At 71.8% G+C, this 230,686-nt stretch carries 181 protein-coding genes and 5 pseudogenes (1 of these 186 only partly in view); 75 read left to right on the top strand and 111 right to left on the bottom strand.

Annotated elements, in window-relative coordinates; genetic code table 11:
- Position 1 precedes the first annotated feature (1 nt).
- Positions 2-892, bottom strand: coding sequence for an FAD binding domain-containing protein (locus V4Y03_RS27225; protein ID WP_332436611.1), 891 nt, complete (start codon positions 890-892; stop codon positions 2-4).
- Between the two features lie 307 nt (positions 893-1,199).
- Here V4Y03_RS27225 and V4Y03_RS27220 point away from each other — a divergent pair, with 307 nt between their 5' ends.
- Complete coding sequence (locus V4Y03_RS27220) at positions 1,200-2,897, top strand: PucR family transcriptional regulator (RefSeq protein WP_332436610.1); 1,698 nt, start codon at positions 1,200-1,202, stop codon at positions 2,895-2,897.
- Between the two features lie 291 nt (positions 2,898-3,188).
- Entirely contained in the window at positions 3,189-3,974 is a 786-nt protein-coding gene (locus V4Y03_RS27215; RefSeq protein ID WP_317878980.1) for a hypothetical protein, read from the top strand.
- Positions 3,975-4,044: 70 nt separating this feature from the next.
- On the opposite strand, the gene V4Y03_RS27210 is transcribed toward V4Y03_RS27215, so the two are convergent.
- Positions 4,045-5,733, bottom strand: coding sequence for a hypothetical protein (locus V4Y03_RS27210; RefSeq protein WP_332436609.1), 1,689 nt, complete (start codon positions 5,731-5,733; stop codon positions 4,045-4,047).
- A 65-nt stretch (positions 5,734-5,798) separates the two neighbouring features.
- Positions 5,799-6,632, bottom strand: coding sequence for a GntR family transcriptional regulator (locus tag V4Y03_RS27205; RefSeq protein WP_332436608.1), 834 nt, complete (start codon positions 6,630-6,632; stop codon positions 5,799-5,801).
- A 194-nt stretch (positions 6,633-6,826) separates the two neighbouring features.
- Between V4Y03_RS27205 and V4Y03_RS27200 the strand changes: the two genes are divergently transcribed.
- Both V4Y03_RS27200 and V4Y03_RS27195 read left to right on the top strand, forming a co-directional pair.
- Positions 6,827-7,693: a (2Fe-2S)-binding protein gene (locus V4Y03_RS27200; RefSeq protein ID WP_332436607.1), complete on the top strand. Its 867-nt coding sequence runs from the start codon at positions 6,827-6,829 to the stop codon at positions 7,691-7,693.
- A 204-nt stretch (positions 7,694-7,897) separates the two neighbouring features.
- On the top strand, positions 7,898-9,028 hold the full coding sequence (locus tag V4Y03_RS27195) for a DUF2637 domain-containing protein (RefSeq protein ID WP_332436606.1): 1,131 nt from the start codon (positions 7,898-7,900) through the stop codon (positions 9,026-9,028).
- Between the two features lie 39 nt (positions 9,029-9,067).
- Here V4Y03_RS27195 and V4Y03_RS27190 read toward each other — a convergent pair whose 3' ends face one another.
- The 4 genes from V4Y03_RS27190 to V4Y03_RS27175 all read right to left on the bottom strand — a co-directional run bounded on the left by V4Y03_RS27190 (position 9,068) and on the right by V4Y03_RS27175 (position 16,637).
- Positions 9,068-9,472 carry an ATP-binding protein gene (locus V4Y03_RS27190; protein WP_332436605.1) on the bottom strand — a complete coding sequence of 135 codons (405 nt, stop codon included), beginning with the start codon at positions 9,470-9,472 and terminating at the stop codon, positions 9,068-9,070.
- A gap of 70 nt (positions 9,473-9,542) precedes the next feature.
- On the bottom strand, positions 9,543-11,285 hold the full coding sequence (locus tag V4Y03_RS27185; RefSeq protein WP_317877730.1) for a pyruvate dehydrogenase: 1,743 nt from the start codon (positions 11,283-11,285) through the stop codon (positions 9,543-9,545).
- Positions 11,286-11,312: 27 nt separating this feature from the next.
- Positions 11,313-12,752 (bottom strand): protein phosphatase 2C domain-containing protein, encoded by a 1,440-nt coding sequence (locus tag V4Y03_RS27180; protein WP_332436604.1) that lies wholly within the window; start codon positions 12,750-12,752, stop codon positions 11,313-11,315.
- A gap of 123 nt (positions 12,753-12,875) precedes the next feature.
- Positions 12,876-16,637, bottom strand: a complete 3,762-nt coding sequence (locus V4Y03_RS27175; RefSeq protein WP_332436603.1) for a S8 family peptidase — start codon at positions 16,635-16,637, stop codon at positions 12,876-12,878.
- Positions 16,638-16,870: 233 nt separating this feature from the next.
- Between V4Y03_RS27175 and V4Y03_RS27170 the strand changes: the two genes are divergently transcribed.
- From V4Y03_RS27170 to V4Y03_RS27160, 3 genes are all read left to right on the top strand, one after another.
- Positions 16,871-17,854, top strand: coding sequence for a helix-turn-helix domain-containing protein (locus V4Y03_RS27170; protein ID WP_317877839.1), 984 nt, complete (start codon positions 16,871-16,873; stop codon positions 17,852-17,854).
- A 65-nt stretch (positions 17,855-17,919) separates the two neighbouring features.
- Entirely contained in the window at positions 17,920-18,402 is a 483-nt protein-coding gene (locus tag V4Y03_RS27165) for a DUF456 domain-containing protein (RefSeq protein WP_332436602.1), read from the top strand.
- A gap of 105 nt (positions 18,403-18,507) precedes the next feature.
- A complete protein-coding gene (locus V4Y03_RS27160) occupies positions 18,508-18,921 on the top strand; it encodes a PPOX class F420-dependent oxidoreductase (RefSeq protein WP_332436601.1) in 414 nt (137 codons plus the stop codon).
- Here the strand turns inward: V4Y03_RS27160 and V4Y03_RS27155 are convergent.
- Both V4Y03_RS27155 and rsgA (V4Y03_RS27150) read right to left on the bottom strand, forming a co-directional pair.
- A complete protein-coding gene (locus V4Y03_RS27155) occupies positions 18,827-20,248 on the bottom strand; it encodes a bifunctional transcriptional activator/DNA repair enzyme AdaA (RefSeq protein WP_332436600.1) in 1,422 nt (473 codons plus the stop codon). The genes V4Y03_RS27160 and V4Y03_RS27155 overlap by 95 nt on opposite strands.
- A gap of 148 nt (positions 20,249-20,396) precedes the next feature.
- Entirely contained in the window at positions 20,397-21,563 is a 1,167-nt protein-coding gene (rsgA, locus tag V4Y03_RS27150) for a ribosome small subunit-dependent GTPase A (RefSeq protein WP_332436599.1), read from the bottom strand.
- 800 nt (positions 21,564-22,363) lie between these two features.
- Here rsgA (V4Y03_RS27150) and V4Y03_RS27145 point away from each other — a divergent pair.
- The 3 genes from V4Y03_RS27145 (at position 22,364) to V4Y03_RS27135 (ending at position 33,673) form a co-directional block, all read left to right on the top strand.
- Positions 22,364-25,996, top strand: a complete 3,633-nt coding sequence (locus tag V4Y03_RS27145; RefSeq protein WP_332436598.1) for a LamG-like jellyroll fold domain-containing protein — start codon at positions 22,364-22,366, stop codon at positions 25,994-25,996.
- Positions 25,997-26,078: 82 nt separating this feature from the next.
- Positions 26,079-33,170 carry a polymorphic toxin-type HINT domain-containing protein gene (locus tag V4Y03_RS27140; protein ID WP_443079827.1) on the top strand — a complete coding sequence of 2,364 codons (7,092 nt, stop codon included), beginning with the start codon at positions 26,079-26,081 and terminating at the stop codon, positions 33,168-33,170.
- Entirely contained in the window at positions 33,167-33,673 is a 507-nt protein-coding gene (locus V4Y03_RS27135; protein ID WP_332436597.1) for an Imm1 family immunity protein, read from the top strand. Before V4Y03_RS27140 ends, V4Y03_RS27135 begins: the two co-directional genes overlap by 4 nt.
- A 1,020-nt stretch (positions 33,674-34,693) precedes the next feature.
- Here V4Y03_RS27135 and rsgA (V4Y03_RS27130) read toward each other — a convergent pair.
- Both rsgA (V4Y03_RS27130) and V4Y03_RS27125 read right to left on the bottom strand, forming a co-directional pair.
- Positions 34,694-35,164, bottom strand: a pseudogene (gene rsgA / locus V4Y03_RS27130) (GTPase RsgA); the annotation flags it as partial.
- Positions 35,165-35,323: 159 nt separating this feature from the next.
- Positions 35,324-36,355, bottom strand: a complete 1,032-nt coding sequence (locus V4Y03_RS27125) for a hypothetical protein (RefSeq protein ID WP_332436596.1) — start codon at positions 36,353-36,355, stop codon at positions 35,324-35,326.
- Between the two features lie 97 nt (positions 36,356-36,452).
- Between V4Y03_RS27125 and V4Y03_RS27120 the strand changes: the two genes are divergently transcribed.
- Positions 36,453-36,893 carry a VOC family protein gene (locus V4Y03_RS27120; protein ID WP_332436595.1) on the top strand — a complete coding sequence of 147 codons (441 nt, stop codon included), beginning with the start codon at positions 36,453-36,455 and terminating at the stop codon, positions 36,891-36,893.
- On the opposite strand, the gene V4Y03_RS27115 is transcribed toward V4Y03_RS27120, so the two are convergent.
- The 3 genes from V4Y03_RS27115 to V4Y03_RS27105 form a co-directional block, all read right to left on the bottom strand.
- Positions 36,803-37,588, bottom strand: a complete 786-nt coding sequence (locus V4Y03_RS27115; RefSeq protein WP_332436594.1) for a helix-turn-helix domain-containing protein — start codon at positions 37,586-37,588, stop codon at positions 36,803-36,805. The two genes, V4Y03_RS27120 and V4Y03_RS27115, sit on opposite strands and share 91 nt — an antisense overlap.
- 28 nt (positions 37,589-37,616) lie before the next feature.
- A complete protein-coding gene (locus tag V4Y03_RS27110; protein WP_317878541.1) occupies positions 37,617-38,741 on the bottom strand; it encodes a YihY/virulence factor BrkB family protein in 1,125 nt (374 codons plus the stop codon).
- 225 nt (positions 38,742-38,966) lie between these two features.
- Positions 38,967-39,857: an oxygenase MpaB family protein gene (locus tag V4Y03_RS27105; protein WP_332436593.1), complete on the bottom strand. Its 891-nt coding sequence runs from the start codon at positions 39,855-39,857 to the stop codon at positions 38,967-38,969.
- A gap of 584 nt (positions 39,858-40,441) precedes the next feature.
- Between V4Y03_RS27105 and V4Y03_RS27100 the strand changes: the two genes are divergently transcribed.
- The 13 genes from V4Y03_RS27100 (at position 40,442) to V4Y03_RS27040 (ending at position 52,097) form a co-directional block, all read left to right on the top strand.
- A complete protein-coding gene (locus tag V4Y03_RS27100; protein WP_332436592.1) occupies positions 40,442-41,728 on the top strand; it encodes a GAF domain-containing protein in 1,287 nt (428 codons plus the stop codon).
- A 149-nt stretch (positions 41,729-41,877) separates the two neighbouring features.
- Complete coding sequence (locus V4Y03_RS27095; protein ID WP_332436591.1) at positions 41,878-42,447, top strand: GNAT family N-acetyltransferase; 570 nt, start codon at positions 41,878-41,880, stop codon at positions 42,445-42,447.
- Between the two features lie 180 nt (positions 42,448-42,627).
- Positions 42,628-42,711: a putative leader peptide gene (locus V4Y03_RS27090; RefSeq protein WP_310591794.1), complete on the top strand. Its 84-nt coding sequence runs from the start codon at positions 42,628-42,630 to the stop codon at positions 42,709-42,711.
- Positions 42,712-42,847: 136 nt separating this feature from the next.
- Positions 42,848-44,545, top strand: coding sequence for a nitrite/sulfite reductase (locus V4Y03_RS27085; RefSeq protein WP_332436590.1), 1,698 nt, complete (start codon positions 42,848-42,850; stop codon positions 44,543-44,545).
- Positions 44,542-44,721: a hypothetical protein gene (locus V4Y03_RS27080; protein ID WP_332436589.1), complete on the top strand. Its 180-nt coding sequence runs from the start codon at positions 44,542-44,544 to the stop codon at positions 44,719-44,721. The genes V4Y03_RS27085 and V4Y03_RS27080 overlap by 4 nt, the downstream gene beginning before the upstream one ends.
- Positions 44,718-45,425, top strand: coding sequence for a phosphoadenylyl-sulfate reductase (locus tag V4Y03_RS27075; RefSeq protein ID WP_317874761.1), 708 nt, complete (start codon positions 44,718-44,720; stop codon positions 45,423-45,425). Before V4Y03_RS27080 ends, V4Y03_RS27075 begins: the two co-directional genes overlap by 4 nt.
- Positions 45,422-45,988 carry an adenylyl-sulfate kinase gene (gene cysC / locus V4Y03_RS27070; RefSeq protein ID WP_332436588.1) on the top strand — a complete coding sequence of 189 codons (567 nt, stop codon included), beginning with the start codon at positions 45,422-45,424 and terminating at the stop codon, positions 45,986-45,988. Before V4Y03_RS27075 ends, cysC begins: the two co-directional genes overlap by 4 nt.
- Positions 45,985-46,920, top strand: a complete 936-nt coding sequence (gene cysD, locus V4Y03_RS27065; RefSeq protein WP_317874760.1) for a sulfate adenylyltransferase subunit CysD — start codon at positions 45,985-45,987, stop codon at positions 46,918-46,920. The genes cysC and cysD overlap by 4 nt, the downstream gene beginning before the upstream one ends.
- Positions 46,920-48,296 (top strand): sulfate adenylyltransferase subunit 1, encoded by a 1,377-nt coding sequence (locus tag V4Y03_RS27060; protein ID WP_332436587.1) that lies wholly within the window; start codon positions 46,920-46,922, stop codon positions 48,294-48,296. The genes cysD and V4Y03_RS27060 overlap by 1 nt, the downstream gene beginning before the upstream one ends.
- 196 nt (positions 48,297-48,492) lie before the next feature.
- Positions 48,493-49,602: an aliphatic sulfonate ABC transporter substrate-binding protein gene (locus V4Y03_RS27055; protein WP_332436586.1), complete on the top strand. Its 1,110-nt coding sequence runs from the start codon at positions 48,493-48,495 to the stop codon at positions 49,600-49,602.
- Positions 49,603-49,670: 68 nt separating this feature from the next.
- Positions 49,671-50,465, top strand: coding sequence for an ABC transporter ATP-binding protein (locus V4Y03_RS27050; protein WP_317874757.1), 795 nt, complete (start codon positions 49,671-49,673; stop codon positions 50,463-50,465).
- Positions 50,452-51,345, top strand: coding sequence for an ABC transporter permease (locus V4Y03_RS27045; RefSeq protein ID WP_317874756.1), 894 nt, complete (start codon positions 50,452-50,454; stop codon positions 51,343-51,345). The genes V4Y03_RS27050 and V4Y03_RS27045 overlap by 14 nt, the downstream gene beginning before the upstream one ends.
- 8 nt (positions 51,346-51,353) lie before the next feature.
- The gene (locus tag V4Y03_RS27040) at positions 51,354-52,097 is read left to right on the top strand and encodes a sirohydrochlorin chelatase (RefSeq protein ID WP_332436585.1); all 744 of its coding nucleotides are present in this window, start codon (positions 51,354-51,356) and stop codon (positions 52,095-52,097) included.
- Between the two features lie 20 nt (positions 52,098-52,117).
- On the opposite strand, the gene V4Y03_RS27035 is transcribed toward V4Y03_RS27040, so the two are convergent.
- The 6 genes from V4Y03_RS27035 to V4Y03_RS27010 all read right to left on the bottom strand — a co-directional run bounded on the left by V4Y03_RS27035 (position 52,118) and on the right by V4Y03_RS27010 (position 57,389).
- The gene (locus tag V4Y03_RS27035; protein ID WP_332436584.1) at positions 52,118-52,690 is read right to left on the bottom strand and encodes a TIGR03086 family metal-binding protein; all 573 of its coding nucleotides are present in this window, start codon (positions 52,688-52,690) and stop codon (positions 52,118-52,120) included.
- Between the two features lie 190 nt (positions 52,691-52,880).
- Positions 52,881-53,543, bottom strand: a complete 663-nt coding sequence (locus V4Y03_RS27030) for a mycothiol-dependent nitroreductase Rv2466c family protein (protein WP_332436583.1) — start codon at positions 53,541-53,543, stop codon at positions 52,881-52,883.
- A gap of 74 nt (positions 53,544-53,617) precedes the next feature.
- Entirely contained in the window at positions 53,618-54,184 is a 567-nt protein-coding gene (locus V4Y03_RS27025; protein ID WP_317874752.1) for a DUF1697 domain-containing protein, read from the bottom strand.
- A gap of 138 nt (positions 54,185-54,322) precedes the next feature.
- On the bottom strand, positions 54,323-55,618 hold the full coding sequence (locus V4Y03_RS27020) for an ABC transporter substrate-binding protein (RefSeq protein ID WP_332436582.1): 1,296 nt from the start codon (positions 55,616-55,618) through the stop codon (positions 54,323-54,325).
- Positions 55,615-56,457: a carbohydrate ABC transporter permease gene (locus V4Y03_RS27015; RefSeq protein ID WP_332436580.1), complete on the bottom strand. Its 843-nt coding sequence runs from the start codon at positions 56,455-56,457 to the stop codon at positions 55,615-55,617. Before V4Y03_RS27015 ends, V4Y03_RS27020 begins: the two co-directional genes overlap by 4 nt.
- On the bottom strand, positions 56,454-57,389 hold the full coding sequence (locus V4Y03_RS27010) for a carbohydrate ABC transporter permease (RefSeq protein WP_332436579.1): 936 nt from the start codon (positions 57,387-57,389) through the stop codon (positions 56,454-56,456). The genes V4Y03_RS27015 and V4Y03_RS27010 overlap by 4 nt, the downstream gene beginning before the upstream one ends.
- A gap of 177 nt (positions 57,390-57,566) precedes the next feature.
- On the opposite strand from V4Y03_RS27010, the gene V4Y03_RS27005 reads away from it, so the two are divergent.
- Together V4Y03_RS27005 and V4Y03_RS27000 are read left to right on the top strand one after the other, a co-directional pair.
- Positions 57,567-58,424, top strand: coding sequence for a phosphotransferase enzyme family protein (locus tag V4Y03_RS27005; protein WP_332436578.1), 858 nt, complete (start codon positions 57,567-57,569; stop codon positions 58,422-58,424).
- A gap of 59 nt (positions 58,425-58,483) precedes the next feature.
- A complete protein-coding gene (locus V4Y03_RS27000; protein ID WP_332436577.1) occupies positions 58,484-59,314 on the top strand; it encodes an alpha/beta fold hydrolase in 831 nt (276 codons plus the stop codon).
- On the opposite strand, the gene V4Y03_RS26995 is transcribed toward V4Y03_RS27000, so the two are convergent.
- The 4 genes from V4Y03_RS26995 to V4Y03_RS26980 form a co-directional block, all read right to left on the bottom strand.
- A complete protein-coding gene (locus V4Y03_RS26995) occupies positions 59,311-60,051 on the bottom strand; it encodes a 3'-5' exonuclease (protein ID WP_317874746.1) in 741 nt (246 codons plus the stop codon). The two genes, V4Y03_RS27000 and V4Y03_RS26995, sit on opposite strands and share 4 nt — an antisense overlap.
- A gap of 87 nt (positions 60,052-60,138) precedes the next feature.
- Positions 60,139-61,428 (bottom strand): SAV2148 family HEPN domain-containing protein, encoded by a 1,290-nt coding sequence (locus V4Y03_RS26990; RefSeq protein ID WP_332436576.1) that lies wholly within the window; start codon positions 61,426-61,428, stop codon positions 60,139-60,141.
- A 110-nt stretch (positions 61,429-61,538) separates the two neighbouring features.
- Entirely contained in the window at positions 61,539-62,900 is a 1,362-nt protein-coding gene (locus V4Y03_RS26985) for a copper amine oxidase (protein ID WP_332436575.1), read from the bottom strand.
- Between the two features lie 54 nt (positions 62,901-62,954).
- Positions 62,955-63,791: a Tat pathway signal sequence domain protein gene (locus V4Y03_RS26980; RefSeq protein ID WP_443079826.1), complete on the bottom strand. Its 837-nt coding sequence runs from the start codon at positions 63,789-63,791 to the stop codon at positions 62,955-62,957.
- A 138-nt stretch (positions 63,792-63,929) separates the two neighbouring features.
- Between V4Y03_RS26980 and glgX the strand changes: the two genes are divergently transcribed.
- A complete protein-coding gene (gene glgX / locus V4Y03_RS26975) occupies positions 63,930-66,050 on the top strand; it encodes a glycogen debranching protein GlgX (RefSeq protein WP_332436574.1) in 2,121 nt (706 codons plus the stop codon).
- Here glgX and V4Y03_RS26970 read toward each other — a convergent pair.
- A complete protein-coding gene (locus tag V4Y03_RS26970) occupies positions 66,025-67,245 on the bottom strand; it encodes an MFS transporter (RefSeq protein ID WP_332437271.1) in 1,221 nt (406 codons plus the stop codon). The genes glgX and V4Y03_RS26970 overlap by 26 nt on opposite strands.
- 90 nt (positions 67,246-67,335) lie before the next feature.
- Between V4Y03_RS26970 and treY the strand changes: the two genes are divergently transcribed.
- A complete protein-coding gene (treY, locus tag V4Y03_RS26965; protein ID WP_332436573.1) occupies positions 67,336-69,696 on the top strand; it encodes a malto-oligosyltrehalose synthase in 2,361 nt (786 codons plus the stop codon).
- Positions 69,697-69,766: 70 nt separating this feature from the next.
- On the opposite strand, the gene V4Y03_RS26960 is transcribed toward treY, so the two are convergent.
- From V4Y03_RS26960 to V4Y03_RS26950, 3 genes are all read right to left on the bottom strand, one after another.
- Entirely contained in the window at positions 69,767-70,261 is a 495-nt protein-coding gene (locus V4Y03_RS26960; protein ID WP_332436572.1) for a hypothetical protein, read from the bottom strand.
- A 109-nt stretch (positions 70,262-70,370) separates the two neighbouring features.
- Complete coding sequence (locus V4Y03_RS26955; RefSeq protein ID WP_332436571.1) at positions 70,371-71,522, bottom strand: cytochrome P450; 1,152 nt, start codon at positions 71,520-71,522, stop codon at positions 70,371-70,373.
- A 154-nt stretch (positions 71,523-71,676) separates the two neighbouring features.
- The gene (locus tag V4Y03_RS26950) at positions 71,677-72,225 is read right to left on the bottom strand and encodes a DUF1707 and FHA domain-containing protein (RefSeq protein ID WP_317877813.1); all 549 of its coding nucleotides are present in this window, start codon (positions 72,223-72,225) and stop codon (positions 71,677-71,679) included.
- Between the two features lie 136 nt (positions 72,226-72,361).
- Here V4Y03_RS26950 and V4Y03_RS26945 point away from each other — a divergent pair, with 136 nt between their 5' ends.
- Positions 72,362-73,366: a GNAT family N-acetyltransferase gene (locus V4Y03_RS26945; RefSeq protein ID WP_332436570.1), complete on the top strand. Its 1,005-nt coding sequence runs from the start codon at positions 72,362-72,364 to the stop codon at positions 73,364-73,366.
- A 117-nt stretch (positions 73,367-73,483) separates the two neighbouring features.
- Positions 73,484-75,235, top strand: coding sequence for a malto-oligosyltrehalose trehalohydrolase (treZ, locus tag V4Y03_RS26940; protein ID WP_332437270.1), 1,752 nt, complete (start codon positions 73,484-73,486; stop codon positions 75,233-75,235).
- A 12-nt stretch (positions 75,236-75,247) separates the two neighbouring features.
- Here the strand turns inward: treZ and V4Y03_RS26935 are convergent, their stop codons facing one another.
- The 4 genes from V4Y03_RS26935 to V4Y03_RS26920 form a co-directional block, all read right to left on the bottom strand.
- Positions 75,248-76,390, bottom strand: coding sequence for an aminopeptidase P family protein (locus tag V4Y03_RS26935; RefSeq protein WP_317877816.1), 1,143 nt, complete (start codon positions 76,388-76,390; stop codon positions 75,248-75,250).
- 76 nt (positions 76,391-76,466) lie between these two features.
- A complete protein-coding gene (locus V4Y03_RS26930) occupies positions 76,467-77,426 on the bottom strand; it encodes a hypothetical protein (RefSeq protein ID WP_317877817.1) in 960 nt (319 codons plus the stop codon).
- 40 nt (positions 77,427-77,466) lie between these two features.
- Positions 77,467-78,357, bottom strand: a complete 891-nt coding sequence (locus tag V4Y03_RS26925; RefSeq protein WP_332436569.1) for a LysR family transcriptional regulator — start codon at positions 78,355-78,357, stop codon at positions 77,467-77,469.
- A gap of 18 nt (positions 78,358-78,375) precedes the next feature.
- Positions 78,376-78,900, bottom strand: a complete 525-nt coding sequence (locus V4Y03_RS26920; RefSeq protein ID WP_317874616.1) for a tetratricopeptide repeat protein — start codon at positions 78,898-78,900, stop codon at positions 78,376-78,378.
- Between the two features lie 96 nt (positions 78,901-78,996).
- Between V4Y03_RS26920 and V4Y03_RS26915 the strand changes: the two genes are divergently transcribed.
- The gene (locus tag V4Y03_RS26915) at positions 78,997-79,755 is read left to right on the top strand and encodes a CTP synthase C-terminal region-related (seleno)protein (RefSeq protein WP_332436568.1); all 759 of its coding nucleotides are present in this window, start codon (positions 78,997-78,999) and stop codon (positions 79,753-79,755) included.
- 54 nt (positions 79,756-79,809) lie between these two features.
- Here the strand turns inward: V4Y03_RS26915 and V4Y03_RS26910 are convergent, their stop codons facing one another.
- The 5 genes from V4Y03_RS26910 to V4Y03_RS26890 form a co-directional block, all read right to left on the bottom strand.
- On the bottom strand, positions 79,810-80,985 hold the full coding sequence (locus V4Y03_RS26910; RefSeq protein ID WP_317874618.1) for an MFS transporter: 1,176 nt from the start codon (positions 80,983-80,985) through the stop codon (positions 79,810-79,812).
- Positions 80,982-81,971: a hypothetical protein gene (locus V4Y03_RS26905; protein ID WP_332436567.1), complete on the bottom strand. Its 990-nt coding sequence runs from the start codon at positions 81,969-81,971 to the stop codon at positions 80,982-80,984. Before V4Y03_RS26905 ends, V4Y03_RS26910 begins: the two co-directional genes overlap by 4 nt.
- Before the next feature lie 3 nt (positions 81,972-81,974).
- A complete protein-coding gene (locus tag V4Y03_RS26900; RefSeq protein ID WP_332436566.1) occupies positions 81,975-83,567 on the bottom strand; it encodes a B12-binding domain-containing radical SAM protein in 1,593 nt (530 codons plus the stop codon).
- A gap of 31 nt (positions 83,568-83,598) precedes the next feature.
- A complete protein-coding gene (locus V4Y03_RS26895) occupies positions 83,599-84,531 on the bottom strand; it encodes a glycosyltransferase (protein WP_332436565.1) in 933 nt (310 codons plus the stop codon).
- A 173-nt stretch (positions 84,532-84,704) separates the two neighbouring features.
- A complete protein-coding gene (locus V4Y03_RS26890) occupies positions 84,705-85,922 on the bottom strand; it encodes a methionine adenosyltransferase (RefSeq protein ID WP_332436564.1) in 1,218 nt (405 codons plus the stop codon).
- Positions 85,923-86,155: 233 nt separating this feature from the next.
- Here V4Y03_RS26890 and serS point away from each other — a divergent pair, with 233 nt between their 5' ends.
- On the top strand, positions 86,156-87,448 hold the full coding sequence (gene serS, locus V4Y03_RS26885) for a serine--tRNA ligase (RefSeq protein WP_332436563.1): 1,293 nt from the start codon (positions 86,156-86,158) through the stop codon (positions 87,446-87,448).
- A gap of 199 nt (positions 87,449-87,647) precedes the next feature.
- Here the strand turns inward: serS and V4Y03_RS26880 are convergent, their stop codons facing one another.
- From V4Y03_RS26880 to V4Y03_RS26860, 5 genes and pseudogenes are all read right to left on the bottom strand, one after another.
- Positions 87,648-88,115: an RICIN domain-containing protein gene (locus V4Y03_RS26880; RefSeq protein WP_332436562.1), complete on the bottom strand. Its 468-nt coding sequence runs from the start codon at positions 88,113-88,115 to the stop codon at positions 87,648-87,650.
- A 362-nt stretch (positions 88,116-88,477) separates the two neighbouring features.
- Positions 88,478-89,761 carry a hypothetical protein gene (locus V4Y03_RS26875; RefSeq protein ID WP_332436561.1) on the bottom strand — a complete coding sequence of 428 codons (1,284 nt, stop codon included), beginning with the start codon at positions 89,759-89,761 and terminating at the stop codon, positions 88,478-88,480.
- Between the two features lie 76 nt (positions 89,762-89,837).
- Positions 89,838-90,320 (bottom strand): annotated as a pseudogene (locus tag V4Y03_RS26870) (IS5 family transposase); the annotation flags it as partial.
- 107 nt (positions 90,321-90,427) lie between these two features.
- Positions 90,428-91,165: a dienelactone hydrolase family protein gene (locus tag V4Y03_RS26865; RefSeq protein WP_332436560.1), complete on the bottom strand. Its 738-nt coding sequence runs from the start codon at positions 91,163-91,165 to the stop codon at positions 90,428-90,430.
- Between the two features lie 281 nt (positions 91,166-91,446).
- Complete coding sequence (locus tag V4Y03_RS26860) at positions 91,447-92,286, bottom strand: LysR family transcriptional regulator (RefSeq protein WP_332436559.1); 840 nt, start codon at positions 92,284-92,286, stop codon at positions 91,447-91,449.
- Positions 92,287-92,391: 105 nt separating this feature from the next.
- Between V4Y03_RS26860 and V4Y03_RS26855 the strand changes: the two genes are divergently transcribed.
- Positions 92,392-93,117 carry an SDR family NAD(P)-dependent oxidoreductase gene (locus V4Y03_RS26855; RefSeq protein ID WP_332436558.1) on the top strand — a complete coding sequence of 242 codons (726 nt, stop codon included), beginning with the start codon at positions 92,392-92,394 and terminating at the stop codon, positions 93,115-93,117.
- An 84-nt stretch (positions 93,118-93,201) separates the two neighbouring features.
- On the opposite strand, the gene V4Y03_RS26850 is transcribed toward V4Y03_RS26855, so the two are convergent.
- On the bottom strand, positions 93,202-93,876 hold the full coding sequence (locus V4Y03_RS26850) for a nucleoside/nucleotide kinase family protein (RefSeq protein WP_332436557.1): 675 nt from the start codon (positions 93,874-93,876) through the stop codon (positions 93,202-93,204).
- Between the two features lie 67 nt (positions 93,877-93,943).
- On the opposite strand from V4Y03_RS26850, the gene V4Y03_RS26845 reads away from it, so the two are divergent.
- The 4 genes from V4Y03_RS26845 (at position 93,944) to V4Y03_RS26830 (ending at position 97,799) form a co-directional block, all read left to right on the top strand.
- Complete coding sequence (locus tag V4Y03_RS26845) at positions 93,944-94,351, top strand: VOC family protein (protein WP_332436556.1); 408 nt, start codon at positions 93,944-93,946, stop codon at positions 94,349-94,351.
- Positions 94,352-94,658: 307 nt separating this feature from the next.
- Positions 94,659-96,686: an elongation factor G gene (gene fusA, locus V4Y03_RS26840; RefSeq protein WP_332436555.1), complete on the top strand. Its 2,028-nt coding sequence runs from the start codon at positions 94,659-94,661 to the stop codon at positions 96,684-96,686.
- Positions 96,687-96,819: 133 nt separating this feature from the next.
- Positions 96,820-97,176 carry a hypothetical protein gene (locus V4Y03_RS26835; RefSeq protein WP_317874632.1) on the top strand — a complete coding sequence of 119 codons (357 nt, stop codon included), beginning with the start codon at positions 96,820-96,822 and terminating at the stop codon, positions 97,174-97,176.
- The gene (locus V4Y03_RS26830; protein WP_332436554.1) at positions 97,176-97,799 is read left to right on the top strand and encodes a hypothetical protein; all 624 of its coding nucleotides are present in this window, start codon (positions 97,176-97,178) and stop codon (positions 97,797-97,799) included. The genes V4Y03_RS26835 and V4Y03_RS26830 overlap by 1 nt, the downstream gene beginning before the upstream one ends.
- 41 nt (positions 97,800-97,840) lie before the next feature.
- Here the strand turns inward: V4Y03_RS26830 and V4Y03_RS26825 are convergent, their stop codons facing one another.
- Positions 97,841-98,737 carry an IS982 family transposase gene (locus tag V4Y03_RS26825; protein ID WP_332436553.1) on the bottom strand — a complete coding sequence of 299 codons (897 nt, stop codon included), beginning with the start codon at positions 98,735-98,737 and terminating at the stop codon, positions 97,841-97,843.
- A 205-nt stretch (positions 98,738-98,942) separates the two neighbouring features.
- On the opposite strand from V4Y03_RS26825, the gene V4Y03_RS26820 reads away from it, so the two are divergent.
- The 3 genes and pseudogenes from V4Y03_RS26820 to V4Y03_RS26810 form a co-directional block, all read left to right on the top strand.
- Positions 98,943-99,587, top strand: coding sequence for a TetR/AcrR family transcriptional regulator (locus V4Y03_RS26820; RefSeq protein ID WP_266501864.1), 645 nt, complete (start codon positions 98,943-98,945; stop codon positions 99,585-99,587).
- Positions 99,574-100,257 (top strand): YqeB family protein, encoded by a 684-nt coding sequence (locus V4Y03_RS26815; RefSeq protein WP_332436552.1) that lies wholly within the window; start codon positions 99,574-99,576, stop codon positions 100,255-100,257. The genes V4Y03_RS26820 and V4Y03_RS26815 overlap by 14 nt, the downstream gene beginning before the upstream one ends.
- A 108-nt stretch (positions 100,258-100,365) precedes the next feature.
- A pseudogene (locus V4Y03_RS26810) lies at positions 100,366-100,500 on the top strand (IS982 family transposase); the annotation flags it as partial.
- A gap of 19 nt (positions 100,501-100,519) precedes the next feature.
- On the opposite strand, the gene V4Y03_RS26805 reads toward V4Y03_RS26810, so the two are convergent.
- The gene (locus V4Y03_RS26805; protein WP_332436551.1) at positions 100,520-101,677 is read right to left on the bottom strand and encodes a hypothetical protein; all 1,158 of its coding nucleotides are present in this window, start codon (positions 101,675-101,677) and stop codon (positions 100,520-100,522) included.
- A gap of 31 nt (positions 101,678-101,708) precedes the next feature.
- Positions 101,709-102,197: an ATP-binding protein gene (locus V4Y03_RS26800; RefSeq protein ID WP_332436550.1), complete on the bottom strand. Its 489-nt coding sequence runs from the start codon at positions 102,195-102,197 to the stop codon at positions 101,709-101,711.
- A gap of 149 nt (positions 102,198-102,346) precedes the next feature.
- Here V4Y03_RS26800 and V4Y03_RS26795 point away from each other — a divergent pair, with 149 nt between their 5' ends.
- From V4Y03_RS26795 to V4Y03_RS26785, 3 genes are all read left to right on the top strand, one after another.
- On the top strand, positions 102,347-103,180 hold the full coding sequence (locus V4Y03_RS26795; RefSeq protein WP_332436549.1) for a helix-turn-helix domain-containing protein: 834 nt from the start codon (positions 102,347-102,349) through the stop codon (positions 103,178-103,180).
- Positions 103,177-103,416 carry a DUF397 domain-containing protein gene (locus V4Y03_RS26790; RefSeq protein WP_332436548.1) on the top strand — a complete coding sequence of 80 codons (240 nt, stop codon included), beginning with the start codon at positions 103,177-103,179 and terminating at the stop codon, positions 103,414-103,416. Before V4Y03_RS26795 ends, V4Y03_RS26790 begins: the two co-directional genes overlap by 4 nt.
- A gap of 82 nt (positions 103,417-103,498) precedes the next feature.
- Entirely contained in the window at positions 103,499-104,284 is a 786-nt protein-coding gene (locus V4Y03_RS26785) for an SDR family NAD(P)-dependent oxidoreductase (RefSeq protein WP_317878179.1), read from the top strand.
- Between the two features lie 141 nt (positions 104,285-104,425).
- Here V4Y03_RS26785 and msrB read toward each other — a convergent pair whose 3' ends face one another.
- The 4 genes from msrB to V4Y03_RS26765 form a co-directional block, all read right to left on the bottom strand.
- Positions 104,426-104,833 carry a peptide-methionine (R)-S-oxide reductase MsrB gene (msrB, locus tag V4Y03_RS26780; protein ID WP_332436546.1) on the bottom strand — a complete coding sequence of 136 codons (408 nt, stop codon included), beginning with the start codon at positions 104,831-104,833 and terminating at the stop codon, positions 104,426-104,428.
- 15 nt (positions 104,834-104,848) lie between these two features.
- Positions 104,849-106,240, bottom strand: coding sequence for a UDP-N-acetylmuramate--L-alanine ligase (gene murC, locus V4Y03_RS26775; RefSeq protein ID WP_317878181.1), 1,392 nt, complete (start codon positions 106,238-106,240; stop codon positions 104,849-104,851).
- A gap of 161 nt (positions 106,241-106,401) precedes the next feature.
- On the bottom strand, positions 106,402-106,872 hold the full coding sequence (locus V4Y03_RS26770; protein ID WP_332436543.1) for an indole-3-glycerol phosphate synthase: 471 nt from the start codon (positions 106,870-106,872) through the stop codon (positions 106,402-106,404).
- Between the two features lie 105 nt (positions 106,873-106,977).
- Entirely contained in the window at positions 106,978-107,760 is a 783-nt protein-coding gene (locus V4Y03_RS26765) for a pyrimidine reductase family protein (protein WP_332436542.1), read from the bottom strand.
- A 36-nt stretch (positions 107,761-107,796) separates the two neighbouring features.
- Between V4Y03_RS26765 and zapE the strand changes: the two genes are divergently transcribed.
- From zapE to V4Y03_RS26740, 5 genes are all read left to right on the top strand, one after another.
- A complete protein-coding gene (gene zapE, locus V4Y03_RS26760) occupies positions 107,797-108,882 on the top strand; it encodes a cell division protein ZapE (protein ID WP_332436541.1) in 1,086 nt (361 codons plus the stop codon).
- 34 nt (positions 108,883-108,916) lie between these two features.
- Complete coding sequence (locus V4Y03_RS26755) at positions 108,917-109,342, top strand: OsmC family protein (protein WP_317878085.1); 426 nt, start codon at positions 108,917-108,919, stop codon at positions 109,340-109,342.
- A 131-nt stretch (positions 109,343-109,473) separates the two neighbouring features.
- Entirely contained in the window at positions 109,474-110,850 is a 1,377-nt protein-coding gene (locus tag V4Y03_RS26750; protein ID WP_317878086.1) for an alkaline phosphatase PhoX, read from the top strand.
- Positions 110,841-111,695 carry a PPK2 family polyphosphate kinase gene (locus V4Y03_RS26745; protein WP_332436539.1) on the top strand — a complete coding sequence of 285 codons (855 nt, stop codon included), beginning with the start codon at positions 110,841-110,843 and terminating at the stop codon, positions 111,693-111,695. The genes V4Y03_RS26750 and V4Y03_RS26745 overlap by 10 nt, the downstream gene beginning before the upstream one ends.
- A gap of 121 nt (positions 111,696-111,816) precedes the next feature.
- Entirely contained in the window at positions 111,817-112,680 is an 864-nt protein-coding gene (locus tag V4Y03_RS26740) for a polysaccharide deacetylase family protein (RefSeq protein ID WP_443079891.1), read from the top strand.
- A gap of 10 nt (positions 112,681-112,690) precedes the next feature.
- Here the strand turns inward: V4Y03_RS26740 and V4Y03_RS26735 are convergent, their stop codons facing one another.
- Genes V4Y03_RS26735 through V4Y03_RS26725 form a run of 3 tightly spaced genes read right to left on the bottom strand, consistent with a single transcriptional unit; the run spans position 112,691 to position 114,992 of the window.
- On the bottom strand, positions 112,691-113,341 hold the full coding sequence (locus V4Y03_RS26735; RefSeq protein ID WP_332436537.1) for an ABC transporter: 651 nt from the start codon (positions 113,339-113,341) through the stop codon (positions 112,691-112,693).
- Positions 113,338-114,318, bottom strand: coding sequence for an ATP-binding cassette domain-containing protein (locus V4Y03_RS26730; protein WP_332436536.1), 981 nt, complete (start codon positions 114,316-114,318; stop codon positions 113,338-113,340). Before V4Y03_RS26730 ends, V4Y03_RS26735 begins: the two co-directional genes overlap by 4 nt.
- Positions 114,315-114,992, bottom strand: coding sequence for an AIM24 family protein (locus tag V4Y03_RS26725; protein ID WP_317877562.1), 678 nt, complete (start codon positions 114,990-114,992; stop codon positions 114,315-114,317). Before V4Y03_RS26725 ends, V4Y03_RS26730 begins: the two co-directional genes overlap by 4 nt.
- Positions 114,993-115,062: 70 nt before the next feature.
- Here V4Y03_RS26725 and V4Y03_RS26720 point away from each other — a divergent pair, with 70 nt between their 5' ends.
- From V4Y03_RS26720 to V4Y03_RS26705, 4 genes are all read left to right on the top strand, one after another.
- Positions 115,063-115,746: a peptidyl-tRNA hydrolase gene (locus V4Y03_RS26720; RefSeq protein ID WP_317877561.1), complete on the top strand. Its 684-nt coding sequence runs from the start codon at positions 115,063-115,065 to the stop codon at positions 115,744-115,746.
- 197 nt (positions 115,747-115,943) lie between these two features.
- The gene (locus tag V4Y03_RS26715; protein WP_332436535.1) at positions 115,944-117,386 is read left to right on the top strand and encodes a DUF692 domain-containing protein; all 1,443 of its coding nucleotides are present in this window, start codon (positions 115,944-115,946) and stop codon (positions 117,384-117,386) included.
- Between the two features lie 2 nt (positions 117,387-117,388).
- The gene (locus V4Y03_RS26710; RefSeq protein WP_332436534.1) at positions 117,389-118,441 is read left to right on the top strand and encodes a TIGR04222 domain-containing membrane protein; all 1,053 of its coding nucleotides are present in this window, start codon (positions 117,389-117,391) and stop codon (positions 118,439-118,441) included.
- A gap of 63 nt (positions 118,442-118,504) precedes the next feature.
- Entirely contained in the window at positions 118,505-119,266 is a 762-nt protein-coding gene (locus tag V4Y03_RS26705) for a TIGR04222 domain-containing membrane protein (protein ID WP_332436533.1), read from the top strand.
- A 155-nt stretch (positions 119,267-119,421) separates the two neighbouring features.
- Here V4Y03_RS26705 and hemQ read toward each other — a convergent pair whose 3' ends face one another.
- Both hemQ and hemG read right to left on the bottom strand, forming a co-directional pair.
- Positions 119,422-120,135, bottom strand: a complete 714-nt coding sequence (gene hemQ, locus V4Y03_RS26700) for a hydrogen peroxide-dependent heme synthase (protein ID WP_317877557.1) — start codon at positions 120,133-120,135, stop codon at positions 119,422-119,424.
- 17 nt (positions 120,136-120,152) lie between these two features.
- The gene (hemG, locus tag V4Y03_RS26695) at positions 120,153-121,640 is read right to left on the bottom strand and encodes a protoporphyrinogen oxidase (protein WP_332436532.1); all 1,488 of its coding nucleotides are present in this window, start codon (positions 121,638-121,640) and stop codon (positions 120,153-120,155) included.
- Between the two features lie 165 nt (positions 121,641-121,805).
- Between hemG and V4Y03_RS26690 the strand changes: the two genes are divergently transcribed.
- Positions 121,806-122,831 carry a DUF4349 domain-containing protein gene (locus tag V4Y03_RS26690; protein WP_332436530.1) on the top strand — a complete coding sequence of 342 codons (1,026 nt, stop codon included), beginning with the start codon at positions 121,806-121,808 and terminating at the stop codon, positions 122,829-122,831.
- A gap of 196 nt (positions 122,832-123,027) precedes the next feature.
- Entirely contained in the window at positions 123,028-124,401 is a 1,374-nt protein-coding gene (locus tag V4Y03_RS26685; protein ID WP_332436529.1) for an FAD-dependent oxidoreductase, read from the top strand.
- 55 nt (positions 124,402-124,456) lie between these two features.
- Here the strand turns inward: V4Y03_RS26685 and hemE are convergent, their stop codons facing one another.
- Positions 124,457-125,533, bottom strand: a complete 1,077-nt coding sequence (gene hemE / locus V4Y03_RS26680) for a uroporphyrinogen decarboxylase (RefSeq protein ID WP_442809835.1) — start codon at positions 125,531-125,533, stop codon at positions 124,457-124,459.
- A 91-nt stretch (positions 125,534-125,624) separates the two neighbouring features.
- On the opposite strand from hemE, the gene V4Y03_RS26675 reads away from it, so the two are divergent.
- From V4Y03_RS26675 to V4Y03_RS26655, 5 genes are all read left to right on the top strand, one after another.
- Positions 125,625-126,320, top strand: coding sequence for a DUF3000 domain-containing protein (locus V4Y03_RS26675; protein WP_317878080.1), 696 nt, complete (start codon positions 125,625-125,627; stop codon positions 126,318-126,320).
- Between the two features lie 261 nt (positions 126,321-126,581).
- Positions 126,582-127,247 carry a response regulator transcription factor gene (locus V4Y03_RS26670; RefSeq protein WP_015037008.1) on the top strand — a complete coding sequence of 222 codons (666 nt, stop codon included), beginning with the start codon at positions 126,582-126,584 and terminating at the stop codon, positions 127,245-127,247.
- Between the two features lie 80 nt (positions 127,248-127,327).
- Positions 127,328-128,611, top strand: coding sequence for a ribonuclease D (locus V4Y03_RS26665; RefSeq protein WP_332436524.1), 1,284 nt, complete (start codon positions 127,328-127,330; stop codon positions 128,609-128,611).
- Positions 128,612-128,811: 200 nt separating this feature from the next.
- Positions 128,812-130,026, top strand: coding sequence for a thiolase family protein (locus V4Y03_RS26660; protein WP_056557383.1), 1,215 nt, complete (start codon positions 128,812-128,814; stop codon positions 130,024-130,026).
- Positions 130,023-132,161: a 3-hydroxyacyl-CoA dehydrogenase NAD-binding domain-containing protein gene (locus tag V4Y03_RS26655; protein ID WP_332436523.1), complete on the top strand. Its 2,139-nt coding sequence runs from the start codon at positions 130,023-130,025 to the stop codon at positions 132,159-132,161. Before V4Y03_RS26660 ends, V4Y03_RS26655 begins: the two co-directional genes overlap by 4 nt.
- A 131-nt stretch (positions 132,162-132,292) precedes the next feature.
- Here the strand turns inward: V4Y03_RS26655 and V4Y03_RS26650 are convergent, their stop codons facing one another.
- The 10 genes from V4Y03_RS26650 to ngcE form a co-directional block, all read right to left on the bottom strand.
- The gene (locus tag V4Y03_RS26650; RefSeq protein WP_317873197.1) at positions 132,293-133,369 is read right to left on the bottom strand and encodes a hypothetical protein; all 1,077 of its coding nucleotides are present in this window, start codon (positions 133,367-133,369) and stop codon (positions 132,293-132,295) included.
- Positions 133,370-133,469: 100 nt separating this feature from the next.
- Entirely contained in the window at positions 133,470-134,984 is a 1,515-nt protein-coding gene (locus tag V4Y03_RS26645) for an amino acid permease (protein WP_317873196.1), read from the bottom strand.
- Between the two features lie 121 nt (positions 134,985-135,105).
- On the bottom strand, positions 135,106-137,025 hold the full coding sequence (gene dxs / locus V4Y03_RS26640; RefSeq protein WP_317873195.1) for a 1-deoxy-D-xylulose-5-phosphate synthase: 1,920 nt from the start codon (positions 137,023-137,025) through the stop codon (positions 135,106-135,108).
- Positions 137,026-137,258: 233 nt separating this feature from the next.
- Positions 137,259-138,560 carry a sugar ABC transporter permease gene (locus V4Y03_RS26635; RefSeq protein WP_442809495.1) on the bottom strand — a complete coding sequence of 434 codons (1,302 nt, stop codon included), beginning with the start codon at positions 138,558-138,560 and terminating at the stop codon, positions 137,259-137,261.
- Positions 138,557-139,345 carry an ATP-binding cassette domain-containing protein gene (locus tag V4Y03_RS26630; protein ID WP_015037000.1) on the bottom strand — a complete coding sequence of 263 codons (789 nt, stop codon included), beginning with the start codon at positions 139,343-139,345 and terminating at the stop codon, positions 138,557-138,559. The genes V4Y03_RS26635 and V4Y03_RS26630 overlap by 4 nt, the downstream gene beginning before the upstream one ends.
- A gap of 277 nt (positions 139,346-139,622) precedes the next feature.
- A complete protein-coding gene (locus V4Y03_RS26625; protein ID WP_332436522.1) occupies positions 139,623-140,687 on the bottom strand; it encodes a sugar ABC transporter substrate-binding protein in 1,065 nt (354 codons plus the stop codon).
- 122 nt (positions 140,688-140,809) lie between these two features.
- Positions 140,810-142,021, bottom strand: coding sequence for an ROK family transcriptional regulator (locus V4Y03_RS26620; RefSeq protein ID WP_317873199.1), 1,212 nt, complete (start codon positions 142,019-142,021; stop codon positions 140,810-140,812).
- A 192-nt stretch (positions 142,022-142,213) separates the two neighbouring features.
- On the bottom strand, positions 142,214-143,152 hold the full coding sequence (locus tag V4Y03_RS26615; RefSeq protein WP_332436521.1) for a carbohydrate ABC transporter permease: 939 nt from the start codon (positions 143,150-143,152) through the stop codon (positions 142,214-142,216).
- The gene (locus tag V4Y03_RS26610) at positions 143,152-144,081 is read right to left on the bottom strand and encodes a carbohydrate ABC transporter permease (protein ID WP_056557396.1); all 930 of its coding nucleotides are present in this window, start codon (positions 144,079-144,081) and stop codon (positions 143,152-143,154) included. Before V4Y03_RS26610 ends, V4Y03_RS26615 begins: the two co-directional genes overlap by 1 nt.
- A 107-nt stretch (positions 144,082-144,188) precedes the next feature.
- A complete protein-coding gene (gene ngcE, locus V4Y03_RS26605; RefSeq protein ID WP_332436520.1) occupies positions 144,189-145,631 on the bottom strand; it encodes an N-acetylglucosamine/diacetylchitobiose ABC transporter substrate-binding protein in 1,443 nt (480 codons plus the stop codon).
- Between the two features lie 527 nt (positions 145,632-146,158).
- Here ngcE and V4Y03_RS26600 point away from each other — a divergent pair.
- A complete protein-coding gene (locus V4Y03_RS26600) occupies positions 146,159-147,079 on the top strand; it encodes an FG-GAP repeat domain-containing protein (RefSeq protein ID WP_332436519.1) in 921 nt (306 codons plus the stop codon).
- A 78-nt stretch (positions 147,080-147,157) separates the two neighbouring features.
- Here the strand turns inward: V4Y03_RS26600 and acnA are convergent, their stop codons facing one another.
- Positions 147,158-149,875: an aconitate hydratase AcnA gene (gene acnA / locus V4Y03_RS26595; protein WP_317873190.1), complete on the bottom strand. Its 2,718-nt coding sequence runs from the start codon at positions 149,873-149,875 to the stop codon at positions 147,158-147,160.
- Between the two features lie 269 nt (positions 149,876-150,144).
- Between acnA and V4Y03_RS26590 the strand changes: the two genes are divergently transcribed.
- Complete coding sequence (locus V4Y03_RS26590) at positions 150,145-150,501, top strand: VOC family protein (protein ID WP_317873189.1); 357 nt, start codon at positions 150,145-150,147, stop codon at positions 150,499-150,501.
- 51 nt (positions 150,502-150,552) lie between these two features.
- A complete protein-coding gene (locus V4Y03_RS26585; protein ID WP_317873188.1) occupies positions 150,553-152,082 on the top strand; it encodes a helix-turn-helix domain-containing protein in 1,530 nt (509 codons plus the stop codon).
- A 74-nt stretch (positions 152,083-152,156) separates the two neighbouring features.
- Here the strand turns inward: V4Y03_RS26585 and V4Y03_RS26580 are convergent, their stop codons facing one another.
- From V4Y03_RS26580 to V4Y03_RS26565, 4 genes are all read right to left on the bottom strand, one after another.
- Positions 152,157-154,088, bottom strand: a complete 1,932-nt coding sequence (locus V4Y03_RS26580) for a fibronectin type III domain-containing protein (protein WP_332436518.1) — start codon at positions 154,086-154,088, stop codon at positions 152,157-152,159.
- Positions 154,089-154,200: 112 nt separating this feature from the next.
- Positions 154,201-155,754, bottom strand: a complete 1,554-nt coding sequence (locus V4Y03_RS26575) for an MFS transporter (RefSeq protein ID WP_332436517.1) — start codon at positions 155,752-155,754, stop codon at positions 154,201-154,203.
- 130 nt (positions 155,755-155,884) lie between these two features.
- Positions 155,885-156,298: a RidA family protein gene (locus V4Y03_RS26570; protein ID WP_317873180.1), complete on the bottom strand. Its 414-nt coding sequence runs from the start codon at positions 156,296-156,298 to the stop codon at positions 155,885-155,887.
- Positions 156,295-157,431, bottom strand: coding sequence for an acyl-CoA dehydrogenase family protein (locus V4Y03_RS26565; RefSeq protein ID WP_332436516.1), 1,137 nt, complete (start codon positions 157,429-157,431; stop codon positions 156,295-156,297). The genes V4Y03_RS26570 and V4Y03_RS26565 overlap by 4 nt, the downstream gene beginning before the upstream one ends.
- Before the next feature lie 171 nt (positions 157,432-157,602).
- On the opposite strand from V4Y03_RS26565, the gene V4Y03_RS26560 reads away from it, so the two are divergent.
- Together V4Y03_RS26560 and V4Y03_RS26555 are read left to right on the top strand one after the other, a co-directional pair.
- Positions 157,603-159,225: an AMP-binding protein gene (locus V4Y03_RS26560; protein ID WP_332436515.1), complete on the top strand. Its 1,623-nt coding sequence runs from the start codon at positions 157,603-157,605 to the stop codon at positions 159,223-159,225.
- A gap of 120 nt (positions 159,226-159,345) precedes the next feature.
- Positions 159,346-160,173: a PaaX family transcriptional regulator gene (locus V4Y03_RS26555; RefSeq protein WP_332436514.1), complete on the top strand. Its 828-nt coding sequence runs from the start codon at positions 159,346-159,348 to the stop codon at positions 160,171-160,173.
- Here the strand turns inward: V4Y03_RS26555 and V4Y03_RS26550 are convergent.
- The 3 genes from V4Y03_RS26550 to V4Y03_RS26540 form a co-directional block, all read right to left on the bottom strand.
- A complete protein-coding gene (locus V4Y03_RS26550) occupies positions 160,170-160,670 on the bottom strand; it encodes an anthrone oxygenase family protein (RefSeq protein ID WP_332436513.1) in 501 nt (166 codons plus the stop codon). The genes V4Y03_RS26555 and V4Y03_RS26550 overlap by 4 nt on opposite strands.
- 87 nt (positions 160,671-160,757) lie before the next feature.
- Positions 160,758-163,055 carry a bifunctional salicylyl-CoA 5-hydroxylase/oxidoreductase gene (locus V4Y03_RS26545; protein ID WP_332436512.1) on the bottom strand — a complete coding sequence of 766 codons (2,298 nt, stop codon included), beginning with the start codon at positions 163,053-163,055 and terminating at the stop codon, positions 160,758-160,760.
- Entirely contained in the window at positions 163,040-163,867 is an 828-nt protein-coding gene (locus V4Y03_RS26540; RefSeq protein WP_332436511.1) for an enoyl-CoA hydratase family protein, read from the bottom strand. Before V4Y03_RS26540 ends, V4Y03_RS26545 begins: the two co-directional genes overlap by 16 nt.
- Positions 163,868-164,161: 294 nt before the next feature.
- On the opposite strand from V4Y03_RS26540, the gene V4Y03_RS26535 reads away from it, so the two are divergent.
- Positions 164,162-164,647, top strand: coding sequence for an ATP-binding protein (locus tag V4Y03_RS26535; RefSeq protein ID WP_317877341.1), 486 nt, complete (start codon positions 164,162-164,164; stop codon positions 164,645-164,647).
- On the opposite strand, the gene V4Y03_RS26530 is transcribed toward V4Y03_RS26535, so the two are convergent.
- The 17 genes from V4Y03_RS26530 to V4Y03_RS26450 form a co-directional block, all read right to left on the bottom strand.
- A complete protein-coding gene (locus tag V4Y03_RS26530; RefSeq protein ID WP_317877342.1) occupies positions 164,601-166,031 on the bottom strand; it encodes an amino acid permease in 1,431 nt (476 codons plus the stop codon). The two genes, V4Y03_RS26535 and V4Y03_RS26530, sit on opposite strands and share 47 nt — an antisense overlap.
- A gap of 120 nt (positions 166,032-166,151) precedes the next feature.
- Positions 166,152-167,165, bottom strand: a complete 1,014-nt coding sequence (gene argF, locus V4Y03_RS26525; RefSeq protein ID WP_332436510.1) for an ornithine carbamoyltransferase — start codon at positions 167,163-167,165, stop codon at positions 166,152-166,154.
- Positions 167,166-167,298: 133 nt separating this feature from the next.
- Positions 167,299-168,531, bottom strand: coding sequence for an arginine deiminase (locus V4Y03_RS26520; RefSeq protein ID WP_332436509.1), 1,233 nt, complete (start codon positions 168,529-168,531; stop codon positions 167,299-167,301).
- A 92-nt stretch (positions 168,532-168,623) separates the two neighbouring features.
- Positions 168,624-171,155, bottom strand: a complete 2,532-nt coding sequence (locus tag V4Y03_RS26515) for a hypothetical protein (RefSeq protein WP_332436508.1) — start codon at positions 171,153-171,155, stop codon at positions 168,624-168,626.
- Positions 171,152-173,602 carry a hypothetical protein gene (locus V4Y03_RS26510; protein ID WP_332436507.1) on the bottom strand — a complete coding sequence of 817 codons (2,451 nt, stop codon included), beginning with the start codon at positions 173,600-173,602 and terminating at the stop codon, positions 171,152-171,154. The genes V4Y03_RS26515 and V4Y03_RS26510 overlap by 4 nt, the downstream gene beginning before the upstream one ends.
- A complete protein-coding gene (locus V4Y03_RS26505) occupies positions 173,599-176,166 on the bottom strand; it encodes a hypothetical protein (RefSeq protein WP_332436506.1) in 2,568 nt (855 codons plus the stop codon). Before V4Y03_RS26505 ends, V4Y03_RS26510 begins: the two co-directional genes overlap by 4 nt.
- On the bottom strand, positions 176,163-179,543 hold the full coding sequence (locus V4Y03_RS26500; protein WP_332436505.1) for a tubulin-like doman-containing protein: 3,381 nt from the start codon (positions 179,541-179,543) through the stop codon (positions 176,163-176,165). The genes V4Y03_RS26505 and V4Y03_RS26500 overlap by 4 nt, the downstream gene beginning before the upstream one ends.
- A gap of 22 nt (positions 179,544-179,565) precedes the next feature.
- Entirely contained in the window at positions 179,566-182,031 is a 2,466-nt protein-coding gene (locus tag V4Y03_RS26495) for a vWA domain-containing protein (RefSeq protein WP_332436504.1), read from the bottom strand.
- A gap of 8 nt (positions 182,032-182,039) precedes the next feature.
- Positions 182,040-182,648 (bottom strand): Pycsar system effector family protein, encoded by a 609-nt coding sequence (locus tag V4Y03_RS26490; RefSeq protein WP_332436503.1) that lies wholly within the window; start codon positions 182,646-182,648, stop codon positions 182,040-182,042.
- On the bottom strand, positions 182,645-184,315 hold the full coding sequence (locus V4Y03_RS26485; protein ID WP_332436502.1) for a hypothetical protein: 1,671 nt from the start codon (positions 184,313-184,315) through the stop codon (positions 182,645-182,647). Before V4Y03_RS26485 ends, V4Y03_RS26490 begins: the two co-directional genes overlap by 4 nt.
- Positions 184,312-186,726 carry a hypothetical protein gene (locus V4Y03_RS26480; RefSeq protein WP_332436501.1) on the bottom strand — a complete coding sequence of 805 codons (2,415 nt, stop codon included), beginning with the start codon at positions 186,724-186,726 and terminating at the stop codon, positions 184,312-184,314. The genes V4Y03_RS26485 and V4Y03_RS26480 overlap by 4 nt, the downstream gene beginning before the upstream one ends.
- Positions 186,723-187,622 (bottom strand): hypothetical protein, encoded by a 900-nt coding sequence (locus V4Y03_RS26475; RefSeq protein WP_332436500.1) that lies wholly within the window; start codon positions 187,620-187,622, stop codon positions 186,723-186,725. The genes V4Y03_RS26480 and V4Y03_RS26475 overlap by 4 nt, the downstream gene beginning before the upstream one ends.
- 93 nt (positions 187,623-187,715) lie before the next feature.
- The gene (locus tag V4Y03_RS26470; RefSeq protein ID WP_317874267.1) at positions 187,716-188,441 is read right to left on the bottom strand and encodes a Crp/Fnr family transcriptional regulator; all 726 of its coding nucleotides are present in this window, start codon (positions 188,439-188,441) and stop codon (positions 187,716-187,718) included.
- A 397-nt stretch (positions 188,442-188,838) separates the two neighbouring features.
- Positions 188,839-191,406, bottom strand: a complete 2,568-nt coding sequence (locus V4Y03_RS26465) for a polynucleotide kinase-phosphatase (protein ID WP_332436499.1) — start codon at positions 191,404-191,406, stop codon at positions 188,839-188,841.
- Positions 191,403-192,875, bottom strand: a complete 1,473-nt coding sequence (locus tag V4Y03_RS26460) for a 3' terminal RNA ribose 2'-O-methyltransferase Hen1 (protein ID WP_332436498.1) — start codon at positions 192,873-192,875, stop codon at positions 191,403-191,405. The genes V4Y03_RS26465 and V4Y03_RS26460 overlap by 4 nt, the downstream gene beginning before the upstream one ends.
- Before the next feature lie 110 nt (positions 192,876-192,985).
- Positions 192,986-193,900, bottom strand: coding sequence for a homocysteine S-methyltransferase (gene mmuM / locus V4Y03_RS26455; protein ID WP_332436497.1), 915 nt, complete (start codon positions 193,898-193,900; stop codon positions 192,986-192,988).
- Positions 193,901-193,916: 16 nt separating this feature from the next.
- Positions 193,917-194,840, bottom strand: a complete 924-nt coding sequence (locus V4Y03_RS26450; protein ID WP_317878419.1) for an LLM class F420-dependent oxidoreductase — start codon at positions 194,838-194,840, stop codon at positions 193,917-193,919.
- A gap of 249 nt (positions 194,841-195,089) precedes the next feature.
- On the opposite strand from V4Y03_RS26450, the gene V4Y03_RS26445 reads away from it, so the two are divergent.
- On the top strand, positions 195,090-195,320 hold the full coding sequence (locus tag V4Y03_RS26445) for a hypothetical protein (RefSeq protein WP_332436496.1): 231 nt from the start codon (positions 195,090-195,092) through the stop codon (positions 195,318-195,320).
- Between the two features lie 35 nt (positions 195,321-195,355).
- Here the strand turns inward: V4Y03_RS26445 and V4Y03_RS26440 are convergent.
- The 9 genes and pseudogenes from V4Y03_RS26440 to V4Y03_RS26400 all read right to left on the bottom strand — a co-directional run bounded on the left by V4Y03_RS26440 (position 195,356) and on the right by V4Y03_RS26400 (position 201,612).
- Positions 195,356-195,735, bottom strand: a pseudogene (locus tag V4Y03_RS26440) (VOC family protein).
- Positions 195,736-195,827: 92 nt separating this feature from the next.
- Complete coding sequence (locus V4Y03_RS26435) at positions 195,828-196,313, bottom strand: DUF6099 family protein (protein WP_317878422.1); 486 nt, start codon at positions 196,311-196,313, stop codon at positions 195,828-195,830.
- 220 nt (positions 196,314-196,533) lie between these two features.
- Entirely contained in the window at positions 196,534-196,914 is a 381-nt protein-coding gene (locus V4Y03_RS26430; protein WP_332436495.1) for a nucleotide pyrophosphohydrolase, read from the bottom strand.
- A complete protein-coding gene (locus tag V4Y03_RS26425; RefSeq protein ID WP_332436494.1) occupies positions 196,911-198,218 on the bottom strand; it encodes an ATP-binding protein in 1,308 nt (435 codons plus the stop codon). Before V4Y03_RS26425 ends, V4Y03_RS26430 begins: the two co-directional genes overlap by 4 nt.
- 55 nt (positions 198,219-198,273) lie before the next feature.
- Positions 198,274-198,705 (bottom strand): cell division protein SepF, encoded by a 432-nt coding sequence (locus tag V4Y03_RS26420; RefSeq protein ID WP_317878443.1) that lies wholly within the window; start codon positions 198,703-198,705, stop codon positions 198,274-198,276.
- A 99-nt stretch (positions 198,706-198,804) separates the two neighbouring features.
- Positions 198,805-199,371: a DUF1707 SHOCT-like domain-containing protein gene (locus V4Y03_RS26415; RefSeq protein WP_332436493.1), complete on the bottom strand. Its 567-nt coding sequence runs from the start codon at positions 199,369-199,371 to the stop codon at positions 198,805-198,807.
- Complete coding sequence (locus tag V4Y03_RS26410; protein ID WP_317878441.1) at positions 199,368-199,517, bottom strand: hypothetical protein; 150 nt, start codon at positions 199,515-199,517, stop codon at positions 199,368-199,370. Before V4Y03_RS26410 ends, V4Y03_RS26415 begins: the two co-directional genes overlap by 4 nt.
- Before the next feature lie 10 nt (positions 199,518-199,527).
- Positions 199,528-200,754: an aminotransferase-like domain-containing protein gene (locus V4Y03_RS26405; RefSeq protein ID WP_332436492.1), complete on the bottom strand. Its 1,227-nt coding sequence runs from the start codon at positions 200,752-200,754 to the stop codon at positions 199,528-199,530.
- A 168-nt stretch (positions 200,755-200,922) separates the two neighbouring features.
- Entirely contained in the window at positions 200,923-201,612 is a 690-nt protein-coding gene (locus tag V4Y03_RS26400; protein ID WP_317878439.1) for a GntR family transcriptional regulator, read from the bottom strand.
- Positions 201,613-201,782: 170 nt separating this feature from the next.
- On the opposite strand from V4Y03_RS26400, the gene V4Y03_RS26395 reads away from it, so the two are divergent.
- On the top strand, positions 201,783-202,238 hold the full coding sequence (locus tag V4Y03_RS26395; protein WP_317878438.1) for a tellurite resistance TerB family protein: 456 nt from the start codon (positions 201,783-201,785) through the stop codon (positions 202,236-202,238).
- A gap of 50 nt (positions 202,239-202,288) precedes the next feature.
- Here V4Y03_RS26395 and V4Y03_RS26390 read toward each other — a convergent pair whose 3' ends face one another.
- From V4Y03_RS26390 to V4Y03_RS26375, 4 genes are all read right to left on the bottom strand, one after another.
- Complete coding sequence (locus V4Y03_RS26390) at positions 202,289-203,224, bottom strand: M56 family metallopeptidase (RefSeq protein WP_332436491.1); 936 nt, start codon at positions 203,222-203,224, stop codon at positions 202,289-202,291.
- 5 nt (positions 203,225-203,229) lie between these two features.
- Positions 203,230-203,634, bottom strand: coding sequence for a BlaI/MecI/CopY family transcriptional regulator (locus V4Y03_RS26385; protein ID WP_332436490.1), 405 nt, complete (start codon positions 203,632-203,634; stop codon positions 203,230-203,232).
- Positions 203,635-203,706: 72 nt separating this feature from the next.
- Complete coding sequence (locus V4Y03_RS26380; RefSeq protein WP_332436489.1) at positions 203,707-204,972, bottom strand: cation:proton antiporter; 1,266 nt, start codon at positions 204,970-204,972, stop codon at positions 203,707-203,709.
- A 7-nt stretch (positions 204,973-204,979) separates the two neighbouring features.
- Positions 204,980-205,465 carry a cation:proton antiporter regulatory subunit gene (locus V4Y03_RS26375; protein WP_332436488.1) on the bottom strand — a complete coding sequence of 162 codons (486 nt, stop codon included), beginning with the start codon at positions 205,463-205,465 and terminating at the stop codon, positions 204,980-204,982.
- 279 nt (positions 205,466-205,744) lie between these two features.
- Between V4Y03_RS26375 and V4Y03_RS26370 the strand changes: the two genes are divergently transcribed.
- Together V4Y03_RS26370 and V4Y03_RS26365 are read left to right on the top strand one after the other, a co-directional pair.
- Positions 205,745-206,716: a sensor histidine kinase gene (locus tag V4Y03_RS26370; protein WP_332436487.1), complete on the top strand. Its 972-nt coding sequence runs from the start codon at positions 205,745-205,747 to the stop codon at positions 206,714-206,716.
- Positions 206,713-207,447 carry a response regulator transcription factor gene (locus V4Y03_RS26365; RefSeq protein WP_332436486.1) on the top strand — a complete coding sequence of 245 codons (735 nt, stop codon included), beginning with the start codon at positions 206,713-206,715 and terminating at the stop codon, positions 207,445-207,447. The genes V4Y03_RS26370 and V4Y03_RS26365 overlap by 4 nt, the downstream gene beginning before the upstream one ends.
- A gap of 100 nt (positions 207,448-207,547) precedes the next feature.
- On the opposite strand, the gene V4Y03_RS26360 is transcribed toward V4Y03_RS26365, so the two are convergent.
- From V4Y03_RS26360 to V4Y03_RS26340, 5 genes are all read right to left on the bottom strand, one after another.
- On the bottom strand, positions 207,548-208,069 hold the full coding sequence (locus V4Y03_RS26360) for an SMI1/KNR4 family protein (protein ID WP_317872726.1): 522 nt from the start codon (positions 208,067-208,069) through the stop codon (positions 207,548-207,550).
- A 13-nt stretch (positions 208,070-208,082) separates the two neighbouring features.
- Entirely contained in the window at positions 208,083-216,662 is an 8,580-nt protein-coding gene (locus V4Y03_RS26355; protein WP_332436485.1) for a golvesin C-terminal-like domain-containing protein, read from the bottom strand.
- A gap of 542 nt (positions 216,663-217,204) precedes the next feature.
- Positions 217,205-218,581, bottom strand: coding sequence for an MFS transporter (locus V4Y03_RS26350; protein WP_332436484.1), 1,377 nt, complete (start codon positions 218,579-218,581; stop codon positions 217,205-217,207).
- A gap of 146 nt (positions 218,582-218,727) precedes the next feature.
- Positions 218,728-219,897 (bottom strand): acyl-CoA dehydrogenase family protein, encoded by a 1,170-nt coding sequence (locus V4Y03_RS26345; protein WP_332436483.1) that lies wholly within the window; start codon positions 219,895-219,897, stop codon positions 218,728-218,730.
- A 14-nt stretch (positions 219,898-219,911) separates the two neighbouring features.
- A complete protein-coding gene (locus V4Y03_RS26340; protein ID WP_332436482.1) occupies positions 219,912-221,468 on the bottom strand; it encodes an acyl-CoA synthetase in 1,557 nt (518 codons plus the stop codon).
- A 113-nt stretch (positions 221,469-221,581) separates the two neighbouring features.
- On the opposite strand from V4Y03_RS26340, the gene V4Y03_RS26335 reads away from it, so the two are divergent.
- Both V4Y03_RS26335 and V4Y03_RS26330 read left to right on the top strand, forming a co-directional pair.
- Positions 221,582-222,208: a TetR/AcrR family transcriptional regulator gene (locus V4Y03_RS26335; RefSeq protein WP_442809454.1), complete on the top strand. Its 627-nt coding sequence runs from the start codon at positions 221,582-221,584 to the stop codon at positions 222,206-222,208.
- A gap of 221 nt (positions 222,209-222,429) precedes the next feature.
- Positions 222,430-223,617 carry a serine hydrolase domain-containing protein gene (locus V4Y03_RS26330; RefSeq protein ID WP_332436481.1) on the top strand — a complete coding sequence of 396 codons (1,188 nt, stop codon included), beginning with the start codon at positions 222,430-222,432 and terminating at the stop codon, positions 223,615-223,617.
- 135 nt (positions 223,618-223,752) lie between these two features.
- Here the strand turns inward: V4Y03_RS26330 and V4Y03_RS26325 are convergent, their stop codons facing one another.
- Complete coding sequence (locus tag V4Y03_RS26325) at positions 223,753-224,943, bottom strand: cytochrome P450 (RefSeq protein WP_332436480.1); 1,191 nt, start codon at positions 224,941-224,943, stop codon at positions 223,753-223,755.
- Positions 224,944-225,851: 908 nt separating this feature from the next.
- Here V4Y03_RS26325 and V4Y03_RS26320 point away from each other — a divergent pair.
- Both V4Y03_RS26320 and V4Y03_RS26315 read left to right on the top strand, forming a co-directional pair.
- Positions 225,852-227,468, top strand: coding sequence for an ABC transporter ATP-binding protein (locus V4Y03_RS26320; RefSeq protein WP_332436479.1), 1,617 nt, complete (start codon positions 225,852-225,854; stop codon positions 227,466-227,468).
- The gene (locus tag V4Y03_RS26315; protein ID WP_332436478.1) at positions 227,465-229,225 is read left to right on the top strand and encodes an ABC transporter ATP-binding protein; all 1,761 of its coding nucleotides are present in this window, start codon (positions 227,465-227,467) and stop codon (positions 229,223-229,225) included. The genes V4Y03_RS26320 and V4Y03_RS26315 overlap by 4 nt, the downstream gene beginning before the upstream one ends.
- Before the next feature lie 407 nt (positions 229,226-229,632).
- Here the strand turns inward: V4Y03_RS26315 and V4Y03_RS26310 are convergent.
- Positions 229,633-229,962 (bottom strand): annotated as a pseudogene (locus tag V4Y03_RS26310) (IS5 family transposase); the annotation flags it as partial.
- A 34-nt stretch (positions 229,963-229,996) separates the two neighbouring features.
- Here V4Y03_RS26310 and V4Y03_RS26305 point away from each other — a divergent pair.
- The gene (locus V4Y03_RS26305; RefSeq protein ID WP_332437306.1) at positions 229,997-230,263 is read left to right on the top strand and encodes a hypothetical protein; all 267 of its coding nucleotides are present in this window, start codon (positions 229,997-229,999) and stop codon (positions 230,261-230,263) included.
- Between the two features lie 292 nt (positions 230,264-230,555).
- On the top strand, positions 230,556-230,686 hold the 5' portion of the coding sequence (locus V4Y03_RS26300) for an SDR family NAD(P)-dependent oxidoreductase (RefSeq protein ID WP_332436477.1). The gene runs 685 nt beyond the window's last position; only the first 131 of its 816 coding nucleotides appear in the window; it begins with the start codon at positions 230,556-230,558; its stop codon lies beyond the right edge, outside the window.

Genomic DNA, 230,686 nt, shown 5'->3' with positions numbered 1-230,686 from the left:
GTTATGCAGCTCCCTCAAGCGTGCGGCCGGCGCCGCGGTACTGCTCCCAGGTCCAGCCGAGCTGGCGGCGGGCCATGATGCCGACGGCGTGGCGGCGGTACTTGGCGGTGCCTCGGACGTCGTCGATCGGGTTGGCGGCGGCCGAGCAGAGGTCGGCGAACTGCTTGGCGACCGACGGGGTGATGATCTTGCCGTTGTCCCAGAAGCCGCCCTCCTCCAGAGCCGCGTTCAGGAAGGCCTCGGCCTCCTTGGCGCGGATCGGGGTCGGCGCGGCGGAGCCGATGCCGGTGCGCACGGTCCGGGTCTCCGGGTGCAGGGCCAGGCCGAAGGCGCAGACCGCGATGACCATCGCGTTGCGGGTGCCGACCTTGGAGTACTGCTGGGGGCCGTCCGCCTTCTTGATGTGGACGGTCTTGATGAGCTCGTCGGGCTGGAGCGCGTTGCGCTTCACACCCGTGTAGAACTCGTCGATCGGGATGAACCGGGTGCCGCGCACCGACTCGACCTCGACCTCTGCGCCCGCGGCGAGCAGCGCCGGGTGGGCGTCTCCGGCGGGCGAGGCGGTGCCGAGGTTGCCCCCGACGCCGCCGCGGTTACGGATCTGCGGGGAGGCGACCGTGTGCGAGGCGAGCGCCAGACCGGGCAGCTCGGCGCGGAGGTTCTCCATGATCTGGGTGTACGGAACGGAAGCGCCGAGGCGGACGTTCTCCTCGCCGACCTCCCACTCGCGCAGCAGCTCGACGCGGTTCAGGTCCAGGAGGTACTCGGGCCGCCGGTGGTCGAAGTTGATCTCGACCATGACGTCCGTGCCACCCGCGAGGGGCACGGCCGTGGGGTGCTCTGCCTTGGCGGCGAGCGCCTCCTCCCAGCTGGCGGGGCGAAGGAAGTCCATGGTGGCTCTCTTCCAGTGATTCTGGTGATCGGGGGTCGTTCAGCAGGGTTCCGGGGGGACGGCCGGCCCTCGACTTCATGTTCATGTGCTGTTAACGCGGTGTGTGGCCTAGTACACAAGCCCACGCTCGCCCGGGTGCAGTCACCGAAAACATGAAGGAGTTGGCTGGGTCCCGTCGTCGTCTTGTAGATTCGAACGAAAGGCGAGGAACAGTCACCTCGCTGTTTTCCCCTGGAAACGGTGGCACCACTCCACCGTCGACAACGGGACACCCCACGACCCACTGACCAGGAACGGCGGCGACACGATGCGGCTGCGCGCACTGCTGGAGAACGACGCGCTCGGGCTGCGCCTGCTCGGCGGCGAGGACGAGCTGGACCGGACCGTCCGCGGCGTGATGACGACGGACCTCAAGGACCCCAGCCGGTACCTTTCCGGCGGCGAGCTGGTCCTCACGGGCCTCGCGTGGCTGCGGGAGCCGGCCGACGCCGAGCCCTTCGCCCGCATCCTGGCCTCGGCCGGGGTCGCGGCGCTCGCGGCCGGTGAGGCGGAGCTCGGGGACATCCCCGCCGATCTCGTGGAGGCGTGTTCGCGCCATCGGCTTCCGCTGTTCGCCGTGAACGAGTCCGTTGCGTTCGCGACGATCACCGAGCACGTTGTTCGACAGGTCTCGGGCGAGCGGGCCGGGGACCTGGCCGCCGTCGTCGACCGGCACCGCCGGCTCATGACCTCGGGCCCCGCGGGCGGCGGCCCGGAGGTCGTCCTCGACCTGCTCGGCTCCGACCTGGACCTGCGGGCCTGGGTCCTCTCCCCCACCGGCCGCCAGATCGCGGGTGCCGGCGAACCCCTTCCGGCTGCCCTCGCCGCCACCCTGGCCGGTGAGCACCTGGCGGCCACCCGGACCGGCCGGCGCGGCCCGCACCGGATCGTCACGGGCGGAACCACGTACTCCCTCTTCCCGATCCGCAACACCGGCCGGGGCGCGGTCCCGGCCTCCAGGGACGTGCGCGAGACGGTCCTCTCGGACTGGCTGCTCGCCGTCGAGGCGGACGCCGGGGAGTGGCCCGCGGCGCGGCTCGACCTGCTCCAGGGCGTCACACAGCTGATCGCCGTCGAGCGGGACCGGCGCGACGCGGCCCGTACGGTGCGCCGCAGGCTGGCCCAGGAGGTCCTGGAGCTGGTGCAGACGGGCGCGGCGCCCGCCGAGATCGCCGCCAGGCTGCGGGTCGCCGCCCCGGTGCTGCTGCCCGGGCTCGGTACGGCCCCGCACTGGCAGGTGGTCGTGGCCCGGGTCGACTGGGAGCAGGACGCCGCCCAGGGCTCGGCGGTGGACGGCGGCCCGGTCGCCCAGGCGCTCCTGGAGGAGATCCTCGTCGACCCGGCGACCGTGGGCGCCGAGTCCGCCGACCGGATCGCGGTGGCGCACAGCGGCGACGAGGCCATCGCCCTGGTGCCGCTGGCCGCGGGCCCGCTGCCGGACAGCGAGGACGACGGCCCGGCCCCCGCGCTCGGCCTGCACGCGGACGTGCTGCTCGGCGCCGTGCGGGCCCCGCTCTCCGCCGGTCTCGCCGACGACGGGCGTCTCACCCTCGGCGTCAGCGCGGCCGTGCACTCGGCGGAGGGCCTGCGCGGGGCGCTGGAGGAGGCCCGGCACGCCCGCCGGGTCGCCGCCGCCCGGCCGGGCCGGGTCTGCGCGGCGGGCCACCACGAGCTGGCCTCGCACGTGCTGCTGCTGCCGTTCGTGCCGGACGACGTCCGGCGCGCGTTCACGGCCCGGCTGCTCGACCCGCTGCGCGACTACGACCGGCGGCACCGGGCGGAGCTGATCCCGACCCTGGAGGCCTTCCTCGACTGCGACGGCTCCTGGACGCGCTGTGCGACCCGCCTCCACCTGCACGTGAACACGTTGCGCTACCGGGTGGGCCGGATCGAGCAGCTCACCGGACGCGATCTCTCCCGTCTGGAGGACAAGCTCGACTTCTTCCTCGCCCTGAGGATGAGCTGAGCGGGCCGTACGCGTTTCACCCGTTCGGGCGAGTCCGGTGGAGTGACGTCCGGGCCGGTGGGGGCCCCTCGGCCGCACCGGCCGGGGGGCCTCGCCGGGGCCTGATCACGGGCCCGGCGGCGATCTGACGCCCTGTCGGGCAGCCCGGGCCGGGCGGCGCCCCGATCCATCGGACTCTTGTGAATTCTTTCACCTGACCCCTTGGCCAGGTACTCCCCTTCGTGCTGAGATGCGGGTCTCACTCAACAGCTCAATGGCGCGCTCGGGGAGGGCAATGTGGCGGATACCGCCATGTCTGGTTCCGAATCAAGGGGCGGCGAAGATCCGTCCCTCGCCTACGGCAAGGAGACTCCCGTGGAGACCGCCATATGGCGGCTCCGCTCCCGGGGCTGCTGGACGGACGCGGCGGCGCTGCTCGCCCCGCACGCCTCCGAACCGGCCGCCGCGCTCGAACGGGCGGCGCTGCTCATCGAGCGCTGCCTCTACACCGAGAAGGGCTGGGCCGACGCCGAGGAGGCGCTCCGGGCGGCCGAGGCGGTGGCCCGCACCGACGAGGAACGCGGGGCGGCGGCCTGCGAACGCGGCTATCTCGCCTACGCGTCGACGCTGCTCGGGGTGCGCGACCGGGCCGACGAGGCGCGGATGGCGCTCGGCCGTGCGGCGGCGCTGATCGCGCCCGCCGCCGAGGGCCGGCCGCTGCTCGACCTGCGGCGCGGGCTCATCGCGCAGAACCTCGGCGACTCCCCGCAGGCGGCCCGCGCCGCGTACCGCAGGGCGCATGCCGGGGCGGTCGCGCAGGGGGACTCGCTGCTGCTCTCCTCCACCTGGCGGCACCTCGCCGGACTCGCCCTGCGGGAGGGGGAGTTGGCGGAGGCCCGGCACGGTTTCGCGGAGTCGCTGCGCATCCGGGAGGAGCTGGGCTTCCTCGTCGGTACGGCCCCGGCCCTGACCGCGCTCGCCACCACGGAGACGGAACCGGAGGCGGGCCGCCTGCGCGCCGAGGCCCGCCGCCTCTTCCGCCTGCTGGGCGGGGTGCCGACCTGGCTCGCGAGCCAGCTCACACCCAGGACGGCCTGAACTCGGCCGCTCCGGAGGGACGTTGACGAATTCCCCACTCCGGGGGTCGTTGACGAACCCCCGGAGCGGCTCAGTTCCTGGGCACCAGACACACCAGGCTCTCGTCGGTGCCGATCAGCAGTGAGCCGGCGCCCGTGACGGCGACCGCGCGGACCGGGGGGCCCGGGCGGAAGGCGAGCGTGCGGCCACCCTCGGGGCGGCGCAGTTCGACGAGGCCGTCGGCCCAGGCGGCGGCGACGAGCGGGCCGTGCGGGGTCTGCGTCGCGTGGACCGAGACCACCGGCGAGGGCCGCTCCGCGAGGGGCTCAGGGCGGGGGTCACGGCCCGGCGTCCAGAGCCGTACCGTCCCGTCGGCGCCGCCGGAACAGACGAACGGGGTCTCGGAGTCGACCGCCGCCACCGCCGTCACCCGGCCGCTGTGCGAGGCCGCCTGGTGCAGGCCCCGCAGCCCGAAGGCGTGTACGGAGCCGAGCCGGTCCCCCACCACCACCGAGCCCCCGATGGCCGCGAGGGCCGTGCCGGGGTGGCGGGCCAGGGTCGCCGAGACGGCCTCCGTGAGGCGCTCCAGATAGGGGGCGCGCGGCGCCGTCCCCCGTACGGTGTGCAGCCTGCCCCGGTCGTCCAGGAGCAGCACCGTGCCGTCGGGCGCGGGCGCGAGCGCCGTGACCCGGCCGGAGACGGTGTGCGCGAGGCGCCCGGCGGGGCTCGCGTCGGCCTCGTGGAGCAGCCGTACGGCGCCGGTGCGGTCACCGACGAGCAGGGTCCCCTCCAGGGGGCCGCCCGCCGCACCGAGCACGGTGACGGGGCCCGGCCAGGGCGGGGTCAGGTCACCGCGGTGGCGGGCCCATCGCAGCCGCCAGGGGGAACCTTCCGCCAACTCGGCGAGGGCGGGACGCAGTCGGGGGTCCGCGCCGTCGCCGAGTGCGGCGAGGAGCACCGACGCCCGCTCGGCCGGGGGCTGTTCGCGGCAGAGCGACTGTCCGGCCCGCATCCAGGCGGCGCGGAGGCCGCCGTGGTCCTCTGCCGCGTTCTCGCCGGGCCGGGCGGGCGCTTCGGGACCGTCGAGCGTGCCCGGCAGGCCCGCGGCGGCGGCTCCGGCGAGGTAGGCGGTGGTCACGAGCAGCGGATCGGCCACGCAGACCGCGACCGGGTCGGAGAGGTCGGGCAGCGGCCGGGCCGGCTCGGCGGGGGCGTCCGCGACGCCGTCGGGACCGCCGTCGGGGTCCGGTGCGCCGTCGAGGTCCACGACGACGGCCCGGCGCTCGGCGCGCAGGACGGTGGGGGCCGGGGTGCCGCTGCGGGCCTCGACCACGAGCCGGACCCGTCCCACCCCCGCGAGTTCGGCGATCAGCCGGGTGAGCGCCTCGGGTTCGGCGGCGGCGTGGAGGTCCGTGAGGAGCAGGACGGCGCGGCCGGCGGGCCGGGCCTCGCTGGTCGCGAGGGCGTGCACGAGGTCGCCCGGGGATCTGGCCACCACGCCGAGCCGGTCCGCGATCGTCCAGGTCGCGCCGAGCGCGCTCTGCCCGGCGAGGGGGACGAGCACCCGGGCCGTACGCCTGCGGGGCCGGCCGGCGCGCGGACCGTGCCGGGCGAGCCAGCCGAGCAGGGCCGTCTTGCCGCTGCCGGGGGCGCCGGTGACGAGGCACAGCCGGGGCGCCTCGGGATCGGTGAGCCAGCCGAGCAGGGCCGTGGCCTCGGCTTCCGTACCGGTGACGGGTCGGCGTCCGTCCCATGCCGGGGACGGGGTCGCGGACGGCATGGGACACCTCACGGGCGACGCGATGACGGGCGGCTGACGTCCATGACCTTAGTCGTCCGGGGCGCTCAGCACTCCGATCCGGTGAAGTGCTCCCGCACCAGCTCCTGGACCACGGTCAGGTCCTGGGCGATCAGGGCGTCCAGGAGGGCCGTGTGCTCGGCGGCGTCGGCGACGAGCACCCCGTGCCGGAGGGCGGGGGCGCTGATCAGGGGCCACTGGGAGCGGCGGTGGAGGTCGTCGGCGACGGCGAGCAGCTGCTCGTTCCCCGCGAGGGAGAGGACGGCCCGGTGGAAGGCGCGGTCGGCCTCGGCGTAGTGGGCGCGGTCGCCGCGGGCGGCGGCGGTCGAGGTCGCCTCGGCGAGCGGGCGGAGCGCGGCCCAGCGGGCGGCGGGGACGGTACGGGCGAGCCGCAGCATGACGGGGACCTCGATGAGCGCGCGGACCTCGGCGAGCTCGGCCAGTTCCCGGGGGGTGCGCTCGGTGACGCGGAAGCCGCGGTTCGGCACGACCTCGACGGCGCCTTCGACGGCGAGGCGCTGCATGGCCTCGCGGACGGGGGTGGCCGAGACGCCGAAGCGCTCGCCGAGGGCGGGGGCGGAGTACACCTCGCCGGGGACGAGCTCGCCGTCGACGAGGGCGGTACGGAGGGCGTCGAGGATCTGGCCGCGCACGGAGTGACGTACGACGCGGGGCGCGGGGGCGAGGGCGACGGTCGGTATGCGGCCACGGGCGGACTCGATCGGCTCGCCCTGGAGGTGCTCCCCCCGTACGTGCTCCGCGTGGGCGCCCGCGCGCTCCGCCGCTTCGGCCGCGCGGCCCTGTTCCGGTACGCGCACGGCGTCACCGAAGGGCGGGGACGGCCTCTCCGTCGCCCGCTCGCGCGCTGCGCCCTGCTCCACCCGGGTCCTCCTGCGGCCTCGTGCCGGGCCCGGCTCGCGTCGCCGGGGCCCTCTGTGCACCATAGGCGAACGGACCGACATCCCGGGCGCGAGGGCTGCCCCGCTGGTGGGAGGGGGTCTCCGGTGGTGAGAGGCCACCCCGAATCGGATAAGGTAAGGCTAACCTGCCAACGCTCGCGATTCGGTGGTCCCCCATGACCGTCCCCGCCCTGTTGCCCACCCCCTCGCCCTCGCCCGTCGCGGCCTCCTACACCCGGCTCGCCGAGGTCTTCCCCGGCCTGCGCATACAGGAAATCGCGGGGGGCGAGCCGCTCCCGGGCGGCGCGGGCTGGGTCGGCGCGGACGAGCTGGCGGCCGGCGGCCCCGCTCTCGACGCCTTCCTCGCCTGGGACGACGCGCAGGTGCTGCGCGACCACGGCGCCCGGGCCCGTCCCGACGTGGTCGCGAGCTTCGGACTCCACCGGTACGCCTGGCCCGCCTGTCTGCTCGTCACCGCCCCCTGGTTCCTGGACCGCAGGGTGCCCAGGCTGCCCGCGCGGAACGTGTCCTTCCAGCGCGCCCTGGGCATGCTGGCGGTCCGGGTCGAGGAGTTCGCCTGCCTCCCGGACGACCCCGCGGCGGCGCTGCCCGGCGCCCGGGTGGTCGCCGACGAGGACGCCCTGCGGGCCGAGGTCCGCGCCTCGCTGGCCGAGCACTTCGAGGCGGTCCTCGACGGCTTCGGCCCCCGGATGCGGCGCGGGCGCCGGGCCCTGTGGGGCATGGCCACGGACGAGATCGTCGAGGGCCTCTGGTACATCGGCGCCCTGCTCGCCGAGGAGGGGCGGGCGATGGCCGAGCTCGACCTCCTCATGCCGGGCACGGCCAAGCCGTACAAGCCGTACGCGGGTTCCGCCGGCTTCCGCGAGCTGACGGGCTCCGAAGGTCCCGACGGCGCCCCGCGCGCCACGCGCGACCGGGCGACCTGCTGCTTCTTCTACACGCTGCGCCCCGAGGACACCTGTCTCACCTGTCCGCGCACCTGCGACGCCGAGCGGGTCCGCCGGCTGTCCGCGACGGCCTGAGGCTCCCGGACGATTACGCCACCCGGACGGGTGGCGTAAATCGAACCCAAAACCCGTCCCCTGTATGAACGTTCGACCAGATCGCACCTATTCGTATGCCCTGGGACCCCAATGGCGTGCTCTTGCCCGGAAACACCGTGTGCGCCCCACGGGGTCGGCCAGTATGGGCCGCCAAACGCCCTACTGCGATGCAAGGGACACCGCATGAGACTGACCGACATATCGCTGGACTGGCTGCTTCCGGGCGGCGTGATGGTGGCCGGAGTCCTGACGGCGGTGGCGGTGCTCGCGCGCGGGAAGCGCGCCGGTGACCAGGCCGCGGCCGAGGACTCCTGGGAACGCAACGAGGAGCGCCGCAGACGCAAGGAGGCCGTGTACGGCACGGCTTCCTACGTCCTCCTCTTCTGCTGTGCCGCGGTCGCCGCGGCGCTCTCCTTCCACGGACTCGTCGGCTTCGGCCGGCAGAACCTCAACCTCACCGGCGGCTGGGAGTATCTCGTCCCGTTCGGCCTCGACGGCGCGGCGATGTTCTGCTCGGTGCTCGCGGTCCGCGAGGCGAGCCACGGCGACGCGGCTCTCGGCTCGCGCCTGCTGGTCTGGCTGTTCGCGGGCGCGGCGGCCTGGTTCAACTGGGTGCACGCACCGCGCGGGCTCGGCCACGACGGGGCCCCGCAGTTCTTCGCGGGCATGTCGCTCTCGGCCGCGGTCCTCTTCGACCGGGCGCTCAAGCAGACCCGCAGGGCCGCGCTGCGCGAGCAGGGCCTTGTGCCCCGCCCGCTGCCGCAGATCCGGATCGTGCGGTGGATGAGAGCACCCAGGGAGACCTTCGCCGCCTGGTCGCTGATGCTGCTCGAAGGCGTACGGACCCTGGACGAGGCCGTCGACGAGGTGCGCGAGGACCGGCGGGAGAAGGAGCAGAACCGCATCCGGCGGCGTGACCAGGTCAAGCTGGACCGGGCACGGCTCAAGGCGATCAACCGCCAGCACCGGTCCTTCGGGCTCGGCAGGGGGGACGGTCGTCAGGTCGAGGTGGCGGCGCTCAACGCCCCGGCCGGTCCCGGCCCGGGTGCGGGGTCCGGCGGCGGCTCGGGTTCGGGCGCCGGTTCGGGTTCCGCGACGGCGGCCGTCCAGGCCGCCGTCGCGGAACCCGCCATAGCGGATCCCGGGCAACTGCCGCTTCGACCCCGGCCCTCCCTCCAAGCCGTCGGAAGCCGTGACGTCCAGACGGGTGACCCCCGGACGGTGGACCTCACGGCGGAGGACGACACCCAGACGCTGCCCCGTCTCGACTCCCTGGAGCGCAAGCTCAAGGATCTGGAGCAGCAGTTCGGCTGAGCACCGCTCCTGTCCGCGCCGAACCGGCGGGGCCGCCCCTCAGGCGGCCCCGCCGTTCAGTTCGAACCACACCACCTTGCCCACTCCGTGGTCCTCGACGCCCCAGGAGTCGGCCAGGGCCTCGACGAGGACGAGTCCCCTGCCGTGCGTACCGTCGTCGGCGGGCGGTACGTGCGGCGGCGCGAGTCCGGGGACGAAGTCCCTGACCTCGACCCTCAGTTGCTCGGGCACGACCGTCGCGGTCACGACGGCCCCGTGCTCGGTGTGGATCAGGGCGTTGGTCACCAGTTCGCTGGTGAGCAGTTCCGCGACGTCGGAGGCGCCCGGTCCGCCCCATCTCCGCAGCAGTTCACGCACGGCATGTCGCACCTCCGGCACCGCGGTGAGATCCGCGCATCCCACCTTTCTGAGAAGTTGAGTCGGCTGTCGTGCCTCCCCGGCCATAACCCCCACCCACAGATCGCGTCGAACAGGCTCACGGGGATGCATGCCCCGCCAAATCGTCCGCATTCCCTCAGAGTCGGGGCACGTTGCGCAGGTTGGAGCGCGCCATCTGGAGCATCCGGCCCACTCCCCCGTCCAGGACCATCTTGCTGGCGGAGAGGGCGAAGCCGGTCACCATGTCGGCACTGATCTTCGGCGGGATGGACAGCGCGTTGGGGTCGGTGACCACGTCGACCAGGGCCGGGCCCTTGTGCTTGAAGGCGTCCCTGAGGGCGCCGGCGAGCTGTCTGGGCTTCTCCACGCGGACGCCGTAGGCCCCGGCGGCGCGGGCGATGGCCGCGAAGTCCGGGTTCTTGTTGGTCGTCCCGTACGAGGGGAGTCCGGAGACCAGCATCTCCAGCTCGACCATGCCGAGCGAGGAGTTGTCGAACACCACGACCTTCACCGGCAGGTCGTACTGCACGAGGGTGAGGAAGTCGCCCATCAGCATGGAGAAGCCGCCGTCGCCGGAGAGCGAGACGACCTGCCGGTTCCGGTCGGTGAACTGCGCGCCGATGGCCTGCGGCAGGGCGTTGGCCATCGAGCCGTGGCTGAACGAGCCGATGATCCTGCGCCGCCCGTTGGGGCTGAGGTAGCGGGCCGCCCAGACGTTGCACATTCCGGTGTCCACGGTGAAGACGGCGTCGTCGTCCGCGAGTTCGTCGATCACCGAGGCGACGTACTCGGGGTGGATCGGGACGTGCTTCTCGACCTTGCGGGTGTACGCCTTGACCACGCCTTCGAGCGCGTCGGCGTGCTTCTTGAGCATCTTGTCGAGGAACTTGCGGTCGGTCTTGGCGCGGACGCGCGGGGCGACACAGCGCAGGGTCTCGCGGACGTCGCCCCAGACGGCGAGGTCGAGCCGGGAGCGGCGGCCGAGGCGCTCGGGCCGGACGTCCACCTGCACGATCTTCACGTCGTCGGGCAGGAAGGCGTTGTACGGGAAGTCGGTGCCGAGCAGGATCAGCAGATCGCACTCGTGGGTGGCCTCGTAGGCGGCGCCGTAGCCGAGGAGTCCGCTCATGCCGACGTCGTACGGGTTGTCGTACTGGATCCACTCCTTGCCGCGCAGCGCGTGCCCGACCGGGGCCTTGACCCGCTCGGCGAACTGCATGACCTCGGCGTGCGCCCCGGCCGTGCCGCTGCCGCAGAAGAGGGTCACCCGCTCGGCCTCGTCGATCATCCGCACCAGCGCGTCGATCTCGGCGTCCCCCGGGCGGACGGTGGGCCGGGTGGTGACGAGGGCGGTTCCCGCCGCCGTCTCCGGGGCCGGCTGGGAGGCGATGTCACCGGGCAGCGAGACCACGCTGACGCCGCCCCGGCCTACGGCGTGCTGGATCGCGGTGTGGAGCAGCCGGGGCATCTGCTTCGGGTTGGAGATGAGTTCGCTGTAGTGGCTGCACTCGCGGAACAGCTGGTCGGGGTGGGTCTCCTGGAAGTACCCGAGGCCGATCTCGCTGGACGGGATGTGCGAGGCGAGGGCCAGCACCGGGGCCATCGAGCGGTGGGCGTCGTACAGGCCGTTGATGAGGTGCAGGTTGCCCGGCCCGCAGGAGCCCGCGCAGGCGGCGAGGCCCCCGGTGATCTGGGCCTCGGCGCCGGCGGCGAAGGCCGCGGCCTCCTCGTGCCGCACCTGGATCCAGTCGAGGTCGCGGGTACGGCGGATCGCGTCGACGACCGGGTTGAGGCTGTCACCGACCACGCCGTACAGGCGCCGGACGCCCGCGCGCACGAGGATGTCGACGAACTGTTCCGCCACGTTCTGCTTGGCCATGGCTCCATCAACACACGGACCGGCCGGTTACGCCTCCCAGACGCCCACCCCCGTACGGTCGTCGGCGTACCCGGTCACTCTCAGCTGGGTGTCGGCGAGGAAGGCGGCGAGGCCGGGCGCTTCGGCGTCCGCCCAGCGGGCCGCGAGTTCGCCGGCGAGGGCCGGTTCGCCGCGCATCGGCTCCGCGAGGCCGGCGGAGGCGAGCAGCAGGGTGTCGCCCGGGCGGGCGACGGAGGCCCGGAAGCGGAACGGCTCGGCGGGCGGCGGCACCGGCTCCTCGACGAGCGGCCCGGGGGCGGTGGTGATGCCCAGGTCCATGGTGAGCCGGTCGCCCTCCTCGGTCTCCTCGTCGAGCGCCTCGTCGAGTGAGGAGACGGGGTCGGAGGCGGCGGGCGGTGAGCCGAAGCCGACGACGGCGGCGCCGGTGACGGCGGCAGGCCCCGGAAGGAGCGGTTCGAGGTCCTGCCACGAGCCGTCGCGGAGCCGGAACAGACCACCGCCGCCGATGCCGAAGAAGACCCGGGTGCGGCACGCGGGGTCGGCGGGGACGAGCAGACAGCGGAGGGACGCGGTGTACTCGTCGGGGGCGAGGCCGCGCTCGGCGGCGCGGGCGCGGAGCTTGCCGTACGTACGGTCGGTGAGCCGGTGGAGTCCCGATTTCAGGTCGCCTCGGCGGCCCGAGCCGATGTCCTCGGAGAGCCGGGCGTGGCTGCGGCAGACGGCCTCGGCGATCCACCGGCAGGCGTCGGCGGCGGCGAGGTGGGCGTCCTCCGAGGCGCGGGAGCCCGCGGCGACGGCGACGAGGACGAGCGCGGTCTCGTCGTGGCCGAAGCGGGCGGTGAGCAGGGCGTCGCGCCGGGGTTCGCCCCGGTAGCGCGCGGAGTCGCCGCGTACGGAGGCGGCGCGCAGGGTGCAGGTGCCGTAGCGGGCGCCGTCGAGCACGGTGTCGGCGACCAGTTCGCCGAGCTCGCCGGGGCGGGCGACGGGCAGCGCGGTCGGCTCGGGCTCGTAGGTCGGCGGTCTGCTCCCGATGAATCCGGTACGGGGGCGGGGCACGGAGACCTGGACGGTGAGGTCCCCGTCTCCGCTTCCGCCGCCGTCTCCGTGCGCTCCGGCGCCGGGCTCCGGATCCTGTCCTTCCGCCCCCTCCGCCTCCGGAGGCACCGGTTCCGTCGTCGGGACCCGGACCTGGACGGTGGGCGCCTCGACGGGCGGGGGCGGGGGCGGCGGCCCGGGGAAGGTCCGCGGCCCGACCCGGGGCGCCTCCCAGGGCGCCCCCCAGGGCGTGGGCCCGGCCGTCGCGCCCGGGGGCGCGGCCCCTTCCGGGGCCGGGACCGCCTTCGGGTCCGGGCCTCGGGGTGCCGTGGCGAAGTGGTCGTCGAGCGTGTCACCCGAGACCGTCGGGGCCGTGTCCGGCGCCGACTCGTCGTAGAGCTTGTCCCACCAGTTGTCCCCCTGCTGAGTCATGCCCCTATTTTCCACGGCGCGGGGGATCCGAAAACGGGACATCAGGAAAACCGTTGCTGCAAATGGGTGGTCCGCCGGGCGGCCCCACCCCCCACGGGAAGGACGCCCGGCGGACCGGCGTGATCAGCGCACGTCGTAGGCGCGGACCACGGTCTGGGTGACGGAGTTGCCGTTGGCGTCCGTCAGTTCGGTCTTCAGGGTGACCGGCTTGCCGGCCGCGCCCGCGTGGTTCACGGTCGCGGTCCACTGTCCGCCCTGCTGGGAGACCCGCGCTTCGGTCCAGGTCGTACCCCCGTCATAGGAGTACGAGAGCTTCGCCGAGGTGAGCGCAGCGGGGGTGTAGCCCGCGTGACCCGTCGCGGTGAGGCCGATCTGCTGGCCGTCGGTCGCGGCGAGGGTCTTGAGTCCGTCCTCCGGCAGGTCGTACCGGGGGAAGAGAATCGGGATGCCCTGAGAATAGACGCTCTCGTCGAGCTTGGAGGTGAATTTCCACACCGAGTTGACGGAGGTGGAGCGGGCCCACACCTTGCTGCCGAACTTCATGATGTTCTGTTCGAGGGTGTACGTCCCGGCTTCGGCCGGTACCTCGAAGGCACCGAAGGGCCAGCCGTTCTCGCCCAGGACCTCGCCGTCGCGGCTGAGGCGCACATTGCCGATGTCACCGAAGGAGCCGGCCTCGGCGTAGTGGGTGCTGTCGCCCCACATGGCGGCGGCGAAGCCGATGATGTTGCCCTGTCGCTCGGCCGCGAGAACCGGCTTGCCGGTGGTGTCGCGCGGGGCGGTGGGGGCGATGACGCCGTCGTACCACTTCTCGGTGCGCTTCTCGCCGGGCGTGTACGTGCGGTGTGCGCCCATCATCAGCTCACCGAACGGGAAGCTGCTGTTGACCATCTGCGACCAGGCGGTGTCACCGGTGGAGTAGTACTCGGTGCGGGTGCCGGGCGCCGGGACGGTCTCCAGGGAGCCGAAGGAGACGGCGACGCCGTTCGGGCGGTGGGCGGCCGGGAAGTCCGTGAAGTCGGTGGCGACGCCGGACGAGCCGTAGCTCGCGTCCGTGCGGCCCAACTGCCCGTCGCGGACCCGGTAGTTCTTGTCGTCGCGGATCGCGGCGGTCTCGGGGAAGGCGAGGTTGTAGACGTACGGGCTCTTCGCGGTGGCCTTCCAGGCGAGGGTGACCTCGCCGGCCGCCAGCCTGCCGAGGAGTGCGGTCGCCTCGTCGGCGGGGACGGAGAGGGTCGGCAGGCCCAGTCCGGTGAAGCCACCGCCCGGGTACCAGCGGCCCGGGGCCGAGTGGTACGCGACGACGGCGACGGCGCCGGCGGTCTTGGCGTTGCGGGCGATGGCGCCCGCCGCGGTGGAGTCGTCGGGCAGCCGGACCAGGGCGATACGGCCCTGGACGCCGGCGGCCTTCAGCTCCTCCGGGGTGCCCGTACCGGCGTCGACGAGCCGGGCGGAGCCGGTGCCGTCGAGGTTGTCGGAGGCGATGGAGGCGGTCAGCGGGTGCAGCGCCAGGCCGTCGGTGGTGCGCAGCGAGGTGATCTGCGGGGCTGCGGCGCGCCAGTAGCTGCCGAACTCGAAGTCGCCCTCGTCGGCCCGGCCTTCGACCGAGGCGTAGTAGCCGCGGATGGTGCGCGGGCCCGTGGCGGTTCCGGCGTGCAGCCAGGAGTCGTCCCAGGAGCGGGCGAACGCGAGGGTGGCGCCCCGGAGTTCGGTGGCCCGGTCGGCCTTCACCGACAGCTTGTGGGCCTTGCGGGCGTCGAGGACGACGGTGGTGTCCTTCTTCAGCTCCACCTGGGGGCGGCCGAGGTAGCTGATCGAGTCGTACAGCCTGGCGCCCTCGCCCGCGTCGGGGGTGGTGACGAAGGAGGAGAGGAAGTAGCTGCCGGGGCGCAGGCGGTAGACCTGGTCGGCGGCGCCCTCGTTGAAGCGGCGCTCTCCGCTGGCGTCGTCGGTGCCGATGATGTCGAGGGAGGAGGCTCCGTCGGCGGGCTTGCCCTGACGGTCGATCATCTTGACGCGGAGGGTGACCGTCTCGGGCTCGACGTACAGCGAGAACGGGGTGGAGACATGGACGCCGCCGGGGCCGGTGGCGAGCACGCGGCCGGTGACGTCGCCGTACTGGGCGGCTTCGAGGCGGGCCGAGGGGTCGAGGTCCAGCGGGACCTGGACGGTGGCGCCGGCCGGGACGGTGACGGTACGCCTGCCGAGGCGGGCGACCGAACTCCGCACACTGGAGCCGTCGTTGCCGGTGACCCGCTCGACCGCCAGGTTCAGGGTGACGGCGGCGTCGGAGGTGTTGGTGTACGGGACGGAGACCGTGGTGCGGTCACTCTTGTCCTGCGGCCAGTTGAAGGTGCCGCCCTGGACGGCGGGGGCGCCGAGGACCGTCTGGTCGATCGCGGCCTTGACGTCGAGGCGGCCACCGCCGACCTCGCGGACGTCGCCGGGCACGGAGCTCTCGGCGGAGGCGACCAGTGCGGCCTTGACCTGCTGGGCGGTCCAGTCGGGGTGGCGCTGCTTGACGATGGCGGCTGCGCCCGCGACGTGCGGGGTGGCCATCGACGTGCCGGACATGGACCGGTAGGCGTATACGCCCCGGCCGCCGGCCGCGGCGGCGGAGATGCCGACGCCGGGCGCCGCTATCTCGGGCTTGAGGGTGTGGTTGACGATCGTCGGGCCGCGGCTGGAGAAGTACGCGGTGGAGTCGTCGCGGTCGGTGGCGCCGACGGTGAGCACGCTGGGCGCACAGCCGGGCGAGGACACGGTGTTGAGGGTCGGCCCGGAGTTGCCGGCGGCGATGACGAACAACGTGCCCTTGTTCTGGGCGAGTTCCTCGGCCGCGACGCTCATCGGGTCGGTGCAGTCGGTGGGCACGGGGCTGCCGAGGCTCATCGAGACCACGTCGGCGCCCTGGGCGACGGCCCACTCCATGCCGGCGATGATCCAGGAGGCGGCGCCGGAGCCGGAGTCGTTGAGGACCTTGCCGTTGAGGAGGGCCGCGCCGGGCGCGACGCCCTTCTTCTTGCCGCCGCTCGCGGCGCCGGAGCCGCCGACGGTGGAGATGGTGTGGGTGCCGTGGCCCTGGCGGTCGCCGGTGGTCTCGGAGTCGGTGAAGTTCTCCGAGGCGGCGATCCGGCCCTTGAGGTCGGGGTGCTCGGCGTCGGCGCCGGTGTCGAGGACGGCGACCTTGGTGCCCGTGCCGTCGTAGCCGGCGGCCCAGGCCTCGGGGGCGTGGACCTGCTTGGTGGAGCGCTCCAATGTGGCCTGGACCTTGCGGTCGAGCCAGAGCTTGGTGATCCCGGCGGCGGAGCGGGCCGTGGGGGTGTTGACGTCGGCCCAGAAGGTGGCGGCCTGCTTCTTGTCCGTCTTGAGCGCGACGCCGTCGACGGTCCTGAGGACCTGCCCGCGCTTGGCGCCGCGCGGGGCGGCGGGGACGGAGCGGGCGAGGTCGGAGCCGTAGACCGCGATGAGGGGGAGCGTGCCGGTGGCGGCGTCGTCGTAGCCCTGGCGGACGAGTCCGGTGACGTTGAAGAGTTCCTCGTCGACGCGTCCCGCGGCGAGCGCGGCGGTGGCGCCCTCGGGGTAGACGTACAGGTCCTGGCCGGAGCGGCGGGTCTGGACCAGGGGGAAGGTGCCGTCCTCGCGGGGCAGGGCCGTGGCGGCCGGGTTGCCCTCGGCGTCGCGGGTGACCACGACGCGGTCGCCGGTGACCAGGGTCACCGTGGCGGCGCGGTCGCCGGCGCGGGCCGAGGCCTCGCTGCCTGCCGGTGGTCTCTTGCCGGTCGTGCCGTCCTGCGGCTCATTCGCCATGGACGGCGCGACTGCGGTGACGGCCAGGACGACGGCGGTCGCCGCTCCCAGGGCCGTACGCGAAATCGGGCGCATCGCTCTCCCCATCTGATTCCGGAAAAAGGGCGCAAGACGCCCGTCTCCAGAGGTTGTTGGTGCTGCGGTGGCGCCACATTGGCAGAGGTGAGGGCGGTGCAGGGATGATGGGCAAGGCGGGAATACGCCGTGGCCGTTTCCCGCCAGGTCACCAACGGAACGAATGCCTCCGGTGAATGTCCCGGGAAGATCCGGTACGCCCGCCGGAGGTGGGGCGAGGGGTGGGGCAATCCATGCTGGGAGCGATAGGACTCGACGAGCGCCAGGAGTCCGCGTACCGGGCGCTGGTCGCGCTGGGCGCGGCCGAGGTGACCGACCTCGCGCACCGGCTCGCGCTGCCCGAGCACGACACCGAGCGGGCGCTGCGCCGTCTGGAGTCGCAGGGCCTCGCCGCGCAGTCCTCGGCCCGGACCGGGCGCTGGGTGGCGGCGCCCCCGGGGGTGGCGCTCGGCGCCCTGCTGACCCAGCAGCGGCACGAGCTGGAGCAGGCGGAGCTGGCGGCGGCGCTGCTCGCGGAGGAGTACCGGGCGGAGGCGGCGGAGGCGGCCGTGCACGACCTGGTGGAGGTGGTGACCGGCGCGAGCGCCGTCACCCACCGCTTCCTCCAGCTCCAGCTGGGCGCGCAGGACGAGGTCTGCGCCCTGGTGACGGGCAAGCCGATCGCGGTCTCCGGTCTGGAGAACGACGCGGAGGAACAGGCGGCGGGGCGCGGGGTGCGCTACCGGGTGGTCATCGAGCGCGAGGTGCTGACGCTCCCCTCCGGGCTGCTGGAGCTCTCGGCGGCGCTCGGCCGCGAGGAGAGGATCCGGGTCGCGGACCGGGTGCCGACGAAGCTGGTGGTCGCCGACGGGAACCTGGCGATGGTGCCGTTGACCGGGCGGGGCGTGGAACCGGCGGCGATCGTGGTGCACGCGAGCGGACTGCTCGAATCGCTGACGGGCCTGTTCGAGTCGGTGTGGCGGGAGGCGCTGCCGCTGCGGCTCGGGGCGGGCGCGCAGATCACCGAGGACGAGGCTCCGGGCCCGGATGTCATGGACCTGGAGATCCTGTCGCTGCTGCTGGCCGGGATGACGGACGCGAGCGTGGCGAAGCAGCTGGACCTGGGGCTGCGGACGGTGCAGCGGCGGGTGAAGGGCCTGATGGAGCTGACCGGGGTCACGACGAGACTGCAGCTGGGCTGGCACGCGTACGAGAAGGGGTGGGTGGCGCGCGGCTGACTGCCGCGTACTCCGTCCGTCGCCCTTGACCTGCGGGGACACCCGGAATCCTGCACCCTTGACAGATGGGTGTGTGGCAGCTCCTGCTGATCGCGACGGTGATGCTGCTCGGTCTGTTCGGGGTGCTCACCCCCGGCGTGCCGGGGACGTGGCTGGTGTGGGCGGCGATGCTGTGGTGGTCGCTGCACGAGCGGACGGACCTGGCCTGGATCCTGCTGGCCTCCGCGACGGGTCTGCTGCTGCTCACCCAGGTGGTCGTATGGCAGCTGCCACCCCGCCGTTTCCGGGGCGTGGGCATCACCCGGCGGATGGTGGCGTACGCCGGGGCGGGCGCGATCCTGGGCTTCGTACTGATTCCGGTGCTCGGCGCGATCCCCGGTTTCATCGGCGGGATCTACCTCTCGGAGCGGCTGCGGCTGGGCGGCCACGGGCAGGCCGGGGCGGCGACCCGGGCGGTGATGCGGGCGGCGGGGACGAGCGTGCTGGTCGAGCTGTTCGCCTGCCTGCTGATCGTGGGGGCGTGGGCGGGCGCGGTGATCTGGGGCTGAGGACGGGGGCAGGCTGCGGACGCGCCTGGTCCTGGTCCGCAGGAGGGAGCCGGAATCGGTCCGGTGGCCGATCCGCCCCGCCGAGAACGGCGCGATCCTGGACGTATGAGGGATTTCGAGGGCTTCAGCGAAGCGGAACTCGCCTATCTCACCGAGGGGCGGCGGCTCGCCCGGATGGCCACGGTCGACCCGTCCGGACAGCCGCAGGCGAACCCGGTGGGCTTCTTCCCGCAGGAGGACGGCACCGTCCTGGTGGGCGGTCTCGCCATGGGCCGTACGAAGAAGTGGCGCAACCTGCGGCAGAACCCGAAGGTGGCACTGGTCGTCGACGACCTCGCGTCCGTGCACCCCTGGCGGGTGCGGGGCGTCGAGATCCGGGGCGAGGCGGAACTCCTCGTGGGCTCGCACGCCCTGGGCCCGCATTTCAGCGAGGAGGTGATCCGGATCCATCCGCGCCGGATCCACAGCTGGGGTCTTGCGGAGGCCCCTGCGACGGCGTCCCCCGGAGCGGCGTCCTGAGGTAGCGCGTCGCGTACGAGCGCCAGGGACGCCATTCCTCCGCGTCCGGACCGCCCGCCGGGGGCACGTCCGGGTCGCCGAGCGCCCGCATCCGGATCAGGGCGGCGGAGCCGGCGGTGACACCGGGGACGGCGAGCAGCGCCCGCTCGGCCTCGTCGCGGTCGGCGCCGGGGTCGAGGCGTACGGTTCCGACGGCGAGCGCGCGGGCCAGCGGGCCCGCGACGGGGTGGCCGGTGAGGGCCCGGGGCTCGGGGAACACATGGGTGAGGGTGCCGCAGGCGGTGGCCAGCGCCGTGCCGTGCGTCTCGACGATCCGGGCGGCCTCCCGGGCCCCGAGGAGGGTCCGCAGGGCGAATTCCTCGGGGTCGGCCGTGCCCGGGGAGCGGACGCCGGGCCGGGCGGCCACCTCGGCGGCGAGCCCGGGGGCGGCGCCGAGGCGCTCGGCGACCGCGTACGGGTCGGCGTCCAGGTCGAAGAGGCGGCGCAGCCGGTGCACGGCGGTGGTCAGGTCGCGCAGCTCGGTGAGGTGGATACGGGCCTCCAGCCAGCGCCCGGCGGACCGCTCGTCGACGGAGACGACCCCGGTGCCGTACGGGAGCCGGAGCGTGCGCCGGTAGGTGCGGGCGCCGGGGGCGCCGACGACCTCCTCCACCCGGGGCACGGCCTCGGCGGCGAGCAGGTCGAAGACCTCGTCGGCCGCGTACGGCCCCCGGTGGGCGAGCCGCAGCGGCACCCCGGCGGCGAGGGCGGTACGGGCTCCGGCGCCGCTGCCCGCCTCGGCTCGCAGGGCGCTGGGGGTGCGGGCGTAGACACGCCGGATGGTCTCGTTGAACTGGCGGACGCTGGCGAATCCGGCCGCGAAGGCGATCTCGGTGACCGGCAGTCCGGTGGTCTGGAGCAGCAGCCGGGCGGTGTGCGCCCGCTGGGCGCGGGCGAGCGCGACGGGCCCCGCGCCCAGCTCGGCGGTGAGCTGGCGCTGTACCTGCCGGGTGCTGTAGCCGAGGCGTCCGGCGAGCCCGGGCACGCCTTCGCGGTCGACGACGCCGTCGCCGATCATCCGCATGGCGCGCCCGACGACATCGGCCCGTACGTCCCAGGCCGCCGAGCCGGGCACGGCGTCCGGGCGGCAGCGGCGGCAGGCCCGGAAGCCGTGGCCCTGGGCGGCGGCGGCCGTCGGGAAGAACGCGACGTTCTGCCGTTTGGGGGTGACGGCGGGGCAGCTGGGACGGCAGTAGATTCCGGTGGTCCGTACGGCGAAGAAGAACTCGCCGTCGAACCGGGCGTCCCTGCTGCTGACCGCCTCGTAGCGGGTGTCGTCGTCCTTCACGCCTCCCAGTGTGCGGCCCCGGAGGACACCGGGCTCGCGGTTTTCGGACACGACGGTACGGGGGCGCGAAACGGAGGGGGCAGGCGCGGGTGGCGTGCGGGGGCGGTACGGAGGGGAGCGCCGCGCTCCCCTCCGTACCGTTGTCCCGTCAGCGGACGCGCCCCCGCTTCAGCTCCATCGCCTGGCGCCCCTCGGCGCCCTTGCGCTTCCAGTCCTTGAGCATCTCGGTGCGCATCCGGGCGTCGGTCTTGGCCACGAGCCGCCGGTTCTCGCGGATCAGCTTGCGGTAGCTCTCCAGCCGGCGGACCGGCAGGGAGCCGTCCTCGATCGCCGCCGCGACGGCGCAGCCCGGCTCCGCCTCGTGGGCGCAGTCGTGGAAGCGGCAGTCCCGGGACAGTTCCTCGATCTCGGCGAAGACCTGCCCGACGCCGGCCTCGGCGTCCCAGAGCCCGACGCCGCGCAGTCCGGGGGTGTCGATGAGGACTCCCCCGCCCGGCAGGGCGAAGAGGTTACGGGTGGTGGTGGTGTGGCGGCCCTTGCCGTCGATGTCACGGGCGGCTCGGACGTCCATCACGTCCTCGCCGACGAGGGCGTTGGCGAGGGTGGACTTCCCGGCGCCGGAGACGCCGAGCAGCACGGTCGTGCCGCCCGCGACGACGGCGGAGAGCACGTCGAGTCCTTCGCCCGTGGCCGAGCTGAGGGGCAGCACCTGGACGCCGGGGGCGACCGTCTCGACGTCCTCGACGAGGTACGAGAGGCCGGTCGGGTCGGGGACGAGGTCCGCCTTGCTGAGGACCACGGTCGGCTGGGCACCGGACTCCCAGGAGTTCGCCGACTTACGCAGCAGTGCCTCACCGCTCGAACTGGACATCGCGAGCGCGAGGAACCGTTCGATCCGCCCGAGGTCGAGTTCGACCGCGAGCGACACACAGATGACGATGTGATCGATGTTGGTGGCCAGCACCTGGCCCTCGGAACGCTTGGACGACGTCGACCGGACGAAGGCGGTCCGCCGAGGCAGGATCGTCCGCGCGTACCGCGGGTCACGGCCCTCGGGATCGATGGCGACCCAGTCCCCCGTGCACACGACCTTCATCGGGTCATGAGGAACGACGAACGCGGTATCGGCACGGACGACGCCGTCAGGGGTGGCCACATCACACTGACCGCGATCGACCCGGACGACCCGGCCCGGAACCAGACCCTGAGCGGCGTACGGGGCGAACTCGGCCTCCCAGCCCTCGTCCCAGCCGTAGACGGCGAGCGGGTGCTGGACAGCGGAAAGAGAAGACGGGTGGAGCGAAGCGTTGAACAAGGGGGACCCTTCGAAGGGTGGCCCCGGCAGCGCGCTCCGAGCGCGCGGAAGTGGAGTGGGTGTCAGCCGGAGACCACAGGGGTGGGAACGATGAACTCCTGAATGCGGGCAGAGCCCGTCACCGTGACAGTCATCAATGTCCTCACCTCCTGCTTCTCCTCAACGAACCAACACCATGCCCTGGGCAGCGGCACAGCCGCGCCTTGGAACGAGCAGAACCATAGCCCCACCCCAGGACACGGCACCACTGATTAAATTCGGGCCTCACCTGGACAACGCCGACAGCCGGCGGACCAACATCACGCGCGAGCCGTAGAGCATCCTGAGCGAGGACTTACGGCCCGCCGCCTCAATGACCGGCCGCCGGGAGCCCACGGCGATCCCGGAGCGCGTGGTGAACTCCACCGGTTCGTACCGCGGCACCCACGGCCGGAACAGCCGCCGTGTCCAGGACAGCAGCCAATGCGGTCAGCTCAGCAGCGAGTTCCGGTGAAGCCGACAGAAGGAAGATCGCACCCAGCTCGGGAAGTCCGACAGCCGGAACCCGATGCGCACCTCCGCGCATGTCGGGTTGCATCCAGAGAGGCGATGTACGCGTTCGACCTGATGCAGGGCGCCGGACTCCTACGCTCCTCGCTCAACTTGCCATATTCACTGAACGCGCCTTGACCTGCCGTTGATCACACCGTTGGGTGACCCACCTACTGTGAGCGTTGCGTTAAGCAGGGGTGGAGATTGTGAAGAGACGTCGGGCGTTTCGACGTGCCTGGAGCACGAGAGTCGCCCTGTCAGCTTTGGCCATGGGGTTGGTGGTTCCATCTCCTGCTGCACGGGCAGCCGCGCCAACCGTTGATTCGCCCGTTCTTGGCGAGGCGGACCTCGCACTGGAGACGGCGAGGGAGTCCGGCCAGCGTGTCGAGGTCGAGAGCAAGCGCTCCGAGCGAGCAAGCGTGTTCGCGAACCCCGACGGGTTCACTTTCACGTTGGAGCAGCACACGGTGCCGGTGCGCGTAGCGAAACCCGGCGGCGGCTGGCAGGTGCCGGACCCGACGCTGGAGCGGCGTGAGGACGGGTCGATTGGCCCCAAAGCCGCGTCTGCGGCGATGTCGTTCTCTGGGGGTGGCAGCGCTGCCCCGCTGGTCGAGATCGCCGATCGCGGTCGCTCGCTTCAGCTCGATTGGCCGGGCGATCTGCCAGTTCCTGAAGTCGACGGAGCGAACGCGGTCTACCACGATGTGCTGCCTGACGTCGACCTGAAGCTGACCGCGACAGTTGAGAGCTTCCAGCAAGTACTGGTGGTCAAGACGCCGGCAGCAGCGGCGAACCCGGCACTCAAGAAGCTCACTTTCGGTCTGAAGGCACATGCCCTGACTGTTCGGGAAGGTGCTGCCGGGAGTCTTGCTGCAGTCGACGGCAGCGGGGCCACTGTCTTCCGTGCTCCGCCGGCTCGAATGTGGGACTCGGCCGGAAAGGTTGATGACGCGCCTGGCTTGGCGCCACAGCTGGTGCGGCAGACTGTCGTAGCGGCGAATGACGCGCCGTCGGGTCCTGCCGACCCGTCTGAACTGGCTCCTTCCGGTACCGGCCTGCAGCCGGGGCAGGGTGACAACGTCGCCCGCATGGATGTCGATGTCAAGGCAGATGCGCTCACTGTCGTTCCGGACGCCGGGATGCTCAGCAGTACCGCGTCCGAGGACTACCCGTTGTTCATCGACCCGACAGTGACGTGGGGTGAGTCGGAGCGGACATTGCTTCGCAACGACGGTTACGAGTCCTATTTGTGGGGAAACGGCGACGACGAGCGCGGTCAGGGCGTCGGCGAATGCGGCAGCTGGAACGGCTACTACTGCGGCCCCGGCTACGTTCAGCGTCTGTACTTCGAGTTCGCTCCTGACAACCTCAAGGGCAAGCAGGTGCTGGACGCTACGTTCGCGGTGACCGAGCCGTGGTCCTTCCAGTGCGATCCCCGGCAGGTTGACCTGGTTCGAACGAACAACATCTCCTCGGCCACCACCTGGGCGTCCCGGCCCGCCGAGCTCGACTGGATGGCCGATCTGTGGGTGTCCGCCGGACGCGGATCGCTGTGTGATCCGGACTCTCCTGACGCTCCGATCGAGTTCAACGACAACCCGCAGGAACCGAACGAGAACCTCACGCCAACGGTGCAGGCCTTCGCAGCCGGCAAGTTCTCGCGGCTGACGTTGGAGCTCCGGGCGGGGAGTGAGACTGACACCTCGGCGTGGAAGCGCTTCAGGAATGACGCGGTCCTGAGGGTGCTGTACGTCGCCAAACCGGCATTGCCGACCAACGTCGGCATCGTGAGCGGTAGCAGCCGGATATGCGACACCGACGGTGCGGACCCGGCAATATTGGACTCTCCGCAGCCCACTTTTACCGCAACCCCGCAGACTGCTCCTGGCGGCGAGGCTCAGGCCAAACTGAGGACGTGGATGCGCCTTGAGTATTGGGTTTCTGACGGCGTCTGGTCCGGCAGTGGTATGGCGAGTCCGAGTACCAGCACTGTCCCGGACAACTGGAAGACCACGGCACTGTGGCCCACGAAGCTGACCGAGGGGCGCCTCTACCGCTACTCGGCCGCCACCCAAGTATTCACCGACGCCAACGTCCAGGCATCTGCCTCGGGGTATGCGCCCTGGTGCTACTTCATGGTCGACCCGACGGCGCCGAAGGCACCCATCGTCACCTTCGGAAGCCCTTACAAGCCGTGTTCCGATCCAAACAGCTGTCCCTTCTACGGCGCCCCTGGCGTACCTGGCACGGTTTCCTTCAAGCCTGCCGCCGGCGACACCGTCGTGTCGTACCACTACCGCCTCTCCAACGGCTACTGGGCTGAAGTGGCTGGTTCAACTGCAACGGTGACGATCAAGCCACCCGCGGCCGGTACGTACACGCTCCTCGTCCGAGCCGAGGACCCGCAAGGGCGATGGGGCACCCAGGCGGCACATGACTTCAGAGTCGCCAAGGGAGCTGATCCTGTCGGCCGATGGCAGTTCACGGAGACATCCGGCGCGGCACTCGACAACGCACCGGACGGGGGTTTGTCCCACGCGACCTTGTACGGGGCCGTGACTCGCGACAATCGCGGCCGCCAAGGAGTGATCACCCATGACAAGGACGGGGCGCTTCTGGATCCGCAGGTGGTGGACACGGGCCTTTCACTCGGCGGCACCACCGGCTATGCCTCCACCGCCGGGCCCGTAGTGACGACCGGCTCTTCCTACACGATTTCCGCCTGGGTCAGGTTGGAGGACGGTAGCCAGAATCAAACGGCGCTGAGCCAGGACGGCACGATGACCGGCGGTTGGTACAGCGCCTTCTACCTTGGGTATCGCTCTGAGTCGGGGAAGTGGGAGATCCGCACCTCGCCGAAGGATGCCACGGACGGCAACCTGACCACCCAGTTCGTGCAGTCCAAGGAGCTGGCCACCCTCGGCGTGTGGACTCATCTCGCAGCCGTCTACGACGCTACCAACACAGAGATCACCCTCTACGTCAACGGCAAGCTCCAGGGAACGGACCAGGTGGCCCCGTCGTGGACGTCCACGGGCAAGTTCCAGATTGGTCGAGCTTGGTGGCGTGGTGCGTACTACGACCATTGGAAAGGTTCGATCGACGAGGTCAACGTCTGGCAGAGCAAGGTGGATGCCTCGGACATCCTTGATGAGGCGAGCGCCCTCCTGCCGGGCGGCTTCAACGCGGCCGAACTCGTGGCCGACTGGTCCCCTGGCGGAGCCTCCGGAACGACAGTCGCCGACACGTCATCCGGATACGGCAAGGCTCTGACGCTGGCGGGCGGCGCCACGGGGGACGGCGAGGACCTCGTTTTCGACGGCGTCGACGACTCTGCTACGTACAAGGGCCCGTTGGTCGATGACACGGGGTCGTTCACGGTGACGACTCAGGTGGCTCTGGACAAGACCAAGATCAACGCGAAGAGCGTTGGCTATGTCGGCCAGGTTCTCGGGCAGCGCACAGCGGACGGCTCGGCCTGGGGTTTGTGGTACCAAGCCGCTGAGACCAAGCTGGACCTTGTCGAGATCACGCTCCCGGATGGAACGAAGGACATGGTCGAGAAAGAAGTGCCAGTGGGTTATTGGCACTTCGGGCGGCTCAACACGGATGGCACCTTCTCTTCGGTCCGGTCCGACAAGGAGTCCGAACTGGATACCCCTGTCCGCCTGACCGGGGTGTACGACGCCCAGGACGGCACGATCTCACTCCGCGTCGGCACGGAGCTCGACGCTGTTCCGAAGACGTTCACGGCCAAACTCGGCACCGGAGAGCTCACAATCGCCAAGGGGCTGTCCGCCGGAACCTGGAAGCACTTCCTCGCAGCCCGCGTATCCGACATACGGGTGTGGTCGGGAGCTGTACACAACGAGACCCAGATCACCGCGCTGATCGGTTCCTGACGGCGCAGCTAGGCAAGGAGTGGGCGGCACCGGGTGCCTGGTGCCGCCCACTCCTGCTTTTCAAAGCCAGGGCAAGGAGCCCATGGCTTCTATCAATCCGCAGTTCGAAGGGGCGGGGAGAGTATCTGTGAAACCCGTAATAGGCAGGACAAGTGCGCGAGAGGGAAGGCCGCGGCGTAGACGCCGCAGAGCGCTCGTCATCGTGCCTCTGGCCTTGGCGCTGTCGATCCCGATCGGGCTTACCCCTGTAGCTGCCGAAGGCACACGCGGCCTGGGCCGACCGGACGTGCCCAAGCCTCGGGTCGGCAAGATCCATGAGGGCTCGGGCCCGGGCGCCAAAAAGGCCCGGGAACAGGTTGCGAAGGAACTGCAGGAGAGCACGATCCAGGTGATGCGCGCCCGGGCCGAGCAGCTGCGACCGGCCTGGCCCGCGGCCGGCAATGCCGATGTCACACTATCGGCCGGGCGCACCAAGGTCGCACCCGGCGGCCTGCCCATCACCCTCGCTCCCTCCGGCGCCAGGAACGCTCTCCGGGCGAACGGCAACGCAACGGTCACGGTGCTGGACCAGAAGGTCGCGGACCAACTCGGGATATCCGGAGTTGTGCTGACCGCCGAGGCACAACGAGCCGGCGGGGCCGAGGTGAGCGTCGGCTACGGCGGTTTCGCGTCCGCCATCGGAGGCGGCTGGGCCGGCCGACTCCGGCTAGTGCAACTCCCGGCGTGCTCCCTGACCACGCCGCAGAAGGCCGAGTGCCGGACCCAAACCCCCCTTCCTTCGCGCAACGACCCGAGGAACCAGACGGTCACCTCCCGTGTCGCTCTCGCCCAGAGTACCGACGGAGGGGGCGTCAAACCCCAGCTCGGGTCCTCGGCCTCTGGCGCGACAGTCATGGCCCTGACCGCAGCCGGCGCCGATGGCGCAGCGCCGAACGGCACCGGTGACTACAGCGCGACACCGCTTTCAGCCTCGTCCTCGTGGTCCGCCGGAGGCAGCTCCGGCTCGTTCACCTGGTCGTACGGTTTCACTCTCCCGCCTGCAGCCGCGGGTCCGACCCCTTCCCTGAGTCTCGGCTACGACTCAGGCAGCATCGATGGGCGCACCGCGACCACGAACAACCAGGGAACCTCCATCGGTGAAGGCTTCTCCCTCACCGAGTCCTACATCGAACGCTCGTATGGCAGCTGCGACAAAGACGGACACACGGGTGTGTTCGACCGCTGCTGGAAGTACGACAACGCACGGATCGTGCTGAACGGCAAATCCTCGCGCCTGGTGAAGGCTGACGCGACGAACCCGACTGCCGCCACCAGCGAGTGGAAGCTGGAAAACGACGACGCGTCGAAGGTGACCCGTTCCATCGGCGCCGACAACAAGGATGACAACGGCGAGTACTGGACCGTCATCACCGGCAACGGCACGAAGTACGTATTCGGCCGTGACAAACTCGACGGCGCCACCACCGAGCGCACCAATTCCACCTGGACCACGCCCGTATTCGGCGACGACGCCGGTGAGCCCGGACACGACGCGGGTACCACGTTCGCCGAGCAGTCGGCGACTCAGGCTTGGCGCTGGAACCTCGACTACGTCGAGGACACCCACGGGAACGCCACTACTTACTGGTACACGGCAGAGAAGAACTACTACAAGAAGAACAAGGCCACCAAGGCCGATGCCGAATACGTACGCGGCGGGTACCTGAAGGAGATCAAGTACGGCCTTCGTAAGGGTGCCCTGTTCACGGACGACGCGGACGCCAAGGTGACCTTCGGATACGCCGAGCGCTGCACGGAGGGAGCATGCTCGTCGCTGACGAAGGAGACGGCCGAGACCTGGCCGGACGTGCCCTTCGATGCCATCTGCGCCAGTGGTTCCGCCGAGTGTCTGTCCCAGTCGCCCTCGTTCTTCACCCGCAAGCGGCTGACCGGCATCGACACTCACTCGTGGAACGCGACCACAGGCACCTACGACGCGGTCGACAGTTGGGACCTCGTTCAGGAGTACCAGGACGGAGGCGACATCGGTGACACCTCCGACCACGTCCTCACACTGAAGTCGATCACACAGACCGCAAAAGCCGGGACGACCGCCATCAAGTCGAACCCGCTGGTCTTCACCTACGACATGCGTCCGAACCGCGTGGATGACAACGCCGACCACATCCTGGCTCTGACCCGCCCTCGCATCCGCACGATCGTCTCCGAGACCGGCGGCATCACCACCGTGGAGATGTCCCCTGCGGAGTGCGTACGCAGCCAGGTTCTCACTGCTGCCGAGGACACCAACACCCGGAACTGCTATCCGCAGTACTGGAACATCAATGGCAGTTCCACGGCATCGGTCGACTGGTTCCACAAGTACCGTGTGATCGGCGTCCTCACGTCCGACCTGGCGGGCTGGAACGAGCCCGTCGAGAACCAGTACGTCTACAGCGGCGCTGCCTGGCACTACAACGATGACCCGTTCACGCCGGAGGACGAGCGGACCTGGTCGGACTGGCGCGGATTCCGTGAGGTCACGGTCTACAAGGGTGCGGTCAGAACCGGAGTCAACCGAACCAAGACCGTGTCGCTCTACATGCAGGGCATGCACGACGACAGGAACAAGAACGGCACGACCAAGTCCGTGTCGATCGCCCCGCTCACGCAGCCAGCAATCGGACTCGCCTCGGTGCCGGACACTGACTACTACGCGGGAACGCTGCGCGAGCAGGTGACCTACGACGGTGCAGCTCCGATCTCCGCGACGGCTAACCTGCCCTGGTCGCGCGAAACCGCGCGCCAATCCGCTGTCCCCGACGCCGGCGATCATGTCTCCCGCTTCGTCCGCACCCAGCGCACGACGTCCTACACCTACCTCACCGCATCCAGCTCCTGGCGCTCACGCGCCACGTCGACCGTCTCGTTCGACGACTACGGCATGCCCACCGAGGCTGTCGACCTGGGTGACGAGGACAAGTCGGGCGACGAGGTCTGCACCGAGACCTGGTACGCCCGCAATGCCGAAGCAGGGTTGACCAATCTCGTCTCGCGTGTGCGCACTGTGGGCCTCAACTGCGGGTACAAGGAAGCCGATCTTCAGCTCGCCGCGGCCGACGGCACTCGGTCCAACGTCATGGCCGATACGGCGATCTCCTACGACGACATCGCCTGGTCCACGACGATGAAGCCGGTCAAGGGTCTTCCCACATGGACCGGACGCGCCTCCGCATACGGCACCGGCGGAGCTGTGACGTGGCAGAAGACCAGCGTCACCGCCTACGACACCCTCGGCCGGCCCACCACGGTCACCGACGCGCAGGGAAGCACCATGACCACGGCGTACTCGCCCGTGGACTCAGGTCCGCTGACGAGAACGACCGTCACCAATCCCCTGACGCACAAGGTCACGAGCTATCTCGACCCGCGGCGTGGCCTGGCCCAGCGCACCTACGACGCGAACCTGAAGAAGACCGAGCTCGCGTACGACGCGATGGGTCGTCTGACCGACGTGTGGTTGCCGAACCGCAACCGCAGCACACAGTTGCCCAACACCCAGTACAGGTATTCGCTCAGCAACACCACAGAGTCCTGGGTCTCGACCGCGAGCCTCAAGGCCGACGGGGAAACGTACAACACGAGCTACGCGATCTACGACTCGCTACTGCGACCGCTTCAGACACAGACCCCGACCCCTCAGGGCGGACGTCTCTTGACGGACGCCCGCTACAACACCCTGGGAAGCGTCTACGCCACCTACTCCGACGTCTTCGACACGAACGTACCGGGTTCGAAGTACGCGCGGGCGATGTACGGAGGAGCACCGAAGCAGACCGAGACGGTCTTCGACGGTGCAGGGCGGCCCACGTCCAATGCCCTGTACGTCAAGGGCACGCTGAAGTGGACTACCAGTACCACCTACACCGGCGACTCCACCGCCACCACCGCGCTCGACGGCGGTTCCGCAACGCGTGCGATCACCGACGCCCTCGGCCGGACGATCGAGACCCGTGCGTACGCGGGTCCTAGCCCGGCGGACGCCGAGTACGGGGCAACGCTCGGAAGTTCGTACACCTCGACGGAGTTCGAGTACACCCGTGACGGCAAGCAGTCGAAGATCACGGGGCCGGACGGCGCCGTGTGGAAGTACTTCTACGACCAGTACGGTCGGCAGAAGACCACGGAGGACCCTGATAAGGGTACGACTCGTACCGAGTACGACGGCCTTGACCGGCCGGTGAAGGTGACGACCGGAAGTTCCACGGTCGTCACCGGGTACGACGTTCTCGGCCGTCCGACCAACACCTGGTCGGGCATGGCATCGGACGCCACGCTCCTGACGAGCCGCACCTACGACACCCCTCTCAAGGGTCTTCCCGCCACGTCAACCCGCTACGTCGGAGGCAAGACCGGCAAGGCGTACACCAAGTCGGTCACGGCGTACGACGTCCTCGACCGCCCCGCGACGACCGAGCTGACCCTCCCCGCCACGGACCCGATCACCCCGTCCGTGCCGGGCGGGAAACTCACCTATCAGTCCACATACCGCATCGACGGAAGCGTGGACAGCACCAGCGAGCCCGCTCTGGGCGGTCTGGCGAGCGAGGTCATCGGGTACGGCTACGGCTCCCTCGGCCAGCTCTCGTCCGTGAAGGGCCTCAACGGCTACCTGCAGCAGGCCGACTACTCCGAGACCGGCCAGGTTCTACAGCTCACCCTGGGCAAGGGCGGCGCAGGTGACCGCAACGTCTACGTCACCAACAGGTACGAGGAGGGAACCGACCGCCTGACGCTCAGCCATGTCACGGACCAGACACACCCATACATGCTGCAGCACCTCACCTATGCCTACGACCAGGCCGGCAACGTCACCTCGATCGCCGACCCCACGATCCTCGGCGGCACCACCAAGGCCGAGACCCAGTGCTTCGCCTACGACGGCCACAGCCGCCTGACCGAAGCCTGGACCCCGACCTCCCAGAACTGCGGCGATACGCGCAACGCCAGCGCCCTAGGCGGCCCCGCCCCGTACTGGACGTCGTACACCTACAACACAGCCGGTCAGCGCAAGACGGAGACGCAGCACCTCTCCACAGGCAACACGGCCACGACGTACTGCTACGACCCGGCCAAGCAGCCGCACGCACTGCGCTACACCACCCCGCGCACCACATGCGGCACCGCCGCCGACCCCGCCAAGGACAAGGTCTACGACTACGACACAGCAGGCAACACCACCAAGCGTCCCAGTGACACCGCACAGCAGAACCTGACCTGGTCGCCCGAAGGCCAGCTCACCACACTTACCGAAAGCACCAAGTCGACCGACTACGTGTACGACGCTGACGGCACTCTGCTGATCCGCAACACCAAGGCCGGCGAACGCGTCCTGTACTCCGGCGCGACGGAACTCCACCGCCGCGACAACGGCACCACCTGGGCCCAACGCAGCTACACCGCCGACGGCACCCCAATCGCCGTCCGCACCAACGAAACCGGCACAACGCAGCTTCAGTTCCTCGCAGGCGACCACCACGGCACTCAGAGCCTGGCCATCAGCTCGGATGCCACGCAGAAGCCCACCAAGCGCTACATGACTCCCTTTGGGGCAGAACGCAGCGGCGCGGTCGGCACCTGGCCCACAGACAAGGCCTTCCTCAACAAGACCGCCGACAAGACCACCGGCCTTACGCACGTCGGGGCTCGCCAGTACGACCCGAAAATCGGCCAGTTCATCAGCGTCGACCCCATCCTCTCAACCGACCAACACCAATCCCTCAACGGCTATAGCTACGCCAACCAGCACCCCACCACCTCCTCGGACCCCACCGGCCTCAGAGAGATCTGCGGGGCATCCGGAAACTCCTGCACCCCGAGCGGAGTGGAACTCACAGGCACAGTCCCGGGGGATGTGCAGAAGCCCTCACAGGGCGGCAGCACTGACGTTGGGACTGTGACAGCCGGGGCAGGAGAAGCATCTGGAACAGCCAGCTCCGGTGGCGGAGGTGGTGGCGGTGGCGGCGGCGGTTCCAATCGTGCTGCCCCTGCGGAAAGCTACGACCTCTCCTGGTCAAATCCATTCAGCGAGGCTTTCTGGGGCACGATCAGCATCGCTGCCCACACATCATCACTATTTGGAGTGCTTGGCGACTCCGACTGCTGGAACGGCGGAGCAGGTGCCCCAGGCTGCGACTACGGCGCCAGCTTCGACCAGTGGGTCCTCGAGCAAGGCGTTGACTCGACATCCGACTGGTACCAAGTACCGGGCTTCGTCGGAGAAATGATCGCGCACGGCCGCGCCGGCGGCGGGGCAGGAACGACGCCCCGCAAGACAACGCCGCTGCCCGGCGGCAACTGCTTCCTCGCCGGCACGCTCGTCCTCATGGGCGACGGCAGCACAAAGGAGATCCAGGACGTCGAGATCGGCGACGAGGTCCTGGCAACGGATCCCGAAACCGGAGAAACGGGTGCCCGCCCCGTCACTCAGCTGATCCGCACCGAGGAAACCAAGCACCTCAACACACTCTCCATCGCCACCCCCGACGGCACCGAGACCCTCACAGCAACCTCCGAACACCCCTTCTGGTCAGCCTCGCAGCACGCTTGGATCGCCGCGAAGGACCTGAAGCCAGGCACGACCCTGCTCACCGACAAGGGCAAGACCGTTGCCGTCAACAGAAACGCTCCATTCACGAAGTACGTGAAGACGTACAACTTCACCGTTGACGATCTACACACGTACTACGTGCTGGCCGGCCAGACCCCAGTCCTCGTCCACAACACCTGCCTCAATGTTGCTCAGATATTGAGCGAACTCGCGAACAAGCGCGTCACGACGGGGCGCCTGTTTAGCAACTCAAAGGAAATGCACGCTGAGATTGAGGCCGGAGGAAACAGTCCTCTGGTTCAAGCGACCGACGCGTACTTGAGGCAGCACGGAGCACCCATCAACCCAAGGGTGAAGTATTACCCGGCAGCGCAGCACGTCGAAGCGCAATACGCCATGGTAATGCGCGAAGGGAGAACGAAATCAGCCACTGTGGTCATGAACAATAAAGCGGGCGTGTGTGGCGACATGTACGGCTGTCAAGGGGCAGTTGCCAAGATCCTTCCCGTCGGTTACACAATGGAGGTCTGGTATCCTGGCGCGGAGGCTGCGAAGATAATACATGGAGAGGGATCGGCGCCATGATCCTTAACGCAATAATCCACGGGCGATACCAGTACGCCGATGATTGGAACGGGAAATCTGCACTAATCACGGAGGTCCTGGAGAATCTTCAGCATGAGGACCGTAGTGGGCCATGGATCAGCGCCGGAGAGACCGCGTCGTTCATGTTCGCCGAACGGCGCCACTCGGAGACGGTGCGCGACTGGTGGCCCGACAACTGCCTTCAGGTTGCGGTAAATTCGGAGTCTGGATACGGCGGTCTGGTTTGGTCTGCAAATCAGGACCGGATCACGAGGGACGAGATCTCCGAACACATCTGGGTCTCCGATAATCCGAATCCTCCAGATTTCGATCCGCGCGTGGTATCAGATCCTGGCGTCCCGTACTTCTTCGACCCAAGAAGCACCCTCCCTGTCAACCAGATCCGAGCAGCGCTTGAGGAATTCTGCCGGAATGAATCAGGCAATCGCCCCGAGTGCGTAGCGTGGGTCCACGGAGAATTGAATGGCGAGCGCCATTCATAGACTAATTGACGCCGCTGGCGTGGCACTTAGGCGATAGTCCCTGCGTCACCCAAGCGGAGGACCTCCGGTAAGAATCGGATTCCCAGCGTAAGAGTCGAAGCCCCGTCAGGTTGCCCTGACGGGGCTTTCGCGATCGACGCCCCCCTAGCGTCCAGTACGGCTCTCACTATGAACACCATCCGAGTTTCTCGATGATGGGTGGTTTCCAAAATATCGACCAGGACGGTGAGCCTTACCTCGCTATCGAACTCGGCCGCCTGAGCCGCCCACATCCGCCCATCTGGATTCTGGGAGGGATTTTTCAGCGATATCGCGACGGGTGATTACACCACGGAGGAAGTTTCTGAGTATCTCCCGTCACGGAAGAGGGTGCGGCGCCATGATCCTAAACACTATTCCAGAGGCAGTCATACCTCAGCCGGTGGGCCGCGAGGAATTCGGCGCCGAGGTGACTCCGAGGCCAGGCATTCTGGTGAGCACGTCGAAGTACCGTTGGCCGCGACCGGGTCTCGATGAGGTTGTCCAGCTCAGCCACCTGTTGGTTGCGCACCATCACCGCCTTGACCAGCGTGCGGACCGTCTGTGCGGTCAACTTCTCCCGGGCCAGGGTGGCGTTCAGCTATCTGCATTGCTGTGTGGGTGATCGACGTTGCGGACGCTACGGTTGTGGACCCAGGTGGAAAGGTGTTTAGGGCCAAGTCGGCGCAGAACAGCTGGCGTCTGATATTCAGTCAGCAGCGTGAACGGGCTGCAGTTGGTGAGGTCGAGGGACCCCTCGAAGCCGGAAAGCCTGCCGGCCGGCTGGTCCCATCATGAGCGACCGACTTCGCCATCGGCGCACAAGCGAGCAGGGTCAGGTCTGGCTTCGGGCACAGCCGCGCGTTCAGGGCTTCCTTGACGTGGGCGGCGCCGCTGCGGGCGGTCGAAAATCGTCTGTGTCTTCCTTATCGTGGCACCCTCATACCCCACGGATCTGGCCGCTCCGAAGCACATCTGTGCAGGTGAGGACTGTTGCGTATTACTCGCGCTCTCCCAGGCCAGGGCGAGGAAGCGCTCGATGCGGCCGAGGTCGAGTTCGACGGCGAGCGAGACGGTGATGACGGCGTGGTCGACGTTGGCCGCGAGGATCTGGCCCTCGGACCGCTTGGAGGAGGTGGACCGCGCGAAGGCCGTACGACGCGGCAGGCACGCCCGTACGTACCGGGGGTCGTTGACGCCCTCGGGGTCGACGGCGGCCCAGTCGCCGGTGCAGATGACCCGGAGCGGGTCGTGCGGGGTCACGAACGCCGTGTCGGCGCGCATGATCCCGTCGGCGGTGGCGACGTCGCACTGCCCGCGGTCGACCCGGACGACCCGGCCGGGGACGAGGCCCTGGGCGGCGTACGGAGCAAAAGCGGCGGCCCAGCCCGAGTCCCAGCCGTGGGCGTCGAGCGTCGAGCCGGAAGTGGTGGAGGAGGAGAGAGAGGTGTTCGGGGAAAGCGGGAAAGACAAGGGGGACCCTTCACAGGGGTGGCCCCGGCGCTGCGTGTGAGAACGGTGAGGTCAGCCGGTGGCCACGGAGGTGGAGTGGATGAGCTTCTGCGTGAGGGCAAGGCCCGTCGTGACGACAGCCATCGGTCACACTTCGTGTTTGTGTCTTTCGCGCGTAATTCAGGCCAATGCGAGCACGGTCATCAGGACCGCCGTGAGCAGTGCGGTGACGGCGAGGGCCGTGGCCCCGGGGGCGGGTACGCGCAGGCGTGCCGCCGGGGGGACGTCATCCGCGCGGGCGGCGGCGGCGCGGGCGCGGCTCAGGGCGGCGGTCGGCGGGTGCTGCGGGAGGTCGACCCGCCAGGGGCGGCGCGGGTCGTGGCGGACGACGCCCGCGCGGTGGACGTGGACGTGCTGGAGGTCGAGGGGATGCTCGACCGCGATCCGGTACGGCTCTCCCCCGTCCGGCAGGACGGTCAGGTCGAAGACGAAGGCGGTGCCCCGGGTGGTGAGCGAGTGCAGCCGCGCGGGCGCGAAAGCGGCGCCCGGCCCGGATACGGGGCCGCGTGCGACGCCCGGCCGGTGGCGCAGCCGCGCCAGGCCGAGCGCCACCAGGAGGGCGACGGTGCCGTTCAGCCCGAGCATCATCACCCACCGGGGGCCTTCGAACACCCCGTGCGCGAGTGCGGTGGCGGCGACGGCGGCGAGCACGGCCGTGCCGAGGGTGGCGGGAGCGGCGGCCTGGCGCAGCAGGGCTCGCAGGGGAAGACGGCCCGCCTCTGCCGGGGCGGTGCCGGGAGCGGGGTCCTGGGGCGTGGTGGTGTCGCCAGCGCCCCTGGGGCGTATCGCCCGTACGGCTCCCGCTACGACCAGGACGGCGCCGAGCGCCGCCAGGCCGTACGCCCAGAGGACCGCGTCGTCGTCCTCCCGGCCCACGAGCAACCCGTAGGAGGCGAGGAGGAGGGCGATACCGGCGCCTGCGGCCCCGAGGAACGGGGCCGCGACCACGGCGGCGCCCACCAGCGACGGCACGGCGAGGAAGAGCGCGCCGCCCGCGAGCTGGTTCGTGCCGCAGCCGTCGGAGTCGCACTCCCACCGCACGCCCGAGTACTCGGTGGCGAAGACATGGCAGAGGTACCAGGTCTGCCAGAACAGCAGGACGGCCGCCGCCGCCCAGGGCCATGAGGTCCGTCGGTACACGCGCGTGCTCATGGGCCGACCGTAGCCGGGGGGACCGGTGGTGCGGCAGGGCGGGGGCACGTCCGATTCTTTCAAGACCGGATGGTGGCGGCGCGCCTACGGTGCCTCCATGGACAGGACATCCCGCATCACCCCGCAGCTGGACCTCATCGGTCTCGTCGTCTCCGACATGGCCGCCTCGCTCGCGTTCTACCGTCGTCTCGGTCTGGACGTCCCCGACTCCGCCGGGTCCGCCCCGCACGTGGAGGCGACGCTTCCCGGCGGGCTGCGGATCGCCTGGGACACAGAGGACGTCGTCCGTTCCTTCGATCCCGACTGGACGCGGCCCGAGGGCGGCCACCGGATCGAGCTCGCCTTCCAGTGCGGTACGCCGGGGGACGTGGACGCGGTGTACGAGGAACTGACGGCCGCCGGGTACCGGGGGCACCTGAAGCCCTGGGACGCCGTCTGGGGCCAGCGTTACGCGGTGGTCCTCGACCCGGACGGCAGCGGCGTCTCGCTGTTCGCCGACGCCGGCGCCGCTCCCGGTACGGCCACCGACGCCGTGTAGGCGCTCAGGGTGGTCCCCGCGAGTGCCCGTGTCTCGCGCGCGAGGTGGGCCTGGTCGGCGCAGCCCGCGCGCAGCGCCGCCTCCGCGTACGGCACGCCGTCCCGGACGAGCGCGAGCGCGCGCTGGAGGCGGAGGACGCGGGCGAGGGTCTTGGGGCCGTAGCCGAAGGCGTCCAGGGAACGCCGGTGCAGTTGCCGGGCGCCGAGCCCGACGGCCCCGGCCGTCTCCTCGACCGCCCGCCCGGCGGCGAGCCGGGCCACCACGGCCCGGAGCAGCGGGTCGGGGTCGGGCGCGTGGGCGGCCCGGCCCCGTACGAACGCGTCCAGTGCTGCGGCCGGATCCGAGGCCGCCTCGATCCGCTCGCCGAGCCTCCGCGCCTCCGTCTCGCCCCACAGCGCGGCGAGGGGAACCCGCCGGTCGCGGAGTTCGTGGGCGGGTACGCCGAGGAAGGCGGGCGCGTCACCGGGGGCGAAGCGGATGCCCGCGTACCGCGTGGCGAATTCGCCCGGCACGTACGCGCGTGTGTCGGGTCCGGCGACGAGGAGGTGTCCGTCGGCCCAGATCAGGTCCATGCAGCCGTCGGGCAGGACCGGCCGTTCCGCCGTGGCGGTGCCGGTGGCGCCGGCCGTGGGGCCGGCGGCGGTCCGGGTCCACAGGACGGCTCCGTCGAGCAGGGCGGGGCGTTCCTCGTACACACCTCGACGATAGGCCCCGCCCGGTGGGTCAGTCCTTCTCCCAGCCGGAGTGGAGGCGGGACTTCACGTCGTCCGGGGGCAGGAACCTCGACCAGCGCTCGGGGAACTCGGAGGGCATGTCGGGGTCGTCCTCGTCGACGTCGTCCGCCTCGGCCCGCACGCGGGCGACGAGCTCGGCGGCCTGGACGGCGCGGGCCCGTTCGTTGGCCTCGCGGGCGGCGGCGGTGGCGACGGAGGGCCAGACCCGGTCGATGGCGGCGTTCACGGCGGCGCCGACCAGGACCGCGAAGGCCGAGATGCCGATCCAGAGGAGGACGGCGATGGGGGCGGCGAGCGAGCCGTAGATCGTCGGGCCCTCGACCTGGCTGGTGAGGTAGATCCGCAGCACGAAGCTGCCGAGGACCCACATGCCGAGCGCGACGAGGGCGCCGGGGATGTCCTCGATCCACGGCGATCTGACGGGTACGGACACGTGGTAGAGCGTGGTGAGGAAGGCGATGGACAGCAGGATGACGGCCGGCCAGTAGAGGACGGCGACCACCTCCGTACCCCAGGGCACGAGTTCGACGACCCGGTCGGGCCCGACCACCGCCAGCGGCAGGACGACGGCGCCGATGAGCAGCGCCACGATGTAGAGCAGCAGGGCGAGGAGCCGGGTCTTGACGATGCCCCGGTGCCCGTCGAGGCCGTACATGACGGTGATGGTGTCGATGAAGACGTTCACCGCGCGCGATCCGGACCAGAGGGCGATGGCGAAGCCGAGGGAGATCAGCTCGGGCCGTTTGCCCTGGGTGATGTCGTTCAGGAGGGGTTCGGCGATCTCGTGGACGCCCCGGTCGGACAGGACCGTGCCGGCCGCGTGGAGGATGTTCTCCCTGATGCTGGCCACGGTGTCGGTGTTGGTCAGGTCGTCGGCGTAGCCGAGGACCGCGATCAGGCCGAGCAGCAGCGGTGGCAGGGACAGCAGGGTGAAGAACGCGGCCTCGGCGGCGAGGCCGAGGATCCGGTACTCGATGCACGAGTTGACGGTGTCCTTGAGGAGCAGCCAGGCCATCTTCCGCTTCGATACGTTGCGGTAGAGGACGCGCGCGCGGTGGAGCCTGCTCCAGGGCCGCCGATCGGGCCGTTCGGGTGTTTCGCTTGCTGCCTGCACCCGCTTACCGTATCGGCATGGCACCGAGCACCCGCACGGTGACCGACCAGGCTCCACCCCGGTGGGACATGACGTCTTCGTGAGCGGCCGGGCGTCGGCGGAGACGGTCGAACGGCGCCTCCCGCCGCGACTCCTCACGGAGGTCCGCGAGGAGCTGAGCCCGCTCGGTCCGGCGAGCGGTTCCGCGCGGGTACGGGGGTGGGCGGACGTGGAGCGGTGGAGCCGTCAGCGTGGCCCGGTGGGCTCCTCAGGGGGCGGGAGAGCCGCCATCGCCCATCGGATCGTCCCCGTCAGTGCCCGTCCGGACAGCCGTACGAGGCCTTCTGAAAGGTACGGCGCCGTGTGGAGGTCCAGCATGGTGCGGGCCTGCGGCGGCAGCAGCCGGACCGCGTTCGAGGCGAGTACGGCGTAGGGGCCGCGGGCGACCCACGGCAGCGGAGGTTCGCGGAGTACGAAGTGCGCCGCGTCCCGCGCCTGCGCCGTGGCGCGGAGTTCGGGGCGGTAGCGCGCCAGCCGGGCCGCGAGGGCGGTGCGGTCGCACGGCGGATCGGGGACTCCGAGGGCGCGGGCGACCCGAGCCGCGTCGGCGATGTAGGCGTCACAGCCGGCGCCGTCCAGCGGGGTGGCCCCGAAACGCTGGTGTGCGCGCAGGAAGCTGTCCACCTCCGCCACGTGCACCCAGCACAGCAGGTGCGGGTCGGCGGCGTGGTAGGGCTCGCCGTCCGGAGTGGTCCCCCTGATCCGCTCGTGCACCTCCCGGACGTGGTCCACGGCGCGCTGGGCGTCCTCGGCGGTGCCGTAGGTCGTGAAGGCGAGGAAGGTGCTGGTCCGCTGGAGGCGTCCCCAGGGGTCGCCGCGGAAGCCGGAGTGCCCGGCGACGGCGGCCATGGCGCGCGGGTGCAGGGACTGCAGGAGGAGCGCGCTCAGACCGCCGATGAACATGGACGCGTCCCCGTGGACGGTGCGGATGGGCCGCTCGGGTCCGAACCAGCGCGGGCCCGGGGTGCCGTGGATCCGGGCCCGGTTCCGCGCTCCCGAGGGTCCGGCGACGTGGCTGAACAGGCTGCTGCCGGCCCGCTCCCGCAGGCCCGGACCGGACTTCCCGGACGTGTTCACGCTTCCATCCTCGCGCGCGGGCGCGCTGAACGCCGAGCCTGCCCAGCAGTGGTTCCGCTCGGTCGTGGGTCCTGTCCTCCTCCGACGTCGGGGACGGGCCCGAAGCGGTCGGGCAGGGGATCGGACACGGCAGCGGTCCTCGCTTCCCGTCATGGCGTGTGCGTGCGCGGCAGGCGGGGCGCGGCATTCAGTGCGGTGCCGCACACGCTGGACCTGCGGGCGTTGATGGAGCGGGCGCGGATCGAGGTCTGAGGGACCGTCCGTACGGGGAGGGGAGCCGCCTGCGCGTACGAGTGAAGGGGCCGGCCGTTCCTACGGGAAAGCTTGCCGCGCGTCCCAGGGGTGGACCGCAGGGGGTCGGCACGCGCGGAAAAGCGGGGGTGGTGCTGCGCCGACACGGCACCACCCACCGCTCGGACAACCATCGCTCAGGGGGGCGGTGGAGGACCAGGGTTGCAAAGGGTTGCAGGATTACCCGAACCGGGCCTCGCGGGACGCTTCCGAACGGCACGATGGGCACCGACACTCCGGACATCTGCCCCGTGCAGAACCGATACAGCACCCCGGGTGGCTGGGAGAGACCGATGAACAACACGCAGCTCGACATGAGGCGCCTCGCCGCCATGGACGCAGCGCAGGCCACCCGGCTGCTCCGCCGGGTGCGCGAGGAGACCCTCGCGGGCCGACGGCCGCCGATCGCTCCCCGCCCCGTCATCGACGCGTCCTGGCAGCGGATGGCCCGGCTCGGCCTCGACCCCGACCAGGGCACGAGCAGCGTGCTGCTCCAGCGGGACGAGCTGGAGCAGCGGCGCAGGGGCACCCTCCTGTCCGAGGTCATGCGGACGCTCACCAACGGGCTCGCCGGGATCGCCGACACCTCGCTCCAGATCATGGTGGTGACCGACGAGCACGGCCGGGTGCTGTGGCGGCAGGGGAACCTCTCGGTGCTGCGGAAGGCCAACGGCATCTGCCTGGAGGAGGGCGCCGCCTGGACCGAACACACCACCGGCACCAACGCGGTCGGTACGGCGCTCGCCATGGGCCGGGCCGTCCAGGTGCACTCGGCCGAGCACTACGTGCAGGCCCTGCACAACTGGACCTGCGCCGCCGCCCCCGTGTACGACCCGCGCGACCGGCGGCTGCTCGGCATCCTGGACGTGAGCGGTCCCGCGTCGACCTTCCATCCGGCGATGCTGGCGCTGGTCGGTTCGGTGGCCCAGCTCGCGGAGGCCGAGATGCGCGAGCGGCACCGCGGTTCGGTCGAGCGGCTGCGGGCGGTGGCCGCGCCGATCCTGTGCCGGGTGGGCGGCCGGGCGGTCGCCGTGGACGGCCACGGGTGGACGGCGGCGGTGACCGGGCTCGCGCCGGTGGACCGGATCCCGCTGCCGAAGTCCTTCCGGGCCGGCCGGGTGTGGCTGCCCTCGCTCGGCGTGTGCGCGGTGGAGCCGCTGCCCGGCGGCTGGCTGCTGCGGGTGGAGGAGGAGACCCGGCCGGAGACCCCGGACACGGAGGCGGCGAGCCGGGTGGTGCTGGACCTGAGCCGGCCGCGCCGCTGGACGGTGGCCGTCTCGGGGGCGGCGGGCAGCTGGCAGCAGGAGCTGAGCCCCCGGCACGCGGAGCTGCTGTACGTCCTCGCGCTGCACCGGGACGGGCGGACGGCGGCGGAGCTGGCGGACGACGTGTTCGGGGACCGCACGCGGACGGTGACCGTACGGGCGGAGATGTCGCGGGTACGCCGGAACCTGGCCGGGGTCCTGGCGCACCGCCCGTACCGCTTCCGGGAAGAGGTGGCGGTGGAGGTGCTGCGCCCGGAACTCGCGGCGGACCTGCTGCCCCACTCGCTGGCACCGGCGGTGCGGGCGGGGGTGTAGGTCCGGCGGGTGCGGGGGCGGAGCCCCTTCCTGGAGAGCGGCCTCCCCACCCGCCGAGGGACGAGCCGGCACGTCCACATTCCGGACACTCGGGCCCGGTCACCGAACCCAGCTCGCCGCGCCGCGCGGGCTCATGATGCGATGACCCCATGAGCATCACTCTCACCACGTGGTCCCTCGAACAGACCTCACCGTCCGACCTGCGCCCCTCCCCCGTCCCGGAGGGCGGCGACATCACCGTGACGCGGGCCGAGGTCCCGTCGCCGGAGTACAGCCGCTACCTCTATACGGCGGTCGGCGGCGACATCCGCTGGAACGACCGGCTGCCCCTGACGTACAAGCAGTGGCAGGAGATCGTGGAGAAGCCGGGCACGGAGACCTGGGTGGCGTACGAGAGGGGGACGCCGGCCGGTTACGTGGAGCTGGCGGCCCAGGCCGACGGCGTGGTGGAGATCGCCTACTTCGGCCTGATCCCGGCCTTCCGGGGGCGCCGGATCGGCGGCCATCTGCTCTCGTACGGCGTCGCGCGGGCCTGGGACCTGGCCGGCCGCTGGCCGGGGCGCGAGGAGACGAAGCGCGTCTGGGTGCACACCTGCTCCCTCGACGGCCCGCACGCGATGGCCAACTACGAGCGGCGCGGCTTCCGGCTCTTCGACACCAAGGTCGAGGAGGCCGAGGAGTCGGAGACCCCTGGCCCCTGGCCCGGCGCCCACGCCTGACAGCACCGGCCGCCACCACGCCCGACAGCACCGGCCGGCACCACCACGCACACCCGAAGGGGCCCTCATCAGGGCCCCTTTCGCGTGACCCATAACACACCATCTCGCCAAGCGAGACGAATAAGTCCGCATCCTGGACGATGCTGGACTGGGTCCAAAGTCCCGTGACACGCTTCCGTCATGTCTGGAACTGGAATTGCCTTGGTGAGTCGGCGGCACGTCGACCTCGGCCGCATGTCCAGCGCCATCTGTCCGGCGCGCTGAGAGAACCAGCACCGCCGCGATTCCTTTTCAGCACGACTCTGCCCCGCCCTGCTGCGCACTGACGCGCCACCCTCTGACCTGAGCGCGAGTGTGCAGGTCAGAGCCGCCCTCTCGCAGTCCCGAAGGACAAGACGCCATGGCCGCCACCCCGGAAAACCCCACCCCAGCCGCCGCACGCCGCAAGACCGGGCGCCACCGTGGCGAGGGTCAGTGGGCCGTGGGGCACTTCACCCCCCTGAACGGCAATGAGCAGTTCAAGAAGGACGACGACGGTCTCAATGTACGGACACGTATTGAGACGGTCTACTCGAAGCAGGGATTCGACTCCATCGACCCCAACGACCTGCGCGGACGCATGCGCTGGTGGGGCCTCTACACCCAGCGCAAGCAGGGTCTGGACGGCACCAAGACGGGTGTCCTGGAGCCGGAGGAGCTGGACGACGAGTACTTCATGCTCCGTGTCCGCATCGACGGCGGCCGGCTGACCACCGACCAGCTCCGCGTGATCGGCGAGATCTCCGAGGAGTTCGCCCGGGGCACCGCCGACATCACGGACCGGCAGAACGTCCAGTACCACTGGATCCGCATCGAGGACGTCCCCGAGATCTGGAACCGCCTGGAGGCGGTCGGCCTGTCCACCACCGAGGCCTGCGGTGACACCCCGCGTGTCATCCTCGGCTCCCCGGTGGCCGGCATCGCCGCCGACGAGATCATCGACGGCACCCCCGCCATCGACGAGATCCAGCGTCGGATCGTGGGCAACAAGGAATTCTCCAACCTGCCCCGCAAGTTCAAGTCCGCGGTCTCCGGCTCGCCGCAGCTCGACGTGGCGCACGAGATCAACGACATCGCCTTCGTCGGCGTGCACCACCCGGAGCACGGCCCCGGCTTCGACGTCTGGGTCGGCGGCGGTCTCTCCACCAACCCCAAGCTCGGTGTCCGCCTGGGCACTTGGGTCTCGCTCGATGAGGTCCCGGACGTCTACGAGGGCGTCATCTCGATCTTCCGCGACTACGGCTACCGCCGGCTGCGCAACCGCGCCCGCCTGAAGTTCCTCGTCGCCGACTGGGGCCCGGAGAAGTTCCGCCGGGTCCTGGAGGACGAGTACCTCCAGCGCAAGCTGACGGACGGCCCCGCTCCCGAGCAGCCCGCGGGCCAGTGGCGCGACCACATGGGCGTGCACCGGCAGAACGACGGCCGGTTCTACATCGGCTTCGCCCCGCGCGTGGGCCGGGTCGACGGCGCCACCCTCACCAAGATCGCCGGCCTGGCCGAGCAGCACGGCTCCGGCCGGCTGCGCACCACCGCGGACCAGAAGATGATCCTCCTCGACGTCGAGGAGGCCCGGATCGAATCGGCGGTCGCCGCCCTGGAAGCCCTCGACCTTCGGGTGGACCCGACCCCGTTCCGGCGCGGCACGATGGCCTGCACCGGCATCGAGTTCTGCAAGCTCGCGATCGTCGAGACGAAGGGCCGCGGCTCCTCGCTCATCGACGAACTGGAGCGCCGCATCCCGGAGTTCGACGAGCCGCTGACGATCAACATCAACGGCTGCCCGAACGCCTGCGCCCGCATCCAGGTCGCGGACATCGGCCTCAAGGGCCAGCTGGTCCTGGACGACGAGGGCAACCGCGTCGAGGGCTACCAGGTCCACCTGGGCGGCGCCCTCGGCCTGGAGGCCGGCTTCGGCCGCAAGGTCCGCGGCCTCAAGGTCACCGCGGCCGAGCTGCCCGACTACGTGGAGCGGGTCCTCAAGCGCTTCCAGGCGGAGCGCGAGGACGGCGAGCGCTTCGCGACCTGGACGGCCCGCGCCTCGGAGGAGTCCCTCTCATGAGCGAGCGCGCCGCACCGTTCCACTGCCCCTACTGCGGCGACGAGGACCTGCGACCCAACGAGCAGGGCCACGGCGCCTGGGAATGCGCCGCGTGCAGCCGAGCCTTCCAGCTGAAGTTCCTGGGGCTCCTCGCCCCGGCGACTTCGGGCAACACCCCTGGGAGGGCAGAGATATGACGATCGCTCAGGACACCACCGCGGCCGACCTCAAGGCACTCGCCGAGCAGGCCGGCCGCGACCTGGAGGACGCCTCCGCGCTGGAGATCCTCCGCTGGGCCGTGGACACCTTCGGCGAGGACTTCTGCGTCACCTCCTCCATGGAGGACGCGGTCGTCGCCCACCTCGCCTCCCGGGTCCGGCCCGGTGTGGACGTCGTCTTCCTCGACACGGGCTACCACTTCGAGGAGACCATCGGCACCCGCGACGCGGTGGACGCCGTGATGGACGTCAACGTCATCACCCTGACCCCGCGCCGGACGGTGGCCGAGCAGGACGCCGAGCACGGTCCGAAGCTGCACGACCGCGACCCCGACCTGTGCTGCGCGCTGCGCAAGGTCAAGCCGCTCGAAGAGGGCCTGACCCGGTACCGCGCCTGGGCGACCGGCCTGCGCCGCGACGAGTCCCCGACCCGGGCGAACACCCCGGTCGTCGGCTGGGACGAGAAGCGGCGGAAGGTCAAGGTCTCCCCCATCGCCCGCTGGACGCAGGACGACGTCGACGCCTACGTCACCGAGCACGGTGTCCTCACCAACCCGCTCCTCATGGACGGGTACGCCTCCGTCGGCTGCGCCCCCTGCACCCGCCGCGTCCTGGAGGGCGAGGACGCCCGCGCCGGACGCTGGGCGGGACGGGCCAAGACCGAGTGCGGACTGCACGGATGACGGACACTCAGGAAGTTCAGGAGAAGCGCGTGACGGGTGCCACCATCTGGCTCACCGGCCTGCCGAGCGCCGGCAAGACCACCATCGCGTACGAGCTGGCAGGACGCCTCCGCGAGGAGGGCCACCGGGTCGAGGTGCTCGACGGCGACGAGATCCGCGAGTTCCTCTCCGCGGGCCTCGGCTTCACCCGCGAGGACCGGCACACCAACGTGCAGCGCATCGGCTTTGTCGCGGAGCTGCTCGCCTCCAACGGCGTGAAGGTCCTCGTCCCCGTCATCGCGCCGTACGAGGACAGCCGCGAGGCGGTCCGCAAGCGCCACGCCGCGGAGGGCACCCCGTACGTCGAGGTGCACGTCGCCACCCCGGTGGACGTGTGCTCCGTCCGCGATGTGAAGGGGCTGTACGCCAAGCAGGCCGCGGGCGAGATCAGCGGGCTGACCGGCGTCGACGACCCGTACGACGAGCCGCGCAACCCCGATCTCCGGATCGAGTCCCACACCCAGACCGTGCAGGAGTCGGCAGCGACGCTCCACGCGCTGCTCACCGAGAGGGGTCTCGCATGACGACCGTCGCTCATGTTCACGACAGCACGGACAGCCCGTTCGCGCTGTCGCACCTCGACTCCCTGGAGTCCGAGGCCGTCCACATCTTCCGTGAGGTGGCGGGCGAGTTCGAGCGGCCGGTGATCCTCTTCTCCGGCGGCAAGGACTCCATCGTCATGCTGCACCTGGCGCTGAAGGCCTTCGCCCCCGCGCCGGTCCCCTTCACGCTGCTGCACGTCGACACCGGGCACAACTTCCCCGAGGTCCTGGAGTACCGCGACCGCGTCGTCGCCAAGCACGGGCTGCGGCTGCACGTCGCCTCCGTGCAGGAGTACATCGACGCCGGCAAGCTCCGCGAGCGCCCCGACGGCACCCGCAACCCGCTGCAGACCGTCCCGCTCACCGAGGCGATCCAGCAGCACCGATTCGACGCCGTCTTCGGCGGCGGTCGCCGCGACGAGGAGAAGGCCCGCGCCAAGGAGCGGGTGTTCTCCCTGCGCGACGAGTTCTCGCAGTGGGACCCCCGCCGCCAGCGCCCCGAGCTGTGGCAGCTCTACAACGGCCGCCACGCCCCCGGCGAGCACGTCCGCGTCTTCCCGCTCTCCAACTGGACCGAGCTGGACGTCTGGCAGTACATCCAGCGCGAGAGGATCGAGCTCCCGCAGATCTACTTCGCCCACGAGCGCGAGGTGTTCGCCCGCAGCGGCATGTGGCTGACGGCCGGCGAGTGGGGCGGCCCCAAGGAGTCCGAGACGACGCAGAAGCGGCTGGTCCGCTACCGCACCGTCGGCGACATGTCCTGCACCGGCGCCGTCGACTCCGACGCCGCCACGCTCGACGCCGTCATCGCCGAGATCGCCGCCTCCCGGCTCACCGAGCGGGGCGCGACCCGCGCCGACGACAAGATGTCCGAGGCCGCGATGGAAGACCGCAAGCGCGAAGGGTACTTCTAATGAGCACGTCCACCGAGCAGCTGTCCGACCAGCTGGCGGCCACCACCCTGCTGCGTTTCGCCACCGCCGGTTCCGTCGACGACGGCAAGTCCACCCTGGTGGGCCGGCTGCTGCACGACTCCAAGTCGGTCCTCGCGGACCAGCTGGAGGCCGTGGAGCACGCCTCGCGCTCGCGCGGCCAGGAGGCGCCCGACCTGGCGCTCCTCACCGACGGACTGCGGGCCGAGCGCGAGCAGGGCATCACCATCGACGTGGCGTACCGCTACTTCGCGACGCCCCGCCGCCGGTTCATCCTCGCCGACACCCCCGGGCACGTGCAGTACACCCGGAACATGGTGACGGGCGCGTCCACCGCCGAGCTGGCCGTGGTCCTGGTCGACGCCCGCAACGGCGTCGTCGAGCAGACCCGCCGGCACGCCGCCGTCGCCGCGCTGCTCCGCGTCCCGCACGTGGTCCTGGCCGTGAACAAGATGGACCTGGTCGACTACCGGGAGCCCGTCTTCGCCGCCATCGCGGAGGAGTTCACGGCGTACGCCTCCGAGCTCGGCGTCCCGGGCTGGGGGTCTGGGGGGAACCCCCAGGAGAACTGGTGCACCGCGATCCCGATCTCGGCGCTGGCCGGCGACAACGTCGTGGAGCCGTCCGCCAACATGGACTGGTACGGCGGCCCGACGGTCCTCGAGCACCTGGAGACCGTCCCGGTCAGCCACGACCTGACGGCCTGCCACGCGCGCTTCCCGGTGCAGTACGTGATCCGCCCGCAGACCGCCGAGCACCCCGACTACCGGGGCTACGCCGGCCAGATCGCGGCCGGTGCCTTCCGGGTCGGCGAGCGGATCACCGTGCTGCCCTCGGGGAAGACCTCCACCGTCACCGGGATCGACGCGCTCGGCGAGTCCGTGGACATCGCCTGGGCCCCGCAGTCGGTCACCATCCGGCTCGCCGACGACATCGACATCTCGCGCGGCGACCTGCTCGCCCCGGTCGGCGACGCCCCGGCGACCACCCAGGACATCGAGGCGACCGTCTGCCACGTGGCGGACCGGGCGCTCTCCGTCGGCCAGCGGGTGCTGCTCAAGCACACCACCCGCACGGTCAAGGCGATCGTCAAGGAGATCCCCTCGCGGCTGACCCTGGACGACCTCTCCCAGCACCCGAACCCGGGTCAGCTGGTCACCAACGACATCGGCCGGGTCGTGGTGCGCACGGCCGAGCCGCTCGCGCTCGACGCGTACGCGGACTCGCGCCGCACCGGTTCGTTCCTGCTGATCGACCCGGCGGACGGCACCACGCTGGCGGCGGGCATGGCGGGCGAGTCCTTCGCCACGGGCAAGGCCGTGGCCGCGGTGGACGAGGAAGAAGGGTGGGACTTCTGACATGAGCGAGAACGTCTACGCCACCTTCGCGAAGGAGGGCGGCCGGGTGGGCTCCGGTGCCCTCGGTGCGGGCATGGGAGGCGTCGCGCGATGTGCGTGCTGACCTCGACGCGCCGCCTGTGCGGCGCGACCCCGCTCCACCCCGAACGACATAGACGCAGACTTCGAAAACGCTGAATCGAGGGGAACACCTCCCGTGCCTGCCACCACCCGTACCACCCTGCGCCGCGGCCTCGCCGCCGCCGCCGCTCTGCCACTGCTGATCGGCGCGCTCGCCTCATGCGGCTACGGCTCCGAGGCCAAGAACGACGAGAAGAAGGTGGCCGCCGAGGGCGAGAAGCTCTCCGCCGACACCGTACGGCTCGGGTACTTCCCCAACCTCACGCACGCCACCGCGCTGGTGGGCGACCAGGAGGGCCTCCTCCAGAAGGAGCTGGGCGGCACCAAGCTGGTGCCCACCACCTTCAACGCCGGCCCCTCCGAGATCGAGGCGCTCAACGCCGGCTCGATCGACATCGGCTTCATCGGCCCCTCGCCGTCCATCAACGGCTACGTGAAGACCAAGGGCACCAACCTGCGGATCGTCGGCGGCTCCGCCTCCGGCGGTGTGAAGCTCGTGGTGAACCCGGCGAAGATCAAGACTCCGGACGACCTCAAGGGCAAGCGGATCGCCACCCCGCAGCTCGGCAACACGCAGGACGTGGCCTTCCTCAACTGGATCTCCGAGAAGGGCTGGAAGGTCGACGCCCAGAGCGGCAAGGGCGACGTCTCGGTGGTCCGCACGGACAACAAGGTCACCCCGAACGCCTACGCCTCCGGCGCCATCGACGGCGCCTGGGTGCCGGAGCCGACCGCGTCGAAGCTGGTCGCCGACGGGGCGAAGGTGCTCCTCGACGAGTCCGACCTGTGGCCCGGCAAGAAGTTCGTGATCACGAACATCATCGTGTCGCAGAAGTTCCTCAGCGCCCACCCGGACGTCGTCGAGGCCTTCCTGCGCGGCGCGGTGAAGACCAACGAGTGGATCAACGCCAACCCGGACAAGGCGAAGGCCTCGGCCAACGCCAAGCTCAAGGACCTCTCGGGCAAGGCGCTGGGCACGAAGGTCATCGACGCCGCGTGGCCGTCCATCCAGTTCACCGACGACCCGCTGGCCGCCACGCTCCAGGCGCAGGCCGACCACGCGGTGAAGGCCGGTCTTCTGGAGAAGCCCGAACTGGGCGGCATCTACGACCTCGAGCCGCTCAACAAGGTTCTGAAGGCCGCGGGGCGGCCCGAGGTCTCCGACGCCGGTCTCGGCGTGAAGTAGTTCCCGAGTAACCGGCGTCAGACACCCGTGCAGCAGCCCGAGTTCAGCTTCACCAGGAGGTGACGACCATGGCCACGACCGCGACGCTCGCCAAGGCCGAGGACCGTGCGGCGGTATCCCATGCCGCCCGCATCGAGCACGTCTCCAAGTCCTTCGGCGGGCCCGCCGGCGGGCAGCTCGTCCTCGACGACATCTCGCTCGATGTCGCACCGGGCGAGTTCGTCACCCTCCTGGGCGCCTCGGGCTGCGGCAAGTCCACGCTGCTCAACCTGGTCGCCGGGCTCGACCGGCCGTCCGCGGGGTCCATCGAGACCCCCGGCGGCCGGCCGGCCCTGATGTTCCAGGAGCACGCCCTCTTCCCGTGGCTCACCGCGGGCAAGAACATCGAACTGGCCCTGCGGCTGCGCGGGGTGCCCAAGACCGAGCGGCGTTCCGAGGCCGAACGGCTGCTCGAACTCGTCCGGCTGAACGGCTCGTACGGCAAGCGCGTCCACGAACTGTCCGGCGGCATGCGCCAGCGGGTCGCGCTGGCCCGCGCGCTCGCCCAGGACAGTGACCTGCTCCTGATGGACGAGCCGTTCGCCGCGCTCGACGCCATCACCCGGGACGTGCTGCACGACGAGCTGACCCGGATCTGGCGGGAGACGAAGCTGTCGGTGCTCTTCGTCACCCACAACGTGCGCGAGGCCGTGCGGCTGGCCGAGCGCGTCGTCCTCCTCTCGTCCCGGCCGGGCCGGATCGCCCACGAGTGGAGCATCGACATTCCTCAGCCGCGCCGCATCGAGGACTCCGACGTCGCGGAGCTGTCCCTCGAGATCACCGAGCACCTGCGTGGGGAGATCCGCCGTCATGGCCAGCACTGAAACCACCCCGAAGCCGCGGAAGGCGGACGACCTCGCCGGGCTCGAAGCCGGCCTGGACGCGCTCGACACCGTGCAGATCCGGCGGACCCCGGTCCGTGAGGTCCTGCTGAAGAAGGTGTTCCCGCCGGTCTTCGCCGTCGTGCTCGTCCTCGTGGTGTGGCAGCTGCTCGTCACGGCGAAGGTCACCGACGAGTACAAGCTGCCCGCGCCGTCCGCGGTGTGGGACAGCCTGACCACGATGTGGCTGGAGGGTACCCTCCTCGACGTGCTGTGGACCAGCGTGTCGCGGGCCCTCCTCGGCTTCCTGATGGCCCTCGCGATCGGCACCCCGCTCGGACTCCTGGTCTCCCGGGTCAAGTTCGTCCGTGCGGCGCTCGGCCCGATCCTCTCGGGTCTCCAGTCGCTGCCCTCGGTGGCCTGGGTGGCGCCGGCCGTGCTCTGGCTCGGCCTCAACGACAGCATGATGTTCGCGGTGATCCTGCTGGGCGCCGTCCCGTCGATCGCCAACGGTCTCGTCGCCGGTGTCGACCAGGTCCCGCCGCTCTTCCTGCGGGCCGGGCAGACGCTCGGCGCGACCGGCCTCAAGGGCGCCTGGTACATCGTGATGCCGGCCGCGCTGCCGGGCTATCTGGCCGGGCTCAAGCAGGGCTGGGCGTTCTCGTGGCGTTCGCTGATGGCGGCGGAGATCATCGCGTCCTCCCCCGACCTGGGGCTCGGCCTCGGCCAGCTCCTGGAGAACGGCCGCAACAACATCGACATGGCCGGCATCTTCCTGGCGATCATCCTGATCCTGGTCGTCGGCATCGCCATCGACCTGCTGATCTTCAGCCCGCTGGAGCGCGCCGTGCTGCGCCGCCGCGGTCTGCTGGCGCAGAGCTGAGCCCGACCGTGAACCGACCGGCCCTCCTCGTCATCGCCCACGGCAGCCGCGACCCGCGGCACGCGGCGACCGTCCGGGCGCTCGTGCGCCGGGCCGGTGCGCTGCGGCCGGGGCTGCGGGTGGAGACGGCGTTCCTGGACTTCAACCTGCCGTCGGTGCCGGGGGTCCTCGACCGGCTCGCCGCCGACGGGGTACGGGAGGTCGTGGCCCTGCCGCTCCTCCTCACCCGTGCCTTCCACGCGAAGGCCGACATCCCCGCCGTCCTGCGCCAGGCGCCCCCGTCCCTGGACCTCCGCCAGGCGGAGGTCCTCGGCCCCTCGCCGCTGCTGATCGCGGCGGTGGAACGACGGCTGCACGAGGCCGGGCTCACGCCCGGCGACAAGAGCACCACCGGGGTCGTCCTGGCCTCGGCGGGCTCCACCGACCCGGAGGCGATCGCGGTGATCGCAGAAACGGCGCGGGAGCTGCGGCGCACCGGTTGGTGCTCCGTGCGGCCCGCGTTCGCCTCCGCATCCCTTCCCCGTACGGAGGAGGCCGTAAGGGCCCTGCGTACGGAACCGGGCGTCCGGCGGGTGGCCGTCGCCCCCTACGTGATCGCCCCCGGCCGCCTCCCGGACCGCATCGCGGCGGGCGCGGCCGGGGCGGACGTCCTGGCGAACGTCCTCGGCGCCTCCCCGGAACTGGCCCGGCTCCTGGTGACCCGCTACGACGGGGCGCTCGCGGCGCGCAAGCCGGTCGCGAGGACGGCCTGATTCTTCGGGTTCCGCGCCGGTCAGCCCTTCGGGTTCCGGCCGCTGACCGCGAGGGCGCGGGCGAAGGCCGGGGCGTCGTCGGGTACGTCGACGGCGTCGGCGAAGCCCTCGTACTGGCGGTAGATCCCGGCGTTCTCCTCGGTGACACCGAGGACGAAGACCGCCGTGTCCTCGGGGACGTCGAAGACCTGTCCCGTGGAGCGGGCCAGATCCCAGCCGTGCAGGGCGAGTTCGAGGACGAGCATCGAGGCGATGGCGGTGGCCGGCATCCCGGCGGAGCCGAGGTCGATCTCGCCCTCCCAGGCCTCGGGCCGTTCCCAGGCGGCGAGGGCCCGGCCGAGCTGGGCGTCGTACGCGCCGGCCCAGTCGTTCTCGGTGACGAAGGAGCGCTTGACGGTCTCCTCGGGCAGTTCGGTGCGCAGGGCCCGGTGTTCGAGGCCGTGCGCGGTGTAGAGGACGAGGTGGTCGGCGAGCTCGCCGACCGTCCAGCCGGAGCAGACGGACGGTGCGGCGAGCTGTTCGGCGGTGACCGCGCGGGCGACACGGCTCGCTTCGGTGGCGCAGACGGTGAGGTGGCTGTGGATCTCGTTCATGCCCTCGACGCTACCGAGCGGCCGGCCGCGGGTCTTGAACTTTCGCGACAGCGGCCGGGCGGACGGCCGTCAGGAGGAGGCGCCCCGGAAGAGGAAGCCCTCGATGGCGCTGCGGTCGGTGTTCCAGAAGGTGACGCGTTCCGGTCGGACTGTTGCGGATCGGTGGCAGGGCCGCCGCACTTCCGTTTCCTCAGCCGAAGTCGAGGCCGCCGGTGCGGGTGCGCTTGAGTTCGAAGAGGTCCGGGTGACCGGCGAGGACGCGGAAGCTGTCGAAGAGTTCGGCGGCCCGTTCGCCGCGCGGGACGGCCCGCAGGACGGGGCCGAACCAGACGGTGCCGTCGACGTGGAGGGTCGGGGTGCCCACGTAGCCCTCGGCCTCGGGCTCCTTGCCGGCGTCGTGACTGCGGCGGACGGCCTCGTCGTACGACGGGTCGTGGGCGGCCGCGGCGAGTTCGGCGGGCAGGCCGAGTTCGGCGAGCGAATCGGCGACGACGGCGGCGAAGTCCTGCTGCTTCCCCTCGTGGATGCGGGTGCCGTACGCGGTGTAGAGCGGGCGCAGGATCTCCTCGCCGTGCTGTTCGGCGGCGGCCACCGCCACCCGGACGGGGCCGATGGACGCGTCGACGAGTTCGCGGTACCAGTCGGGCAGGGTGTTGCCCTCGTTGTGGAAGTACAGGCTCATGACCTTGAAGCGGAGGTCGATGTCCCGGTGGCGTTCGACCTCCAGCATCCACCGGGAGGTGATCCAGGCGAAGGGGCAGGCGGGGTCGAAGTAGAAGTCGACGACGGGGCGGGTCTGGGACTGGGTCTGCGGCTGGATCTGGGTCTGCGGCTGGATCTCGGTGCTCGTCATGGCATTGAATCTAGCCAGTGGATGGCCCGGGTATCCGGGCCAATCACCAATGATTCGACCGGGCCACTTCGGGGTCAGTCCTCCCGTGTCATCTCGATGAGCTTGAGCACGGTGTTCCAGTTCCTGGCGGTGGTGACGAGCCCCTTCATGACGGACGGGCGGGAGATCACCGGGGCCAGCCTGGACGTCCCGAGGCCGTCGGGGACGTAGAGGTAGAGGACGCGGTCGCCGAGGGCGAAGTCCTCGGGGAGGTAGGCCTCGCGGTCGATCGCGGCGAAGCGCTCGAGGGTGACGGGCCCGGAGCAGTAGAAGGCGTGGAGTTCCTTGCCCTTCACCTCGGCGGCCGGGAAGGGGCAGGCCTCGGCGACGGCGGTGAGGTAGTCGCCGTCGCGGACGAGACAGTCGACGCGGAAGCCGAAGTGGTCCTCGATCGCGTCCTCCAGCGCCGCCGCGAGAGCGTCCTCGCCTTCGCCGGATTCGGTGGTGAAGACGGCGTTCCCGCTCTGGAGGTGGGTGCGGACGCCCGTGTGCCCGAGGCCTTCGATGAGGACCCGGAGCTCCGCCATGGGGACCTTCCGGTGCCCGCTCACGTTGATGCCGCGGAGCAGGGCCGCGTAGGTCTTCGGCTTCGTCTTCGTCATGGGGCAAATCTAAGGGCCACCGCGCCTCGTGGGGGGCGGCGCGGTGGCCGGTTCGAACACTGTCCGATGGAGGGGGCGCGGAGAAGACCCTTCACCCATCTGTGACTTATTCAACAAGGTTTCGTAATGACGAATCCGTCATCTGCGCTGATAGCGGGCGAGGACCCGGTTGCCGTCCTCGACCAGGCGCCTGCGCAGCTCGGCGGTGTCGATGGCGCCGCTGTAGAACTCCTGGAAGGCGGGGGTCGCGACCTTGTCCTTCCACTCCGGGTAGCCGCGCACCGACTGCGCGGGCGCCGGGCTGAGCTTTTCGGCCACCGCCGCGCCGGTCGCCCAGCCGTCCCGGGCGGTGTGCAGGGCGGGATCCGCGAGCGCGGCCGTGCCGGTGGGCAGCATCCAGTCGCCGCGCGCGAGCCGCACCATGTTCCCGGGGCGCAGGAAGAAGTCGAGGAAGGCGGCGGCCTCCTTCTTGTGCGGGCTGCTCTCGGCGATCGACAGGGTCTGCGGGGAGACGCCCTGGGTGAGTCCGGCGCTCCCGGCGGGGGCGGGCAGCACCGTCCACTCGAAGCCCTTGGGCGCCTGCTGGGCGATCTGCTGCCGGTAGGCGAAGCCGAGCGGGACCATGGCGTACTTGCCGGCGAAGAGGCCGGGCAGGGTGTCGGAGCCGCCGCTGCCGAGGGTGGTGCGCGGGGCGGTGCGGTCGGTGACGACCTGGTCGTGGACGGTGCCGGGGACGACGGCGTCGGCCTCGGTGAAGCGGACGGTCACGCGGCCGTCGGACTCCCGGTGGAAGAGCTGTCCGCCGGCGGAGAGCCCGAGGTTGAGGCTGACGGAGACGGGTTCCTTGAGGGGCCAGGCGACGGCGTACCGGCCGGGTCCCATGCTCCGGGTGAGGTCCTGGGTGATCTGCCGGAACTCGGTCCAGCTCCAGGGCTTCTCCGGGGTGGGGACGCGGACGCCGGAGGATTCCAGGATCCTCCGGTTGGCGATGATCACGCGGGGTTCCTGGAGGAACGGCACGCCGTAGACGCCCTCGCCGAAGGTGGTGGTCTCCCAGCTGCGGGCGGGGATGTCGGCGCGGAGGCGGGCCGAAAGCAGCGGGCGGAGGTCGGCGAGGTCGCCGCCGTACGCGAAGTCGGCGAGGTCGTCGGAGGCGTCGTGGATGATGTCGGGCGCCTCGCCGCCCTCGAAGGAGGTGAGGAGCTGGTCGTGGACGGAGTCCCAGCTGCCCTGGACGTAGTCGACCTGGACGTCGGGGTGGGTGGCGTTCCACTCCTTCACCAGTTCGCGGTTGGCGTCGACGGACTCCTGCTGCCAGGCGAGGGACTGGAAGCGGAGCCGTACGACGCCGTCATCGGGTCCCTCGCTCCCCGTGGTGCAGCCGGTGAGGAGCAGGGCGAGCGCGGCGACGCAGGTCAGGAGCGGTCGTCTCATGACTTCACCGCCCCGGCCAGCATGCCGCCGGTGATCCGGCGCTGGAGTACGGCGAAGACGAGGAGGGAGGGCAGGGTGGCGAGGAAGGCCGCGGCGGCGAGCGGACCGAGGTCCGCGACGCCCTCGGCGCCGAGGAAGTGGGTGAGGACGACCGGCAGCGTCTGCTTCTCGGGGGTCTTGAGGAGCACGAGCGCGAAGAAGAACTCGTTCCAGGCGGTGACGAAGGCGAACAGCGCGGTGGCGACGATGCCGGGGACGAGCAGCGGCGCGGTGACCGAGACGAGGGTACGGAGCCGGCCGGCGCCGTCGACGGCGGCGGCCTCCTCCAGCTCGGCGGGGACGGCCCGGACGTATCCCATGAGCATCCAGAGGGCGAAGGGCAGCGACCAGACCACGTACACCAGGACGAGTCCGGGCCCGCTGTTGATCAGGTGCAGGTTCTTGAGGATCAGGAAGAGCGGGATGATCACCAGGACGAAGGGGAAGGCCTGGCTGATCACGACCCAGCCGGTGGCGGCCGAGGCGAGCCTTCCCCGGTGGCGGGCCGTCACATAGGCGAGCGGGGTCGCGACGGCCACCGCGATCAGGGCGGCGGCGACCGCGGCGACCAGGCTGTTCGCGGCGGCCCTGAGCAGCGGCTGTTCGCCGAAGGCCTGCCGGAAGTTGTCGAGCGTGGGGTCCTTCGGGATCCAGGTGGGGTGGAGCGAGGCCAGCTCGGGCGCCGGTTTGAAGGCGGTGGAGATCAGCCACAGGAACGGGAAGGCGAGGAAGACCAGGTACGCGAGGAGGGCCAGGTACTGGCCGGCCCGCGCGGGTCCGCTCGTCCGGAGAACGCTCACCGGTCCTGGTCCCCTTTCAGCCGTCGTACGAGGGAGAGGGCGATGAGCACCGAGACGGCGGCGACCATCACACAGCCCATCGCGGCGGCGTAACCGAACTGCCCGTAGCGGAAGGCCTCTTCGTAGGCGAAGAGCATGGGGAGCCGGGTCCGGCCGCCGGGTCCGCCGTTGGTCAGGACGTAGACCAGGGCGAAGGAGTTGAAGTTCCAGATGAGGTTGAGGGCGGTGATGGCGAGGGCCACGGGTCTGAGCGCGGGCCAGGTGACGGCGCGGAAGCGGCGCCAGGATCCGGCGCCGTCGAGGGCGGCGGCCTCGTGGAGCTCGCGCGGGGTGTTCTGGAGCCCGGCGAGCAGGGCGACGGTGGTCTGCGGCATCCCGGCCCAGACGCCGACGAGGATGACGGCGGGGAGGGCGGTGGCGAGCCCGGAGAGCCAGTCGTGGCCCTCGCCGAGGCCCAGGTCGCGGAGGGTCTCGTTGAGGATGCCCGCGTCGGGGTTGTAGACGAGCCGCCACATGATGCCGACGACGACCTCGGGCATCGCCCAGGGGACGATGGCGAGGGCCCGTGCCAGCCAGCGGAAGCGGAGGTTCTGGTTGAGCAGGAGGGCGAGGCCGAGCCCAAGGAGGAACTGGGGGACGGTGACGCCGACGGCCCAGACCACCCCGATGCGGAACGAGTCCCAGAAGAGCGCGTCGTGCAGCAGGTCCTGGAAGTTGAGGGTGCCGACCCAGCGGGTCGTCCGGGTGCGGCCGGACTGGGCGTCGGTGAAGGCGAGCGCGATGCCGTAGAGCAGCGGGCCGACGCTGAGCACCAGGATGGGGAGCAGCGCGGGGAGCACCAGGAACCAGGCGCCGAGGTCGGGGCCGCGTGGGCGTCCTCGGTCGGCGGCGCGCGGTGCCCTCGTCCTGTCCGGCCGCTTCGTCGCGGTCATCGAACTCACCGATCCGACCCCCGTCCGCCCTCCCCCGGCCCCCGTCAGGGAGGACCCGTGACCGCCGTGGGAATCCCGCCATGGTCCTGACGGACCGTGGGGCCGTCAAGGCGGCCTCCGTGGTGAGCCGCGCGGATGGGAGACTTTGGCTCAAACGCACAGGTGAGGGAGAGGTCGATGGACGAGGCGCGGGCGCGGGAGATCCTGGCGGCGGCGGGGCTGCCGGTGGCGGAGGCGCGGCTGCTGGCCCTCGGTGAGAACGCGGTCTTCGCCGTGGGGGATCTCGCCGTGAAGGTGGGCCGGGACGCCGAGCTGTTCGAGCGGGCCGAGCGGGAACTGGCTCTCGCCGGCTGGCTCGCCGAGGCGGGTGTGCCGGCCGTCCGGGCCGCCGAGGAGAAGCCCCGTTCGGTCGACGGCCATCCGGTCACTCTCTGGCACCGGCTGCCCGAGGCGGTGCGACCGACGGAGCCCCGTGATCTGGCCCCGCTGCTCCGCGCGGTGCACGCGCTGCCCGAGCCGGCCGGCTTCACCCTGCCCCGGCGTGAACTGCTCGGCGGGGTCGAGCGGTGGCTGCGGCTCGCGGGCGACGCGATCGACCCGGCGGACGCGGCCTTCCTGCGGGAGCGGCGCGATTCCTTCGCCCCGGCGGCGGCGGCGCTGACCCCGCACCTGGCGCCGGGCCCGATCCACGGCGACGCCCTCCCCCGGAACGTCCACGTCGGCCCGGACGGCCCGGTCCTGGTGGACCTGGAGACCTTCTCGTCCGATCTGCGCGAGCACGACCTCGTGGTCCTCGCGCTCTCCCGGGACCGGTACGGCTTGGACCCGGCGGCTTACGACGCGTTCACGGAGGCGTACGGCTGGGACGTGCGCGAGTGGGAGGGGTGCGCGGTGCTGCGCGGGGCGCGGGAGACCGCGAGCTGCGCGTGGGTGGCGCAGCACGCGCCGTCGAACCCGAAGGCGCTGGCCGAGTTCGAGCGGCGGGTGGCCTCGCTGCGGGACGGCGATGCCGAGGTGCGCTGGTACCCGTTCTGACATCATGATCCCCGGCGACCTGACCGGCCTAACCGGCCCGACGCGAACGGGGTGTTGAGATGCGCGTGGAACTTTCCGAGGTGACGCTCGACGTCGAGGTGAGCGGTGAGGGGCCGGCGGTTCTGCTGGTGCACGGTTTTCCTGACTCGCACCACCTGTGGCACCACCAGGTCGCCGCGCTCACGACGGCGGGCTTCCGGTGCGTGGCCCCCACGCTGCGGGGCTTCGGTGCCTCGGACCGTCCCGAGGGCGGCCCGGAGGCGTACCACCCGGGGAAGCACGTCGGCGACCTGGTCGAACTTCTGGCGCGGCTCGACCTGGACCGGGTCCATGTGGTGGGCCACGACTGGGGTTCGGGCATCGCGCAGGGCCTGACCCAGTTCTTCCCGGACCGGGTGCGGAGCCTGAGCATCCTGTCCGTGGGGCATCTGGGGGCGATCCGGTCCGGGGGCTGGGAGCAGCGGCAGCGGTCCTGGTACATGCTGCTGTTCCAGCTGGCCGGGCTGGCCGAGGACTGGCTCGCGCGGGACGACTTCGCGGGCCTGCGGGACATGCTGGGCGAGCACCCGCACGCGGAGTCCGTGATCGAGGGGCTGCGGGCGCCCGGCGCGCTGACGGCCGCGCTGAACATCTACCGGGCGGGCATCCCGGCGGAGGTCCAGTTCGGCCCGGAGGCCCCGGCGGTGCCGTTGCCCGAGTCGGTGCCGGTGATGGGTGTGTGGTCGACGGGCGACCGTTTCCTCACCGAGCGCTCGATGTCCGGGACGGAGGAGTACGTGGCGGGCGACTGGCGTTACGAGCGGGTCGAGGACGCGGGCCACTGGCTCCAGTTGGACCAGCCGGAGAAGGTGAACGAACTGCTGCTCTCCTTCCTCAAGGAGAACTCCTAACCGACCGCCCCGCCGACGGGCGCGACCACCGGGCCGCGCAGCGGCCAGACGGGGTCGACGACCGCTTCCGTGTCGCCCTTGCGGCGCAGGAAGTCCTGGAAGTTCTCGGCCCAGGCGCGGTACCAGACGATCTGCCGCTCGTGGAGCTCGGCCGGGTCGAGATCGGCGACCTCGCGGTGCCGCTCGGCTATCGCGACGGCGACCCGGACGGCGGCCAGCGCGTCGGCGGCGGCCTGGTGGGCGGCTTCGAGCACCACGCCGTACTCCCCGCAGACCGCTTCCAGGGTCCGCTTGCCGCGCCGGTAGCGGTCGACGGCCCGGTCGATGGTGTACGGGTCGAGGACGGGCCCGACGGGGACGCCGCCGAGCCGCTCGCTCAGCGAGGGCAGCCCGTGGCGGCGCAGCTCGGCGGAGAGCAGTGTCAGGTCGAAGGAGGCGTTGTACGCGACGACCGGGACGCCGTCCTCCCAGTACGCGGCGAGGGTCCGCGCGATCTCGTCGGCGACCTCCCGCACCGGCCGGCCCTCGGCTGCCGCGCGCTCGGTGCTGATGCCGTGGATCGCGGAGGCCTGTTCCGGGATGCGGATGCCCGGGTCGGCGAGCCAGTCCCGCCGGTGTGCGATGTGTCCCCCGCCGTCGACCTCGATGATCGAGGCCGTCACGATACGGGCCTCAAGCGGTTCGGTGCCGGTCGTCTCCAGGTCGAAGCCGACCAGCGTCTCGCCGTGCCAAGCCATCGGGTCCTCCTTACGTGATCTCCCCCGTGGTGTTGACCACCCTCGCACGCACCACTGACAACGCCCCCGGCTGCCCCCGTCCGGGGGTCAGGAGACGGGCCGGGAGTCGAGCCAGACGGACTCGAATTCCTCCCGGTACGTCTCGAAGAGTCCGTGATCGCCGTCACGTGCGCCCTGGCCGTGGCGGACCACGTTCCGGCCTCCGCCGCGCAGCACCAGGACCGGGGCCTCCATGCCCCTGGCCCGGCGCAGATAGGACTGCACGACGCCGACGCCGTCCGGCCCGTCGCCGTCCACCAGATAGGCGGTGAAGCGGGGGGTCTCGTCGAAGACGTGGATCTGGAAGGCGCCCGGGTCGCGCAGCTTGGAGCGGACCCGGCGCATGTGCAGGATGTTCATCTCGACCGAGCGGCTCAGCTCGCCCTTCTTCAGGCCCAGTTCCCGTTCGCGGCGCTTGACCGCGCTGCTGGCGGGGTTGAGGAAGAGGAGGCGGGTCCGGCAGCCGGACTCGGCGAGCCGGACCATGCGGCGGCCGGAGAAGTTCTGCACGAGCAGATTGAGACCTATGCCGGTGGCGTCGAGGCGGCGGGCGCCGCCGAAGAGGTCCTCGGCGGGCAGCTGCCGCTGGAGCCGGACCCGGTCGGGGTGGACGGAGACGACGTCCGCGTACCGGTCGCCCACGAGGTCCTCGACCGCGTCCACGGGCAGCCGGTCGGCCGACGGCACCCCGGCTCCGCTGCCGAGGATCTCCAGGATGCGGGCGGAGGCCCGTTCGGACTGGGCGAGCACGGTCAGCGAGAGGGCCCGGTTGCGGGAGACGACGTTGCGCGTGACCTCCAGCTCGTCGAGGGCGAGCTCGACCTCGCGCCGGTCGTCGAAGTAGGGCTCGAAGCAGGGCCAGTGCTGCACCATCAGCTCGCGCAGCTGCGGCAGGGTGAGGAAGCTGAGGACGTTGTCGTCGGCGGGGTCGAGGAGGTAGCCCTTGCGGCGGGAGACCTCGCGGACGGCGACGGCCCGCTGGACCCATTCCTGGCCGGCCGGGCCGGCCGCGGCCACCACCCACTCCTCGCCGTGCACGGGCTCGTACACGGGCCGCAGGACGGCGGCGACCACGGCGCGGAGCCGCTGCTCGACGAGGTTCAGCCAGATGTAGGCCCGCCCGGCGCGCTGGGCGCGGGTGCGGACCTCGCTCCAGGCCTCGGCGTCCCAGTCGATCTCGGCCCCTATCTCCACGGGCCGGGCGACGGTGACCGTGCCGGGCGGCACGGCGCCCGGCGGGGTGGCCGTGCCGGGCGACGCCGAGGCCTCCGCGGGCTCGGCCGGGCCCCCCTCGTGACCCGAATCACCTGGGGGCAGCTCCAGACCTCCCGAGCTCACCCGCGCACCGCCTTCTGCTCCTGGACGCCCGTGTCGACCGGTCCGACAACGATCAAGGAAGGGTACTCCGCGAGCGGGAGGCGGTGCAGCAGGATCGTCAGGCTCCTTCCTCAACTCCCCAGATCGGGCTGGCCGTTCTGGGAGGCGAGATCGGGCGGAGTGAGCGGATTCATAGCGGTTACGTCCCTGGGCGCGAGCTGGAAGCCCTGCCAGTGGACCGGCATGGGCTGCTGGTCCTCGTCCCGGGCGATGTGATGGAACCCGATGTTGACCCAGACGGACGGTTTGGTCAGAGTCTCACCGTTGACCCATTTGTCCACGCTGTCACCGGCGTTGGAAGGGCAGCCGCCGATGTTGTTGCTGGCGAACTTCTCACAGGCGCGGGCCTGCGTGAAGTACACGTCGTGCTTGGTGAAGCCGCGCCCGGCGTGGGTGTCGGTGTGGCCGGGCACGATCTCGTACGAGCGGGCGTGGCCGTCGGCGTTCTTGCCGGTGCCGCTGACCACCCGCCACCAGCGCATGTTCCTGGCGTCCCCTGCCAGCTCCTTGGTGACGACGGTCCGCTTGGTCTTCACGGTCGGTCCGCCGCCGCCCGCGGGGGGCGCGGTGACGGTGGAGTCGAACTGCTCGATCCGGTCCTTGGTGGAGCCGTCGAGGCCGAAGTCGAGCTTCCAGAAGACGTTGTGGGCGTGGCTGGTGGCGTAGGCGCGGGCGCCCTTGCCGAGGGGCCAGCCGCGGCCGTCGGTGGCGTCGTAGTCGACGGGCGAGAGGCTGCCGGTGGCTCCGACGTTGGCGCCGATGGTGCCGTCGGCGGAGAAGCGCCACTCGGAGATGTACTCGTACCAGCCGACCTTGTTCACGGTGTAGACGAGCAGGTCCTTGGCCTGGGCCTGGTAGACCTTGGAGCCGTTGTCGCTGGCCATGCGGTAGGCGTGCCCGCGCGCCCTGGTCGTGGTGCACAGGCCCTTGACCTGGCCGATCTCGGGCACCTTGATGGTGGTGAGGGTGCCGCCGGGGCACTCGGCCGGCTTGAGGTTCTGCAGGCCCCAGCCGAAGCCCGCGCCGGTGAGGTCGTCGTACTCGGCGACGCCGTCGTCGTACGGCACGTGGATCTGGGCGAGCCGGGCGCTGGCGAGGACCTTGACGGGCGCGGTGGCGCCGGGCGGCTGGAAGGTGACCTGGCCGAGCGTGAGGCCGGCGTCGGTGTCGTAGCGCCAGCACATGTTCCAGACGGTGCCGCCGTCGAGCTTCTGGGTGATGCGGTAGGCGGTGGAGCAGTCGGCCGACGGCGGGACGGGCGCGCGCGTCGGGGACGGCGGCCGGGGTGCGGCGGTGGCCCCGGTCGCGGGTGCGGTGGCGGCCGTGGCGGTGCCGAGCAGGACGGCCGCGGCCAGGACGGCGCCGCGCCGGCGGGCCCGGTGCGGCTCGTGGGCCCGGTCCCGTCGGCGGGCCGGGTTGCGCTGGTGGGACATGGGAACGTACTCCCTCGTACGAGTTGCGGCAGGAGAGGACCGGTGCGGCGGTGGTCAGCCGACGCGGGTGACGGTCCTCGCCGAGAGGTCGACGATCAGGTTGCGGGTGTCGATCCAGGCCCCGTTGAGGACCTTGGTGACGAGCCGGACGCAGCGGTGCTCCCCGCAACGGGCCAGCTGCGCAGGCACGTTCGCCTCGCGGTAGGTGCGGTAGACGTCGCCGTTGAACCACAACTGGGTGGTGGAGGTGAGCGCCTTGCCCGTGGCGTCCGCGTAGTCCTCCTTGACGCCCTTGCCGAGCGGGCTCGCGAGGATCAGTTCGAGTGCCGCGCGGAGTTCCTCGGGGTGGGCGGAGGGCTGGACGCCCCGCTGGGCCCCGGAACGCTCGACCTTCCCCGTGTCGAGGTTGACGGTGCTGGTGATCAGCTCGTCCCGCTTGTAGTCGTAGAAGCGGACGTCGGCGCGGCGGGTGGCGTCCCCGGGCCGCGGGTCGGCGAGGTCGGTGCCGAGGTGCTGGGGGCCGCGTCCGCCCGTGACGTCCTGCTGGGCGGCGGCGCCGGCCGGGGCCAGCGCCAGGCTCTCGGCCCGTGCCAGCTCGTCGTCGGTGAGCGGGTCGCCGCCGACGCCCTTCTCGCCCTCGGCGGCGGCCGGGACGACGGTGGCGGGCGCGGGTGCGGTGCCCCCGGTCGCCGCCCCTTCGCCGCCCTGCTGTCCGTAGCCGCCGACAGTGTCGGCCGCGCCGCGTGCCCCCACGGCTCCCCGGGCGCCCGGTGTGTCGTCCGCCCCTGCCGAACCCGGGAGGCTGATGGCGACCGCGACGGCGGTCCCCGTCAGCGCCATGGCCGCTCCGGCCACCACCTTCCCCAGGTGGCGGCGTGCTATTTCGTACACACTTCCCCCTCATTCCCCCTCTTGGTCTGCGGTCACCCGGTAGGACGGGGCGAAGTCCTAGGAGGTTGCGCCTCTTTCGGGCAGGATTCGGCCGAAGAACATCTCCATAACCCGGACAGAAGAGGAAGATTCGTATCCATGCAGGTCTGGCCGGGACAGGCGTACCCCCTGGGCGCCACCTATGACGGAGCGGGAACCAACTTCGCGGTCTTCTCGGAGGCCGCCCACAGGATCGAGCTGTGTCTGCTCCATGACGACGGCTCGGAGACGGCGGTGGAGCTGCGCGAGACCGACGCGTTCGTGCGGCACGCCTATCTGCCGGGTGTGATGCCCGGTCAGCGGTACGGGTTCCGGGTGCACGGCCCGTACGCCCCGGAGCGCGGGCTGCGCTGCAACGCGACGAAGCTGCTCGTCGACCCCTACGCGCGGGCGGTGTCGGGGCAGGTCGAGTGGGGCGAGGCGGTGTACGGCTACCCCTTCGGGCGGCCCGACGCGCGCAACGACCTCGACTCGGGCCCGCACACGATGACCTCGGTCGTGGTCAACCCGTACTTCGACTGGGGCGACGACCGCCGGCCGCGCACCGAGTACCACCACACGGTGATCTACGAGGCCCATGTGAAGGGCCTGACGATGCTCCACCCGGACCTTCCGGAGGAGCTGCGCGGGACGTACGCGGGGCTCGCGCACCCTTCGGTGATCGGTCATCTGAAGGAACTGGGCGTCACCGCACTCGAACTGATGCCCGTTCACCAGTTCGTGAACGACCACCGGCTGGTGGACGCGGGGCTCTCCAACTACTGGGGCTACAACACCATCGGCTTCTTCGCCCCGCACAACGCCTACGCCTCCTGGGGCGACCGGGGCCAGCAGGTCCTGGAGTTCAAGTCGGCGGTACGGGCGCTGCACCAGGCGGGCATCGAGGTCATCCTCGACGTGGTCTACAACCACACCGCCGAGGGCAACCACCTGGGCCCGACGCTCTCCATGCGGGGCCTGGACAACCCCTCGTACTACCGGCTCGCGGACGACCCCCGGTACTACACGGACACCACGGGCACCGGGAACTCGCTGCTCATGCGCTCCCCGCACGTGCTCCAGCTGATCATGGACAGCCTGCGGTACTGGGTGACCGAGATGCACGTGGACGGCTTCCGCTTCGACCTCGCGGCCACCCTGGCCCGCCAGTTCCACGAGGTGGACCGGCTGTCCTCGTTCTTCGACCTGGTGCAGCAGGACCCGGTGGTCAGCCAGGTGAAGCTGATCGCCGAGCCCTGGGACGTGGGCGAGGGCGGCTACCAGGTGGGCAACTTCCCGCCGCTGTGGACCGAGTGGAACGGCAAGTACCGCGACTGCGTGCGGGACCTGTGGCGGGGCGAGCCGCGCACCCTCGCGGAGTTCGCCTCCCGGCTGACCGGGTCGTCCGACCTCTACCAGGACGACGGCCGGCGCCCGCTCGCCTCGGTCAACTTCGTGACCTGCCACGACGGTTTCACCCTGCGCGACCTCGTCTCGTACAACGAGAAGCACAACGAGGCCAACGGTGAGGGCAACCGGGACGGCGAGAGCCACAACCGCTCGTGGAACTGCGGCGCCGAGGGCGACACCGAGGACGTCGGGATCGCGGAGCTGCGCGCCCGCCAGACCCGTAACTTCCTCGCCACCCTGATGCTCTCGCAGGGCGTGCCGATGCTCAGCCACGGCGACGAGTTCGGGCGCACCCAGGGCGGCAACAACAACGCGTACTGCCAGGACAACGAGGTGTCCTGGGTGCGCTGGCCCAAGCAGAACAGTGAGGCGGAGGCGACGCTGCTGCGCTTCACCCGCGCGATGGTACGGCTGCGCCGGGAGCATCCGGTGTTCCGCCGCCGCCGCTTCTTCCACGGGCGTCCGGTCGAGGGCACCCACGACGAGCTGACGGACATCGCGTGGTTCACGCCCGAGGGCGACGAGATGACCTCCCGCGACTGGCAGGCGGCGCACGCCCAGGCGCTGACCGTCTTCCTCAACGGCAACGCGATCTCGGAGCCGGGCACCCAGGGCGAGCGGATCGCCGACGACTCCTTCCTGATGATGTTCAACGCCTCGGCGAAGGAGCTGGAGTTCGCCGTCCCGGACAGTCACGGGGCCTGCTGGCGCACGGTGGTGGACACCTCGGACCCGGAGGGCATGCCGCCGCAGCAGGGGCCGGAGCTGGCGGGCGGCGAGCGGGTGACGCTGGCGCCGCTCAGCCTCACCGTGCTGCGACGGCCGGCCTGAGGTCCCGTACGGGAGCCGCCACCCGCACCGTCCACGACAGCACCGCGCAGGCCACGGCCGCCCCCACCGCCACCGCGAAGGCGGCGGGGGCGCCGTGGCCTTCGGCGAGCCGCCCGGAGACCGCGAGGGCGAGCGCCTGACCGGCGACGACCCCGCTGGTCAGGAAGGCCATGGACTCGGCGAGCCGGGCGGCCGGCACGGTCCGCTCGGTGAGCCCGAAGACGGTGATCAGGTGCGGGGCGTAGGCGGCGCCGAGGACGGCCACCACCGCGTAGAGCGCGCCGAGCGAGCCGACGGACAGCAGCGGTACGGAGAGGACGACCAGCGCGACGGTCGCCGCCCGCCAGCGGGTCATCAGCCCGATCCGGGCGGGCACGGCCGCCATGGAGAGCCCGACGGCGGCGCTCATCACCCCCATCGCCGCGTAGACCAGGCCGGCCTGGGCGGGCGCCCCCAGCTCCTCGGTGAGCGCGGTGATCCCCGCCTGGGAGGCGCCGAACATGGCGCCCTGGAGGACCATCGCACCGCGCAGGGCGTACGCGGATCCCGGCAGCCGCGTCCGTTCGGCGGCACCCGTACGGGTGGACGCGTCCGGCTCCGGAAGGGTGGCGCGGGCGGACGGATGGAGGGCGAAGGCCGTGCCGGAGACGGTGAGGAGCAGCGCCGCCAGGAGGAGGGCGGCGGCCGGGTGGGCGAGGGCGGCGGCGAGGCCGACGAAGGCCGGGCCGAGGACGAAGGACACCTCGTCGAGGGTGCCCTCGAAGGAGAGCACCGCGCCGACGAGCCGGTCGTCCGCGCCGGAGCGCCGGGCGAGGGCCACCGAGCGGGTCCGGGCGAGCGGTCCGACCTGGGGGACGGTGGCCCCGGAGAGCGCGGCGACGGCCATCAGCCAGGCGGTGGGGGCGTGGGCGAGCGCGGCGAGGACGAGTCCGGTGACGGCGAGCGCGTTCGCGAGGGAGGCCGCGAGGACGACCCCGCGCTGGCCGTGCCGGTCGGTGAGACGCCCGAGGACGGGTCCGGCGACGGTCTGACCGGCGGCGAGCGCACCGCCCACGAGGCCGGCCGTGGCGAGGGAGCCGCTCGTCTCGGCGACCAGGAGGAGGCTGCCGAGCTGGCACATGGCGGTGGGCAGCCGGCCCAGGAAGGAGACGACCGGGAGGGCGGGGCCGAGCAGCGAGAGCGTGTCGCGATACATCCGGAGCATCGGGCGACCGTAACGCGATGCACCCGAACGAGTGCATGGGGCGATGACACAGAAGCCCTCCGACGGGGTACGTACGTTCGCATGACCTCCCTCCCGGCCGGTTCCGCGGCCGCCCGTACGGCCCCGCCCACCGCCACCTACCGGCTCCAGCTCCAGCCGGAGTTCCCCTTCGCGGCGGCCGGGCGGGCCGTGCCGCACCTGGCGGGACTCGGGATCTCCCACCTCCACCTCTCCCCCGTCCTGGAGGCCGTGCCCGGCTCGACCCATGGGTACGACGTCACCGACCACCGGTCCGTACGGGCCGAGCTGGGCGGCGAGGAGGGGCTGCGGGCCCTGGCGGCGACCGCGCGGGCGCACGGCCTCGGGCTCGTGGTGGACCTGGTGCCCAACCACATGGCGGCCTCCCCGACGCACAACCACGCGCTGCGCGCGGTGCTCCGCGAGGGCCCGGACTCGCCGTACGCCCGCTGGTTCGACATCGACTGGCGGGCCGGGGACGGCCGGCTGCTGCTCCCGGTGCTGCCCGCCCGGCTCCCCGAGGTACGGGACCGGCTGCGGGTCTCGGACGGGGCGCTCCACCTGGACGGGCAGGAGTTCCCGCTGCGGCCCGGCACGGAGGGGCTGCCGCTCGACGAGCTGCTGGACGCCCAGTGGTACCGGCTCGGCTGGTGGCGGCTGGCCCGCACGGAGCTGAACTACCGCCGCTTCTTCACCATTTCGGAGCTGATCGGGGTCCGGGTGGAGGACCCGGAGGTGTTCGGGGCCACCCACGCGAAGATCGTCGAGCTGGTGCGGGACGGGGTGGTCGAGGGGCTGCGCATCGACCACCCGGACGGGCTCGCCGACCCGCAGGGCTATCTGGAGGATCTGGCGGCGGCGACCGGCGGGCGCTGCTGGACGGTGGTCGAGAAGATCCTCACCGGCCCGGAGACGCTGCCGGCCGCCTGGCCCGTCGCCGGGACCACCGGGTACGACTCCCTGCACCGGATCGACGGGGTCTTCACCGACCCGGCGGGCGCCGACGAACTGACCGATGTGTACCGGGAGTTCGTGGCGAAGGCGGGAGACAGGGGCGGGCGCTGGGACGCGACCGAGCGACGGGCCGCGTACGAGGTGGTGGGGCACGACCTGGCCGCCGAGACCGCCGTGCTGACCCGGATCGCGGAGCGGATCTGCGCCGCCGACGCCGCGCTGCGGGACCACGCCCCCTGGGCGCTGCGCACCGCGATCAGGGAACTCCTCGTGCGCGTACCGGTCTACCGCTCGTACCGGACGGGCGGCGAGGAGGTGCTGACCGCCGCGGCGGCGCGCGGCGCGAAGGCCGCGTTCGCGGTGCCTGAGGAGGCGGCGGCGGTCGACGTGGTGCGGGAACTGGCGCTCGGTGCACGCGGTGACGGGCCCGAACACCGTGCGTTCCGGGCCCGGTTCGCCCAGACCTCGTCCGCACTGCGGGCCAAGTCGGTGGAGGACACCGCCTTCTACCGATACGTGCCGCTCCTCTCGGCGAACGAGGTCGGCGGGGACGCGGGGTGCCCGGCGGTGTCGGTGGAGGAGTTCCACGCGTACTGCGGGCGGATCTCGCGGGACTGGCCGGGCACCGGCACCGTCCTCTCCACCCACGACACCAAGCGCAGCGCCGACGTCCGGGCCGGGATCGCGGTCCTCTCCCAGTGCCCCCGGGTGTGGGCGGAGCTGCTCGCCGAGGTCGCGGGGGTGCCCGCGCCCGACCCGCACGTGGCCTGGACGGCCTGGCAGACCGCCTTCGGCTTCGGCACCCCGGACCCGGACCGGCTCGGCCCCGCGATCCTCAAGTCGGTACGGGAGGCGGGGCTGCGGACCAGCTGGACGGAGCCCGACGCGGGGTACGAGCGGGCGGTGGCCGAGTTCGCGGCGGCCGGGCCCGGCCGCATCCCGCTCCGGGCGGCCTCGGAGGCGGCCTTCGCCCTGGAGCCGCACATCCGGGCGCACGCGCTCGGCGCACTCCTGACGCAGCTGACGATGCCGGGGGTGCCGGAGCTGTACCAGAACACGGAGCGGGAGTACCGGGCGCTGGTCGACCCGGACAACCGGGCCCCGTTCGCGGTCGGCGCGGACGACGGCCACACGGAACTGGTCCGGGCGGCCCTGCGGCTGCGCCGGGAGCGCCCGGCGGTCTTCGCCGCCGCCGGCTCGTACACGCCCCTGACGGCCGAGGGCCCGGCCGCCGCGCACTGCCTGGCCTTCGCCCGCTCCGGCGAGGTGGTCACGGCCGTCACCCGGCTGCCCCTGCGCCTGGGGGAGGCGGGCGGCTGGCAGGACACGAAACTGGTGCTTCCGGAGGGCCGCTGGGCCGATGTCCTGGACGAGGTACGGGAGTTCACGGGCGGCCCGGCGACGGAACTGAAGCTGGCGGAGCTGTTCGCGGAGCGGCCGGTGGCGCTACTGGCCCGCATGGACGGCTGAGGGCGCCCCGGGGCGTGGCCCCGGGACGCCCTCGGACGATCAGTCGCCGGCGGTCGGGCTCTTCGGACGGTCAGGAGCGGGAGGCTCGCGAGACCTCGCACTTGGTGTACTCCGAGCCGTCGCCGGAACCGGTGTACGGGGTGGTGAGTTCGGCGCTCGCGGAGGCACCCGCGGTGACCGCGATGGCGGTCTTCGTCGCGGACGCGGGGGTCGCGGTGCCGCTCGCGCCACCGGTGAACTTCATCGTGACGCTGTAGTCGTAGTCGATCAGACCGTCGTTCTTGATGGTGATCCGGGCGACGAGGTTCTTCGTGGCGGGGTCGTACTTGCACTCGTCGATGGTCACGTCGCGGGCCGCCTTGGCGGCGCTGCTGGAGCCGCCGGACACGGAACCGCCGGAGGTGCTGCCGCCGTCGTTGTCGCTGCCGTGGTTGCTGCCGCCGGAGCTGCTGGAGCTGCCGGAGCTGCTTCCGCCGCAGCTGCCGCCGTGCGAGCCGCGGGCGCCGGTCAGGGCGACGACCGCGATGCCGAAGACAGCGATGGCGCGGACATGACGCATCTTCATGTTTAAATCCCCGTTAAAAGTGGTATACAGAACGGCTCTTTGACGAGCGCACGTCACCCTAGCAGCGGTCGCTGACACGCTCGCCGGATAAGACCGACCGGCCGCGAGGTCAGCCGCCGGGACGGACGATCAGGCTCCGGGGCGCCCGGGTGATGAGCCCGGCGGCCGTGGGCCGGAATCCGTCGGCGAGACGGAGCCGGGGCATGGCCGTGAACAGGGCCCTCAGGGCGTACTCGGCTTCGAGCCCGGCGAGGGACACGGCCGGGCAGAAGCCGCCGCCGTAGGTGAGCTGGCCAGAATCGTCGCGCTGCGGATCGAACCGGTCGGGCTCACGGAAGCGTTCCGGGTCGCGGCCCGCCGAGCCGATCAGCAGGGCGACGGACGCGCCCGCCGGGACGACGCCACCGCTCACCGGGACCTCGGCGTTCGTCCGGCGCACCGCGATCTGCACGGGCGGGTCCCGGCGCAGCGACTCCGTCCAGGCGCGGCCGACGAGCCCGGCGGGGGCGTCACGGAGGGCGGCGACCTGGTCGGGGTCGGACAGGACGTTGCCGAGGAAGGACGCGAGCGCCTTCTCCCGTACGGCTGTCTGCCCGCCGCACTCGCCCGCCAGCGCCCCGGCCGCCCGGCCGCGCACCAGCCGCATCATGTCGCGGTACGGCACCCCGACGGCGGCGGCGACCGTGCCGGCGGGCAGCCAGTGGCAGAAGTCGGCGACCAGGTCGGCCTGCGGCCGATCGGCGATCCGGCGGGCCAGGACGTACGCGGTGCGTTCGGTGACGGACCGCAGGGCCTCGGTGTCGACGTCGATGTCGACGTGGGCCCGCGCGCAGGCCGGATCGCCGGGCCGGTGCCCGTGGGTGAAGCGCCCGTCGGTGAGGGCGGCGGCCACGTCCGCGTACCGGCTGAGCACCCAGGCCCGCAGCAGCGGGTCGTAGGTGAGCGGGAACTCCTCGCGGAGGGTCCGGTGGATCCGGTGCGGGTCGCGCGAGGCGCCGGGATCGAGGGGACTGGGCGCGACGGTCCGCGCGACGGACCCGGGGGGCCCCGCGACTCCGGCGGCGGCCGGATCGGGCACGGCCCGGACGAGCCCCGGCGGGGGCGCGGCAGGGCCACCGCGCAGGGGGCCGCCAGTGACCTCCGGCTTCGCGGGCACGGCGGGAGCCATGGACGGCAGCCGTGTCCAGGGGTCCCCGGACGGCATCTCCATCCGCTCCCCGGGTATGTCCCGGCCCGGCTCGCGGTGCGGCTCGTCGCTCATCGCGCCCCCTGTCGATCGGCGGTGGGTACCGCGGCCGGGAGAGGTGGCGCGCGTCCCCCCAGCCCACCACCACAGGGGCCCCGCCGCCCGCCGCGTACGCCCGAACGAGTGACACCGCCCGGCACCTGTACGACCGCCGGGCGCTGTTCCCCGCTCAGTCCAGCGACAGCCGGAACGACATCTGGCCGAAGCCCACGACGTCTCCCGCGCGGACCGCCACCGCGCCCACGACGCGGCGGCCGTTGACCGTCGTGCCGTTCGTCGAGCCGAGGTCGCGCAGGACCCACATCCCGCTCTGCATGGAGAGTTCCGCGTGCAGCCGCGAGGCCGTCTCATGGTTGAGGCGGAGGCCGTTGACCGGGTCGCGGCCGATCCTGAGCGGGTGCGGGCCCGGCAGGGGCAGCAGCAGTTTCGGCAGGCGCTCCGCGTGCCAGGCGCGGCCCAGCCTGGCCGTGAACGCCGACATCCGCTCGACCGCGCCCACGACCCGCCGGGTCCAGGTGCCCTCGGTCCTCAGGTCGGCGGTGAGCAGGGCGAGTTCGTCGGACCGCCGGGCCTGGAGCGCGCGCTCCATCCGGAAGACGAACGTGTCGTGCGAGAGGCGGCCCTGCGCGGCGCCCTCACGGAGCAGCACCAGCGCGCGGTCCCGCTCGGCGTCGGTGAGCCGAGGGGAGTTCGCCGGGAGCTCGAAAGGGGTCGTCACATCCGTGATTGTCGGCCTGTCGGGCCCGAAGTGTCCAGAAGGGCCCCTGAGCCGGGAAAACCCCGTACCGGCCCTGGCGGGTTCGCTGTTACGGTCTGCGGGCTCCGGACCGAGAATCCCCAGGGGGAAACCAGACGTGACCGCGTCCTCTTCGACCGCCCACCACGACCACAGCCCGCACGACCTCGTCATACGCCCGCTCGCCGGCCCCGAGGAACTCGATCTGTTCCTCCGCCTCACCTATTCGCTCGACCACGAGGTCGCCGACGACCTCGCCACCGGCCGCCGCCTGCCCGAGTGGATGTGGGTCGCGCTCGACGGCGACCGGCTCCTCGGCCGGCTGTCCTGGTGGGTGAAGGCTGCCGGCGGCAAGCCGCAGGTGCTCGACTTCTTCGACCTCGCCCCCGAGCTGTCCCCCGAGGCGCGCGCCGAGGTCGGTCTGCGGCTCCTGGAGACCGCGACGGCCGCCGTGATCCCGGCGGGCGAGCAGCGCCCCGAGTTCGAGCGGTACATGCCGGCCGACTGGCGCGAGGTGCCGGAGACCCGGTCCCTCCTGGAGTCCGTCTTCGGCGCCCTGACGGCGACCGGCGCCCGTCCGCTGGTCGAGCGGCTGCGTCTGGAGTGGCGTCCCGGCACCCCCGTACCGGAGCCGAAGGGCCGGCTGGAGTTCCGGCCGGTGCGGGACCGCGAGGACCTGGTCGCGCTGATGACTCCGGTGATGGAGGGCACGCTCGACGCGCACGGCCGGGCCGATCTGGCCTCGGGCATGTCGGCGCGGGAGGCGGCGGAGCTGCACTTCGACGAGGAGTTCGCGCACTACTCCTCGCCGCGCGAGTGGTGGCGGGTCGCCCAGCTGCCGGAGAGCGGCGAGCCGGTCGGTTTCGTCGTCCCCGCGCGCAACAACTACCACCACACGATCGCCTACATCGGCGTCCTCCCGGCGCACCGGGGGCAGGGCTACATCGACGACATCCTGGCGGAGGGGACGCGGGTCCTGGCCGCCGCCGACGTGCCCCGCGTCCGGGCGGCGACGGACCTGGGGAACGTGCCGATGGCGGCGGCGTTCGCCCGTGCGGGCTACGTGAACTTCGAACGCGCGGTCAACTACGTGTGGGACGCGCCGGGCGCGGCGGGGTCCTGACTGCCAGGATGGACCCGGTGGTCCCGGAGGACCGGAGGGCACCGCGGTCGTGACGGCCGCGGTGGCCGCGGTGGCGGGTTCCACCGAGTGGTTGGTCAGGTCGACGAGGGGATATCCGTGCTCTTCGAGGTGTGGGCGCCGCACGCCCGTGACCGGGTGACGCTGGAGCTGAACGGTTCCGGTCACGCCCTGGACCGGGACGCCGAGCGGGCCGGCTGGTGGTCGGGGGTCGTTCCCGCGCAGGACGGCGACCGGTACGGCTTCGCCCTGGACGGCGGGCCCGTCCTGCCGGACCCGCGCGCCCGCCGGCTGCCGGCCGGGCCCGACGGGCTCGCCGCGGTCGTCGACCACTCCGCGTACGCCTGGCTGCACGAGTCCCCCCGGCTGCGGCTGCGCAGCTCGGTCCTGTACGAGCTGCACGTCGGCACCTTCACCCCGGAGGGCACCCTCGACGCGGCGACCGCGCGTCTCGGGGAGCTGGCGGGCCTCGGCGTCACCCATGTGGAGCTGATGCCGCTGTGCCCGTTCCCCGGTGTGCGGGGCTGGGGGTACGACGGGGTGGCGCCGTGGGCGGTGCACGAGCCGTACGGCGGTCCCGAGGCGCTGAAGCGGTTCGTCGACTCGGCGCACGGGCTCGGCATGGGGGTGGTCCTGGACGTGGTCCACAACCACCTGGGCCCCTCGGGCAACCACCTGCCGTCCTTCGGGCCGTACTTCACCGACACCCATCACACCCCGTGGGGCGCGGCGGTGAACCTGGACGCGCCCGGCTCGGACGAGGTCCGGGCGTACTTCCTGGGCAGCGCGCTGGCCTGGCTGCGGGACTACCGGATCGACGGGCTGCGGCTGGACGCGGTGCACGCGCTCGCGGACACCCGCGCGTACACCTTCCTGGAGGAGCTGTCGGCGGCCGTCGACGAGCTGGCGAGGGAGCAGGGCCGCCAGCACTTCCTGATCGCCGAGTCCGACCTCGCGGACCCGCGGACGACCACGCCCAGGGCGCTCGGCGGGATCGGCGTCCACGCCCAGTGGAACGACGACTTCCACCACTCCCTGCACACCGCCCTGACGGGTGAGACGCAGGGCTACTACGCGGACTTCGCCGCCGCCCCGATGGCGGCGCTCGCGAAGACGCTCACGCGGGTGTTCTTCCACGACGGCACGTACTCGGCCTTCCGGGGCCGCCACCACGGGCGCCCGGTGGACCGGGAGCGGACGCCCGCGCACCGCTTCCTCGGCTATGCGCAGACCCACGACCAGATCGGCAACCGGGCGCTGGGTGACCGCCTTTCGGCCTCCCTCTCCCCCGGGCTGCTGGCCTGCGCGGCGGCCCTCGTCCTGACGGGTCCCTCGGTGCCGATGCTGTTCATGGGCGAGGAGTGGGGGGCGACGACGCCCTGGCAGTACTTCACCGACCACACCGATCCGGAGCTGGCGGAGGCCGTACGGCGGGGCAGGCGGCGGGAGTTCGCGGCGCACGGCTGGGACGAGAACGAGGTCCCGGACCCGCAGGAGCCCGCCACCAGGGACCGTTCCGTCCTCGACCGGTCCGAGCGCGAGCAGGACCCGCACAAGCGGCTGCTCGCCTGGTACCGCCGGCTCATCGCCCTGCGCCGCACCCTGCCGGACCTGACGGACCCGGACCTGGCGAGCGTGAAGGTGGCCTTCGACGAGGAGGCCCGCTGGCTGGTCTTCCGGCGCGGGGTGCTGCGGGTGGGCGTGAACCTGGGCACGGAGCCGGCGGTGATCCCGCTCGGCTCCAACGGCCGCGACCGGGTCCTGGCGGCCTGGGAGCCGATCGGGACCCCGGCGGAGGACGGGGTGCTGCGGCTCCCCGGCGAGTCGGCGGTCCTCCTCACGGACGGCTGAACCCGGTACGGGCTACTCCACGATCGCCATCTCGTGCGGGGTGTTGTTGAACCGGCGCCCCGCCCCCTCCTCCGTCGCCGTCACGATGTCCTCGATGCGGACGCCGAACCGGCCCGGGAGGTAGACGCCGGGCTCGATGGAGAAGCACATGCCGGGGACGATCGGGAGCTCCTCGCCCTCGATCATGTAGGGCGGTTCGTGCGTGGTGACGCCGATGCCGTGGCCGGTGCGGTGGATGAAGTACTCGCCGTATCCGGCGTCCTTGATGACCTTGCGGGCCGCCCGGTCGACGTCCTGGCAGGCGACCCCGGGGCGTACCGCCTCGAACCCGGCCTGCTGGGCCTCGCGGACGAGGTCGTGGACGCGCCGCTCCTCGTCGGTGGGTTCGCCGACGTGGACGGTACGGGTGGTGTCGGAGCCGTAGCCGTGCTTGAGGCCGCCGAAGTCGAGGACGACCATGTCGCCGTGCTCGATGACCCGGTCACCGGCCTCGTGGTGCGGGTTGGCGCCGTTGGGGCCGGAGCCGACGACGGTGAAGTCGACCTGGGAGTGCCCGAACTCCATGAGCAGCCGGGCGAGGTCGGCGGCCACGTCGGTCTCCTCGCGGCCGGCGAACCGCACCTTGAGGATCTCGCCGTACGCCTGGTCGGCGGCGGCCCCGGCGGCTGCGATCCTGGCCAGTTCGTGGGCGTCCTTGACGCCCCTGAGCATCGGCAGGGCCTCGGTGAGCGAGACGTACGAGGTGCCGGGCAGGGCCTGCTGGAGGCCGAGGAGGTGCATGGCCCAGGCGTTGTCGCTGACGCCGAAGCGTCCGTCGGCGGCGAGCAGCGGCGCGGCGACGGCGTAGGGGTCCTTGCCGTCGGTCCAGTCGCGCAGGGTGAGCGCGGGGGCCCCGGTGGCCTTCTCGGCGTCGGGGGCCTCCAGGGTGGGGACGACGAGGACCGGTTCCCGGCCGGCGGCGAGGACGAGGACGGTGAGCCGCTCGGTGATCGCCGTGGGCTGGTAGCCGGTGAGGTAGACGAGGTCGGGGCCTGGGGCGACGAGGACGCCGGCGAGCCCGGCGTCGGCGGCGGACTCGGCGGCGCGGGCCATCCGGGCCCGGTAGTCGTCCGCGGTGAAGGGCACGACCTCGTCGGTGGCGTGGCTGCTGGGCATGGGGGGCTTCTCCTCGGCGTCCTCGTCCGGTGCGTCGTACAGCATCCTGCCGGGCGCCGGAGCGGCCCGCGACCGGTCAGCGGCGGTCCGGGCCCTGTGCGATGAGCCGTTCCAGGAGTTCCTGGAAGTCGTCGCCGACGACGATCCGCAGGTCCCCGTGCGCCTCGTCGTGCTCGCTGAGCTGGGTGAGGGTGCCGTCGCGCCACCAGAAGACGTACGGGCTGATGGCGCCCGGCACCTCCTCGTAGCCGGAGGCGGCGAAGGAGGCCATCGCGCCGAGGGCCGGGATGATCGAGGTGTCGCGGATGGGGTGGAAGGCGAGCTGGTGCCGGAAGGGCAGGGCGACGAGGGCGCCGTGCTCGCCGAGCGGCAGGCCGGTGACCCGGCGGACGACGCCGTCGAGGTCGAGGACGCGGCTCGCGGTGTAGAAGGAGTCGCCGAGGATGATCTCGAAGCACATGCCGTCGGCGTCGCGGACGGTCTCGTGCTCCTCGACGGGCAGTCCGCGCAGGTTGCGCAGGGCCCGGTCGCGGAGCTGGGCGTGGTCGCCGAGCCGTTCGAGGGCCTCGTCGGTGAGCATCATGACGCTCTCGGGGAGGTCCAGCGCGAGGATCTCGTACAGGCCGGGGGCGACGGTTCGCGCGTACCCGAAGGCGGCGGCGTCGATGCCGTCGCCGCTGACGACCCGGGGGTAGAGCTGGGCGCGGATCTGCTCGGGCGGCAGGGTGTCGAGCGCGGACGGCCCGTCCATGGCGCGGACGACCAGGCCGATGTGCCGGTGGATCATGCCGGGCCAGACGCGGGGGCCGCGCGGGTCCTGGTGGCAGACGGCGGCGAGGTTGCCGAGGCCGAAACGGCGGCCCTTGTCGTCGATGACGTGGTCGGCGTAGACGGTGACCTCAAGGCCGAGTTCGGCGAAGGTCTCCCGGACCCGGCCGCGGAAGAGCGCGGCCTCGCGCTGCGAGAAGTACGCGAACTCGGGGTCCCTCGGCGCGTCGCCGCCGTCCCGCCTGGGTCCTCGTCGCAGCCACCCCACGCCCGCCCGCCTTCCGTCGCCGTTGCGCACAGGGTAGCGACTACGGGTGTCGGGCCTTGAGCCGTCGGGTGAACTCGGCCACCGGGGTGGCGCGTTCGGGCGGCGGGCCGGTCGGCAGGAGGAGTTCGGTGCGGTGGACGAGGCGGGGTGCGACCAGGGGGACGGCGGACGCTCCGGGGGTGCCGTCCGCGAGGGCCGAGGGGAGCAGCGCGAGGCCGTGCCCGGCGGCGGCCAGGGCGGTGAGGGTGCGGGTGTCGGTGCCCTCGTAGCGCAGGGCGGTACGGAAGCCCCGCCCGGCGGGTCCGCCGTGCACGGCCCGCAGCCGGTCGAGGGGGATGCCTGCGGCGGGCGCGTCGAGCCAGCGGGCGTCGACGAGGTCGTCGAGGCGGAGTCCGGCGCGTCCGGCGAGCGGGTGGTCCTCGGGCAGGACGACGGCGAGTGGTTGCTCGGCGACGGCGGTCGCGGCGAGCGGGGCGATGTCGGGTAGCCGCAGCGGGTCGCTGGGGGCGGCGATGCCGTCGACGAGTCCGGCGTCGGCCTCGCCGGTGGCGACGGCGGCGGGGACCCGCTCGCGGGGCAGCGCGCGCAGGGTGACGCCGGTGGCGGGGAGGGCGGCGAGGGTACGGGGGTGGAGGGCGAGCGGGGAGGCGGCGACGGCCAGGGTGGCGCGGGGCGCGGCGGCGAACCGGTCGAGGTCGGCGCGGGCCGCGTCGAGGCGGAGCAGGAGTGCCCCCGCGTGTTCGAGGAGGCGGGCGCCGGCCGGGGTCGGGGCGACGGGTCTGCGGGTGAGCAGGGGCTGGGCGAGGTCGGTCTCCAGGGCGGCGATGTGCTGGGAGACGGCGGACTGGGTGTAGCCCAGCTCACGTGCGGCCTCGGAGAAGGAGGCGAGCCGGGCGACGGTGACGAAGGTGCGCAGCAGGTGCGGGTCCATGGGGGGCCGGGCTCCTGGTCAGGAGCCGTCGGGGGAGGTGAGGAGGGCGCGGGCGTAGTGGGCGAGGGAGCGGTTGTAGCGGGGCAGGAGGGGGGCGAGGGCGCCGAGGGCGAGGGAGGCCGCTTCGCGGTCGCGGCCGGTGTCGGCGAGGGCGAGGGCGAGGAAGGCGTCGACGGCTCCGGCGAGGGCGGTCTCGTCGGCGTCCAGCCGGTCGGCGGGGAGGGCGCGTTCGGCGGTGAGGAGTTCGACGCTGCGGTCGGGGCGGCCGAGGTTGCGGAGGCTGCTGGCGAGCTGGATGACGGCCCGACGGCGGCGGAGTCCGGTGACGCCGAGGTCGAGGGCGCGCTGGTAGAGCCGGACGGCTTCCACGGGTTCGCCGGTGGAGTCGTGGGCGGCGCCCAGTTCGAAGAGGGCGGCGGGGTCGTCGTCGGGCCGCTCGGCGGCGAGGTCGGCGACGCGGGCGCGGAAGTCGGCGGGCCGGTGGTCGTCGAGCCGCTCCCAGAGGGCGGCGACGCGGGTCTCCCAGTCGTGATCGTTCGTCATGCGGCCACCCTATCCAGCGGGTCATAAGTGTTCTTGATGGACAGTGCAGGGATCATCGTTGGACGTGAAGTGGGGCCGCCGCGAAGGATGGTCCCCATGAACGACACGCACCCCCTCCCCCGTACCCCGCGGATCCCCCGTACTGCCCGGATCGCCCTGGTCGGCGACCGTTCCCCGCACGTCCGCTCCCATGTCCGCGTCCCCGTCCTCCTCGACGGCCTGGCGGAGCGGGACGGCCTCGCGCTCGACGCGTACTGGATCCCGACCGGGGACGCGGCGGCGCCCGGCGCGGTGAAGGGCTTCGACGCGGTGTGGGTGCTGCCGGGGAGCCCGTACGAGAGCGAGACGGGGGCGCTGGCCGCGATCCGCACGGCCCGGGAGGACGGCATTCCCTTCCTCGGCACCTGCGGCGGTTTCCAGCACGCCCTGCTGGAGTTCGCGCGGAACGTCTGCGGTCTGGAGCGGGCCGCGCACGCCGAGAACGATCCGGCCGCGGACCCGGGCGACCTGCTGATCGCGCCGCTGGCCTGCTCGCTGGTGGGCCACGAGGGTGTCGTACGAATCACCCCGGGCTCCCTCGCCGAGCGGGCCCTCGGCGCGGAGCGCACCACCGAGCGCTACCACTGCGACTACGGCCCCGACAGCCGCCACCTCGACACCCTGCGGGGCCACGGGCTGCGGTTCACGGGCGCGGACGAGGAGGGCGGGGTACGGATCGCGGAACTCCCCGGGCACCCCTTCTTCCTGGCGACCCTCTTCCAGCCGGAACTGTCGGGCGACGGCACCCACCCGCACCCACTGGTCCGGGCACTGGCGGTGGCGGCGACGCGGCACGCGGCCGGGGACCCGGTCTAGGGCCTGTCTTCCGGACCGTGCACGGCCGTACGCGCGCGCGTACGGCCGGGCGTCTCAGCGCGCGCGTGCGGCGGCGCGGTTCATCGATGCGGGGATCAGGAGGGCGAGCGCGAGGAGGCCCAGCCCCAGGGAGCAGTAGCCGAGGGCCGGGCCGAGGCCGAGCCGATCCCAGGCCAGGCCGAACAGCAGGGCCGTCCCCGCGCCCGCCAGACCGCCGATGGCGCCGAAGCTGGAGGTGAGCGTGTTCCGCAGCTCGTCCGGGAACCGTTGCTGCTTCAGCGTGTCAAGGACGGTGAAGAGGACGCCACAGGTGAGTTCCGCGATCCCGAATCCCAGGTAGAACAGAACGCCGTCGGTGAGCGAGGCGACACCCATCGAGGCCGCCATCAGAGCCATGAGGACGGCGGCGGCCCTCCCGGTGACCCATGTCTTCAGGTACTTCACCAGCCAGGAGCCGAGAGCCGCCGCCAGGGAGTAGCCGAAGAGCAGGACTCCGAGGAAGCCCAGCGGAACGCCGGCCAGTTCGACGGCCGCCGGCTGCCAGCTCATGATCAGGACCTCGAACACCACCGCCATCAGCGCGTTCAGTGCGAGCAGACCGATCAGCCGCGCGCCGAACGCCCTGCGTACCCCGTCGACGATCTTCCGCTGGACCGAGCTGCCGGCGGCCTTCGCGGACTCCTCCCAGGTCTTCCGGGTCCACAGGGCGAGGAGCAGCATCACCACCCCGCTCACGCCGATGATCAGTTCGGGGGTCGTCGACCTCAGCAGCAGGACCGTGGCGATCGCGCCGGACGCGGACGCGGTCCATCGGGCCACCTGCGCTCCCCGTACGGCGGCGGGGACGCTCTCCCCGTGGCCGCTCTCGTGGAGCCGGTTGACGACGAGGCTGGTCGGCGCGCCGGAGTAGACGGCCATGCCGGCGCCCCACAGGCAGAGGCTCAGTGCCGTGAGGGGGATGCCGGGGGCGAGGCCGTACACCACGAGCGCGGCCCCCCACAAGGTGAGGCCGAGTACGAGCATCTTGCGCTGGCCGTAGCGGTCCCCCCATGCGCCGCTGGGAAGTTCGAGGACGGTGATGGCGATGTTGCTGAGGGCCAGGAGGTAGCCGATGTCCTGCCCGCTGAATCCCCGCTGGGTGAGGACGGCCATGAAGGTGGCGCCGAAGAGGAACTCGACGAGGCCCACCAGGGCACTCAGCAGCCAGAAGCGCCGCAGTACGGTCGTCATGGGGTGCGAAGGACCTCCTCCTCCAGACAGGTGGCCAGGTGCGGCCAGGGCGCTCCGGTCACACCGAATCCGGTCCAGTAGTCATGGTGGTGACGCACCAGCCGGCCCAGCCCGCTGGCGGCGAGTCCGGGAGGGATCGCACGCGCCAGCAGGCGCAGGGAGTGACCGGCGCCCCGGGCGGCCGGTCTGATGCCGCTCATCAGCAGCAGGGTCGCCGTGCGGGAGGCGTCGAGGATTCCCGGGTCGTACCACTCCGCGAGTTCGCCGAAGGCCGCTCGCGGCCAGGACTGTCCGCCCAGTCGCCACCTCAGGTTCTCCACCCCGCTGCCGAGGTCCGTCGCCATGAAGGCGGGCGTGTCGGCGTGCCAGAGGAGGACGGCGTCCCCGATCACCTCGCCGTCGCAGGAGAGGAACAGGGTGATGCCCGCGACCGGTGGCCGGTGCCACACCTCCAGCGCGCCCGTGACCGAGAGCCGCCCGGCGTGGATGCCGATGCGTGACAGCGCGCCTATCCAGTGGTCCATGAGTGCGGCGTGCTCATGGGGGGAGGTGATCCGCTGTACGTAGGAGACGTTCACGAAGGAGGTGAGGAAGCCGTCGAGCAGCCGGCCCTCCGCGTCGCGTTCGCCGGTGAACCTGACGGCGGGCTGCGGCAGGAATCCCTCGCTCCAGCTGTAGGGAAGCCGCGACTTGAGCCAGGGGTCCAGGGCCTGGACCGCCGAGGCGATCAGTTGTGTGTCGCGGTCCCACAGCACCGGCAGGACGGCTCCGTCGGTCAGCAGCCCGGCCTGCCGAAGGGCCCCTCGCAGCCCGTCGGCGATCGCGTGGGGTGAGGCGGTACGGCGAGGGGAGGCGGGGCCGACCCTCCGCCGGGGGTTCATCAAGAGGTCCGTACCGCTGGTGTCGACCGTCCAGCGGGTGCCGAACCGGTCGCGCAGCGAGGCGTGGAGCCGGTCCCGGATGGCGTCCGTCGAAGTGCTGGTCACGGCTCAGGCGGCCTTCTCGGACAGGGAGGAGACCGGCCGCACACCGTTGGCACGCAGGAGTTCGAGCTGCTCCCTGATCCTGGCCGCACCGCGCGTCACGTCGGTCTCGTCGAGCGGCGCCATCGCCAGCCGCTCCACGGCCTTCTCCACGATCAGGTTGGTGCGTAGATCTGCCGTCGGCACCAGCGGCGGTTCGAACTCGCCCTGCCACAGCTTGAGCACCGCGCGGTCGTTGCGGCGGCGTACCAGGTCGAGCGTCCCGGCCTGGAGGGAGCGCGCCTCCTCGCTACTCATGCCCGTGTGCGACCAGGGCGCCTCCGGGTCCTCCGGATCGTCGGTCCTGATCCGCAGCTCGTCCTTGTCCGCCCACAGCGGCATGCTCTCGTCGGTGATGGAGAAGAGATGCAGCATGAAATGGCCGGAGAACTCCTCCACGAGGAAACGGCGGGTGTCCTCGAACTGCTCCGGGGTCTCCCCCGGATATCCGGCCATGAAGAACATCGTGTAATCCATGTCGCTCGCTCCGAGCAGTTCGAACGCCCGTCTGTTCTGCCGGGCGGTGACGCGCTTGCTCATACGGCGCAGCGTCTGCTCGTTCATGGACTCGAATCCGATTTCGAGTCTCGCGCAGTGGGCGCGCTGGAGGGCGTCGACGAATTCAGGGGTGCTGACGACGTTGGCCCGGCTGTAGCACTCCCACGGCAGGCCGAGTGGGGGCAGGATCTCCAACAGCTCGCGCAGCCGGGTGGGCGGGACCGTGAAGGTCGAATCCATCGCCTTGACCAGCGAGCTGCCGTTCTCCTCCGCGTATCCGGCCCAGTCGTTCCTGATCTTCGCCGCCGACTTGTACCGCCATTTCGGCGAAGCGGCGGGAAACGAGCAGAACTTGCAGTCGAAGGGGCATCCCCGCATGGACTCGTACGGCACGATCCGGCGCCGGCCGGGGAAACGCGGGGAGGAATGCCCGTCCAGGTCGATGTAGGCGAGGGCGTTGATCCTGATCCGCTCTCCGTCCCGCCAGACCGCGTTGGGGACCTGCGCGAGGTCGCCGCGGCGCTCCAGCGTGGTCAACAGCGCGGGCAGGGCGAGCTCGCCGTCGCCCCGGACCGTCGCCAGGATCGCCGGATGGTCGTTCATGGCGGCGGCGAACTTGAGGTTGGTGTACTGCCCGCCGCAGATCACCGGGACACCGGGCAGCCTCCCCCGTATCCATGCCATGGCCGTGGCCAGCATCTGCCGGTTCCAGATGTACGTCGTCGACAGCAGCACGACGTCGACGTCCACCGCCGGAGCGACCGCCTCCCCCGACCACACGTCGGCGAGGTCCTGGTGGACGTAGTCGTGTCCGCCGGCCTGGAGTACGGACTCCAGGGTCAGCGTGGTCAGATGCGGGATCGCGTCCCGCCGTGGCCGCAGCAGCGGATAGCGGTGGCCGTCGTGTTCCACCGTCAGCCGCGCGAGCGTCAGATCCGGATGGCCGCTCCGCGCGAGGACGGCTTCGGCGTGCGGGTGGAGTGCCTTGTCGAAGAGCGATCCACGGAGGTAGGAGCTGTTCTTGTGACTCGGGCCGAGGCCGGACAGGAGAAGGGCGCGCAAGACTGGCTCCTTGGGTGGGCTCGTGCCGGGTTCAGGACGGGCGGGTGGCCATCGCCCGGAAGTGGCGGACCGGGTCGAACCTCCGCATGCCGGTCTCCTGTACCTCCTGGGGTCGCAGAAGCACCGCGCGTTCGATGGCGGCGGCCAGTGCGAGCGCGGCCTGGGCGTCGTCCCTCTCGGGGTCGGCGCCCGCGAGAGCGCCGGTGTTCTCGCAGAGCGCGGCTTCGGCGCAGCCGCCCGGGCGCCAGGTCAGGGCGGCGACGGGGGTGCCGGCTCGCAGGGATTCGCCGAAGACGGCCGCGCCGGCCTCGACGTAGGTGCGCGAGCAGGTGTAGACGAAGGCGGCGGCGTCGGACAGCGCCGCGATCTTGGCGGGGCCGGTCAGCTCGCCCAGCCAGTCGACGTGATCCGATCCGAACAGGGCCCGGTGCCGGTCGACGTAGTCCTGGTCGAAGACCGGGCCGACGATCCTGATACGGCGTCCGGCCAGGCGCGCGGCCTCGACGGCGAGGTGCGGCGACTTCTCCTCGTCGATCCTGCCGAGCCAGACGAGGTCGCGCCCGGAGACGGCGGCGGGCTCCTCCTCGTCCGTGCCGAGGTTCACGCTGAGGTCGGCCAGCGGTCCGTGCTCGGCGTACCGGTCCCGCATCTCCTGGGAGTAGCAGTACAGCCGGGCCCGCTCGCCGTCGAAGGTGCCCGGGGCGTGCCGGTCGACCGACGAGTGCTGGAACGTGGCCACGTCGCAGTCCAGTTCGGACCACACCCGCCGCCAGTTCGGCTGGGAGGGGTAGGCGTGTCCCACGAGCAGGAGGTCGTAGCGCGTGGCGCGCAGCTCCTTGAACGCCACGGAGCCCGGCTCGATGTCCTCCAGGCGGGTCGGCCGGAGGTCCCAGGCGTCGCCGAGTCCGGTACGCCACCCGGGGCCGAGGAGGTGCACATCCTCCCCCGCGGCCTTGGCTCCCACGGCCAGCGCCCACAGCCACCGTTCGATCCCGCCGTATCCCCGGGGAGGGAAGGAGTACCGGCTGGGAAAATCACACACGCCGATCAACACGGGCGACCTCCAAGGTCTCGATCGTGGTCCGTCCGCGGCCGCGCCCGTGCCGCAGGGGGAATGTCGTCCTGACCGTCCGGCGCTCAGCTCATCAGGACGCCCGCGCCGATGAACTCGTCGGTGAGGGCGGGGAATCCCGCGAGGATCTCCTCGGTCAGCCGCTGGATCTTGTCGAGCTGGGGGTCCTCCGCGGCGAGCCGCACCAGGACGCGCCATGGCCGGTCGAGCGGCTGTCCGGTGGCGCTGATCAGGTGGACCTCGGCGTACTCGCCGGTCTCCTCGTGGATCCGTTGTGCCAGGCGGGTCGCCGCGACGTTGTAGAGCTTGCCGATGTGGTAGACGGGGTTCTTGCCGTTCGCGCCTTCCATGTTCATCGGGCGTAAGGGCGTGATCAGGCCGTTGACCCTGTTGCCCCTACCGACCACGCCCTCGTCGCCCGATTCGATCGAACTGCCGGTGTAGGTCAGGTACAGCTCGTCCTTCTCCGGGATGTCCCGCGCGTTGAGCCGGAAGGCCACCTCCAGCTGGGGGAGGTGGACCCGGGCCAGTCGGTCGCATTCGGCCAGGACGACGTCCTTGTTGGCGAGGTACTCCGCACGCGTGGCCACGTGCGCCGACTTCTGCGGCACGCAGAGCACCACGTCGGCCCGGTGCTCGTCGGCGTAGCCCATGACCTTGACGTCGGATCCGCACCACGGGTGGGCGGAGGTGAAGTCGCCGGCGCCGGAGAAGGTGTCCGCCAGTACGCGGACGAAGCTCTCGAAGGGGTTCAGCGGAGCCCAGCCGGTGCCCAGCGACGTGTCGTTGGAGAGCCGGACCTTCCGCTCACGGAGGTCCGCGGCCGACTTCGGGGCGAACCACCTGCTCCGCTCGGTCGTACCGGCATCGGTGATCACCGATCCCGGGCTGGCGTTGCCGGTGATGTTGAACTCGATGGCGAGGTGGCCGCCCAGCTCCGGGAGCCGGTGCTCGAAGAACTCCACGACCGCCGTCCCGACGATGTCCTCGACGGGGATGGTCTGCTCTCCGCAGCGGTGGGCCGCACGCCCGTTGACGAGGACCCGGACCGGGTCGAGCATGCGCCCGGCACCGTATCTGACCTCGGAGGATCCGCCCAGCAGGGCGAGCTTGTCGAAGTTGTGGTGCAGCACCACGCCGAACTGCTCCAGGGTGTACCGGCTGTAGCCCTGGGACAGGTGCTCCGCGAGTTGATCCGCGAGGGTGTCGGGATGGCCGAGTCCCTTGCGCTCCACGATGGAGACGGCGCCGGCCGTGGGCACGTTCGTCTGAATGAACATCATGCTCGTGTCGTCGATCGGTATCGCGTGATGCATCGCAACCCCCACCAAGATCGATTTGATCGTTCAAGTTCTAGGCAAACACTCACCGGAACGCACCGTCAAGACGTCGTCGAGCGTCATTTCCCGCCACATAACCGGTCGGCCACCCATCACCGATTCCCTGACACGACCCCCATGGCGGTGGTAGTTCTTTGAGCGTTCATATTCGCGGTCCTAGGAGACAGTGATCCCTCATGCACGATGTGCGTGCCCTGCTCGACCCGGGCAACCAGGCGGTACGGCGACTCGCCCGCCGCAACCACTCACTGGACCTGCCCGGACTGGAATCGCTGCACTCCCGGCTGCTGGACCGGACCCGCGCGGCCGAGTCGCTGCGGTCGGAGGCCAAGGGCCTGGCAAGGGAGGTGCGCGCGAGCGCCGGGGCGGGTGAGGAGGTCTCCGCGGCCAAGGAGCGCGGGCGGCTGCTGAAGCACGAGATCCACCGGATCGAGTCCGAGCGCGACGAGCTGCGCGGAGAGCTGGACGAGCTGCTCCTCGCCCTTCCGAACCTTCCGCTCGACTCCGCCCCCGACGGCGACTCGGACGCGTTCGCCGAGGAGCTGCGCAGGGTCGGGACTCCTCCCGTCTTCTCCTTCGAGCCCACGGACCACGTCGCCCTCGGCGAGCGCATGGGGATCCTGGACTTCGCGAAGGGCACCAGGCTCTCGGGGCCGCGCTTCGTCGTCGCCCGCGATGCGGGTGCGGCACTGGAGCGCGCGCTCGCGGCGCTCTTCCTCGACCTGCACACCACCCGGCACGGCTACGTCGAGTACTCGGTGCCCTTCCTGGTCGATCGCGCGACCATGACCGGAACCGGACAGCTGCCCAAGTTCGCCGACGACCTCTTCGCCACAGCCGTCGGGGACCGCGAACTGTTCCTGGTCCCCACGGCCGAGGTGCCGCTCACCAATCTGTACGCGAACGAGGTCATCCCCCGGGAGGACCTGCCGCTGGCCATGACGGCCCACACACCGTGCTTCCGCTCCGAGGCCGGCTCCTACGGGCGGGACACGCGCGGGCTCATCCGGCTCCATCAGTTCAGCAAGGTCGAGTTGGTCCGCATCTGCGAAGCGGACGACTCGCAGCGCGAACTGGAATCCCTGCTCGCCCATGCGGAAGCCTGCCTCAGGGAACTGGGGCTGGCCTATCGGGTCGTCGCCCTCGCCGCCGGCGACCTCGGCTTCTCGGCTCGCTTCACCTACGACATCGAGGTCTGGATGCCCGGCCAGAACCGCTATCGCGAGATCTCCTCCGTCTCCGACTGCGGCACGTTCCAGAGCCACAGGGCCAATATCCGGACCAGGGACGTCGAGGGCAGGCGCGCGCCCGTGGCCACCCTCAACGGCTCCGGCCTGCCCATCGGCAGAACACTCGCGGCCGTCCTCGAACAGGGCCAGCAGCGGGACGGCTCCGTGGTCCTGCCCGAGGCGCTTCTCCCCTACCTCGGATTCCGCGTCCTCTCCCCGGAGGGGAAACTCCTGAAGTGAGGCGGCAGCCGGTCACCGGAGGGGGCCTGGCCTGAGACGGCCGGGCCGGCCACTCGCCTTCACTCTGACCGGCGGAAGCGTCAACGACTGCACCGGGCCCGACATCCAGCTCGAAAGCGAAATCCGGACCGGCTGGTGATCCCGGGCATCCTGTTCGCGCCGAGGAAACCGGAACAGTCGCTGCTCGCCACCGACCGGGTCAGGTAGTTTTCCAGTAGTGGTCCCGCCAACTTCCGCACGAGTACTGGATCGCCCAGGCCGCCTCGGCCTTGCTCCCGTCCAGGATCGCAAGGCACTTGTTGCTGTTGCGGTTCCTGATGTGGTCGCCACCCGTATTGGCGTCGTAATCCATTTGACGCCAATACTGGTCCGGGTACGGCTTGGGTTGCCCGCACGGGTACTGCGTGATCCAGGCGTAGTCGTCCATGGAAGCACCATCGACCGACAGGCAAAGCCCGCTGTGCCGGTTGACGATCTTGTACCAGGCGCGTCCGCTCGCGTCGGTTTCCACGTACTGCCGGTACCAGTACTGGTCGGCGTAGCCACCGCACGTGAACTGGTTGAGGTACGCGAACTCCGTCGACGCAGCCGGTACGGACAGGCATTTGTCTGAGTTCATGTTCTTCATGATGAAGTCGCCGGGGTCGGCGTGACCGGTGCCCGCCAAGCCGACGACCATAATGACCGAGGCGCATAATGCTCCGGCCAGCTGCCGTAAAGATCTCATGCGTTGCCCTCCGTGAGGATTTTGGCCCCCATAGTGGGGTGGGCGGCTTCAGGTCACAAGAGACCCGATGTCAGATCGAGACGACGAGTGCGCAACTTGTCCAATTCCAGATGTCAATTGGACCGCGTCTGGCTACCCGCTCTTGCCGTCGGCTAGGACCATGTCCTACGTGGTGAGGCGGACGAGTCGCTTGTAGCAGCACAGGGCTGCGGCGAGGCCGAGAAAGGCCAGGTAGTTGTGGCGGTCCCGGGGTGCGGCCGGCCGCATCGGCGCACCGGCCGCAGATCGACCGTAGCCCCAGCTCACCCGGTCGCGGGGTACACGTTCATGTCGATGCCCACCGCGGCGTACTCGTTGATCATGTACGGGCTCGCGCTGTCGTAGAGGCCGCGGTCCTTGCCCGTGAGGGCGTCGAGGATGACGCCTTCGGCGTCGGCGGTGGCGTAGACGGCACCGTGGAAGGCACTCAGCACCTCGGGCTTCTTCCGTGAGGGGTCGTCCTCGGAGATGGTCCAGAGCACCTTGCGGCTCTGGGCGTCGATGCCCCGTGCGGTCTCCTTGGTGTCGCAGACGACCACGGACCGCTGGTCGTGGAAGCAGTGGATGAAGCTGCCGTTCGGTGCGCTGGGGACGCGCTCGCCCGTACGGCTGTCGCGCAGCGTTCCCGCGACGAAGAAGCCGCCTCCCACCTGCTCGACCTCCACGCCGGCGCGGCCCTCCTGCTTCCAGCGCGGGGAGCCGTCCGTGAGCGCCAGGCCCGCGAGGGCGAGGTCCTCCTGCGGGGAGTGCCAGCCGTCGATCGACTGGAAGGTCGCCTCCTTGCTGAGCTGGGCGCCGATGACGACGCCGCCGTCCAGCGCGGCGCCCGCGAAGCCGTCCTTCTGCCAGGTCACCTGGTGGCTCTTCAGGTCGACCGCGTAGGTGGTGGCGCTCTGGCCGCCGTCACTGCCGGCATCGTCCGGGCTGGTGAGGACTCTGACGGCCGCGGTTCCGCCCTCGGCGCCGATCACCGCCGGCTCCAGGTCACTGACGGTCGCCCCCTTCGGCGCGGGCAGCCGGACCGTCCAGGACACCTTGCCGCTGTCCGCGTCGACGGAACGCAGGTAGACGTCGGTCCGGTCGCGCTCGGTGCCGGAGCCCTTCGTGTAGTCGGCGTACGCGAAGAGGACGCCCGTGTGCCCGTCCTGCTGGGCGAGGACCGGGGGGATGGTCTGGTCGTCGCTCGGCACGCGCTCCTTGCCGGTGTACCAGTCCTTGCGGCCGAGGGGGGACGACCAGACCTTCTGCCCGGAGTGGGTGTCGTAGGCGTCGAGGGCCTCGGAGGTCCGGTGGTACAGCCTGGGCCCGTGCAGGGCGAACCCCCAGTCCTTGACGTCCTCGTCCACGGGCAGTGCGATCTCCTTGCCGAACTTCGCCGGAGGATCGAACGCCTTCGGCTTCGCCGCGGCGGGAGGCTTGGCGCCGGAGGCCGCACCTGGGGCCCTGGCGTCCGCGTCCGTCCCGGACGCGTCGTCGGAACAGCCCGCCAAACCGGTCAGCACAGCCACGAGAGCCAGATGCATGACGTGCCGGTGCGTCACTCGCACAGTGATCTCCTCTTTTGGACAACTCGTCGGCAGCCTAGTGGCGTTGTCCTCGCGGCGCGTTCGCTTAGACCGTGCCCTATGAGGTGAGGCGGACGAGTCGTTTGTAGCAGCACAGGCCTGCGGCGAGGCCGAGGAAGGCCAGGTAGTTGCGTGGATGGCGCTCGTAGCGGTGGTTGAGCCGGTGGTATCCGGTCAGCCAGGACATGGTCCGCTCGATGACCCGTCTGCGGCGTCCGAGCCGTTCTGATGACTCGATGCCTTTGCGGGCGATACATACTCCGATGCGTTTGCCGCGGAGCCATTTCCGCAGGTGGGGGATGTCGTAGGCCTTGTCGGCGTGCAGGCGTTGGGGCTTGAAGTGGCGGCCTCGGTGGGGGTCGTGTCTCGTTTGGAGACCCGTGATCATGGGCTTCGGGGCCTGGCTGTCGTGGGTGTTGGCGGCCGAGAGGCCAACAACGAGGGGCAGTCCGTTCGCGTCCGACAGGACGTGCATCTTGGAACCCGCCTTGCCTCGGCCCACGGGGCTCGGGCCGGTGAGGTCGCCCCCCTTTTCGCGCCTCCGCGATCGAGCATCCGCCCGAATGTGGTTCTGCTACGGGGACTTGAAGGGAGGGGACTGTGAGTGCCCGACGCGGACCACGCCTGACCCCAGGCTGTTTGCCTCGGTCATGCCCGCAGATCCTCCGTCACGGGCAGGCACTCGGCGAGCAGGTCGACGACGTCGCGCCAGGCTCGCTGCGCGTGCTGTGGGTGGTAGCCGACGCCGGGGACCGTGGGGTGGTCGACCGGCGGGTGGTGGAAGGCGTGCAAGGCGCCGCCGTAGACCGTGAGGCGCCAGTCGACGCCTGCGGCCTGCATCTCGGCGGTGAACGCGTTCCGTTGTACCGACGACATGATCGGGTCTTCCGAGCCGACGCCGGCCCACACCGGGCAGCGAATGCGCGCTGCCTCGCCAGGTCGGCCCGTGGTGGTTGCGTTGACTGTCCCGATCGCGCGCAGGTTGACGCCGTCGCGCCCGAGTTCCAGCCCGACGGCGCCTCCGGTGCCGTAGCCGATGGCGGCGATCCGGTCGGGGTCGGTCCGAGGTTCGGTGCGCAACACGTCGAGTGCCGCATGGCCGATGGCCCGCATCCGGTCGGGATCAGAGAGCAGGGGCATGCAACGGGCCAGCATCTCCTCGGGGTCGCCCAAATAGCGCCCGCCGTGAAGGTCGAAGGCCAGCGCTACGTATCCCAGCTCGGCGAGAGCATCGGCCCGGCGGCGCTCGACGTCGCTGAGCCCCGTGCCCTCCGGTCCGAGCAGCACCGCGGGTCGGCGGTCGATACCGGCCGGGAGCGCGAGGTGCCCGGCCATCGTCAGACCGTCGGCCGGGTACTCGACCGTACGCGTCGTGATCGTCGTCATGGGACTGGACTGTAGTGATCGTCCAGCCCGGTCCGGCCGGTGTTCTGCCGCCGGCAGAACCGTGCGCGTGTCCCTCTGACATAAGGGGGCCGAGCGCTCAGGGCTTCGAGATCATCTCGTTGCCCCTTGGGCGCGTACCTCGGTCACACCCCGACCTCGCCCTCACCGGATGGGCCCACAGGCCACTGCGGCCGACCTCGCCCGAGGCGACTCGTAGATCCTTTACGGGACAGCCCATAGGGCCAGGCGTCGCGGGGCATAAGGGAGTTCGACGACAGGCCCTAGAGGCGTGTCGCGGTGCGGATGAGGTCGGCGACGGCTGTGGATCTGCTGTGGGGTGGCCAGGCGATGACGGTCGTGACAGCCGGTGCGTCCGGCACTGGCACCGTCGCGTGATCGTCGCGCAGGTGGGCTCGGAGGGACTCGGGCACGACCGCGCAGGCCCGTCCGAGCGCGATCAGCTGGAACAGCTGGGTGTGGTCGCGCACCCGCGGGCCAGGTCCGTCCTGATAGCCCCCGCCCCGTCGGGGCCAGCGTGGCAGGGGCAGGTCCGTCAGGGTGGTGACCTCGGCCATCGACATATGGGGCCGGTCGGCCAAGGGGTGCCCCGCGGGCAGGACCACGACCTGCTGTTCGGTGTGCAGGTCCTCGGTGTCGAGTCCGGCCGTCGTGTCGAAGGGCCGCTGGAGCAGAGCGACGTCGGCACGCCCGTCGCGCAGCAGCCTCTCCTGCTCGCCGGGCCCGCACAGCGTCACCTCGACGGCGACCGCGCCGGGCTCGGCGGCGTAGGCGTCCAGCAGCTTCGACAACAGTTCGCTGGACGCTCCGGCTTTCGTGGCCAGCACCACACCGTGCGGTTCGGCAGCCGCGCGGCGAGTGCGGCGCCCGGCGGCTTCGACCGCGTCGAGTGCGGCCCGGGCCTCCCGCAGAAGCACCGACCCGGCCTCGGTCAGGGCGACCGCGCGAGCAGTACGGTGCAGCAGAACCACTCCGAGCCGCCGCTCAAGCTGCTGGATCGCCCGCGACAGCGGTGGTTGCGCCATGGCGAGCCGCTGCGCCGCCCGCCCGAAGTGCAACTCCTCCGCGACGGCGACGAAGTATCGCAACTCCCGTGTCTCCACCGCGGCATCGTATCCGGCGCTCACCACGACCGATATCCGTGCGGTATCGCCGCCCACCCAGTCGGTCTTGGACGTCCCACCCGAGTCCGCACCACGCTTGATGACATGAGTGAACAGACGATCGCGCTGGTGACCGGTGCGAACAAAGGAATCGGATACGAGATCGCGGCGGGCCTGGGCGCCCTCGGCTGGCGAATCGGCGTGGGCGCGCGGGATCGACAGCGCCGCGACACCGCGGTGGAGAAGCTGCGGGCGGCCGGGACCGACGCGTTCGGCGTTCCGCTCGACGTGGCGGACGACGCGAGTGTGGCCGCCGCGGCCGAGCTGATCGCCGACCGCGCCGGAGGGCTCGACGTCCTGGTCAACAACGCCGCGATCACCGGCGGTATGCCGCAGACGCCCACCACGGTCGATCCCGCGACCGTACGAGTCGTCGTGGAAACCAACGTGATCGGGGTCATCCGCGTCACCAACGCGATGCTGCCCATGCTGCGCGGCTCGGCATCGCCGCGGATCGTGAACATGTCCAGCAGCGTCGGCTCGCTCATCCTGCAGACCACCCCCGGCATCGACATGGGCCCGGTTCCCGCCGCGTACTTGGCGTCCGAGACCTTCCTCAACGCCGTCACCGTCCAATATGCCAAGGAACTGAGCGGCACCGACATCCTGATCAACTCCGGCTGTCCCGGCTTCACCGCCACCGACCTCAACGGCTTCCAGGGCGTCCGCACTCCCCACCAGGGCGCGGCGATCGCGATTCACCTCGCGACCCTGCCCGACGACGGACCGACCGGCGGATTCTTCGACGACGGTGGACCGGTGCCCTGGTGACAGGCTCACCGGCCTCTGGTGGTCCATCCGGTGCGCCGCGGCCGGCCTGCCGGGCGGCCTGGAGTTCGCGACAGATCTCGAACGTCAGCCGGAGTACGGGGACATCGTCACGACCAGCTGGGCGCGGTCCCTGCCGTGGGCGATCAGGCGGGCGTTCGCCTCGTCGGAGTCGTGGACCCAGCGTTCCGCGTGGGCGCGGTCCTTGCCGAAGCGGATGTGGCGTTCGACGAGCCGGGGGACGCGGTGGCGGGCGTCCAGGTCCAGGTACCAGGCCTCGTCCAGGAGGGGCAGTACGGCGGCCCAGGCGCCCTCGTCGTGCAGCAGGTAGTTGCCCTCGGTGACGATCAGCGGGACCTCGGGCCCGACCGGTATCGCCCCGGCGATCGGTTCCTCCAGGGTGCGGTCGAAGGCCGGCGCGTAGACGGTGGTGCCGGGTTCGGGGGCGCGCAGGCGGGCGAGGAGGGCCGCGTATCCGGCGGCGTCGAAGGTGTCGGGGGCGCCCTTCCTGCCGGCCCGGCCGAGGCGTTCGAGTTCGGCTTGCGCGAGGTGGAAGCCGTCCATGGGGACGAGGACCGCCAGCCCGTCGAGGCGGTCGACGAGCCGCTCGGCGAGCGTGGACTTCCCGGCGCCGGGAGCGCCCGCGAGCCCCAGGACCCGACGCCTCACGGGCGCCCGCCCGGCGCGAGCCGCCCGTACCCCGTCCGGCTCCACGAGGGCTCGCGCCCGGGCCGCCAGACGCTCGAATTGTTTCGGGTCCATGTCGGGCATTCTCGCACCGGGCGTGCCGGTTGACGCGGGTAGATTCCCCCGTATTACGTTGGCTCCCATGCCGTCCATCGCACTCGTCACCCTCGTCGTCCGTGACTACGACGAGGCCGTCGCCTTCTACACCGACGCCCTCGGCTTCGACCTGGTCGAGGACACCGACCGGGGCAGCGGCAACCGCTGGGTCGTGGTCCGTCCGCCCGGCGCCGCCGGGGTCGGCGGCCTCGGGAACGCGGGCCTCCTCCTGGCCCGCGCCAAGAACGAGTCCGAGCAGGCCGCCGTCGGCAACCAGACCGGCGGCCGGGTCGGCTTCTTCCTGCACACCGACGACTTCGCCCGCGACCACGCCCGGATGGCGGCGGCGGGCGTGAAGTTCCTGGAGGAGCCGCGCCACGAGCCGTACGGCTCCGTCGCCGTCTTCGAGGACCTGTACGGCAACCGCTGGGACCTGCTCCAGCCGGCCGCGTAGTCACCGCCCAGCCGGCCGACCGAGCCACCGGTCAACCGGCCGTACGGCCACCGGTTAATTCGCTGTCGTCCGCGCGGCTGCGCTCCCTACACTCGCGGCACGGCGCACCGACCGGTGTGCCGTGCCGCGAGTGACTACCGAGGAGAGCCGACCGTGCGTACGCGCCGCTTCGACGTGATCCTCGCCTCTCGCCCCGGCCGGTGGCGGCTGCGCGCCCGCCATCGCCGACCCGTGACGTAACGCCTCCGAGCGCCGTCCGGGCATCGCGCTGCCATGTTCTCCACGCAGCAGCGAAAGGCACGACACCGTGCGTACCCAGCCCCAGACCCTCACCGCCCGCGTCCGCAACCTCGGCATCCTCGCCCACGTCGACGCGGGCAAGACCACCGTCACCGAGCGGTTCCTGTACCTCACCGGCGCCACCCACAAGCGCGGCGAGGTCCACGACGGCACCACCGTCACGGACTTCGACCCGCAGGAGCGCGACCGGGGCATCACGATCTTCGCCGCGGCGGTCAGCTGCGACTGGGCGGGGCACCGGATCAACCTGATCGACACGCCCGGTCACGTCGACTTCTCCGACGAGGTCGAGCGTTCGCTGCGCGTCCTGGACGGCGCCGTCGCCGTCTTCGACGCCGTCGCGGGCGTCGAGCCGCAGAGCGAGACGGTGTGGCGGCAGGCCGACCGGCACGGCGTCCCGCGCATCGCGTTCGTCAACAAGCTGGACCGCGCGGGCGCCGATCTCGACGCCGCCGTGGAGTCGATCCGTACCCGCCTGGGCACGGTCCCGCTCCCCGTCCAGCTGCCCATCGGCCGCGAGGACGGCTTCACGGGCGTCGTGGACCTGGTCAGGATGCGGGCGTACGTGTGGGCCGAAGGCGCCGACACGTACACCGACGAGCCGGTCCCGGACGTACTCCTGGACGAGGCCCGGCGCCGCAGGCGGCGTCTGGAGGAGTCGGTGGCGGAGCTGCATCCCGGCGCCCTCGACGAGTTCTGCGCGCTCGCGGAGCTCTCCGGGGGGACGCTGGCGGGCGCGCTCCGCGACCTCACCCTGAGCGGTGACGCGGTGGTCGTGCTGTGCGGTTCGGCGTACCGCAACCGGGGTGTCGAGCCGCTGCTCGACGCCGTCGTCGCCTACCTCCCGGCCCCGTCGGACATGCCTCCGGTACGCGGGGAGGTCCCGGCGGACCCGGCGGCGCCGTTCACCGCGCTCGCGTTCAAGGTGAGCGCGACCGCCACCGGCCGTATGACCTACGTCCGCGTCTACGCGGGCACGATCGGAAAGGGGGACACCGTGCTCGACACGACCGCCGGGCGCACCGAGCGGATCGCCCGCATCCTGCGGGTCCAGGCCGACCGGGCGACCGAGGTGGACGTGGCGCGCGCCGGGGACATCGTCGCCGTCGTCGGGCCGAAGTCCGCCCGCGCCGGGGCGACCCTGTGCGCCCCGGACGCGCCGGTCGTCCTCGAACCGCCGACGACCGCCGACCCGGTGGTCTCGGTCTCCGTGGAGGCCCGCAGGAGTGCGGACACCGGCCGGCTCGCGACGGCGCTCGCCCGGCTGTCCGAGGAGGACCCCTCGCTCGTCGTGCGGTCCGACCCGGAGACGGGCCAGACCGTCCTTTCGGGGCTCGGGGAACTGCACCTGGAGGTCGCGGTGGAGAAGCTGCGCCGCGACCGGGGCCTTGAGGTGACGGTCGGGCGTCCCCGGGTCGCGTACCGGGAGACGGTGGCGAAGGGCGTCACCGGGCTGCTCCACCGTCATGTGAAACAGGACGGCGGCGCTGGCCAGTTCGCCCATGTCGTCATCGACGTCGAACCCCTCGGCGAGGAAGAGGAGTTCGCGTTCCGCTCCACCGTCACGGGCGGCCGGGTCCCGCAGGAGTACGTCCGCGCGGTCGAGGCCGGCTGCCGTGACGCGCTCGTCGAGGGCCCGCTCGGCGGGCACCCGGTGACGGGTGTCCGGGTCACGCTCACGGACGGCGCCACGCATCCGAAGGACTCCTCGGAGATGGCGTTCCGCACGGCGGGTCGCTTCGCCCTGCGCGAGGCGCTCCGCGCGAGCGTGATGACGCTCCTGGAGCCGGTGGCCGACGTCACGGTCACCGTCCCCGCGGAGTCCGTCGGCGCGGTCCTCGGGGACCTCGCGGCCCGCCGGGGCCGGGTCACGGACCAGACGAACCGCTCAGGTACGGCGGTGGTGGAGGCGACGGTGCCGCTGGCCGAACTCTTCGGCTACGCGTCCCGGCTGCGCGGCCGTACGCAGGGCCGGGGCACGTTCACCACCCGCCCGGCGGGTTACGTCCCCGCCCCGCAGGGCCGGACGGAGTGAACGGAGGTGTCCGGGCCGCGGTGACCCCGCGGCCCGGACACCGGGCCGGCGCGATCAGGCCGTGGCACACGTCACCGAGGCCAACGCCCGCAGCAGGGCGTTAGGTTGATCGCATCGGACACGAGGGGTACGAGTGACGGACCAACAGGATCTGCTGTACCGCGAGGAGTCGGACCCGGCCTGGAACCCGGTCGCGGCCGGCACCGCGCGCGTCGGCCTGCATCCGGACGAGACGGCGCCCGAGGTCATCGTGGTGAGCGGTCCCTGCCCGCGCTGCCGCCACGAGACCGTGCACGCCGAGCCGCTCGTCGCGTACGCCGACGCCCTCACCCGAACCGGCCTGCTGGCCCGTCTGCTGCTCCGCCGGGCCACCGAAGCGGGCTCGCGCGAGGTCGAGGTCATCTGCGCCTGCTCCGCCGTCCATCCCGAGGCCGGTGAGCACAAGGGTTGCGGGGCCTCCTGGGTGCTGCACGTCGAGTGGGGCGTCTGATGGCGGTCCGCGTCACGGCCGGCACGCCCAGTACGCCGGCCAGCCGCGCACGCGCCGACGAGTCCCGGGGCCTGCTGGAGGGCGAGCTCGTCCGGGTCCGCGCCCAGGCCGAGAACTGGCGCAACGGCCTCGCCGCCCTGCTCGGCCTGCTGACGGCGGTCGGGATCGTCAAGGGGCCGGACACCCTGCAGGGGTTGTCCGGCGGCGCGCGCGGCGCGGTGGGAGTGCTCCTGCTGGGAGGACTGCTGCTCTCCGCGGCCGGGGCCTTCTTCGCGATGCGCGCGGCGTTCGGGCTGCCGCGCCGTCGCGTGGCCGGCGCCTCCCTGGAGGAACTGCTCACCAGGGAGCGCCTGACCGTGCGCCGGGCGGTACGGGACCTGCGGCGGGCCATCGTCGCGGGGTTCCTGGCGCTGGCCATGGTCACCGCGGGGATCGGTCTGACCTGGTACGGCCCCCGGCCCGGGAATCCGGGGGTGCTGATCGTGCAGACCGACGGGAGCGTGCTGTGCGGCACGCTCACCGGGATCGACGCCAAGGGGGTGCGGTTGCGGGTCAAGGACGTGGAACGACGGCTGCCGTCGGCGCGGATCGGCTCGGCGAAATCGGTGGAGAGCTGCCCCTGAGAGCCCCCGAAGCCGCCCCTAGACGAGTAAGTACGATGTGTTCAGTGATCGAATGCGATCAGCGACCGCATGGTCGGGGCGCCGGTCTTGTGGTTGCGCCAGATCGCGGCTGCCATCGCGAGGATGCGCTGGGCGACGCGGACGGCGACGCCCTCAAAGGTCCGTCCGCCGTGCTGTTCGAGGTCCAACTGCCCCTTCAACGTGTCATTGACCGACTCGATCAGCTGGCGCACGGACTTGAGGAGGGACTCGCCCTTGCGCTTCTTCTCCCGCTTGAAGGCGGGCCGCAGCAGGTCGATGCCCCGCATCGCGAGGTCTCTCTCGAACTCCTGGGAAGCGAAGCCCTTGTCGGAGATCAGCAGTAGGCCGGGCCGGTCGGCGACCAGGTCCTCGTCGACGTCAAGCAATGCCTGGAGCACCTCGCGTTCGTCCATCTTCGGGTTCGCGAGCGCCCACAGGATTGGCATCCCCGTCGGGGTGCAGACCAGGTACAGGCGCAGGCCCCAGAAGAGTCGGGAGTGGGAGGCGCAGTAGCCGTAGCCGGCCCAACCAGCCATGCTCGAGCGTTTGACCGTCGGCCGCGAACGCCCGCACTCCACCGGCGTCGAGTCCACGATCCAGTGGTTGTCGAACCAGAAGTCGCTGTCCGCGGCGAGCAGTCGTATCGCCTTCTTGACCAGCGGCAACGCGGCCTTGAGGCGCTTGTTGTATCCAGACTGCTGCGGCAGGTACGGAAACATCGCCGCGAGGTGCTTGCGCGCATGCCGCAGCCACCGAGCTTCGGAGTGGAAGCCGAGCAGGGACTGGGCCACAGCGAGCGTGACCAGCTCGGCATCGCTCAACTGCGGCGGACAGCCCATCCATCGCTCCACCTCCAGCTCGTCGTCGATCTTCACGTACAGTGCCGTCAGCAGGGCGTCCAAGTCTTCGTTGTTCACAGAACGATCTTGGATGCCCTCTTCGCGTTTCCAGGCACGCCGTCAGGCATCGAACTGACTCGTTTAGGGCACAGGGGGCGAACTATCTAAATGAACGCCTCCTGAGGTGGACCGGAGACCTTCCGGGCCTCCCGCCGCGGACATGGTGGCTGAGGTGTGCACTATTCTTTGATTGTCTGGTCAGTTAATGAATAGGAGGTGCGGGATGCCGCGAACGGCCGACCCAGTGCGGCACGCGCGGCGGCGGGAGGCGATTGTCGCCGAGGCGGGCCGCCTCTTCGGGGTGCAGGGATTCGAAGGGACGACGGTCGCGCAGATCGCGTCGGCCGCCGGGCTCAGCTCAGGCAGCGTCTTCTACTACTTCGCCGACAAACAGGCCCTCTTCCGCGCGGTCTTCGAGCAGGACCTTCCGCGCGCGGAGGCGCTCATCGCCCGTCACGAGGGGACCGACGATCCCCTCGCCGCCATCCTCGCCGTCGTGACCGCGCTGGCCGCGGAGGCCGAGGACCCGGGCGCTTCGGGCATGGTCGTCGAGCTGCTGCGGCGCGTCGGGCACGACGCCGAGCTCCTCGACGTCGTCGGCCGCACGTCCCGGGTGGTTTGCGACGGGCTGGCGGGGCTCCTCGCGCGCGGAATCGAGGCAGGTGCCGTCGACCCGGAGCTCGACCCTGCCGAGGCCGCCGCCTGGCTGGAGAACCTGGTGGACGCCACGTACCTGGGCGCCCGCCCCGACCACTCCCCGCTCCCCGCGCTGCGCCGCACCGTCGCGCGCTACCTGGCGCCCGCAGGGACGGACCGAGAGCCCGAGAGGACGGAGCGAGAGAGTGAGAACACCGATGGTCAAGCGTGAGCCCCCCATCACTGTGCGGCTGCCCGAGGCGTGGCTGCGGGCCATCATCCTGGGCGGGGCCGCGCTCGGCCTCGGCGCCGCGTTCGCCGTGGGCCCGCTCGCCGACTGGATGATCAGCCTCTTCGACAGCGCGCCGGGCCCGCTCCGGCTGGCGGCCGCGCTGCCACGCGTGTGGGCCGTGCCGGTGCTGACGCTCTGCGGCGGCGTGGCCGGGGCGTGGGTGGCGGGCACCTGGCGCAAGGAGAATCCCGTGATCGAGGTAGGCGCCGACAGCGTCGTCGTCCACGACGCCACCGGCGGCTGCCACGTCGAACGGGACCGGATCGCCGAGGTGTTCACCGACGGCCGCGAGCTGGTGCTGCGCGATGCCGACGGCCGGGAGCACATCCGTACCCGGGTGGATAGCGGCCTCGCGGGGCGTCTGCAGTCCGCGTTCGAGCAGCAGAGGTATCCCTGGCATGGCGCCATCGACCCGCACGAGGCGGATTACACCGCCTGGGTCGACAACAGGCCGGGCCTCGACGAGCGTGCCCACACGTTGCTGCGGATGCGGCAGCGGGCGCTCGCCGACGACCGGACCGGTGCCGCCGACGAAGCGCGCGACGAGCTGCGCACGCTCGGCATCAGCGTGCGAGACCGGGGCAAGGCCCAGCAATACCGCAAGGTGTGAGGCGCCCGCCGACGGTCAACCAGCGGACAGTACGGGGGGTGTTGGCGTGGCGGGCTTCCACCGCCCGCCACGCCTCCTCCTCGATCAGGTCCATGCTGACCCTGGCTCCGGCACGGCGGACGGACCTTTGAGGGCGTCGCCGTCCGCGTCGCCCAGCGCAACCTCGCGATGGCGGCCGCGATCTGGCGCAACCACAAGACCGGCGCCCCGACCGTGCGGTCGCTGATCGCATTCGATCACTGAACACATCGGACTTACTCGTCTAGAGGTTGGCCGTCCAGCGGGCGTCGGGGACGGCGCCTTGCCGGTGGAGGTCGACGATCACGGGGGCGGTCTGCTCCCAGAGGACGTCCACGATCTCCTTGATGGCCGTGCCCAGTTCAAGAAGGGGTGCCGCGTCGTCTTCGAGGCGTGCCTGCGCGTGCGTGCGCACGAGGTCGCGCCGGAGCGCGGCCGGCGGATGGGTCGGGGACTCGCGGCGCGGCGCGTTCGCGCCCGTCACCAGCAGGGGCACCGCTCGTTCGAGAACCTCGCAGGCGGAGAAGAACAGCTCGACGCCCGCGTGGGGCAGCGCCGCGCCGTACTCCCCGCTCATCGCCCCCAGGGACAGGTTCCAGCCGAGGAGGTCGGCCACGACCTCCTGCTCCCATTTCCAGCCGACCTCGGTGACCTCGCCCTCGGCCGTCCCCAGCATGCGACGTCGAGACTTCCGGTCGGCCACGTGTTCGGCCATGACATGGCCGTACTCATGGCCGAGGACGAAGAGCTCCATCCCCTCCCGGAGGATGGCGCCCATATTGCTGATGCCCTCCGGGGCGAAGTACTGGGGCGCTCGGCCGGGTCGGCCCTCAAGAAGATAGGCGAGCACGACCTCACGGAAGCGGCGAACGGCCTCCGGTGACTCCCGCACGTGACGACGCACCTTGTCGATGTCCACGGAGAAGGCGATCCGGCCGTCCTCGGCCCTCTCGTGGGGCATGGCCAGGGCCACGGCCTTGCTGAACAGGTTCGCGAAGTTGAGCAGTTCGTCCTCGAAGACGACCAGGTGCGTCCGTGAGTCGGGGGCGAGCAGCGTCACGGCGTTGATCTCGCCCGTGGCCATCATGCCCAGCACGGGACGGGGGACGGTGTCGGGGAGGGAGGCCTCAAGGCGGTCCGCCAGCATGTGGATCACCATGTATCCACCGGGATGCTCGTCGGGACCGCAGGGCGGCCAGTGCTCCTGACCTGTCGCCCCGAACTGGACGACCTGCTGCAGTTGCTCCTCCGACAGGCCCGGCATTCCCCTCCCGGTCTCAAGGACGAACTCGTTCCAGCGCGCCCCCTGCCTGGGCTGGCGCCTGCCGCCCGCCTGGGCGATCTGCGCCTGTAGCTCCCACAGAAAGGCCCGCGCCCTGTCCTCGTCCGTCTCCGTCGCCATGGTGCCGTTCCCCCGTTCCTCCCCATTCCCCTCAGTCTGGCGGCAGTCGGACGACCGCGTCAGCGGAATCGGCGCAGGGCGCGAAGTCGAGTTCCGCCCGTACGGTCTTCCCGACCGGCACCCGGTCGAGCACCTCCCACCGGGACGCCAGCGCCTCGACGAGGAGCAGACCGCGCCCGCCCTCGTCCAGGGGGCGCGGCGCGGCCGGGGCCCCGGCGGGCGGCCGGCGCTCGCCCCGGGTGTCGGAGACCTCGACGCGGAGCAGCGCGCCCGGCGAGTAGGTCAGCCGCAGCTCGCAGTCGCGGCCGGGCACCCGGCCGTGGGTGACGGCGTTCGCGGCGAGTTCGGCGACGAGGAGTCCAACGGTCTCGGAGGCCTCGGAGCCGTACGGGAGGCCCCAGCGGTGCAGTTGGTGCTGGGCGAGCCGGCGGGCGAGCCGGGCACCGCGCGGGGTCGAGCTGAAGCGCTGCGCGAACACACGTACGGTGACGGGCGCTTCGCGGGTCACGGGGGAGGTCATGGGGCCAATGTGGCGCCCACCGGAGGGAGTTGCCAGCTCAGAAACCCGTACGCTGCACAGCGTACGGGTTCACGCTCTGGACTGTACTGGTGACTATCAGTGAACCTGGATGCGTTCAGCGCGAGCACACGGGTACGGGAGGTGGCGGGGTGACGGACGAGGTCCCGAAGGGAAGCGAACCGGAGACGTCGGAGAGCCTGAGGGCTTTCGGGGAAGTGGTCAAGGCCTTCCGCAGACGGGCGGGGCTGACGCAGGAACAGTTCGCGCCGCTGGCCGGGTACTCGGCCCCCATGGTCGCCTCGATCGAACAGGGTCGGCGCCTGCCGTCGAAGGAGTTCGTGGACCGCGCGGAGGAGGTGCTGGACGCGTTCGGGGTCATCAAGGCAGCGGCCAAGCACCTGACGCGTAAGGCGGGGCTGGCGAAGTGGTTCGAGGGGTGGGCCGACTTGGAGCCCCTGGCGGTGACGTTGTACACCTACGAGAACCGACTCGTACCGGGCCTGTTCCAGACGCCCGCATACGCCCGGACGCTCTTCGAGGAGCAGATCCCGGCGATGGGTGACGACAAGATCGAGTCGAACCTGGTCGCCCGAATGGAACGGGCGAGCATCCTCACGGAGCGCCCGGAGACGATCTTCAGCTTCATCATCGAGGAGCACGTACTGCGCCGCCAGATGGGCGGCACGGAGGTCATGCGCGAGCAGATCGACCACGTACTCGGCCTCTGCAAGCGGCGCAACATCGACATCCAGATCATGCCGCAGTCACGCGGACACCACGCGGGTCTCGACGGCCCCTTGTGCCTCCTGGAGACCGAGGAGAACACCTGGTACGCGTACTGCGAGGGCCAGGAGACCGGCCAGCTCATCTCCGACCCCAAAGTGGTCAGCATCCTCCAGCAGCGATATGCCAGGATGCGGGCACAGGCTCTGTCCGTAGAAGCATCCGTGGGCCTGTTGCGGGAGATCCGAGGAGCACTATGAGCACCACTGAACTGGCCTGGTTCAAGAGCAGCTACAGCGGCGGCAGTGGCGACAACTGCGTGGAAGTCGCCCTCTCCTGGCACAAGTCCAGCTACAGCGGCGGCGACGGCGACAACTGCGTCGAGGTCGCCGCCTGCCCCTCCACCATCCACGTCCGTGACTCCAAGAACCCGGACGGCCCCCGGTTCGCCGTGGCGCCCGCCGCCTGGACGGGGTTCCTCGCCCAGCTGGTCTGAACCGCGTCTGACAGGATGCGTGCACCCGCCCTCCACCGCACGCGGACGGGCCGGTACACGCACGACGCGAGGAGCGACACTCATGAGCACGACCCCCGGCGACTACCTCTCCGGCCTCTTCTCCCTCGAAGGGCGCACCGCGCTCGTCACGGGCGGCAGTTCCGGCATCGGCCGTGCCATCGCCGGGGCGCTCGCCCGTGCCGGGGCGGGCGTGGTCGTGATGGCGCGCAAGGAGGCGGAGCTGACCGCGACCGTCGACGAGCTGACGGCCGACGGCTGCCGGGCGGCCTGGGTGAGCGCCGACCTGAGCGACCGTACGGGGATCAAGGCCGGCGCGGAGGCGGCGGCGGCGGTCTTCGGGGAACCCGACATCCTGGTCAACTCGGCGGGGATCAACCTGCGTCCGCCGTTCGGTGAGCTGGGCGAGGAGGTCTGGGACACCACGATGACGGTGAACCTGGAGGCGCCGTTCCTGCTGGGGCAGCGCTTCGGCCCCGGGATGGCGGAGCGCGGCTTCGGGCGGATCATCCACATCACCTCGCAGCAGGCGCACCGCGCGTTCGTGCAGAGCGGGGCGTACGGGGTGTCCAAGGGCGCCCTGGAGTCGCTGGCGCGTTCACAGGCGGAGGCGTGGTCGCCGTACGGGGTGACGGCCAACACCCTGGTACCGGGCTTCGTGATGACACCGCTCAACGAGCGCCTGTCGACCGACCCGGAGAAGGTGGCGGCCCTGGCCGCGCGCACGATGGTCGGCCGGAACGGCCTGGCGGAGGACTTCGCGGGCGCGGCGGTCTTCCTGGCGAGCGGCGCGTCGGCGTACGTCACGGGCCAGTCCCTCTTCGTGGACGGCGGCTTCTCGGTCCACTGAGCGGCACCCCCGGCGACTTCTCCGGTCCGGTGAACGGCTGCCCGGCAGCTGCTCCGGTCCGGTGAACGGCTGCCCGGCCCGAGGACGGCAGCCGCTCGAAGTGGTTGTTCGCGAGCCGGCCGCCGTCCTCCAGTGGGGCGCTCAGCCCTCCTCGGGCTCCAGGCGCAGCGAGATCGAGTTGATGCAGTACCGCTGGTCCGTCGGCGTCGGGTAGCCCTCGCCCTCGAAGACGTGGCCCAGGTGGGAGCCGCAGCGGGAGCAGCGGACCTCCGTGCGGACCATGCCGTGGGAGGTGTCGTCGATCAGCTCGACCGCCGTGCTGTCCTTCGGGTCGAAGAACGACGGCCAGCCGCAGTGCGACTCGAACTTCTCGTTCGAGGTGAAGAGCTCCGCGCCGCAAGCGCGGCAGGAGTAGACACCCTTGGTCTTGGTGTCCGTGTACTCACCGCGGAAGGCGGGCTCGGTGCCCGCCTGGCGCAGCACCTGGTACTCCGCCGGGCTCAGCTCCGCGCGCCACTGCTCGTCCGGCTTCTCGACGTCGTAGGCCATCGTTCGTCCACTCCCTCAGTTCGACAGGCGGGCGAGGATCCGCGGACCCAGGTCCGTGACGTCTCCGGCGCCCATGGTGAGAACGAGATCGCCGGGGCCCGCCATTCCCGCCACGGCCTCCGGCACCGAGGCCATGTCGTGGACGGCCGTCACGTCGGCGCCGGCCGCGCGGGCGGCGGCGATGATCAGCTCGCTGGTGATGCCGGGGATCGGGTCCTCGCGGGCCGGGTAGATGTCGAGGACGACGGACGCGTCCGCGAGGGCCAGCGCGTCGCCCATCTCCTTGCCCAGCTCCTGGGTGCGGGAGAACAGGTGGGGCTGGAAGACGACGAGCAGACGGGAGGCCCCGGCGGCGCCGCGCATCGCCTCCAGGTCGGCGGTCATCTCGGTGGGGTGGTGCGCGTACGAGTCGATGACCTGGACGCCCTTGGCCTCGCCCTTGAGCTGAAGGCGGCGGCCGACGCCGGTGTACGCCGTGAGGGCCTGGGCCAGCTCCGCCGGGTCGATGCCGACGCGGGCGCCGGCGACGAGGGCCGCGGCGGCGTTGTGGGCGTAGTGGCGGCCGGGGACGGAGACGGTGAAGGTGTGCTCGACGCCGTCGAGGGAGACCGTCACCTCGCTCTTCATCCCGTTCGGGACGATCTTCAGGATGCGGGCGTCGGAGTCCTCGGTCTCGCCGACCGTGACGACGTTCAGCCCCTCGCGGTCCGCGACGCGGCGGGCCAGCTCGCGGGCGCCGGAGTGCTCGCCGACGACCAGGGTGCCGCCGGGGCGGATCTTGGCGGTGAAGGCCTCGAAGGACTCGTAGATCTCTTCCAGGGAGGCGTAGTTCGCGTGGTGGTCCAGCTCGACGTTGAGGACGATCGCGACCTCGGGGTCGTACTTCTGGAAGCTGCGGTCGCTCTCGTCTGCCTCGGCGACGAAGACGTCCCCGGTGCCGTGCAGCGCGTTGGTGCCGGGGCCCGCGAGGTCGCCGCCGATCGCGTACGAGGGGTCGAGGCCCAGCTCGGTGAGGGCGACCGCCAGCATCGAGGTGGTCGTCGTCTTGCCGTGCGTACCGGCGACGGCGATCGCGCTCAGGCCGTCCATGAGGGAGGCGAGGGCGTCGGAGCGGTGGACCACGGGAATGCCGAGTTCGGCGGCGCGGGCCAGCTCCGGGTTGTCGGCGCGGATGGCGCTGGAGACGACGACGGCGGAGGCGTCGTCGGCCAGGTGCTCGGCGGCGTGCCCGATGTGCACGGTGGCGCCCAGGGCGCGCAGGGACTCGGCGGTCGCCGACTCCTTGGCGTCGCTGCCCGCGACCTTCGCGCCGCGCTGGGCGAGGATCTTCGCGATGCCCGACATTCCGGCACCGCCGATGCCGATGAAGTGCGGCCGTTCCATGGCGGCGGGAATGGCGGGTGCCATGCGGATCTCTCCCCGGGGTGCGTGGTACGTGGAAGTCCCAGCCTAGTGGCTGTGCGCGGGTGACCCCGGCGTGCGCCGGTCCGGGTCCGCGCCCCCTGCACGGGGCGCGGACCCGGACCGGCGGCCCGGCCCGCGGGACGGGCCGGGCCGCTCTCTCCCCCCTACTCGCTGTGGGCGAAGAGCTTGAGCACCGGCACCCCCACCTTGTGGCGGGCCCGGGACGCCCAGTCGCGGTGGAAGAACTCCTCCACGTAGTGCGGGGCGGTGAGCACGATCACCTCGTCCGCCTCCGACTCGTCGACGACCGCCTTCATCTTGGTGAGCGGGTGGTCCTCGACGACCTGGCCGACCGCTTCGCAGCCGGCGTCCCTCAGGGCCTGGAGCGAGTGCTCCAGGGCCAGCTCGGCGGGGACCCTGGCCGCCTTCCCCTCCGGTTCCTCCCCCTCCCGGGTCGCCTCCTTCAGCTCGCCCATGGCGACGTCGTCGATGGCACGCAGCAGTACATCGGCCTGGTCACCACGCGGCTGCATCAGGACGATGAAGGACACGCCCTCGTCGCCGTGCAGGGTGGTGACGAATTCCACGTCGACGGACGTGAGGGGCTTCTCGATCATCAGAACGCTTGTGAACACCTCGGGAGCCCTTCTGCGGAAACCATCCTTCCCCGTGCCCGCACGGGGTCTGCGCAGTAAGTGTGCCCAGCGGACGGTAAGCGGAACAACAAATTCCGCTGATTGTCAGATCCGACGGTAGCGGGTGAAGAGGAAGCCGTCCTGCTCCAGCACGGAAGCCACCTGGAAGCGTGTCGGGACGGCCACCGAGGGGCCCCCGGCGATCCGCTGCGCGCCGCCCGCCGTCATGGTCGGCGAGACCGTCAGACACAGCTCGTCCAGGGCCTCCGCCGCGACGAACTGACCGAGCAGCCGCGGACCGCCCTCGATCAGCTGCCGCCGCAGCCCGCGCTCCGCGAGCGCCGCCACCGCGCGGGCCGGGTCCACCCCGGCGCCGTCGCCCGCCACCAGCACCGCGACCCCCGCGTCCCGGGCGGCCCGCACCCGCTCGACGGGCGCGGCGGCTCCGGTGAGCAGCAGGGTCGGCACCAGCGGCTCGGTGAACAGGGGCAGCGAGAAGTCCAGGCCGAGCGAGGCGCTGACCACGGCGATGGCGGGGGCGGGGCCCTGTCCGGCGGCGGCGCGGCGGGCGGCGAAGGCCTCACGCGCGCGTGCGGGGCGGTAACCCTCCAGGCGTACCGTTTCCGCACCCACCACGACCACATCGGCGAGGCCCCGCAGGGTGCCGAAGATCCGCATGTCCGCGTCGGAGGAGAGCGGCTGGGAGCGCCCCTCGTGCTGGCCGGCCCCGTCGAGCGAGGAGACCATGTTGGCCCGCAGCCAGGCGTTCTTCCCGGCCGGAAGCTCCGGGTAGGCGTAGGCGTCGGCCAGCTCGTCGAGGGACCACTCCCGGTCCCCGGACGCGGTTTCGTGGGCTGTCATGTCCGTCACAGGGAGCAGTCGTCGCATCCTCGCAGTCTGACATGGCGCTTACAGTGGGGAACTGTGTCGACCCGTGCCATCACCGAAGCCGTTTCCGCCTCAGCGGCCCCGCTCTCGCTCTGCTCCCGAGAGCCCCACGTCCCCGCCGACCGCCTCGTCGCGGAGATGGTGCCGCCGCCGCGCTTCGATTCCGTACGGTTCGACACGTACCTCCCTGACCCGAACCAGCCCAGCCAGACGGACGCCGTCAAGGCCCTGAGCACCTTCGCCGAGGGCCTGGGCGGGGCGCACGCCACCGGCGCCGGGAAGCGCCGCTGGTTCGCCCGGAAGCCCGCCGCCCCCACCGGCCCGCGCGGGATCTACCTGGACGGCGGATACGGCGTCGGCAAGACCCACCTGCTGGCCTCGCTCTGGCACGCGACCCCCGCCGAGCCCGCCCTGAAGGCCTTCGGCACCTTCGTCGAGCTGACCAACCTGGTCGGCGCGCTGGGCTTCCAGCAGACGGTCAGGACCCTCGGCGAGCACCGTCTCCTCTGCATCGACGAATTCGAGCTCGACGACCCGGGCGACACCGTCCTCGTCTCCAGCCTGCTCGGCAAGCTCGTCGAATCGGGTGTGGCGCTCGCCGCCACCTCCAACACGCTCCCCGGCAAGCTCGGCGAGGGCCGCTTCGCCGCCGCCGACTTCCTCCGCGAGATCCAGGGCCTCTCCGCGCACTTCCTGCCGCTGCGGATCGACGGCGAGGACTACCGCCACCGCGGGCTGCCCGAGGCCCCCGCCCCGTACACCGACCAGGTCGTCACGGAGACGGCGTACGCGACGCCGGGCGCCTCCCTCGACGACTTCCCGCACCTGCTCGAACACCTGGCCAAGGTTCACCCGAGCCGGTACGGCGCGCTCACCGACGACCTCACCGCCGTCTGCCTCACCGACGTCCAGCCCGTCCCGGACCAGTCGACGGCCCTCCGGCTCGTCGTCCTCGCCGACCGGCTGTACGACCGCGAGATACCCGTGCTCGCCTCCGGACTCCCCTTCGACCGGCTGTTCAGCGACGAGATGCTGAACGGCGGCTACCGCAAGAAGTACTTCCGCGCCATCTCCCGGCTCACCGCGCTCGCCCGCGACGCCAAGGGACTCGTCGCGCAGTAGCTTGGTGGCCGTACCCCAGCGAAAGGGATCCACCATGGCCACCGTGCGTCACGCACACACCGTCTGGCAGGGCGACCTCCTCAAGGGCTCCGGCGTCGTCACCCTCGACTCGTCCGGCCTCGGCTCGTACGACGTCTCCTGGCCCGCCCGGTCGGAGGAGCCGAACGGCAAGACGAGCCCCGAGGAGCTCATCGCCGCCGCGCACTCCGCCTGCTTCTCGATGGCCTTCTCCAACGGCCTGGCCAAGGCCGGCAACACTCCGACGCGGCTGGAGACGAAGGCCGACGTCACCTTCCAGCCGGGCGAGGGCATCACCGGCATCCACCTCACCGTGCGCGGTGAGGTCCCGGGGCTGAGCCCCGAGGAGTTCGCGTCGCTCGCCGAGGACGCCAAGAAGAACTGCCCGGTCAGCCAGGCGCTCACGGGCACGACGATCACGCTCACGGCCGAACTGGCCTGACGCCGGATCACTCCACGCGCCACATGAGGCCGTTGTGGCCCGCATGGTTCACGGTTCACCGCCGTGCGTGATACATACATGCGGGTCACACGTCACACACCTGTCCGCCAGCAGGAAAAGTGGGTTGCCTCATGTCCGCAACACGACGTCAGATCCTCTCCCGCACCGGCGCCTCCGTCGCCGGGATCGCCTTCACCGGCGCACTCTCCGAACTCTTCGCAGGCAGCGCCGGTGCCGCCCCGGGCGTCGGTCACACCGGCCGGGGAGGCTACGGCCCCCTCGTCCCCGACCCCGACGGCCTGCTCGACCTCCCGGCCGGGTTCCGCTACCAGGTGCTCTCCCGGCAGGGCGACCAGCTCCGCTCCGGCGAGGGCCGGGTCCCCAGCAATCCCGACGGCATGGGCGCCTTCGCCGGCCGCCGGGGCCGCGTCCACCTGGTCCGCAACCACGAGAACCGGGTCACCGGGAAGATCGCCGTACCCACCGTCCCCGGCCTCACCTACGACCCGGCGGGCAAGGGCGGCTGTACGGCCCTGGAGCTCGACGGCCGGAACAACGTCCTCGGCGAGCGGGTCGCCATCGCCGGCACCGCCGTCAACTGCGCGGGCGGTCCCACCCCCTGGCGCACCTGGCTGACCTGCGAGGAGACCGAGGACAGGGCCGGGACCAACGGGTACACCAAGGACCACGGCTTCATCTTCGAGGTCGACGGCGCCGACCCGCACCGCACCGGAGCCGTCCCGCTCACCGCGATGGGCCGCTTCCAGCACGAGGCCATCGCGATCGACCCGGCGAGCGGAGTCGTCTACGAGACGGAGGACGCCTTCGAGCACCCCTTCGGCCTCTTCTACCGCTTCCTCCCGGAGAAGCCGCTCGGCGGCACGGGCTCGCTCCGCGCGGGCGGCGCCCTGGAAGCCATGCGGGTGCCCGGCGTCCCCGACCTCTCGGTGGTCCAGGAGACCGGCACCCGCTTCGAGGGCATCGAGTGGGTCCCCGTACCCGATCCCCTGGCGGCCGGGACGCCGGTCAGGCACCAGGACTTCGGCCCCCGGGGCATCACGCACGCCCAGAAGCTGGAGGGCTGCTACTGGGGCGGGCGGGCCGTCTACTTCGTGTCCTCCTTCGCGCGCGAGAAGGACGGCTCCGGCGCCACCCACTTCGGGCAGGTCTGGAAGTACGAGCCGCACCGCCGCCGCCTCACCCTCGTCGTCGTCTTCGGCCCGAGCACCGACGTCCGGCTCCCCGGCGAGTCCCCGGACAACATCTGTCTGGCGCCGGGCGGGGGCCTGATGGTCTGCGAGGACGGCGAAGGGGCGCAGCACGTCTTCGGGGTGAGCGAGCGGGGCGAGGTGTACGCGGTCGCGAGGGGCGCGCAGAACATCGGGACCCCGGACGCCCCGGAGTGGGGCGAGTTCGCGGGCGTCACCTTCTCTCCGGACCGGAGCACGATGTACGTGAACTGCTACACGCCGGGCACGACGTTCGCGGTGACGGGCCCGTGGTGCTGAGCGAGCCCGCGCCGCTGCGGGACCTGCTGCGGGTCCCGGTGGGCGAGCGGATCGACCTCACCGCGTACGACGCCGCCGCGACCCCGGGCGGCCCGGCCGGCAAGGCGGCCGGCCGGGCCGCCACCGCCGCCCTCGCGCCCCGCCTCGCCGGACTCCAGGAACGTCTGTACGCGTCGAGCACGGCGGGCGACCGCCGTCGTGTCCTGCTGGTGCTCCAGGGCATGGACACCAGCGGGAAGGGCGGCACGGTCAAGCATGTGATCGGCCTGTTCAACCCGTCGGGCTGCCGTATCCACGCCTTCAAGGCCCCGACACCGGAGGAGCGGAACCACCCCTTCCTCTGGCGGATCACAAGGGCGCTCCCCGGGCCGGGCGAGATCGGCATCTTCGACCGCTCGCACTACGAGGACGTGCTCATCGCCCGCGTACGGGAGCTGGTCCCGCGCCGTATGCTCGGCCGCCGCTACGGCCAGATCAACCGCTTCGAGAAGTCCCTCGCCGAGGACGGCGTGACGGTGGTCAAGGTCTTCCTCCACCTCTCGTACGAGGAGCAGCGCGACCGCCTCCTGGAGCGCCTGGACAATCCCGAGAAGCACTGGAAGTTCAACCCCGGCGACATCGAGGAACGCGCGCTGTGGCCGGCGTACCGGGAGGCGTACGAGATCGCCCTCGAACGCTGCGCGACGGACGAGGCCCCCTGGTACCTGGTCCCGGCGGACCGCAAGTGGTACCGCAACTGGGCGATCAGCAAGCTCCTCCTGGAACACCTGGAGGCGCTGGACCCGGCGTACCCGCCGGGGGACTTCGACATGGAGGAGTGCCGGGCCCGGCTCCTGGCCACATGAGCGGCCCGGCGGGTGAACCGCCGGGTCCCGTGGGCGCACACGGGTGTCATGACCGCCGAGCCGTCAGCAGATCATCACATTGATCGGTTAACTTCCGGTCGTGAACACTTCTGTACGAAAGTTGGCGGCTCTCGGCCTTCTGGGCGCCGTCCTCGTCGGCTGTGGCAGTGGCGCGGCCGAAACCCCGGCGGCGAAGGCGACGGCGAAAGCGACCGTCGCCGGAACCCCCTCGCCCCGGGCCAGCGCCGCCGCCCCCGGCCCGAAGCCCGCGCGCGTTCCCGCCGCCCCGCCCACCATGGCCCTCGGGCCCGGTGGGCTCACCCCCGTCTACACGCGCCGCGCGAAGGGCGCGGAGAAGGTCGTCGCGCTCACCTTCGACGCCGACATGACGGCCGATCAGGGGCCCCGGGCCGCCGCGGGCGAGCACTTCGACAACCCCGAACTGATCGCGACCCTGCGCCGCCTCAAGGTGGACGCGACCGTGTTCATGACGGGCCGCTGGGCGGAGGAGTACCCCGACCAGGCGAAGTCCATCGGCGGCGACCCGCGCTTCGAGATCGCCAACCACTCCTACAGCCACTACGCCTTCGCGAACCCCTGCTACGGCCTCCCGACGGTCTCCGGGCCCGACATGGCCTCCGACGTGCAGCGGGCCTTCGACGCCTTCCGCGACGCCGGGGCCGTCAACGTCGTCCCGTACTTCCGCTTCCCCGGCGGCTGCTACGACGACGCCGCCCTGCGCGCCCTCGCGCCCACCGGGGTGACCGCCGTCCAGTGGGACGTGGTCAGCGGGGACGCCTTCGCGAAGGACGCCGACGCGGTCGCCGAGCAGGTCCTCGACGGCGTCAGGCCCGGCTCCCTCGTCGTCATGCACTGCACCCGCAGCGCCGCCCCCGTCACCGAGCGGGCGATCCGCCGGATCGTCCCGGAACTCCGGGCCCGCGGCTACCGCTTCGTGAAGGTCTCCGAGCTGATGAGCCGCTGACCCGGCGCCCTCACTCCAGGCGCGCCGTGGCCCGGCACGCCAGGGCCGCGACCGCCCCCGCCAGCAGCAGCGCGCCGCCGCAGGCCGCCCAGGGCGGGTCGGCGGTCGTCGTGCGGGCCCCCTCGACCAGGGCGGTCATCGCGTGCTTCGCCGGGGAGCCGGTGGTCACCAGCGCGAGCAGCGAACCGAGCACGAGGGCGGCCAGCGACCAGCCGGTGGCCCGGAGGAAGGGACGCGAGGCCAGCGCGCCGACGGCGGCGCCCGTCAGGGCGCAGGCCCCTGCCGCGAGCAGCCCGGCAAGGGCCGCGGCGGTCGCGGTGACCCCGCGCCTGTTCCCGGTCGCCGTCACCACGAGCACGGCGACCGTACCGACCAGAACCGGCCAGGCGGCCCCGGTGAGCAGCGCCGCGAGATGCGCCCGGCCCCGGCCGGCCGCCGCCGCGACCACGGTCCGGGCGGCGGGCGGCTCCTGGGTCAGGCAGATCCGCACGGACCAGGCGGACACCGGGAGCAGCGCGGCGGCGGTGAAGCCGAGCGCGCCGAGCACCGGTTCGCCGGCCTGGACGCCGACGCCGATGAACACCGCGTAGAGGAGCAGCGGCGCCAGCCAGCGCTGGGAGCGGAACAGCAGACCCGACTGGTAGCGCAGGAGCGCCGTCATACCCGTACGCCTTCGGTGCCCAGGTGGTGGACGTGCCAGGACGCGGCGAGCAGCACGCCCAGGAGGGCGTCGGAGTGGGCCGCGTCCACGGTCAGGACGGTGGTGCCGTCGGGGCCGGGGGCGGTCGAAGGGCCGCCGGGCAGACGCCCGGGGAGCGCGCGGCCACCGGAGACGGTGATCAGGACGGGCGGGCGGAGGGACGCGGCCTCCGGTGAGGCGGAATCGCGCCTCGACTCCGGTGAGGCCCAATCGCGCCTCGACTCCGGTGAGGCCCAATCGCGCCTCGCCTCCGGTGCGTCGGAGCCGCGCCTCGCCGCCCGTACGCCTCCGGTCGCGCCCGCGCCGATGGCTTGTACGTCCCCGGCTTCCCGTACCCGTACCCGCCCTTCCCCCACCGCGTACACCGCGTCCGCCTCGCCCGTCAGCCGTCGGGGGTCGTGGTCGACGAAGACGACCGTCGCCCCGGCCGCCAGGCGTTCGCGGACGGCCGTGTCCAGTTCGGCGCGGGCACCCGTGTCCAGGCCGGTCCAGGCCTCGTCGAGGACCAGGAGCGCCGGGGCGGCCAGCAGGGCCTGGGCGACGGCGACCTTCTGGCTGGTGCCCTTGGAGAGTTCCGCCATGGCCGTACGGGCGTGGCCGGCCGCCCCGAAGCGTTCCAGCCACTCCCCCGCCCCGGCCCGCGCCGCCCCCCGGCCGAGGCCCTGGACCCGGCCGAGGTGCACCAGGTAGTCGACGGCCGTGAACAGCAGGGCGACCGGGAAGCGTTCGGGGACGTACGCGGTACGGTCCGGCCGGCCGGTGATCCGGCCCTCGGTGGGCGCGTCGGCCCCGGCGACCAGCCGCAGCAGCGTGGACTTGCCGCCGCCGTTGCCGCCGACGACCCGGACGAGGGCCCCGGCGGGCAGGTCGAGGCCCACCTCGCGGAGCACCCACGGCCCCCGGAGGCCGTGGCGGCGCCCGACCCGCTCCAGCCTCAACCGGCCGAGTTCTTCTGCGGGGTCGCCTCGCTGGGCCGGACCACCACGAAGCCCTGCCCCTCCAGCTTCAGCTGCACCGCCTCGCCGGAGCCGCCGCGCATCATCGAGCCGAGCGACTGGGAGCGGTTCAGCGAGGTGTGCAGGTTCTCGCTCCAGCCGACGACGGCGTCGGTGTCGACGTAGACCGGGGCCTGCGGGGTGACGGGGATGACGATCGGGTTGCCCTCGCAGATCAGGGCGACCTTCCCGTAGCCGGAGAAGACGGAGTTGAAGAGGCCGCCGCCGGTCATGCCGGCGCCCTTCACCGTCCTGATCTCGTAGTGGAGGGTGGGGTCGAAGCAGAGCACGTTCCGGCCGTTGACGGAGAACGCGTCGCCCTGCTCGATCTCGACGATGAAGCAGTTCTGCGCCTCGTGCGCGAACCATGCCTCGCCCTGGCCGCGCACGGCCATCAGCGCCAGGCCCTCACCCGTGACGGCGCGCTTGAGCAGGCCGCCGATGCCCTGGCCCTTGCGCTCGAACTGGAGATCGCCGCGGAAGGCGATCATCGATCCCTGGCGCGCGTGCATCTCGCCGTTGACGGTGTACTTGACCGACTTGGCGTTCTGGAGGGTCATCCCCGGGAAGTCGGAGACCTCGGCGAGGTTCTCGCCGGCGAAAAGATCACTCTTCATGGGGGCATCCTGGCCCGGAAGCCCCGGCTCCCACAAGGATCGCTCGTCACGGCAGTGGCAGACTTGCCGGGTGAGCAGCAACGACACCGATCTCCGCGATGAGAAGCCCCAGTTCGTCCTTCCCCTGGTGGTGCGGATCGAACGGGACGCGCCGCCGTCCCGCACCGACGCCCTGGAGACCGCGGCGCGCGCCGTCCTGGAGATTCTGACCGACGACCGTTCCCTCGGCGAGGGCGAGTGGGCCCAGGTCATGACCGACTGGCAGGACGCCCGCATCCGCAAGGTGGTGCGCCGGGCGCGCGGCGCCGAATGGCGGCGCGCGGGCACCCTCCCCGGCATCACGGTCACGGGGAAGGAAGCGGAGGTACGCGTCTTCCCGCCGGTCCCGCTCGACGGCTGGCCCAAGGACCTGGCCAAGCTCCAGGTGTCCGGCACCGACCTCGACGACCCGGCCGCGCCCGGCCCCGTACCGGACGGGGCGGCGGTCCTGTGGCTCAATCCGGAGCTCGACATGTCGGCGGGCAAGGCGATGGCCCAGGCCGGGCACGGGGCGCAGCTGCTGTGGTGGGCGATGCCGGACGCGGACCGCGCGTCCTGGCGGGACGCGGGCTTCCCGCTCGCCGTGCGCACCGCCCCCGCCGGGGAGTGGCCCGCGCTGACGGCGAGCGGGCTTCCGGTGGTGCGGGACGCGGGCTTCACCGAGATCGCGCCGGGCTCCTGCACGGTGGTGTCGGCTTTCCCGGGCAGGGTGTGACGGGAGAGAACCCCGGGGCGTGACCGGAAGGGATTCACGGGCGTGACCGGATCGGGACCTCTCTCCGTGACCGGATCGGGACCTCTCTCCCTGACCGGAACGGAACCTCAAATCAAGCTCTGAACGTCCCCCTCCCGGGGTTCGAACGTCCCCCACGGGGCCATCAGGTGGGTGACTGAGGACCGAAGGAGGGGGACATGACGGCACTCGGCATCGGCATCGGCTGGCGTCCCGAGATCGCGGAAGCGGTGGAGGGGCTGTCCGGCGTCGACTGGGTGGAGGTCGTCGCGGAGAACATCTGCGCCGGCCATCTGCCCGACTCACTGACCCGGCTGCGGCAGCGCGGCGTCACGGTCGTCCCGCACGGGGTCTCGCTCGGGCTCGGCGGCGCCGACCGCCCCGACCCGGCGCGCCTGGCGGCGCTCGGCGAGAAGGCGGTGGCGCTGGGGGCGCCGCTGGTCACGGAGCACATCGCGTTCGTACGGGCCGGGGGCCCGCTCACCGCGACCCCGCAGCTCGAAGCCGGCCACCTGCTGCCGGTGCCCCGGACCCGGGACGCGCTCGACGTGCTCTGCGAGAACGTGCGCATCGCGCAGGACGCGCTGCCCGTGCCGCTCGCTCTGGAGAACATCGCGGCCCTCATCGCCTGGCCGGGCGAGGAGATGACGGAGGGGCAGTTCCTGGCGGAGCTGGTGGAGCGTACGGGGGTACGGCTCCTCATCGACGTCGCCAATCTGCACACCAACCACGTCAACCGGGGCGAGGACCCGGCACGGGCGCTCGCCGAACTTCCGGTGGAGGCCATCGCGTACGTGCACGTGGCGGGCGGCGTGGAACGGGACGGCGTCTGGCACGACACCCACGCACACCCGGTACCGGAGGCGGTACTCGACGTACTGGCGGACCTGGCCGGCCGCATCACGCCGCCGGGGATCCTTCTGGAACGGGACGACGACTTCCCTCCGGCGGAGGAGCTGGCGGGAGAGCTGGAGGCGATCAGGACCACAACTGGCGTGGGCATGCGTTCCGCCGGGGCGATGGGGGTCCCCCCGGACGAAGTCCGGGAGAAGGTGGGCACAGCCCACGCACACGGGACACGTTCCCCGCTGCCCGCACCCCTGGGAACCGTCGACGCCCCGCTTCTCATCGGCGCGGGCGCCCGCGCCTCAGGCGGCCCGATGCCGAACGCCACCCCCGCCGCGGAGGACGTACCGCAGCCCGCGCAGCGAACCGCCGCACGTCAGCGCGCAGCCGTGGCCCAGGCCGCCCTCCTCTCCGCGCTCGTCGCCGGCACCCCCGCGCCCGAGGGCTTCGACACCCGGCGGCTCGGGGTCCAGAGCCGGGCCCTCGCCGCCAAGCGGGCCGGGGTCGTCGCGAAGGTCGCGCCGGAGCTGCCGGAGATCCTCGGCAAGGGCTTCCGGCCCGCGTTCCTCGCGTACGCCAGGAGCCGCCCCATGTCCGGCGGCTACCGCCGTGACGCGCTCGACTTCGCCGAGCACCTGCTGCTCGCCGACCGCCCGGAGGACCCGGCGGCGCGGCGGCAGCTCACGGAGTGGTGGCAGGACCGTTCCGGCAGCCGCCCGCCCGGCCGCGCGACCCGGCTCGTACGGGCCGCCCGTCACGCCCTCGTACGGAGATGACCATGAACCTTCTGATCGTGCTCATCCACCTCGCGGCGGCCGCCGGCATCGCCCTCGTCATCACCCGGGTCGTCCGCACCCGCGGCGGTCCCGGCGGGCCGGTCCACGACCGGTACGAGGTCGCCTTCCTCAACGGCGGCCCGGCCAGGGTCGTCGACACCGCCCTCGCCGCCCTCCAGGCGGACGGCAGACTCGCGGTCGGCGGCCCCGGCATCGTCGCGATCGTCCGTCCCACCGCGCACGACCCGGTGGAGCGGGCCGTCCTCCAGGAGCACGCCGCCGCCCCGCACGGGGCCCTGCACCACCTGCGGCTGGGGGTGATGCGGCACCCGGCGGTCCAGGAGATCGGCAGCGGTCTCGCGGCGCGCGGGCTGGTGGTGGACCCGGCGACGCGGCGGACCACCGCCCGCTGGTGCGGCATCCTCGCCCTGGCGGCCTTCGCGCTCCTGCCGCTCTCGGTCTTCCTCACGGTGGTCGACTTCGCCGCCGACCCGGAGTTCCGGCTGCCGTTCGTCTTCAAGGTGGCGCCGGTGCTGTTCGCCGCCGTGATCACCGGCGCCGTCTGCGGGTCGATCGCCGGGAAGCAGGTCACCCCGGCCGGCCGCCGCGCGGTCCGCGCCTACGGGCGGGCGCACGGTCATCTCGGGGACATCGGCCATCTCGTGGCCCTGTACGGGCTGCGGGCCCTGCCGGACCCGGTGCTCCGGGAGCAGCTCGTCGCCGCCGCCCGGTTCTACGCGCCGCCGCGCAGGAACCGGCGCGGCGGGCGGCGTTCGCCGAGCCAATTCTCCTCCTCCGACGCGGCCCTCCTCGGGGTGGCGACGGAGTGGTGCGCGACCAACAGCTCCTGCGGAGGCGGCGGCGGAAGCTCCTGCTCGGGCGGCGGCTCGTCCTGCTCGGCCGGGTCCTGTTCCTCCGGCTCCTGCTCGGGCGGCGGTTCGAGCTGCGGCGGTTCCGGGGGCGGTTCGAGCTGCGGGAGTTCCAGCTCGTGTTCGAGTTCCAGCTCCAGTTCGTGTTCCAGCTCCAGTTCGTGTTCCAGCTCCAGCAGCAGCTGAGCGGTGCCTGCGGAGCGGCTGTTCGAGTGGCGGGGCGGCCCGTCCTCCCGATAGAACCGGGTGATGATCTGGGTTCCGCTCCTCCTGGTGGCGTTCGTGGTGGCCGGTGTCGGCTGTACACGGATCTGCCGTGCCTCGCTCGCCGTCGCCCGTCCCCACGAGGCTTCCGGCGGTTCCGGTGAACTCACCGTCGGTGAGGCGGCCTACCTCGCGGGCGGGCCACTGCGGGTCACCGATCTGACCCTGGTGTCACTGCACCGGAAGCGGCGGCTGCTGCTCGCCCACACCGGCTGGGCGACGGTCGTGGACGCCACCGGCCACGGGGGCGAGGGGGACGCGCTGGAGCGGGCCGTGTTCGGGGCCATCGGGCCCGCCGGGCAGTCATCGATCCCCGCCGTGCGTCCGGTGGTGGCCGCCGCCGACGCCGTACGCTCCCTCGCGGACGGGCTCGTCGACCGGGGGCTCGCCGTGTCCGAGGCGGGCCGCCGGGAGGTCGCCGCCGCGCTGCGGGCGGTGCGGGCCGGTTTCCTGCTGAGCCTGGCGCTGGGGACGGCGTCGGCGCTGCTCGTACCGGCCGGCGAACGGGGCCCGGTGCTCGCCGGGTTCGCACTGCCGCTGGCCGGTTCGGGGCTCTGTCTGCTGATCGGCCTGACCGAGGTGTACCCGCACACCCGCTGGGCCTCCCCCGCCGGTCAGCGGCTGCTCGCGGGCCTCTCGCCCGCCGATCCGCTGACGGCCCTCGCGACGCGCGGACCCGCCGTCCTCGAACCGGAGCTGCGGGCCGCCCTGCTGGGCGGGGAGTCAGGGAGAAGGTCCCGGAAATGACGCCGGTGCGGCGCGCGAGACCGCGCGCCGCACCCGGTGCCGGACCCGGTGTCGCTGGAGCGGCGGGCGGTGTTCCCGCCTGCCGTCTGATCTTCCGGGTCGAGGGGTGGCGCACCCGGCCGGGAGCCGGGCCGCCACCAGGTTTCGTACGGCCGTCAGGCCAGGGCCGCCACCAGTTCGGCGACGCTCTTGCGGCGGCCGGTGTAGAACGGGACCTCTTCGCGGACGTGCATCCGGGCCTCGGAGGCGCGCAGGTGGCGCATGAGGTCGACGATGCGGTGCAGCTCGTCGGCCTCGAAGGCGAGGATCCACTCGTAGTCGCCGAGCGAGAAGGAGGCGACCGTGTTGGCGCGGACGTCCGGGTAGCCACGGGCCATCTTGCCGTGGTCGGCGAGCATCCGGCGGCGGTCCTCGTCCGGCAGCAGGTACCAGTCGTAGGAGCGCACGAAGGGGTAGACCGAGACGTAGTCGCGCGCGTTCTCGTCGGCCAGGAAGGCCGGGATGTGCGACTTGTTGAACTCGGCGGGGCGGTGCAGCGCCATGTTCGACCAGACCGGCTCCAGGGCGCGGCCCAGCTTGGTACGGCGGAAGAGGTTGTACGCCTCCTGGAGCTCGTCGCTCGTCTCGGCGTGCCACCAGATCATGACATCGGCGTCGGCGCGCAGACCGGAGAGGTCGTACGTGCCACGGATGGTGATGTCCTTGGCCGCGAGCTGGTCGAACAGCTCCTGGACCTCGTCGGCGTAACCGCCGCGGTCCTCGGGGAGAACGTCGCGCAGCTTGAAGACGGACCACAGGGTGTAGCGGATGACCTCGTTGAGGTCCTTCGCCTTCTTACCGGCGTTCGGGATCTTTTCGGGCGCACTCATACGCCTATTCTCGCCCGTCACAGGGAGTGCCCCGCACCGGGGTCGGTCCTTTTCGACGTGGCGATGATCTCGTCCCCGGCCTTCGCCCCGAACTCCCGGAGGATCTCGTCGGCGGCGCGGTGGGCCGAGGCGACGCAGGCGGGGATCCCGACGCCGTCGTACGCGGCTCCCGCGACCCGCAGTCCGGGCAGCGCGGCGACCGCCTCGCGGACCCGGGCGACCCGGGCGAGGTGGCCGACCGGGTACTGCGGCAGGCCGTCGAGCCAGCGGGTGACCGTGGTGGCGACGGGCCGGGCGGCGAGCCCGGTGGCGGCGGCCAGGTCCTTGAGGGAGGCGGCGACCAGGTCGGCGTCCTCGCGGTGGACCTGCGCCTCCTCGCCGTGGCGGCCCACGGAGGTGCGGAGCACGAACAGGTCGGGGGCGCCGTCGGTGACCCACCGCCACTTCCGCGAGGAGAAGGTGGAGGCCTTGATCGTGTGGCCGTCGACGGGTGGAACGAGGAACCCCGAGCCCGGCAGGTCCGGCATGTCGGAGCGGCGGAAGGCCAGGGTGACCAGGGCCATGGAGGCGTACGCGACGGCGTCGAGTTCGGCGGAGGCGGCGGGCGCGTGCTCGGCGAGCAGCGCGGCGGCGGGCCCGGCGGGGGTGGCGAGGACGACGCCGTCGGCGGTGAGGACGCGGTCGCCGCTGACGACCTGCCAGCCACCGTCCGGGGTGCGGCGCAGCGCGGTCACGGGGGCGTTGGTGAGGATCTCGCCGCCGGCCGCCCGGATCGCGTCCGCGACGGCGCCGGGCAGGGTGCCGACGCCGCCGTCGATGCCGAGGAAGACGGAGCCGCCGAGGCCGGTGGCGGCGCCCGCCGCGTCGGTCGGGACGGTCGCGCCGGCCTGCTGCACGGCGCGGACGGCGGCGGTGAGCGTGGGGTGGGAGCGGGCGGCCTCGAAGAGGGCGGGGACGGCGGCGCGCATCGAGATGCGGTAGGCGTCACCGGCGTACACCCCGCCGAGGAGGGGTTCCACGAGCCGGTCGACGACCTCGTGGCCCATGCGGGCGGCGACGTACGCGCCGATGGCGATGTCCTCGCCGATCTCGGTCGGCGGCAGCTCGCGGTCCTCCCCGATGCGGCGCAGGCCCTCCTCGGAGAGCAGGCCCTCGACGGCGCGGGCGTCGCCGGGGACGCCCATGACGTGGCCCTTGGGCATGGGGACGAGCGCACCCCGGGACCAGACGGACGCGGTGGTGGTGGCGGGGGGCTGGAGGCGGTCGCCGAGGCCGACGGTCCTGGCGAGCTCCACGGCCTCGGGGCGGCGGGCGAGCAGCGACTCCGCGCCGAGGTCGACGGGCGCGCCCGCGATCTCCCCGGCGAGCAGCTTGCCGCCGAGCCGGTCCCCCGCTTCGAGGAGGGTCACCTTGTGGCCGGCGACGGCCAGCCGGTGGGCGGCGGCGAGGCCGGCGATTCCGCCTCCGGCGACGACGACATGGGATCCCGTGGTGTCCGCGTTCATGGGACCACTCTCTCAAATCACCCACGGGCCCCCGCCCGGAGGTCACCGCGACCGCCCGCGCCCGTTCCGAGGCCGGACCGTGACCGCATCGCTACCGCCGGAGGGCAACCCGTCGGGTGGGTCGTACGTCGAACCGGCGACACCTACCACCCCTGGGGGGACTCGATGCGGAACTCACGTACGACGGCAAGAACACGGGTGGCGGCGGGCGCGGCCCTGCTCACCGCCACGCTGGCCCTCACCGGCTGCGGTGCGAGCGGCACCCAGGCGGACGAGGCCGGCAAGCGGGACCTGGGCGCGGCGCGGCCAGCCGACGGCTCCGGGGCCGGGGCGGCGGAGGGCACGACCGACGGCGCTCCGGGAGCGGCGGCGGCGAAGGCCGCGCCGAAGGCCGCCGCGCAGAGCCACGTCATCCGTACCGCCTCGCTGTCCGTGGAGGTCGGCGACGTGACGGAGGCGCTGGCCACGGCCCGTACGGTGACGGCGGGCGCGGGCGGGCACGTCGAGAACGAGACGACGGAGCGGGGCGACGAGGGGTACGTCACCTCCCGCGTCGTGCTGCGCGTGCCGCAGGAGCGGTACGACTCCGTCCTCACCGAACTCGCGGGTTCGGGGAAGCTGCTGGCCCGCAAGGCGGACGCGAAGGACGTCACCGGGCAGGTCGTGGACGTCACGAGCCGGATCGCGACCCAGCGGGCGAGCGTCGCGCGGGTGCGGGAGCTGATGGACCGGGCGGAGCGGCTGTCCGACGTGGTGACCCTGGAGGGCGAGCTGAGCCGCCGCCAGGCGGACCTGGAGGCGCTGCTCGCCCAGCAGGCCTCGCTGAAGGACCAGACCTCGCTGGCGACGATCACCCTGGATCTCACGGAGAAGCGGAAGGAGCCGAAGGCCGCCGCACCCGAGGACGACCGCCCCGGCTTCCTCGACGCCCTCGGCGGCGGCTGGGACTCGCTGGTGGGCGCGGTGGCCTGGGTCGTGATCGTCCTTGCGGCGCTGGCCCCGTGGCTCGCGGTCGCCCTGATCGCCTTCGTCCTGTGGCGTCGGGTGATCCGCCCCCGCCTCCCCCGCAGGGCCGGTGCCGCTCCCGCGCCGCTGCCGGTGCCGCGCCCCGGACAGGCCGGACCGGCGCGGAACGCCGCCGGAGCGGTCATGTCCCCGGCGCCGCCGGAGGCGCCCGGCACCGGCGAGTGAGCCGAAGGGCCGTTCCACCGGCTTCGGTGCCCCGGAGACGCCCAGGACCCCCAGCACCGGCAAGTGAGCCGAAGGGGCGCGCCGGTGGAACGGCCCCGAGCGCGCGGAGCCTCCTGAGGAACGAGGGAGGCGAGCACGGTCGGGGCTGTTCCACCGGCTTTGGCGCCCCGGAGGCGAACGCGCCCAAAATAGGGGGATGAGCGAACGACTGGTGGTCATCGGTGGCGACGCGGCGGGGATGTCCGCCGCGTCGCAGGCGCGCAGGCTCAAGGGGCCCGGGGAGCTGGAGATCGTCGCCTTCGAGCGCGGCCACTTCTCCTCGTACTCGGCCTGCGGCATCCCCTACTGGGTCGGCGGCGACGTCGCCACGCGCGGCGAGCTGATCGCCCGCTCCCCCGAGGAGCACCGGGCCCGCGACATCGACCTGCGGATGCGGACGGAGGTCACGGCGATCGACGTGCCCGGCCGGCGGGTCCTCGCGCGGGACCTGGAGGCGGGGACGGAGTCCTGGACCGGCTTCGACAAGCTCGTGATCGCCACCGGGGCCCGGCCCCGCCGTCCCGCGCTGCCGGGCATCGACGCGCCCGGGGTGCACGGGGTGCAGACCCTGGACGACGGGCAGGCGCTGCTCGACTCCCTGGCGGGTACGCCGGGGCGGCGGGCGGTCGTGGTCGGCGCGGGGTACATCGGGGTGGAGATGGCGGAGGCGCTGCTCAACCGGGGTTACGAGGTGACGGTGCTGACGCGGGGCGAGCAGCCGATGGCGACCCTGGACCCGGACATGGGCCGGCTGGTGCACCGGGCGATGGACGGGCTCGGGATCACGACGGTCGCGTCGGCGGAGGTGACGAAGATCCTGGCCGGCGCGGACGGGAGGGTCCGGGCGGTGGCGACGGACGCGGCCGAGTACCCGGCGGACGTGGTCGTCCTCGGCATGGGCGTGGTACCGGAGACCTCGCTCGCGCGGGCGGCGGGCCTGCCCGTCGGCACGTCCGGCGGGCTGCTCACGGATCTCGCGATGCGGGTGCGGGGCCACGAGGACATCTGGGCGGGCGGTGACTGCGTGGAGGTGCTCGACCTGGTCTCGAACCGGGATCGGCACGTGCCGCTGGGGACCCACGCGAACAAGCACGGCCAGGTCATCGGGGCCAACGTCGGCGGCGGCTACGCGACCTTCCCGGGCGTGGTGGGGACGGCGGTGTCGAAGGTCTGCTACCTGGAGATCGCCCGGACCGGCCTGCGGGAGAAGGACGCCCGCGAGGTGGGGCTGCGGTACGTGACGGTGACGGTGGAGTCGACCAGCCGGGCGGGCTACTACCCGGGGGCCGCGCCGATGACGGTGAAGATGCTGGCGGAGCGGCGTACGGGACGGCTGCTCGGGGTGCAGATCGTGGGCCGGGAGGGCGCCGCGAAGCGGGTGGACATCGCGGCCGTGGCGCTGACCGCCGGGATGACGGTGGAGGCGATGACGGCCCTGGACCTGGGGTACGCGCCGCCGTTCTCACCGGTGTGGGACCCGGTGCTGATCGCGGCGCGCAAGGCGACGGCGGCGGTCCGGGCGGCGGGCTGACACGGCGACGCCTCCGCCCGGTGGGGCGGAGGCGTCGGCCGGAGCGGGTGACCCGTCAGACGGCCGTGCGGGTGTGCACGTACTCGACGAGACGGGACAGGGCGTCCGGGTCCATCGAGGGCATGACGCCGTGGCCCAGGTTGAAGACGTGACCCTCCAGGTCCTTCGCGGCGGCCAGCACCTCGTCGGTCTTGGCCTCGACGACCTCGGTCGGGGCGAACAGCACGGCCGGGTCCAGGTTGCCCTGGAGGGCCTTGCCGGGGCCGACGCGGCGGGCGGCCTCGTCGAGCGGGACGCGCCAGTCGACGCCGACGACGTCCGCGCCGGCCTCGCCCATGAGGCCGAGCAGCTCGCCCGTACCGACACCGAAGTGGATGCGCGGGACGCCGTAGCCGGCGACCGCGTCGAAGACCTTCACGGAGGCCGGCATCACGGAGCGGCGGTAGTCGGCGGGGGCGAGGGCGCCGACCCAGGAGTCGAAGAGCTGGACGGCGGAGGCACCGGCCTCGATCTGCACCTTGAGGAAGGCCGAGGTGATCCCGGCGAGGCGGTCGAGCAGGTCGGCCCAGAGCTGCGGGTCGCCGTACATCATCGCCTTGGTGCGCTCGTGGCTGCGCGACGGGCCGCCCTCGACGAGGTAGCTCGCGAGGGTGAAGGGCGCGCCGGCGAAGCCGATGAGCGGGGTGTCGCCCAGCTCCTCGGTGAGCATCCCGATGGCCTCGGTGACGTAGTGGACGTCCTCGGGGGTCAGGTCGCGCAGCCGGTCGAGGTCGGCGCGGGTGCGGATCGGGTCGGCGACGACCGGGCCGACGCCGGGCTTGATGTCGAGGTCGAGGCCGATGGCCTTGAGCGGGACGACGATGTCGCTGAAGTAGATGGCGGCGTCGACCTTGTGGCGGCGGACGGGCTGGAGAGTGATCTCGGTGACCAGCTCGGGCCGCATGCACGATTCGAGCATGGGGATGCCCTCGCGCACCTTGAGGTACTCGGGGAGGGAACGCCCGGCCTGTCGCATGAACCAGACAGGGGTGTGCGGCACGGGCTCTCGCCGGCACGCCTTGAGGAACGCGGAGTCGTACGTCCGCGACTGCTGCTTCGTCTGCTGGCCCTGCGGGCTGTCCATGGCACTCACGCCCAGAATCTTCGCATGTGGCGGGAAGCCGCTCGTCCGGGCCGGGTGTCCCTCCCTGCGCGAAGGCCCCGTTCCGCCTACTCTTCCCCGCATGGCTGCGGCTCAGGGACATTTTTCCGATCATTCCGACGGCGATCGAGGGACGGACGAAACGGCGGACAGTACGGAGACGAACTCGGTGCCACCCGCGTTCCGGCGCGCGGTGGAGGCCTTGCGTTCGGCAAGGCTGCGGCCCGAGATGGAGATCGATCCGACGAGGCCGCCGCAGCGCCTCGCCCCGTACGCGTACGCGGTGGAGGCGGCCGTCGTGGACGGCGAGGAGGATCTGGCGGACGGCCGGCTGGTGCTGCTGCACGATCCGGACGGCCATGAGGCCTGGAAGGGAACGTTCCGGCTGGTGACCCTGGTCCGGGCGGAGCTGGAGCCGGAGATGGCGGCGGACCCGCTGCTGCCCGAGGTGTGCTGGTCCTGGCTGACCGGGGCGCTGGAGGCCCGGGGACTGGCGTACGGGGAGGCGAGCGGGACCGTGACGATGGCGGGCTCGCACTATTTCGGCGGTCTCGCGGACCGCCGGCCGGCCACGCAGATCGAGATCCGGGCGTCCTGGACGCCGCGCGAGGGTCTGGGCGGGGTGCCGGACACGGGGGCGCACCTGGCGGCCTGGTGCGATCTGCTCTGCCAGATCGCGGGGCTGCCGCCGGCACCGGCCGAACCGGGGACGGCGGGGACGGTATCGGGCGCGGGGGTCGTCTCGTTGCCCCAGCGACGGGGCCCGCAGCAGACCTGAGGGACCAGATCAAGCCACTCTTCGGAGTGTCCGAACGGCGGCCCCGACGCTCCCCTCAGGGGTGACGGTGCGGGGGCCGCTCGTAGGATGATCGATCGCGCGTCCGAATTGCCCTAATTGTTACTCACTAAATCGTGATCTTTCCCTAAAGGCGGGCGGCTCACCTGCCGAAGGAGTCAATGACCCCTTCACAGCACGGGTTCGCCCCCGGCTTCTTCCCCGAGCCGGCTCCGTCCCGCACCCTTCCCCCCAGGAGGCCTGGTGTCCGTTCTCCTCGAGCAGCCCGCAAGCCTGGTCGCCTACCGCCCGAACAAGCCGACGGCCATGGTCGTCGTGGCCGACCCGCGCGTCCGCTCCACCGTGACCCGCCACCTGTGGGCCCTCGGAGTACGCGACGTGATCGAGGCTTCTTCCATCGCGGAGGCACGTCCCCGCGTCGGCAACCCGCGCGACATCTGCGTTGCCGACGTCCACCTGCCCGACGGCAGCGGCCTCACGCTGCTGTCCGAGACCCGTGCCGCGGGCTGGCCCAACGGCCTCGCCCTCTCGGCCGCCGACGACATCGGCGCCGTGCGCAACGCCCTCGCGGGCGGCGTGAAGGGCTATGTCGTCACCGGTACGCGCACCAACATCGGTCACCCCACCCGGCCCGGCGCCGCCCCCATCGGCGCCGCGGCCGCACGGCTCGGCCACCGCCGCCCCCCGGGTGCCCCGAGCCACCCGGGCGGCTACCGCGAGCTCTCCGGCCGTGAGGTCGAGGTGCTCCGGCTCGTCGCGGAGGGCCAGTCGAACAAGGCGATCGGCGTCTCCATGGGCCTCTCGGCCCTCACCGTGAAGAGCCACCTCGCCCGCATCGCCCGCAAGCTGGGCACCGGCGACCGCGCCGGCATGGTCGCGGTGGCCCTGCGGACCGGGATCATCCACTGACGGCAGCCGAAAGGAAGCCCGCGCCTGTCGACGGAACGTTCCGTCGACAGGCGCTTGCCGTTCACCGATACCCTTGACAGGTGACCGACGCCCAAGAGACCGCAGCAGACACAGCACTGCGCACCACCGGGGGCGGCCCCCCGGACGACGATGTCCCTGCGAATGGGCTTCCGATCCCGTTGCTGGAGCCCCGCGAGGGGATTCCGCCCGTCGTCGAGACCGAGGAAGCCCTCGCCGAGGTGATCGCCGCCTTCGCCGCGGGCCGCGGCCCCGTCGCCGTGGACGCCGAGCGCGCCTCCGGCTACCGCTACGGGCAGCGCGCCTACCTCGTACAGCTCCGCCGGGAAGGCGCGGGCAGCGCGCTCATCGACCCGGTCGGCTGCCCCGACCTCTCCGGCCTCGGCGACGCGCTCGCCGGGACCGAGTGGATCCTGCACGCCGCGACCCAGGACCTCCCGTGCCTGCGCGACATAGGCATGCGCCCGACCTCGCTGTTCGACACCGAGCTGGCCGGACGGCTCGCGGGCTTCCCGCGCGTCGGCCTCGGCGCGATGGTCGAGTCCGTCCTCGGCTACGCCCTGGAGAAGGGCCACTCCGCGGTGGACTGGTCCACCCGCCCACTGCCCGAGCCCTGGCTGCGGTACGCGGCCCTCGACGTCGAACTCCTCGTCGACCTGCGCGACGCGCTGGAGAAGGAACTCGACCGCCAGGGCAAGCTGGACTGGGCCCACCAGGAGTTCGACGCCATCGCCTCCGCCCCGCCGGCCCCGCCGCGCAAGGACCCGTGGCGGCGCACCTCCGGGATGCACAAGGTGCGGCGCCGTCGCCAGATGGCGGTCGTACGGGAGCTGTGGACGGCCCGCGACAAGGTCGCCCAGCGGCGTGACGTCTCCCCCGGCAAGGTGCTGAGCGACGCGGCGATCGTGGAAGCGGCGCTGGCCGTGCCCGTGAACCTGGCCGCGCTCACCGCCCTGCCCGGTTTCGGGCACCGGATGGGCCGGCGCCAGCTGGAGCAGTGGCAGGCGGCGGTGGACCGCGCCAGGGCCCTGCCCGAGAGCGAACTGCCGCAGCCGGGCACGCAGGTGGCGGGCCCGCCGCCGCCGCGCGCCTGGGCGGACAAGGACCCGGTCGCGGCGGCCCGCCTCTCGGCGGCGCGCGCGGCGGTGTCGGCGCTCGCGGAGGAGCTGAACCTGCCGCAGGAGAACCTGATCACCCCGGACACCGTGCGCCGGGTCTGCTGGGAGCCGCCGGCCCAGGCCGGCCCGGAGAGCGTGGCGGCGGCCCTCGCGGGCCACGGCGCGCGCCCCTGGCAGGTGGAGCTGGTGACCCCGCTCCTGGTGAAGGCGCTGACGGCGACGGCGTGACACCGCCTCCGGCGCCTCGACGAAAGGGCCCCCGGCACTCCCGCCGGGGGCCTTCGCGCACCCCGCCGCGGATGTGACCTTCGCCGCTTGGCCCCCAGGGGCTGGGCAGCTTGGTTACCCGCAAGTAGCATGGGGGGAGCAAGCGCGCGCTTAGGTGCGCGCCGCAGCAGTGCCATCCCGCACCCTGGAGGAGAGCCATCGTGCCTCGTACCGTCAGGGACGTCGTCTTCGTCGACGGCGTCCGCACCCCGTTCGGCAAGGCGGGCCCGAAGGGCATCTACCACGAGACCCGCGCCGACGACCTCGTCGTCAAGGCCATCAGGGAGCTGCTGCGCCGCAACCCGGGCCTCGACCCCGCGAAGATCGACGAGGTCGCCATCGCCGCGACCACGCAGATCGGCGACCAGGGTCTGACCCTCGGCCGTACGGCGGGCATCCTCGCCGGGCTGCCGCAGTCGGTGCCGGGCTACTCCATCGACCGCATGTGCGCCGGCGCGCTCACCGCCGTCACCTCGGTCGCCGGTTCGATCGCCTTCGGCGCGTACGACGCCGTCATCGCCGGTGGCGTCGAGCACATGGGCCGCCACCCCATGGGCGAGGGCGTCGACCCGAACCCGCGCTTCGTCAGCGAGAAGCTGGTCGACGAGTCCGCCCTCTTCATGGGCATGACCGCCGAGAACCTGCACGACCGCTACCCGAGCATCACCAAGCAGCGCGCCGACGAGTACGCCGTGCGCTCGCAGGAGAAGGCCGCCAAGGCGTACGCCGACGGCAAGATCCAGCAGGACCTGGTGCCGATCTCGGTCCGCCGTACCGACGCCTCCACCGGTGAGACCGGCTGGGGCCTGGTCACCGCCGACGAGCCGATGCGTCCGGGCACCACCCTGGAGTCGCTGGCCGGTCTGAAGACGCCGTTCCGCGTCCACGGCAACGTCACCGCGGGCAACGCCGCCGGTCTCAACGACGGCGCCACCGCCTCGATCATCGCCTCCGAGGACTTCGCCCGCGAGCACGACCTCCCGGTGAAGATGCGCCTCGTTTCGTACGCCTTCGCCGGTGTCGAGCCCGAGGTCATGGGCTACGGCCCGATCCCGGCGACCGAGAAGGCCCTCGCGAAGGCCGGTCTGTCCATCGAGGACATCGACCTCTTCGAGATCAACGAGGCCTTCGCGGTCCAGGTCCTCGCCTTCCTGGAGCACTACGGCATCGCCGACGACGACGCCCGCGTCAACCAGTACGGCGGCGCCATCGCCTACGGTCACCCGCTCGCCTCCTCCGGCGTCCGTCTGATGACGCAGCTGGCCCGCCAGTTCGAGGAGAACCCGCAGGTCCGCTACGGCCTCAACACGATGTGCGTCGGCTTCGGCATGGGCGCCACGGTCATCTGGGAAAACCCCCACTGGGAGGGCAAGTGAGCACCACCGCCGAGCTTCTGAAGGGCGCCGCGGAGCTCTTCCCGGACGAGGTCGTCACCTCCGCCCACGTACGGCACTTCGAACTGCCCGCGGGTGCGGGCCGGTTCGCGCTGATCACGCTGGACAACGGCTTCGACCACACCAAGCCGACCACCTTCGGCCCGCAGTCGCTCGCCAACCTGAACACGGCGATCGACCAGGTCGAGGCCGAGGCCGCGAACGGTGAGATCACCGGCGTCGGCATCACCGGCAAGCCGTTCATCTTCGCCGTCGGCGCCGACCTCAAGGGCGTCGAGCTGCTGCGCAAGCACGACGAGGCGCTGGCCATCGGCAAGGGCGGCCACGACGTCTTCAAGCGTCTGTCCGCGCTCGCCGTGCCGACCTTCGCGTACTACAACGGCGCGGCCATGGGCGGCGGTGTCGAGGTCGGTCTGCACTGCACCTACCGCACCGTCTCCAAGGCCCTCCCGGCCTTCTCGCTGCCCGAGGTCTTCCTCGGTCTGGTCCCCGGCTGGGGCGGCTGCGCCCTCCTGCCGAACCTGATCGGCGCGGAGAAGGCCGTCTCGGTCATCATCGAGAACTCGCTGAACCAGAACCGCCAGCTCAAGGGCAAGCAGGTCTTCGAGCTCGGCATCGCCGACGCGCTGTTCGAGGGCGCCGACTTCCTGGAGCAGTCGCTGATCTGGACGGCCTCCGTCCTGAACGGCTCCGTGACCGTCGAGCGCCCCGAGATCGACCGCGGCGAGGGCTGGGACCAGGCCGTCGCCAAGGGCCGCCTCGTCGCCGACTCCAAGGTGCACGGCGCCGCCCCGGCCGCCTACCGCGCCCTCGACATCATCGAGGCCGCCAAGGACGGCGACCTGCAGAAGGGCTTCGACGCCGAGGACCAGGCCCTCGCGGACCTGATCATGGGCGGCGAGCTGCGCTCCGGCATCTACGCCTTCAACCTGGTGCAGAAGCGCGGCAAGCGCCCCGCCGGCGCCCCGGACAAGTCGCTGGCCCGTCCGGTCACCAAGGTCGGCGTCGTCGGCGCCGGTCTGATGGCCTCCCAGCTGGCCCTGCTCTTCCTGCGCCGTCTGGAGGTGCCGGTCGTCCTGACCGACATCGACCAGGAGCGGATCGACAAGGGCGTGGGCTACGTCCACGGCGAGATCGAGAAGCTGCTCGGCAAGGGCCGGATCAACCAGGACAAGGCCAACCGTCTCAAGGGCCTGGTCTCCGGTGTCCTGGACAAGGCCGAGGGCTTCGGGGACGCGGACTTCATCATCGAGGCCGTGTTCGAGGAGATGGGCGTCAAGCAGAAGGTGTTCGCGGAGGTCGAGGCGGTCGCCCCGGCGCACGCGATCCTCGCCACCAACACCTCCTCGCTGTCCGTCTCGGAGATGGCCTCCAAGCTCCAGCACCCGGAGCGCGTGGTCGGCTTCCACTTCTTCAACCCGGTCGCGATCCTCCCGCTCCTGGAGATCGTCCGCGGCGAGAAGACGGACGACGCCTCGCTCGCCACCGCCTTCGGTGTCGCGAAGAAGCTCAAGAAGACCGCGGTCCTGACGAAGGACGCCCCGGCGTTCGTCGTGAACCGCATCCTGACCCGCTTCATGGGCGAGATCCAGAACGTCATCGACGAGGGCACCTCGGTCGAGACGGCCGAGAAGGCCATCGAGCCCCTCGGTCTGCCGATGTCGCCGCTGGTCCTCCTGGAGCTCGTCGGCCCGGCGATCGGTCTGCACGTCTCCGAGACCCTGAACCGCTCCTTCCCGGAGCGCTTCACCGTCTCGCCGAACCTCAAGCGGGTCGTCGAGGCCGGCAAGCGCGGCTTCTACGTCTACAACGCCGAGAACGGCTTCAAGCCGGAGCTCGACCCGGAGGTCGCCGCCCTTCTCGTCCAGGGCGACTCCGTCCTGACGGAGGAGCAGGTCCGCGACCGCGTCCTGGACGCGGTGGCGCAGGAGATCGGCCTGATGCTGGAGGAAGGTGTCGTCGCCGAGGCGCAGGACATCGACCTCTGCCTGATCACGGGCGCGGGCTGGCCCTTCCACCTGGGCGGCATCACGCCGTACCTGGACCGTGAGGGCGTCTCCGAGCGCGTCAACGGCAAGCCCTTCCTCGCGCAGGGCGTGGCGAGCGTCCCGGCGTAACCACCCCTCAGGGCGTACGCGGACGGCCCCGGCACCTTCTCCAGGTGCCGGGGCCGTTCCCGTCGTCCACGGGGGCGTCGGGGGCGCGTGTCACCCTGTCAGGGGTACGCCCCCGACAGGGTGGGTGCGGGTCACCCTATGGAGCGCCAGCCCTCCAGGAGGAGTCCCTCCGCCGCCTTCTGACGGGTGGTGATCAGCTGGGCGCCGCCGACCAGGGCCATCGCGACGAGCCGGCCGTCGAGGCCCCGGGTGAGGACGGTCGCGAGGTCGCCCTGCGGGTCCCCGGTCTCCGACCACGTGATGCCGTCGGCCTCCTGCTCGCTCGGGTAGGCCGCGAGGGCGAGCCGGCCGTCGTCGGACTGCTGGGCGAGGACCGTGCAGTCGAAGCCGTCGATGAGGCAGCGGGTGGCGGCGAGCCGGCCGGTGCCGACCGCGTCGCCGACGGTCGTGGGCTCCAGGGAGCGGTCCGGCGACCAGGCGCGGACCTTGCCCGCCTTGTCGACGTAGAAGAGCGTCACGTGCCCGGAGGGGCCGGTCACGGTCGCGAGGGTGCCGAAGGTGACCTCGGCGGGCAGCACGTCCTGGCGGACCGGGCGGGCGCCCGGCTCCTCCTGGACGTAGCGGAGCAGGCCCTTGTCGGTCGTGGTGAGGAGCTCGACGCGCCCCTCTCCGTTGACGGCGGCGACCGGGGAGGGGTCCGTGCCCGAGCCGTGCAGGTCCCACCAGGGGTGCCAGCCGCCGGCGTCCTTCTGGGCGCGGACGCTGAGTCCGCCGCCGCCGTTGCGCATGAAGACATGCGCGCGGCCCTGGGCGTCCACCGCGACGGTGGGGTTGCCCGTCCACCGCCACTTGCCGTTGGAGTGGCCGATCGAGCGCCAGGGGGCGGCCGGGCGGCCGGTCTGGAACTGGACGCTGTGGACCAGCTCGACGTGTCCTTCGCCCCCGGTGGTGGGGCGCACGCCGACGAGGTGGACGTAGCGGTCGGCGCCCTGGCCGACCGCGAGGAAGGGGTTGAGTCCGTCGCCGCCGAGCGAGTCGGGGCCGCTCCAGCCGCCGTCCGGCCGCTCGGTCCAGCGCAGCACCTCCCCGTCCCGTGGCAGGTAGGCGCTGAACCTCCCCTCCTCTCCTCTGGTCAGCCAGGCGCCTTGGAGCAGGGGGGCGGTGGCGCCGTGGGTGCGGGCAGCGGGGACCTGGGATCGATTCGCCATGGGGGGGATCCAGCACTCCGGTGGTCGGAAGGAGTTCGGGTACGAGCCGACTGTAGTCGCCCTCCCGAACCCCGCCTTCCGCGCCTGCGGCAACGGCCGCTCAGTACCGGGACTCCCCGCCCGCCCGCCCGAGCCGACTGTGACCGCGCCCGTACAGGAAGTACACGACGAAGCCGATCAGCATCCACACGGCGAAGCGGAACCAGGTCTCGCCGGGCAGGTTGAGCATCAGCCAGACCGAGGCGGCGATGGAGAGGATGGGCAGGAAGGGCACCCAGGGGGTGCGGAAGGCGCGCGGCAGGTCGGGGCGGGAGCGGCGGAGCACCATGACGCCGACGGCGACCACGACGAAGGCGAAGAGCGTGCCGATGTTCACCAGGGTGGCGAGTTCGTTGATGCTGGTGAAGCCGGCGACGACGGCGATGATCGTGCCGAGCAGGATGGTGGGCCGGTAGGGGGTCCTGAAGCGCGGGTGCGTCTTGGAGAAGAAGCGCGGCAGCAGGCCGTCGCGGCTCATCGCGAAGAACACCCGGGTCTGGCCGAGGAGCAGGATCAGACAGACCGTGGTGAGGCCGATGGCGGCGCCGAAGCTGATCACTCCCGCGTAGAAGGGGTGTCCGGCGGCCTTGAAGGCGTCGGCGAGGGGGGCGCTCACGGACAGCTCGGTGTAGTGCTGCATACCGGTGACGACCAGCGCGACGGCCACGTACAGCACGGTGCAGATGAGGAGCGAGCCGAGGATGCCCCGGGGCATGTCCCGCTGCGGCAGCTTGGTCTCCTCGGCGGCGGTGGCGACGACGTCGAAGCCGATGAAGGCGAAGAAGACGACGGAGGCGGCGGTGAAGATGCCCATGACGCCGAAGTTGGTCGGCTCGTAGCCGAACATCAGCTGGACCAGCGGTTCGCTCCAGCCGGAGCCGCCACCGGGCGGGGTGACGGCCGGCGGGATGAAGGGCTTGTAGTTGTCGCCGACGATGAAGAACAGACCGGCGACGATCACGATCATCACCACGGTGACCTTGATCGCGACGACGACGGTGGTGATCCGGGCGGAGAGCTTCATGCCCAGGACGAGGACCACGGTGAGCACCAGGACCAGCAGGAAGGCCAGGATGTCGAAGGTGCCGCCCGGGATGTCGGGCCCTTCGAGCGCGGCCGGCAGATGCCAGCCGATGTTGTCCATCAGGGATCTGACGTAGCCGGACCAGCCGACGGCGACCACCGCCGTGCCGAGGGCGAACTCCAGGACCAGGTCCCAGCCGATGATCCAGGCGGGCAGCTCGCCGATGGAGGCGTACGCGAAGGTGTACGCCGATCCGGCCACCGGCACCGTCGAGGCGAACTCGGCGTAGCAGAGGGCGGCCAGGGCGCAGACGATGCCGGCCACGACGAAGGCGAGGGCGGTGGCCGGCCCGGCGTTCTCCTTGGCCACCTTGCCGGTCAGGACGAAAATGCCGGTGCCGATGATGACGCCGACGCCGAAGACCGTCAGGTCCCAGGCCGACAGGGACTTCCGGAGCGCGTGCTCCGGCTCCTCCGTGTCGCGGATCGACTGCTCGACGGACTTGGTCCGGAACAATCCCGTGTTGGCGCGTGGCCGCTGGTCCGTGCTCACGTCGTACCTCCCTGCCAGGGGACTGCCCGTCCTGTGGTCAGAATGCACGCGAAAGGGCCGGTCGGCACTCCGAAGAGTGAGCCGACCGGCCCAAGGGTGACGCGGGGTGACGGGGTGTCCGTCAGTCGCGGGCGGGCTCCACCGCCTGCGCGCTGTTCTCGAACCGACCGTCGAGCCGCGAGACCAGACCGGTGACCTGGCGGGCGACATCGGGGGCGGTCAGGCCGATCTCTGCGAGCACCTCGCCGCGCGAGGCGTGGTCGAGGAAGCGGGGCGGGATGCCGAAGTCGCGCAGCGGCACGTCGACGCCCGCGTCGCGGAGCGCCTGGGCGACGGCGGAGCCGACACCGCCGACGCGGCTGTTGTCCTCGACGGTGACGACGACCCGGTGGCGCTCGGCGAGCGGGGCGAGGGCCTCGTCGACGGGCTTGACCCAGCGCGGGTCGACGACGGTGGTGGAGATGCCCTGACGGTCGAGCAGGTCGGCGATCTCCAGGCACATGGGCGCCAGGGCGCCCACGGAGACCAGGAGGACGTCGGGCCGGTCCGAGCCGGGCTCGCGGAGCACGTCCATGCCGCCGACGCGGCGCAGGGCGGGGACGGCGGGGCCGACCGCGCCCTTGGAGAAGCGGACCACGGTGGGGGCGTCGGTGACCTCGACGGCCTCGCGCAGCTGGGCGCGGACCTGGTCGGCGTCGCGCGGGGCGGCGAGCCGCAGGCCGGGGACGACCTGGAGGATCGACATGTCCCACATGCCGTTGTGGGAGGCGCCGTCGGTGCCGGTGACACCGGCCCGGTCCAGGACGAAGGTGACACCGCACTTGTGCAGGGCCACGTCCATCAGGACCTGGTCGAAGGCGCGATTGAGGAAGGTCGCGTACACCGCGAAGACCGGGTGCAGTCCGCCGGTGGCGAGGCCGGCGGCGGAGACAGCGGCGTGCTGCTCGGCGATGCCGACGTCGAAGACCCGCTCGGGGAAGGCCTTGGCGAACTTGTCGAGGCCGACGGGCTGGAGCATGGCCGCCGTGATGGCGACGATGTCCCCGCGCTCCTTGCCGAGCTTCACCATCTCCTCGCCGAAGACCGAGGTCCAGTCGGCGCCGGAGGAGGCGATGGGCAGGCCGGTGTCGGGGTGGATCTTGCCGACGGCGTGGAAGCGGTCTGCCTCGTCCTGGAGGGCCGGCTGGTAGCCGCGGCCCTTCTCGGTGAGGCAGTGGACGATCACGGGGCCGCCGAAGCGCTTGGCGCGCGTGAGGGCGGACTCCAGGGCCTCGATGTCGTGGCCGTCGATGGGGCCGACGTACTTGAGGCCGAGGTCCTCGAACATGCCCTGCGGGGCGATGAAGTCCTTGAGGCCCTTCTTGGCGCCGTGCAGGGTCTCGTAGAGCGGCTTCCCGACGACCGGGGTGCGCTCCAGGATGTCCTTGCCGCGGGCGAGGAAGCGCTCGTAGCCGTCGGTGGTGCGCAGGGTGGCCAGGTGGTTGGCGAGGCCGCCGATGGTGGGCGCGTAGGAGCGCTCGTTGTCGTTGACGACGATCACGAGCGGGCGGTCCTTGGCGGCGGCGATGTTGTTCAGCGCCTCCCAGGCCATGCCGCCGGTGAGGGCGCCGTCGCCGATCACCGCGACGACGTGGTCGTCCTTCTTCAGGACCTCGTTGGCCTTGGCGAGGCCGTCGGCCCAGCCGAGGACCGTCGAGGCGTGCGAGTTCTCGATGACGTCGTGCTCGGACTCGGCCTGCGAGGGGTAGCCGGAGAGGCCGCCCTTCATCTTGAGCTTCGAGAAGTCCTGGCGCCCGGTGAGGAGCTTGTGGACGTAGCTCTGGTGGCCGGTGTCCCAGAGGACCTTGTCCTTCGGGGAGTCGAACACGCGGTGCAGGGCGATGGTCAGCTCGACCACGCCGAGGTTGGGCCCGAGGTGCCCGCCGGTCTTGGAGACGGCGTCCACGAGGAACGTCCTGATCTCGTCGGCCAGCTGGTCCAGCTGTTCCGGGGAGAGCCGGTCCAGATCTCGCGGTCCCCTGATACGGGTCAGCAGAGCCACCCGTGCCTCCTTGCGTTTGAGCTGGTCGAGCTTGCCGATTTGTCGAGTCTAATGTTCCGTCCTGGATCGCGGGCATCGGGCCGGGGAGTGAGGCGTCACCCTCACGGCCTACATGTCGCTGATCTGTACGGCTCTGTACGCGCGCGTGCACTGGTCCGGACGCGCCGGTGCACTGCCCCGGACGCGCCGGAGCCCGGCACCGGTTTCACGGTGCCGGGCCGGTGTGACGGGCGTTACGCGCGTCCCGCCGTCTTCTGTGTGCGGCGGGAGACCGAGTCGATGATCACGGCGATGAGCAGGACCGCTCCGGTGATCATGTACTGGATCGCGTTCGAGGACAGGTTCATCTGGTTGAGGCCCTGGACGATCGACTGGATGACCAGGATGCCGAGGAGGGCCGACCAGACCTTGCCGCGTCCGCCGAACAGGGACGTACCGCCGATGACGGCCGCCGCGATGCACATCATCAGCTGGTTGCCGCCGCCGAGGGAGCGGTCGGCTCCGCCGGTCGCGGAGGCGAGGAACAGGCCGCCGATGGCGCCCATGGTGCCGGAGATCATGAAGACCGAGACCCGGATCCACGAGACGTTGATGCCGGCGCGGCGGGCGGCCTCGATGCCACCGCCGACCGCGAAGACCTGGCGGCCGTACGTGGTGCGGCGCAGCACGAAGTCGGTGACGAGGAGGATCACCAGGAAGATCACCAGGGAGAGCGGCAGGCCCTGTTCCTGGTTGAAGCCGTACGCGGCGACGAGGACCAGGACCGCGAGGACGGCGGTGCGCAGGATGATCTCGCTCTGCGGGCGGTGCGGCAGCTCGGCGGCCCTGCGGCGGCGGGAGTCGCGCAGCTGGGCGAGGTAGAAGGCGGCGACGACGACCACGGCGAGGCCGTAGGCGGCGGCGACGTCGGAGAAGTAGTACTTCGTGAGGTCGCCGACGAAGCTGCCGATCGGGGTGGGGATGGTGGAGCGGTCGCCCATCACCCAGGTCTGGAGTCCGGCCCAGCCGAGGAAGCCCGCCAGGGTGACGACGAAGGCGGGCACGCCGATCTTGGCGAAGACCAGACCGTGGAAGGCGCCGAGCAGGGTGCCGGACAGGATGCCGAGGAGGATCGCGAGACCGTCCGGCATGTCCGTGCCGAGGACGCCCCAGACCGCGCCCGCCAGACCCGCGACGGAGCCGACGGCGAGGTCGATCTCGCCGAGCAGCAGCACGAAGACGATGCCTACCGCCATGATGCCGGGGCCGACCGCGTACAGCGTGATCTGGTCGAGGTTGTACGAGGTGATGAAGTTGCCGGTGAGGGCCTGGAAGACGATGCCGATGACGATCAGGCCGACGACGACGGGCAGCGAGCCGATCTCACCGGAGCGGATCTTGCGCTTGAACTCCTCGACGTAACCCTTGAAGCCCTGCTCGCGCACGAGGAGGCGGGGGTCGACGGCGGGGATCGCGGCGGCGGCCGGGGCCTCCTCGCCCGTCCGGGGATCGGGCACGGCGGCCTGGTCGCTCGCGGTGGGAGGGGTCTTGCTCACTTCGCTACCTCCGCGTTGCGGGCCTGGCGGCGGGTCACGGCGTTGTCCGTGGCACCGGTGATCGCGGCGATGATCTCTTCGTGCGTGGTGGTGGCCACCGGGAAGGTGCCGTTGTTACGGCCCAGGCGCAGCACGGCCACGGTGTCGGCGACGGCCTTCACATCGGCCATGTTGTGGCTGATGAGGATGACGCCGAGGCCCTGCTCGCGCAGCCGCTCGACCAGGTCGAGGACCTGGGCGGTCTGCTCGACGCCGAGGGCGGCGGTCGGCTCGTCGAGGATCACGATCTTGGGGTCGCCGACCAGGGCGCGCGCGATGGCGACGACCTGCCGCTGGCCGCCGGAGAGGGCGGCGACGGGGATGCGGACGCTGGGGATGCGGATGGAGAGGGTGGAGAGGAGGTCCTTGGCCCGCTTCTCCATGGCGACCTCGTCGAGGACGCCGCCCTTCTTGATCTCGCGGCCGAGAAACAGGTTGGCGACGACGTCGAGGTTGTCGCAGAGGGCGAGGTCCTGGTAGACGGTCGCGACACCGAGGTTCTGGGAGTCGTGCGGGCGCTGGATCTCGACGCGCTCGCCCTCCCACTCGATGACGCCCTCGTCGATCGGGTGCACGCCGGCGATCGTCTTGACCAGCGTGGACTTTCCCGCTCCGTTGTCGCCGACGAGTGCGACGACCTCTCCTGCGTGGACTTCGAGATCGACACCGGAGAGGACCTGGACCGCTCCGAACCGCTTGAAGATCCCACGCAACGCCAGCACGGGCGTCTGGGACACGTGAACCAACTCCTTCGCCGCCCGCGGGCGGCGGCAATGGCGCGCCGCCTGTGCGGCGCCGAAGTTTCGAGGGGGGCTGGGCTCGTCCGGCCCCCGGACCGACAGCGGGGTCTGGGTCGGCCGGGGGCCGGACGGGCTTGGGGGACGGATCCGGGCGTCGTGCGCCGGCCTTGTTACCGAGGGTCTTCACCCTCTGTACTCGGGGCCGCGGCGCCCGCTTCGGGGGCGCTCCTGCGCGGATCCGTGCCGCCGGGCCCTCGCGGGGCCCGACGGGGGTCGGCCTGGACTACTTCACGCCCAGCGCGGCGCACTTGGCGGCGAGGTCCGAGGTGCAGAGGTCGGCGGCCTTGTAGATGCCGTCCTGGACGACCGTGGACTGGATGTTGGTCTTGTCCACCACGACCGGGTCGAAGAGCGTCGACGGGACGCCGTCGGTCGTGCCCTGGGCGCCCAGGTCCTTGCCCTGGAGCAGGTTCACCGCGAACTTGGCGGCCTCGGGAGCCAGCTGGAGCGGCGACTTGTAGATGGTGAAGGTCTGCGTGCCCGCGATGATCCGCTGGATGCCCGCGACCTCGGCGTCCTGGCCACCCACCGGGATGCCCTTGATGCCGGCGTTCTCGAGGGAGGTGATGACACCGCCGGCCATGCCGTCGTTGGCGGAGTAGACGGCGTTGATCTTGTCCTTGCCGACCGAGGAGATCGCGGCGGACATCTTCTCGCCGGCGATCTTCGGGTCCCACTCGCCGGAGGCCTCGTAGGCGATCTTGCCGACCTTGCCGTCGAGGGCGGTGTGGGCGCCCTTCTTGAACAGACCGGCGTTCGGGTCCTTCTCGTCGCCGTTGATCATCACGACGTTGGCGGTGGCGGCCTTGGTGCCGAGGGCGGCGAGGAGCGCCTTGCCCTGGATCTCGCCGACCTTGTTGTTGTCGTGGCTGACGTAGGCGTCGGCGCCCTTGACGGCACGGTCGTACGCGACGATCTTGACGCCCTTGGCCTTGGCGTCCTTGACCCAGCCCTCGGCCTTGGTCGCGTCGACCGGGTCGAGCGCGATGACCTTGATGCCGTCGGCGATCAGCTGGTCGAACTGCTGCTTCTGCTTGACGACGTCGGAGACCGCGTTGTTGTACACGACCTCGCAGTCGCCGCACGCGGCCTTGACGGCCTTCTCGAACTGGGGCTTGTCCAGGGCCTCGTAGCGCGAGGTCTTGTTCTCCGGAAGGAGCAGGCCGATCTTGGTCGAGCTGCCCTTGTCCGCGCTGTCGTCGCCGCCGGCCTTGCCGCAGGCTGCGAGCGAGAGGGCCATCGAGACCGCGGCCGTTGCTATGACGGCACGACGCGTCACTGCGTTCATGTGGGTTTGCCTCCCTGACGTGGCCGCGACATTGCGGCCGAGGTGGCACGAAGTCAACTCGGCTGCAACGTTGCCGTCAAGAAGTAAATTCTTAACGAGATGACAACGGTGGTGTTCGTTATCTAAGTGAAGGCAAGACGCGAGGCCGGACCCGCCGTCGGCAGGGCGCTCTCCAAAAGGGTCGAATCGCCCATCTCGCTCAGTACGAGGGCGAGGGCGCCCAGTACCTCGGCGCGGCCGCCCAAGGCCCCCTGGACCAGCGAGAGCTGCCGGGCGGCACTGGGGATCGCGTACCGCGAGACGGAGTCCCTGATGGGCGTCAGGACCAGCTCCCCGGCCTCCGCGAGGTCGCCGCCGAGCACCACCCGGCTCGGGTTCAGCAGGTTGCAGAGGTTGGCGATGCCACTGCCGATGTGCCGCCCCACGTCGGCGATCACCCGACGGCAGCCGGGGTCGCCCTCCCGGGCCAGCCGGACGACCTTCTCCATGGTCAGATCGGGGCCGTGGCCCGGCTGGAGCAGCGGCAGCACGTACCGGGCGGCGGTGAAGGTCTCCAGGCAGCCCCGGTTGCCGCAGCGGCAGACCGGGCCCGACTCGTCGAGCGTGATGTGCCCGATCTCGCCCGCGGTGCCGCCGGGCCCCCGGTAGACCCGCCCGTCGATGACGAGCCCGGCTCCGACGCCGCTGGCCACCTTGATGTACGCCAGGTCCTTGACGCCCCGCCCGCTGCCCCAGACCAGCTCGCCGAGCGCGCCGAGGTTGGCGTCGTTGTCGACGTGCACCGGGACGCCGAGCCGGCCGGACAGCTCCTCGGCGGGGTTGATGCCGCTCCAGCCCGGCAGGATCGAGGTCGACCCGAGCGTGCCGGAGGAGACGTCGATCGGTCCCGGTACGCCGAGTCCGACGCCGATCACCTTGTCCCGGCCGATGCCGGTGGCCAGGATCAGCCGGTTGACCAGCTGTTCCGCCCGGTCGAAGCCCTCGGCGGCGGAGGCGTCCACGTCCAGCGGCTCGGCCTCCTCGGCGAGCACCTGGTGGGCGAGGTTGCCGACCGCGACCCGGAGGTGCGTATGGCCGAAGTCGACGCCGATCACGATGCCCGCGTCGCCCGAGAGCGAGACGCTGCGGGCCCGCCGGCCGCCCGCCGAGGTGGGCGTGACATCGACGGTGCCGCCGTCCTTCAGCTCCCGGACGATGTTGGAGACCGTGGCGGCGGACAGGCCCGTCGTCCGGGCGATCTCCGCCTGGGTGAGCGATCCGGCCATGCGCACCGCCCGGACGACCCGTTCGAGATTGGCCCTGTGCAGCGACGTCTGCGACCCCGGAGTCTCCATCGACTCACTCACTCCCACCGTTATCTCCAACATGTGAACCCTAAGGGGACGCTTTCGGCTCGCTCCCCGTCAAGACCTTGAGTGGCGGACGGTACTCCGTCACACGGTGTGACGGAGCGCCGAAGGGCCCCCGCGCGCGGTGCGCCGGGGGCCCTTCGGGCTCTGCGGGAGGGGCCTGCGGGGCCCCGGAGGTCACTTCACGGCGCCGGCCGTCAGACCGGCGACCACCTGCCGCTGGAAGATGATGTACGCGGCGAGCACCGGGAGCATCGCCATCACCAGGCCGGCGAAGAGCCCCGACCAGTCACCCTTGTAGCCCTGGCTGACGGCGAGCTGGACCAGGCCCTGCGAGAGCACCTTCTTCTCCGGCTCGGTGTTGAGCACGGTCGGCAGCAGGTACTGGTTCCACTGGCCGAGGAAGTTGAAGATGCCGACGCTGATGAGGCCCGGCTTGGCCATCGGCAGCATCACCTGGAAGAAGGTCCGGGTGTGCGAGGCGCCGTCCACGAAGGCCGCTTCCGCGACCGAGGTCGGCAGGGTGCGGAAGAAGGCCGTGAGGAAGAAGACGGTGAACGGCAGCGAGTACGCGATGTAGACCACGATCAGGCCGTGCAGCGTGTTGAGCAGGGCCATGTTCTGCATCACGTAGAACAGCGGCACCAGCGCCAGGATGATCGGGAAGCTCATCCCGCCGATGAAGAGGAAGTAGATGAAGCGGCTGCCCGGGAAGTCGAAGCGGGCCAGCACGTAGGCCGCCATCGAGCCGAGGAGCAGGGTGCCGATGAGCGAGCCGCCGACCACCAGGATCGTGTTCAGGAAGTAGTCGCTCATGTGCGCTTCGGTCCAGGCGCGCGACCAGTTCTCGAAGTGCAGCTTGTCGGGCAGCGACCACGGCGAGGTGAAGATCGCCTTGTCGGTCTTGAAGGAGGTCATGACCGCCCAGAGCAGCGGCGTGACGACCATGATCGCCCAGATGATCAGGACGCCGTGCGAGAAGACGTTGAGGGTCGCGCCCTCACTCTTGGACTCCTTGCGGGGCGCGGGCGCCGTCGTCCTGGTGACCGCGGGTCCCGGGCCGCCGGGCCCGCCGGGGGTCTCGACGCCGGTGGTGGCAGTGTCGGTCGTCTTCATCAGAACTCCAGCCGCTCGCGCCGGCCCAGCTTCGTCACGACGGCCGCGAAGGCCAGCGTGAGGACGAGGAGCGCGACACCGATGGTCGTTGCGTAGGCGGCCTGACCGTCCCGGAACGCCTTCTGGTACACGTACAGCGGAAGGACGATGGTGGAGTAGTCGGGCCCGCCGCCGGAGGGACCGACGGTCATGATCTGGACGACGGCGAAGGATTCCGCGCCGAGCGCGAGGATGCCCATGTAGATCCAGCCCGACTGCACGGTGTCCCAGAGCAGCGGCAGCGTGATCTTGAAGAACGTGGTGAACCGGCTGGCGCCGTCGAGCAGGGCGGCTTCGTAGAAGTCCCGCGGAATGGACGCCATGCCGGCCGAGAAGAGGACGACGAAGAATCCGACGGTGGACCAGACGAGAACCACCATCACGCAGATGAGTGCGAGGTCCGGATCGCCGAGCCAGTCGGGCTGGATGCTGCCGAGGCCGACACCCTTCAAAACGGAGTTAATGGCTCCGCTATTGGGGTTGTACGCGAACTGGAAGAGCAGCGCCACGATCGCGATCGACAGCACCTGCGGGAAGAAATAGACGATCTTGTAGAAAGATGATCCGCGCACACCCGCGATGGCGGCACCCCTGCGGCGCCGACCGCCGACATTCAGCATGAAGGCGAAGAAAAGTGCGAGGCCGACGGTCACCAGCGGCAGCACCAGCGCGAGGATCAGACTGTGCTGGAACGACTTCCAGAAGATCTCGTCGTCCAGCATCCGACTGTAGTTGTCGAATCCGACCATCCCGAATTCGGGACTCAGCCCGGTCCAGTCCGTGAACGAGTAGTAGATCGACTGGATGAACGGCCAGATGACGAAGAGCGCGTAGAGCGCGAGGGGGGCCGCCAGGAACCCCACGATGAAACGGTACTTGCCGTGTTGCATTTCCTACCGACCCCGATCTTTCCCGCGCCAGGCGCGCCGCTGCTGCCGCGCGCGAAGTGGCCGGGGCCCGCTCCCGGTCGGCGGGAAGGGGCCCCGGCACTGTCCCACTAGTGCTTGTAGTGCTTGATCGAGGAGTCCTTGGCCGCCTCGTCGGCGTACTTCTGGATCTTCTTGATCGTCTCGGCCGGGGTCGCGCGGCCGGCCATCATCTCGCCGATGCCGGCGACGCCGATCTTCTCCTTCTGGAGGGCGACGTACCAGTCCTGCAGGCGCGGGTTGACGACGTTCTGGCCGGCCTTCTCCAGGGCCGCCACACCGGACTTGAGACCCGGGGACAGCTCGATGCCGTCGGTGCCGCCGTTGAGGGCCGTCAGGGACTTCACGGACTGCGTGAAGTTCTTGGAGGACGACTCGCTGAGCATGATGCGCAGCTGCTCCATGCCGCCCTCGGCGTTGGCCGCCTTCGCCGGGACGATGAAGGGCTCACCGCCGGCCGCCCAGATGGTGCCGAACGGCAACTTGTCCGAGGCGTCGATGCCGGTCGGGGCGGAGACGGACAGGCCGAAGTCGGCCGGCATGGTCTTCGCGGCCTCGTTCTCGACCCAGGAGCCGTTCGGGATGAACAGCGCCTTGCCCTCGGTCCAGGCGGTCTGCGACTGGATGTGGTCCAGGCCGGGCGTGCCCTTGAGGATGTAGCCCTTCTGGACGAGCTCGTAGTACGCCTCGAAGCAGGCCTTGACCGCGGGGTGCTCCCAGGCCTTCGGCTCCAGGTTGTCGATGGCGTCCAGGACCTCGCGGCCACCGACCTTGCCGATCATCGGGTAGAGCGAGAACGGGACGTAGTACGGGTGCTTGCCCGCGTACGTCCAGCCCGCGATGCCCTTCCGCTTGGCCTTCTCGCAGACGGCCAGCATCTCGTCCCAGGTCTCGGGGTACTTCGCGTCGAGCGAGTCGAGGAGCTTCTGCGAGTACCAGACGCCGTAGACGGTGTAGGCGTAGTTGAGAATCCAGCACTGCTCGCCGTCGAACTGGCCCATCTCGACGATGCCGGGCCGCAGGGTGTCGCGGACCTTCTTGGACGGGTCGTCGACGGACGGCGCGTCGAGGAGCGGGGTGAGGTCAGCGAGCTGCTTCTGGCCGACGAGGACACCCATGTCCATCTGCTCGGCGCCCGAGTTGTCGATGAGGTCCGGCGGGTTGCCGCCGTTGAAGCGGGGCTGGAGCGTGGTGGTGATCTTCTGGGTGGGGGTGAACTTGACGGTCGCCTTGGGGTAATTGGTCTCGTAGACCTTGACCGCGTCCTTGGCGTACTGCTGTCCGAATCCGCCGTCGAAGAGGACGAAATCGAGCGGTGCCGACTCGTTCACCCCGAGCGGGTTCTTTTCGGACTTCGTGCCCTTCTCGACCTTTCCGTTGCCACCGCTGTCACTGCTCGCACATGCGGAGAGGAAGCCCATCGTCGGTACGGAGATCAGACCGATAGCGGCAGAACGCTTGATCAGATCGCGACGGCCAAGGCCCTCATTGGTGTGTGCGGAGGTGGATCCCATGCTCAAGTCCTCGCCTTCATTCAGGACTCAGGCGGTGTACCGGTCGCCCGTACTCGCTCGCCACAGGCGAAGGGCCCCGCCACCGCGGTCATTTGCAGCCGGGTCGTGCAGGCGTCGGGCCGTCGTGTGATGGAAACGACTGACTGGACGCCGACAGGTATAGTCCACTTCCCTTCACCTGAGCAAGATCGTAAGCAGGTTTCGACGGCCATCTTTCCCGAGTTGAGACCTCCGGGATAAGCAGGCGCGATCTGCGGCGTTTCGTCCAAGCATTGGCTTCGCAACACTCTTGACAGCACCTCAGAACTACCCGTACTGGAGGCACGACACGACGCTCTCCCCCGCACGTGAACACGAACGAGGCAAAGCAGACATACAGCCGGGATCGAAACAGTTGTGTCACAGACCCCCTGCCCGGTGAAGGTTCTGTAAGGGCGATCCGGGATCATAGAGGTCCCACCGCTTCCCTCCTTCGCGACGGACGCGCGGTGGGACCTGCCTCATTCCACTCGGATCTGGAGTACTACGTGGCCAAGTCTTCTGGCCTGAAGCGCACGGGCTTCCTGTCCCGCGTCACCGTCGCTGCGATCACCGCCGCCCTCGTGGGCACCACCACGGCCGCGGTGGCGGCCGAGACGCCCGGGGCGTCCGCCAAGGCCGTCGGCGCCACCCAGGCGGCGCCCCGCGCCACCACCTTCGCCGCGACCACGGCCTCGGTCACCCCGACCAACGCCCTGTACGGCGTCAACAACGCCGGCGACATCTACGGGTACGGCCTCACCGGCTCCGGTGGCCTCACGGCCTCCGAGAAGACCGGCTACGGCTTCCAGTACAAGAAGTTCGTCACCCAGGCGGACGTCAACAACAACGGCGAGTCGGACGGTGTCTGGTTCGTCGAGAACAACCGCCTGTACTACGGCCCCTGGAGCCAGGACCGGCGTGACCTCGGTGGCGGCTACGGCGTCTACAACCGCCTCTTCTCCCCCTCCAACATCGGCGGCGGGACCGCGGACGACCTGCTCGCCCGCGACAGCGCCGGCGTGCTGTGGCTGTACCTCGGCTACAACAACGGCACCATCGCACCGCGCATCAAGGTCGGCGGCGGCTGGAACGCCTACACCCAGATCACCGGCAAGGGTGACCTGTCGGGTGACGGCAAGGCCGACATCGTCGCGCGCAACGGCTCGGGCGTGCTGTACCTCTACAAGGGCACCGGCAACTACAAGGCGCCCTTCTCCGCCCCCATCCGCATCGGTGGCGGCTGGAACACCTTCAACAACCTGCTGTCCGTCGGCGACATGAACTTCGACGGCATCGCGGACCTGGTGGCCCGCGACGCCGCGGGTGCCCTGTGGCTGTACAAGGGCACGGGCAACGCCGCCGCGCCCTTCCACACCAAGGTCAAGATCGGCACGTCCGGCTGGAACGGCTTCAAGCTGATGTTCTGACCGTCCCCACGGCAACACGAAGGCCCCGCTCCTCTTCCGAGGAGCGGGGCCCTTTTCGTGCTACCGGATCCGGAGGCGTCAGCCGCGGATCAGGTTGCGGAGCACGTACTGCATGATGCCGCCGTTGCGGTAGTAGTCCGCCTCACCGGGGGTGTCGATGCGGACGACCGCGTCGAACTCGACACCGGTGTCGGTGGTGACCTTGACCGTGCTCGGCGTGGTGCCCTCGTTCAGCTCCGTGACGCCCGCGATGGAGAAGGTCTCCTCGCCGGTCAGGCCGAGCGAGTCGGCCGTCTGGCCGGCCGGGAACTGGAGCGGCAGGACGCCCATGCCGATGAGGTTCGAGCGGTGGATGCGCTCGTACGACTCGGTGATGACGGCCTTGACGCCGAGGAGCGCGGTGCCCTTGGCGGCCCAGTCGCGGGACGAGCCGGAGCCGTACTCCTTGCCGCCCAGGATGACCAGCGGGGTGCCGGCGGCCTGGTAGTTCTGCGAGGCGTCGTAGATGAACGACACCGGCGCGCCCTCGACGGTGAAGTCGCGGGTGAAGCCGCCCTCGGTGCCCGGCGCGATCTGGTTGCGCAGGCGGATGTTGGCGAAGGTGCCGCGGATCATGACCTCGTGGTTGCCACGGCGCGAGCCGTAGGAGTTGAAGTCACGACGCTCCACACCGTGCTCGGTGAGGTACTTGCCGGCCGGGGTGTCGGCCTTGATGGCACCGGCCGGGGAGATGTGGTCGGTGGTGACCGAGTCGCCCAGCTTCGCCAGCACGCGGGCGCCGGCGATGTCGGTGACCGGGGTGGTCTCCATCGTCATGCCCTCGAAGTACGGGGGCTTGCGCACGTAGGTGGACTCGGTGTCCCACTCGAAGGTGTTGCCGGTCGGGATCGACAGCGCCTGCCACTGGGCGTCGCCCGCGAAGACGTCCTGGTAGGACTTGTTGAACATGTCCTCGCCGATGGCGTTGGCGACGACGTCGTTGACCTCGGCCTCCGACGGCCAGATGTCGGCCAGGTAGACGGGCTTGCCGTCCTGGTCGACGCCGAGGGCGTCCTTGGTGATGTCCACCTTCATGGAGCCGGCGAGGGCGTACGCGACGACCAGCGGCGGGGAGGCCAGGTAGTTCATCTTGACGTCGGGGTTGATACGACCCTCGAAGTTACGGTTGCCCGAGAGCACCGAGGTCACGGCGAGGTCGTGCTCGTTGACGGCCTTGGAGACCTCCTCCGGCAGCGGGCCGGAGTTGCCGATGCAGGTGGTGCAGCCGTAACCGACGAGGTTGAAGCCGACCTTGTCGAGGTACGGGGTGAGACCCGCCTTGTCGAAGTAGTCGGTGACGACCTTCGAGCCCGGGGCGAGGGTGGTCTTGACCCACGGCTTGCGGGTCAGGCCCTTCTCCACGGCCTTCTTCGCGACGAGCGCGGCGGCGACCATCACGTAGGGGTTCGAGGTGTTGGTGCAGGAGGTGATCGCGGCGACGGTGACGGCACCGTGGTCGATCTCGTAGGTCGAGCCGTCGGGGGCGGTCACCAGGACCGGCTTCGACGGGGCACCGTTCGGGTGGTTCGCCGGGGCGTCGGAGGCCGGGAAGGACTCCTTGCCCACCTCGTCGTCGTCCGCGACGTAGTTGCGTACGTCGACCGCGAACTGCTGGGCGGCGTTCGCGAGGACGATGCGGTCCTGCGGGCGCTTCGGGCCGGCGATGGAGGGGACGACCGTGGAGAGGTCGAGCTCCAGCTTCTCGGAGAAGTCGGGCTCGGCGGCCGGGTCGAGCCAGAGGCCCTGCTCCTTGGCGTACGCCTCGACGAGCGCGACCTGCTGCGCGGAGCGGCCGGTGAGCTTGAGGTAGCTCAGGGTCTCGCCGTCGATCGGGAAGACCGCGGCGGTGGAGCCGAACTCCGGCGACATGTTGCCGATGGTGGCGCGGTTCGCGAGCGAGGTGGCGGCGACGCCCTCACCGTAGAACTCGACGAACTTGCCGACGACGCCGTGCTTGCGCAGCATCTCGGTGATCGTGAGGACCAGGTCGGTGGCGGTGGTGCCGGCCGGCAGCTCGCCGGTCAGCTTGAAGCCGACGACGCGCGGGATCAGCATGGAGACCGGCTGGCCGAGCATCGCGGCCTCGGCCTCGATGCCGCCGACGCCCCAGCCCAGCACGCCCAGGCCGTTGACCATGGTGGTGTGCGAGTCGGTGCCGACGAGGGTGTCGGGGTACGCCTGGCCGTTGCGGACCATGACCGTACGGGCCAGGTGCTCGATGTTCACCTGGTGGACGATGCCGGTGCCCGGGGGGACGACCTTGAAGTCGTCGAAGGCGGTCTGGCCCCAGCGCAGGAACTGGTAGCGCTCCTTGTTGCGGCCGTACTCCAGCTCGACGTTCTCCGCGAAGGCGGAGTTCGTGCCGAACTTGTCGGCGATGACGGAGTGGTCGATGACCATCTCGGCCGGGGAGAGCGGGTTGATCTTCGCCGGGTCGCCGCCGAGCGCGGCGACGGCCTCACGCATGGTGGCGAGGTCGACGACACAGGGGACGCCGGTGAAGTCCTGCATGATCACGCGGGCCGGCGTGAACTGGATCTCCTGGCTCGGCTGGGCCTGCGAGTCCCAGTTGCCGAGGGCCCGGATGTGGTCGGCGGTGATGTTCGCGCCGTCCTCGGTGCGGAGCAGGTTCTCCAGGAGGACCTTCAGGCTGTAAGGGAGGCGCGCGGAGCCCTCGACCTTGTCCAGCTTGAAGATCTCGTACGACTCGTCGCCCACGCGCAGCGTGCTGCGGGCGTCGAAGCTGTTCGCCGACACGACAGTCTCCTTCATCAATGTGCGCGTATTACCGCCATGCTGCCGCCACGACTCCTCGCCGATCCGCTAAGGTAAGGCTTAGTTAGGTAACCCTTACCAGGAGGGCGGCCACGGTGCGCCGTAAGCAGTTATCTCGATGTCGAGATAACTCTAGTGCATCCCCGCCGCGTGGTCATGCCCGGATCCCCCGCGCCGCCGGGGAATCCGCTCGGCACCCGTACGGCCGCCGACGCGTTGCCGGGCCCCCGGGGGCCGTCGACGATCGGAGCATGTTCAGTGGCGCGCATGTGATCCTCTACACCCAGGACGCGGAGGCCGACCGCGCGTTCCTCAGGGACGTCTTCGGCTTCGAGCACGTGGACGCCGGAGGGGGCTGGCTCGTCTTCCGGCTGCCGCCCGCCGAGGTCGCCGTGCACCCCACGACGCACGAACCCCGGCACGAGGTCTACCTCATGTGCGAGGACCTCACCCGGACCCTGACGGAGCTGGAGGACCGGGGCGCCGAGATCTCACGCGCCATCACCGAGCAGCGCTGGGGCCTGCTCGCGGCCGTACGGCTGCCGAGCGGCACCGAACTCCCCCTGTACGAACCGCGTCACCCCACCGCGCTCGGCCTCTCACCCTGACGGCCCACCCCAACGGCGAGTGTCATCTCATATCTGAGATAACGTGACGCCATGGCAGACGACTACCTCGTACGCATCGGCAAGCTCATCCGTGACGCCCGTCAGCACCGGGGCTGGACACAGACGCAGCTCGCCGAGGCACTGGCCACGAGCCAGAGCGCCGTCAACCGGATCGAGCGCGGCAACCAGAACATCAGCCTTGAGATGATCGCCCGGATCGGCGAGGCCCTCGACAGCGAGATCGTGTCCCTGGGCTACGCGGGACCCATGCACCTCCGGGTCGTCGGCCGCCGCCGGCTCTCCGGCGCGATCGACGTCAAGACCAGCAAGAACGCCTGCGTCGCGCTGCTCTGCGCCTCCCTCCTCAACAAGGGCCGCACCGTCCTGCGCCGCGTCGCCCGCATCGAGGAGGTCTTCCGGCTCCTGGAGGTCCTGGGCTCCATCGGCGTCCGCACCCGCTGGATCAACGACGGCGTCGACCTGGAGATCGTGCCGCCCGCCGAGCTGGACATGGAGTCCATCGACGCCGAGGCCGCGATCCGCACCCGCTCGATCATCATGTTCCTCGGCCCGCTGCTGCACCGCATGGACCGCTTCAAGCTGCCGTACGCCGGAGGCTGTGACCTCGGTACGCGCACCATCGAGCCGCACATGATCGCGCTGCGCCGCTTCGGCCTCGAGGTCACCGCCACCGAGGGCATCTACCACGCCGAGGTCGAGCGCTCGGCCTCCCCCGACCGCCCGATCGTGCTGACCGAGCGCGGGGACACGGTCACCGAGAACGCCCTCCTGGCGGCCGCCCGCCACGACGGCGTGACCGTCATCCGCAACGCCTCCTCCAACTACATGGTCCAGGACCTGTGCTTCTTCCTGGAGGCGCTCGGCGTACGGGTCGACGGGATCGGCACCACCACGCTGACCGTGCACGGCGTGCCCCAGATCGACGTGGACGTCGACTACTCCCCCTCGGAGGATCCGGTCGAGGCGATGAGCCTGCTGGCCGCGGCGGTCGTCACGGAATCCGAACTGACCATCCGCCGGGTCCCGATCGAGTTCATGGAGATCGAGCTCGCGGTCCTGGAGGAGATGGGCCTCGACCACGACCGCTCGGCCGAGTACGCGGCGGACAACGGCCGCACCCGCCTGGTCGACCTGACGGTCCGCCCCTCCAAGCTGGAGGCGCCGATCGACAAGATCCACCCGATGCCGTTCCCCGGCCTGAACATCGACAACGTCCCGTTCTTCGCGGCCATCGCGGCCACGGCCCAGGGCAAGACCCTCATCCACGACTGGGTCTACGACAACCGCGCGATCTACCTCACCGATCTCAACCGCCTGGGCGGCCGCCTCCAGCTCCTGGACCCCCACCGCGTCCTGGTCGAGGGCCCCACCCGCTGGCGCGCCGCCGAGATGATGTGCCCCCCGGCCCTCCGCCCGGCGGTGGTCGTCCTCCTCGCGATGATGGCGGCGGAGGGCACCTCGGTCCTCCGCAACGTCTACGTCATCAACCGCGGCTACGAGGACCTGGCGGAACGCCTGAACTCGATCGGCGCGCAGATCGAGATCTTCAGGGATATCTGAGCCTTCGGCGCACGAACGGCCCCCACCCCCTCCTCGGGGTGGGGGCCGTTCGCGTCACACAGCCGTCCGTTGTCTCACCTGGTCCAGAAGAAGTCCTGGTACGCGGCGGTTCCCGTGCTTCCGTAGTGGCCGATCGCTCGGACCCACAGGTCGCAGGGGCCGGCGTAAGGGACGGACGCCTGTATGCGGGCGGTCTCGCCCGTCGTCCTGTGCCGGCCGCCGTCCGTGCAGGAGAAGCTCCACTCGTAGCCCGTGATGCCCTTGCCCCGGTCCGCGTCCGCCGGCTTCACGTCGACGACGACGGCGATCCGGACGTCCTGGACGACGGTCAGACTGGGCGCGGACAGCGGCGCCGTCAGGACCGGGCGGTCGCGGACGGTCTCGGCCGTGGCGGACGGGGGGCCTTCGTTGCCGTCGGCGTCCAGGGCCACCACGTAGTAGTACGCGCGGCCCAGCGGTGCGCCGCGGTCGGTGCCGGTGAAGGTGTACGGGGCCGTGGTGTCGACCGGTGTCCAGGCGGACGAGGTGTTCGAGCGCCGGTAGACGCGGTAGCCGGTGACGGCGTCCGGGCCGCCGGGGCGGAACGTTATCTCGTTGTGGAGGTCGCTCGGCGCGGCGCGCTCCATCAGAGGCGCGGGGACGGCGGCCGGCGTGGGCCGGCTGGTGCTCACCTCCGTCGCGGCCGAAAGGTTGCCGTAGTGGTCGACGGCGCGGACCTGGTAGACCGTCTCGGCGCCGGTCTCTGCGAGGACGTCGTGGTACGAGGTGCCGGTGACGTGCTCGGGGCCGTCCGGGTCCTCCTGGCCGGCCGGCGCCGCGAACACCTCGTAACCGGCGGTGTCGGTGGTGGCCGGGGCCGTCCAGGTGATCCGGTTGCCCGCGGTGGTGCCCTGGGCGGTGAGGCCGGTGACCGGGGCGGGGGCGGTGGTGTCGGGGGCGCCGGTGGTGGCGGTCGCGGAGTACGCGGAGAGGTTGCCGGCCGTGTCGCGGGCGGCGATCCGGTAGTACTGCTGCTGATGGAAGTCGGCGGTGAGGTCCCGGTAGGAAGCCGCGCCGGCGAGGGACTCGACGACGGTGGTCCAGGGTCCGGCCGGGGCGGCGGCGCGCTGGACGCGGTAGGTCGCGGCGCCCGAGGGCGCCGTCCAGCGTACGGTCACCGCGCTCGCCGAGACCGCGGCGGCGACGCCGGACGGCACGGCGGGCGGGGTCCGGTCGACGGTGACGACGGACAGGTCGGCGGTGCCCACGGACTCGTGCGCCGCGCGGTCGACGGCGCGGAGCTCGTAGACGAAGGTCTCTCCGGTGGCCGGGGGCGTGTCGGTGGCGGTGGTGGTGGCGTTGCCGGTGATGACCACCGGACGGGCGGGGAAGGTCTGTCCGGCGAGGCGTCGGTAGACGCGGTAGCCGGCGAGGTCCATCTCCTTGTTCTTCGCCCAGGCGAGCCGGGTGCGGCCGGTGGTCCGGTCGTACGCGACGGCGAAGCCGGCCGGGGTGAGGGGCCGGACCTTGTCGACGGTGGCGGCGGTGCGAGGCAGGTAGGAGAACTTGACGTCCGCCGTCCCGGTCCAGTTCGCGAAGTCGACGCGGAGGGTGTGGCGGCCCTGCGGGATCGTCAGGTTGACCGTCCCGGCGCGGACGGTGGCCAGGTCCGTCCACACGCTGTACTTGCGGACGCCGTCGAGGTAGACACGGACGCCGTCCCGGGCGGCCACCGACAGCGCGAAGGGGCCGCCGGAGCCGAAGTCGCGGGTGACCGTCCAGCGGACGCCGAACCGGTCCCGGGGCAGGCCGTAGGCGGGGGCGCCGGTCCAGCTCTCGGCGACGGCGCTGTCGCAGTCGACGCGCTTCGGGGTGCCGGTGAAGGTGGTGTTGGCGAAATACTCCCGCTTGAACAGCGGGGAGGCACACGTCACCGCGGCGGAGGCGGTGGGTGCGGTGGCGAGGAGTTCGCCGGCCGCGGCGAGGACCAGGGTGGTGGCCACCGCGGTCTGTCGGGCAGTTCTCATGCGTTCCTTCGGTCGTGATCCTGCACATGTCATAGGACATGCGTGATCAAGACCGTCGGGAACGAGCCATGGTTGTACGGGACGGGGGGCGAACCGATTCCGGCGACGGCGTTCAGCCCCCCGGCATCACTCCCGCGCCGCCCTTCAGCCGTTCGATGTCCGAGGGGCGGACCTTGATGACGAAGAGGGCGACCAGGGCGCCCAGTACGGCGAAGACGGCCGCCGTGACGAAGCCGGCGGAGACGCCCGAGGTGAGGACCTGGTCGCTCCAGGGGGGTGGGAGCTGGCCCGTCTGGGCGAACTGGGACTTCTCCAGGGGGCCCGCCTGGGCCAGGAAGGCGGGGACCTGGGTCTCCGCCTCGTTGCGGCTGGCCGTGCCGAAGACCGTCACCAGGATCGACAGGCCGAGCGAACCGCCCACCTGCTGCATGGCGTTGAGCAGGCCGGACGCGGCGCCCGACTCCCGTGGTTCGACGTTGGACAGGGCCATGATGGTCAGCGACACGAACATCAGCCCCATGCCCAGGCCGAAGACGAGGAGCGGGCCGAGGATGCTGCCCAGATAGGTGGAGTCCACCTTGGTCCGGGTCAGCCAGGAGAGGCCCACCGCGGTGAGCAGCGAGCCCGTCACCATGAAGGGTTTCGGGCCGAACCTCGGCAGCAGGTTGGACGTGAAGCCGGCGCCGACCGCGATGATCGCGCTGACCGGCAGGAAGGCCAGACCGGTCGTCAGTGGGCTGAATCCCAGCACCTCCTGCACGAACAGGGTGAGGAAGAAGAACATGCCGAAGATGGCCGCCGCCAGGCAGAGCATGATGACGTAGGTGCCCGAGCGGTTGCGGTCGGCGAACATGTGCAGGGGTGTGATCGGCTGCCGGGAGCGCCGCTCGATCAGGATGAACGCGGCGAGCAGCACGACCGCCGCGGCGAACGAGCCGATCGTGTAGGGGTCGCGCCAGCCTTCCTGCGCGGCCCGGATGAAGCCGTACACCAGCGCCACCATGCCGAGGGTGGAGGTGAGCGCACCGGCGAGGTCGAAGTGGCCGGGGTGCCGCTCGGACTCCTTGACGTGGCGCGGGGTGAGGAAGGCGATGACCAGCGCGATGGGGACGTTGACGAAGAAGATCCAGCGCCAGTCGAGCCACTGCACCAGCATGCCGCCCGCGACCAGGCCGATCGCGCCGCCGCCGGCCGAGACGCCCGCGAACACACCGAAGGCCCGGTTGCGTTCCGGGCCTTCGTCGAAGGTGGTGGTGATGAGGGACAGCGAGGTCGGCGAGGCTATCGCGCCGCCGACGCCCTGCAGCGAGCGGGCGGCGAGAAGTTGCCATTCGCTCTGCGCGAGTCCGCAGAAGAGCGAGGCGAGTCCGAAGAGCAGGACACCGAAGATGAAGACCCGGCGGCGGCCGAGGATGTCGCCCGCGCGCCCGCCGAGGAGCAGCAGACCGCCGAAGGTGAGGGTGTAGGCGTTGACGACCCAGGACAGGCTGGTGGTGGAGAAGTCCAGCGCGGTCTGGATGTGCGGGAGCGCGATGTTCACGATGGTGATGTCGAGGACCACCATCAGCTGACAGGACGCGATCACGAACAGGGCGATGCCCTTGCCGTCGCCGCCCTTCCTCGGGGTGGCGGCCGGTGCCGGTGTCGTCGGCTTGGGTGTACTCATGTGGCGCCTCTGGTCCGCCTGGTGAGTGAGCCGTGGGCCGGTCAGTCCACCTTTCGACATTAAGCCTCACCCGTACGGGTGACCAGTTGATCATCGGGGCCCCGCAGGTCAGGCGTGGGCCGGCCCCCGTTCAGCCGTGGGCGGGCTCGTCCAGGACCGCGAAGCCGTCGAGTTCCACCCGGGCCTGTTCGTCCCAGAGGCGTACGACTCCGATCACGGCCATCGCCGGATAGTCGCGGCCCGCCAACCGTCGCCAGATCCGGCCGAGTTCGTTGGCGTGGGCGCGGTAGTCGTCGACGTCGGTGGTGTAGACGGTGACGCGGGCGAGGTCGGCGGGGGTGCCGCCGGCGTGGCGGAGGGCGGTGAGGAGGTTGCCGAGGGCGGTGGTGAACTGCTCGGTCAGGGTGTCCCCCACCACCGCGCCCCCGCTGTCGAGGGCGGTCTGTCCGGCGAGGAAGACCAGCCTGCCGCCGGTCGCGGTGACGGCGTGGGAGAAGCCGGTGGGCGGGGCGAGTTCGGCGGGGTTGTGCCGGTGCAGGCTCATGGGGACGGCTCCTCGCGATGACGTGCGTACAGCTCCTTGGCGATGATCGTGCGCTGGACCTCGGTGGCGCCCTCGTAGATCCGGGGTGCGCGGACCTCCCGGTAGAGGTGTTCGAGGAGGTGGCCGCGTTGCAGGGCGCGGGCGCCGTGGAGCTGGACGGCGGCGTCGACGACGTACTGGGCGGTCTCGGTGGCGAGCAGTTTGGCCATGGCGGAGCGCCGGGGCACGTCGGGGTCGCCGTCGTCGTAGGCGGTGGCCGCCGCGTAGACGAGCAGGCGGGCGGCCTCGGTACGGGTGGCCATCTCGGCGATCCGGTGGGCGACGGCCTGGAGGTCGGCGAGGTGGCCGCCGAAGGCGGGGCGGCCGGCGGTGTGGGCGAGGGCGGCGTCGAGGGCGGCCTGGGCCATGCCGACGGCGAAGGCGCCGACGCTGGGGCGGAAGAGGTTGAGGGTGTTCATGGCGACGCGGAATCCCCGGTCGGGTTCGCCGAGGAGGTCCTCCGGGCCGACGGGGACGCCGTCGAAGGTGAGGGTGCCCAGGGCGTGCGGGGCGAGCATGTCGAGCGGCTCGCCGTCGAGGCCCGGCCGGCCGGCGGGGACGAGGAAGGCGGTGACGCCCCGGGAGCCGGCGCCCGGGGTGGTGCGGGCGAAGACGGTGGCGAAGTCGGCCTCGGGGGCGTTGGAGATCCACTGTTTCTCGCCGTGCAGGTGCCAGCCGCCGTGTCCGTCGGGGACGGCTTCGAGGGCGAGTGCGGCGGCGTCGGAGCCGGCGCCGGGTTCGGAGAGCGCGAAGGCGGCGACGGCCCGTCCGGAGGTGACCTCGGGGAGCCAGCGGGCCCGCTGGGCCGGGGTGCCGAAGGCGGCGACGGGGTGGCCGCCGAGGCCCTGGAGGGCGAGGGCGGTCTCGGCCTCGGTGCAGGTGCGGGCGAGGGATTCGCGCAGGAGGCAGAGTTCGAGGGCACCGGCGTCGAAGAGCCGGGCGATCAGCCCGAGCTCGCCGAGGGCGGCGACGAGAGGGCGGTTGACCCGGCCGGGTTCGCCCTTGTCGGCGAGGGGCTTCAGGCGGTCGGCGGCGAGGCCGCGGAGCTCCGCACACCAGGTGATCTGTTCCGGTTCGAGCGAGAATGCGGGCATGCGGTCCCTCTCCGGCTCCCTCGGGCGCCCCGGCGGGAGCGCCGTCCGGCGCGTTTCCTTCCCCGCGCCCTCGGGTGCCCTTGCCGCTTGTCGCGAACAGTTGACTGCCGTCACCAACACGATACGCTCGTGAGGCGACGGGCGACCCCACCTCGACAGGGGGACGGACTCATGGAGCTGACACCCTCGGCCCACCTCGACACCTTCGCCCGCGACCGGCTGCCACCGCCGGAGCGGTGGCCCCGCCTCCTCTTCGACCTCCCTGAGCTGGTGTACCCCGACCGGCTCAACTGCGGGGAGGAACTCCTCGACCGCACGGTGGAACGCCTCGGCGCCGACCGGCCCGCCTTCCACGACGGCGAGGGCGGCGTCTGGAGCTACGGACAGCTCCAGGACCACGTCGACCGCATCGCCCACGTCCTCACCTCCGACCTGCGGGTCAAGCCCGGCAACCGGGTCCTGCTGCGCGGCCCCACCACCCCCTGGCTCGCCGCCTGCTGGCTCGCCGTGATGAAGGCCGGGGCCGTCGCCGTCACCGTCCTGGCCCAGCAGCGCGCCCCCGAACTCGCCGTGATGGCCAGAGCGGCCCGCTGCAGCCACGCCCTCTGCGACGCCCACGCCGTCGACGAACTCCTCGGGGCCCGCGTCGCCGGGCTCCGCGTCACCCCCTTCGGCGGGGACGGCCCCGACGACCTGCTCGCCCTCGCCGCCCGCCGGCCCGGCCCCTACCCCGCTGTGGCGACCGCCGCCGACGACGTGGCCCTCATCGCCTTCACCTCCGGCACCACCGGGCGCCCCAAGGGCTGCGTCCACTTCCACCGGGACGTCCTCGCCGTCGCCGACACCTTCTCCGCGCACGTCCTGCGCCCGCTGCCCGACGACGTCTTCGCCGGTTCGCCGCCGCTCGCCTTCACCTTCGGCCTCGGCGGGCTCGTCGTCTTCCCCCTGCGGGCCGGGGCGAGCGCGGTCCTCCTCGAGCAGGCCGGGCCCAAACAGCTGCTCGCGGCGATCGAGCGGCACCGGGTGTCCGTGCTCTTCACCGCCCCCACCGCCTACCGGGTGATGCTCGACGAGCTGACCCAGGGCACCGCCCCCGAGCTGGGCTCGCTGCGGCGCTGCGTCTCCGCGGGCGAGAACCTGCCGGAGGCCACCTGGAAGGCCTGGTACGCGCGGACGGGTCTGCGGCTCATCAACGGCATCGGCGCGACCGAACTCCTCCACATCTTCATCTCCGCCGCCGACGGCGACATCCGCCCCGGCACCACCGGCCGCCCGGTGCCCGGCTGGCAGGCCAGGATCGTGGACCGGGAGGGCCGGGCCGTCCCGGACGGCGAGGAGGGGCTGCTCGCGGTGCGCGGCCCGGTCGGCTGCCGCTATCTGGCCGATCCGCGCCAGGAGGAGTACGTACGGGAGGGCTGGAACGTCACCGGCGACACGTACGTCCGCGAGCCCGACGGCTACTTCCGCTATGTGTCACGGTCCGACGACATGATCATCTCGGCGGGCTACAACATCGCCGGACCGCAGGTCGAGGAAGTGCTCCTGGACCATCCCGACGTGGTGGAGACGGCCGTCGTGGGCCGCCCGGACGAGCTGCGCGGCCAGGTCGTCGTGGCCTACACGGTGGTACGGGAGGGAGTGCCGCGCGACGCGGGCACCGCCGCCGCGCTGCGGGCCTTCGTCCGCGCCCGCCTCGCCCCGTACAAGTCGCCCCGCGAGATCGTCTTCCTGGACGAGCTGCCGCGCACGGCCACGGGCAAGCTCCAGCGCTTCCGACTCCGCGACCCGGCCTGACCGGGCACGACGCCCGCGCCACCCCCCAGGGCCTGTCGTCACACTCCCGCCTGCCCCACGACGCCTGGGCCGCCCTTCGGGCGACGACGGGAGTTCGACGACAGGCCCTAGAGTGATCACGTGGCCGAGCAGCACACCCCCCGATCCCTCATCGTCTCCCTGTACGGCGCGTACGGCCGTGCGCCCGACGGGTCCCCGCTGCCCGTGGCCGCGCTCATCCGGCTGCTCGGGGTGCTCGGGGTGGACGCGCCCTCCGTGCGTTCCTCGGTGTCGCGGCTGAAGCGGCGCGGGCTGCTGCTGCCGGGCCGTACGGCGGACGGGGCCGCCGGGTACGCCCTCTCGGAGGACGCCCGCCGCCTCCTCGACGACGGCGACCGCCGCATCTACGCCCGCGCCGAGCCGAAACTGTCCGAGGGCTGGGTCCTCGCCGTCTTCTCGGTCCCCGAGGCCGAGCGGCACAAGCGGCACCTGCTGCGCTCCCGGCTCGCCCGGCTCGGCTTCGGCACGGCGGCGCCGGGTGTCTGGATCGCGCCCGCGCGGCTGTACGAGGAGACCAGGAACGCCCTGGAGCGCCTGGAGCTCTCCCCGTACGTGGACTTCTTCCGGGGCGACCACCTGGGGTACGCGCCGACGGCCGGCGCGGTGGCCCGCTGGTGGGACCTGCCCGCCGTCGCCGGGCTCCACGAGGAGTTCCTCGCGGCGCACGAGCCGGTGCTGCGGGCCTGGCGGACGGCCCCGGCGGGCGCCGAGGACGCCTACCGGGACTATCTGCTCGCCCTGGACTCCTGGCGCCGTCTGCCGTACGCCGACCCGGTCCTGCCCGCGGAACTCCTCCCGGACGACTGGCCCGGCCGGCGCTCGGCGGAGGTCTTCGCGTCCCTGCACGAGCTGCTGCGGGACCGGGGCGCCCAGTACGTGCGGCCGTTCCTCTCGGGAGACACCCCCTAGGGGGTGCCCGGCAGGCCCGGGTCCCTCCGTACGGCCAGGGCCCGCAGCAGGCAGCCGAGGGCCAGCGTCGACAGGGCCGCGCGGACCAGGTTCCACGCCACCCAGGGGGCCTCGAAGGCGGCGCGGGCCGCGGTCGGGTCCTTCGCCGCGGCGAGGGCGTCGTTGAGGGGTACGTTCACCGCGGCCGTGACCACGAAGACCGCCGCGCACAGCACCGCCGCGGCGAGCGTCCAGAGCCGCGCCCGGCCGGCGCGGTGCTGCCAGGCGGCCACCGCCACGAGGAGCGGCGCCCCGAGGAACGGGGTGAAGAAGACCGGGTTCTGGATCACGTCGTTGATGTTCCGCATCACCTCGACGTAGACCCGGTCGTCGCTGCGCGCCAGCGCCGGCATCACCGAGCAGACGTACGCGAACCACACCCCCGCCAGCAGTCCGGTCGCCGCCGTCGCCGCGCCGAGGACCGCCCCGGCGCCGTTCCCACTCCTGTTCTGTGTCATGTCCCCATCCAAGGGTGCCGGGGGCGCGCACGACATGGTTCCGCGTCGCACCCGCATACGCGAGCGTCCAGGGCGCCCGGACGGCGTCTACTCCCGGCGGCCCGTGGGGGGCGGGCGGCTGCCCGCCCGGTACGGGGCCGGCCAGGGGGCCGCCGGGCCCTCGTAGGACTGCTCGGCCGCCGCGTGCAGCGTCCAGTGCGGGTCGTAGAGGTGCGGGCGGGCCAGGGCGCAGAGGTCGGCGCGGCCCGCCAGGAGAAGGGAGTTGACGTCGTCCCAGGAGGAGATCGCGCCGACGGCGACGACGGGCACCCCGGCCTCGTTGCGGATGCGGTCGGCGTACGGGGTCTGGTACGAGCGGCCGTAGGCGGGGGTCTCGTCGGGGACGACCTGGCCGGTGGAGACGTCGATCGCGTCGGCCCCGTGGTCCGCGAAGGCGCGGGCGACCGCGACGGCCTGCTCGTCGGTGGTCCCGCCCTCGGCCCAGTCGGTGGCCGAGACGCGGACGGTCATCGGGCGCGCCCGCGGCCACACCTCCCGTATCGCGTCGAAGACTTCGAGCGGGAACCGCAGCCGGCCTTCGAGGTCGCCGCCGTAGGCGTCGGTGCGGTGGTTGGTGAGCGGGGAGAGGAAGCCGGAGAGGAGGTAGCCGTGGGCGGCGTGCAGTTCGAGGAGGTCGAAGCCGCTGCGGGCGGCGCGCCGGGCCGCGCCGGTGAACTGCTCGCGCACGGCGGTGAGTCCGGCGCGGTCGAGGGCGGCCGGGACCTGGTTGACGCCGGGGCGGTACGGGAGGGGTGAGGCGGCGACCAGGGGCCAGTTCCCGGCGGGGAGGGGCTGGTCGATGCCCTCCCACATACGCCGGGTGGAGCCCTTGCGGCCGGAGTGGCCGAGCTGGACGCCGAGCGCGGCGCCGGGCGCCGAGGTGTGGACGAAGTCGGCGATCCGGGCCCAGGCGGCGGCCTGTCCGTCGGTCCAGAGGCCGGAGCAGCCGGGGGTGATACGGCCCTCCGGGCTGACGCAGACCATCTCGGTCATGACGAGTCCGGCGCCGCCGAGCGCCCTGGAGCCGAGGTGGACGAGGTGGAAGTCGCCGGGGACGCCGTCCTCGGCGACGTACAGGTCCATGGGCGAGACGACGATCCGGTTGCGCAGGGTGAGGCCGCGGAGCCGGAAGGGGGTGAACATGGGCGGGGTGCCGGGCGGGCAGCCGAAGTCGCGTTCGACGGCGGCCGTGAAGGCCGGGTCGCGGAGCCGCAGGTTGGCGTGGGTGACGCGGCGGCTGCGGGTGAGGAGGTCGAAGGCGAAGCGGCGGGGCGGCCGGTCGACGTGGCCGGCGAGTTCCTCGAACCAGTGCAGGCTGGCGGCCGCAGCGCGCTGGGTGGACTCGACGACGGGCCGTCGTTCCGTCTCGTACGCGGTGAGGGCCTCGGGGAGGGCCGGGTGGGCGCCGACGGCGGCGGCGAGGGCGACGGCGTCCTCGACGGCGAGTTTGGTGCCGGAGCCGATGGAGAAGTGCGCGGTGTGGGCGGCGTCGCCGATGAGCACGGTGTTGCCGTACGACCAGCGCGCGTTGACGACGGTACGGAAGGCGGTCCAGGCGGAGTTGTTCGAGCGGAGCTCCCGGCCGCCGAGCGCCTCGGCGAAGATCTTGGCGCAGCGGGCGGTCGACTCGGCCTCGTCCAGTTCGGCGAAGCCCGCCGCCCGCCACACCTCCTCGCGCATCTCGACGATGACGGTGGAGGCGGCGGCCTCGTACGGGTAGGCGTGCAGCTGCATCACGCCGTGCTCGGTCTCGGCGATCTCGAACCGGAACGCCTCGAAGGGGAAGTCCGCGGCGAGCCAGATGTAGCGGCAGCGGTGCGGGGTGACCCGGGGGCGGAAGTGGTCGGCGTGTGCCTCGCGGGTGCGGCTGTGGACGCCGTCGGCGGCGATGACCAGGTCGTGGGAGGCGGCGAGGGCGGCGGCGGGCGGGGCCTCGGTGCGGAAGCGGAGCTGTACGCCCAGGTCGGTGCAGCGGGTGTGCAGGATCTCCAGGAGCCGGCGGCGGCCGAGGGCGGCGAAGCCGTGGCCGGTGGAGGTGGTGCGGTGGCCGCGGTGGACGACGTCGACGTCCTCCCAGCGGACGAGGTCGCGGCGGAGCGCCTCGTACACGGCGGGGTCGGCGTCCCTGACTCCGCCGAGGGTCTCGTCGGAGAGGACGACGCCGAAGCCGAAGGTGTCGGAAGGGGCGTTCCGCTCCCAGACGGTGACCTCGCGGGCGGGGTCGAGCCGCTTGAGCAGGGCGGCGGCGTAGAGGCCGCCGGGGCCGCCGCCGATGACGGCGATCCGGTTCACGGCCGCCCGGCCCGGGTCCCCGTGGGGGCCGGGCACCGTCAGCACCCCTGCCATTTCGGGGGGCGCTTCTCGGTGAAGGCGGCGTGGAACTCGGCGTAGTCCGCGCCGTTCATCAACAGGGCCTGGGTGGCCGCGTCCATCTCGACCGAGGCGGCGAGGGGCATGTCGAGTTCTGCGGTCAGCAGGGCCTTGGTCTGGGCGAGGGCGAGGGCGGGGCCGTCGGCGAGACGGCGGGCGAGGGCGGCGGCCCGCTCCCCCGCCGCGCCTTCCTCGGTCAGCTCGCTGAGGAGGCCGATGCGCTCGGCCTCGGCGGCGTGGACCGGCTCGCCCAGCATGAGGAGGCGGGTGGCGTGGCCGAGGCCGACGACCCGGGGCAGCAGATAGGCCGCGCCCATGTCGCCGCCGGAGAGGCCGACGCGGGTGAAGAGGAAGGAGAAGCGGGTGGTGGGGTCCGCGATCCGGAAGTCCGCGGCGAGGGCGAGGACGGCCCCGGCTCCGGCGGCGACGCCGTGCAGGGCGGCGACGACCGGGAAGGGGCACTCGCGCAGTGCGCGGACGACCTGGCCGGTCATCCGGTTGAAGTCGAGGAGCTGTGCGGTGTCGAGGGAGAGGGTGGCGCCGATGATCTCGTCGACGTCGCCGCCGGAGCAGAAGCCGCGGCCCTCGCCGCCGAGGACGAGGGCGCGGACGGCGCGCTCGCGGGAGAGCTCGGCGAGGAGGTCGCGCAGGTCGGCGTAGGCGCCGAAGGTGAGGGCGTTGAGTCTGGCGGGGCGGGCCAGGGTGACGGTGGCGACGCCCCGGTCGATGTCGAGGCGCAGGTGTTCCCAGTGGGCCGTGCGGGGCGTGGAACCGGTAAAGGGGCTCATCCGGAACGGCCTCCTTCCTCCGTTCGGAGGGTATCACCGTACTGTGACTGTCGTCACGAGTACGCGATAAGGGAGGGGCGGGGACGCGATGAGAGAGGAGTGGGGTCGCGGCAGGAGAGGGATGAGGGCGCGCCGCCCAAGGTCCTCGGCGACTGGTGACCGAGGTCCCTGTCCACCGGGGAGGGCCGCCCCTGGAGAAACAAATTGCACCTCGTATGGTTGAAACCAGGACGTCTCGGGATGCCTCCACCCCACTCGCCCATCCGCCCCCACACGGCGAAGGGAGCCCGCCCCATGCACGAAGCCACCCGCCCCACCGTCGGCGGACCGGCCGCCTCCTGGCGTATCGAGCTGCCCCACACGACCGCCGCCGTGCCGATCGCCCGCGCCCTGATCCGTACCGCCCTCACCGACATCGACATCGACCCCGAGTCCGCCGGCCGCCCCGACGGCGACACGGCGGAGCTGCTCACCGCCGAGCTGGTCGCCAACGCCGTCGAGCACACCGCGGGCCGGGGCCCCATCGAGCTGGTCGTCGAGCTGTTCTCGCCGCCCGGCGGCTGCCAGATCGAGGTCCACGACTCCGAGCCCGCCCGCCCCGGTCAGCTCGTCTGCCCCGACCCGGAGACCGAGGTCGACCCCTGGCAGGAGCACGGCCGGGGCCTCCTCCTCATCCGGGCGCTCAGCAGCGACTGCGGACACCGCCCCACCGCGCACGGCAAGGCGGTCTGGTTCACGCTCCCGGGGATCCCGTCGCAGCGCCCTCGCTCGGAGCCGTGACCAGGCGCGAGTGGCGCCGACCGTACAGCGCGTACACCAGCGTGCCGACGACCAGGAATCCCGCGAACTGCACCCAGGTCGTCCAGCCGGTGCCCCAGATCAGATAGAGGCAGAAGCCGATCCCGAGGATCGGGCTGAGCGGGAAGAGCGGCACCCGGAAGGAGCGCGGCAGCTCGGGATCGCGGCGGCGCAGCACCATCACCGCGAGGTTGACGACCGCCATGATGGCGAGCGTGCCGATCGTGGTCAGGCTGACGACCACGTCGAGCGAGGCGAAGGCCGCGGGGACGGCGAAGACGGCGGCCACGATCCAGGTGTTGGCGACCGGGGTCGCGGACTTCGGCGAGACCCGCTCGAAGACCCGGGGCACCAGGCCGTCGCGGGACATCGACATCAGGATGCGGGTCTGCCCGTACATCACCGCGAGGACGACGGACGCGATGGCGACGACCGCGCCGAAGGCGATGATCCCGCCGCCGACGGACGACCCGGTGACCTGGTCGACGACGAGCGAGAGCGCGGCCGGCTGGTCGGCGACGGCGTCGGCGCCGAGGGCCCCGATCGCGGAGAGCGCGACGGCGCAGTACAGCAGGGTGACGATCCCGATGCAGACGAGGATGGCGATCGGGATGTTCCGGCGCGGGTTCTTCACCTCTTCACCGGCCGTGGTGATCGCGTCGAAGCCGATGTACGAGAAGAAGGCCACCGAGGCGCCCGCGGTGATCCCGCCGAGGCCGTCCGTGGCGAACGGCGACAGGTGACCGGCCTGGAAGGCCGAGAAGCCGATGGCGCAGAAGACGATCAGGATGCCGATCTTGAGGATCGCCATGGCGGCGGTCGCCCGCGCGCTCTCCCTGACCCCGCGCACCAGCAGGGTCGCGGCGAGCAGGATGACGACCACGGCCGGCAGGTTGACCACCCCGCCGTCGGCCGGTCCGGCGGAGAGCGCGGTGGGCAGCTGCCAGCCGGTCAGGCTGTCGAGCAGCTCGTTGAGGTACTGGCTCCAGCCGACGGCGACCGCGGAGACGGAGACGCCGTATTCGAGGAGGAGGCACCAGCCGACGAGGAAGGCGGTGCGCTCGCCGAGGCTCGCGTAGGCGAAGGAGTAGGAGGAGCCGGAGACCGGGATCGCGCCGCCCAGCTCCGCGAAGGAGAAGGCGGTGAAGATGCAGGTGATGGCGGCGAGCACGAAGGAGACGACGACCGCGGGGCCCGCCTCGGCGACGCTGTCGGAGAGGCCGACGAAGATGCCGGTGCCGACGATCGCGCCGACGCCGAAGCACACGAGCTGGAAGAGGCCCATGGTGCGCTTGAGGCCGTGGCCTTCGAGGTCGGCGCCGGATTCGGCGAGGAGTTGCTGCGGGGTCTTGATCCGCGAGGTCATGCGGTGGTTCTCGTCTCTGGTCGTGCATGTGTGAGGGGGGTCCGAGCATGTGCGCCCGGACCCCCCTGAATCGTGCGATCGTAAACCGCACTACGCATATTCACCCAATCGGGCGTAATACTATTCGGTCGCCGGACCGGCGAGCGTCGCGACCATGACGGCCTTGATCGTGTGCATCCGGTTCTCCGCCTCGTCGAAGACGACCGAGTGCGCCGACTCGAAGACCTCGTCGGAGACCTCCAGCTCGGTCAGGCCGTGCCGGGCGTGGATGTCCCGGCCGACGGCCGTGCCCAGGTCGTGGAAGGCCGGCAGGCAGTGCAGGAACTTGACGTCCGGGTTCCCGGTGGCGCGCAGCACGTCCATGGTCACGGAGTACGGGCCGAGGGCGGCGATCCGCTCGTCCCACACCTCCTTGGGCTCACCCATGGAGACCCACACGTCGGTGGCGACGAAGTCGGCGCCCCGGACCCCGTCCGCCACGTCCTCGGTGAGGGTGACCGTGGCCCCGCTGGTCTCGGCCAGCTTGCGGGCCCGGTCGACGATCTCCGCGGCCGGCCAGTACGCCTCCGGGGCCACGATCCGCACGTCCATGCCGAGCAGGGCGCCGGTGACCAGGTAGGAGTTGCCCATGTTGAAGCGGGCGTCGCCGAGGTAGGCGAAGGCGATGGTCTCCAGCGGCTTGTCGGTGTGCTCGGTCATGGTGAGCACGTCGGCGAGCATCTGCGTGGGGTGCCAGTCGTCGGTCAGCCCGTTGAAGACGGGGACGCCGGCGAAGGCGGCGAGCTCCTCGACCACGGCCTGGCCGTCGCCCCGGTACTCGATGCCGTCGAACATCCGGCCGAGGACGCGGGCGGTGTCCTTGACCGACTCCTTGTGGCCCATCTGGGAACCGGCGGGGTCCAGATAGGTGGTGGAGGCGCCCTGGTCGGCGGCGGCGACCTCGAAGGCGCAGCGGGTGCGGGTCGAGGTCTTCTCGAAGATCAGGGCGATGTTCCTGCCGCGCAGCCGCTGGACCTCGGCGCCCGCCTTCTTGGCGGCCTTGAGCTCGGCGGAGAGCGCGACCAGGGCGCGGAACTCCTCGGCGGTGAAGTCCAGCTCCTTGAGGAAGTGGCGGCCGATGAGGTCTGTGGCCATGGGACGCGCTCCTGGGGGTACGGGTCGAGGGACGGCGATCGGGGACGTTGGAAGTGTATACACACTTCAACATTTATATACAGCCCCCGCCTGTCCGATGTTCAGGCCGCGTCCCGCTCCACAGGGGACCCCGTCAGGCCGCGTCCCGCTCCACCGGGCAGCTCATGCAGCGCGGGCCGCCCCTCCCCCGGCCCAGCTCGCTGCCCGGGATCTCGATCACCTCGATGCCCTGCTTGCGCAGGTGCGTGTTCGTGGTGACGTTCCGCTCGTACGCGACGACCACCCCGGGCTCCACCGCGAGCACGTTGCACCCGTCGTCCCACTGCTCGCGCTCCGCCGCGTGCACGTCCTGCGTCGCCGTCAGCACCCGGATGTCCTGGAGTCCCAGCGCCGCCGCGATGGCGCTGTGCATCTGCTCCGGCGGGTGGTCGGTCACCCGCAGGGACTGACCCGCGTCCCCCGGTTCGATCGTGTACGAGCGGAGCATCCCGAGCCCCGCGTACTGCGTGAACGTGTCCTTGGCGACCATCGTCATCACCGTGTCCAGGTGCATGAACGCCCGCCGCTTCGGCATGTCCAGCGCGATGATCGTGCGCGCCGAACCGGCCGCGAACATGCCCCGGGCCAGCATCTCCACCGCCTGCGGGGTCGTCCGCTCGCTCATCCCGATCAGCACGGCACCGTTCCCGATGACCAGGACGTCCCCGCCCTCGATGGTCGACGGGTAGTCGGCCTGCCCCTCCGACCAGGTGTGGAACGTGCCCGCCTCGGCGCCCGTGAAGAGGGGATGGTGCTTGTAGATCGCCTCGAAGTGCACGGTCTCGCGCTGCCGGGCGGGCCAGCGCATCGCGTTGATCGAGACGCCGTCGTAGATCCAGGCCGAGGTGTCCCGGGTGAACAGGTGGTTCGGCAGCGGCCCGAGCACGAAGTCGTCCAGGTCCAGCGCGTGGAACCGCACCGAGGTCGGCTCCCGGTGCGCCGCCAGGAACTCCCGCTTCGTCATCCCGCCGACCAGCGCCTCCGCCAGCGCGCCCGCGTCCAGCGAGTCGAACGCGGCCCGGAGGTGGTCGGCGGCGAGCGGACCGTACTCCTTCTCGTCGAAGACCCGGTCGAGGACGAGCGAGCGGGCCGCCGGCACGTCGAGCGACTCGCTGAGCAGGTCGCCGAAGAGGTGGACCTCCACGCCCCGGTCGCGCAGCACGTCCGCGAAACCGTCGTGCTCCTGCCGGGCCCTGCGCACCCACAGCACGTCGTCGAAGAGCAGGGCGTCCTTGTTGGTCGGGGTGAGCCGCTTCAGCTCCAGATCGGGCCGGTGCAGGATGACGCGGCGCAGCCGCCCGGTCTCGGAGTCGACATGGAATCCCATACGTCCATCCTGACGGAGCGGGGCGGCCGGGGCCCGCGTTTCGGGTCGGGTCGGGGGTCGGGTCGGGTCGGGGGTCGGTTCGGTACGGGGGGTCAGGTCAGTACGGCCACCAGGAGGATCGTGATCACCAGGCCGCCGAGGAGAAGCCCGACGCAGTTCAGGAACCGCCGGGTGTAGCCGTTGTCGGGGTCGTCGGAGTCGTTCCGGCCGAACGAACCGTCCGAGCCGGCCCGGTTCGACGCCCCGGACCCGGACCTCGGGCCCGGGGCTCCCGTACGGGGCACCCCGTACGCCTCCTTGAGGAGCGCGAGCCAGACCGTGTCCGGGAGGCCCGGCCGCTCACGGTCCACGATCAGCCAGAAGGTCTCGCGGGCGGACGGCACCGGGCTCGTACGGAGCCGGGAGAGCAGCGCGGCGACCGTGCCGACCGGTGCGTCGCCGGCGCCCAGGAGGGGGCGGACGGCCCAACGGTGCAGCTCGGCCGCGTTGGCCGCGCGGAGCGACGGCGGCGGGTCCGACGGATCGGCGTCCGCGCCCGGCGGCCTGACCGCCCAGAGGTCCCGCCCGAGGACCACCTCGCACAGCTCCCTGCGCAACGGGTGACCCCAGGACGGCAGTCGGCGTGCGACCTCTCCGAGGAGGACGGTGAGGATCTCGTACGCCTGCGCGCGGCGCAGCGCGTCCAGCAGCTCGCGGCTGCCGGCCCGCTCGACGAGAACACGGGCCTCCAGCGCGCCTCGGGCGGTCGGCAGCTTGTGCACGAGCCCGCTCTCGACCTCCCGCTCACGACCCCGCACCCGACTCCGGACCGCACGCCGGCCCGAGGCAGCGGGCCCGGTCCACTGGGGAACGTTCGGGGGGAGGAAGGGGCGGGCGTAGGGGTCGCCGTCGGGGGCGGGGGGCTCGGAGGGGGTGTGGTGGGAGCCCTCGGGCTCGGGGACAACGGGCTCGGGGATCACAGGCTCGGGGGCAACGGGCCGCTCCGGCCCGGCCGGTGCCTCAGACCTGGCCGGAGCCTCAGGCCCGGCCGGTGCCTCAGGCCTGGCCGGAGCCTCAGGCCTGGCCGGAGCCTCAGGCCGCCGAGCGCTGCCCGGTCGGTCCTGCCCGTTCGCGAGCTGCTGCCCATGGGGCGGCGACGGCGACGGGCCGCCGGGCCCCACCCCGCCGCCCGGCCGACCGAGGCCGTCCGTCCACCCCGGGCCGTCCTGCCATCCCGGGCCGTCGTCCCGATCCGAGCCGACCTCGCGGCCCGAGCCGACCGGCGCGGTCCCGTCTGCCGCGCCGGGCTCCCCGTACGGGTCGGGGGTTCGGTCCCGATCGGTCACCCCGCCCCGGCCCGCTGCCCCGTCCCGGTCCGCCGTCTCCAGGCTCTCCGGGCGGAACCACAGGTCCGGGCACTCCCACGGGCCCGTTCCGGTGACGGCTCCGGGGACCCTCGCCTCGACGCCCCCGTCGCCGTCCCGGTCCCAGCCCCGGTCACGGTCCCGGTCGTCGCCGCCCCGCCGCCCCCCGCGCGCCCCCGGCTCCCCCGTACGGGACCCCGAGGTCAGCCACCCCCGTACCGTGCCCTTCCTGCCCCGTACGGGCGGCGGATCCTGGATGGGAAACTCCTCCTCCCAGGTCCCTGAGCCCGGTGCACGCGGGGCTACGGCCCCCGGCGCGGGCCGCGTCCCCGGGCCGCCGCCACCCCGGAGGTCCGGCGCGGGCAGCGTCCCCGGACCGCCGCCGCCACCCCGGGCGTCCAGCGCGTCGAGTGCCCGCGCGGCCGTCTCCAGGAGGGGGCCGCGGCGGGCGGACCCGGCGGTGTGGAGCGCGCTGCCGACCGCGTACTCGTCGCCCTCCCCCGCCACCGCCCCCCGCACGTGGTGGGCGACCAGGCGCGCCGCGATCTCCTCCGCCCGGTCGCCGAAACGCTCGCGCGGGTCGACGCGGCGGCGTTCGGTGTTGCGGCTCGCGGCGCCCGACCAGCGGCCCACGAACACGAAGCGGAGGGCGGGGAGTTCGGCGGTGTCGTGGGTGGCGAAGGTCCACCGGCGGTCGGCGACCTCGCCGAACATGCCGTGGAGTCCCCAGAGGACGAGGCCGGCGCTGTCGCCCCGTTCGTCGAGGACGGTGAAGCGTTCCTCGGGGTGGCGGAGCAACTCGGCGACCGTACCCGTGAGTTCGTCGGTGACGTGCGCCAGGGCCCGGTCGAGTTCGCCCTGTCCTCGGCTGGACGCCCGGACGAGGGCGGCCTCGGGGACGACCGGGAGCGGGCCGCGCACCTCGGCGGCGTTCAGGTCCGCACCCTCCCAGTCCCAGGCGTGCAGCCCGAGGCAGGTGGCGGGCGGGAGCAGCGCGGGCGCGCCGACGAGGGCGTGGCAGAGCACGGAGGTCCCGCCGTCGGCCTCGGTGAACGGGGTGCGCCGGATGAGCATGACGTCGGCGCGCCGCTGGAGTCGTACGAGGGCGGGCCGGGTCTCCTCACCGCTCGCGCGCAGGACGGGGGCGGAGAGCCTGAACAGGGTCTCCGCCTCGTCGCGGGGCCCGGACCAGGCGACCGGCCCGAAGCCGGTGCTGCCGGTGAGGTTCTCGCTGTCCCAGCGGAAGACGATCTGGTCGACCTCGTTCTCCGACCGTGTCATCGGTCGATCCCCTCTCTCGTTCCCGCGGGTTCCGCCCCGGGCAGCAGGCCGCACGCGGCGAAGAGCGACAGCAGCGGCGCGAGGACCCGGCGCGGCCGGGCCCCGTGCGGAAATCGGTCGCCGCGCGCCTGTCCGCCGGTCGCGGCGACGAAGTGCAGGGTGCAGTCGGCGCAGTCGTCGAAGGGCTTGAGCCAGGCGGCGCTGGCGTTCTGGGCCAGGAAGGCGTACGCGTCCCGGCTCTCGGCGTGGAGCGCGGCGGGGTCGTGGCGGCCGGGCAGGGCCCGGCCGAGCCAGCGGTCGACGACGGGCTCGAAGCGGACGAGGTCGCTCTTGTTGAGGGCGAGCGCGGCCGGTGCGGCGACGAGGCCGCCCCGCTGCCGGGGGATGCGGTTGAGCACGGTCGCGAAGGCCTCGTCGCCGAGTTCGCGCCGCCGCAGCCCGCTCTGTTCCCGTACGGGGTCGAGGGAGCGCATCCGCAGCGCGCGCAGGGGGTCGAGGACGAAGACGAAGGCGTCGACGCCCATGAGGAAGCGGCCGACCTCGCTGTCCTGGGCGAGGTCCTCGCCCGCGAGGTCGAAGAAGACGACGGGCCGGGGCGTGGCGCCGCCCGCCGAGACGAGCAGACCGTCCGCGAACCGGGCGAAGGTCTGCTGTCCGGTTCGGCCGAGCTGCCGCCCCTGCTGGAGGCTCTGCACCCGTTCGCGCAGGTAGGTGCGGTGGGCCTCGGGGTTGAGCGGCCGGCACTTCAGTCCGTACGGTTCGAGGCCGCCGAGTTCGACCTCGCCCAGCATCGCGGCGAGGAGGTGCGTCTTGCCGACGGAGGAACTGCCGACGAGGGCGACGGTGAGGGGCTCGCCGTTGGTGAGGTAGGGCACGGGGAGTTCGTGTTCCTCGTCGCCCTCCACCGTGTGGGGGCAGAGGTGGTACGCCTTGCGGAGGGCGTCGGTGCGGTGGCCCGGCCGGTGTTCGGCGCTGAGGTCCAGCGGGATGCGGGTGCCCTTGGCGTCGATGGTGACGAGGAGCCGTTCGTCGTAGGTGACGGGCAACAGGCAGTGCGGGCACATCCGGCTCCGCGCGGGCGAATCCGGTACGGGGGCGGGCGGCGGCGGGGAAGCGGCGGGGCGGGAGGACCGGTCGGGTTCGCCACCGCCGGAGCCACCACCGGCGCCACCACCGGCGCCACCGCCGGAGCCACCGCCGGAGCCACCGCCGCCGAAGATCCGGCCGATGAAGGTGGTACGCGGCGGGCGCGGGTCGGGTAGGGGCGCGGAGGCTCCCTGGGGCGTCCGCACACCATGCCGGTCCGCTCCGGACAGCGCGCGTTTCCTGGCGATCTGGTGGTCGTACTCGGTGCGCCAGCGGTCGAGCGGATCGGCGGGACCGAGCCCGCCGGCGAGCGGATCGGGTACGTGGAGCAGCCTCAACAGCTCCTCCGGATGCGGCCGTTGAGCCGCGTGCGGCGAGAAGAGGCCGCTGTGTTCGAGGGCGGCGAGGCGGCGGAAGTCGGCGAGGTCGCGGGGCGGCCCCTCGCCCCGGTCGGGACGGCCCGCGAGCAGGTAGTACGCGATCTCCGCGACGGACCAAAGGTCGTCGCGCGGGTCGGCGGCACCGCGCCCCGCACGCTGTTCCGGCGACGCCCAGGGGGCGGCGCCGAAGGGGTCGCGCGGCTCTCCGGCGCGCAGCGCCGCGTACGGTTCGCGGAGCCGCACCCGGGTGCCGTCCCACCGGACGGTGTCGGGCGCGATCGCCCGGTGGACGAGATCGAGATCGCCCAGCAGCCGTACGGCCATGGCGAGTTGGCCGATGATCGCCTCCTGGCCCTCGGCGGACAGGCGGCCCGCCCAGTCGGTGAGCGGACGTCCGCCCGGCGGCCGGTACAGCACGAAGGGCTCGGCGGCGGTCAGGTCGAAGCCGACGATCCGGGTGAGGACGGCGCCGAACCTGGCTCCGCCGTAACGGCGTTCGAGGGCGACGGAGGCCGACACCTCGCGCTCAAGCAGCCCGTACGTCCCGGGGTCGCCCTGCGCGGACGAGGCCAGTCGGTACTGGTGGACCGGCACCGCCCCCGTCCCCAGGAACGCCCGGCGCGCCAGGAACCCGGGCCGGTCAGGGGGCCTGCGGTCCTCCCCGTACCGCACGACGAAGCGGACCGGGGCCTCCTGGGGGGTGAGGAACTCCAGCTCCTGGTAGTACGGGTGGGGCGGCGGGTTCGGGGCGGTGAGGTGGTCCGGGTGGTCGGGGCCGAGGGGACGGCCGGTGTGCGGGGGCGGCCCGGCGGCGACCGGCAGGCCCTCGTCGTCCCGGCGCCCTGGGCCGTCCCGTCGGCCCGCGTCGTTCGGCCGGCCCGCGTCGTTCGGCCGGCCCGCGTCGTCGTCGTGGTAGGCGTCGTTCGGCGGGCCCGCGTCGTCCGGGTGGTACGCGTCGTCCGGGTGGTTCTGGTCTGTCACGCTTCTCCCGCCTCCTCGGCGCGGACGGTGTGCACGACGTCCGCGCGCAGGGGTACGAGACGGAGGATTCCGGCGTGGCGTCCCGCGCCGGTCCACACGACGTCCTCGGCGGTGCCCCGCCAGACGTCGTCCCCGGCGGCCCCGCGCCGCATCGCCTCCGGCACGAACCGGACCTGCCGGGCGGCGAGCGGGTCATGGGAGAGCAGCCTGAGGTGCTCGGGGCCGCAGAGCGGGATCGTGTGGCCGGGGTCGTCCTCGGCCAGGAGCAGCCGGGCGACGGCGTCGGGGGCGACCCCGGTGAGCCGGGCGGCGTCGGGCCGGTCGGAGCGGTCGGCGAGGGGGGTGAGGGCGGTGAGCGCGTCGGGGTCGCGCAGGCCCTCGTACCGGGGCGGCGGCGAGGCCGCCACATCGCGCTCCAGGCGGAGGCGGGTCTCGTCCAGGAGTTCCGCGATCCGCCGTTCGTGCGAGGCGGAGGCGCGGGCGCCGGGGTCGCGCTCGATGCCCGCCCAGCACCGGTCGAGGATCAGCAGGGTGCCGGCGACCAGGTCGCCCACGAGCGTGTCGACGAGAAGGGGGCCGCCGTCCCCGTACCGCCGCTCCAGCCACGCGGGCGCGGGGACGGACGACGGCCGCCCGCCGGGATCCGCGGGCTCGGGCCCACGGGCCTCATCGCCCGCGTACGCGTACGGGGACGGCGACGGGTCCGCGAACTCGGCCAGGGACGGACCGGAGGCCCGGCCACGCGGCGACGGCGCCCGGGGTTCCTCGTCCATGTCGGACCAGACGTCGTCGTCCTCGTCGCCGCCGCCCCAGTCCTCCCAACTCCAGGCGGCGGTACGGGTTTCCTCGCCCGGCGGGGCGGAGTCGGAAGCCCGCGGGACCTCACCCGGCGACCGGTCCCGCTCGTACGCCCTTCCGTGTGTGTCCGCCGTCGCCGCGAGGTCGCGGAGCAGCCGGGACACCGCCCCCGCGCCCGCCGAGCAGTGGTGCCGCACCTCGGCGAAGAGCCAGTCGTGCACGGCGGTCGTGACAACCAGCGTCTGGATCTCCCGCAGGACGCGCCACGCCTCCTCGGGGTCCGCCCGCGCCCACCAGTCGTCGACGGCCCGGCTCCAGTCGCGCAGCGCGAGGAGGACGACGGCCGTGAGGGACACGGCGACCGCGAGCGCCCCCGCCCACGCCGGAAGGTCGAGGAACAGGCCGATGCCCGCCCCGAGGAGGCCGCCGAGCAGCCCCCCGAGGAGGCGGGGTGCCGCTCCCGTCGAACCTCCGCCGTCGATCCGCCCGTCCGGCGATCGGTTCGGCCTGCGCCGCAGCATCAGCCGGGCGAGCCCGGCGGCGACCGCGCCCACCGCCGGGCCGAGGACCCAGCCGAGGACCGGCCACACCCCGGCGAGCAGGGCGAGGAGGCCGGTCACCGCGAAGGCCATCGGACGCGATCCGCCGGCCGTGAAGAGATGCCGTTCGTCGAGCCGCCGCAGCCGTTCGGGACCGCAGATCGCGTCGAGCCGGGCCAGCCGGGCGGCGCTGCCGACGGGTGCGGTGCGCGCGGCGAGCGCGGACAGCCGGGCCGCCACCGACCGCAGCGAAAGGCCCTTGCCGATCAGTTCGTGGGTGTGGTCGCGCAGGGCCGGGACGATCCCGGCCCGGGTGATCTCCCGTGGCATCTCGGGCAGTTCGATGCCCCGGTCGCGGAGCAGACCCCGGTGCTCGGCGGTGAGCCGGCTGCCGCCCGCCGCGCCGAAGGCGTCCGCGACGACGGCGCGGAACCGGCCCAGCTCCCGTGTCACCCGCTCGATGTCCATCGGCAGATCGACCGAACCGCCCGCCCGGGTGAGGAGCCCGGCGGCTCCCCGTACCCGCTGGTAGTCGTCGACGGCGTCCCCGACGGCCTCCTCGCACGCGCCGATCGCGGCCCCCGCCCTGCCCTGGGGCGGCAGCCACCGGTGGCCGGCCAGCGAACGCGGCACCCCCTCGTCGAGCAGCAGGGCCAGGGTGCCCGGCACCTGTTCGGCGGAGGGAGTGCCCGCCGGTACGTCCTGGCCGGCCAGCCCTTCCACCGCCTGCCGCCAGGCGCGCGCCCGCGCCTCGTCGGTCAGGTCGTGCTCCAGGACGCGCGCGGCGGGCACGGCCACGCCGTGCCCGACCTGGCCGAGCGCGCGGAGGACGGCGTCGAAGACCTCGGGCGTCGAGAGGACGGCGACGAGCGGGCGCAGTACGGCCTCGCCGGGGACGCCGTTCTCCACGGTGTCGAACAGCCACAGGACGCCGGCGGCGGGCGGGCGCAGGGTGAGGGAGCGGCTCACGGTACGCGCCCCTCGCGCGCCGACGGCCAGACAGACGATGTGGGCGGGCCCGTACGAGGAGAGGCGTTCGTAGAGCCGCTGGTGGGCGACGAGCCGCTCGGCCTCGTCGAGGACGAGGAAGCGGCGCTCGCCGCCGGGCTGCGGGGTGTCCAGGGCCGCCCGGAGCACCGCGTCGGGGTCGTGGGCCCCCGCCGTCCGCAGGTCCAGGCAGACGGCGTGCCCGGGCAGTGGTCGCTCCGGCAGGACGCGCGGGCTCATTCCGCCTCCCCTGCGTAGCCCGGCCCGAACTCCGGCCCGAAGTCCGGTTCGGGCTCCAGCTCCCAGTCGCCCTCGTAGGCGGAGGGCGGCCGGGGCGCGGGTACGGGTGCGGCTGCGGCTGCGGGTGCGGGTGCGGGCCCGTGAGCGGGTCCGGGACCGTCGCCGTTCCCGTAGGCCGTACGCGGATCGGGCACCGTACCGCCGCCGCTGTCTGCCCCGCCCCCGGCCTCACTCCCCTTCCCGCGCGACCCGTGCCGTTCGTACAGGGCCCGCAGCGTGGACCTGGTCGGGCGGGCGGCCCTCGGGAAGCGCATGTCGAGGGCGCCCGGGTAGGTGACCTCCCAGAAGTGGCGCAGCGGGGCGAGCCATTCGCTGTCGGCGTCCCCGTACTCGCCGTATTCGGCGACGAGTTCGTCGATCAGGGCGAGCTGGCGCGGGGCGACCCGCTCCACGAAGTGGGTGAAGAGCGCCGACGGGGGTGCCGGGATCTGGGCGAGCCCCTTCGGCAGGGCCTGCATGAGTCGTTCGCAGAACTGCTCGATGATCTGCCCCTCGTCGAGCAGCGCCCAGCGCTCGTACGCGCGGAGCAGCCCGGCCCAGCTGGAGAGCGAGCCGTCGAAGCCCTCCAGGCGCAGCGACATGGTCGCGGACTCGCCGTCCTGGAGCCGGATGCGGACGACATGGGGCGACTCGGCGGGGCCCTCGGCGTCGATGTGGCCGTTCCAGAGGGCGCAGAGCAGCCGGTGCAGGATGCGCTGGCGGTCGTGTTCGGTGGAGACCAGCCAGTCGTCCTGGTAGCCGAGGCGCTGGCGCCAGTGCAGGAAGTCGTCCTCGCCACCCGCGTCGCGGGCCTCGGACCAGAGACTGAGGACGCTGCGGACCTCGGAGATGTCGGTGAGGTTCATACCGCTGCGGAAGAAGACGACGGTGATGGAGTCGGTGTCGCCGGCCCGGCTCTCCGGGGTGACGCGGGCGGGCAGATTGAGTTCCTGTTCGAGGAAGTCACGCGCCCTGCCGTCGGATTCGCTCGCCGGGTGCACGATGAGGATCTTGAGCGGGCCGCTGCCGTCGGGGACGAAGCCCACCGGGATCAGTCCGGCGAGACGGGCCCGGAACTGGTCGAGCCAGCGCGGGTCGACCTTCGCCTCGGCGGTCTCGTCGCCCGAGGCGGCGCGCAGGAGCAGTTCCATGGAAGGCAGCAGGGGGCGGGCGAAGACATCGTCGTTGGCCTCGCCGAAGAGCCGCTTGACCCGTCGCTCGACGACCTGCTTGATCTCCTTCACGGCCGCCCCCGACGAGCGGCGGACCGCGTCGAGGGCCCGCCGCCAGTCCTCGGGTCCGACGAGCCGGCCGAGGAGGGCGGCGGCGTCGGCGGACTCGGGCAGGCCCAGGGACTGGGCGAGCCGGTCGACGACGTCGTCGTAGAAGGCGCGCAGGGTGTTCTGCGGGGGCAGCAGATAGGCGATGCCGGCGCGGTCGTCGCGGTAGAGGTCGCGGCGGCGTTCGGCGAAGGCCTTCGCCTCGTCGTGCTCGTGGACGCGGAGCGCCTTGGCGAGTTCGGAGACCTCGGCGGAGACCCGGTTGAGGGAGGGCCGCCACTGGGCCTCGCCGGCCTGCCAGCCGCGGTGCCAGAGGGTCCGGGCCCGCCACTGGTACCAGGCCTCCTGGGCGGCGAGCGCGTCCTGCACGTCGGGGTCGCTCCACCGGGCCGGTACGACTCCGCCGACGCTGCCCCGGACGGCGGGGATGGCGGGCGCGGAGGTCTGGACGTTCGGGGGCCGTTCGGGTTCGTTGCGCCGGTTGTCGAGCATGCCGCTGAAGCCCTCCCTGGCCACCCGGTCGGGGTGTCCCGCAAGTCCGGCGAGGACGACCTCGACCTGGAACGGGTCCATCTGACCCAGGAGTTCGCGTACCCCGGCGCTCGGCCTGAAGTCCTCGGCGAGGCGCGGGACTTCGCGGGCGAGGCTGCCGTCGAGGCGGCGCAGGGCCTCCTCCATGTCCCCGAGCCGGTTGCGCAGCTCCTGGGTGATCTTCCCCTTGCCCCGGGGAAGTTGCTCGGGGGCGGGGACGTCCGGCGCCTCCCGGCTCCAGAGCCGTCCGACGCCGGAGCGGGTGAACAGGTCGCGTACGTGGTTCTGCCCCTCCCGGTCGGGCCGCCGGGCGCGCTCGGACATGCCGCGCACCGCCTGGGCGAGCAGCCGGGCCGCGACGATCTCGGCGAGGTCGTCGACGGGCACGGTGAGGGAGGCGGCGAGGCTGGTGGACATGCCCCGGTAGCCGATGCCGGTACGGGCCGGGGTCGAGCGTTCGACGCTCTTGTTGATGAAGCTCGCGGCGAAGGACTGGTAGTCCTCCTCGACACGGGTCGCCGAACCGTTGTCGTCGCCGAGGTCGGTGCCGATCAGCGACATCACCATGGCGGCGATGGAGCGGCGCAGGTCGTCGCTGCCGATGACGGCCGGCTTGGAGAAGAGGAAGGCGGTCTGCATGGTGGCGGGGCGCAGCGCGACGACCCCGTCACCGGGGTACGTGACGCTGAGCCGGCCCCGGTCCTCGACGTCGCCGACCTGGTCGAGGGCGTCGGGGACGTTCTGGTCGTCGACGAGCCGGGAGAGGTCCACGAGGGCGCGGGCGGAGTTGAGTTCGGCCTCGCGTCCGCCGCCGGCCTCGGGCGGGAAGGCGGAGGGCATGACGACGAGCGGGTAGATCTTCACGCCGGGGACGCGGGCGTTGCGGAACTCGTGGCCGATGAGGTGGATGAAGTCGTAGAAGATGCCGGCGCCGGTGCCGCCCGCGACGGAGAAGGCGACGAACACGTCGCAGCCCCTGATCCGGCCGCCGCCGACCCGCCGGAGGTCGCCCGCCGCCTGGCCGATGGCCCCGATCGCCTCGCGGAGCTGCCGCAGGACGGGTTCGAGCCCGGAGCGCACGGTCGCGAAGAGCGCGGCGCGCCCGACGGTCGGCAGCTGTCCGGCGCCGTTGTTGAGGGGGGCGACGCGCGGCTGGCGGGCCTGCGGCGGCAGCCAGAGCCGGGTCTCCTCGGGGACGGAGACCCGCAGCATGCGGGTCACCTCGGGCGAGGAGTCGAAGTCGGTGGGCAGCAGGTCGCGGACGATCCGGGAGGTCCTGGCGAAGGCGGCGGCCTCGGCTCCCTTCGCCTTGAACTGCGGCTGGCTGACGATCTCGCCCTCGCTGAAGTCGGCGTAGACGAACTGGAGGCAGTCGGGCAGCTGGAAGGGCAGCCGGCGACCGCCGTCGACCAGGTCGGTGCCGTCGGGTCCGCACAGCTCCCGGCGCAGGCTGCGCTCGAGTTCGCTGCCGATCCGCCCGCCGGTGCCGCCGAGTCCGACGAAGAGCATGGGCTGGTAGATCTTCATGTCGTTCTCCTCGCTGACCCGTTCAGAAGTTGCCGTCGTAGTCGCCGCCGGCGTCGGGGGCGGCGTCCGGGAAGGCGTCCGGAGCCGCGTCGCCGGTGCGCCCGCCGCTGTCCGTACGCCCGCCGGGGGCGGCGGTGGAGCCGGTACGCCGGGAGCCGCCGGTCTTCCCGGACCACAGGCCGCCACCGGAGCCGCGCGAGCCTCGTCCGCCGGGCGGCGCCGGGCGACCGCCCCGTACGACCAGCTCGTGGTCGCCGAGCCCGGTCGGTTCACCGGGCCGCACCGGGACCTGTCCGCCGCCCCGGGGCCGCAGCAGCAGCTCGCCCGCGCCGGTGCGGCGCAGCACATGGGCGGTGGCCGAGCCGCCGCCGGGGAGCCGGCGGAGGGTGGGCGGAGCGCCGTAGGGCTCGTCGACGGCGAAGACGAACGCACCCCCGCGGCTCTGCCCTCGGCGGACGGTCAGCGAGTCCAACGGCCGTCCTTCCTGGCACAGTTCGAGCGTGACGCCTGTCATGTCCCGGCGGCGGCGGCGCGCCGCCAGACGGATGCCGAGGACGGCTGCCGCGAGGACGAGGACGGCGGCCCCGGCGAGCACGGCCTTCCACCACCGCTCCCACCAGGTGGGCGGTGCCACCACCCGTACGGCCAGGAAGGCGCCCCGCAGGACGCGGTCGCCGTCGCCGGTGTCCACGACGGAGACCTGGCCGCCGAGTTCGCCCGGCGGCGTGCCCTTTCCGACGCTGATGGTGAAGGGGACCCTTGTGGCCCGGTTCGGCTGTGCCGTGACGGTCGCCGGGGTGACGGTGAGCTCCGCACCGGGCGTCTGGTCCGCGAGGGCCAGCCGCAGGGTGTGGGGAGCCGTGTCGTTGTTGGTGACGTCGAGGGTGCCGCGGACGGTGCCGCCGGGGTGCACGGTCACCCCCTCGACGGCGAGCCCGGCGGCCACGAGCGGGACGCCCTCGCCGACGCGGGCGTGCAGCGGGCGGTGGTCGGAGGTGATCCCGGGGGCCTCCATGCGGGTGACGAGTTCCAGGTCGCCCGTGGCGCCGTCGGGCACGGTGAGGGTGCCGGTGAAGCGTGCGTCGCCGGCCGTGGCGTCGGGGGCCTTCCCGTCGTCGGCGAGCCGGAAGGCGACGGGCCGGAAGCCCTCGCCCTTGAGGTCGGCGGCGACCGCGATGCCGGCGAGCTGGCGCGGGTCGGTGATGACGACTCCGCGCCGGGTCTGCATCCGTACCTCCACCTTCACCTGCTCCCCGGCGCGCGGGGACGCCGGGTCGAGGACCACGGTGGAGCGCAGCCGGCCCTGCCAGATGGCGCGGACGGCGACTTCCCGGTCGCGGTGGCCCTCCGGCGCCTCGATGTGCACCCGCCAGCGGCCGGGCAGCGGGTTCTTCACGCGCAGCGCCTCGACGGGGCCGTTCTGTCCGCTCACCTCGAAGGAGGAGCCGTCGAACTCGCCCCGTACGGGCACCTTGCGGCCCGCCGGGTCGTAGTAGGTGACCTGCACCTTCGGGTCGTGCTTGGCGACCGTGAGGGAACCGTCGGTGGCGATGGGCGGGATGCTGACGGTCAGGTCGGCGGGCGGCTTGCCGACAGTGCCGTGCGCGATCCGGGCGCAGCGGGCGGCGGCGAAGGTCTCCTGGAGGGCCTTGTCGATCTCGGCGGAGGTGCCGACGACCCGCATGCGCGGGACGGAGCCGGGGATCTCCGAGCAGGCGCCCCGGTAGCCGCCCTCGGCCATGGCGGTGAGGGCGGCCCGGTCGATCTCGCCGCCGAAACCGAGGGGCCAGATCTGTACGCCGGCGGCGCGGGCGCGGGCGAGTTCCTCGGTCAGCCTGCGGGCGCCGTTGGACTGGCGGCTGTCGCGGTCGGTGCCGTACTCCGGGCTGTCGGCGACGTCGAGCTTCCCGTCGGTGAGGAGGAAGACGACCTTGGGGACGGCGGGCGCCCCGGCCCGCCGGCCGGCCGCCGGTCCGCCCTCGGTGAGACGGGTGACGGCCTGGCGGACGGCCGCCGGGAAGTCGGTGCCGGGGCCGGTCCGGTCCCTGTCGCGGTGGTTCAGCTGCTGGACGCAGTCGCTGAGCCGCTCCCGGCCGGCCGCGTCGGCGACGGTGAGCGGGCAGACCTCGCGTACGGGCGACTGACCGGGCTTCTCGGAGCTGCCGAAGCCGATGACGGCGGCCCGCGAGCGCTCCGATATCTCGCCCTGGCTGAGCAGCGCCGCCGCCTCGGTCTCGCGCGCGAGGTCCTTGTCGGCGAGGCTCGCCGACTGGTCGACGACGACGGCGAAGTCGATGGGGTCGGGGCCGTCGGCGGGGTCGGCGGGGGCGGTGGGTGCCTGCGGGAGGGCGTACGCGGGCTGGGCATAGGCGGCCTGGGCCGCAGCCGTACGGGGGGCGCCCGATGCGGTGGTCGCCGCGAACGGGCCCGAGAGCGCGACGAGCGCCCCGGCGAGGAGCAGGAGGCCCCCCTTTTCGGTCCAGTGCATGTTCACTCTCACCACAGTTCGCTGAAGAGGGCCAGGAGGGCGCCGAGCGCGAGCGCGGACACGCCCAGGCGCAGCCACCGGTACTTCGCCGCCAGTACGAGGCCGTGCACACCGGCCTGTTCGAGGAGCCAGTCGGTGGCGTCCGTGCCTGAGGCGGAGAGCCGCACGCGCAGCTCCGTCCCGGACGGCCCGGTCGTCAGCTCGCGCAGCAGCGTGCGGTCGGCCCCGACCCGGGTGCGGGGCAGGACCACCGAGACGAGCATCAGGACACCGGCCGTCCACAGCACGCCCGCCACCAGGAGGAAGGCGAGCCCCACACCGGCGGTGGGCAGCGGCGAGCGCTCCCCCGAGAACACGACGGCGAGGAAGGCCAGCGCGCCGGAGAGCAGGATCGCGGCCTTGGTGTCGGCGCGCCCGATGTCCTCACGGACGGTGGAGAGCAGCCGCTCGGCCATGAACCTCAGCTCTTCCGGTGGGACGGGGGCGGTCAGGGGAGCCCGTACGGGGTCCCCCAGGTGGTCCCGTACGGGGATCGGATCGGGGATCGGTGCGGGGTCCGGCGCGGGACCCGGGGTGGGACCCGGGGTGGGACCCGGGGTGGGACCCGGGGTGGTCATGAGTCGTCCCAGTCGTCGAACCCGGAGCTGTGCCGGCGGGGGCGGGCGGGCCCACGGGACCGGTCGCCCCGCCGGTCGCTGTCGCCTCCCCGGTCGCTGTCGCCCCGCCCGTCCCTGTCGTACGGGTCGTCGCGGTCGTACCGGTCGTACCGCTCGCTCCGCTCGTTCCCCTCGTAGTCCGTGCGCTCGAACGGGTCGTCGGGCTCGTACCGGTCGCGGCCGTGGTCACGGTCACGGTCACGGTCCCGCTCGGAGCCCGACTCCACCCGGGTCGGTTCGTAGACCCGGGGGTCGCGCGGCGCGTCCCCGTGCTCCTCGTCCCAGTCCGGGAGGCTCGGTTCCGGCAGCGCGGTCCCCGGGTCCAGACGGCGGCGCGTGGAGTCGCCCGGGGGGTTGAGCACCCGGTCGGTGATGCCGCCGAGGACGGTGCCCGTCTGGGTCCGCAGGTACATCAGCACCTGGTACATCTGCTCGCCGATGTCGTGCCGTTCGAGCACCCCGGTATCCAGGAGCCGGTTGAAGACGGCCAGGTAGTCCGCCTGGCCCTCCCGCCGCTCGCGCTGGAGCTGGGTGCGGATCTCCCACTGCTTGTCCGGGTGCATCGCCATGTGGTGGGCGATCTGCGCGAGGTCGCCGCGCCGGAAGAGTGCCTCCATCTCGCGGGCGCGGTCGGCGACCAGGGCCCGGTCGGCGGCCTCCCTGCGCCGTTCCGCCTCGGCCACGCGCTCGTCGGCCTCCATGGTGACGCCGACCCTGTCCCGCCGCGAGACCTCCGCTTTGACGGAGTCGTCGAGGTCGATGAAGACGAGGACCCGGGTCCGCAGACCGATGTCCCGGCCGAAGCCCAGGCGTCCGGCGCTCAGTTCCTCCCGTACGGCCTCGTCGGCGCGCTGCGCCTCGGTGATCCGGAACCTCCGGGAGAGCCTGCGCAGCCCGTCGAGGAGTTCGTCGTGGAGGAACTCGGCGACGTCCTCGACCTGTTCCTGGACGACGAGGTGCGGATCGGTCACCACCCACTGGACCTTGGCGACGGCCTCGAAGAAGACGCCGTCCCCGGCGGCCGGCAGACGCAGGCGGAACTCGGTCACGTTGCGCCCGAGTTGCACTTCGAAGACGGTGTACGCGGAGCCGAACATCGGCTTGTTGACGTCCTCGGTGCGGTCCGGCCAGATCACCCGGTGACCGCCGTTGCGGTAGAGCAGGACGGCGGCGACCCGGCCGCTCCTGCGGCGGTACGGGGGCGCGTACTCACCGATCAGCGGCCCGCGCGCGCGACCGCCGGACCCGGAACCCTCCCCGAACCCCCCACCGGAACCGCCGGAACCGCCGGAGGGCTCCCCGCTCCGCCGCCCCTGCCCCCGTACCCGCTCCTGCCCCTGACCGCCCCGCTCCCGCTCCCGCTCGGCGTCCGTGTCCGCATCCGTCTCCGGGTCCGCGTCCATGTCCAGGTCCTCGTCCTCGTCGCGGCCACCGTGCCGGCCGCCGTTCTGTCCGCCGTACCGCTGCCGTTCCCGGTCGTCCCGCGCCCGCTCGATCCGCTCCCGCCCGGCGGCTCGTTCCCGGCCGTCCGGTCCGCGCTCGTCGCGGCCCCGCCCGTCGCGGTCCCGGTCGTACGCGCGGGCCCGCTCGTCCGGCCGCGGGTTCCTGTTCTGCTCGGGAGGGGTCATCGGTTCGCTCCTTCCGTCACGGCGTCCCACATGCGGCGCGCCGCGCCTCTGTCCAGCGGCCGGTCACGGTCCCGGACCAGTTCGTTCAGCAGGCCCCTGAGCCGGTCGCGGTCGCGGCGGTCCACCGCGAGGCGCGGCAGGAAGGCGCAGACGCACCGCAGCGCCTCCGGGTCCTTCGCGGCCCGCCGGAGCAGCCCCCCGAACGCCTCGACGGCCGCCTCCCCTGAACGGGCCGTGGTCAGGGTGTGCCGGAGCAGCCAGGCCAGTTCATCGGCGAGTTCGGGGCGGGCCGCGAGCAGGGCGACGAGCAGCGGACGGCTCGCGTGTCCGTCGAGTTCGGGGACCTCCCGCAGCCCCCACAGATGGGTGGTGCGGGTGCTCAGCGCGCGGATGACGGCGAGGTGGACCAGGTTGGCGAGGTTGAGCCGCCCGTCCTCCAGCCACTGCCGGAGCCTGTGCAGCACGGGCGCGGGTTCGCCGGAGGCGAGCAGCCGCGCCACGCTGAAGGAGGCGGGCACCAGGACCTCGATGTCGGTCGCCTCGCGGGTCCTGACGACCCTGGCCAGGGCATCGAGGGAGCCGGAGACGCTTCCGGCGGCCAGCACGTAGCCGTGGGTGAGCAGGGCGGTCCTGACGAGCGTGTCCTCGCCGGATCCGGCCCAGTCCTTGAGGACGGCGGCGACGGCCGGCCGGACGCGCGGGTCGCGGGCGGACTCGGCGAGCGCGGTCGCGGCGGCCATCCGGGCGACCGGTTCGTCCGTCACGGCGAGCGGCACGACCAGCTCGCGGAAGCCGTGGATCCAGTCCCAGGAGCAGAGCACCCCGGCCGCGATGGAGGCCCGCACCCACACCTCGGGGCGGGAATCGTCGCAGAGCGTCCGCAGCCAACGGGCCACCGGGCCACGCACGTTGTGGTAGCCGTGCCAGATCTCGCCGAGTACGGCTCCGGCGAGGGCCTCGCCCTGGAACCGTACGGCCCGCACCGGCACCTTGGCCGGCCCGAGGTCCAGCTCGCCGTCCTCCAGGACGGCGCGGGCCTGCACCGGCCGGTGCTCGGCGTGGGTCCCGAACAGCCGCCTTCCTGGGGCCTGTTCGGGGTCGAGGGTGACGGCGAGTTCCCAGGCGAGGAGTTCGGCGGCCTCGGCGGCGAGACTGTAGGCGGAGCCGTTGAAGACGGCGACGGCGATACGGAACGCCCCGGCGTTCAGCGCCGGGAGGGCCTCGGGGAGCGCGCCGGGCCGGTCGGCCCCGGCGAACCACTCCCGGGCCTGGGACCGCACGAACGACGAGCATTCGGCGAGGAGTTCGTCGTCGGTCACCTCGCCGCGCCAGTGCCGGGCGAGGTGGTCGGCCAGGCGGGCGGCCTCGCGCGGCCGGAGTTCCTCCAGGCCGAGGGCGGCGACGACGTCCCGCCGCCGGGCGCGCGCCCGTGCGTCGCCGAGGGCCTCGTCGGACTCGGCGCGCAGCCGGTGCCAGAGGTGCCGGTGCAGCACCTCGTCGGCCGGCGGCGGTGCGCAATACATGCCGTACCGGCCGCGCAGCAGCCGGTCGGCGAGCTCCCCGTTCTCGACGAGGACGATCCCGTACGCGTCCCGGCCGCGCAGCAGCTCGCCGAAACGGTCCAGGTGCAGTTCGCTGAGGCGGGGCACGGAGCGGCGGGCGACCGTGCCACGCTCGCCCCGGCCCGAGCGGGAACCGCCCGGCTCCGGCTCGGCGCGCACGTCCTCGGTCAGCAGCTCCAGGAGGTGGCCGCCGCTCTCCTGGAGGGCCTCCTCGGTGATCTCGTCGACGGCGTGGCGCGGGTCGAGCCGGAAGACCTTGCCGCCGGTCAGCTCGTCGAGGAGGGCGAGCGCCGTGGCCTTGCGTCCGCTGCCGGGTTCGCCGCACAGGACGAGGACCCGGTGGTCGCGGAGCCGTTCCCGCATCCTCGGGTAGCCGGCGGTCGCGCAGTACACCCGCCCGAGGTGGTCGAGCGTCTCCGGCGGGACGGGGCCCTGGACGAAGTGCGAGGCGCGGTCGGAGCCGTACAGGGCGAAGATCTGGTTGCCCTCGAAGACGGTGCCGTCGCCGTGGATGGTGGTGAGCCGGTCGGCGGCGCCGCCCGCCCAGGTGCGGACGGCCCGACGCGCCGTGGCGGCGCCGCCGGTGTCGCTCTCGCCGCCGAGGGGTCCCCGGTCGGCGGCGTCGAAGACACTGGGTTCGCGGGGCGGTGGTTCGGTGGTGCCGTCGGTACGCTCGGCACCACCCGCGCGGTCGCCGTCGCGGGCCCCCCGGTCACCTCGATCGCCCCGGTCCCCGCGGTCACCCCGGTCCGCGCCCCGGTCGCCTCCCCTGTCCTGCGCGTCCGCCCGGTCGCCGTGGCCCACGTCCGCGCCCTCGTGGTGCGGCGCGCCCTCGTCCTCGTCGCTCACTCCGACTCACCCGCGCCCGGCTCCGTACGCTGCGGCTCCGGATACCGCGGCTCCGGATACCGCTGCTCCGCGCCCTTGCTGATCCCCGTGAACCCGCCGTGGATGGTGTTGCCGCGCACGTCCAGCAGGTCGCCCCCGACGTGGTACGTACGGTTCCCGCCCCCGGTCCGGGGCGTTGGGCCGTCCCCCCGCGACGGCCCAACGCCGGTCCGTGACCCCTCCGCCGGCGGCCGCTCCCCCACGACCGCCGGCGCCCCCTCACCCTCGGGCGGCAGCTCCCCGTCCGGCCCGATCAGCGGCGGCGCGGGCCTGCGCGGCGCATGGAACCAGGCGGTCTCGTCGGTCTCCTTGGAGCGGATGCGGGCCGACCTGTAGTGGCCGGGCTCCACGTATCGGCCGCCCTCGGCGACCACGCTCACGTACAGCCAGTCCGAGACCACGACCAGCAGGTCGACCTCCGGGACCTCGTTCATGATCCGCTTGGCCGGGGGGCTGTCGCAGAGCCGGGCCGCGAGGTCCACCGCCCGTCCGACGAGCCCGTGCCGGTCCTGGACCACGAGCCCGGCGTTCATGCCGATCCGCAGCCGCAACGGCCGGCTCCGCCCCTGGTTGTGGGCGCGCAGGCTCTCGTACAGGGTGTCGATCCACCGTCCGACCATCAGGGTCGGCGGCACGTCGGGGCGGAGGGCCACGAGGATGCCGTCGCCCCGGTCCTCCTGATGGAAGGTGCCGGGCTCGACGCCGACGGAGCCGTGCGCCTCGTCGAACGCGGCGTACATCGCCGCGCGCTGGAGCTTCTTCTCGGCCATGCCCAGGGTCCCGGAGCCGCAGATGTCGCCGAAGACGACGAACCGGTGGATCCCGCCCACTTCCCCGCTCAGTCCCGCACTGCTCACTCTCGGACTCCCTGTGTGATGCCCCGGTGCCGTTCGTGCCGTGGTGGTGCGTCGTCCAGACTGGCCGCGTTCCGCGACCGGCGATGTAGCCGTTTACACACCCGGCGGAGATGGGCCCGCCGGGTTTCCGCCGGGGCGCGCGCGCCCCTCCGCGAGCAGCACCAGGACCCGCATGTCGATGACGACGACCGTGCGGTTCGCGGTGCGGACCACGTCCTGCTCACGCAGCAGGCGCAGCGCCTTGGCGACCGCCTCCCTGGTGGCTCCGATGGCCGCCGCCAGATCGTGCTGGGGCAGCGGGAGTTCGAGTACGGTCCCGGTGTCGGCCCGGCGGCCCGCCCGCTCGGCCAGTTCGACGAGCCGGGCCGCGAGGCGCTGGAGCACGGTCTCGGAGGCCAGCGACCGGCGTTCGACGTCGGCGCTGCGCAGCCGGGTGGCGAGCTGGCGCATGATCAGCGAGGTGGCGTGCGGGCGGGCGGCGAGGAAGCGCCGGAACCGGTCGCCGGAGATCGCCACCGCCTCGACCTCGCCGAGCGCCGTGACGCTGGCGCTGCGCGGGCCCCGGTCCACCGCGGCGAGGTCGCCGACGACCTCCCCGGCGCCCCTGAGGGCGAGGATGAGCCGCGAGCCGCGCTCGGTCCCCACCGAGACGACGGACCAGCCGGAGAGCAGCGCGAGGACGTAGGCGGTGGTGTCGCGTTCGCGGATCATCACCTCGCCGGGCTCGTAGCGGCGCCGGGCGCCCTCGGCGAGCAGGGAGCGCCGGTCGGCTGCCGGGAGGGCGTGGAGGAAGGAGCGCTCCTGGCCGAAGAGACTCATCGCGCCCTCACCCCCGTACCGTCCTCGGGCCCTCCGGGGAAGACCGCCTGCCGGTGACCGCCCGGCGTATTCGTGTGCGTGTTCCCACCTCATATGACGTGTCCCGTCACACAGTTGACACTGTGTCACGCGATGGGGTGAAGAACGCTAGAGGGTGCGGAAGAAACGCGTCAACGGGCACAGGGGGCGCAGTGGAGCGCCGGTTCCGCCACCCCTGCGCCCCCGCCGAGCCGGTGCGAAGACCGTGCGGAATCCCCGGGAAGACCTCGCGAAATCCCGCCCGGGAGCGAGACGAACGCGCAGGCCGCCGGCCGAGGCCCCGAAGGGCACGGCCGACGGCCTGCGGGCGGCGCGAGCGAAGGTCCGGCGGCGGAGGGCCGGGGACGGACGGGCGTTCTCAGAGCCTCGGGTCCACCGGTTCCGACTCCAGGGCGAGGACGGCGAAGACCGCCTCGTGGACCCGCCACAGCGGCTCGCCGTCCGCGAGCCGGTCGAGCGCCTCCAGGCCGAGCGCGTACTCGCGGAGGGCCAGTGACCGCTTGTGGCCGAGGAAGCGCTGCCGCAGTCGCTCCAGGTTCTCCGGCCGTGTGTACTCGGGGCCGTAGATGATCCGCAGGTACTCCCGGCCGCGTACCTTCACGCCCGGCTGGCCGAGCCTGCCCCTGGCGTCGCGGACGAGCGCGGCCAGCGGCTTGACGACCATGCCCTCCCCACCGGCACCGGTCAGTTCCAGCCACCAGTCGACGCCCGCGCGGACGGAGGCCTCGTCGCCGGTGTCGACGACGAGCCGGCGGGTGACCTGGAGCAGTCCGGTCGGGTCGTGCTCCACGAGCCGGTCGAGCCAGGCCAGCTGCTCGTCGTGCGGCACGGCCGCCAGCGAGCGTCCGCGCGTCGCGAGGAGCTGGAAGGGGGCGAACCGCACCCCCTCCAGGCCCTCCGTCGGCCAGCAGTACCTGCGGTAGGCCTCGGTGAACGCCTCCGCGTCCACCGCCCGCTCCCGCTGCCGGGCGAGCAGCCCGTCGATCCCCTCGACGCCGCGCGCCACGGCCTGTTCGAGCGCGCCGATCGCGCCGGGCAGGACGGCGCCCGAGGCCGCGCCGACCGCCGCGTACTGCGCGCGGAGCAGCCCGGCCGACTTGAGCGACCAGGGCATCAACTCGCCGTCGAGCAGCAGCCAGTCCCCCGTGCCGGGGGCGCCGCCCGACGCGGCGAGTTCGTCCCAGAGCCCGGCGGCGTCGATCGCGGTCCGCAGCCGCCCGAGGACCTGCTCGGTGACCTCCTGGTCGTCGAAGAAGGGCCGTCCGGTACGGGTGTGCAGCGCGCCGGTCACCCCGGTGACGCCGAAGGCCTCGCGGGCCGCCTCCTCGTTCCGGCAGACCAGGGCCACCGCCCGGGAGCCCATGTGCTTCTCCTCGCACACGACCCGCCCGACGCCGTCCGCCCGGTACTGGGCGAAGGCCTCGGCGGGGTGCTCCAGATAGCCCTCCGCCTTCGAGGTGGCGGTGGGCGCCATCGTCGGCGGCAGATAGGCCAGCAGGCGCGGGTCGACCGCGAACCGGCTCATCACCTCGAGGGCCGCCGCCGCGTTCTCCTCGCGCACGGCGACGTTGCCGAGGTGCCGGGTCTCCACGATCCGGCGGCCGTGGACGTCCGCCAGGTCCAGGGGGCGCCCCTGGTGCCCGCCGGGTGCCTCGGTCGCGAGCGGCCGGGCCGGCTCGTACCAGACCCGCTCGGCCGGTACGTCGACGAGCTCGCGCTCCGGCCAGCGCAGCGCGGTCATCTTCCCGCCGAACACCGCTCCGGTGTCGAGGCAGATCGTGTTGTTGATCCAGGAGGTGTCGGGCACGGGGGTGTGGCCGTAGACGACGGCGGCCCGTCCCCGGTAGTCCTCCGCCCACGGGTAGCGCACCGGCAGCCCGAACTCGTCGGTCTCCCCCGTGGTGTCCCCGTACAGCGCGTGCGAACGCACCCGACCCGACGTACGGCCGTGGTACTTCTCCGGCAGTCCGGCGTGACAGACGACGAGGTTGCCCCCGTCGAGGACGTAGTGGCTGACGAGCCCCTCGATGAACGTCCCGACCTCCGCCCGGAACTCCTCGCTCTCGTGCCCCAACTGCTCGATGGTCTCGGCGAGTCCGTGCGTCTTCTGCACCTTTCGGCCCTTGAGCCAGCGGCCGAGCTTGTTCTCGTGGTTTCCGGGCACGCACAGGGCGTCGCCCGAGGCGGCCATCGCCATCACCCGGCGCAGCACACCCGGCGAGTCGGGCCCCCGGTCGACGAGGTCGCCGACGAAGACGGCCGTACGCCCCTCGGGGTGGTGTCCGTCGACATAGCCGAGCTTCGCGAGCAGGGTGTCCAGCTCGGAGCGGCAGCCGTGGATGTCACCGATGATGTCGAAGGGGCCGGTGAGGTGCCGCAGGTCGTTGAAACGCCGCTCCAGGACGACTTCGGCCGTGTCGACCTCCTCGACGGACCGCAGGACGTGCACCTTGCGGAAGCCCTCGCGCTCCAGGCCCCGCAGCGAACGGCGCAGTTCGCGGCGGTGGCGCTGGATGACGTGCGCGGGCATGTCCGCCCGGTCGGGGCGCCCGGCGTTCCGGGCGCGGCAGACGTCCTCGGGCAGGTCGAGGACGATCGCGATGGGCAGCACGTCGTACGAGCGGGCCAGCTGGACGAGCTGGCGCCGGGCCTCCTGCTGCACGTTGGTGGCGTCGACGACGGTCAGCCGCCCCGCCGCGAGGCGCTTGCCCGCGATGTAGTGGAGGACGTCGAAGGCGTCCTTGCTGGCCGACTGGTCGTTCTCGTCGTCGGCGACGAGCCCCCGGCAGAAGTCGGAGGACACGATCTCGGTCGGCTTGAAGTGGCGCCGGGCGAAGGTGGACTTGCCGGAGCCGGTGGCCCCGATCAGCACCACGAGGGACAGATCGGTGACGGGGAGCGTTCGGCGCTCGGTGGGGGTGGTCATGCCTGTCCCTCCTTCTCGGTGGTCGGGTCGGTGGCTCGGGTGAAGACGGCCATCTGGGTGGGCGGTCCGACCTCGGGGTCGTCCGGGCCGACGGGGGTGAAGCCGACGCCGTACCCGTACCGCCCCGCGACCGACTCCGCCCAGCTCCGGAACTCCTCCCGGGTCCATTCGAAGCGGTGGTCGCCGTGCCGTACGTGTCCGGCGGGCAGCGACTCCCAGCGCACGTTGTACTCGACGTTCGGCGTGGTCACGAGGACCGTGCGCGGCCGGGCCGCACCGAACACCGCGTACTCCAGGGCGGGCAGCCTCGGCAGGTCCAGATGCTCGATGACCTCGCTGAGCACCGCCGCGTCGTAGCCGGCGAGCCGCTTGTCCGTGTACGCGAGCGAGCCCTGCATCAGCTTCACCCGGGCCGCCTGCCGCTCCCCCATCCGGTCCAGCCGCAGCCGGCGCGCGGCCACGGTCAGGGCGCGGACGGACACGTCGACGCCGACGATCTCCGTGAAGCGGACGTCCTTGAGCAGGGCCTGCACCAGCTGGCCCTGGCCGCAGCCCAGGTCGAGGACCCGGCTCGCCTCGGCCCGGGCCAGGGCGGCGAGGATCGCCTCCCGGCGCTGCTCGGCCAGCGGCACCGGGCGCTCCTCGGTGTCGGTCGACTCGTCCACGGCGTTGTCGACGTCGTCGACGTCCAGGCCCTCGGCCTCGGCGAGCCGCACCAGTTCCAGCCGCTCGTCCGCCGCGCGGGTCAGACCCCAGCGGCGGGAGAGGTAACGGGCGGTGATCAGCTTCCGCTCGGGGTGCCCGGCGAGCCAGCCGTCACCGGCGCGCAGCAGCTTGTCGACCTCGTCGGGCGCGACCCAGTAGTGCTTGGCGTCGTCGAGGACGGGCAGCAGGACGTACAGGTGGTTGAGGGCGTCCGCGAGCCGCAGCTCACCCTCCAGGACCAGCCGTACGTATCGGGAGTCGCCCCACTCGGGGAACTGCCCGTCCAGGGCCACCGGCTCGGCCTCCACCGTGTCCCAGCCCAGCGGCTCGAACAGCGCGCGGACCAGCCGGGCGCCGCCCCTCGCGGGCAGCGCGGGCACCTCGACGCGCAGTGGCAGCGGAGCGGCGGCCCGCTCGGGCATCGCCTGGCAGACACCGTGCAGCGCGGTCTTGAAGACCTTCGCGAGCGCCACGGCCAGCAGCGAGGACGCCGCGTAGGGCCGGTCGTTCACGTACTGCGCGAGCGCGGAGTCCGGGGCGCCGCCCCGGCCCTTGCCCTTGCCGCGGCGCACCAGCGCCACGGGGTCCACCTCCAGGAGAAGTGCCGCCGTGCACCGCTCGGCACGCGCCTCGGGGTAGAGGACGTGCGCCGTGCCGTGCGAAGTTGAGAACGTCTGCGCCCGCTCGGGATGCTTGTGCAGCAGAAAACCGAGATCGGTCGCGGGACGCTCCGGGTTGCCGGTCGTACTGATCGTCAGGAACACCCTCCCGAGTATGAGTCGCGCCGCCCCACCCGACCAGGCATTTTCCCGTGGGGGCGGTCGGGACGGGTGCGTCCGTCGTGGGGCGCACGCGCGGGTTCAGGCCGTGGGGCTCAGCCCCCGTCGTCGGGGGTCAGGGCGGCGGCCAGCGTGCCGATCGCTCCCGGGCCCACCCGGCAGCAGCCGCCGATGAGGCGGGCGCCGGACGCGGCCCAGGCGGTGGCCAGGGCCGGGTCGAAGGCGGTGCCGCCGCGCCAGCCCCGGGCGCGGGCGTCCCACCGCTCCCCGCTGTTGGGGTAGACCACGCCGGGCCGGCCGGTCACGGCCACGGCGAGCTCCACGGCGGGCCCGGCGTCGGCCGGGTCGCAGCAGTTGACCCCGACCACGACCACCTGCTCGTTCCCGGCGGCGACCGCGAAGGCCTCCGCGAGGTCCTGCCCGGCCCGGGTCCGCCCGCCCTCGACCGTGTACGACAGCCACAGCGGCACCCCGCACCCCTCGGCCGCCCGCAGCAACGCCTCCGCCTCCTCCGCGTCCGGGACGGTCTCCAGCGCCAGGACGTCCGGCCCCGCCGCCGCGAGCACCTCGATCCGGGGCCGGTGGAACGCCTCCAGCTCCCGCACGGACAGCCCGTACCGTCCCCGGTACTCGCTGCCGTCCGCGAGCATCGCGCCGTAGGGCCCCACGGACGCGGCGACCCACACCTCGTCCTCGACCCGCTCCCCGGCCTCCCGTGCCAGCTCCACACTCCTGCCGAGCAGTCGCGCCGCCTCCTCCCGACCCACGCCCCGCTCGGCGAAGCCCTCGAAGGTGGCCTGGTAGCTGGAGGTGATGAGCACCCGGGCACCGGCCCGTACATAGGCCGCGTGCGCGGCCTCGATCTGCTCGGGGCCGTCGACGAGGAGCCGCGCGGACCAGAGCGCGTCCGAGAGGTCGCAGCCCTGCGCCTCCAACTGCTGGGAGAGCCCGCCGTCGAGCACGACCACTCCCGCCCCGAGGGCCTCGGCAAGCGAACGGACCGGCTTCATCGGATCGCCCGCCCCCTCAGCCCAGCTGCGACTGGACCCGCGCGGAGATCAGCTCCAGGTGGTCCAGGTCGTCCAGGTCGAGGACCTGGAGGTAGGCCCGGGAGGAGCCGATCGCCGCGTACCGCCCGAGCTTGTCGACGACCTCGGCGGGCGAGCCCGCCAGTCCGTTCGCCTTCAGTTCGTCCACGTCCCGCCCGATCGCCGCGGCCCGTCGCGCCACCTCGGCGTCGTCCTTGCCGACGCAGACGACCAGCGCGTTGGAGTACACCAGGTCGCCGGGCGCCCGCCCGGCGGCCTCGGCGGCGGCCCGGACCCGGCCGAACTGCCGCTCGCTGTCCTCCAGGGAGGCGAACGGGATGTTGAACTCGTCCGCGTACCGCGCGGCCAGGCGCGGCGTGCGGCTCGCGCCGTGCCCGCCGACGAGCACCGGAATCCGGTCCTGCACGGGCTTGGGCAGCGCGGGCGAGTCGGTCAGCCGGTAGAACTCCCCCTCGTGGCTGAACGTCTTGCCCACCTCGGTCTCCCACAGACCGGTGACGATCGCCAGCTGCTCCTCCAGCCGGCCGAACTTCTCCTTCGGGAACGGAATGCCGTAGGCCTTGTGCTCCTCCTCGAACCAGCCCGCGCCGAGCCCCAGTTCGACCCTGCCGCCGGACATCCGGTCGACCTGGGCGACCTGGATGGCGAGGACGCCGGGGAGCCGGAAGGTACCGGCGGTCATCAGCGTGCCGAGCCGGATCCGCTTGGTCTCCCGGGCGAGCCCGGCCAGGGTGATCCAGGCGTCCGTCGGTCCGGGCAGCCCGTCGCCGGACCCCATGCTCAGATAGTGGTCGGACCGGAAGAAGGCGTCGAAGCCGAGTTCCTCGGTGGCGCGGGCCACGGTGAGGAGCGTGTCGTAGTCGGCCCCCTGCTGGGGCTCCGTGAAGATGCGAAGATCCATGCCTCCATCCTGCACCTTCGGGTGCGTGTCAACCTCTCCGTCAGCTCTTCGTCCGCCCCGGCTCGGTCGGGTGAATATCCCGCCCCTGGGCGGCCGGCGACCGCCCAGGCCAGTGACCGCCGCCCGCACCCGTCGTTGGCTCGGGCGGAGCCGGACCGCCCGGCCCGCGTGCCGGCGGCCGCTGCCGGTGCGTCGCTCTCTCCCGTTGCCCCCGCCCTCGGCGGCGGGGTCCGGGCCGAGGAGGCCGCCATGTCCCAGGAAGCCGCGCCGGAGCGGGCCGTACCCGAGCAGCCGCTGTCGCAGTCCGTGCCCGAGCAGAAGGGCCCCGGTGCCCCCAAGGGCCTGCTCCAGCAGATGGAGGAACTGATGGCGGTCCTCTCCGCCGACCTCACGCAGCTGGACGCCGACCTCCAGTCCGTCTCCGACCGCCAGGCCCTGGACCACGACACGGCCGAGCACCACGAGCCCCGCCGCCCCTAGGGTCACCCCCTGGGGCCGGCCCGCGCACGGACCCGTCAGAGCGGGTTGAGGCGGGCCTTGAGCAGGCAGAACTCATTGCCCTCGGGGTCGGCGAGGACGTGCCACTGCTCCTCGCCGGTCTGGCCGATGTCGGCCGGGCGCGCCCGCAGCTCCAGAAGACGTTCGAGCTCGGCGTCCTGATCGCGGTCGGTGGCGTTGACGTCGATGTGCAGCCGGGGCTTGCCCTGCTCCGGCTCGTCCCTGCGGCTGAGGATGATCGTCGGCTGCGGGCCGCCGAACCCCTCGCGCGGCCCGATCTCGAGGGTGCCGTCCTCCTCGCGGTCGAGCACCACCAAGTCGAGCACCTCGCACCGGAACCGCGCCAGGACCTCCGGTCACGGCAACCGAGCACGAGCTCACTGATACGACATGCCATGGGCGAGACCTTCGACCCCACGCCGGACCGGGCCCAGGGGACACGGGCCCGGGCGCGACCCCCGCCCGGCTCCCGCCACGGCTCCCCTCGCCTCACCACGTGCCCCGCCCCGGGCCCGCGCCGCCGTGGGCCGGGTCGGGAGGGCGGGCCCGCTCCCCGTCCCGTACCGCCAGGCGCCGCAGCATCCCGCGCACCCGGTCGCTGGACTCGTCCGCCGCGTCGATGGCCTCGATGCACGCCCAGTAGAGCCCCTCCTCGTCGGTGGCGCAGGCCACCCCGACGAGCGCGATCCCCACCTCTCCCAGCAGCGCGCCGAGCGCGGTCAACGCCCCGCCCGGGTCCGCCACTTCGGTCAGCTGGGCCGCCCTCGGTCCACCGGCACCCCATGCCGGGTACTCCCCGATCTCGCTCAGCCCCCGCGCCTCGCCGCGCAACTCCTGCGGTCCGCAGAGCGCCAGCTGATTCCCTATCGCCTGGGCGAGCGCCTGGGCCTGCCAGGCCTCCGCCACGATGTCCTGCGCCGTCCCGCTCTCCGCCAGCGCGTGCCGGCCGAGCGCGATGAGCCGCTCTGCCTCCATCAACACCGCCCCCGTTCGTACGACTTATCCGCCCATTCATTCCATTACCCAGAGTGAGGCGACCTGAGCCCCAACACCAGAGGAATTCGGAAATCTGTGGACAGGAAGCTCGATGGGGATAAGTCGATCACTCCGAAGAGTGACGATCTTGAGCAGCGCCCTCTCCTGCACCCCCTCACCACCCCCTACTTCACCCCTCCGTCACCCCCTTCCTCACCGTCTACGCGCCCCCGTCATCACCCTCTACGCGCCCCTCTCCGTCACTCGCCCCGCCGCGCCTCCGCGCGGGAAACCGGACCTCGTTGCGGTCGATCTTGGCGGCCAGCGCGGCCAGCGGATCGACGCCGAGCACCGTGCAGAACTGGAGCAGATAGGCGAGGACGTCGGCCACCTCGTCGGCCACCCGGTGCGCCGATTCGGGGGCCTCCATCACCCGGTCCGCCTGCTCGGGCGTCAACCACTGGAAGATCTCCAGGAGTTCCGAGGCCTCGACGCTGAGCGCCGCCGCCAGGTTCTTGGGCGTGTGAAAGGGCTGCCAGTCGCGCGCGGCGGCGAACTCCGCCAGCCTGCGCTGCAGTCCCGCTACATCGTTGTCGGTCACGCGCTCAGGTCTACCACCGTCACCCCGGGGGTCCGGCGCGCCTCCCCCGCCGCCCGCTCCCCGACCGTGCCCGCGACCCGGATGTGCCCGTCGGCCGCGATGCCCGTGGCGAGGGCGAGCAGTTCGCCCACCTGCCGTCCGTCGAGCCCCCGGTCGAGGCCGTCGGCGAGCAGCGTCAGGGACTGCACGGCCTCGGGGACCTCGGCGATCCGGTCCATCGCGAGGACCCCGGGGCCGGTCAGCAGGGTGAGCGCGAGTGCCAGGTAGCGCAGTTCCCCGTCGCCGAGGCGGCCGAGCGGGGTCGGGGGCCGTTCGCCGCGTTCGAGGACCGCCCGGACGGTGCCCTCCGGCAGTTCCTGCACCCCGAGTCCGGTGACGGGGCCGACGCAGCCCGCTCCCGCCACGGCGGCGAGGCGGTGGTGCCGACGCGGGCAGTCGGTGTGGGTGCGGTGCAGAACCTCGGCGAGGTTGCCGCAGCCGCGCCGCAGGCGCCCCTCGCCCGAAGGTACGGGTGCCCGCATCCGCTCGGGCCGGGGGTCGCAGGCGAAGGCCGAGCGGAGTCCGATGACGACCTGCTCGGCGGCGGCGAGGACCTCCAGCTGCCCGGGGGTCTTGCCCGCGACCCGCAGCGGCAGCAGGGCCGTACCGAGGAGGTCGTCGGGGAACGGGGCCCGGGTGACCGGGGTGGCGCCGGCCGTGTGCCACTCGGCCTGGACGGTGGGGCGTCCGGGGTCGCGCAGCGCCGTGGCCAGCAGGGTGCGGCCACGGCCGGAGAGCCGTTCGCCGACGATACGCAGCCGGGGTTCGGCCTGGACGGCGAGATCGAGGTGCACGGGCCCCTCGGGGCCGTCGACGGTGCACCCGATGCGGAACCCGCGCCTGCCCTGGGCGTCGGGCCTGGCCCGTTCGGGGACGCAGTCGGCGGCATCGGGGAACACCTCGTCGAGCGGGTCGCCCGCGCCGAGCCGGGCGAGTGCCTCGTACGCCCGCAGGGTGGTGGACTTGCCGCTGCCGCTGGGTCCGGTGAAGAGGGTGACCGGCCCCAGCTCGTGGACGGCCGCGCGGTGACCGGCGAACGCGGACAGGCGCAGCTCGGTCACGGCCGGCCGGGCACGGAGCCGCCCGCCCCCGCGCCCGCCCCCGGCGGACCGGGCGACGGAGGGCACGGCAGCGGAAGGCTCGGCGACGGGAGGTACGCCACCCGAGGGCCCGGCGGCGGAAGGCCTGGCGACGGCGGGTGCGGCGACAGCGGAGAAGGGGGTGTCTGACGTGCGGGCGAGCGCGGTGCCGCCGGTGAGGTCCATGCCCGGACCGTACGCACTCCCCGACCTGACGAACCGTTACGTCGAGATGACCTTCCTACGATCGGGGGACGCCGGCGGTCCCGCCGCCCACCACACCGTCCTCGTCCTCACCCTCCGCGCCCTCGACCTCCGTACCGGCGGGGGCGAGGAGAAAAACGTTCCGGTCGACGCGGTGCATCCCGCTGCCGAGACCGAAGACCACACCGCTGCTGAAGTCGAGGATCCGCTTGGCGACCTCGGTGTCGGCGCTCGTCAGATCGAGGAGCACCGGGATCTGGGCGATGAGGTACTCGGCGACCTCGCGGGCGTCGGCGAACACCTGCACACGGAGCACGACCATACGGCGCTGCTCGGCGGACTCGTACTGCTCGGGGATCGTGCGGTGGTCGACCCTGGACGGCCATTCGTCACGACCGCGCAGGGGCACGACCTGCGCGAGGCCCTCCCACTGCTCGTCGGTGACGTCGTACCTCTCGTACCTACTCATGCCCCCATCCTCCCGCTCCTCACCCGTTCGGCCCAACAACGACACGAGGTGATGACGGGGCGGTCTCCGGGAGCTGCCGGACCGGCCGGAGCCGGTGGTTCACTTCTTCTTCGTGCGGGTCACCACCGCGCCGAAGAGGGCCAGGCCCTTGATGACGACCCGCGGTGTGCCCGCCGTGCCGACCTTGTTCGCCGCGCGCTTGTCGAAGACGCCGAAGAGCCCGAGGCCCCGGACCTCGACGTCGACGTCCTCCGGGACCACGATCCGGGTGCCGCCCCAGAGGGCGACGGCGCGGATCTCGGTGTCCTGGCTACTGAAGCGCGCCTCGGTCAGGTCGAGTTTGCCGCCGCCCCACATCGACCAGAGCGTCATCCGGGGCGGTACGACCCAGTGGCCCTTGCGCTCGAAGCCGCCGAAGATCCCCGCCACGAAGCCGCGGGAGGTCGGGGCGCGGTCCACCACGAGCGTGTCACGGGGACCCGGCCGGGGCAGACCGCGGCAGGCGGTCTCCAGTTCGCCCCGGGTGCGCGAGGCGTGCACCTCGTCGAGCCGGGGCGCGAGCTCCTCCAGCGTGAGCCGGCCGTTCTCCACGGCGGCCCGCAGGCGCTCCTCCGCCGCGAACCGTTCCTGGTCCGAGGCGCGGATGTCCAGTTCGTTCTGTGTCACGGTGTCGTCCCCCGGTTCCGGATGCCGTCGGCCGGCAGCGCCGCCACGTCGGCGTTCGTCCTGTGCGGCACCTTCGGCGTCGCCACATGATCCTCGTGACCGACGCCCCGGTGCACGACGGCGCGCGCGTCGGCCGTCGCGTTCATGACCATCACGCTACGCGAAGCTCTTGGCCAGCCGCCGGAGGCCTTCTCTGATCTCGTCGGCCGAGTGCGTGGTGAACGAGAGCCGCATCGCCCCCCGGTCCGGCTCGCCGCAGAAGAACGGCGCCCCCGGGACGTACGCCACCTCGTGGCCGATCGCGGTCCGCAGGAGCGCGGTCGCGTCGTGGCCCGTGGGCAGGGTCGCCCAGATGAACATGCCGCCCTCCGGCCTGTTCCACCGGCTGCCCTCGGGCAGCGCGCCCGGCAGACCGCCGAGCATCGCGTCCCGGCGCTCCCGGTACGCGGCCCGGATCACCGCGACATGCGCGTCGAGGTCGCTGTCGCGCAGATAACGCGCCGCCGCGGCCTGGTCGATGGTCGAGGTGTGCAGGTCGGCGGCCTGCTTGGCGATCACACAGGCGCGGCGCAGTCCGGCGGGGGCGCGCAGGTAGCCGAGCCGGAGGCCGGGGGCCATCACCTTGGAGAAGGAGCCGAGCAGGACGGTGCGGTCGGCGGCCACCGGGTCGGCGGCGATGCAGGGCGCGCGCTCGCCTTCGTACCGCAGCTCGCCGTACGGGTCGTCCTCGACGATCCAGAACCCGTGCCGCGCGGCGGCCTCGGCGACGGCGTGGCGTCGCTCGGCGGGAAGGGTGCGGCCCGTGGGGTTCTGGAAGGTGGGGACGATGTAGAGGAGGGTGGCCTTCTCGCGGGCCGCGATCTCCTCCAGTGCCTCGGGGACGATGCCGTCGTCGTCGGTGGGCACGGGGACGACGCGGGCCCCGGCGAAGCCGAAGGTCTGAAGGGCCGCGAGGTAGCAGGGGTCCTCGACGAGGACGACGGCACCCGGCTCGACGAGAGCGGTGGTGAGGAGGGTGAGCGCCTGCTGCGAACCGGTGGTGACGAGCAGGTCGTCGGCCTCGGTGGGCAGGCCTCGCGCGGTGAGCCGGGCGGCGACGGCCGTTCGCAGCTCCGGGTCGCCCTCGGTCGTCGAGTACTGGAGCGCGGACCGCGGGCTCTCCGTCAGGACCCGGTCGTACGCGGCACGGATGCCCTCGACGTCGAACAGCTCGGGCGCCGGCAGACCGCCCGCGAAGGAGATGACCTCGGGCCTGGCGGTCAGCGCCAGGATCTCCCGTACCGGCGACGAACCGACGTTGCCCAGCCGGGCCGCGGTGGCCGGCGCGGGCACGGAGGAGACGGGGGCGGTGGCGTCCGCGCGCACGGAGTCGGCTGAAAGCATGCTGTCAGCATATAGAGCCGCGGGAGCCTGTCCAGGAGGACCGGCTCCCGCCGCGACAGGGCGAGTTGACCCTCGCGGAACCGACCCTTCCGTCGGCCTTCCGTCGGCCTTCCGTCGGCCTTCCGTCGGCCTTCCGCCGCCCGTCCGTCGCTTCTCGGGTCGGCCCCTTCAGTCCTTGCGGCCGACCGGTTCGTCGCGGGCGTCGGCCCACAGCGACCGTACGTGGCCCAGGTGGCGTCGCATGCACGCCTCGGCGCCCCGTGCGTCGCCGGCGATCATCAGGTCGAGCAGCTCGACGTGCTCCTCGGCGGAGGAGACGAGCTTGCCGGCCTCGTCGAGACCGGTCAGACCGTAGAGACGGGACCGCTTGCGCAGGTCACCCACCGTCTCCACCAGGCGGTCGTTCCCGGAGAGGGCGAGCAGCGCCAGGTGGAAGCGGCGGTCCGCCTCCAGATAGCCGATGAGGTCGTGGTCCCGGGCGTGGGACACGATCTCCTCGGCGACCGGCCGCAGCGCCTCCAGCTGCTCGCGGTCGGCCTTCTCGGTGACGCGGCCGATGGTGGGGACCTCGATGAGGGTGCGCAGCTCGGTGAACTGGTCGAGGTCCCGCTCGCTGACCTCGGTGATGCGGAAGCCCTTGTTGCGGACGGGCTCGACCAGGCCCTCCCGCGCCAGGTCGAGCATGGCCTCGCGGACCGGGGTGGCGGAGACACCGAGGTCGCTCGCGAGTCCGGGGGCCGAGTAGACCTGGCCGGGGCGCAGTTCGCCGGCGATGAGCGCGGCACGCAGGGCGTGCCCGACCTGGTCGCGGAGCCGCTCCTGGGCTCTGACGAGGCCGTACTGTTTCAGGTCACCCATCGTGCGTCCTCCGAGATGTCACGGAGGAGCATCGTACAATGTCACGTTTCTCCATCGGGCACAGGAACCGGGAACTCCACGACGCGGACGGCTCACGTTTCCCGGGAACCCCACGGCGCGCTGCTACGTTCTACAGGATCGTAGAAGTTAATCGACGTCTGGAGTTGTTCATGGCCCTGTGGGACCGCATCAGGGAATCCGCATCGACGATGCAGACCCAGCTGGTGGCGAAGAAGAACGACCTGAAGAGCGGCGCGTTCCGGGACGCGAGCATGGCCATGTGCGCGCTGGTCGCCGCCGCCGACGGCACCATCGACCCCGCCGAGCGCCGTCGGGTCGCCCAGCTCATCGCGAGCAACGAAGTGCTGCAGAACTTCGACGCGATCGACCTTCAGCGCCGCTTCGACGACAACCTGAACAAGCTGACCGCCGACTTCGACTTCGGCAAGGTCAGCGTGCTCCAGGAGATCGCGAAGGCGAAGAAGAAGCCGGCGGAGGCCCGCGCGGTCATCCAGATCGGCATCGTCATCGGCGGCGCCGACGGCGACTTCGACAAGACGGAGCAGGCCGTGGTCCGCGAGGCGTGCTTCACGCTGGACCTGCCGCCGCACGAGTTCGACCTCTGACGGTCGGAGTCCGCAGGGGGTACGGGCCCGCGGGTGCGGGCCCGTACCCCCTACTGCACCGGCGCCGCGACTCCGCGGAGCACCAGGAAAAGCATGACCGCCGAGTTCGCCGAGGACAGTGCCGACACGGTCGCGCCGACGGCCGCCCCCCAGGTGGCCAGGCCGACGGCCGTGCACGCCGGGGGCCAGGCGCGGCCGACCGGGGCCGGGCGCATCAGGGCCGCCACCCTTCGGGGCACCGGCCCCGCCCCGGCCAGGGCCGGGAGCGTGGCGGCCGGTGCGCGCGGGGCCAGCAGGGCCGCCTTGCCGATGGCGCGGGCGACGGCGCGACGGCTGCCGACCTCGGCGGCGGCGTCCTCGTCGGCCCAGCGTTCGACGGTGTAGGAGACGGCGGTGCGCAGCGGCCGCAGGAACGGGTTCGCGCGTGCCGCGAGATGGACCGTCAGCAGGTGCCGGTGGTGACGCGCGGCCAGATGGGCCCGCTCATGGGCGAAGAGGGCCCGGCGCTCGTCCGAGCCGAGCCCGGTGAGCATGCCGGTGCTGACGACGACCCGGCCCCGCCGGCCGGGCAGCGCGTACGCGTACGGGGTGCGGTCCGGCAGCACGGCGACGGAGGTCGGCGGCAGCCCGGCGAGCGCGCCCGCGGCCCGGCGGCGTACCCGCAGCTGGCGCCAGGCCGCCGCGCCGCCGGAGACGAGGACGGCGAGCAGGACGGGGATGGCGGCGCGGCCGGCGATCTCGTCGTACGGCAGGGCCGCCCGCACGTCCGGGTCCGACCAGCTGTCGGGGAGCGGATTTCCGGGGAGTTGGGCGGTGCCCACGATCATCAGCAGGCCGAGGCAGAGCGTGCTGCACACGGCGGAGACACCGGCGACGACGGCGAGCAGCCGGGTCGCGGTACGGGGATGGAGCCGCTGTTCGGCGAGGCGGGCGACCGGCCACGCGGTGAGCGGAAGGACCAGGGGAAGGAAGACGAAGACTCCCATGGAGGCTAGCCTTCCTCGTCCTCGGCGTTCCTGGCGAGCAGTTCACGAAGCAGTCGCTCTTCGTTCGGCGAAAGGCCGGTGACGAACCGGGCCAGGACCGCCTGTCGGTCCGCCTCCGCGTCCAGCACCTTCCGCATCCGCAGGGCGGCGAGCCCGGCCTCGTCGCCGACCGCCGTCCAGCGGAAGGACCGGCCGGCGCGCTCGCGTTCGACGGCGCCCTTCGCCCGGAGACGGGTGAGGATGGTGATGACGGTGGTGTAGGCGAGGCCGCCGCCGAGGCGTTCCCGTACCCATGCCACCGGCACCGGCTCGGACGCCGCACGGAGCGCGGCGAGCACCTGTGCCTCCAGTTGCCCCTGACCGCGCCTGGGCGGGGAGGACTCCGCCCCGATGTCGTCCCGTTCGGTCATCTCGCCCTCCTCCGCGTCAGAACAGCAGCCCATCGTACTGAACGGCGGAACCGGCGCCGTGGGGCGACGCCCTCACACCCGGTCGGGGGCTGACTCCGTGTCGCGTGCCTCGGGCCCGGCAGCCGGTACGTCGGCCCCGCGAGCCGCCTCGGACGCCGGTGCGTCCACCGGGGAGGCGGGGGTCCGGAGCCGGCTGACGTACGCGGCGACCGGTTCGGTGAAGCGGGCGGTGAGCGGCCCGATCACCACGAGGACCAGGACGTAGGCGGTGGCGAACGGCCCCAGCTGGGGCTGCACCCCGGCGGAGACGGCGAGCCCGGCGATGACGATCGAGAACTCGCCGCGCGCCACCAGGGTGCCGCCCGCCCTCCAGCGTCCCTTGACGCCGATACCGGCCCGGCGGGCGGCCCAGTAGCCGGTGGCGATCTTCGTCAGCGCGGTGACGACGGCCAGCGCGAACGCCGGGAGGATCACCGGGGGAATGCTGGCCGGGTCGGTGTGCAGACCGAAGAAGACGAAGAACACCGCGGCGAACAGATCCCGCAGGGGGCTCAGCAGGGCGTGGGCGCCCTCGGCGACCTCCCCGGAGAGCGCGATGCCGACGAGGAAGGCGCCGACGGCGGCGGAGACCTGGAGCTGCTGGGCCACACCGGCGACCAGCAGGGTCAGCCCGAGGACGACGAGCAGCAGCTTCTCCGGGTCGTCGCTGGAGACGAAGCGGGAGATCAGCCTGCCGTAGCGGACGGCGACGAAGAGCACCGCGCCCGCCACGCCCAGGGCGATGGCGAGGGTCGCGCTGCCGGCCGCGAGGCCCACCCCGGCGAGCAGGGCGGTGATGATGGGCAGGTAGACGGCCATGGCGAGGTCTTCGAGGACCAGGATGCTGAGGATCACCGGGGTCTCGCGGTTGCCCAGCCGCCCGAGGTCGCCGAGGACCTTGGCGATGACTCCTGAGGAGGAGATCCAGGTGACGCCGGCGAGGACGACGGCTCCGACGGGTCCCCAGCCGAGAAGCAGCGCGGCGGCAGCGCCGGGCAGGGCGTTGAGGCTGAAGTCGACGAGTCCCGCGGGGTACTGGGTCTTGAGGTTGGAGACGAGGTCGCTCGCCGTGTATTCGAGGCCGAGCATGAGGAGCAGGAGTATGACGCCGATCTCGGCGCCGATGGCGACGAACTCCTCGCTGGCGCCGAGCGGCAGCAGGCCGCCCTTGCCGAAGGCGAGTCCCGCGAGGAGGTAGAGCGGGATCGGGGAGAAGCGGAACCGGCCGGCGAGACGCCCGAGCAGGCCGAGTCCGAGGATGATGGCGCCGAATTCGATCAGGAAGACCGCGGAATGCACAGGGCCCTCACTCCTGACCGAGGATCGCGGCGGCCGCGTCGACGCCCTCGCGGGTGCCGATGACGATGAGCGTGTCGCCGCCGGCGAACCGGAAGGCGGGCGTCGGGGACGGTATCGCCCCGGAGCGGCGCAGTACGGCGACGACGGAGGCACCCGCCTCGGTCCGCATCCGGGTGTCGCCGAGCAGGCGCCCGTTCCAGTACGAGTGCGCGGAGAGCTCGATGCGTTCGGCGACGAGCCCCAGGTCGGTGGTGTGCAGGACGTTCGCGCTGTGGTGCGTGGGCAGCAGCGCGTCGATCAGCGAGGCCGTCTCGGCCTCCGTGAGGTGCAGGGACTGCGCACAGGCGTCGGGGTCGTCGCCCCGGTACACGTTCACGGTCCGGGTGCCGTCGCGGTGGGCGATCACCGACAGATGGCGGTGCTCCCGGGTGGTGAAGTCGTACTGCACTCCGATGCCGGGCAGGGGTGTCGTTCTCATCCGCGGAGCAGGCACAGGCCCGTCGCCTCCAATGGGTCTCAGGTGATCAGGGGTGATCGAGAGCGGCCATGGCCGGTCGTGAGTGATCCTGGACGGCCATGGATGGTCGAGGTGCGCGGGCCATGGTGTCATCCGCCGGGAGCGCCGGAACATGGGTGTCGGCACGGATGGACAGGACCCCGTGAAGCTGGTCAGGATGGACGGGGGACCTGGATCCCTCCGCAGGTCAGAGGCCCGGCAGGGCCCATGGGAGCAGGCGTCGACAGGTGCGGGCGCGACGGGAGAGGAGGCGCGGTGTCGCTGTACTGGCGCATCTTCCTGCTCAACGCCTCGGTCCTGGTCGTGGCAGTCCTGCTGCTGTTCGGCCCGGTGACGGTCTCCACGCCCGTCCTCCTCGGTGAGGCGCTCGTGCTCGTGGCGGGCCTGGTCGCGATGCTCCTCGCCAACGGCTTCCTCCTCCGGGTCGCGCTCGCCCCGCTCCAGCGCCTCACCCGGGCGATGCGGACGGCGGACCTCCGGCGGCCCGGCCGACGCCCGGAGGTGTCCGGGCACGGCGAGATCGCCGCCCTGACCCGTACGTTCAACACGATGCTCGACCGGCTCGAAGCCGAGCGGGCCGCCAGCACCGCGCGGGCGCTCTCGGCGCAGGAGGAGGAGCGCCGGCGCATCGCGCGGGAGCTGCACGACGAGGTCGGCCAGACCCTGACGGCCGTACTGCTCCAGCTGAGGCACACGGCGGACCACGCGCCCGTGGAGCTGCGGTCCGAGCTCCACCAGGCGCAGGAGACGACACGGGCCGGGCTTGAGGAGATCCGCCGCATCGCGCGCCGGCTGCGCCCGGGGGTGCTGGAGGAGCTGGGGCTGCACAGCGCGCTCAGGTCGCTGGCCTCGGAGTTCTCGACCCGCGCGGTGACGGTGCGGGCGCGCATCGAGCCGGGTCTGCCGGAACTCGACGAAGGGACGGAGCTGGTGATCTACCGGGTGGCCCAGGAGGGCCTGACGAACGCGGCGCGCCACGCTGCGGCGACCCAGGTGGACCTGTATCTGCGCCGCCTCCCCCACGGCGGGGTCGGCCTCCTGGTCAGGGACGACGGCCGTGGGATCGGCCGGACGCCCGACGGCGCGGGCCTCATGGGCATGCGGGAGCGGGCCCTGCTGATCGGTGCCGAGCTGGCGGTCCACGACGGCCCGGACGGCGGAACGGAAGTCCGCCTCGACACCACGACGGACAGGCTCGACACCACGACGTACAGGCCGACGCCATGACGGATCCGACGGAGCCGGCCGAGCCGACGGGATCGGCGGGATCGGCGGGATCGGCAGAATCGATCGACGGCGCCGAGCCGACACCCCCCACCCGCATCCTCCTCGCCGACGACCACGCGCTGGTGCGCGGCGGGGTCCGTCTCATCCTCGACGCGGAACCGGACCTCACGGTCGTGGCCGAGGCGGCGGACGGGGCGGAGGCGGTGGCCCTGGCCCGGTCCGAACGGATCGACCTGGTCGTCCTGGACATCTCGATGCCCCGGATGACGGGTCTCCAGGCGGCCCGCGAACTCAGCCGCCTCCGGCCGGAGCTGCGGATCCTGATCCTCACGATGTACGAGAACGAGCAGTACTTCTTCGAGGCCCTGAAGGCGGGCGCGAGCGGCTACGTCCCGAAGTCGGTGGCGGACCGCGACCTGGTCGAGGCCTGCCGGGCGGCCGTCCGCGACGAACCGTTCATCTACCCGGGCGCCGAGACGGCCCTGATCCGCACGTATCTGGACCGCGCGGAGCGGGGCAGGCCGCTGCCGGCCAAGGCGGTCACGGAGCGCGAGGAGGAGATCCTCAAACTGGTGGCGGAGGGCCACAGTTCGAAGGAGATCGGTGATCTGCTGGTCATCAGCCCGAAGACGGTGGAACGCCACCGGGCGAACCTGCTCCAGAAGCTCGGCCTGCGGGACCGCCTGGAGCTGACCCGGTACGCGATCAGAGTGGGCCTGATCGAGCCCTGAGGCGGAGGTCCCCCCAAGCCCCCCCGACCGGCCCCGACCGGCCCCGGACACACCGGTACCCCCCGGCCGGAAGGGCCGGGGGGTACCGTCGCGTTCGTCCTCAGGGAAGGGGCTCGTAGAACGGCCCGTCAGGCGCGTGGTTGCGCGAGCACAACATCACGTCCCGCCCCTTGAGATACGCCAGCAGCCATTCGCCGAACGTCATCTCGTAGAGCGTCCACGAGGGACTGTCCATCTCCTGGACCACGACCCGCCAGGGCGACGAGGGTCCGTCGGGGACGCGAAGGAAGATCGCCTCGCCCGTCGTGGCCGTCGCCACCGGGAGCATCTCCCCGGGGGCCGTTCCCGCCCGGCTGGGCAGGAACTCGGCCATGTCCTCCTCGCGCCAGAACTCGAGGTCCATCCTGAGCTCCTTGCCCAGGTTGTGCAGCAGATGGCTCGCGGGGTGCTTCAGATACAACTGCCCGTTGATCGAGACCGAACCGTAGGCGTCCACGACCTCGCGGAAGTCCGCGGGGAACGCGATGCCGAATTCCTGCTCCAGTTCGGTCCACGGTGCCGGATCCGACCAGTTGAACCGGGATTCGCCCAACAGGGCTCGTATCTCGGAAAGCGTTGCCACCTCTAGGCCCCTTCTAGCACGTCGAGCCGATGCCGGTCGGGGAGTTGATCGCGGTGCACGAATAGCTTTCCACGATGTCCCCCTGGGGGCCGTACGCGGTCATTCCCACCTGCACGAGCGTGGGGACGGCCGAATGCGGGTCACCGTAGATGGGCACGACCGACATGAACAGTTTGTTGTCGCCAGTCAAATGCTTCCACCCGAAGGATTCAACCTTGCTGGCCATCCTCGCGTTCGCCCTGCCGTGCAGAGCGACGAGGTTGCGCACATCCTGTCCGGTGCCCTTGCCCCAGTAACCTATCAGGTGCCCTGCCTGCGGACTTCCGCCTCCGGCGGCGATCTCACCCATGCCGTCGGGCTGCACGGAGGGCTCGCATTCGGAGCACTTGGGAAGGCCGCCGGCCCCGGTGCGCGACCTGCGGTCGGACTTGGTCAGGAACGCCCAGGCACCGGTCGCCCGGCAGCCCTTGTTCCCCTGGTGGTCCGTGTACTCCTCCAGGCCGCCGTAGACCCGCCCGCCGTCGACCAGAGGCATCGGGTCGCACGTCGGGTTGTTGGTGTCGGTGGTCCGCGGCGCGGGCCGGGGCTGGGGGCCCGGCGACGGCTGCGGGGTGGGACCCGGACGCGGTTCGTTGTCGGACGAGGAGTCGGAGTCGACGTCGCTCGCCGACGGCATCAGCATGCTGCCGAGGGCCGTGCTCGCGTCCGCGAGGTTCTGCTGGCCCTGCGGCGTCGCCGCGTACAGCGCCGTGACGAGCGCGGCGCCCGCCCACCAGATCAGCGGGATGGCGAAGTGGCCGTCCAGCTCGACGAGGCTGGTGGGGTTGCCGCCGGTGAAGGCGTACCGGTTCCCGGTGAAGGGGTCCGAGCCGAGCTTCATGTCGGCGAGGGCGCCGTTGTACATGTCCCGGGTGGTGAAGCGGTTGAGCCCCGGGTTGTAGTCGCGGAAGCCCATGTCGTACGTGCCCGACTGGGCGTCCCAGCGCTTGGCGTTGTAGCGGTAGGGGTTGTACTCCTCCTTGTCCGGCTGGCCGGTCTCGGGCTTGTCGATGCCGGTGAACTCGGTGGCGTCGTTGTTGCCGTAGGCGGTGTAGCCGTAGGTGGCCTTGGTGTCGCCGTTCTTGTCCGTCAGGGTCTCGACGTCGGTGTGGCTGTTGTAGCCGTAGTAGCCGTCCTCGGTCGTCCCGTCGGTGTTGTGCTTGGTCTGCGACAGGCGTTCGCCCCAGGGGCTGTACTGGAACGACTTGGTCAGCGCGCCGGCGACCTTCTCGTCGAGGACCTCGCTGGACAGGCCGAGGTACTCGAAGTCGGTGGTCTTGCCGCCCGCCGTCTTCGTGGCGGTGCGGTCCAGCGGGTCGAAGGTGTACGTCGTCGACTTCATCGCGCCGCCGGCGTCCAGCTTCTGGGACTCCACGACGTGGTCGAAGCCGTCGTACACGCTCCGCTCGATGACCTTGCCGCCGGAGCTGACCGACTGCTGGCGGCCGAACGGGTCGTAGCTGTAGTCGGCCGCCGTGGCACCCGAGGTCGTCGCGGTCAGCAGCCTGTTCCGGTCGTACTGGAACGTGGTGGTCGCGCCCTTGACGGTCTGGCTGATGACGTTGGCGTTGTCGTCGTGGAGGTACGTCTCCGTGCCCGCGCCGTTGCCCGACTTGACCGACTTGGTGAGCCGGTCGGCCGGGTCGTAGGTGAGGTCGGTCGTGGAGTCGAGGTACGCCGTGCGGTTGTCGGCGTTCATCTTCTTCGCGACGTCCTGCGACTTGTTGCCGTTGGCGTCGTAGGCGTACGTGTGCGAGGCGACCAGCGTGGTGCCGTCCGCCTTCTTCTCCGTCGTCGACTTCAGCGCCGCGTCGAGGAAGTAGGTGTAGTCGACCGTGTTGCCGTTGTCCTTGGTCTCCTTCAGCTTCTGGCCGCGGTCGGTGTAGGTGTACGAGGTCACCTTGGGGTCGCTGTCCGTCGCGGACTTGCCGACGGACACCGTCCTGACCTTCTCCCGGAGGTCGTAGGTGTACTTGGAGAACTGGCTCGGGTGGGTGACCGTGTCGGACTGGCCGTTGGCGTCGTACGTGTACGACGTGGCCTTCTTCTCGACGCCGGAGAGCGACTCCGTCACCTTCTGGACCTGGTTGAGGCCGGTGTAGGCGATGGAGTAGGCGTCGACCTTCGTCCCGGGCGAGGTGTCGCCGATCGACGTCAGGTTGCCGTTGACGTCGTAGGAGTAGTCGAAGGTCCGCTTCTCGTTGTCGGTCTCGGTGGCGTTGTCACGGACCAGCTTGACGCCGTCCGCGACCACGATGCCCGCGCTGTTCTGGTCCAGCTTGAGCTTGGCGCCCTCGCTCTGCTTGAGGGCGTAGCGGCCGAGGGCGACCCAGGTGCCGGTGGCGGCGTTCTGGTCCTTGGTGACCGCCGGTTCGGTGGTGGTGCCGTGGGTGAGCGTGTACTTCGCGGTGGTGGCGGCCCCGGTCACCTTCGGGTACTTCACGTACGCGGTGTACGTGCCGTCCTTGGGGATGTCGAGCGTCCACGTGAAGGCGTCCGTGCCCGCGCCCGCCGCGTGGGTGCGGTGGTCGTAGCCCTGCTGACCGGTGATGTTCCCCGTGGCCCAGGTGCCCGTGGCGGCGATGTGCTGGGTGTCGGAGTTGTCCACCAGGACCACCGACTTGCCCACCGGAACACCGTCGTCGGACCGCGACCTGACCTTGCCGTCCGGGTAGAACGACCACGTCATCGTGCGGTTGGACGAGCCACCCGCCGAGGTCAGCGTCCTGGCCGTCTGCTGGCCCACGGCGTTGTAGTCGTAGGTGGTGGAGATGTCCCACGGGTCCGTGGTGCTCTTGGTCCAGCCGTTGTCGAAGTAGTCGACCTTGGTGACGTTGCGGACCGTCTGCCCCTCGGAGGGCGGCATCGAGGTCGTGGAGACCCGGCCCACGGCGTCGTACTCGGTCTCGGTGTAGACGTTCGGGTCGTTGTGCCGGGTGTCCGCCGGGTCGTACGGCTGGTACTGGCGCTTGGGCCGGTTCAGCGCGTCGTACTCGGTGCGCGAGGTGAACGCCGTGGTCGTGCCCGCCTCGACGGCGCGCGGGCTGATCACCTTGGTGGCGTTGCCGACCTGGTCGTACTCGTACCGGGTCGTGCGGTGGACGATCGGCGAGGTGCCGCTGCGCGGGACCTTGACCTCGGTCTGCTTGCCGCGCTCGTCGTAGCTGACGAGCGTGGTGTTGTTCTCCGCGTCGGTCGTGGAGACGACCAGGTTGTCCTTGTCGTAGGCCTTCCTGGTGGTCTTGCCGGCGGCGTCCGTGACCGAGGTGACCCGGTGGTTCAGGTCGTAGACGGACAGGGAGCTGTAGTCGGCCGTGTCGGCGGTGGCGTTCTTCTTCGGGTCGACGACCTTGGTCGTGTTGCCGACGTTGTCGTACTCGTAGCTGACCCTGTCACCGTTCGCGTTGGTGACGGAGCTGAGCTGGTAGATCTCGTTGTAGTAGTTGGTCGTGACGAAGTCCGTCGCGTCCGCCGTGGTCAGCGAACCCTTCGGCTCGGTCGTCGTCCTGAGGTTGCCGACCTTGTCGTAGGTGTAGGTCGTCTTCCGCTCGCTCGACGTCGGCGTGTACTTCGGCTCGGTCGCCGAGGTGATCTGGTCGGCCGCGTCGTAGACCGCCTCGGACACCGCGCCGTTGGGCGCCGTCGACGTCGTGACGTTGTCGTTGGCGTCGTAGACGGGTGCCGGAGCGGTGATCAGGTCGCCCGTGGCCTGGTTCTTGGGCTCGGTCTTGACCATCGGACGGCCGTAGACGTCGTACGTCTGGGTGGTCTTCTTGCCCAGCGCGTCGATGACCTCGCGGACCTGGCCGCGCTCGTCGTAGACGAAGGTCGACGACTTGCCGAGCGCGTCCGTCATCGTGGTCGGGAAGCCCGCGGGCCCGAAGCCGCTGTTGGTGTCCGCGTTGCCGTTGGCGTCGACCGCCCGGGTCAGCTGGCCGTAGGCGTCGTACTCGTACGAGGTGGTGTAGTCCCCCGCCGTCGCGGTGGCGACGCCCTTCGGGTCGGTGACCGTCTTCAGGTTGCCGAAGGTGTCATAGCCGAACTGCCAGGTCCGGCCCTCCGGGGAGGCCTTGGTGAAGATGTCGGCCGAGTAGCCGTCGGAACGGGTCTGGTACGTGTACCGGGAGGAGTTCGCCGGGTAGACGCCCGGGGCGCACTCGCTCTGGGCGGGCACGCCCGCCTTGTTGTTCTCCGCGTCGCGCTTCCAGAGCGGGTAGCCCGTCTTCTGGTCGTAGCAGTACGCGGTCTTGGCGCCGTTGCTCTCCTCCGTGTAGACGACGTTGTTGTCCGCGTCCCACGACATCTTCATGGCCTGCGACTTGGCGTTCGTCGACAGGACGGCGCGGCCGAAGTCGTCGGTCACGTAGTCGGAGGAACGCGACTCGGCGTCGGTGACCCGGGTGTCGGTGAACTTGGCGTTGCCGGGATCGACGGCGTACGTGAAGCCCGTGGTGCCCTGGAGACGGTCGGTGATCGTCTTGGTCCACCAGTGGTACTTCGGGTCGTCACCGGTCTGCGGGGAGTTGTACGCCAGGGAGGTGGCGTTGCCGCGCGGGTCGGTGGCCTTGACCAGCTTGACGTTCTTGTTGCCCTGCGTGGCGTCGTATTCGAAGCCGTAGACCTTCGGCTGGCTGGAGCCGGCACCGTCGGTGATCTTGGTGAGCAGGCCCTTGTCGGAGTACTCGAAGGTGACCTTGCGGTCCGAGATGTCGGTCATCGACTTGATGTGGTCGATGATCTTCGGGTTGTTGCCGTCGGCCTTGGAGTAGTACTCGATCGTCAGCGACTGACGGCCGACGGGGTCGGTGACGTACTTGAGGAACTTGGTCGGCTTGTTGTTCGACTTCCGTTCCTCGTAGGTGTACGTCTGCGTGTTGCCGTTCTTCTCGACCGCCGACGTCATGTAGCCGTCGCATCCGAAGACGAACCGGGTGCCGTCGGGACGGGTCATCGTCCAGGCGTCCGGAACCGGGTCCTTCAGCGGGGTGCAGTCCAGACCGGGCTTGGCCGTCAGCCTGTAGTGGACGCCCGCGGGGGCCTTCCAGGAGCCGTCCGCCTGCTCACGGAAGACGTGCGTGGTGCCGTCGCCGTCCGGGAGCCGGATCTCGGTCGGGTGGGGCTTCGGGTGGAACTCCAGCGGCGCGCCGAGCCGGATCGGGCCGGAGGCCTGGAAGGACCAGCCGGAGCCCGAGACGGTGTCGGAGGTGTCGAGGCTGTTGTACGCGAACCGGGCGAAGGTGGTGACACCGCGGCCGGGGTTGGTGAACGCGTTGTACTGCCAGACGGTGTTGCCGGAGGCCAGGTTGCTCATGACGGTCGAGCCGGCACCGGTGTTCTTGCCCGTGTAGACGTAGAACTTCTCCATGCCGAGCTGGTTGGAGGTCGGGTCCTCCACCGCCACGTTCTGCTTCAGACCGGGGATGCCGGCCGTGCCGGAAGCCCAGGTCCCCGTGGTCTTGTCGTACACGTCCCAGTTGAGGACGTAGTCCGTGCGCTTGTTCCCCGAGGCCGAGTTGATCGGGGTCCTGACCTTCGCCTGCAGGGACACGCTGTCCCCGGGGACGACGTCGACCGGCAGCGCGGTCTGGATCTGGTTGCCGCCGTTGGTGACGTCGGTGCCGTCCGGCAGGGCCCAGGTGTAGCTGAGGACCCGGTCGGTGGCCTTCCACGTCGACGCGGTGGTGTTGGTGAGGGTGAAGTCGACCGTGTAGTCGGTGTTCGGCGTCATCCGCGCCGGGGTCTGCGGCGCGTAGTACGTCGATTCCGTGGTGGAGTCGATGTACGTGACCACCATGCGGGGGCGCAGACGGGTCTCGGCGCCCTCCGAGGAGAGGAACAGCGTCCGCTCCTGCGAGGCGGCCTCGTCGGCCGTCCTGATGACCACGCCGTTCTGCGAGGACGGGGTGGTCACCCACGACTGGGCGAGCGAGGTGACGTTCCAGTCGTGGCGCGCCGGGTCGTTGGTCTTGGCCCCGGTGTCCGCGACCGAGGCGCCGAAGTCGCCGCCCGGAGCGGTCCAGTTGGTGGTGGCGTTCGCCTTGACCCAGGTGGCGGTGGCTTCGTCGAAGTCACGCGTGAGGGGGCGGAGCTCGTAGACGGCGCCGGTGGTGTCCTGCGCGGTCTGGGTGCTCCAGAGGCGGACCTTGGCGTCCAGGACCCGGGCGGTGGCGGGGATGCCGAGCGCCGGGAACTTCAGCAGGGCGCGGGTGTCGCCGTAGGTGGCGGAGTTGTTGCCGACGGACAGCCAGTTCTTCGGGCCGGCGTCGTCGATGGTGTCGTGGGTGGACGTGGTCCGCGTCGAGGACAGGGTGGTGTCCTGCGTCGCGTCGAGGACCTTCGTCGTCCGCCCGGCCTTCGGCAGCCGTACGAGCTGCGTGGGCGCGGCGACGACCTGGCCGTCCTTCGTCCTGACCGCGACCATGTAGTAGTAGGCGCGGCCGAACGGGTCGGGGTCGTCGGCCTTCGTCGGGGTGCCCGAGGTGTCCGTGAAGCTGGTCACCGTGGACGCCACGGGCGCGACGAGGGTCGCGGCCGAGGGCGTGAAGGTCTGGTTGATCGACCGGTGGACCTGGTACTCGACGATGTCGTCGCCGGTCGCGATCGGGTCCGCGTCCCGGTAGGCGGACCAGTTGAGCTCCGCGCCGGTGTCGTGGATGGTGGTCGGCGCGGCGAGGTCGACGCCCTGCCGGCCGAAAGTCAGGACGAGCCGCGGGTAGTTGGCGGTCTCGCCGCCGTACCCGAACTCGCTGCCCTCGTAGCGCGGTCCGCCCTTGGGACCGGTCGCGCTCTCGTCGCCGGCCTTGATCACGAAGCCGTTGTTGACGTTGGCGCCGTCGATCCAGGACTGGACGGTCCTGGTCACCGGGAAGGTGTGCCAGGTATTCAGCTCGCCGGGCTGCTTGGTGACCACGCCGCCCTTGGTGAAGCGGACGGCGTCCGCGATCACCGAGGTCGTGGTCGACGCGGGACCGTCACCGAGGACGATCTTGCCGAGGGTGCCGGCCTTGAACGGGTGCGAGCCGAGCGTCTTCCAGACTCCGGCCGTACCGGCCTGCTGGTCGACGCTGTACACCTTGCTGCCGCCGTCGTAGGTGACGGTGTACGGGGCGTTCGTCGCGCGGTCGGAGGCCGGGATGCTGTGCGCCTCGACCTGGTACGTACCGTCCTCGGGCAGACTCGGCTGCCAGGTGTACGTGTCGCCCGCGACCGTGTCCTTGTTGTACAGGTAGTCCTGGTTGACGGCGTACTGCGTGTACGCGGTGTTCCCCGACGCCGGCCAGGCGCCGACGGCGGCCGTCCGTCCGGCGTCGCCGTCGTCCACGACGACCGAGGTGCCCGACAGCTCACCGGTGATCGCGTTGGCGTTGCTCCAGGTGGCCTGCGCCTCGGTCCAGGCCTGGGTGGCGCGGTGCGCCTCCAGCTGGACCTCGGTGTCGCCGGTGGTGTGGGTCTGGTCGTAGTACAGCTTCAGATCGGCCGAGTCGAGCTTCGTACCGGCCGGGACACCGGTCAGCGGGAACCGCAGCAGGGCGCGCGAGGCGCCGGTGCTGGTGTTGCCGACCGACAACCGCCAGTTGTCGTCGTAGTTCGTCGTCGGACCGTCCGAGGAGATCATCACGTCCTGCGCCGTGGACGGCGTCGGAGCGATCGAGATCGTCGGATCGATCGTGACCGGGTACTTCCGCTCGGGCGCGGCCAGCCAGGCCGCGTCCGGTACGACGGTGAGCTTCCAGCCCTTGCCCGCCCGGGTGAGCCGCTGCTCGACGGCGGAGCTGTAGCCGGTGCCGTACGGCGAACGGGCGTCGGCGGCCGTGTCCGTCATGAACGCGGCCGGGATCACCAGGACCGGGTCGGCGCCCTCGCCGTAGAACCCGATCGAGCCGTCCTTGCCCGCCCTCGGCGTCAGCCCGCCCGAGTCGAGGGTGAAGGTGAACGACACCGGCCCCGCGGGCCGGCGGTCGAGAACGATGTTCTCCTTCACCCGCCCGGGGCCCACCTGGTACGACAGGTCGGCGCCGTGGACGGCGTCCTTGTAGGTGACGGTGTCGCCCTCGGCCACCGGGGCGAGCCCGGCGGCACCCTGGAGGCCCAGCGTCACCGCGTGCCCGTCGGAGGCCTCGAACCGCAGCAGCCTGCCGGGGTCGGTGCCGAACCAACTGCGGGCGGTGTTGGTCGCGTTGGTGTACGCGAAGTCACCGCCGCCGGTCCGTACGACCGTCGGGTCGATGCCCTTCCAGGACTTCCCCGTCCGGTACGCGGTCGGCACGGCCGACACCTCGGCCTGCACCCGGCCGTCGGACAGCTGCCAGTAGCGGGCGGTCGGCGTGCGCCGTCCCGTCAGCTCCGCGACCCGCTTCGGCTTGGCCGCCGCCTTGCCCTTCGGCAGCCGCTCCCGGCTGGGCAGCACCGGAGTCCCACCGGTGCCGGGCTGCGCCGGCGCGACGGGCGCGCCGGCCTTGTCGTCGCCGTCCGAGAACCACCCGGAGAGGGCGTCGACAATACCCTCGCCGTCATCGGCGGAAACCGGTGCTGCATAAGCGACTTGTGGCAACATGGTCCCGGCGATAGCCGAAACCACGAGGCAGGCTATCGCCCGCCCGTATCTGAATCTCACTCGAATCCCTTCCAGGAACCCCTCGCGCACACACGCGAACGGAAGCGCGCCGACGCACCGGCAAGGGACCCCCCTCACCGACACGAACGCACCGAACCACCAGCGAAAACACCCCAGGACACGCCAAACCGGGCCACCTCCGAAACATGGAGACGGCCTGGCGAGAGATGCACCGCTGACGGCGGGGGAGATTCTTATTCACGGGCATGACACCCCGTCAAGCGCTCGGCCAAATAGTGCATTTCACTGAGGGAATCGCGGAGAGACCGCACGAGTGGGCCGGTATGTCGGGGGATTGGAATTCTTGGCGCGTGATGATGTAGGGCGAGGCGGGGGGGATTCGCTTGGCCGGGAGGCCCGGGTACGAGCAAAGGGGACGCTTCGCCGCCTGCCGCCGAGGTTCCCTCTGCCGGGCCCCCGTGGAACCCCGCCCTCCCGGAGGGCTCCGCCCGGGACAACCGCGAGATCACGTCACCCGCGGCTCAGTGCGTCGCGTCCGTCGGCGCGCCGTCCAGTCCCAGGCGGCGGGCGTCGCGCTCCGGCCTGATCGACATCAGAGCCAGCGCACCTGCCACGAGCATCACCGCGGCGGCGATGAGGAACGCCCTGGTGTAGCCGTCGGCGGGAGAGTCGGCCGCGTCGATGAGGTGGCCTGTCAGCAGGGGGGCGACGAGGCCGGGCAGGGTGCCCAGTCCGGCGACGATGCCGAAGACGGCGCCGCGCCGCGCGGTGGGCACGACCTCCGCCACGGTCATGTAGTGCAGGGGAATGGCGATGGCGACCGTACCGAAGGCCAGTCCGATCAGGACCAGCCGGGCCGCGGTGGCCTCGACGAACGGGAAGGCGGCCATCGCTCCGCCCGCGACGCACACCGCGAGGCTCTGGGCCGCCCCGCTCGACCAGCGGCTGCTGATGCCGCGCGCCTTGAGCGCGTCCACGACCGGGGAGACGGTGAGCAGCAGGACCAGCCCGAAACCGGAGACGACGCTGATGGTGGTCGCGACGGACTCCGCCGACATGTCCAGCTCGGTCCTGAGATAGGCGGGCAGCCACGCATGGCTGAGGGACAGCGCCCATGCCGCGCCGAACGCGCTGGAGATGCTGCCGAGGACGGTGCCGGTCGACAGCAGCCTGCGGTACGGCAGTCGGGGACTCGCACCGTCCACGGCACCGGCACCCTCTACGACAACAGCACCGGCACGGCCCCCGCCCCCCGCCCGCGCCTGGTCGTACGGGCCGTCGTGCCCGATCCGCCACCACACCAGCGCCCACACCGCGCTGACGGCGGCGAGGACGCCGTACGCCGAGCGCCAGCCGAAGTCCTCGATGAGCCAGCTCACCAGCGGGGCCGCCAGGAGCGTGCCCAGCGCCGCCCCGCCGATCTGGAGGGCCGAGGGCAGGGCGCGGCGCTCGGGCGGGAACCACTTGTACAGCGCGTGCATGGACATGGAGGCCGCCGGCCCCTCGGCCGCGCCGAGCAGGATGCGGCCGGCGAGCAGGGTGGTCACCGAGGCCATGGCCAGGACGGGTAGCTGGGCGACGGACCACAGCAGCGTCATACCGAAGAGCAGGACGCGGCTGGAGAGGCGGGTGGAGAACAAGCCTACGAGCAGTCCGGAGAGGCTGAAGAGGAAGTAGAAGGAGCTGGAGATCAGGCCGTAGGTGCTGTTGCTGAGGCCCAGCTCCTCCATGATCGGGACGGCGGCGAGGCCGAGGACCGATTTGTCGGCGAAGTTGATCACCATGAACGTCACGATCATGGCGGTGACCAGCCAGGCGCGGCGGCGGTCGGGAGCGGGGACGAGGGCCGGGGCGGGGGCGTCGGTGTGCCGCGACTGCGCGGCGGTGTGCGGTGCCATGGGGCGACTCCTGCGGATGCGGGTGGGGCAGGGGGGTCGTGCGGGTGGGCGGTTTCCCCGTGACCGCGGGCCCCTGGCTGCGGGGCCCGCGGTGCCGGCCCCCGACTGCGAGGGCCCGCGGTGCCGCCCGGGCACCAAGGGGTCGGTCAGAACAGGCCCTTGGCGATGGCGTTCTTGTGGATCTCGGTGGTGCCGGTGACGATCCGGAACATGCGCAGGCTGCGGAAGATCTGCTCGACCTCGTTGCCGCGGGTCAGCCCGGCCTTGCCGTGGATCTGTACGGCCTGGTCGGCGACGCGGAAGGCCGCCTCGGAGGTGAACAGCTTGCACATGTTGGCCTCGACGGAGACGTTGGCGCCCCGGTCGGCCTCGGCGGCGGTGGTCATGACCATCGCACGGGCGGCGTAGATCTCCGTCGCCATCTCGGCGATCTTGTGGTGGATCGCCTGGTGGGCCAGGAGCGGCTGCCCGAAGACGACCCGGTTCATGGCGTACTCCAGCGACAGGTCCCAGGCGCGGCGGGCGGCGCCGATCAGCGACGGGCAGTGCAGCAGGCGGTTGAGGGTGATCCGGCCGATGCCGATGCGCAGGCCCTGGCCGATCTCGCCGAGGAGGTTCGCCGCCGGGATCCGGCAGTCCTCGAAGACGAGGTCGCCCTCCATCTGCTGCCCGGACATGGGGACTTCGCCCTCCAGGACGGTGCAGCCGGGGGTGTCCAGGTCGACGAGGAAGGCGCTGTACGACTCCTCCTCGCCGGCCATGCGGGCGACGACGATCGCGAAGTCCGCGAAGGGTGCGGCGGAACTGAACACCTTCTTGCCGTTGAGGACGTAGCCGTCCCCGTCCGGGGTGGCGGTGGTCGTCATCCGGCGTACGTCGGAGCCCGCGTCCTCCTCGGTGATGGAGAAGCAGCACGCCCGCTCGCCCCGGACGACGGGCATCAGATAGCGCTCGCGCTGGTCCTCGGTGGCGTACTTCACGATCGCGCCGACGCGCAGCGGGCCGCCCATGTCGCCGAGCACCGAGTGCGAGAGCGCGGCGCCGGAAGCGGTCAACTCCTCTTTGAGTGCGCAGAGTTCGTAGAAGCTCAGGCCCTGGCCGCCCAGTTCCGGCGGCAGGCTGATGCCGTAGAAGCCGAGCTCCGCGCTGCGCTTCCAGACATGTTCGAGGGTGGTGCGGTCGAGCTTGGTCTCCGCGGTGATGCCGTGCTCGCGTTCGTACGGGATGAGCTCGTCACGCAGGTAGGAGCGCAGCCGGACGACGAGGTCCTGGAGGCGCGGGTTGTCGTCGTAGGAGGGTTCGAGGGTGAAAGGCATGCCGGGGGTCCTGTTCAGTTGACGCGGCGCTCGGCGCCCGCCCAGTAGGGGTCGCGGATCGCACGGCGGTCGATCTTGCCGTTGGGGTTGTGGGGCAGTGCGGGGACGAAGTCGACCGAGCGGGGCTTCTTCATGCGGGCCAGGCGCTCGGCGCAGAAGTCGACGAGCCCGGTCTCGGTGAGGGTGGCGCCGTCGCGGGCCACGACGACCGCCTTGACGGCCTCGCCCCACTGCTCGTCCGGGACGCCGACGACGGCCGCCTCGTAGACGTCGGGGTGCTGGTGCAGGACGGACTCGACCTCGACGGCGTAGATGTTGAACCCGCCGGAGACGATCATGTCCTTCTTGCGGTCGACGATGAAGACGTATCCGTCGGCGCGGCGGCGGGCGAGGTCGCCGGTGAGGAACCAGCCGTCGCGGAAGCTCTCCGCGGTGAGGTCCGGCTCGTTGTGGTAGCCCGGCACGACATCGGGCCCGCGTACGGCGATCTCTCCGATCTCCCCGTCGGGTACGGGAGTTCCGGCGTCGTCGACGACGGCGACCTCGGCCTCGGCGAGCGGCCGTCCGCAGGACAGCAGCAGCTCCTCGTCCTCGCCGTCGATCGCCCGCCGGTGGTCCTCGGTGGAGAGGAACAGAACGCCGGAGGTGGTCTCGCCGCACCCGTACCCCTGGGAGAGGACGGGTCCGAAGAGCTCCCAGGCGGCCCTGATGCGGGCAGCCGACATCGGCGCGGCGCCGTAGATCAGCTGCCGGAGGCTGGAGAGGTCGTAGTCGCGGGCGTTCGGCAGCGCGAGGACGGTGTTGACCATCGTCGGCACGACGAAGGCGTGGGTGGCGCGCTCGCGCTGGACGGTGGCGAGGAACGTCTCGGCGTCCCAGCCCGGCATCACGATCGCCCGGCCGCCGGCGAAGAAGATCCCCATCAGCGGCATGCCGGAGGCGTGGGTGACGGGTCCGGCAAGGACCTGCGCCGCACCGGGACCCACCCGCGTGTCGGCGCTCATCACCGACTTGCGCATCAGCGCGAGGCGGTTGCCGTACGTCTGGACCGCCGCCTTCAGCTTGCCGGTGGAGCCCGAGGTGAAGTGCAGTACGGCGATGTCGTCCTCGGCGGACTCCGTGTCGACGGGTTCCGGCTCGGTGTCCGAGAGGGTCTCGGCGTAGCCAGGACCGAGATCGCTCGGGCCGTCGTAGCCGAGGACGGCCCTGACCCCCGTGCCGGGCACCGCGGCGCGGGCGATGTCCAGGTGCGCGGCGTCCGTCAGGAGGACGGCCGCGTCGGACTCGGCGAGCAGATGGGCCACTTCGGCGGCGCCGAGCCTGGCGTTGATCGGTGCTCGGGCCAGGCCGGCCTTGTAGAGGGCGACTTCCGTGACGACCAGTTCCGCGCGGTTGGCCGCGAGGGTCGCCACGCGGTCGCCCCGGTTCAGGCCGAGTGCGCGCAGAGCGGTCGCGAGCCGGTCGCTGTGGTCGTCGAGCTCCGCGTACGTCAGCCGGGCGGGTCCGCAGACCACGGCCTCGGCATCGGGTTGGTGGCCGGCAGTCCGGCGTACGTACCGCCCGAGGTTCATCACATCTCCAGAGTTTCCGAACGCTGTGTCTGATAACAAGCTTGGTGTCCGGCAACGTAAAGGCAGCGTTAGGGTCAGGTCAACGGTTCGGAGGAGATGAGAACGAAGTGGACATGAAGCCCGCGGGAGACCGCCGCGTCCGCAGGACGCGGGCCGCACTGCGCCAGGCCCTGGTCGAACTGGTCCTGCAGAAGGGGTTCCACGCGGTCACGGTCGAGGAGATCACCGAGCGCGCCGACATCGGCCGCGCCACCTTCTACGCGCACTACCGCGACAAGGAGGACCTGCTGGTCGGCATCGTCCGCGACCTCGGCGAGGACCGCGAACGCCTCTTGCCGGCGATCCGGCAGGCGCACGCGGAGGGGTTCACCGGACTGCCGGTGAAGTACATCTTCGAACACGCCGAGCAGGAGAAGCCCGTCTACCAGGTCATTCTGCGGGGCGAGGGCGACGGCCGGGCCCTGCGCGAGTTCGCGGACCTGCTCCGCACCCACGCCGAAGCCGTCTTCCGCGCGCGGGTCGAGCAGCTCGGGGTGACACCGAGGATCCCGCTGGACGTCGTCGCACGGGCCTGGACCGGAGAACTCATCGCCCTGCTCACCTGGTGGGTGGAGAACGACACCGGCTACGGCGCCGCCGAGATCACCGCCCACCTGCGGGACCTTTCGGTCTACGGCCGCGTCTGGGCCACCGGACTCACCCCGTCCGACGCACCGGGGGCCCTCGACCTCACCCCCTGAGCCGACCCGGCCCGCACGCGAGGGCCTTCGCCCCCGCCGCCACACCTCTGGTCGAGTTACCGAACACTGTGTACGGTAACTCGACCGGAAGGCGCATGCCTGGCAGGCACGTGACCGGCAGGCACGCGACCGGCAGATGCGTGCCCGGCAGGCACAGGACCGGGCACGTGACCGGCAGCCGCATGTCCGGCAGGCGCAGGACTGAAGAGCGGAGCGGACGCATGACAGGCATTCCCTCGTTGGCCGACCTCGTCTGGGCGCGGGGATACACCGATCCCACCTGGGCCCGACGGCACACGACCTCGGGCCGGGAACTCATTCCGAGCCGCCGTGTCTGGCGGGGCTCCGGCGGCGCCTCCCCGCTGCCCGCCGCACCGGCCGGCGCCCTCGACGGCCTCACCTTCACCGGGCCGCACGGCCGGTCCTTCACCCTCGCGGAGCTCCTCGCCCTGGCGGAGACCGACGCACTGCTCGTCATGCACCGCGGCGCCCTCGTCCACGAGGAGTACCTGCACGGCTACGAGTCCCATGTCCCGCACTTCAACGCCTCCGCCGCGAAGTCCTACCTGGGCCTGCTCGCCGCGGTCCTCGCCCATGACGGACAGCTCGCCCGCGACGCGCGGGTCACGAAGTACGTCCCCGAACTCGCCGGCACCGCCTTCGGGGAGGCCCGGGTCGACGACCTGCTCCACATGGGCACCCTGATGAGCTACGCGGGCCGCGCGTACGACAAGGCGCTCGAAGCGCAGCGGTACTTCGCCGTCCTCGCCCCCCAACTGCGCCCCTACGGGTACGCCGGGCCCGCCACGATCCGCGAACACCTCGCCACCGCACGGGCGACCGGCGAGCCCGGCACCGAGTTCCGCTACGAGAACGGCAACGCCGAAGCCCTCGCGGAAGTCCTGCGCCGCGTCACCGGCACCACCACCTCGGCGCTGCTGTCCGAGACGATCTGGTCCCGCATCGGCGCCGAGGAGGACGCGTACTACCTCCTCGACGCGGACGGGACCGAGGCCGCCGCCGGCGGGTTCAGCGCCACCGCCCGCGACCTGGCCCGTCTCGGCGAGATGATCCGCTGCGGCGGCGCGATCGGCGACCGCCAGATCGTCCCCGAGGCCGTCGCCACCACGATCGTCTCGGGCGTGCCCGACGGCTACGCCCGTCGCGTCCGCTTCCCCGCCGCTCCCGCCGACGCGCCGGCCACGCTCTCGTACCACGACCTGTGGTGGATCCCGAACGACCCCTACGGTTCCTTCATGGCCAGCGGCATCCACGGCCAGCGCCTGTTCATCTCCCCCGCACTCGACCTGGTGATCGTCCACTACGCCTCCCAGGTCGTCTCCCCGGCCGTCCCCCAGGCGCCCCTGGTACAGGCGTTCCTCCAGATCGGCACCCGCCTCCAGGGGTGACCGGCCCAGCGAGCCCGGGCCGTTCGAGGAGATCATCGCCGCGAGGTCGTCCCACCGCTGATGGGTCTGCGGGCCGCCCCGCCCCGCGGAGAGGGGCGGCGTCCCTGGGCGACCTCGCCCGTCACCGGTTCGTGGTCACGCGTCCCAGGTGACCGGGAGGCTCTTCACCCCGTAGATGTCCGCGGTCTCCGGGCGCAGGGCGACCTCCTCGGCCGGTACGGCCAGGCGCAGCGTGGGGAAGCGGTCGAGCAGCGCGGCGAAGGCGACCCGCATCTCGACGCGGGCCAGCTGGTGGCCCAGACACAGGTGGATGCCGTGGCCGAAGGCCAGGTGTCCGCCGTCCTGCCGCTGGAGGTCGAGTACGTGGGGGTCGGTGAAGCGCTCGGGGTCGTGGTCGGCCATGTGGTAGGAGAGGACGACCGTCGTACCGGCCTCGATGGTCTGCCCGCCCACCTCGACGTCCTCCAGCGCCGTCCTCATGAACGACTTGGCGACGCTGAGGTACCGCAGCAGCTCCTCCACGGCCGGGTCGATGAGCTGGGGATCGGCGCGCAGCGCGGCCAGCTGCTCCGGGTTCCGCAGGAGCGCGAAGGTGCCGAGGGACAGCATGTTCGCGGTGGTGTCGAACCCGGCCGCCAGCAGGATGAGGCTGATCCCCTTCAGTTCCTCGTCGGTCAGATCGCTGTCGGTGAGCTCGCTGAGCACGTCGTCGGTGGGGTTCGCGCGCTTGGCGGCCACCAGCTGGGCGAGGTACTCCTGGGTCGCGGTGTAGGCCGCGATCAGCTCCTCGTCGCTCGTCGCGCCGCCCATGAACTTGTCGATCTGTTCCTGGAACAAGTCCCGGTCCTCGTACGGGACGCCCAGCAGCTCACAGATGATGATCGTGGGGATGGGCTTGGCGAACGCGGTCACGAGGTCCGCCGACGGCCCCGCCTGCTCCATGGCGTCCAGGCACTCGGCGGTGATCTGCTCGACGCGCTCGGTGAGCAGGCGCATCCGGCGTGCGGTGAACTTGCCCACCAGGGGCTTCCGGTAGCGGCTGTGCTGCGGCTCGTCCATGAGCAGGAACTCGCCGGGCGGCGCCGGCGGAAGCTCGAAGTCGACCACGTTCATCAGCTCCTTGCGCGAGCTGAACCGCGGGTCGGCCAGGACCGACCTGACCAGGTCGTATCCGGTGATCAGCCAGCCGGGCTTCCCGCCGGGGTGGGTGTAGCGGCTGATGGGGCCGTGGCTGCGGGCGTCGACCAGCTCCGCCGGCGGGTCGAAGGGGCAGCCGGGCCGACGCTCCGTCGGCAGCGCCGTGACGGTGTACGGGGACTCACTCATGGCCATTCCTCACTTCGCGTCAGTACACGTTTACACAACTTGAAAGCTACGGCGCTCCCGGAAGCTCCGTCAATCATGGATTCACGTAACTCCAGGTCAGGAGCGAGGAATTGATGCAATGATGCTGCAACCGAACGCAACGCTTCGTTGCAATGAATGACGACGAAGGCAATGCCCGACGCCGGTGGGCGTCACGGTCGCGTTGCCCGCCGGGCCGGCCCTCGTCGAGACCCCTCAGGACGTCGGGCTCCGACGGTGCGGGAGGGTTCAGAACTTCTCCGGGGGGCAGATCAGCGCGGCTACCAGACAGCCGACGAGGCAGACGGCGACGATCCGTTGATGTGACCGTGATGCTCCCCCGCCCGGATTTGACGGGCCGTTGACAGCCGTCACCCAACGCCCTTCAGAAGGCCGTCAATTCGGCCTTCCGGTGCCGCCGGCAGCTCCCCCAGCGCCTAGATTCGAATGGGAATGCCTTCTGGCCGGCGGCAGCTTCGAGGAACTCGTCGAAGCCGGTGAGCCTCGCATCGGCCAGGAACCTCGCTCCGGCTTACCCGATGAGGCCGAGCGGATGGCGATACGCCGAGGCGAACGGTTCGACGTTGTCACCTTCGTTGGCGCATTGCGACCTCACGCCGTACGGCCCTTCGGCCGTATGGCATTTTCTTGCGTACGGCGCATGCGGTACCGCAGCCGGATCAGTCGCTGACGCCCCTCGATCCCACGCAAGGACGGCCGAGATGACACATGGACCAGACCTGCCCGAAGGCGCGCGCAGGGTTCCTTACGAGTCCCCGGGCCTGCCGGATCATCGGAGTCCGCTGCGGTTCCTGTGGTGGCTGACGACAAGTCAGTACAGGCGGGTACTGCTCGGCACTCTATGGGGCAGTACGTGGATGTGTGCGCTCATGCTTCCGCCGTACCTGTTGTCGAAGACGATCGACGAGGGGCTCAAGGCGCGGGACACCGGGATGCTGCTCCTCTGGATCGGAGCCGTGGTCGTCACCGGGGCCGGGACAGCGATCCTCGGCATCCTGCGGCACCGCACCATGACGCGCATCCGTGTGGACGCGGCCTACCGGACGGTCCAGGTCGTCACGCGCCACGTCACCCGGCTGGGGTCGGCGCTGCCCCGACAGGTGTCTGCGGGTGAGCTCACACACCTCCAAGCCGGCGACATCAGCAGGATCGCCCAGACACTGACCATCACCGGACCCGGCGTAGGTGCGGTCATCGCGTATGCCGCAACGGCCGTCCTGCTGGTCCGGATCTCGGCCGTCATCGCCGTGGTGGTCCTTCTCGGCGTCCCGGCCCTGGCCCTGACCGTCGGCCCTTTGCTGGGAAAGCTGCACGGCGCCGAAAGCCGCTACCGGGAGGACCAGGGTGCTCTGACCTCTCTCGCCGGCGACATGGTGGCCGGCCTGAGCGTCCTCAACGGGATCGGCGGCAAGCCCCTGTTCGCCGGGCGGTACCGGGAACGCTCCCAGGCTCTGGTCCCCCTCGGATACCGCGTCGCTGCCATCACCAGCTGGGTCCAGGCACTCACCGCGTGCCTGCCCATGGTCTTCCTCGCCGTGGTGACGTGGATCAGCGCGCGGATGGCGGCCGGTGGGGCCATCACCGTAGGTGAGCTGGTGGCGGTCTACGGATATGTCGCCGCTCTGCTGGTACCCGTCTCATCCTTGATCGAAGGGGCGGATGACCTGCCGCGCGGGCTCGTCTCCGCACGGCGGGTGGTCGACATCCTGGCGCTCGCGCCGGCTCCCGAGGAGCACCGGACCCGGCTCGACCCCCCAGCCGCTCCCGGCCTGCTGCACGACCCTGTATCGGGCCTGGTGGTGGCCCCGGGGAAAGTGACGGCTCTGGTCGGTGCCCGTCCCGACGAGCCGCGCGCCGTGGTGGACCGGCTGGCCGGCTACACGGACTCCGAGGCCTCCTGGGGGGACCTCAAGCTGTCCGACTGGGACCGCGCGGCTCTCAGGCGGCACATTCTGCTCACGGACAACGATGCCTATGTGTTCCCGGGCCCCCTGCGTTCCGTCGTCTCCGGCAGCACCGGCCCCTGCGACGAGGACATCCGGCGGGCGCTGCACGCCGCCGCGGCGGAGGACCTCATCGACGCGCTCCCCGACGGGCTCGACACCCGCCTGGAGAATCAGGCCCGCAACGTCTCGGGAGGACAGCGCCAACGGCTGCAGCTGACGCGGGCCCTGCTCGCGGATCCGGCGGTGCTCCTGCTCGTAGAACCGACGTCGGCACTGGACGCGCACACGGAGGCAACCGTTGCCGCCCGGGTGGCAGCTCACCGGCACGGGCGGACCACCCTCGTCGTCAGCACATCGCCGCTCGTGCTCGGCCGGGCCGACGAAGTCGCCTACCTCGTGAACGGCCGGGTGCAGGCGACCGGTACGCACGGAGAGCTCCTCGCCGAACAGCCGGGATACGCGGCACTGGTGTTCCGCGGCAGCACCGAGATCCCTGGCGAAGCCGCCGTGGCACAGCCCGTGGAAGGACAGTCCCGATGAGCAGGTCCAACAAGACGCCCCGCCTGCCGATCGCCGATGCCAGGACGGTTCGCCAGGCCGGCTGGCAGCTGTTGAGGGACGACTCGGGCGCCGTCTGCGCGATGCTGCTGCTGACGTGCCTTGCCGCGCTCGCCGGCGCGGCCGGTCCCTGGCTCCTCGGCCGCATCGTGACCAGGGTCGAGTCCGGTGACCTGTCCGTCTCCGCAGTCGACGGACTGGCCGCGGCGGTTCTGGGCTTCTCGGCGGCCCGATTGGTGTTGTCGCGCTATGCGCGAGGTCTCTCCCATCGCTTCGGCGAGCGCGCGCTCGCCAGGCTCCGCGAGGAGGTCGTCGACCGCACCCTCTCGCTGCCGGGGCGTGTCGCGGACGAGGTGAGCACCGGTGATCTGGTCACCCGTACCACCCTGGACGTCTCGACGGTCGCGGCCACGCTGCGCAATGCGGCTCCGGACATGTTCATCGCCGGAATCCAGGTCGTGTTCATCTTCGCCGCGGTCTTCCTCCTCGATCCGCTGCTCGGTCTCTGCTCGGTCGTGGGACTGCCACTCGTGTGGGGCGTGAGCCGCTGGTACCTCGCGCGCGCCCGCGACGCCTACCTCGCCGAGGGAGCGGCCGCCGGCGATGTCTCCGAGATCCTCAACTCCACCGCGCACGGCGCCCGTACCGTCGAGGCCTACGGGCTGCGCGAACTGCAGAACAGCACCCTCGACAAGGCCATCGACACCACCTACCGCGCCGGCATGCGCACCCTCTCCCTACGGACGGTGCTGTTCCCGGTCACCGAGTTCGCGCACACGCTGCCCATGGCGCTCATCCTGCTCGTGGGCGGGTTCGGCTACCTCAACGGCGCGATCTCCCTGGGAGTCGTGGTGGCGGGCAGCCTGTACATGTGGCAGCTGGTCGACCCGCTCAACCAGATGCTCATCTGGGTCGAACAACTGCAGCGCAGCGGCGCCTCGTTCGCCCGCATCAAGGGTGTCGGACTGGTGTCGCACACAGCTGACGCTCCTGTGCCGGCCCCTGTGGACGACCTCATCGAGGTCAAGGGCGTGGGGTATTCCTACGTCCCCGGGCACGAGATCCTCAAGGACGTAGAGCTGCTGGTCCGTCCCGGTGAACGGCTGGCGGTGGTCGGCCGTTCAGGAGCCGGCAAGTCCACCCTCGGCAAGTTGCTGTCCGGTGTGGACGTCCCTGACACCGGCCACGTCCTGGTCGGCGGCGTGCCCGTCGCCGACCAGGCCGCGGCGGGCGAACTGGGCAACCGCATCGTCCTCATCACGCAACAGCACCACGTGTTCATGGGCACCCTTCGCGACAACATGACCATGGCCGCGCCCGAAGCCGACGACGAGGCGGTCCTCGCGGCCCTGAGGTCGGTGGAGGCGGACTGGGTGGCCGAACTGCCGGAGGGCCTGGACACCCCGCTGGGCTCAGGCGGAGTCGAACTGGAGGCCGCCCAGGCACAGCAGCTCACCCTGGCCAGGGTGCTTCTGGCGGACCCGCACACCCTGATCCTGGACGAGGCCACGTCACTGCTCGACCCGACGACGGCCCGGCAGGCGGAGCGGGCAGTGGCCGCCGTCCGGTCGGACCGCACTGTCATCGCCATCGCCCACCGGCTGCAGACCGCACACGACGCCGATCGCATCGCCGTCATGGAGTCCGGCCGCATCGTCGAGCTGGGCACCCACGACGAGTTGGTCGGCGCGGGCGGACCGTACTCAGATCTGTGGCGGTCGTGGAACGGCGAAAGCTGAGTCTTCGGCACGGCGTACGCCCCTGGGAGTCCGCTCCCCGGGGGCGTACCCGCTTCTGCTCCCCGTCTGCTCCCCTGGCCCGCCCATCCGAGAACGACGTGAAGGAACTCGGTTGTACACACCCCCGCCCCTGCGCTGGCACGGGCTCGTCGAAACCCTGCTGTGCTCATCGCGGGAATCAGTACCGCTCTCCGGTGGAGCACGGCTGGACTGAAGAGAGCGGGAGGCGGTCGGAGTGTCCGAGTTCGAGCCGCTCGACCGGAAGGAGCGCGCTCTGCGCGCCGAGGCGGAGGTCCTGGACAAGGAGTCCGCCGAGATCAGTCGGCGCCAGGACGCGGTGGAGGCGAACCTGCAGCGCGTCGCCGACGCTCGTGCGATCTTGCAACAGCTCGTCGCGGAGGATCCCGCCCCGCCGCGTGCTGATGCGCGCGGACGACGGTGGAGTCCACCGAGATGTCCCAGTCAATCTCACCCGCCGCGACGGCTACGGCCTGGACCTGCTGGAGCAGACGCTCCCACGTCCCGTCGGCGGACCACAGCCGGTGGCGCTCGTAGACGGTTTTCCACGGGCCGAACCGTTCAGGCAGGTCACGCCAGTGAATGCCGGTCCGTATCCGGTGCAGCATCCCGTCGATCACCTGTCGGTGATCACGCCACCTGCCGCACCGGCCGTTGCTGGCCGGCAGGAACGGCCGTAGTCGTTCCCACTCGGCATCCGTCAGATCACCCCGCTCCATGTCCGTACGAACGATCACAGCAAGGCTCAGTCGCGTGAACGCGCGAACGACAGCGGCGGGAACTGACAACGCCGCAGCCTGGCGGCAAGCTCTGTTCAACGTCCCGGATGGAGGTGCCCAAGCGGTCGACAGCATCACGAAGATCCCGCTCGCCCCGCGGGGCGTCCGTTACCGGCCGGCGTCCGCGCACGACCTGCTGCGCCGCGATCTCACGGTGTACGGACTCGGCGGCCTCGTCCTGCCCTTCCTCGGCGTCAAGCTGATCGACCTGATCGTCCCGGCCGCCCCCGGTCCGGGGTGACATCCCATCAGGGAGGCGTCAGGGAAAGCCCGTCGGCCTTGTTCCTCCCCCGCCGCTCGGGTTCGATGGAGCACATGAACAGCGCATGGCTCCTGCTCGACCGGCCGCCTCATCGGGCGTCCCGTCGTGAGCCCCGCTGTCCGGAGACCGCAGCCCGCCGCTGACCGTCTCCGGCGCTGCCACGGGGCGTCGTGACATCACTGTCCGACGCCCCGTCCTCGTACCCGGGTACCGAGCACCGGAGTACTCGGGTACCCGAAATCACCCATCACCCTTGAGGGATTGACCAGTCATGCCCGTGTCCGTATCCGACCTCTCCTCCCGCACCGTCCTGGTGACCGGCGCCACCTCCGGCATCGGTCACCAGACCGCCCGGCTGCTCGCCGAGCGCGGCGCCACCGTCCTCGTCCACGGCCGGACCGC

The organism is Streptomyces sp. P9-A4 (assembly GCF_036634195.1).
Classification (GTDB): domain Bacteria; phylum Actinomycetota; class Actinomycetes; order Streptomycetales; family Streptomycetaceae; genus Streptomyces.
This window is presented reverse-complemented; position numbering and strand designations above follow the sequence as displayed.

Bases quoted from the DNA above. Each gene is read 5' to 3' on its own strand.
- V4Y03_RS27185 (WP_317877730.1), bottom strand. From the start codon at position 11,285: ATGGCCAAGCAGAACGTGGCGGAACAGTTCGTCGACATCCTCGTGCGC.
- V4Y03_RS26685 (WP_332436529.1), top strand. From the start codon at position 123,028: ATGAGCGAACGACTGGTGGTCATCGGTGGCGACGCGGCGGGGATGTCC.
- V4Y03_RS26425 (WP_332436494.1), bottom strand. From the start codon at position 198,218: ATGGACCTCACCGGCGGCACCGCGCTCGCCCGCACGTCAGACACCCCC.
- V4Y03_RS26590 (WP_317873189.1), top strand. From the start codon at position 150,145: ATGTTCAGTGGCGCGCATGTGATCCTCTACACCCAGGACGCGGAGGCC.
- V4Y03_RS26890 (WP_332436564.1), bottom strand. From the start codon at position 85,922: ATGATGTTCATTCAGACGAACGTGCCCACGGCCGGCGCCGTCTCCATC.
- V4Y03_RS27050 (WP_317874757.1), top strand. From the start codon at position 49,671: ATGGCCACGACCGCGACGCTCGCCAAGGCCGAGGACCGTGCGGCGGTA.
- V4Y03_RS27010 (WP_332436579.1), bottom strand. From the start codon at position 57,389: ATGACCGCGACGAAGCGGCCGGACAGGACGAGGGCACCGCGCGCCGCC.
- V4Y03_RS26345 (WP_332436483.1), bottom strand. From the start codon at position 219,897: ATGCCTTTCACCCTCGAACCCTCCTACGACGACAACCCGCGCCTCCAG.
- V4Y03_RS26410 (WP_317878441.1), bottom strand. From the start codon at position 199,517: ATGAACGCGACGGCCGACGCGCGCGCCGTCGTGCACCGGGGCGTCGGT.
- msrB (WP_332436546.1), bottom strand. From the start codon at position 104,833: ATGGCCTACGACGTCGAGAAGCCGGACGAGCAGTGGCGCGCGGAGCTG.
- V4Y03_RS26650 (WP_317873197.1), bottom strand. From the start codon at position 133,369: ATGGCGAATCGATCCCAGGTCCCCGCTGCCCGCACCCACGGCGCCACC.
- V4Y03_RS27195 (WP_332436606.1), top strand. From the start codon at position 7,898: ATGAGACTGACCGACATATCGCTGGACTGGCTGCTTCCGGGCGGCGTG.
- V4Y03_RS27095 (WP_332436591.1), top strand. From the start codon at position 41,878: ATGAGCATCACTCTCACCACGTGGTCCCTCGAACAGACCTCACCGTCC.
- V4Y03_RS26580 (WP_332436518.1), bottom strand. From the start codon at position 154,088: ATGAGAACTGCCCGACAGACCGCGGTGGCCACCACCCTGGTCCTCGCC.
- argF (WP_332436510.1), bottom strand. From the start codon at position 167,165: ATGGCCACAGACCTCATCGGCCGCCACTTCCTCAAGGAGCTGGACTTC.
- cysD (WP_317874760.1), top strand. From the start codon at position 45,985: ATGACGACCGTCGCTCATGTTCACGACAGCACGGACAGCCCGTTCGCG.
- V4Y03_RS26400 (WP_317878439.1), bottom strand. From the start codon at position 201,612: ATGGGTGACCTGAAACAGTACGGCCTCGTCAGAGCCCAGGAGCGGCTC.
- V4Y03_RS26805 (WP_332436551.1), bottom strand. From the start codon at position 101,677: ATGGCGACGGAGACGGACGAGGACAGGGCGCGGGCCTTTCTGTGGGAG.
- V4Y03_RS26325 (WP_332436480.1), bottom strand. From the start codon at position 224,943: ATGAGTGAGTCCCCGTACACCGTCACGGCGCTGCCGACGGAGCGTCGG.
- V4Y03_RS26540 (WP_332436511.1), bottom strand. From the start codon at position 163,867: ATGAGCCCCTTTACCGGTTCCACGCCCCGCACGGCCCACTGGGAACAC.
- V4Y03_RS26625 (WP_332436522.1), bottom strand. From the start codon at position 140,687: ATGAACGCAGTGACGCGTCGTGCCGTCATAGCAACGGCCGCGGTCTCG.
- V4Y03_RS27080 (WP_332436589.1), top strand. From the start codon at position 44,542: ATGAGCGAGCGCGCCGCACCGTTCCACTGCCCCTACTGCGGCGACGAG.
- V4Y03_RS26515 (WP_332436508.1), bottom strand. From the start codon at position 171,155: ATGACACGGTCGGAGAACGAGGTCGACCAGATCGTCTTCCGCTGGGAC.
- V4Y03_RS26970 (WP_332437271.1), bottom strand. From the start codon at position 67,245: ATGTATCGCGACACGCTCTCGCTGCTCGGCCCCGCCCTCCCGGTCGTC.
- V4Y03_RS26435 (WP_317878422.1), bottom strand. From the start codon at position 196,313: ATGGAGGCAGAGCGGCTCATCGCGCTCGGCCGGCACGCGCTGGCGGAG.
- V4Y03_RS27030 (WP_332436583.1), bottom strand. From the start codon at position 53,543: ATGACGAGCACCGAGATCCAGCCGCAGACCCAGATCCAGCCGCAGACC.
- V4Y03_RS27120 (WP_332436595.1), top strand. From the start codon at position 36,453: ATGGACAGGACATCCCGCATCACCCCGCAGCTGGACCTCATCGGTCTC.
- V4Y03_RS26865 (WP_332436560.1), bottom strand. From the start codon at position 91,165: ATGACGACGATCACGACGCGTACGGTCGAGTACCCGGCCGACGGTCTG.
- V4Y03_RS26465 (WP_332436499.1), bottom strand. From the start codon at position 191,406: ATGACCACCCCCACCGAGCGCCGAACGCTCCCCGTCACCGATCTGTCC.
- V4Y03_RS26490 (WP_332436503.1), bottom strand. From the start codon at position 182,648: ATGACCACCCCGGGTCCCACCCCGGGTCCCACCCCGGGTCCCACCCCG.
- V4Y03_RS26800 (WP_332436550.1), bottom strand. From the start codon at position 102,197: ATGACCTCCCCCGTGACCCGCGAAGCGCCCGTCACCGTACGTGTGTTC.
- V4Y03_RS27145 (WP_332436598.1), top strand. From the start codon at position 22,364: ATGGGGTTGGTGGTTCCATCTCCTGCTGCACGGGCAGCCGCGCCAACC.
- ngcE (WP_332436520.1), bottom strand. From the start codon at position 145,631: ATGGGATCCACCTCCGCACACACCAATGAGGGCCTTGGCCGTCGCGAT.
- V4Y03_RS26545 (WP_332436512.1), bottom strand. From the start codon at position 163,055: ATGGCAGGGGTGCTGACGGTGCCCGGCCCCCACGGGGACCCGGGCCGG.
- V4Y03_RS26365 (WP_332436486.1), top strand. From the start codon at position 206,713: ATGACGGATCCGACGGAGCCGGCCGAGCCGACGGGATCGGCGGGATCG.
- V4Y03_RS27200 (WP_332436607.1), top strand. From the start codon at position 6,827: ATGACCGTCCCCGCCCTGTTGCCCACCCCCTCGCCCTCGCCCGTCGCG.
- V4Y03_RS27135 (WP_332436597.1), top strand. From the start codon at position 33,167: ATGATCCTTAACGCAATAATCCACGGGCGATACCAGTACGCCGATGAT.
- V4Y03_RS26610 (WP_056557396.1), bottom strand. From the start codon at position 144,081: ATGCAACACGGCAAGTACCGTTTCATCGTGGGGTTCCTGGCGGCCCCC.
- V4Y03_RS26565 (WP_332436516.1), bottom strand. From the start codon at position 157,431: ATGCCCGCATTCTCGCTCGAACCGGAACAGATCACCTGGTGTGCGGAG.
- V4Y03_RS27025 (WP_317874752.1), bottom strand. From the start codon at position 54,184: ATGACGAAGACGAAGCCGAAGACCTACGCGGCCCTGCTCCGCGGCATC.
- V4Y03_RS26855 (WP_332436558.1), top strand. From the start codon at position 92,392: ATGAGTGAACAGACGATCGCGCTGGTGACCGGTGCGAACAAAGGAATC.
- V4Y03_RS26450 (WP_317878419.1), bottom strand. From the start codon at position 194,840: ATGGATCTTCGCATCTTCACGGAGCCCCAGCAGGGGGCCGACTACGAC.
- V4Y03_RS27005 (WP_332436578.1), top strand. From the start codon at position 57,567: ATGGACGAGGCGCGGGCGCGGGAGATCCTGGCGGCGGCGGGGCTGCCG.
- V4Y03_RS26315 (WP_332436478.1), top strand. From the start codon at position 227,465: ATGAGCAGGTCCAACAAGACGCCCCGCCTGCCGATCGCCGATGCCAGG.
- V4Y03_RS26495 (WP_332436504.1), bottom strand. From the start codon at position 182,031: ATGCACTGGACCGAAAAGGGGGGCCTCCTGCTCCTCGCCGGGGCGCTC.
- V4Y03_RS26520 (WP_332436509.1), bottom strand. From the start codon at position 168,531: ATGGGATTCCATGTCGACTCCGAGACCGGGCGGCTGCGCCGCGTCATC.
- V4Y03_RS26385 (WP_332436490.1), bottom strand. From the start codon at position 203,634: ATGACCGAACGGGACGACATCGGGGCGGAGTCCTCCCCGCCCAGGCGC.
- V4Y03_RS26395 (WP_317878438.1), top strand. From the start codon at position 201,783: ATGGCCCTGTGGGACCGCATCAGGGAATCCGCATCGACGATGCAGACC.
- V4Y03_RS26420 (WP_317878443.1), bottom strand. From the start codon at position 198,705: ATGAGTAGGTACGAGAGGTACGACGTCACCGACGAGCAGTGGGAGGGC.
- V4Y03_RS26615 (WP_332436521.1), bottom strand. From the start codon at position 143,152: ATGAAGACGACCGACACTGCCACCACCGGCGTCGAGACCCCCGGCGGG.
- V4Y03_RS26830 (WP_332436554.1), top strand. From the start codon at position 97,176: ATGGCGGTCCGCGTCACGGCCGGCACGCCCAGTACGCCGGCCAGCCGC.
- V4Y03_RS27190 (WP_332436605.1), bottom strand. From the start codon at position 9,472: ATGGCCGGGGAGGCACGACAGCCGACTCAACTTCTCAGAAAGGTGGGA.
- V4Y03_RS26320 (WP_332436479.1), top strand. From the start codon at position 225,852: ATGCTTCCGCCGTACCTGTTGTCGAAGACGATCGACGAGGGGCTCAAG.
- V4Y03_RS26755 (WP_317878085.1), top strand. From the start codon at position 108,917: ATGGCCACCGTGCGTCACGCACACACCGTCTGGCAGGGCGACCTCCTC.
- V4Y03_RS27020 (WP_332436582.1), bottom strand. From the start codon at position 55,618: ATGAGACGACCGCTCCTGACCTGCGTCGCCGCGCTCGCCCTGCTCCTC.
- V4Y03_RS27045 (WP_317874756.1), top strand. From the start codon at position 50,452: ATGGCCAGCACTGAAACCACCCCGAAGCCGCGGAAGGCGGACGACCTC.
- V4Y03_RS27160 (WP_332436601.1), top strand. From the start codon at position 18,508: ATGAGGGATTTCGAGGGCTTCAGCGAAGCGGAACTCGCCTATCTCACC.
- murC (WP_317878181.1), bottom strand. From the start codon at position 106,240: ATGGCACCCGCCATTCCCGCCGCCATGGAACGGCCGCACTTCATCGGC.
- V4Y03_RS26570 (WP_317873180.1), bottom strand. From the start codon at position 156,298: ATGAGCCTGCACCGGCACAACCCCGCCGAACTCGCCCCGCCCACCGGC.
- V4Y03_RS27100 (WP_332436592.1), top strand. From the start codon at position 40,442: ATGAACAACACGCAGCTCGACATGAGGCGCCTCGCCGCCATGGACGCA.
- V4Y03_RS26715 (WP_332436535.1), top strand. From the start codon at position 115,944: ATGACGGCACTCGGCATCGGCATCGGCTGGCGTCCCGAGATCGCGGAA.
- V4Y03_RS26845 (WP_332436556.1), top strand. From the start codon at position 93,944: ATGCCGTCCATCGCACTCGTCACCCTCGTCGTCCGTGACTACGACGAG.
- V4Y03_RS26960 (WP_332436572.1), bottom strand. From the start codon at position 70,261: ATGAAGATGCGTCATGTCCGCGCCATCGCTGTCTTCGGCATCGCGGTC.
- mmuM (WP_332436497.1), bottom strand. From the start codon at position 193,900: ATGAAGCCGGTCCGTTCGCTTGCCGAGGCCCTCGGGGCGGGAGTGGTC.
- V4Y03_RS26405 (WP_332436492.1), bottom strand. From the start codon at position 200,754: ATGCTTTCAGCCGACTCCGTGCGCGCGGACGCCACCGCCCCCGTCTCC.
- V4Y03_RS26935 (WP_317877816.1), bottom strand. From the start codon at position 76,390: ATGCCCAGCAGCCACGCCACCGACGAGGTCGTGCCCTTCACCGCGGAC.
- hemG (WP_332436532.1), bottom strand. From the start codon at position 121,640: ATGAACGCGGACACCACGGGATCCCATGTCGTCGTCGCCGGAGGCGGA.
- V4Y03_RS26710 (WP_332436534.1), top strand. From the start codon at position 117,389: ATGAACCTTCTGATCGTGCTCATCCACCTCGCGGCGGCCGCCGGCATC.
- V4Y03_RS27215 (WP_317878980.1), top strand. From the start codon at position 3,189: ATGTCTGGTTCCGAATCAAGGGGCGGCGAAGATCCGTCCCTCGCCTAC.
- V4Y03_RS27035 (WP_332436584.1), bottom strand. From the start codon at position 52,690: ATGAACGAGATCCACAGCCACCTCACCGTCTGCGCCACCGAAGCGAGC.
- V4Y03_RS26330 (WP_332436481.1), top strand. From the start codon at position 222,430: ATGACAGGCATTCCCTCGTTGGCCGACCTCGTCTGGGCGCGGGGATAC.
- V4Y03_RS26335 (WP_442809454.1), top strand. From the start codon at position 221,582: ATGAAGCCCGCGGGAGACCGCCGCGTCCGCAGGACGCGGGCCGCACTG.
- hemQ (WP_317877557.1), bottom strand. From the start codon at position 120,135: ATGAGTGCGCCCGAAAAGATCCCGAACGCCGGTAAGAAGGCGAAGGAC.
- V4Y03_RS26390 (WP_332436491.1), bottom strand. From the start codon at position 203,224: ATGGGAGTCTTCGTCTTCCTTCCCCTGGTCCTTCCGCTCACCGCGTGG.
- V4Y03_RS26530 (WP_317877342.1), bottom strand. From the start codon at position 166,031: ATGACCTCGCGGATCAAGACCCCGCAGCAACTCCTCGCCGAATCCGGC.
- V4Y03_RS27085 (WP_332436590.1), top strand. From the start codon at position 42,848: ATGGCCGCCACCCCGGAAAACCCCACCCCAGCCGCCGCACGCCGCAAG.
- V4Y03_RS27060 (WP_332436587.1), top strand. From the start codon at position 46,920: ATGAGCACGTCCACCGAGCAGCTGTCCGACCAGCTGGCGGCCACCACC.
- V4Y03_RS26815 (WP_332436552.1), top strand. From the start codon at position 99,574: ATGGTCAAGCGTGAGCCCCCCATCACTGTGCGGCTGCCCGAGGCGTGG.
- V4Y03_RS26675 (WP_317878080.1), top strand. From the start codon at position 125,625: ATGGCTGCGGCTCAGGGACATTTTTCCGATCATTCCGACGGCGATCGA.
- serS (WP_332436563.1), top strand. From the start codon at position 86,156: ATGCACGATGTGCGTGCCCTGCTCGACCCGGGCAACCAGGCGGTACGG.
- V4Y03_RS26355 (WP_332436485.1), bottom strand. From the start codon at position 216,662: ATGTTGCCACAAGTCGCTTATGCAGCACCGGTTTCCGCCGATGACGGC.
- V4Y03_RS27140 (WP_443079827.1), top strand. From the start codon at position 26,079: ATGGCTTCTATCAATCCGCAGTTCGAAGGGGCGGGGAGAGTATCTGTG.
- V4Y03_RS26850 (WP_332436557.1), bottom strand. From the start codon at position 93,876: ATGGACCCGAAACAATTCGAGCGTCTGGCGGCCCGGGCGCGAGCCCTC.
- V4Y03_RS26995 (WP_317874746.1), bottom strand. From the start codon at position 60,051: ATGGCTTGGCACGGCGAGACGCTGGTCGGCTTCGACCTGGAGACGACC.
- V4Y03_RS26505 (WP_332436506.1), bottom strand. From the start codon at position 176,166: ATGAGCCCGCGCGTCCTGCCGGAGCGACCACTGCCCGGGCACGCCGTC.
- V4Y03_RS26470 (WP_317874267.1), bottom strand. From the start codon at position 188,441: ATGAGTCTCTTCGGCCAGGAGCGCTCCTTCCTCCACGCCCTCCCGGCA.
- V4Y03_RS26350 (WP_332436484.1), bottom strand. From the start codon at position 218,581: ATGGCACCGCACACCGCCGCGCAGTCGCGGCACACCGACGCCCCCGCC.
- V4Y03_RS27165 (WP_332436602.1), top strand. From the start codon at position 17,920: ATGGGTGTGTGGCAGCTCCTGCTGATCGCGACGGTGATGCTGCTCGGT.
- V4Y03_RS26750 (WP_317878086.1), top strand. From the start codon at position 109,474: ATGTCCGCAACACGACGTCAGATCCTCTCCCGCACCGGCGCCTCCGTC.
- V4Y03_RS26725 (WP_317877562.1), bottom strand. From the start codon at position 114,992: ATGAAGAGTGATCTTTTCGCCGGCGAGAACCTCGCCGAGGTCTCCGAC.
- V4Y03_RS26920 (WP_317874616.1), bottom strand. From the start codon at position 78,900: ATGACGAACGATCACGACTGGGAGACCCGCGTCGCCGCCCTCTGGGAG.
- V4Y03_RS27175 (WP_332436603.1), bottom strand. From the start codon at position 16,637: ATGCGCCCGATTTCGCGTACGGCCCTGGGAGCGGCGACCGCCGTCGTC.
- V4Y03_RS26535 (WP_317877341.1), top strand. From the start codon at position 164,162: ATGCACGAAGCCACCCGCCCCACCGTCGGCGGACCGGCCGCCTCCTGG.
- V4Y03_RS26985 (WP_332436575.1), bottom strand. From the start codon at position 62,900: ATGTCCCACCAGCGCAACCCGGCCCGCCGACGGGACCGGGCCCACGAG.
- V4Y03_RS27180 (WP_332436604.1), bottom strand. From the start codon at position 12,752: ATGACTCAGCAGGGGGACAACTGGTGGGACAAGCTCTACGACGAGTCG.
- V4Y03_RS27220 (WP_332436610.1), top strand. From the start codon at position 1,200: ATGCGGCTGCGCGCACTGCTGGAGAACGACGCGCTCGGGCTGCGCCTG.
- V4Y03_RS26820 (WP_266501864.1), top strand. From the start codon at position 98,943: ATGCCGCGAACGGCCGACCCAGTGCGGCACGCGCGGCGGCGGGAGGCG.
- V4Y03_RS26620 (WP_317873199.1), bottom strand. From the start codon at position 142,021: ATGGAGACTCCGGGGTCGCAGACGTCGCTGCACAGGGCCAATCTCGAA.
- treY (WP_332436573.1), top strand. From the start codon at position 67,336: ATGACCTCCCTCCCGGCCGGTTCCGCGGCCGCCCGTACGGCCCCGCCC.
- V4Y03_RS26705 (WP_332436533.1), top strand. From the start codon at position 118,505: ATGATCTGGGTTCCGCTCCTCCTGGTGGCGTTCGTGGTGGCCGGTGTC.
- V4Y03_RS26575 (WP_332436517.1), bottom strand. From the start codon at position 155,754: ATGAGTACACCCAAGCCGACGACACCGGCACCGGCCGCCACCCCGAGG.
- V4Y03_RS26550 (WP_332436513.1), bottom strand. From the start codon at position 160,670: ATGACACAGAACAGGAGTGGGAACGGCGCCGGGGCGGTCCTCGGCGCG.
- V4Y03_RS27225 (WP_332436611.1), bottom strand. From the start codon at position 892: ATGGACTTCCTTCGCCCCGCCAGCTGGGAGGAGGCGCTCGCCGCCAAG.
- V4Y03_RS26790 (WP_332436548.1), top strand. From the start codon at position 103,177: ATGAGCACCACTGAACTGGCCTGGTTCAAGAGCAGCTACAGCGGCGGC.
- V4Y03_RS26560 (WP_332436515.1), top strand. From the start codon at position 157,603: ATGGAGCTGACACCCTCGGCCCACCTCGACACCTTCGCCCGCGACCGG.
- V4Y03_RS26585 (WP_317873188.1), top strand. From the start codon at position 150,553: ATGGCAGACGACTACCTCGTACGCATCGGCAAGCTCATCCGTGACGCC.
- V4Y03_RS26785 (WP_317878179.1), top strand. From the start codon at position 103,499: ATGAGCACGACCCCCGGCGACTACCTCTCCGGCCTCTTCTCCCTCGAA.
- V4Y03_RS26500 (WP_332436505.1), bottom strand. From the start codon at position 179,543: ATGAAGATCTACCAGCCCATGCTCTTCGTCGGACTCGGCGGCACCGGC.
- V4Y03_RS26955 (WP_332436571.1), bottom strand. From the start codon at position 71,522: ATGAGCGACGAGCCGCACCGCGAGCCGGGCCGGGACATACCCGGGGAG.
- V4Y03_RS27090 (WP_310591794.1), top strand. From the start codon at position 42,628: ATGTCTGGAACTGGAATTGCCTTGGTGAGTCGGCGGCACGTCGACCTC.
- V4Y03_RS26910 (WP_317874618.1), bottom strand. From the start codon at position 80,985: ATGACGACCGTACTGCGGCGCTTCTGGCTGCTGAGTGCCCTGGTGGGC.
- V4Y03_RS27000 (WP_332436577.1), top strand. From the start codon at position 58,484: ATGCGCGTGGAACTTTCCGAGGTGACGCTCGACGTCGAGGTGAGCGGT.
- V4Y03_RS26485 (WP_332436502.1), bottom strand. From the start codon at position 184,315: ATGACCCCTCCCGAGCAGAACAGGAACCCGCGGCCGGACGAGCGGGCC.
- V4Y03_RS26765 (WP_332436542.1), bottom strand. From the start codon at position 107,760: ATGCGACGACTGCTCCCTGTGACGGACATGACAGCCCACGAAACCGCG.
- V4Y03_RS26445 (WP_332436496.1), top strand. From the start codon at position 195,090: ATGTCCCAGGAAGCCGCGCCGGAGCGGGCCGTACCCGAGCAGCCGCTG.
- V4Y03_RS26915 (WP_332436568.1), top strand. From the start codon at position 78,997: ATGAACGACACGCACCCCCTCCCCCGTACCCCGCGGATCCCCCGTACT.
- V4Y03_RS27210 (WP_332436609.1), bottom strand. From the start codon at position 5,733: ATGCCGTCCGCGACCCCGTCCCCGGCATGGGACGGACGCCGACCCGTC.
- V4Y03_RS26735 (WP_332436537.1), bottom strand. From the start codon at position 113,341: ATGACGGCGCTCCTGCGCTACCAGTCGGGTCTGCTGTTCCGCTCCCAG.
- V4Y03_RS26925 (WP_332436569.1), bottom strand. From the start codon at position 78,357: ATGGACCCGCACCTGCTGCGCACCTTCGTCACCGTCGCCCGGCTCGCC.
- V4Y03_RS27125 (WP_332436596.1), bottom strand. From the start codon at position 36,355: ATGAGCACGCGCGTGTACCGACGGACCTCATGGCCCTGGGCGGCGGCG.
- cysC (WP_332436588.1), top strand. From the start codon at position 45,422: ATGACGGACACTCAGGAAGTTCAGGAGAAGCGCGTGACGGGTGCCACC.
- V4Y03_RS27075 (WP_317874761.1), top strand. From the start codon at position 44,718: ATGACGATCGCTCAGGACACCACCGCGGCCGACCTCAAGGCACTCGCC.
- glgX (WP_332436574.1), top strand. From the start codon at position 63,930: ATGCAGGTCTGGCCGGGACAGGCGTACCCCCTGGGCGCCACCTATGAC.
- V4Y03_RS26340 (WP_332436482.1), bottom strand. From the start codon at position 221,468: ATGAACCTCGGGCGGTACGTACGCCGGACTGCCGGCCACCAACCCGAT.
- V4Y03_RS26690 (WP_332436530.1), top strand. From the start codon at position 121,806: ATGCGGAACTCACGTACGACGGCAAGAACACGGGTGGCGGCGGGCGCG.
- V4Y03_RS27170 (WP_317877839.1), top strand. From the start codon at position 16,871: ATGCTGGGAGCGATAGGACTCGACGAGCGCCAGGAGTCCGCGTACCGG.